Annotated in this window: 181 protein-coding genes, 9 tRNA genes, 1 other RNA gene, 8 pseudogenes and 1 riboswitch (1 of these 200 only partly in view); of the genes and pseudogenes, 131 read left to right on the top strand and 68 right to left on the bottom strand. The window is 65.5% G+C overall.

Going from position 1 to position 230686, the window contains the following annotated elements; genetic code table 11:
- The first annotated feature begins 18 nt into the window (after positions 1–18).
- A tRNA-Lys gene (locus XarjCFBP7645_RS16550) sits at positions 19–94 on the top strand.
- Positions 95–250: 156 nt separating this feature from the next.
- Positions 251–754: a hypothetical protein gene (locus XarjCFBP7645_RS16545; protein WP_258079577.1), complete on the top strand. Its 504-nt coding sequence runs from the start codon at positions 251–253 to the stop codon at positions 752–754.
- Positions 755–883: 129 nt separating this feature from the next.
- On the opposite strand, the gene XarjCFBP7645_RS16540 is transcribed toward XarjCFBP7645_RS16545, so the two are convergent.
- Positions 884–2179, bottom strand: coding sequence for a two-component system sensor histidine kinase NtrB (locus XarjCFBP7645_RS16540; protein WP_104538376.1), 1296 nt, complete (start codon positions 2177–2179; stop codon positions 884–886).
- 272 nt (positions 2180–2451) lie between these two features.
- Here XarjCFBP7645_RS16540 and XarjCFBP7645_RS16535 point away from each other — a divergent pair.
- The 10 genes from XarjCFBP7645_RS16535 to XarjCFBP7645_RS16490 all read left to right on the top strand — a co-directional run bounded on the left by XarjCFBP7645_RS16535 (position 2452) and on the right by XarjCFBP7645_RS16490 (position 11767).
- Positions 2452–2536: transfer RNA gene (locus tag XarjCFBP7645_RS16535), tRNA-Leu, on the top strand.
- 199 nt (positions 2537–2735) lie between these two features.
- Positions 2736–4028 (top strand): trigger factor, encoded by a 1293-nt coding sequence (gene tig / locus XarjCFBP7645_RS16530; protein ID WP_104538375.1) that lies wholly within the window; start codon positions 2736–2738, stop codon positions 4026–4028.
- A gap of 98 nt (positions 4029–4126) precedes the next feature.
- Positions 4127–4753 (top strand): ATP-dependent Clp endopeptidase proteolytic subunit ClpP, encoded by a 627-nt coding sequence (gene clpP, locus XarjCFBP7645_RS16525; protein WP_002806026.1) that lies wholly within the window; start codon positions 4127–4129, stop codon positions 4751–4753.
- Positions 4754–4878: 125 nt separating this feature from the next.
- Entirely contained in the window at positions 4879–6165 is a 1287-nt protein-coding gene (clpX, locus tag XarjCFBP7645_RS16520; RefSeq protein WP_003483788.1) for an ATP-dependent Clp protease ATP-binding subunit ClpX, read from the top strand.
- 144 nt (positions 6166–6309) lie between these two features.
- Positions 6310–8781 (top strand): endopeptidase La, encoded by a 2472-nt coding sequence (gene lon, locus XarjCFBP7645_RS16515; RefSeq protein ID WP_104538374.1) that lies wholly within the window; start codon positions 6310–6312, stop codon positions 8779–8781.
- A gap of 214 nt (positions 8782–8995) precedes the next feature.
- Positions 8996–9268 (top strand): HU family DNA-binding protein, encoded by a 273-nt coding sequence (locus XarjCFBP7645_RS16510; RefSeq protein WP_024938423.1) that lies wholly within the window; start codon positions 8996–8998, stop codon positions 9266–9268.
- 11 nt (positions 9269–9279) lie between these two features.
- A tRNA-Val gene (locus XarjCFBP7645_RS16505) sits at positions 9280–9354 on the top strand.
- Between the two features lie 28 nt (positions 9355–9382).
- Positions 9383–9459 (top strand) — tRNA-Asp (locus tag XarjCFBP7645_RS16500).
- Positions 9460–9554: 95 nt separating this feature from the next.
- Positions 9555–9631: transfer RNA gene (locus tag XarjCFBP7645_RS16495), tRNA-Asp, on the top strand.
- A 165-nt stretch (positions 9632–9796) separates the two neighbouring features.
- Positions 9797–11767, top strand: a complete 1971-nt coding sequence (locus tag XarjCFBP7645_RS16490; protein WP_104538373.1) for a peptidylprolyl isomerase — start codon at positions 9797–9799, stop codon at positions 11765–11767.
- 301 nt (positions 11768–12068) lie between these two features.
- Here the strand turns inward: XarjCFBP7645_RS16490 and XarjCFBP7645_RS16485 are convergent, their stop codons facing one another.
- Both XarjCFBP7645_RS16485 and gloB read right to left on the bottom strand, forming a co-directional pair.
- Positions 12069–13253 (bottom strand): lytic transglycosylase domain-containing protein, encoded by a 1185-nt coding sequence (locus XarjCFBP7645_RS16485; protein ID WP_104538372.1) that lies wholly within the window; start codon positions 13251–13253, stop codon positions 12069–12071.
- On the bottom strand, positions 13250–14017 hold the full coding sequence (gloB, locus tag XarjCFBP7645_RS16480) for a hydroxyacylglutathione hydrolase (RefSeq protein WP_104538371.1): 768 nt from the start codon (positions 14015–14017) through the stop codon (positions 13250–13252). The genes XarjCFBP7645_RS16485 and gloB overlap by 4 nt, the downstream gene beginning before the upstream one ends.
- A gap of 12 nt (positions 14018–14029) precedes the next feature.
- Between gloB and XarjCFBP7645_RS16475 the strand changes: the two genes are divergently transcribed.
- Genes XarjCFBP7645_RS16475 through dnaQ form a run of 3 tightly spaced genes read left to right on the top strand, consistent with a single transcriptional unit; the run spans position 14030 to position 15925 of the window.
- Positions 14030–14686 (top strand): hypothetical protein, encoded by a 657-nt coding sequence (locus XarjCFBP7645_RS16475; RefSeq protein WP_104538370.1) that lies wholly within the window; start codon positions 14030–14032, stop codon positions 14684–14686.
- Positions 14687–14718: 32 nt separating this feature from the next.
- Positions 14719–15171 (top strand): ribonuclease HI, encoded by a 453-nt coding sequence (rnhA, locus tag XarjCFBP7645_RS16470; protein ID WP_104538831.1) that lies wholly within the window; start codon positions 14719–14721, stop codon positions 15169–15171.
- A 19-nt stretch (positions 15172–15190) separates the two neighbouring features.
- Positions 15191–15925: a DNA polymerase III subunit epsilon gene (gene dnaQ / locus XarjCFBP7645_RS16465; RefSeq protein ID WP_024938429.1), complete on the top strand. Its 735-nt coding sequence runs from the start codon at positions 15191–15193 to the stop codon at positions 15923–15925.
- Positions 15926–16322: 397 nt separating this feature from the next.
- On the opposite strand, the gene XarjCFBP7645_RS16460 is transcribed toward dnaQ, so the two are convergent.
- A complete protein-coding gene (locus tag XarjCFBP7645_RS16460; protein ID WP_039810440.1) occupies positions 16323–17027 on the bottom strand; it encodes a PP2C family protein-serine/threonine phosphatase in 705 nt (234 codons plus the stop codon).
- 197 nt (positions 17028–17224) lie between these two features.
- On the opposite strand from XarjCFBP7645_RS16460, the gene XarjCFBP7645_RS16455 reads away from it, so the two are divergent.
- Positions 17225–17315: transfer RNA gene (locus XarjCFBP7645_RS16455), tRNA-Ser, on the top strand.
- Positions 17316–17561: 246 nt separating this feature from the next.
- On the top strand, positions 17562–17966 hold the full coding sequence (locus XarjCFBP7645_RS16450; protein WP_104538369.1) for a DUF6165 family protein: 405 nt from the start codon (positions 17562–17564) through the stop codon (positions 17964–17966).
- A 232-nt stretch (positions 17967–18198) separates the two neighbouring features.
- Here the strand turns inward: XarjCFBP7645_RS16450 and XarjCFBP7645_RS16445 are convergent, their stop codons facing one another.
- Positions 18199–19248 (bottom strand): glycosyltransferase family 9 protein, encoded by a 1050-nt coding sequence (locus XarjCFBP7645_RS16445; RefSeq protein ID WP_104538368.1) that lies wholly within the window; start codon positions 19246–19248, stop codon positions 18199–18201.
- Positions 19249–19268: 20 nt separating this feature from the next.
- Here XarjCFBP7645_RS16445 and XarjCFBP7645_RS16440 point away from each other — a divergent pair, with 20 nt between their 5' ends.
- From XarjCFBP7645_RS16440 to XarjCFBP7645_RS16415, 6 genes are all read left to right on the top strand, one after another.
- Positions 19269–20018 (top strand): 3-deoxy-D-manno-octulosonic acid kinase, encoded by a 750-nt coding sequence (locus XarjCFBP7645_RS16440; RefSeq protein ID WP_104538367.1) that lies wholly within the window; start codon positions 19269–19271, stop codon positions 20016–20018.
- Positions 20018–20767, top strand: coding sequence for an MBL fold metallo-hydrolase (locus XarjCFBP7645_RS16435; protein WP_104538366.1), 750 nt, complete (start codon positions 20018–20020; stop codon positions 20765–20767). The genes XarjCFBP7645_RS16440 and XarjCFBP7645_RS16435 overlap by 1 nt, the downstream gene beginning before the upstream one ends.
- Complete coding sequence (gene moaA / locus XarjCFBP7645_RS16430; protein WP_104538365.1) at positions 20767–21798, top strand: GTP 3',8-cyclase MoaA; 1032 nt, start codon at positions 20767–20769, stop codon at positions 21796–21798. Before XarjCFBP7645_RS16435 ends, moaA begins: the two co-directional genes overlap by 1 nt.
- Positions 21799–21874: 76 nt before the next feature.
- On the top strand, positions 21875–22372 hold the full coding sequence (gene moaC / locus XarjCFBP7645_RS16425) for a cyclic pyranopterin monophosphate synthase MoaC (protein WP_104538364.1): 498 nt from the start codon (positions 21875–21877) through the stop codon (positions 22370–22372).
- Entirely contained in the window at positions 22369–22614 is a 246-nt protein-coding gene (locus XarjCFBP7645_RS16420) for a MoaD/ThiS family protein (protein WP_024938437.1), read from the top strand. The genes moaC and XarjCFBP7645_RS16420 overlap by 4 nt, the downstream gene beginning before the upstream one ends.
- The gene (locus XarjCFBP7645_RS16415; protein WP_104538363.1) at positions 22611–23060 is read left to right on the top strand and encodes a molybdenum cofactor biosynthesis protein MoaE; all 450 of its coding nucleotides are present in this window, start codon (positions 22611–22613) and stop codon (positions 23058–23060) included. Before XarjCFBP7645_RS16420 ends, XarjCFBP7645_RS16415 begins: the two co-directional genes overlap by 4 nt.
- 247 nt (positions 23061–23307) lie before the next feature.
- Here the strand turns inward: XarjCFBP7645_RS16415 and ffs are convergent.
- Positions 23308–23404: signal recognition particle sRNA small type (gene ffs, locus XarjCFBP7645_RS16410), an RNA gene on the bottom strand.
- 381 nt (positions 23405–23785) lie between these two features.
- Between ffs and XarjCFBP7645_RS16405 the strand changes: the two are divergent.
- A pseudogene (locus XarjCFBP7645_RS16405) lies at positions 23786–24303 on the top strand (plasmid mobilization protein); the annotation flags it as partial.
- 50 nt (positions 24304–24353) lie between these two features.
- Here the strand turns inward: XarjCFBP7645_RS16405 and XarjCFBP7645_RS16400 are convergent.
- A complete protein-coding gene (locus tag XarjCFBP7645_RS16400; protein WP_104538362.1) occupies positions 24354–24695 on the bottom strand; it encodes a hypothetical protein in 342 nt (113 codons plus the stop codon).
- A gap of 197 nt (positions 24696–24892) precedes the next feature.
- Positions 24893–25692, bottom strand: a pseudogene (locus tag XarjCFBP7645_RS16395) (NYN domain-containing protein).
- Between the two features lie 349 nt (positions 25693–26041).
- On the opposite strand from XarjCFBP7645_RS16395, the gene XarjCFBP7645_RS16390 reads away from it, so the two are divergent.
- Positions 26042–30811, top strand: coding sequence for an RHS repeat-associated core domain-containing protein (locus XarjCFBP7645_RS16390; protein WP_258079575.1), 4770 nt, complete (start codon positions 26042–26044; stop codon positions 30809–30811).
- Entirely contained in the window at positions 30808–31020 is a 213-nt protein-coding gene (locus tag XarjCFBP7645_RS21460; protein WP_146096359.1) for a hypothetical protein, read from the top strand. The genes XarjCFBP7645_RS16390 and XarjCFBP7645_RS21460 overlap by 4 nt, the downstream gene beginning before the upstream one ends.
- Before the next feature lie 450 nt (positions 31021–31470).
- On the opposite strand, the gene XarjCFBP7645_RS21750 is transcribed toward XarjCFBP7645_RS21460, so the two are convergent.
- Positions 31471–32991 carry a site-specific integrase gene (locus XarjCFBP7645_RS21750; RefSeq protein WP_104538361.1) on the bottom strand — a complete coding sequence of 507 codons (1521 nt, stop codon included), beginning with the start codon at positions 32989–32991 and terminating at the stop codon, positions 31471–31473.
- 85 nt (positions 32992–33076) lie between these two features.
- Positions 33077–33169: transfer RNA gene (locus XarjCFBP7645_RS16380), tRNA-Ser, on the bottom strand.
- Between the two features lie 235 nt (positions 33170–33404).
- Between XarjCFBP7645_RS16380 and dnaX the strand changes: the two genes are divergently transcribed.
- The 4 genes from dnaX to XarjCFBP7645_RS16360 all read left to right on the top strand — a co-directional run bounded on the left by dnaX (position 33405) and on the right by XarjCFBP7645_RS16360 (position 36897).
- Positions 33405–35426: a DNA polymerase III subunit gamma/tau gene (gene dnaX, locus XarjCFBP7645_RS16375; protein ID WP_104538360.1), complete on the top strand. Its 2022-nt coding sequence runs from the start codon at positions 33405–33407 to the stop codon at positions 35424–35426.
- A 6-nt stretch (positions 35427–35432) separates the two neighbouring features.
- Positions 35433–35753, top strand: a complete 321-nt coding sequence (locus XarjCFBP7645_RS16370) for a YbaB/EbfC family nucleoid-associated protein (protein ID WP_104538359.1) — start codon at positions 35433–35435, stop codon at positions 35751–35753.
- 100 nt (positions 35754–35853) lie between these two features.
- Positions 35854–36447, top strand: a complete 594-nt coding sequence (gene recR / locus XarjCFBP7645_RS16365) for a recombination mediator RecR (protein ID WP_104538358.1) — start codon at positions 35854–35856, stop codon at positions 36445–36447.
- A gap of 99 nt (positions 36448–36546) precedes the next feature.
- Positions 36547–36897 carry a histidine triad nucleotide-binding protein gene (locus XarjCFBP7645_RS16360; RefSeq protein WP_104538357.1) on the top strand — a complete coding sequence of 117 codons (351 nt, stop codon included), beginning with the start codon at positions 36547–36549 and terminating at the stop codon, positions 36895–36897.
- A 111-nt stretch (positions 36898–37008) separates the two neighbouring features.
- Here the strand turns inward: XarjCFBP7645_RS16360 and XarjCFBP7645_RS16355 are convergent, their stop codons facing one another.
- The 4 genes from XarjCFBP7645_RS16355 to XarjCFBP7645_RS16340 are packed head-to-tail and all read right to left on the bottom strand — an operon-like array spanning position 37009 to position 41399.
- Positions 37009–37542: a Slp family lipoprotein gene (locus XarjCFBP7645_RS16355; protein ID WP_104538356.1), complete on the bottom strand. Its 534-nt coding sequence runs from the start codon at positions 37540–37542 to the stop codon at positions 37009–37011.
- Positions 37539–39491 (bottom strand): transglutaminaseTgpA domain-containing protein, encoded by a 1953-nt coding sequence (locus XarjCFBP7645_RS16350; RefSeq protein WP_104538355.1) that lies wholly within the window; start codon positions 39489–39491, stop codon positions 37539–37541. The genes XarjCFBP7645_RS16355 and XarjCFBP7645_RS16350 overlap by 4 nt, the downstream gene beginning before the upstream one ends.
- Positions 39484–40440, bottom strand: coding sequence for a DUF58 domain-containing protein (locus tag XarjCFBP7645_RS16345; protein ID WP_104538354.1), 957 nt, complete (start codon positions 40438–40440; stop codon positions 39484–39486). The genes XarjCFBP7645_RS16350 and XarjCFBP7645_RS16345 overlap by 8 nt, the downstream gene beginning before the upstream one ends.
- Before the next feature lie 5 nt (positions 40441–40445).
- Positions 40446–41399 carry an AAA family ATPase gene (locus XarjCFBP7645_RS16340; protein ID WP_016902524.1) on the bottom strand — a complete coding sequence of 318 codons (954 nt, stop codon included), beginning with the start codon at positions 41397–41399 and terminating at the stop codon, positions 40446–40448.
- A 36-nt stretch (positions 41400–41435) separates the two neighbouring features.
- On the opposite strand from XarjCFBP7645_RS16340, the gene XarjCFBP7645_RS16335 reads away from it, so the two are divergent.
- Genes XarjCFBP7645_RS16335 through XarjCFBP7645_RS16325 form a run of 3 tightly spaced genes read left to right on the top strand, consistent with a single transcriptional unit; the run spans position 41436 to position 46110 of the window.
- Positions 41436–43277, top strand: coding sequence for a glycosyltransferase family 39 protein (locus XarjCFBP7645_RS16335; RefSeq protein WP_104538353.1), 1842 nt, complete (start codon positions 41436–41438; stop codon positions 43275–43277).
- An 8-nt stretch (positions 43278–43285) separates the two neighbouring features.
- Entirely contained in the window at positions 43286–44281 is a 996-nt protein-coding gene (locus XarjCFBP7645_RS16330) for a glycosyltransferase (protein ID WP_104538352.1), read from the top strand.
- Positions 44281–46110: a hypothetical protein gene (locus XarjCFBP7645_RS16325; protein ID WP_104538351.1), complete on the top strand. Its 1830-nt coding sequence runs from the start codon at positions 44281–44283 to the stop codon at positions 46108–46110. Before XarjCFBP7645_RS16330 ends, XarjCFBP7645_RS16325 begins: the two co-directional genes overlap by 1 nt.
- A 100-nt stretch (positions 46111–46210) precedes the next feature.
- Here XarjCFBP7645_RS16325 and XarjCFBP7645_RS16320 read toward each other — a convergent pair whose 3' ends face one another.
- Entirely contained in the window at positions 46211–46786 is a 576-nt protein-coding gene (locus XarjCFBP7645_RS16320; protein ID WP_104538350.1) for a Maf family protein, read from the bottom strand.
- 115 nt (positions 46787–46901) lie between these two features.
- Between XarjCFBP7645_RS16320 and XarjCFBP7645_RS16315 the strand changes: the two genes are divergently transcribed.
- The 14 genes from XarjCFBP7645_RS16315 (at position 46902) to XarjCFBP7645_RS16250 (ending at position 57879) form a co-directional block, all read left to right on the top strand.
- On the top strand, positions 46902–47411 hold the full coding sequence (locus XarjCFBP7645_RS16315) for a YceD family protein (protein ID WP_104538349.1): 510 nt from the start codon (positions 46902–46904) through the stop codon (positions 47409–47411).
- Between the two features lie 97 nt (positions 47412–47508).
- Entirely contained in the window at positions 47509–47703 is a 195-nt protein-coding gene (rpmF, locus tag XarjCFBP7645_RS16310; protein ID WP_003483870.1) for a 50S ribosomal protein L32, read from the top strand.
- A 90-nt stretch (positions 47704–47793) separates the two neighbouring features.
- Positions 47794–48771, top strand: a complete 978-nt coding sequence (locus XarjCFBP7645_RS16305; RefSeq protein ID WP_104538348.1) for a beta-ketoacyl-ACP synthase III — start codon at positions 47794–47796, stop codon at positions 48769–48771.
- Between the two features lie 40 nt (positions 48772–48811).
- On the top strand, positions 48812–49093 hold the full coding sequence (locus XarjCFBP7645_RS21985) for a hypothetical protein (RefSeq protein WP_258079574.1): 282 nt from the start codon (positions 48812–48814) through the stop codon (positions 49091–49093).
- Between the two features lie 339 nt (positions 49094–49432).
- Positions 49433–50377, top strand: coding sequence for an ACP S-malonyltransferase (gene fabD, locus XarjCFBP7645_RS16295; protein WP_104538347.1), 945 nt, complete (start codon positions 49433–49435; stop codon positions 50375–50377).
- A gap of 82 nt (positions 50378–50459) precedes the next feature.
- Positions 50460–51203: a 3-oxoacyl-ACP reductase FabG gene (gene fabG / locus XarjCFBP7645_RS16290; RefSeq protein ID WP_104538346.1), complete on the top strand. Its 744-nt coding sequence runs from the start codon at positions 50460–50462 to the stop codon at positions 51201–51203.
- Positions 51204–51359: 156 nt separating this feature from the next.
- Positions 51360–51599: an acyl carrier protein gene (gene acpP / locus XarjCFBP7645_RS16285; RefSeq protein WP_002814322.1), complete on the top strand. Its 240-nt coding sequence runs from the start codon at positions 51360–51362 to the stop codon at positions 51597–51599.
- A gap of 140 nt (positions 51600–51739) precedes the next feature.
- Positions 51740–52975, top strand: a complete 1236-nt coding sequence (fabF, locus tag XarjCFBP7645_RS16280) for a beta-ketoacyl-ACP synthase II (protein WP_104538345.1) — start codon at positions 51740–51742, stop codon at positions 52973–52975.
- A gap of 181 nt (positions 52976–53156) precedes the next feature.
- On the top strand, positions 53157–54512 hold the full coding sequence (locus XarjCFBP7645_RS16275; RefSeq protein ID WP_104538344.1) for an aminodeoxychorismate synthase component I: 1356 nt from the start codon (positions 53157–53159) through the stop codon (positions 54510–54512).
- Positions 54513–54572: 60 nt separating this feature from the next.
- Entirely contained in the window at positions 54573–55637 is a 1065-nt protein-coding gene (mltG, locus tag XarjCFBP7645_RS16270) for an endolytic transglycosylase MltG (protein ID WP_104538343.1), read from the top strand.
- A complete protein-coding gene (locus XarjCFBP7645_RS16265; protein ID WP_016903128.1) occupies positions 55634–56593 on the top strand; it encodes a DNA polymerase III subunit delta' in 960 nt (319 codons plus the stop codon). The genes mltG and XarjCFBP7645_RS16265 overlap by 4 nt, the downstream gene beginning before the upstream one ends.
- Positions 56590–56943, top strand: a complete 354-nt coding sequence (locus XarjCFBP7645_RS16260) for a PilZ domain-containing protein (RefSeq protein WP_026064467.1) — start codon at positions 56590–56592, stop codon at positions 56941–56943. Before XarjCFBP7645_RS16265 ends, XarjCFBP7645_RS16260 begins: the two co-directional genes overlap by 4 nt.
- Positions 56944–57170: 227 nt before the next feature.
- Positions 57171–57245, top strand: a tRNA-Val gene (locus tag XarjCFBP7645_RS16255).
- A 307-nt stretch (positions 57246–57552) separates the two neighbouring features.
- Positions 57553–57879: a hypothetical protein gene (locus XarjCFBP7645_RS16250; protein ID WP_016903130.1), complete on the top strand. Its 327-nt coding sequence runs from the start codon at positions 57553–57555 to the stop codon at positions 57877–57879.
- 187 nt (positions 57880–58066) lie between these two features.
- Here XarjCFBP7645_RS16250 and prpR read toward each other — a convergent pair whose 3' ends face one another.
- Complete coding sequence (gene prpR / locus XarjCFBP7645_RS16245) at positions 58067–59674, bottom strand: propionate catabolism operon regulatory protein PrpR (RefSeq protein WP_016903131.1); 1608 nt, start codon at positions 59672–59674, stop codon at positions 58067–58069.
- A 146-nt stretch (positions 59675–59820) separates the two neighbouring features.
- Between prpR and prpB the strand changes: the two genes are divergently transcribed.
- The 6 genes from prpB to XarjCFBP7645_RS16215 all read left to right on the top strand — a co-directional run bounded on the left by prpB (position 59821) and on the right by XarjCFBP7645_RS16215 (position 69536).
- Positions 59821–60717 carry a methylisocitrate lyase gene (prpB, locus tag XarjCFBP7645_RS16240; protein ID WP_039530799.1) on the top strand — a complete coding sequence of 299 codons (897 nt, stop codon included), beginning with the start codon at positions 59821–59823 and terminating at the stop codon, positions 60715–60717.
- A 75-nt stretch (positions 60718–60792) separates the two neighbouring features.
- On the top strand, positions 60793–61947 hold the full coding sequence (gene prpC / locus XarjCFBP7645_RS16235; RefSeq protein ID WP_016903133.1) for a bifunctional 2-methylcitrate synthase/citrate synthase: 1155 nt from the start codon (positions 60793–60795) through the stop codon (positions 61945–61947).
- A gap of 190 nt (positions 61948–62137) precedes the next feature.
- Positions 62138–64780, top strand: coding sequence for a Fe/S-dependent 2-methylisocitrate dehydratase AcnD (acnD, locus tag XarjCFBP7645_RS16230; protein ID WP_104538342.1), 2643 nt, complete (start codon positions 62138–62140; stop codon positions 64778–64780).
- A 67-nt stretch (positions 64781–64847) separates the two neighbouring features.
- Positions 64848–66047, top strand: a complete 1200-nt coding sequence (gene prpF / locus XarjCFBP7645_RS16225; RefSeq protein WP_104538341.1) for a 2-methylaconitate cis-trans isomerase PrpF — start codon at positions 64848–64850, stop codon at positions 66045–66047.
- 187 nt (positions 66048–66234) lie between these two features.
- Positions 66235–68451 (top strand): TonB-dependent receptor, encoded by a 2217-nt coding sequence (locus tag XarjCFBP7645_RS16220; protein WP_104538340.1) that lies wholly within the window; start codon positions 66235–66237, stop codon positions 68449–68451.
- 107 nt (positions 68452–68558) lie between these two features.
- Positions 68559–69536, top strand: a complete 978-nt coding sequence (locus XarjCFBP7645_RS16215) for a nucleoside hydrolase (RefSeq protein ID WP_104538339.1) — start codon at positions 68559–68561, stop codon at positions 69534–69536.
- Between the two features lie 52 nt (positions 69537–69588).
- On the opposite strand, the pseudogene XarjCFBP7645_RS22215 reads toward XarjCFBP7645_RS16215, so the two are convergent.
- Positions 69589–69770, bottom strand: a pseudogene (locus XarjCFBP7645_RS22215) (hypothetical protein); the annotation flags it as partial.
- A gap of 444 nt (positions 69771–70214) precedes the next feature.
- Between XarjCFBP7645_RS22215 and XarjCFBP7645_RS16205 the strand changes: the two are divergent.
- From XarjCFBP7645_RS16205 to pbpC, 4 genes and pseudogenes are all read left to right on the top strand, one after another.
- Positions 70215–75131: an alpha-2-macroglobulin family protein gene (locus XarjCFBP7645_RS16205; RefSeq protein WP_181126362.1), complete on the top strand. Its 4917-nt coding sequence runs from the start codon at positions 70215–70217 to the stop codon at positions 75129–75131.
- A 159-nt stretch (positions 75132–75290) separates the two neighbouring features.
- Positions 75291–75540, top strand: a pseudogene (locus XarjCFBP7645_RS16200) (glycerophosphodiester phosphodiesterase family protein); the annotation flags it as partial.
- Between the two features lie 135 nt (positions 75541–75675).
- Positions 75676–76452, top strand: a complete 777-nt coding sequence (locus XarjCFBP7645_RS16195; RefSeq protein WP_258079573.1) for a CPBP family glutamic-type intramembrane protease — start codon at positions 75676–75678, stop codon at positions 76450–76452.
- Positions 76453–76563: 111 nt separating this feature from the next.
- Positions 76564–78984 carry a penicillin-binding protein 1C gene (pbpC, locus tag XarjCFBP7645_RS16190; protein WP_104538336.1) on the top strand — a complete coding sequence of 807 codons (2421 nt, stop codon included), beginning with the start codon at positions 76564–76566 and terminating at the stop codon, positions 78982–78984.
- Between the two features lie 270 nt (positions 78985–79254).
- Here the strand turns inward: pbpC and XarjCFBP7645_RS16185 are convergent, their stop codons facing one another.
- Both XarjCFBP7645_RS16185 and XarjCFBP7645_RS16180 read right to left on the bottom strand, forming a co-directional pair.
- Complete coding sequence (locus tag XarjCFBP7645_RS16185) at positions 79255–79815, bottom strand: ferritin-like domain-containing protein (RefSeq protein WP_104538335.1); 561 nt, start codon at positions 79813–79815, stop codon at positions 79255–79257.
- A gap of 43 nt (positions 79816–79858) precedes the next feature.
- The gene (locus XarjCFBP7645_RS16180; protein ID WP_016903926.1) at positions 79859–80341 is read right to left on the bottom strand and encodes a peroxiredoxin; all 483 of its coding nucleotides are present in this window, start codon (positions 80339–80341) and stop codon (positions 79859–79861) included.
- A gap of 162 nt (positions 80342–80503) precedes the next feature.
- On the opposite strand from XarjCFBP7645_RS16180, the gene XarjCFBP7645_RS16175 reads away from it, so the two are divergent.
- The 10 genes from XarjCFBP7645_RS16175 (at position 80504) to XarjCFBP7645_RS16125 (ending at position 89421) form a co-directional block, all read left to right on the top strand.
- Positions 80504–80980, top strand: a complete 477-nt coding sequence (locus XarjCFBP7645_RS16175; RefSeq protein WP_104538334.1) for an Hsp20/alpha crystallin family protein — start codon at positions 80504–80506, stop codon at positions 80978–80980.
- A gap of 140 nt (positions 80981–81120) precedes the next feature.
- Entirely contained in the window at positions 81121–82011 is an 891-nt protein-coding gene (locus XarjCFBP7645_RS16170) for a DnaJ C-terminal domain-containing protein (protein WP_104538333.1), read from the top strand.
- 385 nt (positions 82012–82396) lie between these two features.
- Positions 82397–82783 carry a twitching motility response regulator PilH gene (gene pilH, locus XarjCFBP7645_RS16165; RefSeq protein ID WP_104538332.1) on the top strand — a complete coding sequence of 129 codons (387 nt, stop codon included), beginning with the start codon at positions 82397–82399 and terminating at the stop codon, positions 82781–82783.
- A gap of 508 nt (positions 82784–83291) precedes the next feature.
- Positions 83292–84434 carry an FtsH protease activity modulator HflK gene (gene hflK / locus XarjCFBP7645_RS16160; RefSeq protein WP_104538331.1) on the top strand — a complete coding sequence of 381 codons (1143 nt, stop codon included), beginning with the start codon at positions 83292–83294 and terminating at the stop codon, positions 84432–84434.
- The gene (gene hflC / locus XarjCFBP7645_RS16155; RefSeq protein ID WP_104538330.1) at positions 84431–85294 is read left to right on the top strand and encodes a protease modulator HflC; all 864 of its coding nucleotides are present in this window, start codon (positions 84431–84433) and stop codon (positions 85292–85294) included. Before hflK ends, hflC begins: the two co-directional genes overlap by 4 nt.
- Positions 85295–85711: 417 nt before the next feature.
- A complete protein-coding gene (locus tag XarjCFBP7645_RS16150; protein ID WP_104538329.1) occupies positions 85712–86176 on the top strand; it encodes an REP-associated tyrosine transposase in 465 nt (154 codons plus the stop codon).
- A gap of 182 nt (positions 86177–86358) precedes the next feature.
- Complete coding sequence (locus XarjCFBP7645_RS16145) at positions 86359–86544, top strand: DUF2065 domain-containing protein (protein ID WP_104538830.1); 186 nt, start codon at positions 86359–86361, stop codon at positions 86542–86544.
- 424 nt (positions 86545–86968) lie between these two features.
- The gene (locus tag XarjCFBP7645_RS16140) at positions 86969–88261 is read left to right on the top strand and encodes an adenylosuccinate synthase (protein WP_104538328.1); all 1293 of its coding nucleotides are present in this window, start codon (positions 86969–86971) and stop codon (positions 88259–88261) included.
- A 577-nt stretch (positions 88262–88838) separates the two neighbouring features.
- Positions 88839–89123 carry a ribbon-helix-helix protein, CopG family gene (locus XarjCFBP7645_RS16130; RefSeq protein ID WP_104538326.1) on the top strand — a complete coding sequence of 95 codons (285 nt, stop codon included), beginning with the start codon at positions 88839–88841 and terminating at the stop codon, positions 89121–89123.
- A 1-nt stretch (position 89124) separates the two neighbouring features.
- Positions 89125–89421, top strand: a complete 297-nt coding sequence (locus tag XarjCFBP7645_RS16125; RefSeq protein ID WP_104538325.1) for a type II toxin-antitoxin system RelE/ParE family toxin — start codon at positions 89125–89127, stop codon at positions 89419–89421.
- Between the two features lie 179 nt (positions 89422–89600).
- Here the strand turns inward: XarjCFBP7645_RS16125 and XarjCFBP7645_RS16120 are convergent, their stop codons facing one another.
- From XarjCFBP7645_RS16120 to bdcA, 3 genes are all read right to left on the bottom strand, one after another.
- Positions 89601–90926, bottom strand: coding sequence for a Smlt3024 family type IV secretion system effector (locus tag XarjCFBP7645_RS16120; RefSeq protein ID WP_181126361.1), 1326 nt, complete (start codon positions 90924–90926; stop codon positions 89601–89603).
- Positions 90927–90951: 25 nt separating this feature from the next.
- On the bottom strand, positions 90952–91815 hold the full coding sequence (locus XarjCFBP7645_RS16115) for a Smlt3025 familytype IV secretion system inhibitor (protein ID WP_104538324.1): 864 nt from the start codon (positions 91813–91815) through the stop codon (positions 90952–90954).
- 255 nt (positions 91816–92070) lie between these two features.
- Entirely contained in the window at positions 92071–92784 is a 714-nt protein-coding gene (gene bdcA / locus XarjCFBP7645_RS16110; protein WP_104538323.1) for an SDR family oxidoreductase, read from the bottom strand.
- Between the two features lie 70 nt (positions 92785–92854).
- Here bdcA and XarjCFBP7645_RS16105 point away from each other — a divergent pair, with 70 nt between their 5' ends.
- Positions 92855–93445: a TetR/AcrR family transcriptional regulator gene (locus XarjCFBP7645_RS16105; RefSeq protein ID WP_104538322.1), complete on the top strand. Its 591-nt coding sequence runs from the start codon at positions 92855–92857 to the stop codon at positions 93443–93445.
- Between the two features lie 494 nt (positions 93446–93939).
- The gene (locus XarjCFBP7645_RS16100; RefSeq protein ID WP_258079572.1) at positions 93940–94857 is read left to right on the top strand and encodes a hypothetical protein; all 918 of its coding nucleotides are present in this window, start codon (positions 93940–93942) and stop codon (positions 94855–94857) included.
- A gap of 41 nt (positions 94858–94898) precedes the next feature.
- Here XarjCFBP7645_RS16100 and XarjCFBP7645_RS16095 read toward each other — a convergent pair whose 3' ends face one another.
- A complete protein-coding gene (locus XarjCFBP7645_RS16095; protein ID WP_102256910.1) occupies positions 94899–95117 on the bottom strand; it encodes a hypothetical protein in 219 nt (72 codons plus the stop codon).
- Between the two features lie 42 nt (positions 95118–95159).
- Between XarjCFBP7645_RS16095 and XarjCFBP7645_RS21745 the strand changes: the two genes are divergently transcribed.
- The 10 genes and pseudogenes from XarjCFBP7645_RS21745 to XarjCFBP7645_RS16040 all read left to right on the top strand — a co-directional run bounded on the left by XarjCFBP7645_RS21745 (position 95160) and on the right by XarjCFBP7645_RS16040 (position 108068).
- Positions 95160–96548: an XVIPCD domain-containing protein gene (locus XarjCFBP7645_RS21745; RefSeq protein WP_181126409.1), complete on the top strand. Its 1389-nt coding sequence runs from the start codon at positions 95160–95162 to the stop codon at positions 96546–96548.
- 314 nt (positions 96549–96862) lie between these two features.
- A complete protein-coding gene (locus tag XarjCFBP7645_RS16085) occupies positions 96863–97126 on the top strand; it encodes a YlcI/YnfO family protein (RefSeq protein WP_104538320.1) in 264 nt (87 codons plus the stop codon).
- Between the two features lie 6 nt (positions 97127–97132).
- A complete protein-coding gene (locus XarjCFBP7645_RS16080; RefSeq protein WP_104538319.1) occupies positions 97133–97441 on the top strand; it encodes a type II toxin-antitoxin system RelE/ParE family toxin in 309 nt (102 codons plus the stop codon).
- A gap of 40 nt (positions 97442–97481) precedes the next feature.
- A pseudogene (locus XarjCFBP7645_RS16075) lies at positions 97482–98369 on the top strand (restriction endonuclease); the annotation flags it as partial.
- Between the two features lie 143 nt (positions 98370–98512).
- Positions 98513–101278, top strand: a complete 2766-nt coding sequence (locus XarjCFBP7645_RS16070) for a type I restriction-modification system subunit M (protein ID WP_219842101.1) — start codon at positions 98513–98515, stop codon at positions 101276–101278.
- Positions 101269–102492 carry a restriction endonuclease subunit S gene (locus tag XarjCFBP7645_RS16065; protein WP_104538318.1) on the top strand — a complete coding sequence of 408 codons (1224 nt, stop codon included), beginning with the start codon at positions 101269–101271 and terminating at the stop codon, positions 102490–102492. Before XarjCFBP7645_RS16070 ends, XarjCFBP7645_RS16065 begins: the two co-directional genes overlap by 10 nt.
- A gap of 52 nt (positions 102493–102544) precedes the next feature.
- A complete protein-coding gene (locus tag XarjCFBP7645_RS16060) occupies positions 102545–103600 on the top strand; it encodes a PDDEXK nuclease domain-containing protein (protein WP_104538317.1) in 1056 nt (351 codons plus the stop codon).
- A 4-nt stretch (positions 103601–103604) separates the two neighbouring features.
- Positions 103605–106727, top strand: coding sequence for a type I restriction endonuclease subunit R (locus tag XarjCFBP7645_RS16055; RefSeq protein WP_104538316.1), 3123 nt, complete (start codon positions 103605–103607; stop codon positions 106725–106727).
- Complete coding sequence (locus XarjCFBP7645_RS16050; protein ID WP_104538315.1) at positions 106727–107431, top strand: M48 family metallopeptidase; 705 nt, start codon at positions 106727–106729, stop codon at positions 107429–107431. The genes XarjCFBP7645_RS16055 and XarjCFBP7645_RS16050 overlap by 1 nt, the downstream gene beginning before the upstream one ends.
- Before the next feature lie 367 nt (positions 107432–107798).
- Positions 107799–108068, top strand: coding sequence for an XAC0095 family protein (locus XarjCFBP7645_RS16040; RefSeq protein ID WP_104538314.1), 270 nt, complete (start codon positions 107799–107801; stop codon positions 108066–108068).
- Positions 108069–108070: 2 nt separating this feature from the next.
- On the opposite strand, the gene XarjCFBP7645_RS16035 is transcribed toward XarjCFBP7645_RS16040, so the two are convergent.
- Positions 108071–108700, bottom strand: coding sequence for a TetR/AcrR family transcriptional regulator (locus XarjCFBP7645_RS16035; protein WP_104538313.1), 630 nt, complete (start codon positions 108698–108700; stop codon positions 108071–108073).
- Positions 108701–108873: 173 nt separating this feature from the next.
- On the opposite strand from XarjCFBP7645_RS16035, the gene XarjCFBP7645_RS16030 reads away from it, so the two are divergent.
- The 3 genes from XarjCFBP7645_RS16030 (at position 108874) to XarjCFBP7645_RS16020 (ending at position 112430) form a co-directional block, all read left to right on the top strand.
- On the top strand, positions 108874–109662 hold the full coding sequence (locus XarjCFBP7645_RS16030) for a histidine phosphatase family protein (protein WP_104538312.1): 789 nt from the start codon (positions 108874–108876) through the stop codon (positions 109660–109662).
- Entirely contained in the window at positions 109662–110531 is an 870-nt protein-coding gene (locus XarjCFBP7645_RS16025) for an NAD(P)H-hydrate dehydratase (protein WP_104538311.1), read from the top strand. Before XarjCFBP7645_RS16030 ends, XarjCFBP7645_RS16025 begins: the two co-directional genes overlap by 1 nt.
- Positions 110532–110852: 321 nt before the next feature.
- On the top strand, positions 110853–112430 hold the full coding sequence (locus tag XarjCFBP7645_RS16020; protein WP_104538826.1) for a glycoside hydrolase family 30 protein: 1578 nt from the start codon (positions 110853–110855) through the stop codon (positions 112428–112430).
- Positions 112431–112565: 135 nt separating this feature from the next.
- On the opposite strand, the gene XarjCFBP7645_RS16015 is transcribed toward XarjCFBP7645_RS16020, so the two are convergent.
- Entirely contained in the window at positions 112566–114371 is a 1806-nt protein-coding gene (locus XarjCFBP7645_RS16015) for a glycoside hydrolase family 15 protein (protein WP_104538310.1), read from the bottom strand.
- Entirely contained in the window at positions 114368–115270 is a 903-nt protein-coding gene (locus XarjCFBP7645_RS16010; RefSeq protein ID WP_104538309.1) for an SDR family oxidoreductase, read from the bottom strand. Before XarjCFBP7645_RS16010 ends, XarjCFBP7645_RS16015 begins: the two co-directional genes overlap by 4 nt.
- A gap of 186 nt (positions 115271–115456) precedes the next feature.
- Between XarjCFBP7645_RS16010 and XarjCFBP7645_RS16005 the strand changes: the two genes are divergently transcribed.
- On the top strand, positions 115457–116164 hold the full coding sequence (locus tag XarjCFBP7645_RS16005) for a DUF429 domain-containing protein (RefSeq protein WP_104538308.1): 708 nt from the start codon (positions 115457–115459) through the stop codon (positions 116162–116164).
- On the opposite strand, the gene XarjCFBP7645_RS16000 is transcribed toward XarjCFBP7645_RS16005, so the two are convergent.
- Positions 116158–118518 (bottom strand): GH92 family glycosyl hydrolase, encoded by a 2361-nt coding sequence (locus XarjCFBP7645_RS16000; RefSeq protein WP_104538307.1) that lies wholly within the window; start codon positions 118516–118518, stop codon positions 116158–116160. The genes XarjCFBP7645_RS16005 and XarjCFBP7645_RS16000 overlap by 7 nt on opposite strands.
- Before the next feature lie 310 nt (positions 118519–118828).
- Between XarjCFBP7645_RS16000 and XarjCFBP7645_RS15995 the strand changes: the two genes are divergently transcribed.
- Together XarjCFBP7645_RS15995 and XarjCFBP7645_RS15990 are read left to right on the top strand one after the other, a co-directional pair.
- Positions 118829–119467: an alpha-ketoglutarate-dependent dioxygenase AlkB family protein gene (locus tag XarjCFBP7645_RS15995; RefSeq protein WP_104538306.1), complete on the top strand. Its 639-nt coding sequence runs from the start codon at positions 118829–118831 to the stop codon at positions 119465–119467.
- Positions 119468–119842: 375 nt separating this feature from the next.
- Positions 119843–121537 carry an FAD-dependent oxidoreductase gene (locus XarjCFBP7645_RS15990; protein WP_104538305.1) on the top strand — a complete coding sequence of 565 codons (1695 nt, stop codon included), beginning with the start codon at positions 119843–119845 and terminating at the stop codon, positions 121535–121537.
- A 133-nt stretch (positions 121538–121670) separates the two neighbouring features.
- Here XarjCFBP7645_RS15990 and XarjCFBP7645_RS15985 read toward each other — a convergent pair whose 3' ends face one another.
- Complete coding sequence (locus XarjCFBP7645_RS15985) at positions 121671–122417, bottom strand: EAL domain-containing protein (RefSeq protein WP_047124152.1); 747 nt, start codon at positions 122415–122417, stop codon at positions 121671–121673.
- Between the two features lie 148 nt (positions 122418–122565).
- Between XarjCFBP7645_RS15985 and XarjCFBP7645_RS15980 the strand changes: the two genes are divergently transcribed.
- Both XarjCFBP7645_RS15980 and XarjCFBP7645_RS15970 read left to right on the top strand, forming a co-directional pair.
- Complete coding sequence (locus XarjCFBP7645_RS15980) at positions 122566–123204, top strand: HD domain-containing protein (protein WP_104538304.1); 639 nt, start codon at positions 122566–122568, stop codon at positions 123202–123204.
- 517 nt (positions 123205–123721) lie between these two features.
- Positions 123722–126259, top strand: a pseudogene (locus XarjCFBP7645_RS15970) (excinuclease ABC subunit A).
- A 489-nt stretch (positions 126260–126748) separates the two neighbouring features.
- Here XarjCFBP7645_RS15970 and XarjCFBP7645_RS15965 read toward each other — a convergent pair.
- Positions 126749–129031: a glycoside hydrolase family 3 N-terminal domain-containing protein gene (locus XarjCFBP7645_RS15965; RefSeq protein ID WP_104538303.1), complete on the bottom strand. Its 2283-nt coding sequence runs from the start codon at positions 129029–129031 to the stop codon at positions 126749–126751.
- Between the two features lie 173 nt (positions 129032–129204).
- On the opposite strand from XarjCFBP7645_RS15965, the gene XarjCFBP7645_RS15960 reads away from it, so the two are divergent.
- Positions 129205–129705 (top strand): DUF421 domain-containing protein, encoded by a 501-nt coding sequence (locus XarjCFBP7645_RS15960; RefSeq protein WP_104538302.1) that lies wholly within the window; start codon positions 129205–129207, stop codon positions 129703–129705.
- Positions 129706–129785: 80 nt separating this feature from the next.
- Here XarjCFBP7645_RS15960 and XarjCFBP7645_RS15955 read toward each other — a convergent pair whose 3' ends face one another.
- The 5 genes from XarjCFBP7645_RS15955 to XarjCFBP7645_RS15935 are packed head-to-tail and all read right to left on the bottom strand — an operon-like array spanning position 129786 to position 137525.
- Complete coding sequence (locus XarjCFBP7645_RS15955; RefSeq protein ID WP_243848994.1) at positions 129786–130964, bottom strand: SGNH/GDSL hydrolase family protein; 1179 nt, start codon at positions 130962–130964, stop codon at positions 129786–129788.
- A gap of 18 nt (positions 130965–130982) precedes the next feature.
- The gene (locus tag XarjCFBP7645_RS15950) at positions 130983–131735 is read right to left on the bottom strand and encodes an SDR family NAD(P)-dependent oxidoreductase (protein WP_104538300.1); all 753 of its coding nucleotides are present in this window, start codon (positions 131733–131735) and stop codon (positions 130983–130985) included.
- A gap of 50 nt (positions 131736–131785) precedes the next feature.
- Positions 131786–133096, bottom strand: a complete 1311-nt coding sequence (locus XarjCFBP7645_RS15945; protein ID WP_104538299.1) for an MFS transporter — start codon at positions 133094–133096, stop codon at positions 131786–131788.
- Entirely contained in the window at positions 133093–135336 is a 2244-nt protein-coding gene (locus tag XarjCFBP7645_RS15940) for an oligoalginate lyase (RefSeq protein WP_104538298.1), read from the bottom strand. Before XarjCFBP7645_RS15940 ends, XarjCFBP7645_RS15945 begins: the two co-directional genes overlap by 4 nt.
- Positions 135333–137525, bottom strand: coding sequence for a polysaccharide lyase 6 family protein (locus XarjCFBP7645_RS15935; RefSeq protein WP_244860168.1), 2193 nt, complete (start codon positions 137523–137525; stop codon positions 135333–135335). Before XarjCFBP7645_RS15935 ends, XarjCFBP7645_RS15940 begins: the two co-directional genes overlap by 4 nt.
- Positions 137526–137838: 313 nt before the next feature.
- Here XarjCFBP7645_RS15935 and XarjCFBP7645_RS15930 point away from each other — a divergent pair, with 313 nt between their 5' ends.
- Positions 137839–140673 (top strand): TonB-dependent receptor, encoded by a 2835-nt coding sequence (locus XarjCFBP7645_RS15930; RefSeq protein WP_258079570.1) that lies wholly within the window; start codon positions 137839–137841, stop codon positions 140671–140673.
- Between the two features lie 84 nt (positions 140674–140757).
- The gene (locus XarjCFBP7645_RS15925; RefSeq protein WP_047124158.1) at positions 140758–141501 is read left to right on the top strand and encodes a FadR/GntR family transcriptional regulator; all 744 of its coding nucleotides are present in this window, start codon (positions 140758–140760) and stop codon (positions 141499–141501) included.
- Positions 141502–141762: 261 nt separating this feature from the next.
- Here the strand turns inward: XarjCFBP7645_RS15925 and XarjCFBP7645_RS15920 are convergent, their stop codons facing one another.
- Genes XarjCFBP7645_RS15920 through XarjCFBP7645_RS15910 form a run of 3 tightly spaced genes read right to left on the bottom strand, consistent with a single transcriptional unit; the run spans position 141763 to position 145693 of the window.
- Positions 141763–144060, bottom strand: a complete 2298-nt coding sequence (locus XarjCFBP7645_RS15920) for a xanthine dehydrogenase family protein molybdopterin-binding subunit (protein WP_104538295.1) — start codon at positions 144058–144060, stop codon at positions 141763–141765.
- Entirely contained in the window at positions 144057–145145 is a 1089-nt protein-coding gene (locus XarjCFBP7645_RS15915; protein WP_181126359.1) for an FAD binding domain-containing protein, read from the bottom strand. Before XarjCFBP7645_RS15915 ends, XarjCFBP7645_RS15920 begins: the two co-directional genes overlap by 4 nt.
- Positions 145118–145693, bottom strand: a complete 576-nt coding sequence (locus XarjCFBP7645_RS15910) for a (2Fe-2S)-binding protein (RefSeq protein WP_104538294.1) — start codon at positions 145691–145693, stop codon at positions 145118–145120. The genes XarjCFBP7645_RS15915 and XarjCFBP7645_RS15910 overlap by 28 nt, the downstream gene beginning before the upstream one ends.
- Positions 145694–145980: 287 nt before the next feature.
- Here XarjCFBP7645_RS15910 and XarjCFBP7645_RS15905 point away from each other — a divergent pair, with 287 nt between their 5' ends.
- The 3 genes from XarjCFBP7645_RS15905 (at position 145981) to XarjCFBP7645_RS15895 (ending at position 148302) form a co-directional block, all read left to right on the top strand.
- Positions 145981–147309 carry a DUF763 domain-containing protein gene (locus tag XarjCFBP7645_RS15905; RefSeq protein WP_104538293.1) on the top strand — a complete coding sequence of 443 codons (1329 nt, stop codon included), beginning with the start codon at positions 145981–145983 and terminating at the stop codon, positions 147307–147309.
- Complete coding sequence (locus XarjCFBP7645_RS15900; RefSeq protein ID WP_104538292.1) at positions 147306–147896, top strand: GIY-YIG nuclease family protein; 591 nt, start codon at positions 147306–147308, stop codon at positions 147894–147896. The genes XarjCFBP7645_RS15905 and XarjCFBP7645_RS15900 overlap by 4 nt, the downstream gene beginning before the upstream one ends.
- Before the next feature lie 64 nt (positions 147897–147960).
- A complete protein-coding gene (locus XarjCFBP7645_RS15895) occupies positions 147961–148302 on the top strand; it encodes a cupin domain-containing protein (protein ID WP_104538291.1) in 342 nt (113 codons plus the stop codon).
- A gap of 78 nt (positions 148303–148380) precedes the next feature.
- Here XarjCFBP7645_RS15895 and XarjCFBP7645_RS15890 read toward each other — a convergent pair whose 3' ends face one another.
- Both XarjCFBP7645_RS15890 and XarjCFBP7645_RS15885 read right to left on the bottom strand, forming a co-directional pair.
- Positions 148381–148818, bottom strand: a complete 438-nt coding sequence (locus tag XarjCFBP7645_RS15890) for a type II toxin-antitoxin system death-on-curing family toxin (protein WP_104538290.1) — start codon at positions 148816–148818, stop codon at positions 148381–148383.
- Positions 148815–149029: pseudogene (locus XarjCFBP7645_RS15885) on the bottom strand (AbrB/MazE/SpoVT family DNA-binding domain-containing protein). Before XarjCFBP7645_RS15885 ends, XarjCFBP7645_RS15890 begins: the two are co-directional and overlap by 4 nt.
- Positions 149030–149183: 154 nt before the next feature.
- On the opposite strand from XarjCFBP7645_RS15885, the gene lexA reads away from it, so the two are divergent.
- The 11 genes and pseudogenes from lexA to XarjCFBP7645_RS15830 all read left to right on the top strand — a co-directional run bounded on the left by lexA (position 149184) and on the right by XarjCFBP7645_RS15830 (position 167693).
- Entirely contained in the window at positions 149184–149789 is a 606-nt protein-coding gene (gene lexA / locus XarjCFBP7645_RS15880; RefSeq protein ID WP_104538289.1) for a transcriptional repressor LexA, read from the top strand.
- Between the two features lies 1 nt (position 149790).
- On the top strand, positions 149791–150444 hold the full coding sequence (imuA, locus tag XarjCFBP7645_RS15875) for a translesion DNA synthesis-associated protein ImuA (RefSeq protein WP_024938648.1): 654 nt from the start codon (positions 149791–149793) through the stop codon (positions 150442–150444).
- A 9-nt stretch (positions 150445–150453) separates the two neighbouring features.
- Complete coding sequence (locus XarjCFBP7645_RS15870) at positions 150454–151872, top strand: Y-family DNA polymerase (RefSeq protein ID WP_104538288.1); 1419 nt, start codon at positions 150454–150456, stop codon at positions 151870–151872.
- A gap of 156 nt (positions 151873–152028) precedes the next feature.
- Positions 152029–155277 carry an error-prone DNA polymerase gene (locus tag XarjCFBP7645_RS15865; RefSeq protein WP_181126358.1) on the top strand — a complete coding sequence of 1083 codons (3249 nt, stop codon included), beginning with the start codon at positions 152029–152031 and terminating at the stop codon, positions 155275–155277.
- A 239-nt stretch (positions 155278–155516) separates the two neighbouring features.
- Positions 155517–155858: pseudogene (locus tag XarjCFBP7645_RS21980) on the top strand (hypothetical protein); the annotation flags it as partial.
- Positions 155859–156078: 220 nt separating this feature from the next.
- Positions 156079–156897 carry an HDOD domain-containing protein gene (locus XarjCFBP7645_RS15855; RefSeq protein ID WP_104538287.1) on the top strand — a complete coding sequence of 273 codons (819 nt, stop codon included), beginning with the start codon at positions 156079–156081 and terminating at the stop codon, positions 156895–156897.
- Between the two features lie 610 nt (positions 156898–157507).
- The gene (locus tag XarjCFBP7645_RS15850; RefSeq protein WP_104538286.1) at positions 157508–159478 is read left to right on the top strand and encodes an OPT family oligopeptide transporter; all 1971 of its coding nucleotides are present in this window, start codon (positions 157508–157510) and stop codon (positions 159476–159478) included.
- Positions 159479–160302: 824 nt separating this feature from the next.
- Positions 160303–161151, top strand: a complete 849-nt coding sequence (locus XarjCFBP7645_RS15845; protein ID WP_104538823.1) for a transporter — start codon at positions 160303–160305, stop codon at positions 161149–161151.
- 302 nt (positions 161152–161453) lie between these two features.
- Positions 161454–163880 (top strand): glucose/quinate/shikimate family membrane-bound PQQ-dependent dehydrogenase, encoded by a 2427-nt coding sequence (locus tag XarjCFBP7645_RS15840; protein WP_258079569.1) that lies wholly within the window; start codon positions 161454–161456, stop codon positions 163878–163880.
- 233 nt (positions 163881–164113) lie between these two features.
- The gene (locus XarjCFBP7645_RS15835) at positions 164114–165400 is read left to right on the top strand and encodes a carbohydrate porin (RefSeq protein ID WP_104538285.1); all 1287 of its coding nucleotides are present in this window, start codon (positions 164114–164116) and stop codon (positions 165398–165400) included.
- A 172-nt stretch (positions 165401–165572) separates the two neighbouring features.
- Positions 165573–167693 (top strand): alpha/beta hydrolase family protein, encoded by a 2121-nt coding sequence (locus XarjCFBP7645_RS15830; protein WP_104538284.1) that lies wholly within the window; start codon positions 165573–165575, stop codon positions 167691–167693.
- Between the two features lie 104 nt (positions 167694–167797).
- Here XarjCFBP7645_RS15830 and XarjCFBP7645_RS15825 read toward each other — a convergent pair whose 3' ends face one another.
- Positions 167798–168202, bottom strand: coding sequence for a hypothetical protein (locus XarjCFBP7645_RS15825; protein ID WP_104538283.1), 405 nt, complete (start codon positions 168200–168202; stop codon positions 167798–167800).
- Positions 168203–168521: 319 nt separating this feature from the next.
- Between XarjCFBP7645_RS15825 and XarjCFBP7645_RS15820 the strand changes: the two genes are divergently transcribed.
- Complete coding sequence (locus tag XarjCFBP7645_RS15820) at positions 168522–168992, top strand: hypothetical protein (protein WP_104538282.1); 471 nt, start codon at positions 168522–168524, stop codon at positions 168990–168992.
- A gap of 128 nt (positions 168993–169120) precedes the next feature.
- Entirely contained in the window at positions 169121–169846 is a 726-nt protein-coding gene (locus XarjCFBP7645_RS15815) for an AraC family transcriptional regulator (protein WP_104538821.1), read from the top strand.
- A 762-nt stretch (positions 169847–170608) separates the two neighbouring features.
- Here XarjCFBP7645_RS15815 and XarjCFBP7645_RS15805 read toward each other — a convergent pair.
- The 4 genes from XarjCFBP7645_RS15805 to gcvP all read right to left on the bottom strand — a co-directional run bounded on the left by XarjCFBP7645_RS15805 (position 170609) and on the right by gcvP (position 178810).
- Entirely contained in the window at positions 170609–172717 is a 2109-nt protein-coding gene (locus tag XarjCFBP7645_RS15805) for a catalase (RefSeq protein WP_104538280.1), read from the bottom strand.
- A 204-nt stretch (positions 172718–172921) separates the two neighbouring features.
- The gene (locus XarjCFBP7645_RS15800) at positions 172922–173776 is read right to left on the bottom strand and encodes an aldo/keto reductase (protein ID WP_104538279.1); all 855 of its coding nucleotides are present in this window, start codon (positions 173774–173776) and stop codon (positions 172922–172924) included.
- Between the two features lie 23 nt (positions 173777–173799).
- Positions 173800–175449, bottom strand: coding sequence for a carboxylesterase/lipase family protein (locus tag XarjCFBP7645_RS15795; protein WP_104538820.1), 1650 nt, complete (start codon positions 175447–175449; stop codon positions 173800–173802).
- 427 nt (positions 175450–175876) lie between these two features.
- Positions 175877–178810, bottom strand: coding sequence for an aminomethyl-transferring glycine dehydrogenase (gcvP, locus tag XarjCFBP7645_RS15790; protein WP_104538819.1), 2934 nt, complete (start codon positions 178808–178810; stop codon positions 175877–175879).
- 98 nt (positions 178811–178908) lie between these two features.
- Positions 178909–179024: riboswitch (glycine riboswitch) on the bottom strand.
- 255 nt (positions 179025–179279) lie between these two features.
- On the opposite strand from gcvP, the gene XarjCFBP7645_RS15785 reads away from it, so the two are divergent.
- Positions 179280–180533 (top strand): multidrug effflux MFS transporter, encoded by a 1254-nt coding sequence (locus XarjCFBP7645_RS15785; RefSeq protein ID WP_104538278.1) that lies wholly within the window; start codon positions 179280–179282, stop codon positions 180531–180533.
- Positions 180534–180549: 16 nt separating this feature from the next.
- A complete protein-coding gene (locus tag XarjCFBP7645_RS15780) occupies positions 180550–180951 on the top strand; it encodes a hypothetical protein (protein ID WP_016901679.1) in 402 nt (133 codons plus the stop codon).
- A 123-nt stretch (positions 180952–181074) separates the two neighbouring features.
- Here XarjCFBP7645_RS15780 and XarjCFBP7645_RS15775 read toward each other — a convergent pair whose 3' ends face one another.
- The 5 genes from XarjCFBP7645_RS15775 to XarjCFBP7645_RS15750 form a co-directional block, all read right to left on the bottom strand.
- Positions 181075–183009, bottom strand: coding sequence for an XVIPCD domain-containing protein (locus XarjCFBP7645_RS15775; protein WP_104538277.1), 1935 nt, complete (start codon positions 183007–183009; stop codon positions 181075–181077).
- Positions 183010–183139: 130 nt separating this feature from the next.
- On the bottom strand, positions 183140–185158 hold the full coding sequence (locus XarjCFBP7645_RS15770) for a M2 family metallopeptidase (RefSeq protein WP_104538276.1): 2019 nt from the start codon (positions 185156–185158) through the stop codon (positions 183140–183142).
- A gap of 1165 nt (positions 185159–186323) precedes the next feature.
- Positions 186324–187979 (bottom strand): phosphoethanolamine transferase, encoded by a 1656-nt coding sequence (locus XarjCFBP7645_RS15760; RefSeq protein WP_104538274.1) that lies wholly within the window; start codon positions 187977–187979, stop codon positions 186324–186326.
- Complete coding sequence (locus XarjCFBP7645_RS15755; protein WP_104538273.1) at positions 187976–188740, bottom strand: phosphatase PAP2 family protein; 765 nt, start codon at positions 188738–188740, stop codon at positions 187976–187978. Before XarjCFBP7645_RS15755 ends, XarjCFBP7645_RS15760 begins: the two co-directional genes overlap by 4 nt.
- Positions 188741–188840: 100 nt before the next feature.
- Positions 188841–190568 carry an ArnT family glycosyltransferase gene (locus XarjCFBP7645_RS15750; protein ID WP_104538272.1) on the bottom strand — a complete coding sequence of 576 codons (1728 nt, stop codon included), beginning with the start codon at positions 190566–190568 and terminating at the stop codon, positions 188841–188843.
- Positions 190569–190702: 134 nt separating this feature from the next.
- Between XarjCFBP7645_RS15750 and XarjCFBP7645_RS15745 the strand changes: the two genes are divergently transcribed.
- The gene (locus XarjCFBP7645_RS15745; protein WP_104538271.1) at positions 190703–191419 is read left to right on the top strand and encodes a response regulator transcription factor; all 717 of its coding nucleotides are present in this window, start codon (positions 190703–190705) and stop codon (positions 191417–191419) included.
- Positions 191412–192695: a sensor histidine kinase gene (locus tag XarjCFBP7645_RS15740; RefSeq protein ID WP_104538270.1), complete on the top strand. Its 1284-nt coding sequence runs from the start codon at positions 191412–191414 to the stop codon at positions 192693–192695. Before XarjCFBP7645_RS15745 ends, XarjCFBP7645_RS15740 begins: the two co-directional genes overlap by 8 nt.
- On the opposite strand, the gene XarjCFBP7645_RS15735 is transcribed toward XarjCFBP7645_RS15740, so the two are convergent.
- The 6 genes from XarjCFBP7645_RS15735 to XarjCFBP7645_RS15710 all read right to left on the bottom strand — a co-directional run bounded on the left by XarjCFBP7645_RS15735 (position 192692) and on the right by XarjCFBP7645_RS15710 (position 196819).
- A complete protein-coding gene (locus tag XarjCFBP7645_RS15735) occupies positions 192692–193507 on the bottom strand; it encodes a sugar phosphate isomerase/epimerase family protein (protein ID WP_104538269.1) in 816 nt (271 codons plus the stop codon). The genes XarjCFBP7645_RS15740 and XarjCFBP7645_RS15735 overlap by 4 nt on opposite strands.
- A gap of 303 nt (positions 193508–193810) precedes the next feature.
- Complete coding sequence (locus tag XarjCFBP7645_RS15730) at positions 193811–194302, bottom strand: hypothetical protein (RefSeq protein ID WP_411757903.1); 492 nt, start codon at positions 194300–194302, stop codon at positions 193811–193813.
- Between the two features lie 65 nt (positions 194303–194367).
- Positions 194368–194625, bottom strand: a complete 258-nt coding sequence (gene minE, locus XarjCFBP7645_RS15725; RefSeq protein WP_005994583.1) for a cell division topological specificity factor MinE — start codon at positions 194623–194625, stop codon at positions 194368–194370.
- A gap of 2 nt (positions 194626–194627) precedes the next feature.
- On the bottom strand, positions 194628–195437 hold the full coding sequence (gene minD / locus XarjCFBP7645_RS15720; RefSeq protein WP_104538267.1) for a septum site-determining protein MinD: 810 nt from the start codon (positions 195435–195437) through the stop codon (positions 194628–194630).
- A 35-nt stretch (positions 195438–195472) separates the two neighbouring features.
- Positions 195473–196219, bottom strand: a complete 747-nt coding sequence (gene minC / locus XarjCFBP7645_RS15715) for a septum site-determining protein MinC (protein WP_104538266.1) — start codon at positions 196217–196219, stop codon at positions 195473–195475.
- Between the two features lie 3 nt (positions 196220–196222).
- Positions 196223–196819 carry a GNAT family N-acetyltransferase gene (locus XarjCFBP7645_RS15710; protein WP_047125782.1) on the bottom strand — a complete coding sequence of 199 codons (597 nt, stop codon included), beginning with the start codon at positions 196817–196819 and terminating at the stop codon, positions 196223–196225.
- 232 nt (positions 196820–197051) lie between these two features.
- Between XarjCFBP7645_RS15710 and XarjCFBP7645_RS15705 the strand changes: the two genes are divergently transcribed.
- The 5 genes from XarjCFBP7645_RS15705 (at position 197052) to XarjCFBP7645_RS15685 (ending at position 201587) form a co-directional block, all read left to right on the top strand.
- A complete protein-coding gene (locus XarjCFBP7645_RS15705; protein ID WP_016901692.1) occupies positions 197052–198248 on the top strand; it encodes a sensor histidine kinase in 1197 nt (398 codons plus the stop codon).
- Positions 198248–198889: a response regulator gene (locus tag XarjCFBP7645_RS15700; RefSeq protein WP_005990002.1), complete on the top strand. Its 642-nt coding sequence runs from the start codon at positions 198248–198250 to the stop codon at positions 198887–198889. Before XarjCFBP7645_RS15705 ends, XarjCFBP7645_RS15700 begins: the two co-directional genes overlap by 1 nt.
- Positions 198890–199261: 372 nt before the next feature.
- Positions 199262–200443, top strand: coding sequence for an SRPBCC family protein (locus XarjCFBP7645_RS15695; protein ID WP_104538265.1), 1182 nt, complete (start codon positions 199262–199264; stop codon positions 200441–200443).
- A 95-nt stretch (positions 200444–200538) separates the two neighbouring features.
- Positions 200539–200910: a DUF423 domain-containing protein gene (locus tag XarjCFBP7645_RS15690; protein WP_104538264.1), complete on the top strand. Its 372-nt coding sequence runs from the start codon at positions 200539–200541 to the stop codon at positions 200908–200910.
- Between the two features lie 2 nt (positions 200911–200912).
- On the top strand, positions 200913–201587 hold the full coding sequence (locus XarjCFBP7645_RS15685) for a DNA-3-methyladenine glycosylase family protein (protein ID WP_104538263.1): 675 nt from the start codon (positions 200913–200915) through the stop codon (positions 201585–201587).
- Between the two features lie 37 nt (positions 201588–201624).
- Here XarjCFBP7645_RS15685 and XarjCFBP7645_RS15680 read toward each other — a convergent pair whose 3' ends face one another.
- The 4 genes from XarjCFBP7645_RS15680 to XarjCFBP7645_RS15665 all read right to left on the bottom strand — a co-directional run bounded on the left by XarjCFBP7645_RS15680 (position 201625) and on the right by XarjCFBP7645_RS15665 (position 203918).
- A complete protein-coding gene (locus XarjCFBP7645_RS15680) occupies positions 201625–202422 on the bottom strand; it encodes a M15 family metallopeptidase (protein ID WP_104538262.1) in 798 nt (265 codons plus the stop codon).
- A 156-nt stretch (positions 202423–202578) separates the two neighbouring features.
- Entirely contained in the window at positions 202579–202758 is a 180-nt protein-coding gene (locus tag XarjCFBP7645_RS15675; RefSeq protein WP_104538261.1) for an Arc family DNA binding domain-containing protein, read from the bottom strand.
- Positions 202755–203039, bottom strand: a complete 285-nt coding sequence (locus XarjCFBP7645_RS15670; protein ID WP_104538260.1) for a hypothetical protein — start codon at positions 203037–203039, stop codon at positions 202755–202757. The genes XarjCFBP7645_RS15675 and XarjCFBP7645_RS15670 overlap by 4 nt, the downstream gene beginning before the upstream one ends.
- A gap of 9 nt (positions 203040–203048) precedes the next feature.
- Positions 203049–203918 carry an SPFH domain-containing protein gene (locus tag XarjCFBP7645_RS15665; protein ID WP_104538259.1) on the bottom strand — a complete coding sequence of 290 codons (870 nt, stop codon included), beginning with the start codon at positions 203916–203918 and terminating at the stop codon, positions 203049–203051.
- A 127-nt stretch (positions 203919–204045) separates the two neighbouring features.
- On the opposite strand from XarjCFBP7645_RS15665, the gene purT reads away from it, so the two are divergent.
- Positions 204046–205245, top strand: a complete 1200-nt coding sequence (gene purT, locus XarjCFBP7645_RS15660) for a formate-dependent phosphoribosylglycinamide formyltransferase (RefSeq protein WP_104538258.1) — start codon at positions 204046–204048, stop codon at positions 205243–205245.
- Positions 205246–205338: 93 nt separating this feature from the next.
- Here the strand turns inward: purT and XarjCFBP7645_RS15655 are convergent, their stop codons facing one another.
- A complete protein-coding gene (locus XarjCFBP7645_RS15655; RefSeq protein WP_258079568.1) occupies positions 205339–206568 on the bottom strand; it encodes an endonuclease/exonuclease/phosphatase family protein in 1230 nt (409 codons plus the stop codon).
- 52 nt (positions 206569–206620) lie between these two features.
- Entirely contained in the window at positions 206621–207535 is a 915-nt protein-coding gene (locus XarjCFBP7645_RS15650; RefSeq protein ID WP_104538256.1) for an arginyltransferase, read from the bottom strand.
- Between XarjCFBP7645_RS15650 and XarjCFBP7645_RS15645 the strand changes: the two genes are divergently transcribed.
- The gene (locus XarjCFBP7645_RS15645; protein ID WP_258079567.1) at positions 207426–208172 is read left to right on the top strand and encodes an EF-hand domain-containing protein; all 747 of its coding nucleotides are present in this window, start codon (positions 207426–207428) and stop codon (positions 208170–208172) included. The two genes, XarjCFBP7645_RS15650 and XarjCFBP7645_RS15645, sit on opposite strands and share 110 nt — an antisense overlap.
- A 195-nt stretch (positions 208173–208367) precedes the next feature.
- Here the strand turns inward: XarjCFBP7645_RS15645 and XarjCFBP7645_RS15640 are convergent, their stop codons facing one another.
- From XarjCFBP7645_RS15640 to XarjCFBP7645_RS15625, 4 genes are all read right to left on the bottom strand, one after another.
- A complete protein-coding gene (locus XarjCFBP7645_RS15640) occupies positions 208368–209561 on the bottom strand; it encodes an RNA polymerase sigma factor (protein WP_104538255.1) in 1194 nt (397 codons plus the stop codon).
- A 99-nt stretch (positions 209562–209660) separates the two neighbouring features.
- Complete coding sequence (locus XarjCFBP7645_RS15635; protein ID WP_104538254.1) at positions 209661–210170, bottom strand: pathogenicity-like protein; 510 nt, start codon at positions 210168–210170, stop codon at positions 209661–209663.
- A 148-nt stretch (positions 210171–210318) separates the two neighbouring features.
- The gene (tesB, locus tag XarjCFBP7645_RS15630; RefSeq protein WP_104538253.1) at positions 210319–211233 is read right to left on the bottom strand and encodes an acyl-CoA thioesterase II; all 915 of its coding nucleotides are present in this window, start codon (positions 211231–211233) and stop codon (positions 210319–210321) included.
- Between the two features lie 73 nt (positions 211234–211306).
- On the bottom strand, positions 211307–212077 hold the full coding sequence (locus tag XarjCFBP7645_RS15625) for an enoyl-CoA hydratase/isomerase family protein (protein WP_104538252.1): 771 nt from the start codon (positions 212075–212077) through the stop codon (positions 211307–211309).
- A 53-nt stretch (positions 212078–212130) separates the two neighbouring features.
- On the opposite strand from XarjCFBP7645_RS15625, the gene XarjCFBP7645_RS15620 reads away from it, so the two are divergent.
- Positions 212131–212571 carry a copper chaperone PCu(A)C gene (locus tag XarjCFBP7645_RS15620; protein WP_104538251.1) on the top strand — a complete coding sequence of 147 codons (441 nt, stop codon included), beginning with the start codon at positions 212131–212133 and terminating at the stop codon, positions 212569–212571.
- Between the two features lie 255 nt (positions 212572–212826).
- Here the strand turns inward: XarjCFBP7645_RS15620 and XarjCFBP7645_RS15615 are convergent, their stop codons facing one another.
- Both XarjCFBP7645_RS15615 and uvrA read right to left on the bottom strand, forming a co-directional pair.
- Positions 212827–213234 (bottom strand): acyl-CoA thioesterase, encoded by a 408-nt coding sequence (locus XarjCFBP7645_RS15615; RefSeq protein ID WP_104538250.1) that lies wholly within the window; start codon positions 213232–213234, stop codon positions 212827–212829.
- Complete coding sequence (gene uvrA / locus XarjCFBP7645_RS15610) at positions 213234–216200, bottom strand: excinuclease ABC subunit UvrA (RefSeq protein WP_104538249.1); 2967 nt, start codon at positions 216198–216200, stop codon at positions 213234–213236. Before uvrA ends, XarjCFBP7645_RS15615 begins: the two co-directional genes overlap by 1 nt.
- A 291-nt stretch (positions 216201–216491) precedes the next feature.
- Between uvrA and rplU the strand changes: the two genes are divergently transcribed.
- The 3 genes from rplU to obgE all read left to right on the top strand — a co-directional run bounded on the left by rplU (position 216492) and on the right by obgE (position 218366).
- A complete protein-coding gene (gene rplU / locus XarjCFBP7645_RS15605; protein WP_016901712.1) occupies positions 216492–216812 on the top strand; it encodes a 50S ribosomal protein L21 in 321 nt (106 codons plus the stop codon).
- Between the two features lie 12 nt (positions 216813–216824).
- Complete coding sequence (rpmA, locus tag XarjCFBP7645_RS15600) at positions 216825–217085, top strand: 50S ribosomal protein L27 (protein ID WP_010365804.1); 261 nt, start codon at positions 216825–216827, stop codon at positions 217083–217085.
- A 231-nt stretch (positions 217086–217316) separates the two neighbouring features.
- The gene (obgE, locus tag XarjCFBP7645_RS15595) at positions 217317–218366 is read left to right on the top strand and encodes a GTPase ObgE (RefSeq protein ID WP_016901714.1); all 1050 of its coding nucleotides are present in this window, start codon (positions 217317–217319) and stop codon (positions 218364–218366) included.
- Positions 218367–218457: 91 nt separating this feature from the next.
- Here obgE and rpsT read toward each other — a convergent pair whose 3' ends face one another.
- Positions 218458–218727, bottom strand: coding sequence for a 30S ribosomal protein S20 (gene rpsT, locus XarjCFBP7645_RS15590; RefSeq protein ID WP_002807888.1), 270 nt, complete (start codon positions 218725–218727; stop codon positions 218458–218460).
- A 116-nt stretch (positions 218728–218843) separates the two neighbouring features.
- On the opposite strand from rpsT, the gene murJ reads away from it, so the two are divergent.
- The 10 genes from murJ to cyoD all read left to right on the top strand — a co-directional run.
- A complete protein-coding gene (gene murJ, locus XarjCFBP7645_RS15585; protein ID WP_102583740.1) occupies positions 218844–220436 on the top strand; it encodes a murein biosynthesis integral membrane protein MurJ in 1593 nt (530 codons plus the stop codon).
- Between the two features lie 218 nt (positions 220437–220654).
- Positions 220655–221695, top strand: coding sequence for a bifunctional riboflavin kinase/FAD synthetase (locus tag XarjCFBP7645_RS15580; RefSeq protein WP_104538248.1), 1041 nt, complete (start codon positions 220655–220657; stop codon positions 221693–221695).
- Between the two features lie 6 nt (positions 221696–221701).
- Positions 221702–224533, top strand: a complete 2832-nt coding sequence (gene ileS / locus XarjCFBP7645_RS15575) for an isoleucine--tRNA ligase (protein WP_104538247.1) — start codon at positions 221702–221704, stop codon at positions 224531–224533.
- Between the two features lie 313 nt (positions 224534–224846).
- Entirely contained in the window at positions 224847–225359 is a 513-nt protein-coding gene (lspA, locus tag XarjCFBP7645_RS15570; protein WP_104538246.1) for a signal peptidase II, read from the top strand.
- Between the two features lie 77 nt (positions 225360–225436).
- Complete coding sequence (gene ispH, locus XarjCFBP7645_RS15565; protein ID WP_104538245.1) at positions 225437–226387, top strand: 4-hydroxy-3-methylbut-2-enyl diphosphate reductase; 951 nt, start codon at positions 225437–225439, stop codon at positions 226385–226387.
- 178 nt (positions 226388–226565) lie between these two features.
- Positions 226566–226641: transfer RNA gene (locus tag XarjCFBP7645_RS15560), tRNA-Thr, on the top strand.
- Positions 226642–226998: 357 nt separating this feature from the next.
- Positions 226999–227934, top strand: a complete 936-nt coding sequence (gene cyoA / locus XarjCFBP7645_RS15555; RefSeq protein ID WP_104538244.1) for a ubiquinol oxidase subunit II — start codon at positions 226999–227001, stop codon at positions 227932–227934.
- Positions 227934–229934 (top strand): cytochrome o ubiquinol oxidase subunit I, encoded by a 2001-nt coding sequence (cyoB, locus tag XarjCFBP7645_RS15550; protein WP_104538243.1) that lies wholly within the window; start codon positions 227934–227936, stop codon positions 229932–229934. Before cyoA ends, cyoB begins: the two co-directional genes overlap by 1 nt.
- Positions 229931–230560 carry a cytochrome o ubiquinol oxidase subunit III gene (gene cyoC, locus XarjCFBP7645_RS15545; RefSeq protein ID WP_181126357.1) on the top strand — a complete coding sequence of 210 codons (630 nt, stop codon included), beginning with the start codon at positions 229931–229933 and terminating at the stop codon, positions 230558–230560. Before cyoB ends, cyoC begins: the two co-directional genes overlap by 4 nt.
- Positions 230560–230686 carry the beginning of a cytochrome o ubiquinol oxidase subunit IV gene (gene cyoD / locus XarjCFBP7645_RS15540; protein WP_006450195.1) on the top strand. 209 nt of this gene lie beyond the right edge of the window, so 127 of the gene's 336 nt are visible here — the first part of the coding sequence; it begins with the start codon at positions 230560–230562; the stop codon falls past the right edge of the window. Before cyoC ends, cyoD begins: the two co-directional genes overlap by 1 nt.

Genomic DNA, 230686 nt, shown 5'->3' with positions numbered 1-230686 from the left:
ACTGTGCGACCAGTTTCAGGGCCGTTAGCTCAGTTGGTAGAGCAGTTGACTCTTAATCAATAGGTCCAAGGTTCGAATCCTTGACGGCCCACCAAACAAAAGCACTTAGGCATTCGCCTAGGTGCTTTTCTTTTTGTGCTGAGGATAAAGAGATGGCGCAAGCAATTGGTTGCAGCTTTGCTGTCGTCTCGGTCGGCGACTGCCCGAGCGCGGTGTTCGTCTGGGCCTGGCGCGATGTCTTGCCTGCGGCATGCGCGCAATCGCCACTGGCGGCCGCCCGGATGAGCGAATGCGAATGAGCACTGATGTGTCTGGAGCGTTGCGGCATTCGATCCTGCGCCAGGTCGGCCTTTTCGCAATCGTCGGTCCTCCGATCGGCGGGCTGCTGGGCTTTGTGCGGTGGGCTCGGTTCGATCTGCAGACCGCGTTGTCGGTGGTTGTCTGGTCGTACGGCCTGGTGTTGCCGGTGATTGCCTGCGCTGCTGCGGGGTGGCTATGTGCGCGCACCTGCGCCTGGCTGTATCGCGGACGCCGGCCCAACCCGCTGGCCCACATTGGTATCGGTGCGTTGGGTGGCCTGCTCTCGGCCGGGGTGATGGTGCTGCTGCTGGCGATCATCGGCGGCTGGTCGATGATGTCCGATCGCGCGGTGATGCTGACGCTGCTGCAGTGTGGGTTGGCGGCAGGTGGCGCCTGCGCCGTGCTTGTCTGGCTGATGTGGTCGCCCCTGGCAGTGTCGCCCCACGCCGGGTGACCGGTCGCCAGGCAGCGTCCATCAGCATGTGCAGGAAGATGTTCTTTGCGGCGTTGGATGGCGCTTTGTATACGTCAGATGGCGATGCGCCGTGCCTGCTCGGCTGCGGGCAACTACTGCCGTGGTCGCTTACGGCGACGCAACGGGTGCGGGCGCTGGGCGTTGCTGGATGCGTGGAAATGCCAGCGTAAAGCGCGCGCCCTGGCCGGGCGCCGATGCCACTTCGACAAAGCCACCTGCCTGACGGACCGCGCTATACACCTGTGCCAGCCCCAGCCCCGCGCCTTTGTCGGCATCCTTGGTGGTGAAATACGCTTCGAACAGGTGCGCCTGTACGTGTGCATCCATGCCATGCCCGTTGTCGGCCACGGCGATGGTGACATAGCGCCCGGCCGGCCTGGTCAGCTTGGCCTGTTCTTCAGCGACCACGGCGTCGCCTGTCTCCACGCGGATGACGCCGCCACGTTGGCAGGCATCGCGTGAGTTGATCACCAGGTTCAAGATGGCGCGTTCCACCGTGTGGCGATCCACCATTGAGCAGCATCCGCCTTCGCCCGTGCGCAGCTGCAATTGCAGATCTGCGCCGAGCACCTGTTCGAGCAACGGGCCGAGCTGTTGGGTCAGGGCGGCCAGATCCACCGGTTCCGGGCTGTACGGATACTGCCGCGAAAACCCGACCAGGCGCTGTGCCATGACCGAGCCATGTTGAAGCGCGGCGGCGGCCACGCTCAACAGCTTGGTGTCGTGCGCATCGATCCTGGCGCGCTGTACCACCAGCTCGATGGCCGAGGTTGCTGCCTGCAGCACGTTGTTCAAATCGTGCACGACGCCGGCCAGCAGTTGTCCCACCGCTTCGCCTTTTTGCGCCTGCTCGGAGATCTTTTCGGCAGCGCTCTGCGCGGCGCGCGCAATGTCCAGATCGCCTTCGATGCGCTCTCGCAGGTCGCGCAGGCTGTGCAGTTCGGTCGACAGCGAATGTTCGCGCGCGCGCGCCAGCCGCAGCGCGCCACTGGAAAATGCGCGCTCTGCGGTCAGGGTGGAATCCAGTGTGTGAAAGGCGGTCTCCAGCGCCCGGCGATCAGAGATGTTTCTGCTCACCGCCAGGATCGCTTCGACCTTGCCAAGTGCATCGAACAGCGGACTGGTGACGACCTGCCAGATCTGGCGCACGCCGGCGAAGTTCACGCTGGCGGCTTCGAATTCCTGAATCGAACCGGCACGGGAGCCGGCGATCGCCGTCTCCACCAGTTCGCCCGCCTCCGGTGGCCATAGATCGCGCCATGGCCGCGCGATCAACTGATCCTGATGGCTGGCGCCCAATTCGGCCAGGCCATTGACGTTGATTGCGGTAATCCGCCCGTCGAGGTCGATCTCCTTGATGCAGTCGCGTGACAGGGCCACGATCTGCCGATACCGATCTCTCATCGCGATGACTGCCCTCACTGTTGTTAACGGAATTTTAGCGAAACAGCGTTGTCCAGCGCCAGCAAAGTGCGCGTAAGGGACGCTAGCGTTCACCCAGTCGCTTGATGAATGTATTTACCTTCAAGTGTGCCCGAGTCAGGGCCGACCACCATCATGCTGCCCGCGTACGCGTGCAGCACGCGAGCCGCGACCACATTCGGCGGCGCCATCGCTCGCGCGATGCTTTTTCTTTCCCGGTATCCCTGCAACAATGGACGGGGAACTGCAGTATCGCGAAAGTGGCGGAATTGGTAGACGCACCAGATTTAGGTTCTGACGCCGTAAGGCGTGGGGGTTCGAGTCCCCCCTTTCGCACCAATGCAGTGTGGCCGTGCGTGTTCCGGCCATTCCAGTACAGGCTTGGGGTCTTTCCATCGCGCGATGCAGTGACGCGTGTTCCGCTGGTAGCGGCCGCCGTTATCGGCGAAACTACAAGGCTCGGCGGCTTTCCCGCCATCCGTCAACCCGCATCTTCCATCTCGTGCCGACGCTTGTGCAGTCGGTGGCAGGAGTCAACATGCAAGCATCGATCGAATCCACCGGCAATCTGGAACGCCGCCTGACCTTCACCCTGCCGCAGGATCGCCTGGAGACCCATGTCGGTGGCCGCCTGCGCGAACTTGCGCGGACCACGCGCATCAAGGGTTTCCGCCCCGGCAAGGTGCCTACCAAGGTCATCGAGCAGCGCTTTGGCCAGCAGGTGCGTGCCGAGGCGATGGAAGGCCTGCTGCGTGAGACCTTCGATTCGGCGGTGCGCGAGCATTCGCTGCGCCTGGCCGGCAACCCGCGCATCGACCAGGGCGAGAGCGATTTCGACTTCGTCGCCACCTTCGAAGTGGTGCCGGACTTCGGTGATATCGACGTGGCTACGCTGTCGGTGGTGCGTCATGCCGCCGAAGTGACCGATGCCGACATCGACCAGATGATCGAGAACCTGCGTCTGCAGCGCCGCACCTGGAACCCGGTCGAGCGCGGCGCGCAGGTCGGTGACCTGGTGGCACTGGAGACCTGGTCGCAGGCCGGCGACGAGCGTCTGCCCGCCGAAGGCGTGGAGACCGGCAGCAGCGTGCTGGGCTCGGGCGTGATGTTCGACCAGATCGAAAAGGGTCTGGAAGGTCTGGCCAAGGGCGAGGACAAGACCCTGACCATCGACTTCCCGGCCGAGTGGCGCGTGCCGCAGCTGGCCGGCAAGACCGTGCAGGTGCACGTCAAGGCCGTCGAGGTCTCCGAGCCGGTGTTGCCGGTGGTGGACAAGGAGTTCATCAAGAGCTTCGGCGTGAAGAGTGGGGACGCCGAGCAGTTCCGGGCCGACATCCGCACCAACCTGGAGCGCGAGCTCAAGGGCGCGCTGATGAACCGCCTGCGTCGCGAAGTGGGCGAGCAGCTGATCGCCGCCTATGCGCACGTTGAAATGCCGCCGCGTCTGGTCGAGAACGAGGCCCGTTCGATGCTGGCGCAGCAGGTCGAGCAGGTCCGCCGCAGCGGCCGCAATCCGGGCGAGATTCCGGCCGATGCCCATCATGGTTTCATGGATGCGGCTGCCAAGCGCGTGCTGGTCGGGCTGCTGGTGGGGGAAGTGGCCCGTCGCAACGAGCTGCGCCTTGAATCCAAGCGCGTCAGCGAAACGCTGCGTCTGATCGCCTCGACCTACGAAGAGCCGGAACAGGTCATTGAGATGTACCGCAACGACCCCCAACTGATGAGTGGACTGCAGAGCCGTGTCATGGAAGAGCAGGTGATCGACTGGATCGCCGAGCGCGCACAGCACACCGAGCAGTCGCTGTCGTTCCAGGACGCCATTCGGGTCTAAGGTAAGCGATCGCGAGACACCAACCCGCATCCCGATGGCTGGGATGCGGATGTCAAACCCGGGCATCGGCGCAAGCCGCTGCCATTACAGGAAGACTGATGAGCATTGTGACCAAAGCCCTGAACCTGGTGCCGATGGTGGTCGAACAGACCAGCCGCGGCGAGCGTGCGTATGACATCTACTCGCGTCTGCTGAAGGAGCGTCTGATCTTCCTGGTCGGTCCGATCGACGACCACATGGCCAACGTCATCGTGGCCCAGCTGCTGTTCCTGGAAGCGGATAACCCCGAGAAGGACATCAGCATCTACATCAATTCGCCGGGCGGTGTGGTCACCGCCGGCATGGCCATCTACGACACCATGCAGTACATCAAGCCGGACGTGAGCACCATCTGCGTCGGCCAGGCGGCCTCGATGGGCGCGTTGTTGCTCGCATCGGGTGCGGCCGGCAAGCGCTATGCGCTGCCCAATTCGCGCGTGATGATCCACCAGCCGCTGGGCGGCTTCCAGGGCCAGGCCACCGATATCGATATCCATGCGCGCGAGATCCTGACCTTGCGTTCGCGCTTGAACGAGATCCTGGCCAAGCACACCGGGCAATCCCTGGAGACCATCGCGCGCGACACCGAGCGCGACAACTTCAAGAGTGCGGTCGATGCGCAAGCCTACGGTCTGGTCGATCAGGTGCTGGAACGTCGTCCGGAAGAGTCGATCCAGCCGTCCTGAGCGCCAGATTGCTGAAATTGCAGGAAAAACCGGCAGGGTCGGGCTGGGCGGATGTCCTCCCGACCCTGTGCTATTCTCGAAATCGAACCCCCGTGCATCGGGTGGGGTAACTGGGTAACAGAAGCATGAGCGAAGACCGCCAAGGTCGTTCCGGCGACAGCAACAAGATTCTCTACTGCTCGTTTTGCGGTAAGAGTCAGCACGAAGTCCGTAAGCTGATTGCCGGTCCCAGCGTATTCATCTGCGATGAGTGCGTTGAGCTGTGCAACGACATCATCCGCGAGGAACTCGAAGAGAAGGCGCAGTCGGCCCGCTCCAGTCTGCCCAAGCCGCGCGAGATTCTCGAGGTGCTGGATCAATACGTGATCGGGCAGTTGCGCGCCAAGCGGACGCTCGCTGTGGCGGTGTACAACCACTACAAGCGTATCGAGAGCCGCAGCAAGAACGATGACGTCGAGCTGGCAAAATCCAACATCCTGCTGGTCGGCCCGACCGGCTCGGGCAAGACGCTGCTGGCCGAAACGCTGGCACGCTTGCTCAACGTGCCGTTCACGATCGCCGATGCCACCACGCTGACCGAGGCAGGTTATGTCGGCGAGGATGTGGAAAACATCATCCAGAAGCTGCTGCAGAAGTGCGATTACGACGTCGAGAAGGCCCAGCAGGGCATCGTCTACATCGACGAAATCGACAAGATCTCGCGCAAGAGCGAGAACCCGTCGATTACCCGCGATGTGTCCGGCGAAGGTGTGCAGCAGGCGCTGCTGAAGCTGATCGAAGGCACGGTGGCCTCGGTACCGCCGCAGGGCGGGCGCAAGCATCCGCAGCAGGAATTCCTGCAGGTGGACACCAAGAACATCCTGTTCATCTGTGGCGGCGCCTTCGCCGGCCTGGACAAGGTGATCCAGCAGCGTTCCAACGATGCCGGCGGTATCGGCTTCGGTGCCAAGGTCAAGAGCAGCGAGCGCAAGCAGGAAGTCGGCAAGATCCTGGCCGAGGTCGAGCCGGAGGATCTGATCAAGTTCGGCCTGATCCCCGAGTTCGTCGGCCGTCTGCCGGTGGTCGCCACGCTCGAGGAACTGGACGAGCCGGCGCTGATCAAGATCCTGACCGAGCCCAAGAACGCCATCACCAAGCAGTTCAAGAAGCTGTTCGACATGGAAGGCGTGGAGCTGGAGTTCCGTCCCGACGCCCTGTCTGCAATCGCCAAGAAGGCGCTCAAGCGCAAGACCGGCGCGCGTGGGTTGCGCACCATCGTCGAATCGGTGCTGCTGGACACCATGTACGAGCTTCCCTCGCAGGAAAACGTCAGCAAGGTGGTGGTGGATGAGTCGGTGATCGAGCACAAATCCGAGCCGTACCTGATCTACCAGGCGCAACCGGCTCCGGCCAAGGCCGCCTCCGGCGATTGAGTCCCCGATGCCGCTGCGCCGGGCCACGGCCTCGCTCGCGGATAAAGGGTTTCCAAACGCTACTTGCAACACTTCGCCGATGGCCCCATAACGGGGCCATCGGCTTTTTTTATGCCGCAAACCCCCATTCCTGCGGAGCGCCCCATGGCCCAGTCCCAACCAGAAGTTCTCGATCTGCCGGTGTTGCCGCTGCGCGACGTGGTGGTGTTTCCGCACATGGTGATTCCGCTGTTCGTCGGCCGTGACAAGTCGATGCGCGCGCTGGAAAAAGCCATGGAAGCGGACAAGCGCATCCTGCTGGTTGCGCAGAAGTCGGCCGAGACCGACGACCCGACCGCCAGCGACCTCTATACCGTCGGCACGCTCGCGCAGGTGCTGCAGCTGCTCAAGCTACCCGACGGCACCATCAAGGTGCTGGTCGAAGGTCTGTCGCGGGTCACCGTCGACAAGGTCGTCGAGCTGGATGGCGCGCTGCAGGGCCAGGGCATCGAGATCGAAGCCAGCGACGCGCGTGAGCCGCGCGAAGTGGAAGCCATCGCGCGTTCGCTGATGTCGCTGTTCGAGCAGTACGTCAAGACCAACCGCAAGCTGCCGCCGGAGCTGCTGCAGACCCTGGCCGGCATCGACGAGCCGGGCCGCCTGGCCGACACCATCGCCGCGCACATTGGCGTGCGCCTGGCCGACAAGCAGCGCCTGCTCGAAATCACCGAGATCGGCGAGCGGCTGGAGCTGCTGGTCGGGCTGGTGGACGGCGAGATCGATGTGCAGCAGCTGGAAAAGCGCATCCGTGGCCGCGTCAAGTCGCAGATGGAAAAGAGCCAGCGCGAGTACTACCTCAACGAGCAGATGAAGGCGATCCAGAAGGAGTTGGGCGATCTGGACGATGCACCGGGAGAGCTGGAAGAACTGGCGCGCAAGATCGCCGAGGCGGGTATGCCCAAGCCGGTCGAGACCAAGGCCAAGGCCGAGCTCAACAAGCTCAAGCAGATGTCGCCGATGTCCGCCGAGGCGGCCGTGGTACGCAATTATCTGGACTGGCTGCTGGGCGTGCCGTGGAAAAAGCGCACCAAGGTCCGCAAGGATCTGAAGGCCGCAGAGGACACGCTGGATGCCGATCACTACGGCCTGGACAAGGTCAAGGAGCGCATCCTCGAGTACCTGGCCGTACAGTCGCGCGTGAAGCAGATGAAGGGGCCGATCCTGTGCCTGGTCGGTCCGCCGGGCGTGGGCAAGACCTCGCTCGGCCAGTCGATCGCCAAGGCGACCAACCGCAAGTTCGTGCGCATGAGCCTGGGCGGTATCCGCGACGAGGCCGAGATTCGCGGCCATCGCCGCACCTATGTCGGTTCGATGCCGGGCCGCCTGGTGCAGAACCTCAACAAGGTCGGCAGCAAGAACCCGCTGTTCCTGCTCGACGAGATCGACAAGATGTCGATGGACTTCCGTGGCGACCCGTCGTCGGCGCTGCTGGAAGTGCTCGATCCGGAGCAGAACAACTCCTTCAACGACCACTACCTGGAAGTGGACCTGGACCTGTCGGAGGTGATGTTCGTCGCCACCTCCAACTCGCTCAATATTCCCGGTCCGTTGCTGGACCGCATGGAAGTCATCCGCATCCCCGGGTACACCGAGGATGAGAAACTCAACATCGCCATGCGTTACCTGGTGCCCAAGCAGATCAAGGCCAACGGCCTGAAGCCGGAAGAGATCGAGATCGGCAGCGATGCGATCCAGGACATCGTGCGGTACTACACGCGCGAATCGGGCGTGCGTAACCTGGAGCGCGAAGTCGCCAAGATCTGCCGCAAGGTGGTCAAGGAAATCGCGCTTGCCGGCCCGCAGCCGGATGCCAAGAAGGTGGTCGCCAAGAAGGGCAAGCCCAAGGCGCTGGTCGCGGTCAACGCGAAGAACCTTGACAAGTATCTGGGCGTGCGTCGCTTCGATTTCGGCCGTGCCGAAGAAGAAAACGAAATCGGCCTGGTCACCGGCCTGGCCTGGACCGAAGTCGGCGGCGAGCTGCTGCAGGTCGAGTCCACGCTGGTGCCGGGCAAGGGCAACCTGATCCTGACCGGTCAGCTCGGCAACGTCATGAAGGAATCGGCATCGGCCGCCTTGTCGGTGGTGCGTTCGCGCGCCGAGCGACTCGGCATCGATGTGGATTTCCTGCAGAAGCAGGACGTGCACGTGCACGTGCCCGATGGCGCGACACCGAAGGATGGCCCGAGCGCCGGTATCGCGATGGTGACCTCGCTGGTGTCGGTGTTGACCAAGGTGCCGATTCGCGCCGACGTGGCGATGACCGGCGAGATCACCTTGCGTGGTCGCGTGTCGGCGATCGGCGGCCTGAAGGAGAAGTTGCTGGCAGCGCTGCGCGGTGGCATTCGCACCGTGCTGATCCCCGACGAGAACCGCAAGGATCTGGCCGACATCCCGGCCAACGTCACGCGCGATCTGAAGATCGTGCCGGTCAAGTGGATCGACGAAGTGCTGGACCTCGCATTGGAACGACCACTGGCGCCGAAAAAGGCGGGCAAGGAAAAGGCCCGCAAGACCGCGTCGCGGGTTGCGGTCCGCGGCAAGTCGCGTACTACTCCGGGCACCCGCGTCAAGCACTGAAACCGCTTGTCTAAACCCAGGCAAAACAAGCCAAAACCCGCGTCGTTATTGGGTTTTGGCTTGCGTGCTGTTGGGGGCGCTGGTATAAATGCACGACTCGTGGGCGCGGCAAATTGTGATGCGTCATGCGATACCACTTGTGTCGGGTTCTTCGCTAACGGCAAGAGCGCCGATTGTCGATTCCGCGGCATCTGCCGCAAAGGGAGTTTCAAGAATGAATAAAACCGAATTGATCGATGGCGTTGCCGCTGCCGCTGACATCTCCAAGGCTGAGGCCGGCCGTGCTGTTGACGCGGTTGTGAGCGAAATCACCAAGGCGCTGAAGAAGGGCGATGCCGTCACCCTCGTTGGCTTTGGCACCTTCCAGGTCCGCGCGCGCGCTGAGCGTACCGGCCGCAATCCGAAGACGGGCGACAGCATCAAGATCGCTGCTTCGAAGAATCCTGCATTCAAGGCTGGCAAAGCCCTGAAGGATGCAGTAAACTAATCGACTCGGTAGGGTGCTTAGCTCAGCGGTAGAGCGTCTCCCTTACACGGAGAGGGTCGGGGGTTCGAAACCCTCAGCACCCACCATTAAGCACCAGGCACATGTTTCAAGCGCGGAGCGGTAGTTCAGCTGGTTAGAATGCTGGCCTGTCACGCCGGAGGTCGCGGGTTCGAGTCCCGTCCGCTCCGCCAGTTATACCGAAGCCCCTGAGCGATTGGGGGCTTCGTTTTCTCCACCGCATTCGCAGTGCGGAAATGGTGGGGAAGCAGCAGTCCAAGTTTAAAGCGGAGCGGTAGTTCAGCTGGTTAGAATGCTGGCCTGTCACGCCGGAGGTCGCGGGTTCGAGTCCCGTCCGCTCCGCCAGTTGTACACAGCCCTCGGCTCCGTGCCGGGGGCTTTTTTTTGGCCGCTATGGCGGCAATTGTGCGCCGAAAGCCATGCCGAACCCGATGCGGTGCGGGATTGGGCTGGGTGCCCGGCGTCAGGCGCGTTACACTGCGCGGCTCGCCCACAGGCCGTGATTTGCCAATGCTGCAGAAACTTCGCGACAAGACGTCAGGCTGGATCGCTACCGCCATCCTGGGGTTGCTGATGATTCCGTTCCTGTTCGTCATCGACAACAGCTACCTCGGCGGCATTGGCGCCAATAACGTGGCCAAGGTGCAGGCGCCACCGACGTGGTGGAAATCGGCACCGTCGTGGTGGCCGGTGTCGCTGCTGTGGCAGCACCATGAAATCAGCACGCAGGATTTCCGCTCCCGCTTCGAGCAGGCGCGCATGCAGGAACGGCAGCGCCAGGGCGAGAATTTCGATCCGCGCACGTTCGAATCCCGCGAAAACAAATTGCAGGTGCTCGACCAGTTGGTCGACGAGCAGGTCGTGCGTCTGGGTGCCGAAGATGCCGGCATCGTGATCGGCGATGCGACGGTGCGCGACTACATCGCCGGCATTCAGGCGTTCCAGGTCGACGGCAAATTCAGTCCCGACCAGTATCGCGCTGCACTTGCGCAAGGCACGCCGCCGCGCACGCCGGCGCAGTTCGATGCGCTGGTGCGCGACAGCTTGCAGCAGTCGGTGATTCCGCAGGCAATTGCCGAGTCGGGCTTTGCGACCAAGGCCGAGTTCGAGCGCTTGCTCAAGCTGATGGGCGAAACGCGCGATGTGGAGCTGGCAATGCTGCCGCCACCGGCCGCCGATACCGCGTCGGTCAGCGGTGCGCAGATCAAGCAGTGGTACGACGGGCATACCCAGGATTTCCGTCAACCGGAGACGGTGACGATCGAGTATGTCGAGCTCGATGCCGCCAAGTTGCCGCCGGCAACCGCCGCTGACGAGGCGACGCTGCGCAAGCGCTACGACGAAGAGAAGGCGCGTTTTGTCGAGCCGGATCAGCGTCTGGCATCGCACATCCTGATCAGCGCCGGTAGCGATCCTGCCGCGCAGAAAGCCGCCGAGGAAAAAGCGGCCAAGCTGGCTGCGGAGGCCAAGCAGCCGGGCGCCGATTTCGCCGCGTTGGCCAAGGCCAATTCGCAGGATCCCGGTTCCAAGGGCGCCGGTGGCGATCTTGGGTGGGTCGAGAAGGGCACGATGGTCAAGCCGTTCGAAGACGCCTTGTTCGCGATGAAGGCAGGCGAGGTGGTCGGCCCGATCAAGAGCGAGTTCGGCTACCACGTGATCCAGTTGCGCGAGGTCAAGGGCGGCCAGGGCAAGTCGTTCGAGCAGGTGCGCGATCAGCTTGCCGCCGAGCAGCTCAAGGCCGATGCCGATAAGGCGTTTACGGATGTGAGCGGCAAGCTGGTGGACCAGGTCTACAAGAATCCCACCGCACTGGAGCCGGCAGCCAAGCAGGTCGGCCTGCCGGTGCAGACGCTGGGCCCGTTCTCGCGCGCCGATGCCAGCGGGATCGCGGCCAATCCGGCGGTGCTGCGTTCGGCATTCTCCGAAACGCTGGTGCAGGACGGCACGGTGAGCGATCCGATCACCATCGCGCCGAACCACAGTGTGGTGCTGCGCGTAACCAATCACACCGCCGAGGCGGCCCTGCCGTTGGACAAGGTGCGCGATAAGGTGATCGTCGCGGTCCGCGCGGACCGCACCGAGAAGGCCGCCGCGGCGGCTGCCGACGCATTGCTGGCACGTGTGCAGAAAGGCGAGACCCTGCAGGCACTGGCCGCCAGCGAGAAATTGCAGGTGCAGCCTATCCCGGGCTTGCCGCGTACCGCGCCGATTCCGACACCGGCGGCAAACCGCGCCATCTTCAGCGCGCCGCGCCCGACCGAAGGCAAGCCGTCGGTGGGCAAGGTGGAGCTGGATGGCGGGCGCTTTGCGGTGTTCGTCATCAGCAAGGCGATTCCGGGCGATCTGAAGCAGATGCCGGCCGAGCAGCAGACCATGCTGCGCGAGCAGCTGAGCCAGATCGACGGCAACAACGCGGCGCAGGCGTACGTCAAGGAAATGCGCAAGCGCTACAAGATCCAGGTCGAAGAAGCGCAGCTGTAACAGCTGCTGTTCGACTGGTGGAGAAAGAGCCCGGGTAACGGGCTTTTTCGTTGGCCGATGCCGTGGGCGGGTGCCAGCGTCTTTTGCAAAGCATCCGGACGTCCCGGCTGCTAGCGCAGCGCGTCTGCGGTCGCGTGGGCCAGGCACTGGCGATGCCTGCGGAAGCCGATCTGACGTCGTGCGCATCCGCTCTTTTCGCATCCGGCCTTCTGCGCAGCGCGCCATTGCGCAGCATCGGGCAAAGGACGGCGCCGCTGCAGGGGCGGCGGGCCGGAACACGGCCTGGGGCAGGTGGCTTACGTCAGGGCGTGTCGTCGAACGACAACACCATGCCGGGCTTCAGCACGGCGCGCCTGTCCAGGCCATTGCTGGCCAGCAGTGTCGTGACCGTGACGCCGTAGCGGCGTGCGATGGCCCACGCGGATTCGCCGTTGCGCACCGTATGTGTCGTGCGCGCCTGTGACTTGGATGCCTTCGTCGCCGCGGCGGCAACGACCGTGGGAGCGGCCGCGTCGACGTCGGCGATGCCGCCCGTCTCGGCGGAGGCGGCCATGCTGCCTGTTGCACCAGGCTGCGCGGGCGCGATCGGGGCGAGTACGTGCACGCCGCGTGGTGCGGCGCGCGCGCCGGCCAGCGCCGGATTCAGCCGGGCCAGCAGTTGCGGCTCGATGGCGCGCTGTCCTGCAAAGGCGTTGAGGCTGGTGCCGACCGGCAACGCATGTTCGGTGAGTACCGATACAGGGCGATCGAGCGAGGTCAGCAAGTTGCCTTGCTGCTGCGCATGGTCGAGCACGCAGGCGAGCGCGTGCAGCTTTTCCACGTACTCATAGGTGACCTTGGACATGCCCGGCAATTCGGACGGGCGAGCGTTCTGCGCGTTCATGCCTGCACTGCGCATGGCCTGCAGCACCCGATACTCCCCAGCGTTGTAAGCCATCAGGGCCAGGCGCCAATCGCCTCCGAACATGCCGTACAACGTCTTCAGATAACGCACCGCCGCCGTCGTGGAATCCACTGCCGAGAGGCGGCCGTCGTATTGCGCGCCAACCGGCACATGGTGGTTGCGGGCAGTGGTTGCGATGAACTGCCAGAGGCCGGCGGGGCCGCTGCCGTTGCGGGCTCCTGGGCGATAGCCGCTTTCGACAAATGGAATCAGCGCAAATTCGGTCGGCATGTCGGCTTCGCGCAATTCATCGACCACGTAGCCGAACAGCGGCAACACATCCTGTGCGTCGTCCGCCAGGCGAGCCGGCGCGCGCGAGAAATGTTGTTCCCAGCGTGTATCGCTGTGTTCGCTGTCGCAGCCGGGGTCGGCGCGGCCGTCCAGAAACAACGAAAAGATCTCCCGACCATTGCGCACCTGGGGTGCGGCGGTCTGGGTGATCGAACTTTCTGCGGGTTTGTAGCGGCTTGCGTCGTTGGACGATGCGGCTGCGGGTGCAATGACCACTGACGCGGTCAGCACTGCCAGAAGCAGGCGCCTCATGCGCGGAATTCGTCTTTCCAGCGCCGAAGTTCGGCGAAAACGTCAACCTCAGAGGAAAGTGCGCCGGTTGCTCGCGAGGCCACGGCGGCGCGGACTGCGGGACTGCTGGTGCGTAAAAACGGATTGGTGGCCAGTTCACTCTTGAGCGAAATCGGCAGGGTAGGACGGGCTGCATGACGCATGGCCTGGGCTTCCTGTTGACGGCGCTGCAAGGCAGCGTTGGTGGGATCGACGTGCAGCGCAAAGGCCGCGTTGGCCAGGGTGTATTCGTGGCCGCAACACACAAGCGTTTCGCCAGGCAGGGAAGCCAGGCGCTGCAACGAGTCGAACATCTGAGGAGCGGTACCTTCGAACATCCGCCCACAGCCTAGGCTGAACAGGGTATCACCGCTGAACAGATGGTGGTCGGTGACGAAGGCAATGTGACTGCGGGTATGGCCGGGCACCTCCAGCACGTCGAAGCTGCTGCCAAGCAGGCTCAAGCGCTCACCCTCGCCCACTTGGCGGACGTCTGCGGGGATGCGCTCGTCGGCCGGACCGTACAGCGCAAGGTCCGGCCAACGCTGCTGCAGCGCTGCCACGCCGCCAGTGTGGTCGGCATGGTGGTGGGTCAGCAGGACGGCACTGGGGCTGAAGCCTTCGCGCTCTGCGGCGGCGAACACCGGCTCGGCCTGACCGGGATCGACGATGACTGCACGGCCACCGCTGGCGACCAGCGCCCAGATGTAGTTGTCGTCGAATGCGGGCAGGGCGGTCAGTCGCATAGAATTGGGACCATGCCTGCCACGCCATTCTCCCGTCAAGCTGGCGTCTCATCCTGGTTTGAAACGGGTGCGGGGCGCAGCCTGCTCCTGCTGGAGCGCAAATTGGCACTTGCTGCGTTGCAGACACGTCCGTCGCAGCCCTGGTTGTGGCTGACGCCAACGCCCGAGCTGCCGCCGCGCGAGCTCCTGCAGGGGCGTGGGCTGCGGTTGTGTCGCAGCGCCGGCCGCTTTGCGGGCGACGCGCGCTGCGCCCTGCCGTTTCCGTTGTCGACCGAAAGCCTGCAGGCCATCGTGGTGCAGCACGCGGTGGTGGGCGGCGCGGCGGAATTTCTGGCCGAATGCGAGCGGCTGCTGATGCCCGGCGGCCGGCTATGGCTGTTCACGCTCAATCCGCTGAGCCCGTATCGTTTCCGCTGGGCGCGGCGTGGCCCGGTGGCGTTGCGGCCGGATCGCTGGCGGCTGCTGGCGCAGCGTGCAGGGCTGCAATGCGTGGAGACCGAACGCTATCTGGGGCCGGTCTGGCGCACCGGGCGTGCCGCCACCGGCACCGATCGCACCCCCTGGCGCGCGGTGTATCTGCTCGAAGTGGAAAAGCGCGCCGCCGCTTCGATCGGGCCGACCCCGATCGCGATGCCCTCGCGCTGGCCGCAGCCCGTGGCCACGATCTGATGACCGACCACTTTTCCACATACCAGAAGCTGATGAAATCCATTGAAGTACATACCGACGGCTCCTGCCTCGGCAATCCCGGGCCGGGCGGTTGGGCGGCCCTGTTGCGTTACAACGGCCGCGAAAAGGAATTGTCCGGCGGCGAAGCCACATCCACCAACAACCGCATGGAATTGATGGCGGCGATCATGGCGCTGGAAACGCTCACCGAGCCATGCCAGATCGTGCTGCATACCGACTCGCAATACGTGCGCCAGGGCATTACCGAGTGGATGTCCGGCTGGGTGCGTCGCGGTTGGAAAACCGCCGGCGGCGATCCGGTCAAGAACCGTGAACTGTGGGAGCGGCTGCATGCGGCCACGCAACGCCACAGCATCGATTGGCGTTGGGTGAAAGGCCACAATGGCGACCCGGACAACGAGCGTGTCGACGTGCTCGCCCGCAATCAGGCCATCGCCCAGCGCGCTGGCAGCGCAACCGCATAAGCAATCAGCAAGAGGATTCATGCGTCAGATCATTCTCGATACCGAAACCACCGGCCTGGAATGGCGCAAGGGCAACCGCGTCGTCGAAATCGGTGCGGTGGAGCTGCTGGAGCGGCGCCCGAGCGGCAACAACTTCCATCGCTACCTGAAGCCCGATTGCGATTTCGAACCGGGTGCGCAGGAAGTGACCGGATTGACCCTGGAGTTCTTGGCCGACAAGCCGCTGTTTGCCGATGTGGTCGAGGAGTTCCTGGCCTACATCGACGGCGCGGAGCTGATCATCCACAACGCCGCATTCGATCTGGGATTCCTAGACAACGAGCTGTCGCTGCTGGGCGACAACTACGGCCGCATCGTCGAGCGCGCCACCGTGGTGGATACCCTGATGATGGCGCGCGAGCGCTACCCGGGGCAGCGCAACTCGCTGGATGCCTTGTGCAAGCGCCTGGGCGTGGACAACTCGCATCGCCAGTTGCATGGCGCCTTGCTCGATGCGCAGATCCTGGCCGATGTGTATATCGCGCTGACCTCGGGCCAGGAAGAGATCGGCTTTGCCAGCGCCGATACCGGCCAGCGCAGCGAGCATGGCGAGGGCATGATCACCTTCGATCCGGCGCTGCTGTTGCCGCGCGCACGGGTGGTGGTAACCGCGTCGGAGTCACAGGCGCACGAGGCGCGCCTGGCGTACCTACGCAAGAAGGCCGGGCGCGCGTTGTGGGATGCGCCGGTCGAAGAGGTGGCTGCTGCCGGGTAGTGCGGCTTTCGGCAACTGGTGTCCGGCTGTCGCGCGGCGCGGCGTGGCGATGTGTGGGAGTGCAGTGCGCCGCTGAAGCCTGGCGGTTCTGGGCGCGAGCAGCGCGCACAGGATGACTGCCATGCAGATTCGATGTCCGCGCTTGGCGCGGCTAACAGCTCCTTCAATCCGGTCTATTGCGGAGCGGGATGATCTTGCTCTTCGCCGCAGGCCGGTGATCTGCGGCCTGGCTGCGGGATCCTTGCCCGCTTACCCTCGCAGGACACGCCGCAAGTGCGTGCGTGTAGGCTCTTACGCGGCATCCATGCCGCGTAAGGTCCCGCGACGGTGGGCGGGCAAGGACCAGTCGAGTGCACTCACCGCCCGCCGGCGCTCGCTACGCGTCGATTGGCTGCTTTCAGTAGCTGCGCACCAATATCGCGGTGATGTTGTCCGAGCCGCCGCCATCGAGTGCGGCGGCGACCAGGCATTCGACACATTCCTGCGCGCTGCAGTCGGCCTGCGACAGGGTCGCGGCGATCGCGGTATCGTCGACCTCCTCGGTGAGGCCGTCGCTGCACAGCAGTAGCTGCATGCCGGATTTGAGCTCGCCCTGCATGGTGGCGACATTGAGGTGGACCGGATCGGTGACGCCCAGCGCCTGGGTCACCACGTTGCGATGCGGATGCGCACGCGCCTGCTCGCTGGTCAGCGTGCCCTGGGCGATGAGTTCCTGCACGTAGCTATGGTCCTGGCTCAGCTGCGCCAGCCGCCCGTCGCGCCACAGGTAGGCGCGGCTGTCGCCGACCCAGGCCACTTCGAAGCGCTGGCCCAGCACGCGCGCAGCGACGACGGTGGTGCCCATCGGTAGGGTGTCGTTGCAGCGGCGCGAGGTCTTGATGATCTCTTCGTCGGCGATGCGTACCGCCTGGGCCAGCGGGGTGCCTGCGCGCACCTCGCGCACGATGGTTTCGCGCGCCAGGGCGCTGGCCACTTCGCCGCAGGCGTGCCCGCCCATGCCATCGGCCACCAGCCACAGCCCCAGCTCGCTGTCGCCGTAGTACGTGTCCTCATTGAGGTCACGGCGCAGACCGACATGGGTAAGGTGTCCGAATTCGAGCATGGGGGCGGGTCGCCAAGGAAGGAAGTGCGTGACCATCATCGCGGGGCGGCCGGCCCGCAGCAACACGCCGATCGCCGATGCCGCAGGGCGGGTTCACGCCCGGACCTGCGGTCGTGCCGGCGATGCCGGCCCGGGCCGCTTGTGGCTTGGCGCCCGTGCCCGTATGATGCACGGCCCCGGGACACCTGGGACCATCTGGAGAGGTGGCAGAGCGGTTGAATGTACCTGACTCGAAATCAGGCAGGCGTTTATAGCGCCTCGGGGGTTCGAATCCCCCCCTCTCCGCCAGATTGAGGCGAGCAGTTGTGCCAGTGCCGCGTGAGTTTCGCCGGCGGCATTGGGGGCGTGAGAAGCCCCGGGTTCGACAGACAGCATCGCTGTCNCCCGCAGGGCGAAGGCACGGAGTGCCGAGTGAATCCCCCCCCCTCTCCGCCAGATTCGCATCAGCCCCCGCAAGGGGGCTTTTGTTTATGTGTCGCCACCGCCCGCTGGTGCGCTGGTTACAATCCGCCCCTTATCCATTGGAGACCTGTCATGTCCGAGATCCTGGTGCCCGTATCCTTTGGTGAGCTGCTCGACAAGATCGCGATCCTGCAGATCAAGTCCGAGCGCATGAGCGACCCCGTTAAGCTGGCCAACGTGCGCAGCGAACTGTCCGCGCTGGAGACCAGCTGGATGGCGCATCCGGCCGCCGGCCACGACATCGTGCGTCTGCGTGCTGTGCTCAAGGCCGTCAACGAACGGCTATGGGTGATCGAGGACGACATCCGGCTGAAGGAACAGGCGAAGACCTTCGACGACAGCTTCGTGCAGCTGGCGCGCAGCGTCTATATCGAAAACGACGAGCGCGCGCGCATCAAGAAAGAGATCAATCTGGCGCTGGGTTCGTCGTACGTGGAAGAGAAGTCGTATCAGGACTATCGCGCTACCGGCGTCTGAGAGTCGCTGACTGCAGGTCTGCGTAACTGAGTGGGGGATCGGTGTGTGAGCGGCGCATCCTGGTGTGTCGCCCGACTTTGAATCAGCTGGCGCTGCGGTGGTTGGCTACCGCGCGCGTGAGTCGGCGGTGTTTCGCTCTTGTTTCCTGGCTGTTCTGGGCACTGCGCCATGGCGCAGCACGCAGCTGCGCAGCGGTTGAATGCCTGTTCTAGCGACTATCCCTCACCAATACTTAGTGTGGATGATCGCTGCGATAACGCTCGAATGCGGCAATCGCATCGTCCACGGTGATCAGCGCCATCACCTGGTCGAACTCGATCTTGGCGCCCCATTTCAGCTGGTCGGCGGGTTTGCGCAGGTATTTACGGGCGGCCGCGTCGTAACGGTCCACACAGTAGCGCACGTCCGAATACGGGCCGCTGCGCAGCGGATTGCTGGCCGCGTGCAGGCCGAGCACCTTGGTGCCCATCGCGTTGGCGATGTGCATCGGTCCGGAATCGGGGGTGACCACCAGATCGGCGCGGGCGAGCAGAGCGGGGAGTTGCTTGAGCGTGTCCTTGCCGACAAGATCCAGCACCGGCGCGCGCGCGGCCGCGACGATGGCATCGGCGGTGCTGCGTTCCAGCTCGCTGCGGCCACCGCACAGCACGATCCGCCAGCCTTGAGTCGCGGCATGGTCGGCCAGCGCGGCATGGCGGTCGGGATACCAGTTGCGGCGTGCGTGACTGGAACATGGCGAGATCATCAGCACCGGGCGGCCGTCGTCGTCCCATTGTGCGCGTGCCCAGCGATGGGACTCGTCGGGGACCGGCAAGTCCCAGTGCACCTGGGTCTGGGTCAGGCCGAGCGGCTGCGCAAAGCTGCCGATGGCGTCGAGCACGTGGATGCCGGGGCGGTCGGCGATGCGCTCGTTGACGAACAGGCCGTGCAGGTCCTTGGAGCGGCTGCGGTCATAGCCGATCCGCCGCCGCGCCGGCACGAATGCCGACAGCACGTTCGCGCGCAAGGCCACCTGCATCTGCAGCAGCGCATCGAAGCGACCCAATGGCACCAATGACTGGCGCAGCGCGCGCATGCCGGCCACGCCGGTGCGCTTGTCGTAGGCGTGGAACTGCACGCCGGGCAGGCCGTCGAGCAGTTTCAGTCCGGCCTTGTCGATGATCCAATGCAGCGGGCTTTCCGGAAACCCCGCCTGCAGGGTGCGCACCAGCGGCACCACATGGGTGACGTCGCCCAGGGCGGACAGGCGCAGCAGGCATAACGAAGCGGGCGTAGAAGCCATGGTGTTGTTAGACTCGATGGATGGTTTCTTTCGACGCCACCGAAGCGCTGACGCCGTACCGCGAAGGCCGCGGCTATGGCGCCATTCTGTTCGACCGCGAACGGCTGCGGCAAGCCGATGCGGCGCTGTTTTCGCCGCAGCGCTGGGGCGACAGGGCTCGGCCGGTCGACGAAGGCGGGCGTGGCGGGGCGTGGTTCGTGGATGCGCCGTTCGGTCGTAGCGTGTTGCGGCAGTACCTGCGCGGCGGCATGGCCGCGCGCGTGAGTCGCGATCACTATCTGTGGAAAGGGGCTGGGCGCACGCGCAGCTTTGCCGAGTTCCGGCTGATGCGCGAACTGCTCAAGCGCAAGTTGCCGGTGCCGCGTCCGTTGGCGGCCTGTTACTTGCGCGAGGGGCTGAGCTATCGCGCTGCGTTGTTGATGGAACGCCTGGAGAACGTGCGCTCGCTCGCCGATCATGCGCAGGTCGCCGGGCGCGGTGCGCCGTGGGAAGAAACCGGGCGGCTGATCGCGCGTTTTCATCGCGCCGGCCTGGATCATGCCGATCTCAATGCGCACAACATCCTGTTCGATGCCGGCGGGCATGGCTGGTTGATCGATTTCGACCGCGGCGTGTTGCGCATTCCGGCCACGCGCTGGCGCGAACGCAATCTCAAGCGCCTGCACCGCTCGCTGCTGAAGTTGCGTGGCAACCGCAGCCGCGAAGAGGTCGACAAGGATTACGAACGCCTGCACCGCGCTTACGAACTGGCCTGGGGCCGGGGCTACTGATGAGCTGGGCGTTGCGTGTGCAAGGGGTCGGCAATGCGTCGGCGGTGGCGCTCGGTTCGCCGATGGCCACCATCGAGCGCGCCGGCGCGCCGTGGCTGACCATCGATTGCGGCAGCGAAGGCTTGACTGCCTACCAGGCCCAGTACGGTCATCTGCCGCAGGCGGTCTTCATCACCCATGTGCATCTGGACCATGTGGGCGGGCTCGAGCGGCTGTTCGTGGGCAGCTATTTCTCAGAACGGCGCGGGCGCACGCGCCTGTACGTGCCGGCGCCGGTGGTGCCGTTGCTGCAGCGGCGAATCGCCGACTACCCCAATGTGCTGGCCGAGGGCGGCGCAAACTTCTGGGACGCGTTCCAGCTGGTGCCGGTCGGCGACGCGTTCTGGCACGACGGTGTGCGGCTGGAAGTGTTCCCGGCGCGCCACCATTGGCCGGAGACCGCCTACGGGCTGCGACTGAAGGGGGCGCTGGTCTGGAGTGGCGATACCCGGCCGATCCCTGAAGTGCTGGCCCGCTACGCCGATGCCAGCGAGCTCATCGCGCATGACTGCGGCGTTCACGGCAACCCGTCGCATACTGGGGTGGACGATTTGGAGCGGGAATATCCGCAGGACCTGTTGAGCCGCATGCTGCTGTACCACTACGCCAGCGACGCCGACGGCGACGTGCTCCGCGCACGCGGCCATCGCGTGGCCGTGCCCGGTCAACATCTGCCGTTGGCCGAGCCGACAGCCGCCATGGTGCCCTGATGGGCGCCTTGCTGTCGCCGAATCTGGCGGCCGCGCCGATGCAGGACCGCTATGGCCGGCCACTGCGCGATCTGCGCCTGTCGGTCATCGAAGCCTGCAACTTCCGCTGCGGTTACTGCATGCCGGCCGATCGTATCCCTGACGATTACGGATTCGATGCGCAGCAGCGCCTGAGTTTCGATCAGCTGGAAACGTTGGTGCGGGCCTTCGTCTCGGTCGGCGTCACCAAGGTGCGCCTGACCGGTGGCGAGCCGCTGTTGCGTCGCGATCTGCCCAGCCTGATTGCGCGCCTGACCCTAATCGAAGGCATCGAGGATCTGGCGCTGACCACCAACGGCACCTTGCTCGCGCGTCAGGCGGTGGCGCTGCGCCAGGCCGGGCTGCGCCGGATCACCGTGAGCATGGATGCCCTGGATCCGCAGCTGTTCAGACGCATGAGTGGCGACCGCGGCGAGATCGCGCAGGTGCTGGCCGGCATCGCCGCCGCCGAGCATGCCGGCTTCCAGCACCTGAAGATCAACTGCGTGGTGCAGCGGGGCGTCAACGAAGATCAGGTGCTGCCCCTGGTAGAGCACTTCCGTGGCACCGGCCACGTGCTGCGCTTCATCGAATTCATGGATGTGGGCAGCTGCAATGGCTGGACGGCCGATGCGGTGGTGACCTCCGCGCAGCTGCACGAGCGTATCCACGCGCGCTGGCCATTGATGCCGCTGGATGCCAATTACACCGGCGAAGTGGCCCAGCGGCATGCATTTGCCGATGGAGCGGGCGAGCTGGGTTTTGTCAGTTCGGTCAGCATGCCGTTCTGCGGCGATTGTCAGCGCGCACGCGTGTCGGCCGACGGGCAGTTGTACACCTGCCTGTTCGCCAGCCAGGGCCACGACCTCAAGCCGGCCTTGGCCGAAGGCGAGCATGGATTGTCCGGGCATCTGCGTGCGCGCTGGAGCGTGCGTGGCGACCGCTACAGCGAGGTGCGCGCATCGACGCCGCGCCGTGGCAAGCCGGTGGAAATGTTCTTGATTGGCGGGTAAGGCACTGCTGTTCCATCCAGGCACGCCGTTCACCGAGAATGCCGCATCCTGAGCGTCTGTCATCGTGTCCTTTCCCATGCCTGCAAAATCCCGTTCCGCACGCCTGACCCACCTGGACGATTCCGGACTGCCCACCATGGTGGATGTCTCGGACAAAGCGGTCACCGCGCGCAGCGCCACCGCCCAAAGCCGGGTGCGTTTTCCGGCCGCTGTAGCCGCCCAGTTGCGCGCCAATGGGCTGCGCAGCGCCAAGGGCGGCATCGTGGAGACCGCAGTGATCGCCGGCACCATGGCGGTCAAGCGCACGCACGAGTTGATTCCGTTCTGCCATCCGTTGCCGATCGATGCCTGCCGCTTTGAAATCGACTGGGCGGGCGAACAGATGCTGGACATCAGTTGCACGGTGCGCTGCGTGCATCGCACCGGTGTGGAAATGGAGGCGCTCACCGGCGCCAGCGTGGCGGCCTTGACGGTCTACGACATGTGCAAGGCGTTGTCGCACAGCATGAGCATCGGCCCGACCAGGTTGGTGTCCAAGCGCGGTGGCAGGCGCGATATCGGCGCAAAACAATGAGCACGACCGTGACGGTGCTGTATTTCGCCAGTTTGCGTGAGGCGGCAGGCATTGCCAGCGAGCAGGTGCAATCGCAGGCGCAGGACCTGCGCGCGCTGTATGCCGAACTCGATACGCGCCACGGCCTGCGCTGGACGCCGGCGCAGCTGCGCGTGGCGGTGGATGGCGCGTTCGCGCGCTGGGAGGATGGAGTACGCGATGGCAGTGAAATCGTGTTTATTCCGCCGGTGTCGGGAGGTTGAGCGTGCGCGAACAGACCACTGCCCTGTTTGCGCTTTCGGATGTGCCATTGCCCGTCGACAGCTTGCGTGCGGCGCTGGAGCACCCGCATGCCGGTGCGTTTGCCAGTTTCGAGGGCTGGGTACGCAATCACAACGAGGGCCGCAGCGTGGCCGGGCTGCGCTACGAAGCCTACGCCGCACTTGCACAGGCCGAAGGCCAGCGTGTGCTCGACGAGGCGATGAGTCGGTTTGCCATCGTCAACGCCTACTGCGTGCACCGCGTAGGCGAGCTGCGTATCGGCGACATGGCGGTGTGGGTCGGTGTCAGCGCAGCGCATCGCGGCGCCGCATTCGATGCCTGTCGTTTCATCATCGACGAGATCAAGGCGCGGTTGCCGATCTGGAAGCACGAGCATTACCTGGACGGCGATGCGGGCTGGCTGCATCCCGCATCGCAGACGCAGTAGCGCTGCTCGCGGAGCGTGCGATGCGTGAATTCAAGAGATCAAGGTGGTGTCTCTGCCGGTTGACCGCGCTGAAGAAGGCCTGACGCTGCGCGCCTGTTCAGGCCGTGCGCAGCCTTTGCAATGACCGGTCAGCTTTGAGCGTGGCGCAAAGCGCCACGTCTGATTGGCGGTTGCGCACCGCCTGCGTTGCGCACCGAGTGCGCGCGGCATCTGTCGATACGCCATCAGTCTGCGGGTGAGGGTGGTGCCCCCGCCGGTTGACCTCGGCGCCCGCATCAATCGATACCGTTGCTGCCTTCCGGCCCTGGCGGGATTTTCGATCTAGCGTCGCGAGGGACCGACGGGGCCACCATAAGACGTGGGTCACTGGCGTGACCCTGAATCCATGCAATCGCATTGCAGGATCATGAAACTGGCGGAGAGAGGGGGAGGTACTGATCCCGATCCAACTTCCTGACTCGCCTACAGCCACGCAAACCAGGAAGGTGTCCTGCTTTGTGGTCTGCCATTGTAGCGGGTCTGGCATGCTCGCCGCTAGCCTAGAATGGTGATGAGGTCTGGCTCAAAGTCTGTAGCAGTGAGGTGAGGTAGCAATGCTTGGGCTACAGGAGGACCTACATGTCGCTCAAGGTCAGATAGGCAAGAGCGGCGACGAATTGCTTTTGTCAGTATTCCGTAGGTGGCGCTCTTAAAACCTTAGCGAGCAGAGGACCCCATGACGGCCAACCCTGGCCTTGATGCAGTGGATCAGGGAACGCGTGACTGCCTTCGCCGACGAGGCCCGGCTGCGTCCGGACCTCAACGAGCTGCTGCGTCGGCTGCGGCGCTTTAAGGCAGCGGCCATGAAGTTCGCCCGGCGGCTACTGGCGGTGCGCCGAGCGGAGAAGCTGCACCACATGGCCGAGAACGCGTGGCACGACTTCCTGGCGAACAACCCCGAGCCCGGTCCGTCGTGGATGCAGGGAGAATGGAAACAGCGTCGTGGTCGCCGACTCAGCACCCTGGAAAGCCGGACCGCAGAGCTTGCAGATGCAAGGACCAGAGTGACCCCGGAGGAACAAGCCCTCTGTGAGAAAGAGGCCTCGGCCAGCGCGGCGCATCTGGAGGCTTGGAGCCGGACATGCTCCAGCGCTATCCCCTCCAGCTCGACATGGCGGCCAAACCGGATGAGCAGCGCCCAAGTCCTGCCATTTCCGCTCCTCCTGAGCCTGCCCATGTTCCCAAGCCGCCGCGCTTCCACTGAAACCAAAGAACCCCGCAGTGCGGGGCTCAATCGTTATCGCGCTCTCTGGCTCAGTGCAGGGTCGGGCGCTTCTTGCTGCGCACTGGATCCAACTGCACGTCTTTCTTCTTCCGGCCCGCTCGCCATTCCTCCACTGACGGAAGCTCCCGAACGATGACGGCTTCCCGCGTGCGCACCGGTTGGAAGGGATGCGGAGGGGCATGCGCCAAGGATTGGGCGGCGTTACCTCCGCCTGGCGGCTTCTTCTGGCTGTAAACGATCAGCTCGCCAGCAGAGGCCCAGGCGTTGCAGACATTGCGTTGGCGCATCAGCGGTTCGTCCGAAAGGGTCTGGCTCATCAGCCCGGCGAGCAGTTGGCCAGCGATTTCGAGCTGTTGTGGGTTGGTGGTCATGAAGGCTCCTGCGTGTGGGGGAAGTCCTTATCCAACCAACAATTCTCAGCTGCGCAAGAGCTCGCTTCGGGTCTCGCTTCACAAATTTGAATACGCGACGAAATTCGATTTAACGTATGCCAATTAAGTGATATCGGGCCTCCACCTGTGGAGCTCTGTCTGATCTCTGCACCCAGTGCTACCCAAGCCAAGTCGCGTCATCCTGCTGTGTCGGGCAGCTCTGGCTTGTGCGAAATGCTGACCGACCAACCGCCGGTCTCCTCCCGCTGCGTGGTCAGCAGATCATAGGTTTTCACCATGTTGAGCAGGCCGGAGTGGCATAGAGGTTCGGTGAGAAGGACGGGTCGGTTCGTTTAAGGTATTGGCCCAGTGCTCCCAATCCGACCTTGCCTTCGGAGGTGTCCCCGGTCAGCAGGGTCACGGCTTCGACCAAGAACCGGGGACGCCGTTTCGGCAGTGGCTTAGCTTCTACGCGAGGGGCTTCTTCTTTTGTCGCTTCCGATTTCAGGACAGGCAGTTCATTGCCCTGGACTTCGGGTGCGACCACCTCCTTGGCCGTCCGGTCCCATTCGAAGAACTGGTCGCAGGCGTTGCGCAAGGCATCCCGGGTCTTGGGCTCGCCCACGATGAAGACCGTCGCTCCACGCTCCCGGAGCTTGCGGCAAAGGTAAGAAAAATCCGAGTCGCTCGTCACTAGGCAAAAGGTGTCGGCTCGGTGATCGAACAACGCCTCCAAGGCGTCGAGCGCCAAAGCGATGTCGGCCGTGTTCTTCCCGGAGGCGTATTGATATTGAAGGCAAGGGGTGAACGCTTGGCGGACCAGGACTTCCTGCCACTTGTTGGCGAGGGTGTTGTGGTTGCCATACCCACGGCGCAGCACGACCCGGCCGAACTGCGCCACCATGAGCAACGCGTGCTCGACGATGTCGGTCGGCACGTTGTCGCAGTCGACCAATACCGCGACACGTGCTTCATGCGGGCTGTTCGGGTTGCTCATGCCGGCGAGATCCAAGTTTTATGCAGACAGACAATGGCGTCAGCAAAGCATCCGTGGCAAGCGGGCGCTACAAAGAGGGCAAAGCGCGGAGCTCTGATCATGTCAACACCGAAAGCAAACCTGCCGAACAGGCTTTTTGTAACGATCTGATTTCATTGTATTCGGGTGCCCTAAACCACTGCCGCTGACGATGCCATCATGATTTAAGACGATACTTTCTGCTTGGAAGCGCCTTGCTTGTCGCCGCATCGCTAATCCGATATCGTTAACGCCTAGCCGTCCATTTCATGGGCTTGGTTGTCATCACCACCGCTGCCAGCGTGGGTGGGTGGGAATGGATTCCTAACTGATGCTGCAAATGCAGCTGACAAGGAGTGTTGCCGTGTCAATCCGGGCCGTGGCGCGTTTCTCTGCTTCCTCAGTTCTGTCAATGAGCGCGCGTTACGCGGCGCTCTTGGCGCCGGTTGTTTTTGGGGCCTATGCGTTGCAATTCGCTAACCCTGCGCAGGCCCAAACCCCGCCTAAGGCGACGTTCTGTGCAGCGGGCATCGGCTGCTACGACACGATGGAGAAAGCCGCCGATGCCATTCGCAACTCCAAGGACTACCAAGGCATCGGGCAGTATTTGAAGGCCTACTCAAGAGGTTTTTTGAATCGGGGAGCGGGAGAGGTCTGGACCTACTTCCGTGTGCCGTCGCTAAAAGCTACCTCGGTCTCTAACCCATCCTATGGGGTCAATTTGGGTATCTACGGGGTCGGAAACCCCGGGTGCACAGCGTCCCCAGAGTTTGGATCAAGCTGGTGCACGGATGAAGGCGCACTCATCGCCAAGTCGTTGGACATCCTAACGACCAAGGTCGGGAAATCTTGTTCACTTCTGTCCAATACTCAAACGTCGGATTACAACACGACGGGGCTGGGTCTGCTCCCAAGTGGCGATGTTAGTTATAGCTCAGACAAATATTTCACCGCGAAATTTAATTGTCAGTCGAACTCGGGGGCACCTGTGTCGGTGTCGCAGCGCTGGAACGTCTACAAAAAGCGAAAGTTGACTTGCGAGGCTAACTTCACACCTTACCTTCGAAACTCAATTCTTACAGAGGCTACTCTCACGACGGAGCCTGTTTGTAGACCCAAGAACGACGATAACACCTGGGTCACGTCGCCCTTGAAGCAGTTCCAAAGCTGCAGCACCAACAACCCTTGCCACCCGACGACAGGCGACAAGTCTCGCGAAGAGAAAGACTTTGAATTCGCAGGACGCCCGTTCAATCGCTACTATCATTCTGTCAATCAGACCAAGAGTGTCATTCCAGTCGGAGAAGGCTGGTCGCTGAGTTACAGTGACCGATTCGACAGTTCCAACACAGCCTATCTCGACGAGGCGGGCAACAGGGATGTTTTCACCACGGTTGCTGCTGGCACCGGTCGTGCTCAGAATTCGGGGCGGCTGTATCGCCGCATCAGCAACAGCACTACGTATTACCGGGTCATCGAAGAAACTGGCGAATACCGCGATTTCGGTAAGGATGGCCAACTGCTCGCGGTGCGCAATCCAGCCTCGCCGGACCGTGACGTAACCGTGGTCTACGATGGCACGCGCATTGCGCGATTGGTTGATGGCCATGGCCGCGCCGTGACGTTCGTCTATACCGACGGGCGTGTCACGGGCATGGAGATTCCGGGTCGCGGAATCGTTCTTTACGACTACGATGTTGACGGTAATTTGATTGCCGCCACCTATCCCGACGGTGCGAAGCGTCTTTACCACTATCACGAGAAGGGACTTGCGGAACCTCAGCTGGTCAACTATTTGACTGGTATCACCGGGGAGAGCGGGCAGCGCTATGCATCGTTTGGTTACGACACCTATGGACGCGTGATCAGCAGCGTTCTCCATGGCAATACCGGGGTGGTCGATGGAGTGACCCTGAACTACGTGGCCGAAGGCGTTACGGAAGTTACCCAGGCATCTGGCGCGGTCAAGCGCTTCGAGTATGGGTCCACTATCTTCAGCCCGGTCAACAACGTGACCGAAGGCGCAGCCAGCACTTCCAGCACCTACTTCAGCGATGGCCGACTGCAAAGCGTGACGGACGCATCGGGTAGCAAGGTTTCCTACGAATACGCGCCGGCGTATCAATCGGCGGTGACGGTCGGCGACGGCACGCCGGAGCTGGTGCGCACCGAGAGCGTGAGGGATGCGCTGACACACCAACTGACCGAGCTTAATGTGAAAGGGGCGCAGGGGCTGGTTGTGTCCAAGCGATGGACTCGCAATGAGCGTGGCCAAGTACTGACCCAGGTCGAGCAAGATGCCGTTTCCGGGAAGCAGCGTCAGCAGACCTTTACCTATTGCGAGCAGGCCGACGTAACCGCAGGAAGCTGCCCCCTGGTGGGAGTGCTGCTGCGTGTGGACGGGGCGCGCACGGATCTCAGCGACGCCACCACCTACGACTACCATCCCGCAGCCCAGGGCGGGGACCTGAAGACGATCACCAATGCAGTGGGCCAGGTCACCCAGCTCCTCAGTTACGATAGCGCCGGTCGTGTGTTGTCGCAGAAGGATCCGAATGGGGTTGTGACCGACTACAGCTACGATGCGCGAGGTCGGCTGACGGCAAGCATGGTCCGGGGACAGGACAGCGGCTCGGAGACGGATGACCGCATTACGCGCTACAGCTATTGGCCCACCGGCTTGGTCAAGCAGGTTGCGCTGCCGGGCGGCGACGTGTCTAACTTCACCTACGACAGCGCATTCCGGCTGACCAAGGTATCGGATCGTTACGGCAACTCCTTTGTCTACACGCTGGACACGTCGGGACACCGGATCAAGGAGGACATCACGGATGCCAAGAACACCTTGCTGTTCACGGTGTCCCGTATTTACGACGAACTCGGTCGCCTGAAGACGCAGGCGGATGCGCAAGGCAATCCAACGGATTTTACCTACGATGCAGTGGGCACGTTGAAGGAGCGGATAGACGCCATGGGTAGGTCAAGCACCTATGCCTATGATGCCTTGCATCGCTTGAAGCAGAGTATTGAAGACACCGCCGACATCAAGGCGACGAGTGCTTTCCAATACGACGCGCTGGGACAGCTGTCAGCGATGACGGACCCGAAAGGCTTGAAGACGACCTACCAGCGCAACGGTCTGGGCGAACTGTTGGCGCTGAAGAGTCCCGACACGGGCAGCACCGGCTTCACCTACGACGACGCAGGCAACGTGCTGTCCAGGAAGGACGCAGCTAACCGGCAGGCCACCTACACCTACGATGCCTTGAGCCGCCCAGTGTCGGTGACCTATGCCGATGCAGCGCTCGAGACCCGTTTTGTCTACGACGTGGCTCCGGCCGTCTGCGTGGCGGGAGAGCAATTCGCAGCCGGGCGCTTGGCCAGCATGAAGGACGGCAGCGGCACGACGCAGTATTGCTACAACCGATTCGGCGACCTGGTGCGCAAGGTCCAGACGACCAATGGCAAGGCATTGACGGTCCGTTATGCCTACACGGCAGGCGGGAACTTGACGAGCATGGTTTATCCGGACGGGGCGATGGTTGACTATGTCCGCAATGAGCTGGGCCAGATCGCCGAGGTGGGCTATACCGCGCCTGGCGGCTCGCGCGAGGTGTTGGTCAAGGGTGCCACGTATCTGCCCATGGGCCCGGTGGCCGGCTGGACCTACGGCAACGGCCGCGTGCTGACCCGAGCTTACGACCTGGATTACCGCCCCAAGGCCATTCAGGACAAAGCGGTTGGCGGTCTGGATGTCGGGTTCGGGTTCGATGAGGTGGGTAATCTCACCGCACTGACCCCAGCCGGCAATCCAACGCCGGAGATCGGCCTGGGCTACGACACGCTCGGCCGCCTCACAGCCCTCACCGACGGTGTCACCGGAACCGTCATTGATGGCTATAGCTATGACGCCACCGGCAATCGCCTCAGCGCCAAGGTTGGCAGCGTGACACAGGCTTACACCTATCCAACGACCAATCATCGCCTGAGTGCAGTAGCTGGCGTGGCGCGCACCTACGACAAGACAGGCAATACGCTGAGCATCGGTGGCAAGGCGCGGGAGTTCCCCTACGACGCATCTGGCCGCATGAGCATGGTCAAGCGTGCAGGCGCGGTGGTGATGAACTACCGCTACAACGGTAAAGGCGAGCAGGTGCGCCGCTTCCTCGGCACCACCAACACCTACACGCTTTATGATGAAGCCGGCCACTGGCTGGGCGACTACGACACCAATGGCACGCCCAAGCAGCAGGCGATCTGGCTGGACGATCTACCGGTCGGCCTGCTGGCTAACGCCAACAAGCTGCACTACATCGAACCCGATCACTTGGGCAGCCCGCGCGTGGTGGTTGACCCGGTTCGTAACGTGGCGGTGTGGAACTGGAGCCTAAAGGGCGAGGCCTTCGGCAACACGGCGCCGAATCAGGATCCGGATGGCGATGGTGCGGCGTTGGTGTTGGATATGCGGTTCCCAGGGCAGCGGTTTGATGCGGCCAGTGGACTAAATCAGAATTACTTCCGGGACTACGACTCTGCTACCGGGCGGTATGGGCAGAGTGATCCTCTCGGCTTGAGAGGCGGAATTAGCACATACGCCTATGTAGGCCTAAACCCCTTCTATGCCAGTGACCTTTTTGGGCTTGAATCGCCTGGTTGGTGGTCTTTCCCTCCTGGAAAGCAACGAGAGGACTGGCGGAGAGCCCAAACATCTGGTTATAAGGGGGAGCTCAATGCTCAGTTTGGCGTTGCAGCTTCTTACGGTAATTTTGCTGCGGGCGGGGGCGGCGAGGCAGGTGTTGCTCTCGATACGGCTCTAACAGTGTGCGTTTACGTGAAGGGTTGCGGGGCATCCCCGGTAGCCGGCGGGTTCATTGGGGGGCTGGCTGGCTCAGTTAGCGGTTCCTGCGGAACTGGCGAATTGTCTTCTGGTAAAAGCCAATCAATGCAACTCCAGCTTGGTGCTTTTGAAGGGGGCGGTTTGAAGGGGTCCGTGGAAATTGGGAAAAATAGTGGGGCGAGCGTGGGTTTGAACGGTGGCGTGGGAGCCCAAGCTTCAGGCGGACTACAACAATGTGCAACTAAAATGTGGTGCACTAAATGAAATACAAATCCGTAAGAGGCGATAAGGCTCTGCTGGCCGGCGCCGGCACATTTTGTTTTTGCCTCATAACAGCGCTACTCCTGTTTTTTTTGAAATATCAAAAAATAATTGATGTTCCTTTTATATTTTTTGGATTCCTTTCTATAGTAATGGCGGTGGCAGTAATCTTCACTGCCCAGCATGGGTTAAATAATTACTTAAGGAAATAAATTAGTGTCAATGATGTATTTAACCAGCTGTCATGCGCTCCTTGTGACGATTTTGCTAAGTGCGCCGAGCTGTGAAGAGGGCGGTGATCGGCGAGTGAAAGTTTAATCTTGCTGATGTGCTTGTCGTTGGCATTATTCGTGGATTTTTGGTCATGGTGATTTCGAGTGCGAAAAGACGAGTGATGTCTATGTCGCAATTTTCAGTCGATAGCGAAGGGAGACGTTTACCTAGGATGGGTCATTGTCAGTAGTTCCCAGTGAGTAGCTTTTTATTTAGAGGATTCCATTGCGAGCTCAAAAGTCCATTGCCTCCTAAAATTTTTGATCAATCCCTCGATTAGAACGTTTCTCGTAACGGCTCTAGACCTTCACATCGAGCGGCAGGTCGCTGGACTTTGTCGCAATCTGCCATCACGGCGGCGCGGGATTCGTGCGGAAGTCTGGGTGTGCTCATGTGGATTGCTTCCTTGGCTTCGAGGGTTTCTTGCTCGGCGGTGGTTCTTTGAGCAACGGTAGGAGGGCAGGAAGACCGAGGCCGTAGGCCAACACCGAGAGCCCCGGCGATACGCTCCCCAGGCCATTGAGTTTCTCCTTGGCGGTGAACGCCCGGCTGTAAGTGACGTGGTGCTCGTCGTCCAACTCGTGGCCGACCAACTGAGCCCGGAGTTCGGACACCACGCCCGCGTCCTGCAACTCTTGAATCAAGGTCTTGCGGAGCGAGTGGAAGCCGCGCTTGGCCGTGGGCCAGTTCTTGCCCACCTCGACCAGGTGCCGGCTGAAGGCTTTGGAGATCCAGTTGCCTTGCCCATTTTTAGCGTCGGCCTTGGCCGCCGGGAACAAGCGCTCCTGGCCCTCGGTTCGCGCCCGCTCGACCCAGGTTAGGAAGCCCAGGGCGAGCAGGTCGGGGTGGATCGGCACGGTCCGCAAGCTCACGTCGGTTTTCACTTTCTGGTGTTCGCCTTCGTCCGAAATCTGGATGCAGGGGATGCCGCAGTCTTCCACCACGTCAGCGGTCAGCAGTTGGCCGACTTCCGAAGCGCGGGCACCGGTATACAGACCAATGAGGGAGGCCCACCGTGCCGCCAGGGGCAGACCTTCGAAGGCGGCCGGCGCGAACAGGGCCTGGACCTGGTGGGCGTCGTAGGCTTTGAAGCCGAACTTGCGCCGGGCGCGCTTTTCCCGGGTCGAATAGCTCACGTGCCCGGACGCGGGGTTGTCGCCCCGAGGGTAGTGGCCGGAGGCTTGGGCCCACTCGAAGAACCCGCCCTTGCCGCCGATGTAGGACTGCTTGTTGGTGAGCGTGGGTGTAGAGGCGCCTTTTTCCCGCATGTCCTGATACCATCGCGCCAAGTCCGAGCGGGTGACCGTGTGCAGCTTGGTCTTCTCACCCAAGAAGCTGGTCAGCAGTTCGACAGCGGTCCGCTTGATGGTCCAGGTCTTGGGCAGGGTGCTGCCCTTGAGGCTGTTCAGCCAGGCGTCTCGGGCCTTCCCGAGCGTGATTGATTCGAGGGAGGGTTTGGTTACCCGCCTCGGCGTGGGGAGAGGCGGCACGTGCTGTTGAATCAGCTCCCCCAGCGCGCTGGGCTGCGGTGCTGTGAGCGCCATCAGTTGCTGGAAGAGCGTGACGTCCTCTTGGGTGTCGATCTGCCATTGCTCGGTGATCGACCCGTCCGCCGAGCGCGTCCGATTCAAGGTCAGCTCCTGCGGGCGTTGGGTGCCGGTCAGGCGCGCCAGGAGCGCGTCCAGGTCGTCGTCTTGGCTTTGCATGCGTCGGTCCTTCAACACAGTGAAGACCTGAGCATACCGGGCAGCCAGGGTCAGCGCGCGCAGTCTTGCCTCGCGCATGTCGTAGGTGTGCAGGGTGCGTTTGAAGGTCTGGCGACCCACGATGGGCTGCAAATCGACCGGCACACGCTGGCGGTAGGACCAGAGGCCGGAGGGGGCTCGAACTAGATGATGAGGAATGCGCATGGGGGTCGTGTGTTCCGACTTGCGCAGCTGCCGCCAGTTTTTACGCTAACAAAAAACCCCTGATTTCTCAGGGGTTTGCGTATTCTGGCGGAGAGAGGGGGATTCGAACCCCCGAAGCGCGGTTTAGACGCTTACACACTTTCCAGGCGTGCTCCTTCAACCACTCGGACACCTCTCCGTACCTGCCGTGCGACCGGGTCGTCGGCAGGAGCGGGATTCTAGCCGCCGCGGGCGCCATTAACAAGGTAAAGGATCGGCCGGTCCGGCACGACGGTGCCAGCGCAGGTGTCTGGCCCGCCATCGGCGCTGCCCGGCAGTCCCCGGTCCGTAGCGACGCTGGGGCACCACGGCCGCTGAACGATCAACTTGACGCGCCATGGCACAATATCGGTTCAGAGGAAGCTGGTTGCCCGATGTCTTATCTCGTTCTCGCCCGCAAGTGGCGCCCGAAGCGTTTTGCCGAACTCGTAGGCCAGGAACACGTGGTCCGCGCGCTCAGTAACGCGCTCGACAGTGGGCGTGTGCACCACGCATTTCTGTTCACCGGCACCCGCGGCGTGGGCAAGACCACGATTGCGCGCATTTTCGCCAAATCGCTGAACTGCGAGACCGGCACCAGTGCCGATCCGTGCGGCCAGTGCCCGGCCTGCCTGGATATCGATGCCGGCCGCTATATCGACCTGCTGGAAATCGACGCCGCATCCAACACCGGCGTGGACGATGTGCGCGAGGTGATCGAGAACGCGCAGTACATGCCCTCGCGCGGCAAGTTCAAGGTCTATCTGATCGACGAAGTGCACATGCTTTCCAAGGCGGCGTTCAATGCGCTGCTGAAGACGCTGGAAGAGCCGCCCGAGCACGTGAAGTTCCTGCTGGCCACCACCGACCCGCAGAAGCTGCCGGTGACCGTGCTGTCGCGCTGCCTGCAGTTCAACCTCAAGCGGCTGGACGAGGACCAGATCCAGGGCCAGATGACCCGGATCCTGGCCGCCGAGCAGATCGAATCCGATCCATCGGCGATCGTGCAGCTGTCCAAGGCGGCAGACGGGTCGCTGCGCGACGGTCTGTCGCTGCTCGATCAGGCCATCGCCTATGCCGGCGGCGCGCTGCGAGAGGACGTGGTGCGCACCATGCTCGGTACGGTCGACCGCACCCAGGTCGGGGCGATGCTGCAGGCGCTGGCCGACGGCGATGGTGCGCGCCTGATGCAGGTGGTCGCCGCGCTGGCCGAATTCTCGCCCGACTGGAGCGGCGTGCTGGAGGCGCTGGCCGAGGCCATGCACCGCATCCAGGTGCAGCAGTTGGTGCCGTCGGTGGCATTCGTCGGCGATGGCATCGACCCGACTGCCTATGCCGCGCAGCTGCGGCCGGAAGTGGTGCAGCTGTGGTACCAGATGGCGCTCAATGGCCGTCGCGATCTGTATCTGGCGCCGAGTCCGCGCGCCGGTTTCGAGATGGCGGTGCTGCGCATGCTGGCCTTCCGCCCAGCGGCGGCAGTGCCGGCTGGCGGCAGTGACGATGGGCGTGGTGCCAGTGCTGGCAGTCGTGCGCATTCTGTGGGACCTGGCATGCAAGCCGCTGCACCGGTGGCAGCCGCACCCGCGCCCGCAATTGCGGCGCAGCCGGCCGAGCTGAAGGCGGCCGTGGCTGCGGCCGCCCCACCGGCACCGGTTGCGGCCCCACCAGCGCCTGTCGTGGTGTTGCCCGCTGCGGAAGCATCGACCGGTAGCCACCCGTCGACAGCTTCCGCGCGCGGTGACGACACGCCGCCCTGGGCGATGGACGATGCGCCTGTGTGCGCCAACGCTGCCCCCGCCGCTGCGGCGACGCCCACGCTAGCGCCGGAGGCGGCGATGGCGCCGCCCGCAGCGGTCGACGCGGCGTTGCCCGCTGCGGGCGTGCCCGAAGCTGCCGTGGCAGTTTCCGCAGCCGTTGCGGCACCTGCACCTGCACCTTCAGCGGCGGTGACGGCGATACCATCGGTTGCCGCACCCTCAGTACCGCCACCGGCAACCGACCCGTCGCCCCTGCTCGACGACGGCCACATCGCCGATGCCGAGCAATGGCTGGATCTGGTCACCCGCAGCGGCTTGAACGGTCCCTCGCGACAGCTCGCCGCCAATGCCGCCTTCATCGGCCATCGCGACGGCGTGCTGCGCCTGGCGCTGGCGCCGGGCTTCGAATACCTCAATTCCGAGCGTTCCATCGCCAACCTCGCGCAGGCTCTCGCGCCCGAGTTGGGAAATACGCCGCGCATCGTCATCGAAACCGGCAATGCCGATGTCGAGACCCTGCACGAGCGGGCCAGTCGCCAGAAAGGCGAGCGCCAGAGCGCGGCCGAAACAGCGTTCATGAACGACCCGAACGTGCAGCAGCTGATTCAGCAGCAGGGCGCGCGGGTCGTCCCCGATTCCATCCGCCCTTACGACGAGTAACGACACATGCGTGGGAACATTGCCCAATTGATGCAGCATGCGCAGAAGATGCAGGAAAACCTGCAGCGCGCCCAGGAAGAACTGGCCAAGCTGGAAGTCACCGGCACCGCCGGCGGCGGCATGGTCAGCGTGACGCTGACCGGCGCCAAGGAGTGCCGCAAGGTCCGTATCGACCCAAGCATCCTCTCCGACCAGGAGATGGCCGAGGACCTGATCGCCGCCGCCTTCAACGACGCCTCCAACAAGATCGACGCCGAATCCAAGGACCGCATGGGTTCGGCCACCGCCGGCATGCAACTGCCGCCAGGCATGAAGTTGCCGTTCTGAGCGAGGGGATTCGGGAGTCGGGATTGGGGATTGGCTGGAAGCGAGATCTGCTTCTGCATTTGCGAATCCCGAATCTCCAATTCCCAATCCCGGCCACCCAATGTCCTCTCTTCTCGAACAACTGATCGAGGCCTTCCGGGTGTTGCCGGGTGTGGGCCAGAAATCGGCCCAGCGCATGGCCTACCACGTGCTCGAACGCGAGCGCGAGGGTGGGCGTCGCCTGGCTGCGGCGTTGGCCAATGCGGTGGAAAAGGTTGGCCATTGCGTGCAGTGCCGCGACTTCACCGAGGCGGAGATCTGCGTGATCTGTGCCAGCAGCAGCCGCGACCGGCAGCAGCTGTGCGTGGTGGAATCGCCGGCCGATCGCCTGGCGATCGAACACGCCACCGGCTACCGCGGGCTGTACTTCATCCTGCAGGGCCGGCTGTCGCCGCTGGACGGCATCGGCCCGCGCGAGCTGGGGCTGGACCGGCTCGGCGAGCGTCTGGCCGCCGGTGAAGTCACCGAAATGATCATCGCCACCAATGCCACCGTGGAAGGCGAGGCGACCGCGCATTACCTGGCGCAGCTTGCCCGCCAGCATGGGGTGCGCCCGAGCCGGCTCGCGCAGGGCATGCCGTTGGGCGGCGAGCTGGAATACGTCGATCGCGGCACCTTGTCGCATGCCTTTGGCACCCGAGGTGAGGTGCTTTGAGCGCCGGGAATCGGGATTGGGGAATCGGGAATCGGAGAAGCGAAAAGCAGTGGCGCGCGCGGTAATCTCTTGCGATTCCCTACTCCCGATTCCCCACCCATGACCGATACTATCTTTGACAAGATCATTCGTCGCGAAATTCCGGCCAACATCGTCTATGAAGACGACGAGGTGCTGGGTTTTCAGGACATCGCACCGCAGGCGCCGGTGCACGTGCTGTTCATTCCCAAGCAGCATGCCATTCCCACGCTGGACGATGTGCCGCCCGAGCAGGCGCTGTTGGTGGGCAAGCTTGCACTTGCTGCCGCAGCGTACGCACGCGAGCAGGGGCTGGCGCAGGACGGCTATCGCATCGTGATGAACTGCCGCGCGCATGCCGGCCAGACGGTGTTCCATATCCATCTGCATCTGCTGGCCGGCGCGCCGCTGGGACGGTTCGGCACGCCCTGACCTGGTTGCGCGATCCGGCGCATCGGCGCCTGTTCCAGCCGCCGCATCGCATAAACAAAAACGCCGCTCCCTGCGAGCGGCGTTTTTGCGTGTCACTGACTCAGCGGTCGATTACCACCAGCCGCGGCCCCAGCCCCAGCCGCCGCCCCAGCGCGGACCCCACGGGTCGCCCCACGGGCCGTACGGGTAAGCCGGCACCACATCCACCTCGCGCACGACCGGCCACAGGTAGACCACGTCGGCATTGACCTTGGGCAGCTTGTAGTCGTACTCGCCGATCTTGGTGGTTTCGTAGCTTTCGATCTTGCCGATGAAGGTCACCTCGCGACCGGGCTCGAACACCGCCGGATCGTAGAAGCCCGAGCGGCACGCCAGGAAACGGCCATCGCTGGCGTCCACGGCGTTGCGGTCCGGACGGCCGCTGGCGTTGAGCGGACGCGAGATCAGCTCGAAGCAGGTCTGGCCCTGGCCGGGCTTGGTCTGGATGATCTTGCCGCCCCAGCGCACCGACGTGCCGACCTGGGCGCTGGCGGTAGAATCGCTCGGACTGACCGTAGGGAACTGACCCTGCAGCGGCTTGGGCGCGGTGGCACAGGCGGCGAGCCCGAGCACGGCGACGATGGGAAGAAGAAAGCGGGTACTCATGAGGAAGCTCCGGTTCGCGGGCGATGCAGCTGCAGATCTTTGAGGAGTGAGGCGCTGTCCGAATCAGCGCAAGCGTAGCGTGCGGCAGCGAAACGTTGGCTGAGCGCCAACAATGCCGGATTCGGGTGTGAACGGGCGACACGTTGCGCCCAGGCGATCGCCGGTTCGTGCGGTTCGCGGGCCAGGCCGAGCTTGCCGTAGCGGCGGCCCAGGCGATGCCAGGCGCGCAGCAGCGGGTCGCGCTCGCGCTCGCCGCGCGCCAGCAGCCAGCCCATCCACGCCAGCGCGCTGAGCGCAAACACGCCGAAGATGAGGGCCAGCTGTCCGCTGTCCAGGCGATCGATGCCGAAGGGTTGCAGCAGCCGCTGCTGGCGGTCGGCATCGAAGGACAGCACCAGATCGTTCCAGCCGCGGCGCAGCAGGTCGCTGACCTGGCCCAGGCTGGCCCACATGCCGAGCTGGGCGAAATTGTTGCCTGCACCGACCTGCACGCGGTCTTCCAGCGTGTCGTAGATGCGTTCCGGCGCCACCGCGGCGGTGGGGTCCACCCGCACCCAGCCGCGCCCGGCCAGCCAGACTTCGGTCCAGGCATGCGCATCCATGCGCCGCACCACCCAGTAATTGCCGAAGCCGTTATAGGTGCCGCCGGCATACCCGGTGACCACGCGCGCGGGGATGCCGGCCGCGCGCATCAGCACCACGAACGAAGAGCTGAAGTGTTCGCAGAACCCGGCCTTCTGCTGGAATAGGAATTCGTCGACGCTGTTGCGGCCGAGCAGCGGAGTATCCAGGGTGTAGGCAAAGTCGCGGGTGATCCACTGCAGCGCGCGCTGCACCACGGCATCGTCGTTGCTGCCGGCTTCCGCGCGCCATTGCCGTGCCAGCGCGAGCGTACGTGGATTGAAGCCCGGCGGCAGCGCGAGGGCGCGCTTGCGCAACTGGTCCGGCAGGTCGGTGTCGAAGCGTGCCGGCGGTGCCGATTGCAGCTCCCAGCGGGTCAACGCACTCAATGGCCGCTGTGCGAACAGTTCGTAGTCGGGCGACAGCTCGGCATTGGCCACCGCTTGCGTGGGCAGGTCCAGCGACACCAGTTGGCGACGATCGGTGGGCTCGTAGTCCAGGCGATAGCGATAGCGCTGCGGCCCGGCGGTGACTGAGGCGGGTTGGCCGCGGCCGGTCCAGCGCGCGCGCTGCCAGGTCCGGCCATCGAAGTCCCACATCACCGGCCCGCGCCAGTAGCGTTGCTGCGGCGGTGGCGCCTTGCCGCTGAACTGCACGCGCAGCGCCGGGCTGTCGTCGGCCATCAGGTCGATCCACTCGCCCGGCGACATGTTGTCCGACAGGCCCGGCCGCGACAGCGCGCGCTCGGGCACGCCCCATAGCGGGGAACTCAGGCGCGGCAGCAGCCAGAACGTGGCCAGGGCCAGCGGCACGCCGATGGCGACCAGCTTGCCGATGCCGCGCAACTGCATCCGCAGCGCAGGCGTGGCGGTGCGGTGTTCTTCGTCGGCCAGCCGCTGCATGCTCAGCAGTGCACTCACCACCGCCAGCAGCGCCAGCCCCATCGTCGCCGGCCCCTGGTCGAGCAGAAACGCCGCGAACGGGGCGAACAACGCAAAGCCGAGCAGGCTGCGCGCATCGCGCAAGGTGCGCAGCTCGGAGGCCTTGATCGCCAGCATCGCGGCCAGCACCGCGCAGCCGGTGTCGCGGCCGAAGCGCATGCCGATCTGCCAGTACACCGCGCCCAGCATCGCCACCACCAGCAACAGCCGCACCGGTGCCATCGCGGTGCCGCGCCAGCTCAGCACGCCGACCAGCACGGCGGCCACGGCAATGGTGCCGGCGAGCAGGCCGGGCAGCTGCAACAGCAACGGCGCCAGTGCCAGCCAGCTGGTGACCAGCACCCAGCCGCGGCTGGCCTGGGTGATCGGGACGGATGGCTCAGTCATGGGGAAGCAGGGCCAGGGCGCGCAGACACAGATGATGGTGCGCCGGACCTTGCGCAGGCCCCAGCGGTGGCTGGCCCGGCAGCAGCAACCGGTAGCGCCGGCCGTCGCGCTCGGCCAGGTTGACCCAGCGGGCAAGCCGCGCGATGCGGCGCTCGTAAGGCAACGCGTTGAGCGTGCGCCAGTCCAGCGTGACTTCGATGCCCAGCGGCTGCTCGTACTCGCGCACCAGCAGGCTGTCGCGGCGTGCCGAGTGCTTCCAGGAAATCGTGCGTGGCGCATCGCCGGCACGATACGGGCGCAGTTGGTGCAACTCCTCGCCTTGCGGGTGCAGGCGGGTCTGGTTGGGCGAGCCGGCGCCCTCGGGCAACGCCGGCCCCTGTTGCTCGGGCCTGGGATAGGCCAGCAGCGGCGTTTCCGGCCAGACCCACGACCAGGCGCGCACCAGCCCCAGCGGCTGGGTGCTGGACAGGCGGATGCGTTCGATGTCCTGCCAGCCGCGCCGCGCGGTGGGCACCGGCAGGTCGACCTCGGCCATGTCGTGCTCGCGCAACGCACAGAAGCCGCTGCTGTCCAGGTGATCCAGGCGCAGCCCACGCCGTGCGCGGGCGTCGCGACGTGCCAGCGACACCCGCATGCGCAGCGGCTCGCCGGCCACCACCGGTTCGGCCGAGACCGCCTCGACGCGCAGCGCCGACAACTGCAGGTGCGCCATGATGCTGCTGGCAATCCCGGCGGTGGCCAGCAACAGCGCCAGCAGCAGGGCCGGGTTGTTGTTGTAGTTCAATGCGCCCAGCAGCATCGCCAGCAGCAAGGCGGTGACGAACAGCCCGAAGCGCGTCGGCAGCACGTAGATGCGCCGCCGATCCAGCACGATCGGCAAGGCCTCCGCGCCCCGCGGACGCGCCAGCAGGCTGAGTCGGCGGGCAATGCCGCGCACGTGCGCACGCACCTGGGTCAGTCCACCGGCACGCTGTGCAGCAGCGCCTTGGCCAGCGCCGGCCCGGACGAGGATTCGGCTTCCGGTACCAGCCGGTGCCCGGCCACCGCCACGAACAACGCCTGCACGTCTTCCGGCAGCACGTGCTCGCGCCCGAGCAGCAGCGCATAGGCCTTGGCCGCACGCAGCAGCGCGATGCCGGCACGCGGCGACAACCCGACGCGCACCCCGGCGTGCTGGCGGCTGCGCAGCAGCAAGGCCTGCACATAGCCGATCAGTGCATCGCTGGTATGGATCTGGCCCACCACCGTGCGCAGCGCCACCACGTCGGCGTCGCTGAGCTGCGGTGCGGCCTGGGCGATCAGTTCGCGCCGATCCACGCCCGACAGCAACGCGCGCTCGGCGTCGGCGCTGGGGTAGCCCAGGCTGAGCCGCAGCAGGAAGCGATCCAGTTGCGAATCCGGCAGCGGGAAGGTGCCGGACAGATCGACCGGGTTCTGCGTGGCGATCACGAAGAACGGCTCCGGCAACGCATGGGTGACGCCATCGAGCGTGACCTGCTGTTCGGCCATGGCCTCCAGCAGCGAGCTTTGCGTGCGCGGCGGCGCGCGGTTGATTTCGTCGGCCAGCAGCACGTTGGTGAACACCGGGCCGGGATGGAACTGGAACTGGCGCGAGGCGGCGTCGTAGACCGACACGCCCAGCACGTCTGCCGGCAGCAGGTCGGAGGTGAACTGCACGCGCTGGAAGCCCAGCCCCAGGCTGGAGGCCATCGCATGGGCGAGGGTGGTCTTGCCCAGGCCGGGCAGGTCTTCGATCAGCAGATGGCCGCCGGACAGCAGTGCCACGAACGCCAGGCGCACTTCCTGCGCCTTGCCCAGCAGTAGCGAATTGACCTGGTCTTGTGCGCGCCGCAGCGATTGGCGCAGCGCATCGGTTAGCATTTCCGTGGAACGCAGCGGTGTCGACATCACAATTCCGTAGGTGGAAGAAGAGTGCACAGGGCAATGCAAGGGGACCAACGCGCACATCGCACCTTCGTGATCCTGTGGACACTGGCGACGGCCGTCAAGCTGTTGATCGCCGCGCGGCTGCAGCTGTTCGTCGACGAGGCGTTCTACTGGCAGGAAGGCCAGCATCTGGCCGCCGCGTATTCGGATCTGCCGGGCATGACCGCCTGGCTGGCGCGGCTGGGCGTGGAACTGGGCGGACATCATCTGCTGGCCCTGCGCCTGCCATTTCTGGCCATTGCCGCGCTGATTCCCTGGTTGATCGCGCATATCGCCACGCGCTGGTTCGGCTCCACGCTAGGCTGGCAGGCCGGTAGCCTGACCTTGCTGATGCCGCTGTCGGCCACGCTCGGCATCCTGGCGGTGCCGGATGTGCCGATGGCGCTGGCGGCGGTGCTGTGCATGGACGCCGGCGCGCGGCTGCTGCGCGAGGTCGATGCCACCAGCGCGCTCGAGCTCGCCATCGGCCTGGTGATCGGCGCGCTCAGTCACTACCGCTTCGCCGGGGTGATCGGGGTGGGTTGCATCGCGCTGCTGTGCATTCCGCAGGGCCGCACGGTCATGCGCGACCCGCGCATCTGGATGGCGCTGACGGTGGGCGCGGTGAGCTGGCTGCCGCTGCTGTTCTGGAATACCGAGCATGACGAGGCCGGGCTGCGCTTCCAGTTGGTCGACCGGCATCCATGGCGCTTTCAGATCACCGGGCTGTGGTTCTTGCTGATACAGGCGGTACTGGTGACCCCACTGCTGGCCTGGGCGATGCTCAAGGTCGGCCTGGCCGGCACGCGTGCCGGTGGCGGTTCGCGTGCGCAATGGCGGTATTTCGGCCTGCTGGGCGGGATTTCGACCGTGGCGATCTTCGTGCTCGGCTTCTTCAGCGATGCCGAGCGGATCAGCTTCCATTGGCCGCTCCCGGGCTACCTGGCCTTGCTGGTGGCGGTGCCGGTGATCCTGATGCGTTGGCCGCATACGCTGCGTCGCGTGGCCTGGGCGATTGCGCTGCTTGGCACCCTGGGTGCGTACGGCTATTACCTGGCGGTGTCGGTGCCGTCGATTCGCGCGCATGCGGCCGGCGAAAAATACTATCCGCGCAACTTCGCCGGGTGGAAGGATCTGGCGCGCGCGGTCAAGATCCAGCTCGCGCAGATGCCGCCGGGCACGCGCGTGCTGGCGGAAAACTTCAAGGTCGGTGCCGAGCTGGGCTTTCAACTGCACGATGCCAATGTGGAAGTGCTGCGCGCGGAGTTGAACGACAAGCACGGGCGCAGCGCCCAGCTGCAGCAGTGGGGGCTGCTCAGCGACGGCACGCGTAACGGGCCGCGGCTGCTGGTGCTCTCGCCCAGCGATCAGCGTTATCGCGACCTGTTGAAGCGCTATCACGCCATCTGCGAGATGGTCGGGCCGTTGCCGCCGCCCACCGTGGTCTCCACCGATCACGGCTACCAGCGCTTCCTTCTGTTCGCGCTGCCGGCGCAACGCCAGCCCGGGCCGTGCATCGCCCCGGCGATGGCCTGGATCGATACGCCGCTGCCGGACGTGCGCGTGGCCGGGCAGGTGCAGGTGCGCGGCTGGGCATTCAAGGACGGCGTCGGGCTGTCGCAGGTGGAGCTGCTGCTGGACGGGCGTCCGGTCGCGCAGGCCGAGTACGGCGCGCCGCTGGATGTGCGCCCGTACTGGAAGATCTCCACCGACCCGCAGCACCCCAACGTCGGTTTCAACGCCACCTTCGACACGCATGCGCTGCCGCCGGGCACGCATTGGCTGGGACTGCGCCTGCATGGCCACGACGGCAGCGTCGAGGACTGGTGGGAACAGCCCATCACCGTTTCCGCACCTTAGATCACGCAATGACCGACGCCATGACTGTTGTCCCTCCCGTGCCTGCGCCCGGGATCCGAATCGCCGTGCTGGTGCCCTGCCATAACGAGGCGGCGACGGTCGCCTCGGTGGTCGCTGCGTTTGCCGCTGCCTTGCCGGGCGCGGCAATCCATGTGCTGGACAACAATTCCAGCGATGCCACCGCGACGATCGCCGCAGCGGCCGGCGCGCAGGTGAGCCGCGTGGCGCTGCAGGGCAAGGGCAATGTGGTGCGGCGTGGATTTGCCGATGTGGACGCGGACATCTATCTGCTAGTCGATGGCGATGCCACGTACGATGCGGCCGCCGCACCGGCGCTGGTGCGCAAGCTGATCGACGAGCGCCTGGACATGGTGGTCGGCGCGCGCCGCGATCGGCAACAGGCTGCGTATCGGCCCGGCCATCGCATCGGCAACGTGTTGCTGACGCGTTGCGCAGGGCTGCTGTTCGGTCGCAGTTTCGACGACATGCTGTCCGGCTATCGCGTGTTCTCGCGGCGCTATGTCAAATCCTTCGCAGCGCATGCGCAGGGATTCGAAACCGAAACCGAACTGGCCGTGCACGCATTGCAGTTGCGCATGCCGGTGGCCGAGGTCGAAACCGCCTACGGCGTGCGCCCGGAAGGCTCGCAAAGCAAGCTGAATACCTGGCGCGATGGCTGGCGCATCCTCACCACCATCGCCAAGTTGTTCAAGGCCGAGCGGCCATTGTTGTTCTTCTCCATCGGCTTTGTGCTGAGCGCCATGTTGTCGATCGTGCTGGCGATTCCGCTGTTCGAAACCTATTTCCAGACCGGGCTGGTGCCGCGGTTTCCCACCGCGATCCTGTGCGTGGCGCTGATGCTGCTGGGTTTCCTGCTGCTGGCGTGCGGGCTGATCCTGGACACAGTCACGCGCGGACGCGTCGAGGCCAAGCATCTGGCGTATCTGGCCGAGCCGGGCGTCGCCACTGTTGTCGCTGCGCGTGCGCCTGGGGCCGCCCGCTGATGGCAGCCATCGCGACATCGACGCCGGTGGGCCGGCGACAGCGGCTGTTGCACTGGTCCGATCGCCATTTCGGCTTTCATTCGCCCCGCCAGATCGCCGCGGCGGTGGTGGCGGTCGTGCTACTGGGCGCGCTGTTCTCGCTTGGGCTGGGCCAGGACGCCAACTGGGATCTGCGCAACTACCACCTCTACATCGGCGATGCCTGGGCGCACCGGCTGGGCGTGGATCTGGCGCCGGCGCAGATGCAGAGTTACTTCAGCCCATTGCTCGATGTGCTGCATGCCTGGCTGATGCTGCAGCTTCCCGGGCCGGTGGCCGGGCTGCTGCTGGGCGGCTTGCATGCGCTGGTGTGCGTTCCGGTGGCGGCAGTGGCATGGCGCGTACTGGCCGGGCAAGCGCGGCGCGCGCAGTGGGCGCCGCTGTTTGCAGTGGCCGGCATGTGCAGCGCGGTGTTTCTGTCCGAGCTTGGCGGCACCATGGGCGATACCGCCAGCGCGCTCCCGGTGTTGGCGGCGTTGGCGCTGGTGTTGTCGGCCCAGGCGCGGGCGCGGCAGGGCGCGCACGCTGTGCATCGATGGGCCATTGCCGGCGCACTGATCGGCCTGGCCGTCTCGCTCAAGCTCACCAATGCACTCTACGCGTTGGCGCTAATGCCAGCGGTCCTGTGCGATGGCGGGCGGCTGCGCTCACGCGTGCTGGGTCTTGGCGTGCTTTCCGGCGTCGCGGTGCTGGTGTTGGTGCTGGTGGCCGGGCCCTGGTATTGGCAGGTCTGGCAGCACCTGGGCAATCCGCTGTTTCCGCAGTTCAACGGAGTCTTCAAATCGGCGCTGGCGCAGCCGGTATCGGTTGCCGATGTGCGGTGGTTGCCGCGCAATCTCGGCGAGCAGCTGATCTGGCCGCTGCTGTTTACCTTCAAGCCGCAGCGTATCGGCGATCTCGGTCTGGTGCAGGCCGGTTGGGCAGTGCTGTATGCGGTGACGCTGCTCGCTGCAGGACGCACGCTGCTGCGCCGGCCAGCGCGGCGCGTCGGGCTGGATCGCTCGGCCATGGTCCTGCTGGTGTTCTTCGGCGTTGCTTACGCGCTGTGGCAGGCCATTTTCAGCATCCATCGCTATCTGGTGGTGCTTGAGCTGCTTGCGCCGTTGGTGCTCTGGATCGTGTGTCGGCACGCATTCGCCGCGCACGCCGATCGCAAGGCGGCCTGGTTGATCGGGCTATGCGCCCTGGTCGCCGTGGTCGGGTGGAAGGATTGGGGGCACGAGGCCTGGGCGCGCGACAGCTTCCAGGTGCAGCAACCGGTGATGGACGATCCTGCCGCCTCCACGGTGTTGCTGGTCGGCGACGAGCCGCAATCCTGGCGGGTGCCGCTGCTTCCGCGGCAGGCACGGTATATCGGGGTGGCGACGAATATCGCCGAGACCGACCAGTACCGGCAGCGCGTGCGCACGCTGATTGCCGAGCGGCCGCAGCTCTACGCCATGCTGGGCGCGGCGCGCGACAAGCAGCAGCTGCGGATCGACCGGATGAATCGCTGGGCGCAGCAGCTGGGGTGGAGCGTGCAACCACAATGCACGCGCCTGCGCTGGTTGATCGCGCGCGGCCTGCGCGCCGAGCTGGATGCATCGCAGCCGGGCCGCTGCGTGCTCAACATTGCCAGGGGCAGGGCGCTGGACATCGCCGCCGCAGACCGTGCCGTGCGCGAGGCCGCGCAGCAGCGCCTGGCCACGTACGGGCTGACGCTGGATCCTGCGCGTTGCCGTACGCTGTCCTCGCACGTGGGGCAGGCCGATTATCCGTATCAGTTCTGTGCACTGACTCGGCCCGATTAGGGCTGCGTGCCTGGGGGCAGGGATTGGGGATTGGGGAGTTTTGCTCGTGCCCGATCGTTTCCATGCGTGCGCGGTCTCCACTCCTGGCCGCACTGCAATCTTACGGAATCTCGAACCCCGCCTGCCGCAGCAGCCGTGCCAGCGCGATCAGCGGCAGGCCGATCAGGGCGGTGGGGTCCTGCGAGCCAATGGCGTCGAACAGGCTGATCCCGAAGCCCTCGCATTTGAAGCTGCCGGCGCAATCCAGTGCTGGCTCGACGGCCAGGTAGCGGTCGATCTCGGCTGGCGTCAGCGGGCGCAACTGCACCTCGGTCAGGTCCAGCGCGTGCGCGGTGCGTCCAGGGCCGACCAGGCTTACCGCCGTATGGAAGCGCACCACGCGGCCGGACATCGCGGTCAACTGCGCATGCGCCCGCTCCAGCGTGCCTGGTTTGCCCAGGGCCTGACCGTCCAGGTCGGCCACTTGGTCCGAACCGATCACCCAGGCGTCGGGCGCGTGTGCAGCCACTGCCGCCGCCTTTTCGGCAGCCAGCCGACTGGCCAGCGCGTCCGGGCGCTCCCCGGGCTGCGCCTGCTCGTCGACCTCCGGCCGGGCGGTGGTGAAGTCCAGGCGCAGCCGGCTGAGCAACTCGCGCCGATAGACAGAGGTGGAGGCAAGAATCAGGCGTGGCATCATGGAGGGCGCTATACAGGACGTCGGGCAGGGAAGTCTGCCAGCCTTGGCGCTGTGCCAGGCGCGTGAATAGGGGGATTTGACAGGGCGTCTGCGGCTCTTTAACATTCTGCGGCTTATGTCCGCGAACGTACCCGAAATGCTGGATGCTTGGCGGATGGTCGCAGCGCGCAGGCGCTTCGATGGCCGCATCCCGCTCTCTGCGATGACCCGCCTGCAAGGCAGCTTGGTCGATACCGAGGGCGAGTGTGTCTATTCGCTCCAGTTCGATCATGACGACCTGCTGAAGGTTGCCTATGTCGAACTCAGTGTCGACGTCGAGCTCCCGCTGGCCTGCCAGCGCAGCCTGCAGCGTTTTCTATATCCGGTGCAGATCAGGCAGCGTCTGGGTCTGATCCGCGACGAAGCCGATGAAGCTGCGTTGCCGGCCGAGTACGAGGCCTTGCTGGTGCCCGAAGATGGCATGCTGCGGGCCACGGATCTGGTCGAGGACGAACTGGTCCTGTCGATACCGGTGGTGCCGATGGCGCCGGGTAGCGAAGCCGTCGAGGCCGAGTGGGTTCCGACCCAGGAAGAGCAAGACAAGGCCAGTCCGTTCGCGGCGCTGGCAGCGTTCAAAAAACAGTAACCGCCGCTGTGAAGGGCGGAAAGACAGGTCGGCGCGGGCGTGAAGCGTCCTGTTCGACTCGACAGACCAGTTATCGAACTTAAGTTGGAGCAATCCCATGGCTGTGCAGAAATCCCGAGTTACCCCGTCGCGTCGCGGCCAGCGCCGTTCGCACGATGCCCTGACCGCCAAGCAGCTGTCGACCGACCCGACCAGCGGCGAGATCCATCTGCGCCACCACATCACCGCCGACGGTTACTACCGTGGCAAGAAGGTGATTGCGACCAAGTCGTCGGCCGTTCAAGAAGATTGATTCGTGGCACCCGGCGCGTTCGACGCCGCCGGGTGACCCTCGCTTCTTCCGGAGCCGCCGATCACCGCGGCTCTTGCAACAGGGAACAGTATGAGCAAGCGGATCTATTCCAGAATCGCGGGCACGGGTAGCTATTTGCCCGAAAAGGTGTTGACCAACGACGATATGTCCAAGATCGTCGACACCAGCGATGAATGGATCTACTCGCGCACTGGTATCCGAGAGCGTCACATCGTCGCCGACGACCAGACCACCAGCAACCTAGCGTATTTCGCCTCGCTGAAAGCGATGGAAGCGGCCGGCGTCACCGCCGAGGAGCTCGATCTGATCGTCGTCGGGACCACGACTCCGGACCTGATCTTCCCATCGACCGCGTGCCTGTTGCAGGCGCGGCTGGGCAATGTCGGGTGCGGTGCGATGGACGTCAACGCTGCCTGCTCGGGCTTCGTCTATGCGCTCAGCGTAGCCGACAAGTTCGTGCGCAGCGGCGACGCCAAGACCGTCCTGGTAGTTGGCGCAGAAACCCTGACCCGCATCGTCGACTGGACCGACCGCACCACCTGCGTGCTGTTCGGCGATGGCGCGGGCGCGGTCGTGCTCAAGGCCGACGAAGAGACCGGCATCCTCAGCACCCATCTGCATGCCGATGGCAGCAAGAAGGAGCTGCTGTGGGATCCGGTCGGCGTGTCGGTGGGCTTCGGCGAAGGCAAGAACGGTGGCGGTGCGTTGCTGATGAAGGGCAACGACGTGTTCAAGTACGCGGTCAAGGCACTGGATTCTGTGGTCGACGAAGCTCTGGCCGCCAATGGCTACGACAAGCATGACCTGGACTGGCTGATCCCGCATCAGGCCAACTTGCGCATCATCGAAGCCACCGCCAAGCGGCTGGATCTGCCGATGGAGCAGGTGGTCGTCACCGTGGATCGCCACGGCAATACCTCCTCGGCCTCGGTACCGCTGGCGCTGGACGAAGCGGTTCGCTCCGGCCGCGTGCAGCGGGGGCAACTGCTGCTGCTGGAAGCGTTCGGTGGTGGATTTACCTGGGGCTCGGCACTGCTGCGCTACTGAGTCCGGCAGGCAGTACCGCGTCGGTCGGCGATGCCTGGCGGTGATAGGACCGCTCCGTCATGGCAGAACCATCGTCATCGCCGGACAGCGCATCTGGCTGAAGCAGTGCCGCCGCGCCAGCCGGGCGGTCTCGCTCGGAGCACTCAACTTCGTCGCCCGCCGCCGGGGCCTGGACGCCTTGCGTCCACCGCCGCACCGTGAGGGCGATGCCGCGCGCGATCAGGAAGCGCGCCGGCTCGGCGAACTGCAGGCGCTAGCGGTGAATATGCCGCACGTGGTCGGTTACGGGCAGGCAGCCCGGGCGCTCAGCGACAACGGTTGATGGCGCGCGCCAGCGATGCGGCCGGCCCGACGGTGGCGGCGCATGCGTATCCGGTGACCGGACGATTGCAGCGGTTTGCGCAGCTCACCGGTCGCCTGGGGCGCTCGGCCGGGGCGCGGCGCGGGCCATCCTGGCCATCCACGCGGCGACCTCTCTGGCCGTGGTGCTGGTGCCGGTGATCTGCGTGGACTGGCTCGCCGATGGCGCAATGGACCTGCCCGACGCCGTGCTGCGTGCGCGCCGTCGCTCGCACTGGCCGGGCCTTGCATACGCGGCAGTACAGACGCCGGGGCGATTTCGCACGTATCATCCCGGCTCGATTTTTGTAGGCAGCAACGCGTGACCGAATCCACTCTCGCCGTCGTGTTCCCCGGCCAGGGCTCGCAGTCCTTAGGGATGCTGGCCGAATTGTCCGAGCTGCATCCGCAGATCCGCGAAACCTTCGCCGAAGCCTCCGAAGGCGCCGGCGTCGACCTGTGGGCCCTGTCCCAGGGCGGCCCGGAAGAGATGCTCAACCGCACCGAGTACACCCAGCCGGCCTTGCTGGCCGCGGGCGTGGCGGTGTGGCGACTGTGGAATGCGCAGCGCGGGCAGCGCCCGGCGGTCCTGGCCGGGCACAGCCTGGGCGAATACACCGCATTGGTCGCAGCCGGCGCCCTGTCGCTGCACGACGGTGCGCACCTGGTGCGGCTGCGCGGCCAGTTCATGCAGGCGGCCGCGCCGGCCGGCGTCGGTGCGATGGCGGCGGTGCTGGGCGCCGAGGATGCGCTGGTGCTGGAGGTCTGTGCCGAGGCGGCGGGCAGCCAGGTGGTGGTGCCGGCCAATTTCAACTCGCCCGGTCAGATCGTGATCGGCGGCGATGCGGCAGCGGTGGACCGCGCGCTGGCCCTGTTGGCCGAGCGCGGCGTGCGCAAGGCGGTCAAACTGGCGGTGAGCGTGCCCTCGCACACTCCGTTGATGCGCGATGCCGCCAACCAGCTCGCCGAAGCGATGGCCGGGCTGAGCTGGCACGCCCCGCAGATTCCGGTGGTGCAGAACGTCGATGCGCGCGTGCACACCGGCAGCGAGGCGATCCGCCAGGCGCTGGCCGAGCAGCTGTACCTGCCGGTGCAATGGACCGGCTGCGTGCAGGCGCTGGCCGCCCAGGGCATCACCCGGATCGCCGAATGCGGCCCCGGCAAGGTGCTGAGCGGGCTGATCAAGCGCATCGACAAGAGCCTGGATGCCCGTTCGCTGGCCACGCCTGCCGATTACGCCGGCGCGCTCGAGGCGTGGACGCACTGATTCGACGCACCTGCCGGCGCTGCCGGCAGCCCTCACCGTTCGCGGCTGCGGTCGCGAGCTCCCCATTCGAGGAACAGCATTCATGAGCAAGCCTCTGCAGGGCGAGATCGCCCTCGTCACCGGTGCCAGTCGCGGGATCGGCGCGGCTATCGCCGACACGCTGGCCGCACAAGGCGCCACCGTGATCGGCACCGCCACCTCGGCCTCCGGCGCTGCGGCGATCGGCGCGCGCCTGGCTGCCCAGGGCGGCCACGGCCGTGAGCTCGACGTCACCGACGCTGCGGCGGTCGATGGCCTGATCGATGCGATCGGCAAGGAGTTCGGCGCGATCTCGATCCTGGTCAACAACGCCGGCATCACCCGCGACAACCTGTTGATGCGGATGAAGGACGACGACTGGCAGGCGATCATCGACACCAACCTGACCAGCGTGTTCCGCACCTCCAAGGCGGTGATGCGCGGCATGATGAAGGCGCGCAAGGGCCGCATCGTCAACATTGCTTCGGTGGTGGGCGTGACCGGCAATCCCGGCCAGACCAACTACGCTGCGGCCAAGGCGGGCATCATCGCGTTCTCCAAGTCGCTGGCCAAGGAAATCGGCTCGCGTGGGGTCACCGTGAATGTGGTGGCGCCCGGCTTCATCGATACCGACATGACCAAGGCGCTGCCGGACGAGGCCAAGACCGCCTTGCTGCAGCAGATCGCGCTGGGCCACCTGGGTCAACCGGGCGACATCGCCAACGCGGTGGCGTTCCTGGCCGGCCCGAGCGCCGGTTACATCACCGGTGAGACCCTGCACGTCAACGGCGGCATGTACATGCCGTAAGCGTGCGGTGCCGGGAGGCGCTAAGTGGCTGATCGGCCGGGAGTTGTGATGCAATGCAAGGCTCGGTCGCTTCCACTACACTATCCAACGCGGCCATCGCAGCGGCGATGGCGTTTTTTTCGTACCACCACTACTCCATCTGGAGCGATATCCCCAATGAGCACCATCGAAGAACGCGTCAAGAAAATCGTCGTCGAACAACTCGGCGTCAAGGAAGAAGAAGTCACCACCAGCGCATCGTTCGTTGATGACCTGGGTGCCGACTCGCTGGACACCGTCGAGCTGGTGATGGCGCTGGAAGAAGAGTTCGAGTGCGAGATCCCGGACGAAGAGGCTGAGAAGATCACCTCGGTCCAGCAGGCGATCGACTACGTCAAGGCTCACGTCAAGAGCTGATGCGTTGTTCCTGACCGCGGTGGCGTGCGTCAAGCCGCTGCTGCGTCAGACATTCCATGGGGCCGCTGATGCGGCCCTGTGTTTTTCAGCGTCAATCGTAAACCGCAAGCACCGTCCGGTCCGTGGTGAGGAGATCTGCAATGAGTCGTCGTGTTGTCGTTACCGGCATGGGCATGGTGTCGCCGTTGGGCAATGATCTGGCCACCAGCTGGGATGGAATCATCCACGGGCGCTCAGGCATCGGCCCGATCACGCAGATCGATGCCTCGCAGTTCACCACCAAGATCGCCGGCGAGATCAAGAATTTCGATCCCACGCTTTTTGTGTCTGCCAAGGACGTCAAGAAGATGGATTCGTTCATCCATTACGGTGTCGGCGCCTCGTTCATGGCGCTGGACGACTCCGGGCTGGAAATCGACGACAGCAATGCCGAACGCGTTGGCGCCATTCTCGGCTCCGGCATCGGCGGGCTGCTCGGTATCGAAGAGCAGACCATCAAATTCCATGAGGGCGGCGCGCGCAAGATTTCGCCGTTCTACGTGCCCAGCACCATCATCAACATGCTGCCGGGCCAGGTGAGCCTGATCAAGGGCCTGAAAGGACCGACCTTCTCGGCCGTATCGGCCTGCGCCACCTCCAACCATTCGATCGGCACCGCGATGCGCATGATCCAGCACGGCGATGCCGACGTGATGCTGGCCGGCGGCGCCGAGCGCGGTTCCTCGCCGAGTTCGGTGGGCGGCTTCTGCGCGATGAAGGCCATGTCCACCCGCAACGACGATCCGACCGGCGCCTCGCGTCCGTGGGACAAGCAGCGCGACGGCTTCGTGCTGGGCGACGGTGCCGGCGTACTGGTGCTGGAAGAGTACGAACACGCCAAGGCACGTGGCGCGCGCATCTATGCAGAACTGGTCGGCTTCGGCGCCAGCTCCGATGCGTTCCACATGACCGCGCCCAGCGAAGACGGCGAGGGTGCGGCGCGCAGCATGGCCGCGGCGATGCGCGATGCCAAGCTCAATCCCGAGCAGATCGGCTACCTCAACGCGCACGGCACCTCCACGCCGCTGGGCGATCTGGCCGAAACCCTGGCCATGAAGCGCGCGCTGGGCGACTACGCCTACAAGACCATGGTCAGCTCGACCAAGTCGATGACCGGCCATCTGCTTGGCGCGGCCGGCGGTGTGGAAGCGATCTTCTCGGTGATGGCGCTGCATACCGGCATCATTCCGCCGACCATCAATCTGGAAGAACCCAGCGAAGGCTGCGACCTGGATTACGTGCCGAACGTGGCGCGCGAGGTGCAGGTGGATGCGGTGATGTCCAACGGCTTCGGCTTCGGCGGCACCAACGGCACGCTGGTGTTCAAGCGCGTCTGACGTCACTGCGCTGGTGGACCGCGAACAATGCTTCGCGGTCCACGGTGCACGCCGGTCATGGACGCCGCGCAGGACGCGTGTACGCGGCAGGAATTCGCTCCGCGAGCTGATCGCTCTCATCATGCGTGCCCTGCCTCCCTGCAGGGCGGCGCCTCTTAGCACCCCACGCCCAACCAGGCCGATGACGCTCACCAGACCCCTGCACGCCGACCTCGACCTGCTGGCGCTGCATCGGCTGGCGCCGCAGCGTTATCCGGCACTGCTCGAATCCACCGCCTCCGGCACCGCGCACGGTCGCTGGGATGTGTTGCTGCTGGCAGACGGCGCAAGCCTGCGGCTGGACGCCGATGGACGCACGCGCGACGGCGATGGACGCGTGCTGGACGGCGCATTTCTGCAAATGCTGGATGCGGCGTGGCAGGCCGAGCGCGTGCCGCACGATGCGGCCAGCCCCTGGCCGTTTCGCGGCGGCTGGGCGGTGTTGCTGGATTACGAGCTGGCCGCGCAGGTCGAACCGATTCTGCAGCTGCCCACGCGCAGCGATGGCGTGCCGAGCGCACTGGCCGTGCGCGCGCCTGCCGCGGTATTGCGCGACCGGGTGCAAGGCCGCTGCATCGCGTTGGCCGAGCCGGGCCGCGAGGATCTGCTGGCCCGCATCGTCGAGGACATTGCCGCCTGCGCCGCGTTGCCGCCGTTGCCCAGCTGGGTCGGGCCGGTGACTGTTGACGAAGACCCGCCGGAGCGCTTCACCGATGCAGTGGAGCGCGTGCTCGAGTATCTGCGCGCCGGCGATGTGTTCCAGGCCAATATCTCGCGCGCCTGGCATGCGGTGTTTGCCGCTGCCGTCGATCCGGCGGCGTTGCATGCGCGCCTGCGCGCGGCCAATCCCGCCCCGTTTGCCGGCCTGTTCGTCGCGGCAGGACGCGCGGTGGTGAGTTCCTCGCCCGAGCGGCTGGTGTCGGTGCAGGGCGATGTGGTGCAGACGCGCCCGATCGCCGGCACCCGCGCGCGCTTTGCCGGTGACGACGATGCCGCATGCATCCGCGAGCTGGTCGGCCACCCGAAGGAACGTGCCGAGCATGTCATGCTGATCGACCTGGAACGCAACGACCTGGGGCGCATCTGCGCGCCGGGGACGGTGGAAGTGGACGAGCTGATGGGCGTGGAAAGCTACGCGCACGTACACCACATCGTCAGCAATGTGCGCGGCCGTCTGCGCGCCGACGTCACCCCGGGCCAGGCGATCGCCGCGGTGTTTCCGGGCGGCACCATCACCGGCTGCCCGAAGGTGCGCTGCATGCAGATCATCGCCGAGCTCGAACGCACGGCGCGTGGCGCCTACACCGGCGCATTCGGCTGGCTCAATCGCGACGGCGACATGGATCTGAACATCCTGATCCGCACCGCCGAGGTGGACGGGGACCGGGTGCATTTCCGCACCGGCGCAGGGATCGTGGTGGATTCGGATCCGCAGCGCGAACTGGACGAGACTCGCGCCAAGGCGCGCGGCGTGCTGCGCGCCTTCGACCAGGCATGAGCGCTTCAACGGGACATCACCGGCGCGCGGTATCCTGCGCGGTGCAGCGGCAATGACGAGGTGCGTGTGGCGGTGACTGGCAAACGTGGATGTCTGGCCGTGCTGGGCACGGCCCTGTTGCTCGTGGCGCTGCTGGCGATTGCGGGGCTGGTGGCGTGGCGGCATTACCTGCACTTTGCCGACACACCGGTGAGCGCGGGCGCGCCCAGCGTGGTGATCGCGCCCGGCGATTCGCTCAAGGCCACGTTGCGCAAGTTGCGCGCCGCCGGCGTGGCGCAGGGCACCGATCTGGAATGGCAACTGCTCGCGCGCCAGGTCGATGCGGCCGGCAAGCTCAAGGTGGGCGAATACGCGCTGGCGCCGGCGCTGTCGCCGCGCGCGCTGCTCGAACGCATGCGCCAGGGCCGGGTGATCCAGTACCGCTTCACCATCGTGGAAGGCTGGAACTTCCGCCAGCTGCGTGCCGCGATCGCCACCGCCACGCCGCTGCAGCAATCCATCGCCGCGCTGGACGATGCAGCGTTGATGGCGCGGCTGGGTTTCGCCAACCAGCACCCGGAAGGCCGGTTTTTGCCGGAAACCTATCTCTACCAGCGTGGCGACAGCGATCTGGACGTGCTCAAGCGCGCTCATCTCGCGATGGACAAGGCGCTGGCGCAGGCCTGGGAGCAGCGTGCCCCCGATCTGCCGCTCGGCTCGCCGGAGCAGGCGTTGATCCTGGCTTCGATCATCGAAAAGGAAACCGCGCTGGGCTCGGAGCGTCCGCTGATTGCCGGCGTGTTCCTGCGCCGCCTGCAGCTGGGTATGAAGCTGCAGACCGACCCCGCCGTGATCTACGGCATCGGCAGCAGTTACGACGGCAATATCCGCCGCCGCGACCTGACCACCGATACGCCGTACAACACCTACACGCGTACCGGCCTGACCCCGACGCCGATCGCCATGCCCGGCCGTGAGGCCTTGCTGGCGGCGGTGCGTCCGGCGCCGGGGAATGCCCTGTACTTCGTCGCGGTCGGCGATGGCACCGGCGCGCATGCGTTCTCGGCCACCCTGGCCGAACACAATGCGGCGGTGGCGCGTTACCTGCAGCGCCGTCGCCTGCCGCAACCGGAGCCCACTCCATGACCACTGCGTTTTCACCCTGGCAGCAGCGCGCCTACGACCAGACGCTGGCGGCACTGGACGCCGGCCGGCTCGGGCACGGCCTGCTGATCTGCGGGCCGGATGGCCTGGGCAAGCGTGCGGTGGCCCTGGCGCTGGCCGAGCACGTGCTGGCCAGCTCGCCGGACCCGGCGCTGGCGCAGCGCAGCCGGCAGCTGATCGCCGCCGGAACTCACCCGGACCTGCAGCTGATCTCGTTCATTCCCAACCGCACCGGCGACAAACTGCGCACCGAGATCGTGATCGAGCAGGTGCGCGAGATTTCGCAAAAGCTCTCGTTGACCCCGCAGTACGGCATCGCCCAGATCGTGATCGTCGACCCGGCCGATGCGATCAATCGCGCTGCCTGTAACGCGCTGCTCAAGACGCTGGAAGAACCCTCGCCGGGGCGCTACCTGTGGCTGATCAGCGCGCAGCCGGCACGCTTGCCGGCGACCATCCGCAGCCGCTGCCAGCGGCTGGAATTCAAGCTGCCGCCCGCGCACGAGGCGCTGGCCTGGCTGCTGTCGCAGGGCGTCGACGAGCGGGCTGCGCAGGAAGCGCTGGACGCCGCGCGCGGTCATCCGGGGCTTGCGGCGCAGTGGCTGCGCGAGGATGGCCTGGCGGTGCGGCGCGCGGTGGCGCAGGACCTGGAACAGATCGCCGCCGGGCGCGCCGGCGCAGTGGAGGTTGCGCAGCGCTGGACCAACGACGGCCAGGCCGACCAACGGCTGCGCCACGCGGCGGACCTTGCGCTGGCACAGGCATCGGCCGGCTTGACCGATCCATCGCGGTTGCACAAGCTGGCGACCTGGTTCGACGCCGCCAATCGCACCCGCGACCTGCTGCGCACCACCGTCCGCGCCGATCTGGCGGTGACGGAATTGTTGCTGGCCTGGCGCGAGGGAGAGCGTCCGGCACGTTCTAGGGGAACTCGATGAGTGCAATGAATGCACGCCAGGGCATTTTGTCGCTGGCGTTGAAGGACAAGCCGGCGCTCTACAGTGCCTACATGCCGTTCGTGAAAGGTGGCGGCATCTTCGTGCCCACGCCCAAGCGCTACATGCTCGGCGACGAAGTCTTCCTGCTGCTGACCCTGCCGGACTCCAGCGAACGCCTGCCGGTTGCCGGCAAGGTCATCTGGACCACCCCGGCCGGTGCGCAGGGCAACCGCGCCGCCGGCATCGGCGTGCAGTTCCCGGACGGCCAGGAAGGCGAGAGCGTGCGCAACAAGATCGAGACGCTGCTGGCGGGATTGACGACCTCCGACAAGCCGACGCACACGATGTGATGCGGCGCGCTGCGGTCGCGCGCGTGATCGCCGTTGTCTGGCGCGGGGCATCGACGGGCGTATCGGGCATCTGACGGCGCCGAATCGACTGCCACAGCGTCGCGCCAGGGAGTCATGGCGCCACGCCCAGCCACCGGAATGGGGCGTTTTCGAGCGCATTGCCGCCGTCGCCGATGAACCTGTTGACGATCGCCGCAGCTGCCCTATAATGTGCGGCTCGCGTCACCGGGCGGTTAGCTCAGCGGTAGAGCATTGCCTTCACACGGCAAGGGTCACAAGTTCGAACCTTGTACCGCCCACCATCGAAATCCAGCAACAACAAGGGTTTCAACGCGAGAAGAAGAGCCGGCCATGCGCCGGCTTTTTTGTTTTCCTGAAGGCGCTCCTGCAACCGCCTTGGGCGTCTGGCTCGCTTGAAGTGATGTGGACCAGCCGATGCCGTCAAATCGCAGGTGTCGCCGCTATCCGTGCGAGTGGGATGCAGAGCCCGTTGATCCCAACGACTTGTTCAAGTCGCTGACAGGCCTGTTCATCCGGTTGTGCCTGCTTGTTGCAGGCGCGGGAACGAATCGCCATCCTGCAGTCCCCCGCGTTGAAGAAGGAGTGGCGATGAAGGCGCTGCTTGGAAGTGCTCTGGTTGCGATGGCGTTGCTGGCCGGCTGTGCACGCGATGTGGGCGAGCAGTACGTGGGCAGGTGGGTCAACACGACGTCGGATAAGAACGTGCTCAGCATCGAGCACAACGGCGAGAGCTTCATCATTCGCGATACCACGCCGGAGCGGCTCGGCGGCGGCGTCAGGACGAAGAATCATCCGGCGATCTTGAACAAGGGCGTGCTGCAGGTGTCCGGCGCCGATGGCACCGTCAACTATGCGATCGACCAGGCGACCGGGCACCTGAGTACGGGCGATACCGAGTACATGCGGGTCAAGTGATCGCTGCGCACTCGTTCAATGGGCGGGTGCTGGATAGCGGCGCTGCGTGTGATCACATCACCAATGGGGCAGCACCCCCGGCGTGTGGAACGCGGCGCATGACCTGTCGCCGCGAGCGCGCGGCTGGCGTTGTGAAGATTCGCGAAACAGGTCTGCGCGTGCAGCCCGGCCAGGCGAGGCCTGTATCTCAATCCCGCGATGCCGCTGCGTGTGCCTGCATCCAGCGCCACAACGTCGTGCGCGAGACGCCCAGTGCCTGTGCGGCGAGGGCGCGATTGCCGTTTGCGCGATCGAGCGCTGCGCGGACCGCCGCTGCGGTGAGTTGCAGGCGCGAGCTCGCAAGATCGGTGTGCCCGGGTGCTGCTGCGCCATCGCCATCGCCAATGCGCATCTCGAACAGCTCAGGTGCCCAGCGTTCCAGTTGATCCAGGTCAAGGCTGTGGCGCGGTTGTGCCTTCCAATGAATGCACAGGCGCTCGACCAGATTGCGTAATTCGCGCACGTTGCCCGGCCATGCGTGCTGTTGCAGCCGCTGCAGTGCTATCGATGACAGCGGGGAAGGCATGTTGCCGAGGTGCTGGAAGTAATGCGCCAGCAACAAGGCGATCTCGTCGGGGCGGTTGCGCAGTGGCGGCAGGGCGATGCGTAGCGCTGCCAGGCGATAGAAGAGGTCGCGGCGGAAGCATCCTTGCTCGACCAGTGCCTGCAGCGGCTGCAGGCTGGCGGCGACCACGCGCACGTCCACGGCGACCGGCAGGGTGGCGCCAACCCGCAGCACTTCGCGCTCTTCCAGCACGCGTAGCAGGCGTGTCTGCAGCGGCATCGGCAGTTCGCCGATTTCGTCGAGAAACAGCGTGCCGTCCTGCGCGGCTTCGATCAGGCCGACATGGCCGCCGCGGCGTGCGCCGGTAAAGGCGCCGTCGCTGTAGCCGAACAATTCCGCCTCCAGCAACGACTCGCTGATGGCACCGCAGTTGATGGCGACGAAGCGGCCACGCCGGCGGCTGCCGGCATGCAACTGGCGTGCGACCAGTTCCTTGCCGGTGCCGGTCTCGCCGCTGATCAGCACGGTGCCCGGATGTGGGGCGTACAGCTGCACCAGCTCGCGCACCTGCGTGATTGCAGCATCGTCGCCCAGCAATGCGTCGGTGCGCCGTACCCGTCGGGTGCCGGTGCGGCTGGCGGAGTGATCGTTGCCGGGTGCGCTCCCCAGCGCGATGGCGTGCTCGAGTGCCAGGCGGACCGAATCTGCCGAATACAGCAGTACCCCGGGCAAGCCGGCCTGCTCGGCGAAATCGATCGCCATGCCGGTGCCGACGATGACCTGGATGCCGCTGGCACGCAGGTCGGCGATGCAGTCGCGCGCGTCCTCGGCGGTGACGAAGCGACGATGTTCGATGTCCAGGTCGAAGCTGTCCTGAAACGCGCGGAATGAGGGCACGTCGGTGGCATGGGTGACCACGCCGATGCGCGGTGCGATGCGGCGTGCGCGCGCCAGCGCTTCCATCAGATCGAATCCGGTGGCCTGGATCGGCGCCAGTGGCAATGCGAGCCGGCTGCGCAGATAGGCGGCGTTGGAGCCGCCGGCGACCAGCACGTCGCAGCGCTCGCGGCGCAGGCGCTGGCCGATGACCTCCACCGCCTCGGCAAAGCCGAGGTTGACCTGCTCGATGCGCGCGCGCTGGTCGAACTCGGGGATGACGTCGGCCAGCAGGCCGGTCAGGCGAGAGACGCTGACGGTCCAGATGACGGGGCCAGAGGTCTCCGTCGGCTCGATAAATCGGGGGCTGCGCATCGGTGGCGTCGCGTTGCAGGGATGTTGCATCGTGCTTGGCGCGTTGCAGTATTGCAACATTCGGCGCTAGCTGGTCCAGTCGAATCAATGGCTTGGCGTTGGCATGCCATTTGCGCTCTATCCCGCATCCCAACTCTGGAATCGCCATGACGTCCTCATCCACCGCTTCCGCCGGCACGCGCTTCCGCGCGGCGTTGGCTGCCGAATCGCCGCTGCAGGTGATCGGCGCGATCAATGCCAACCATGCGCTGCTGGCGCAGCGTGCCGGCTACCAGGCCATCTACCTGTCTGGCGGCGGTGTGGCGGCCGGTTCGCTGGGGTTGCCGGACCTGGGCATCAATACGCTGGAAGACGTGCTGATCGACGTGCGCCGCATCACCGATGTCTGCGAGCTGCCGCTGCTGGTGGACGTAGACACCGGCTTTGGGCCGAGCGCGTTCAATATCGAGCGCACCATCAAGTCGCTGATCAAGGCGGGTGCAGCCGGCTGCCATATCGAGGACCAGGTCGGCGCCAAGCGTTGCGGACATCGGCCGGGCAAGGAGATCGTCAGCCAGGCCGAGATGGTCGACCGGGTCAAGGCGGCAGCCGATGCCAAGACCGATGCGGCGTTCTTCCTGATTGCGCGCACCGATGCGATCCAGATGGAAGGCGTGGATGCGGCGATCGAACGTGCGATCGCCTGCGTGGAAGCCGGTGCCGACGGCATCTTTGCCGAAGCCGCGTACGACCTGGACACCTACACGCGTTTTGTCGATGCAGTGGGCGTGCCGGTGCTGGCCAACATCACCGAATTTGGCAAGACACCGCTGTTCACGCGCGACCAGCTTGCGCAGGCCGGTGTGGCGATCCAGCTGTTTCCGCTGTCGGCATTCCGCGCAGCCAACAAGGCGGCCGAGGCGGTCTACACCGCGATCCGGCGCGATGGCCATCAGCAGGCCGTGCTGGACACCATGCAGACGCGCGAGGAGCTGTACGAGCGCATCGGCTACCACGGCTACGAGCAGCGCCTGGACGCGTTGTTTGCACGCAAAGGCGCATGATCGCGCCTTGCCGCGTGCAGGTTCCGCAATTTCATCCGTGACACCGCAACACGACACCGTTTGGGAGCGCATCGCATGAACGACACCGTCAATCCCGGCTTCAAGCCGAAGAAATCCGTCGCACTGTCCGGCACTGCTGCAGGCAACACCGCGCTGTGCACGGTGGGCCGCAGCGGCAACGATCTGCATTACCGCGGCTACGACATCCTGGATCTGGCCACCACCAGCGAGTTTGAGGAAATTGCCTATCTGCTGGTGCACGGCAAGCTGCCCAACAACGGCGAACTGCGCGGCTACAAGGCCAAGCTGCGTTCGCTGCGCGGCGTGCCGGCGGCAGTGAAAACCGCACTGGAGCAGCTGCCGCCGTCGGCGCATCCGATGGATGTGATGCGCACTGGCGTGTCGGTGCTGGGTTGCCTGCAGCCGGAGAAGGACGATCACAATCATCCCGGCGCGCGCGATATCGCCGACAAGCTGATGGCCTCGCTGGGATCAATGCTGCTGTACTGGTACCACTACAGCCACAACGGCAAGCGCATCGAGGTGGAAACCGACGACGACTCGATCGGCGGGCACTTCCTGCATCTGCTGCACGGGTTTGCGCCGAAGGACTCGTGGGTGCGTGCGATGCACACCAGCCTGATCCTGTACGCCGAACACGAGTTCAATGCCTCCACGTTTGCAAGCCGGGTGATCGCCGGCACCGGCAGCGACATGTACAGCGCCATCGCCGGCGGCATCGGCGCATTGCGCGGTCCCAAGCATGGCGGCGCCAACGAGGTGGCCTTCGAGGTGCAGAAGCGCTACGACACCCCGGACGAGGCCGAGGCCGACATCAAGGCGCGTGTTGAACGCAAGGAAGTGGTGATCGGCTTCGGGCACCCGGTCTACACCGTGTCCGATCCGCGCAACAAGGTGATCAAGGACGTGGCGCGCGAACTCTCTGACGAGCAGGGCAGCCGCAAGATGTACGACATCGCCGAGCGCCTGGAGACGGTGATGTGGGACATCAAGAAGATGTTCCCGAACCTGGATTGGTTCAGTGCGGTGAGCTACCACATGATGGGCGTGCCGACGGCGATGTTTACGCCGCTGTTCGTGCTGGCGCGCACTGCCGGGTGGAGCGCGCACATCATCGAGCAGCGCATGGACGGCAAGATCATTCGTCCCTCGGCCAATTACACCGGCCCGGAAGATCAGGTCTTCGTACCGCTGGATCAGCGTTCCTGAGGACGCGCCAGCGGTTGGATTAATCCGCTGATCGCCTTCGTTCAATGAAGGCGATCGAGCTCACGAAAGCGCAATGAGAGATGGCAAAAATCATCGGTGCCTGAAACCCTGATCCGATTCCCGATTCCCGATTCCCGATTCCCGATTCCCGATTCCCGAAATACCCCCGCCCGCTTCGATATCGCCAGCCATGAACAGCCAGTACCGCAAGCCCTTGCCGGGCACCTCGTTGGACTACTTCGATGCACGCGCCGCCGTGGATGCGCTGCAACCCGGCGCCTACGCAACGCTGCCGTACACCGCACGTGTGCATGCGGAAAATCTGGTGCGGCGCGCCGAACCGCAGATGCTGGAGGCCTACCTGTGCCAGCTGATCGAGCGCAAGCGCGACCTGGATTTTCCGTGGTTTCCGGCGCGTGTGGTCTGTCACGACATCCTGGGGCAGACCGCGCTGGTCGACCTGGCCGGGCTGCGCGATGCGATCGCCGAGCAGGGCGGCGACCCGGCGCAGGTCAACCCGGTGGTGCCGGTGCAGTTGATCGTCGATCACTCGCTGGCGGTGGAGTACGCTGGTTTCGACAAGCAGGCCTTTGCCAAGAATCGCAGCGTGGAAGATCGCCGCAACGCCGACCGCTTCCACTTCATCGAATGGACCAAGCGCGCATTCGAAAACATGGAAGTGATTCCGCCGGGCAACGGGATCATGCATCAGATCAATCTGGAGAAGATGTCGCCGGTGATCTACACGCTCGATGGCGTGGCGTTCCCGGATACCTGCGTAGGCACCGACAGCCACACCCCGCATGTGGATGCGCTGGGTGTGATCGCAGTGGGCGTGGGCGGGCTGGAAGCGGAAAACGTGATGCTGGGGCGCGCGTCGTGGATGCGCCTGCCCGACATCATCGGTGTGGAACTGCTGGGCCGGCCGGCGCCCGGCATCACCGCCACCGACATCGTGCTGGCCCTGACCGAGTTCCTGCGCCAGCAACGTGTGGTCGGTGCCTATCTGGAGTTCTACGGGGCCGGCGCCAGCGCGCTGACCATCGGCGATCGCGCGACCATCTCCAACATGACGCCGGAATTCGGTGCCACTGCGGCAATGTTCTATATCGACCAGCAGACGTTGGATTACCTGCGCCTGACCGGACGCGAGGACGCTCAGGTTGCCTTAGTGGAGACCTACGCGCGCCAGACCGGCCTGTGGGCGGATGACCTGGTCACTGCGCAATACGAGCGTGTGCTGCAGTTCGACCTGTCGAGCGTGGTGCGCAACATGGCCGGGCCGTCCAATCCGCACAAGCGCGTGGCCACCAGCGAGCTGGCCGAGCGCGGCATTGCCGGCGTCTGGGACGAGGTGCCGGGCCAGATGCCCGATGGCGCGGTGATCATCGCGGCAATCACCTCCTGCACCAATACCTCCAACCCGCGCAATGTCATTGCCGCGGGCTTGCTGGCGCGCAATGCGAATGCACGCGGATTGACGCGCAAACCCTGGGTGAAAAGTTCGCTGGCGCCGGGCTCCAAGGCGGTGCAGTTGTACCTGGAAGAGGCCGGGTTGCTGGGCGAGCTGGAACAGCTGGGCTTTGGCATCGTCGCGTTTGCCTGCACGACCTGTAACGGCATGAGCGGCGCGCTGGATCCTGCGATCCAGCAGGAAATCATCGACCGTGACCTGTATGCCACCGCAGTGTTGTCGGGCAACCGCAATTTCGACGGGCGCATCCATCCGTATGCGAAGCAGGCGTTTCTGGCATCGCCGCCGTTGGTGATCGCCTATGCCATCGCCGGGACGGTGCGCTTCGATATCGAAAAGGATGTGCTGGGCGTGGATGCCGATGGCGTGGCGGTGACGCTCAAGGACCTGTGGCCGAGCGATGCGGAGATCGATGCGGTGGTGGCGCGCAGCGTCAAGCCGGAGCACTTCCGCAGCGTCTACGACCCCATGTTCAAGCGCAGCGTGGGGCAGGGCATCCGCGTCAGTCCGTTGTACGACTGGCGGCCGGCCAGCACCTACATCCGGCGCCCGCCGTACTGGGAAGGCGCGCTTGCCGGTGCACGCAGCCTGCAGGGCCTGCGCCCGTTGGCGGTGCTGGGCGACAACATCACCACCGACCATCTGTCGCCGTCGAATGCGATCCTGGCCGGCAGCGCGGCCGGGCAATACCTGGCGCAGATGGGCGTGCCGGAGGAAGACTTCAATTCCTACGCCACCCATCGCGGCGACCACCTCACCGCGCAGCGCGCCACTTTCGCCAACCCCAAGCTGGTCAACGAAATGGCGGTGATCGATGGACAGGTCACCGCCGGTTCACTGGCGCGGCTGGAACCGGAAGGACAGGTGCTGCGCATGTGGGAGGCGATCGAAACCTACATGATGCGCAAGCAGCCGCTGATCATCATCGCCGGTGCCGATTACGGCCAGGGCTCCTCGCGCGACTGGGCCGCCAAGGGCGTGCGTCTGGCCGGGGTGGAGGTGATCGTGGCCGAAGGCTTCGAGCGGATCCATCGCACCAATCTGATCGGCATGGGCGTGTTGCCGCTGGAGTTCAGGCCCGGCACCGATCGCAAGACGCTGGGCATCGACGGCAGCGAGACCTTCGATGTGGTCGGCGAGCGCACGCCGGGTGCCACGCTGACGCTGGCGATCCATCGGCGCAACGGCGAGCAGGTGCAGGTGCCGGTCACCTGCCGCCTGGACACCGCCGAAGAAGCGTCGATCTACGAGGCCGGCGGCGTGCTGCAACGGTTTGCGCAGGATTTTCTTGAGAGCCGGGAATCGGGAGTCGGGAATCCAGATGCGTTGAAAGCAACATCAGCACCGCAAGCGCACTAGCGTCCATGGCCCCTGCCGTCGTTCTGCCACCCAATCCCCATTCTCCAATCCCCAATCCCGGCTTCCCATGATCCATCTCCCCCAATGCCGCATCCCCGCCACCTACATGCGTGGCGGCACCAGCAAGGGCGTGTTCTTTCGCCTGCAGGATCTGCCCGCTGCCGCGCAGCGGCCCGGGCCTGCGCGCGATGCGTTGTTGCTGCGGGTGATCGGCAGCCCCGATCCCTATGGCAAGCAGATCGACGGCATGGGCGGGGCGACCTCCAGCACCAGCAAGGGCGTGATCGTGTCGGCCAGTACGCGCGCCGGGCACGATGTGGACTACCTGTTCGGGCAGGTGTCCATCGACAGCGCATTCGTGGACTGGAGCGGCAACTGCGGCAACCTGTCGGCGGCGGTGGGGCCGTTTGCGATCGCCAATGGCCTGGTCGATGCCGCGCGGGTGCCGCGCGACGGCGTGGCGACAGTGCGGATCTGGCAGGCCAATATCGGCAAGACCATCGTGGCGCATGTGCCGATGACCGAGGGCCAGGTGCAGGAAACCGGCGACTTCGAACTGGATGGGGTGACCTTTCCTGCCGCCGAAGTGCAGCTGGAATTTCTCGACCCGGCCGACGATGCCGAAGGCGAGGGCGGTGCGATGTTCCCCACCGGCCAGCTGATTGATCAGCTGGAGATTCCCGGCCTGGGCACGATTGCCGCGACGCTGATCAATGCCGGCATCCCGACCATCTTCGTCAACGCGCGCGACCTGGGCTACACCGGCACCGAGCTGCAGGAGGCGATCAATGGCGACCCGCGAGCATTGACGATGTTCGAGACCCTGCGTGCGCACGGCGCGGTGCGGATGGGCCTGATTGCGAAGGTGGAAGACGCAGCGACACGGCAGCACACGCCGAAGGTGGCGTTCGTGGCACCGCCGGCCGATTACACCGCCTCCAGCGGCAAGCCGGTGCACGCCGCCGAGCTCGATCTGCTGGTGCGCGCGATGTCGATGGGCAAGTTGCATCACGCCATGATGGGCACCGCCGCCGTGGCGATCGGCACCGCAGCCGCTGTGCCCGGCACCCTGGTCAATCTGGCGGCAGGCGGCGCGGCGCGTGCTGCGGTGCGTTTCGGGCATCCCTCCGGGACCTTGCGCGTCGGCGCCGAGGCGCAGCTGGTGGACGGCCAGTGGCAGGTGACCAAGGCGCTGATGAGCCGCAGTGCGCGGGTGCTGATGGAAGGTTGGGTGCGGGTGCCATTCGACGCCGCCGGAGTTGGCTGATTTCCCGCTGAGACCGGGCACGCCCAACGTACAAATTGCATGGGTGTGTTGCATTAATTCGAACACCTTTTGGAATTCGGAAAACTTTTTCGCACGCGCTCTGCCAAATTTGTGTAAATCGTGTTAATTCTGTTGCAACGCGGCACGCAGATCAGGCCGCTCCGCCAACCGAATTCGGAGTCTTTCCATGTCCGCCAGCCGGTCGTTCAAGATCAGCGCGCTTGCCGTTGCCGTCGCTTCCCTTCTTCCGTTCCATGCCGCTGCCCAGCAGGCGTCCGGCGACGACGGTGTCGTGCGTCTGGACGCGGTCAAGGTCACGGTCGAGCGCCGCTCGGAAGATTCCAAGGACGTGCCGGTCTCGGCATCGGTGCTGCGTCCGGAATTCCTGGATGCCATCTCCACCAGCGGCTCGGATATCCGCGTGCTGGCGGGCAAGGCGCCCAGCCTCAACATCGAATCGTCCAACGGCCGTGTGTTCCCGCGCGTGTACATCCGCGGCTACGGCAACACCGACTTCAACACCTATGCCTCGCAGCCGGTGTCGCTGATCTATGACGACGTGGTGCAGGAAAACGCCTTCCTGAAGGGCTTTCCGATCTTCGATCTGGAAGGCCTGGAAGTGCTGCGCGGCCCGCAAGGCACGCTGTTCGGCCGCAACACGCCGGCCGGCGTGGTCAAGTTCAACTCGGTCAAGCCGGCCATCGGCGCCAATGACGGCTACGCCAGCCTGTCCTACGGCACCTACGGCACCATGACCCTGGAAAGCGGCCTGAGCATCGCCATGGGCGAGCACTGGGCGGCGCGTCTGTCCACGCTGGGCCAGCGCCGCGACGACTGGGTGGAAAACCGCGATGGCCGCGATCTGGAAGGCTATACCGATTCGGCCGTGCGCCTGCAGCTGCTTTACCAGGCCAGCGACGATTTCAGCGCCTTGTTCAATGCGCACGCGCGCCATCTCGACGGCACCGCACGGTTGTTCCGCGCCAACATCATCCAGCCCGGCACCAACCAGCTGGTGGACGGCTTCGACGAAGAGAAGTCCTTCATCGACGGCGCCAACAACCAGGAACTGCAGACCTACGGCGGCAGCGCCAATCTGACCTGGGACCTGGGCGACATCGCGCTGCACTCGATCACCGCCTACGAAGGCATCGGCAAGTACTACAGCCGCGGCGATATCGATGGCGGCTTCGGCGCGGTGTTCGCACCGCCGTCCGGCCCGGGCGTGATCCCGTTCCCGGTGGAAACCGCCGGCGGCATCAAGAGCCTGGACCAGTACAGCCAGGAACTGCGTGCCGAATCGCAGTACGAGGGCCCGCTCAACTGGCAGGCCGGCCTGTACTACTTCCACGACGATGTGGAAGGCGAAAACTACACCTACAACACCTTCAGCGGCGGCGATCTGGCCAGCTACCAGCTGACCCGCCAGCGCAACACCTCGTGGGCGGCGTTCGGCTCGTTGAACTATGCGGCGACCGACCGCCTGAACCTGCGCGCCGGCATCCGCTACACCTACGACAAGAAGACCTTCGACGTGCTGGCGCTGGACCGCGTCACGCTGGTCGAACCGTCCAGCGGCGAAACCGACAACTCCAAGGTCACCGGCGATCTGGCGGCCACCTTCGCCATCAACGACGACGTCAACGTGTACGCCCGTGCCGCACGCGGCTTCCGCGGCGCCAGCTTCGGCGTGCCCTCGGGCACCGCGCCGCTGACCGCGGCCGAGCCGGAGACGGTGGATTCGTTCGAGATCGGCATCAAGTCCGACCTGTTCGACAACCGCGCGCGTCTGAGCTTCGACATCTACGATTTCCGCGTCAAGAACCAGCAGCTCACCGCGGTGGGCGGCACCTCCAACGACGTGCGTCTGCTCAATGCCGACAAGACCAAGGCGCGCGGCGCCGAGTTCGACTTCGAAGCGCTGCTCACCCAGAACCTGCGCGTCACCGCCGGCGGCGCCTACAACTGGACCCGCATCGACGACCCGGCCCTGTCGGTGGGCGTGTGCCGCACCTGCACCGTGACCGACCCGCTCAATGCGGCCGGTCGCGCGCTGATCGACGGCAACGATCTGCCGCAGGCAGCCAAGTGGATGGCCAACGCCACCCTGCGCTACGGCATCCCGATGGGCAACGACGGCGAGCTGTTCTTCTACACCGACTGGTCCTACCGCAGCGAAGTGAACTTCTTCCTGTACGACTCCAAGGAGTTCACCGGCCAGCCGCTGGTCGAAGGCGGCGCCAAGATCGGCTACAACTGGGGCGCGGGTGCGTACGAATTGTCGGTGTTCTGCCGCAACTGCACCAACCAGATCCGCGTGACCGGTGCGATCGATTTCAACAACCTCACCGGCTTCATCAACGACCCGCGCATCGTCGGTGCGCAGTTCCGCGCCAACTTCTGATCGGCGTCGTGGGGTAGCACGATTGAACCGCCGGCCAACATGCCGGCGGTTTTTTTTATGGTCGCAGGAGTGGATGTATGCAGCGAAAATGGCGAAACGTATGGTGGATGCTGGGGCTATGGTGTGCGTCGGCAGCTGCGTGGGCGCTGACGCCTGCCGCGGCTGCAGCGCAGACGGCGCCAATGCCCACGTCGACGTCCCCCGAGTTGCTGGTGGTCTCCACCGATATCGGCGACGACATCGACGATGCGTTTGCGCTCGGGCTGTTGCTGCGTAGCCCTCAACTGCGTGTGCTGGGCATCGCATCGGCCTGGGGCGACACCAGCTTGCGTGCGCAGCTGCTGCAGCGCCTGTTGCTGCAGGCCGGGCGCAGCGAGATTCCGTTGGCGGTGGGCGCACGCACCGCCAGCGCGATCCCCTTCAGCCAGGCGCGGTGGGCGGCCAAGGGACAGTTGCCAGGCAAGTTGCCGGATGCGGCGGCGATGATCCTGCAGCAGGCGCGCCTGCATCCCGGTCAGGTGACCTTGCTGGTACTGGGGCCGATGACCGACGCCGCACTGGCGCAGCAGCGCGACCCGGCCGGCTTTGCAAAGCTCAAGCGCATCGTGGCGATGGGCGGCTCGGTACGCGTCGGCTACGGCAAGTCGGCCTATCGGCCGGCCAGCGCGCCAGCGCCGGAGTACAACATCCTGGCCGATGTGCCGGCGGCGCAGCGGGTGTTCGCGGCCGGCGTGCCGATCGTGTTACTGCCCTTGGACGCCACCCAGATTCCGCTGGAAGAACCCGAGCGCGTCGCGGTGTTTGCGCACGGCGACGGGCTCACCGACGCGCTCACCCAGCTGTACTACCAGTGGCGCAATACCGACCAGCCCTGGGCCAGCGCCACGCCGACCCTGTTCGACGCAGTGCCGGTGGCCTGGCTGCTGCGCCCCGACCTGTGCCCGACCACGCCATTGCATCTGGACGTCGATGCGCAGGGCTACACCCGCGAGGGCACAGGCACGCCGAACGTGCAGGCCTGCCTGCGCGCGGACAAGCCGGCGTTGATCGACCTGTACATGCGCACGGTGCTGCAGTTGCGCTAGGAGTGGCTGTCAAAATGTGGTGAGCGCCCGCTTGGTGGCGAGCGCAGTGGTTTCATTGGCCGCACTTTGGGATGCAGTCAAAAGCCTGGTTGGTCGTGCGCGCGGTGCCCTCACCGCTCGCGGGACACGCCGCAAGTACGTCCTTGTAGGCTCGGTGGCGGCATCCATGCCGCCACACGGTCCCGCAATCGGCGAGGACACCGCACCAGAAAATGCGTCGGTTGCTTGGTTGAACGCCTGCTTGTTGCTCTGCTTGTGATGGAACGGTTGTTGGACGCACCATTCTCCGAACAATGCACGCCATGCCCTGTGTGCGCCCCTGCACACCGACCATCTCGACTGGTCCTTGCCCGCTCACCGTCGCGGGACCTTACGCGGCATGGATGCCGCGTAAGAGCCTACAGGGACGTACTTGCGGCGTGTCCCGCGATGGTGGGCGGGCAAGGGCCCTGCAGCCAAGCCGCAACTCAGCGACCTGCCATGGACCGGCGTCAAACCACTGCGCTCACCGTCGGTCGGGCGCGCAGGTGCCATCGCAGCGCTGGCCCAGTGGCGCATCATCGCCGCCCATCGGCAAGTCCCTGCGTCGCCTCATGCCGCCATCGGTGAAGTGAACGGCATCGCTATACTTGCGTCCTCAGTCATGGGGTAGTGCGAATGGACAGCCGGGAATCAGGGATGAAGTGGTCGGGTACGCGGCGCGTGTTGCTGTGGGTGGTCTTGCTGGGCGTGGCGATCGGTGCGGTGGCGTGCAAGCGCAACGAAAGCGGCCAGCTGCCTGCCGCCAGTGGCGAGGCGATCAAGGCCGACACGCAGGCGATCACCGGTTTTGCGCTGGCGCGTGCCTATCCCGACCAGACCGGCGACGGCCTGTCGCTGGCGCTGGAATTCTCGCGGCCGTTGGTGGGCACGCAAGACTTCGATGCGCTGGTGCGTTTCGAGGAAAAGGTCGGCACCGGCGACAGCAGCTGGACGCTGTCCGATGACGGCAAGACGCTGCGCTACCCGTACGTGGAAGCGGCCAAGGACTACACCGTGCTGGTCGACGCCAACCTGCTGGCCGCCGATGGCAGCCGCCTGGGCAAGCCGCTCAAGCAGAAGGTCTACACCGGCGCGCTCACGCCGGTGGCCGGGTTCGCTTCGCAAGGCAGCGTGCTGCCGGCACGCGAGAGCCGCGGTCTGCCGGTGGTGTCGGTCAACGTGCCGGAAGTGGACGTGGAGTTCCTGCGCGTGCGCGAGAAGTCGCTGCCGGCGTTCTTCCAGCAGTTCCAGCGCGGCGGTCGTCGCGGCAGCTGGGAGCTGGAGAGCGACTACAGCGACAAGCAGCCGTTGTCCAAGCTGGCAGACCCGGTCTACGTCAATCGTTTCATTCTCGGCGGCAAGCAGAACGAGCGCGTGCTGACCTACCTGCCCACGCAGGACATCAAGGAGCTGCAGGAGCCGGGCCTGTACTTTGCGGTGATGAAGCGCGCCGGCAGTTTCGACAATGGCTTCGATACCGCGTTCTTCACCGTCAGCGACATCGGCCTGCACACGCGCGCCTACAAGGACAAGCTGTTCGTGCACACCGCCTCGTTGCAGAGCGGCGAGCCGATCAAGAACGTGGAAGTGCGCGTCCTCGACGCCAAGGGCGAGCTGTTCCTCAAGGGCGCCACCGACGGCAACGGCAATGCGCTGCTCAACTACACGCTCGATGCCGGCCACGTGCTGGTGGCGCGCAGCAAGACCGATATCTCGGTGCTGCCGTTCAACCAACCGGCGTTGGACCTGAGCGAATTCGCAGTGGCCGGGCGTGAGAGCGCCTGGTTCGACGTGTTCGCCTGGGCCGGCCGCGACCTGTATCGCCCCGGCGAGACCATGCGCGTGTCGGCGATCCTGCGCGACAACGACGGCAAGCCGACCGCCGGGCCGACGAAAGGCGGGCAGCCGGTGTTCCTGCGCCTCAAGCAGCCGGACGGCAAGACTTTTCGCGAGACCAAACTGCAGCCGGGCGAGCAGGGCTATTTCGAGTTCACCCAGCAGATTCCTGCCGATGCGCCGACCGGCCGCTGGCAGGTGGAGTTCCGCACCGATCCGGCCAGCAAGGACGCCGTGCAGGGCATGACCGTGCGCGTGGAAGAGTTCCTGCCCGAGCGCATGAAGCTGGATCTGGACAGCACGCAGAAGACCCTGAGTGCCGGCCAGCCGTTCACGCTGGTCGCCAATGCCGCGTACCTGTATGGCGCGCCGGCCGACGGCAACCGCTTCACCGCCAAGCTTGCGGTCAGTGTCGAGCAGCATCCGCTCGATTCCTTGCCGGGCTGGTTCTTCGGCGACCCCACGCTGGAACTGCCGCGCGAAGCCAAGGACGTGATCGACACCGAGTTCGGTAGCGATGGCGTATTGCGCGAAGACATCGCGCTGCCTGCCGAAGCCAAGCCGGTGAGCACGATTGCCGCTGTGGTCTCGGGCAGCGTGTACGAGACCGGCGGGCGCACCGTCACCCGCAGCGTCAAGCGCGTGCTGTGGCCGGCCAAGGCGCTGCTCGGCGTGCGCCCCCTGTTCGACGACAAGGACGGCACCGACGCCAACGGCACCGCGCGCTTCGAAATCACCCGCGTGGATGCCGATGGCAGGCCGCAACCGGCCAAGGGCCTGAAGGCCACGCTGGTGCGCGAGCTGCGCGACTACCACTGGAACTACACCGACGACCATTGGGATTACGACTTCACCCGCCGCTTCGAGAACAAGGACACGCGCACGCTCGACATTGCCGGCGGCAACGCCAAGCTCGAGGTCCCGGTGGAGTGGGGCGAGTACCGCCTGGACGTGTTCGACCCGGCCACCGGGCTGACCACGCGTTACCCGTTCCGCGCCGGCTGGAGCTGGAACGACGAAAATCGCGGCCTGGATGCGCGCCCGGACAAGGTCAAGCTGGCCTTGGACAAGACCGCCTATCGCGCCGGCGACACGCTCACCGTCACGCTGACCCCGCCGCATGCCGGCAAGGGCGTGCTGCTGGTGGAAAGCGACAAGCTGCTGTACGTGCAGGACATTGACGTCAAGCCGGGCAGCAGCTTCGAAATTCCGGTGACCGACGCGTGGGAGCGCCACGATGTGTACGTCACCGCGTTGGTGTTCCGCGGCGGCAGTGCGCCGAGCAAGATCACCCCGGCGCGCGCGGTGGGCGTGGCGTATGTGCCGATGGACCGCAAGGCGCGACGCGTGGCGGTGGGCCTGGCCGCGCCCAAGCAGATGCGCCCCGAGCAGGCGTTGCCGGTGACGGTGAGCGTGCCGGAGCTGGCCGGCAAGGCGGCGCACGTGACCATCTCGGCGGTGGACGTGGGCATCCTCAACATCACCCGCTTCCCGGTGCCCGATGCCAACGCGCAGTTCTTCGCGCAGCGTCGTCTGGGCACCGATGCCTACGACATCTATGGCCGCGTGATCGAGAGCTTCGAAGGCGCCAGCGGCAGGCTCAAGTTCGGCGGCGACATGGCGCTGGAAGCCTTGCCGCAGGCCAAGCGCCCGACCGCGCGCGTGCAGACCGTGGACCTGTTCTCCGGCTCGGTGAAGCTCGATGCCAAGGGCAATGCGCGCGTGCAACTGCCGGTGCCGGATTTCAACGGCACGCTGCGGGTGTCGGCGTTGGTGTATTCGGATACGCGGTTCGGCAACCACGCGGTGGAAACCGTGGTGCGTGCCCCGATCCTGGCCGAGGCCAGCATGCCGCGCGTGATGGCACCGGGCGACCGCAGCACGGTGACGCTGGATGTGCAGAACTTCACCGGCAAGCCGGGCGAGTTCACTGTGCGCGTGGCCGGGATCGGCCCGCTGGCCATCGCCGAGGCGGCGCGCAGCGTCAAGCTCGGGGTGGACGCCAAGCAGACGCTGAGCTTCCCGCTGAGCGCCACCGAAGGCTATGGCGTGGCCAAGGTGCGCGTGCGCGTGGACGGCAACGGCTTCAAGGCCGACCGCAGCTACGACCTGCCGGTGCGTGCCGGCTGGCCGCAGGTGTTGCGTGCACAGACGCGCGTACTCGATCCGCTGGCGCCGATCACCCTGGACAGCGGCTTTGCCGATGGCCTGATGGCCGGCTCGGTAACCGCGCGCATGGTGGTCAGCCCGCTGCCGCCGATTCCGTTCGCCAGCGCCTTGCAGGGTGCGTTGGATTATCCGTACGGCTGCGCCGAGCAGACCACCAGCAAGGGCTACGCCGCGCTCCTGCTCGACGATGCCACCGCCAGGGCGCTGGGCACCAAGGGGCTGGAAGCGGCCAAGCGCCGCGAGCGCATGGAAGGCGCATTCGGCCGCCTGGCCTCGATGCAGATCGCCAGCGGGCATTTCTCGATGTGGGGCGACGACGGCTACGTCAATCCGGGCCTGACCCCATATATCGCCGAGTTCCTGCTCGACGCCAAGGACGCCGGTTTTGCGGTGCCCGACAATGTGCTGCAGAAGGCGCTCAATCGGCTCAGCGAGGACCTGCTGTCCGGTGGCAACGAGTTCTACGGGCAGGACCGCCGCGATAGCCTGAAGTTCGCCAACCAGGCCTGGTCCGGCTATGTGCTGGCACGCGTCAACCGCGCCCCGCTGGGCACGCTGCGCGCGCTGTACGACAACCAGCGCGACAAGGCGCTGACCGGCCTGTCGCTGGTGCATCTGGGCGCGGCGTTGTCGCTGCAGGGCGACACCAAACGTGGGCAGGCGGCGATCAAGGCGGGCTTTGCCAAGGACAGCAGCGAGCGTCCGCCGTACTTCGCCGATTACGGCAGCGCGATCCGCGACGATGCCTTGATGATGGCGCTGCTGCACGAGCGTGGCTTGTCCAAACCCGAGTACGACACCCGCGCAGTGGCACTGGGCCGCGCGCTGGATGCACGTCGCGCCACCGGCTGGCTGTGGCTGAGCACGCAGGAGCAGGTGGCGCTGGCGCGCTTGGGCAAGGCCTTGATGGTCGGGCAGGGCAAGCAGGTATCGGGTACCTTGACTGTTGGCGGCGAGACGCAGGAGATTGCGCCGGCACGCCTGTTCGGGCGCAGTTTCGACAGCGCCGCCCTGGCGCGCGGCGTGCAGTTCGCACCGCAGGGCCAGGCACCGATGTACGCCAGCCTGGAAGTGGCCGGCATCCCGCGCAGCGCGCCGGAGCCGGACACGCGCAACCTCAGCGTGGAGCGCAGCTGGTACACCACCGATGGCAAACCATGGACCCCGCGTGCATTGAAGGAAGGCGAAGCGCTGATCGTGCGCGTCAGCATCACCGCCAACAGCAACATGCCGGACGCGCTGCTGACCGACCTGTTGCCGGCCGGTCTGGAGATCGAGAACTTCAACCTCGGCGATGCCAAGCAGTGGGCCGACGTGGTGGTGGACGGCATCGGCATCAGCGAGCGTTCCAGCGCCGCCGACGTCAAGCACGAAGAATTCCGCGACGACCGCTATGTGGCCGCGCTGGCGCTGTCCTCGGGGAGCAAGGCGCAGCTGTATTACCTGGTGCGCGCAGTCACCCCGGGCACGTACACGGTGCCGCCATCGTTGGTGGAAGACATGTATCGCCCGGAGCTGCGCGGCGTGGGGCGCAGCACGCCTGCGACGATGACGGTAGTGCAGCCGTAGCACAACGAGGTAGGAGCGCGCCAGCGCGCGATGGGACGTACTTGTAACGCCCCATCGCGCGCTGGCGCGCTCCTACGTTCGGGATTTCCTCACCGCAGCGAGCGTCCGACGCCGATGCAAGCGTTTGCGTGGCTGGGCCAGCGTGCAGCGATGATCAGCGCTCTCGGGCTGCCCAAGATGTCGGCAGCGCAGCTGCCGGGGTTGTTTGCAGCGAGCAAGGCGTACAGCGTGCGGCTGATGGTCAACGCGCTGTGGGAAGGCTTCATCGCCGGCTACGGTGGCGACGCCGATGCCGAGCGTGATTCCCGACAGGGTCTGGGGCCGCCCGTACCGCGAGGGCGTGTCGATCATCCAGACCGACGCGCCGGAGGCCTTGCTGCGCTATCGCGCTGCGCTGGAGCAGCGGTGAGCGTCGCGTTGCATCGCCGCATGCAGCTGGCGCGCGAGGCGAGCGCAGTGTCGTCGCGCCGCGTGCGGCCTGGTACGGCGGTGATGTCGTTGCCAGCGGTATAGTCAGGTCCTGTTTGCACGCAAGGACGTCTGCATGCCATTCGATACATCCCTGCGCCGCCTCACGCCGCATGTCGTCTGGTTATTGATGCTGCTGGTCGCGCTGCAGGTGCGCGATGTGGCCAAAGCGCTTGGTTTTCCAATCCCGAAAATCCCGGTGCCTTACGGCGGCGGGATTGTCGACAATTTGCTCAGCGTCGTGGTCGTGCTCGTCGCAGCGGCGTTGCTGCGTCCTGGCATGCCAGGCGAGCTCGCGACGCGTCTGGGGTTGCGTTGGAACGGCTTACGCGGCCCTGTGCTGACGCTGCTGGCCACACTGCCGTGTTGGCTGGGGCTGTGGACGCAGTCCAGCTCGGCCGGCACCGACGATCTGCTGGGCCTGCTGTGGTTGGCGCTGCTGTTTCCGTTGGCCGAGGAGATCGTGTTTCGCGGTTTCGGCTTCGTCTTTGCCTGCCGTGCGCTGGCCTGGCGTCCGGCAACCGCTGCGCTGCTACAGGCGGTTGTGTTTGGCGGCGTGCATTGGCTCGGGGCGGGCGGTGGAGGCGGTGAGGCGTTGCTGATCTTCGCCATTACCGGCATCGGTGCGCTGCTGTTTGCCATCGTGGACGCGCAGGATGGCTACACGATCTGGAGTGGCTGGGTGTTGCATGTCTCGCTCAACGCGGCCTGGACGGTCTTTACGGTCTCCGATTCGGCCGCCAGCGGCTGGCTCGGCATTGCGTTGCGCCTGTCTGCGGTGTTCCTGGCGATGGGGCTGCTGCGGCTGTTCGTAAGGCCGCGTCGCTCGCCGCACGCGGGCGTGGCGGGCTAGCGCGCCTGTCGTCGCGCAAGCAGGAGCGTGCAGTCACGTTGATCGCTCAATGCCGCGGCTCGCCGCGCGCGATGGTGGCCGAAATGCGTTTTGCCCTGCATCCTTGGCAGGATGGATGAGCAGCAGTACGCACAGGCAAGGACCGACCGGACGCAGGAACGCGCCGCTGGCAAGGATGCTGTGGCCCGGCGTGGCCGGCGCTGGTTGACGGGGCTGCGCTGGGGCGCGGTGGCACTGTTGTCTGCGGGGTTGTTGCTGGACCTGGCCTTCCCACTGCCGCTACCCAAATCACGGGACACCTCCACGCTGGTGGTGGCACGCGATGGCACGCCGCTGCGCGCGTTCGCCGACCGCAACGGGGTGTGGCGCTATCCGGCCAGCCCGCAGAGTGTGTCGCCGCTGTATCTGCAGGCGTTGCTCAGTTACGAGGACCGCTGGTTCTGGCGCCATCCCGGGGTCAATCCGTGGGGCCTGCTGCGTGCCGGCGGGCAGTGGATCGGGCAGGGGCACATCGTCTCCGGCGGTTCGACGTTGACCATGCAGGTGGCGCGCATCCTCGACCCGCATACGCGCACGCCGTGGGGCAAGGCCAAGCAGCTGCTGCGCGCGCTGCAGCTGGAAGCGCACCTGAGCAAGCGCGAGATTCTGACGCTGTATCTGGAGCGCGCGCCCTATGGCGGCACCATCGAAGGCGTGGAAGCGGCCAGCTGGGCGTACCTGGGCAAGCCAGCCAAGGCCTTGTCGCAGGCCGAGGCTGCGCTGCTGGCGGTGTTGCCGCAATCGCCCAGCCGCCTGCGCCCGGATCGCCATCCCGAGGCCGCGCAACGCGCGCGCGACAAGGTGCTCGATCGCATGGTGGAGCTGGGCGTGTGGTCGCGCGCGCAGGTGGACGATGCGCGAATCGAGCCGGTGGTGACGCGCTCGCTCAAGCCGCCGTTGCATGCGGCGCTGCTCGCGCAGCGGTTGCACAGCGCGCAACCGCGCGCGGCACGCATCGTGACCACGCTGGATGTGGAGCTGCAGCGCACCCTGGAAGAACGCGTCACGACATACTTTTCGCAGCTGCCCGAGCGCACCTCCGCGGCATTGCTGGTGGTGGACAACGCCACCATGGAAGCGCGCGCGTATGTGGGCTCGGCCAGCTTCGGCGATCGCAAGCGGCTGGGGCATGTGGACATGGTGCAGGCCTGGCGCTCGCCCGGTTCCACGCTCAAGCCGTTCCTGTACGGCATGGCATTGGACGATGGGTTGATCCACTCCGAAAGCCTGTTGGTGGATGCGCCGCAGAGTTTTGGCAGCTACCGGCCCGGCAATTTCGATGCGGCGTTCAATGGGCCGGTGAGCGCGGCGACGGCGTTGCGGTTGTCGCTGAACGTGCCGGCGGTGGACCTGCTCGACCGGATCGGCCCGGCGCGGTTTGCTGCGCGGCTGTCCAATGCCGGGATCGAGCTGCGTTTTGCGCACGGCAGCGTGCCCAATCTGGCGTTGATCCTGGGTGGCACAGGCGCGCAATTGCAGGAACTGGTCGGTGCATTTGCGGCGCTCAATCGTGGCGGTATCGCCGGGCGCGTGCGCTATACGCCGGACGATCCGCGCATCGAGCGCCGGCTGATGTCGCCGGGTGCGGCCTGGATCGTGCGCGAGATCCTGCAACGCAATCCGCGCCCTGGGTACGGCAGCGGCACCTTCGACACCGCCACGCGCCCGGGTGTGGCCTGGAAGACCGGCACCAGCTATGGCTACCGCGATGCGTGGGCGATCGGCGGCACGCGTCGCTACACGGTCGGGGTGTGGGTGGGGCGTCCGGACGGTACGCCGCTGCCGGGCCAGTACGGCGCCGTCACCGCACTGCCGCTGATGTTCGAAGTCATCGATGCCTTGCCGCGCAGCGCCGGCGATAGCGCGCCGGTGCCGATGCCGGCCACCGTGCAGGCGCTGGACATCTGCTGGCCGCTCGGCGGCGCCGCCGAGCAGACACCGCCGGCGCAATGCGCACGCCGCGCCGACGCCTACGTGCTCGATGGCGCAGTGCCGCCCACCTTTGCCGAGCGCGACGCACGGCTATGGCAAAGCGGGCAGCTGCATTTCGACGTGGATGCGCGCAGCGGCCAGCGGCTGTCGCAGGAGTGCAGCCAGGCGCATGAACGCGTGCCGCATGCAGTGGCGCGCTGGCCGGCATTGGTCTCGCCCTGGCTCAGCACCGCCGAGCGCAATGCTGCGCAACTGCCGCCACTTGCGGCGGACTGTCTGCCCGATGGGCGCATGACCGGGGGCGGTGTGCTGCGTATCGACGGGCTGAGCGATCGCGCCACGCTGGCGCGTGCCAATGCCACCTCGCGTCCGGTGCGCCTGCAGCTGCGCGCCCTGGGCAGCGACGCGCGCATCGACTGGTTGCTGGACGGCCGCTGGATCGCACAGACCAACGCACGCCAGGGATTTCAGCGCGATTTCGAAGAGGTCGGCACGCATACGCTCACCGCAATGGCCAGCGACGGTGCCTGGACGCAGCTGCGCTTCCGCGTATTGCGTTGACCGGACACGTGCTGCGCCCGACCAGTGTGCACACACCCGTAGGAGCGCACCCGGGCGCGATGGGGCGTTACCGGGAATGCCACGTCGCGCCCGGGTGCGCTCCTACCGCCACAGGCAACCACACACCATCCTGCGGCACAGAAAACAGACAGGGCGCTCAAGGCGCCCTGTTTGCTTAAATCATCGAGTCGATTTCAACTTTCAACGTCACTGTGAATGTCGATACCGATCATCGCTCGCAACGCTCATCGCTACGTTGCAAGACTTAGCTCACTCGCCGATCCAGCCTTCCAGCAGGTCGGCGAACTCGTCGGCATGCTCTTCTTCCTGGGCCAGGATGTCTTCCAGGATGCGCTTGGTGGTGGTGTCCTTGTCGCCGATGAAATCGATCATCTCGCGGTAGCTGTCGATGGCAATGCGCTCGGCGATCAGGTTTTCCTTGACCATGTCGCGCAGGTCGGTGCCTTCCTTGTATTCGGCATGCGAGCGCTTGGTCAGGGTGTCCGGGTTGAGGTCCGGTTCGCCGCCCAGCTGCACGATGCGCTCGGCGAGCCTGTGTGCGTGCGCCTGTTCCTGCTGCGCATGCTCCAGGAACTCGCCCTTGACCGCGTCGGCAAGCATGCCCTTGGCCATGAAGTAATGGCGGTAATACCGCAAGGTGCACACGTATTCGGTGGCCAGTGCAGTGTTGAGCAGCTCGATCACCGCCTCGCGGTCGGCGTGGTAGCTCTCGGTGATGGCACCGTCTTCGATGCTCTGGCGTGCGCGGCTGCGCAAGGTGGCGGTATCGGTGATGCCGTCGGGGAGTTGCTTGGCTGGCTGGTTAGACATGGCTGGCCGGTTTCCTTCTGAGTGGTTGGGGGGAATCAATGCATCAATCGGGCAGGTGCTGCAGCACGTAATCGGCGGCAGACACCTTGAATTCGCCGGGTTCTTCGACGAACAAGGCCTTGACCACGGCGTCGTCGGCATACAGTGCGTAGCGGCGCGAGCGCAGGCCCATGCCCGAGCCGCTGGCGTCGATCTCCAGGCCCAGTGCGCGGGCCAGTTCGGCGTTGCCGTCGGGCAGCAGGTGCAGGCCGTCGGGGATCAGCTGGCTGCGGCCCCAGGCCTGCATCACGAACGGGTCGTTGACCGCGGTGCACAGCACCTCGATGCCGCGTTTGCGGAATGCGTCGAAGTGCTCCACATAGCCCGGCAGGTGTTTGGCCGAGCAGGTCGGAGTAAAGGCGCCCGGCACCGCGAACAGCAGCACCTTGCGGCCGGCGAACAGGCTGTGGGTGTCGACTGCCTCGATGCCCTCGCGCAGGCGCTTGAGCACGACTTCGGGAATGCGGTCACCAACGTGGATGGTCATGGGGCTGGGCTCCTGCGGCTGAACGAAGTCTAGAAAGGGGCGAGGGAAAAGCGCGTCAACGCGCTTGAAATCCGCAGCGGCACGCCTATCTGACGCACATGGCCGGCGCAATGGCGCACGCCGCGGCAGCCGGCCCCTCACCCAACCTTTTGGAGGCTCGCAATGAACATCGTTCGTTATCCCCAGTGGCCCACCCATGCGCTGCAAAACGAGATCAAGCACGTGTTCGACCGTTTCTTCGAGCAGAACGGCGACACCGACGAATCGGCGGTGGTGACCGCGCAGTGGGTGCCGCGCGTGGACATCAAGGAAGAGGCCAACCACTTCGTGCTGTATGCCGACCTGCCAGGCATCGACCCCGCCCAGATCGAGGTGCAGATGGACAAGGGCATCCTGTCGATCAAGGGCGAGCGCAAGGGCGAGTCCAGCACCGAAACCGAGCGCTTCTCGCGCATCGAGCGCCGCTACGGCAGCTTCCATCGTCGCTTCGCGCTGCCCGACAGTGCCGATGCCGACGGCATCACCGCAACCGGGCACAACGGCGTGCTGGAAATCCGCATCCCCAAGCGCCCGGCGGCCACCCCGCGCCGCATCCAGGTTGGCAACGGCCAGGACACCGGCGGCAGCACCGTGCAGTAAGGCAGCAAACCCTGGAGCGAAGCGGCGTGCTTCGCTTCCCGGCGGCAACTGCACCGTAGAATAGGTGCGGTTGCCCGCCCGGCTGCGATATGACTGGCTCGTGGCCTCGGCTGCGGGCCGTTTTTTTCAGAGGTGATTAGATGGAATTCAAGGATTACTACGCAACGCTGGGCGTGGAGCCCAGCGCAGGCGATGCGGAGATCAAGACCGCCTACCGCCGGCTGGCGCGCAAGTACCACCCCGACGTCAGCAAGGAGGCTGGCGCCGAAGACAAGTTCAAGGCGATCAACGAAGCCTACGAGGCGCTGCGCGACCCGGCCAAGCGCAAGGCTTACGACCAGCTCAAGGCGCAGGGCTTCCGCCCGGGCGACGAGTTCCAGGCCCCGCCCAGTTACGGCGGTGGGCAGGGCTACGACTACGAGGAAGTGTTCGGCAACGGCGGCGCCGGTGGCGGCTTCAGCGATTTCTTCGAAAGCCTGTTTGCCGGCCAGCGCGGCGGCCGTCCGCGTGGCCCGGGGACCGGTGCCGGCGCGGGGCCGCAGGCGCGCGGCGACACCCGCGCCAAGCTGGCGGTGCCGTTGGAAGCGGTGCATGCGGGCGACAGCGTGCGCATCACCATCAACGGCAAGCAGCTGGATGTGCGCGTGCCCAAGGGCGTGCAGCCTGGCCAGGTGATCCGCCTGAGCGGGCAGGGCAATGGCGGCGGCAACCTGCTGCTGGAGATCGAATACGCCGCGCACCCGCAGTTCGAGGTGGACGGGCGCAACATCCTGTACACCCTGCAGGTCATGCCCTGGCAGGCGGCACTGGGCACCACCATCAACGTGCCGACCCTGGGCGGGTCGGTGGAGTTGAAGGTGCCGGCCGACTCGGACGCCGGGCGCAAGCTGCGCCTGCGCGGCCGCGGCCTGCCGGGTACCGCGCCGGGCGACCAGATCGTGGAGCTGGAAATCCTGGCCCCGGCTCCCACAGACGATGCGCAGAAAAAAGCCTACCGCAACCTGGCCAAGGCGTTCGGCGAATCGGTATAGGCCGCGTGGGCCGCCGCGGGGAAGGGGTGAGGGTTCGGTTTTGGGCAGGTGGCGCGCCAGCGAACGCCGATCTGCGGCGGCAAAACGCCGCCGTACCCGCATCCGGCGCTGCGCGCTACCTTCTCCCGATGCGGGAAGGGACCGATCGCCTCTGCTGTGGGTGAAGGATTGAGGGGCCAGCATGCATGCGATGCATGGGCCAACGACCCTCTGCGATGTTGCTGAATCCAGCTGCGCCCTGTCCAACGTAGTACGCGTTGGACAGCACACCAGCAACGCGCCACCGGATCACACATCGCAACCGCATCGCCGGGCGCACCCCCTGGCCCAGCTACCGAAAGCGCGGCCGGCGCACTACACTCGCCGCGCACACTAGGGGAAACGCATGGCACGCATTCTGATCGTCGACGACTCGCCGTCGCAGCTGCTGGGGATTCAGCGCATCGTCGAGAAGCTGGGGCACGAAACGATCACCGCAACCGATGGTGCTGCCGGCGTGGAAGCGGCCAAGTCCTCGTTGCCGGATCTGGTGCTGATGGATGTGGTGATGCCCAACCTCAATGGCTTCCAGGCCACGCGTACGCTCAAGCGCGAGCCGGCCACCCAGCACATCCCGGTGATCCTGGTGACCACCAAGGACCAGGACACCGATCGCATGTGGGGCATGCGCCAAGGCGCGCGCGCCTACATCACCAAGCCGTTCTCCGCAGACGAGTTGCTGGAAGTGATGGAGCGCGTGTTCAACCAGAAAGACGAACCGCCGACCGTATAAGTACTTGGGCGCGCTGTGGCCTGGCAGTGTGATGAAGCGGCGCGCGATGGCGGCCGGCGCGATCGACGGAGGCATGCTTAACCGACCGCGTTCGGCCGCGTTGGCCAGTGCCGGCGACTCTCGCCCCCCGATGCTGATGCCGTAACCAACGACGCGTTCCCCGCCATCTGCCCATCAGTGTTCGTAGGCCATCGGCTGCATGCTGGGCGATCGCCCGCAGGCGGCAGGTTGATTGCCCACAGGCCCGGTTGCATCGTCTGGCTGCTCCCCGACAGCCAGGGCCGGAACGTCGGCCCCTTTCCGGCCCGCAAGAGCGCATCGGCGGTGCGCGCCCTGCCATCGCCCGATTCCCTTCCCCCCGCTCGATGCACCCCGGCGGCTAAATCGGCATGCGCCGGTTGAGGCCTTTCAAAACGGTCGGTCTGCCCCATCTAGTAGAATCATCGAATCACACAACACGGCGGCACTGCGGGACTGGCCCGCACAGCCCCTCGATCACGGAGCGTGCATGGCCTGGAACACACCCGGCAACAAGGGCGGAGACGGCCCGGACCCCAACCGTCGCAGGTCCTGGGACCCGCGCGGTGGTGGCAACGGTGGTGGCTGGGGCAATCTGCCCGCCCCGTTGAAAGAGCTGTTCGATGGCGGCGTGGGGCGCTGGATTCTGGTTGCGGTGGTGCTGATGGTGCTGTTCTCCAGCTTCCAGCTCATCGGCGAGCAGCAGCGTGGCGTGGTGCTGCGCTTCGGCCAGTTCTCGCGCATCCTGCAGCCCGGCCCCAACTTCAAGCTGCCCTGGCCGGTCGAGTCGGTGCGCAAGGTCAACGCCACCGAGATCAAGACCTTCAGCAACCAGGTGCCGGTGCTGACCCGCGACGAGAACATCGTCAACGTCTCGCTCAACGTGCAGTACCAGATCAGCGACCCGCGCAAGTACCTGTTCGGTTCGCGCAATGCCGATCTGGTGCTGGAGCAGGCCGCGCAGAGTGCGGTACGTGAGCAGGTCGGTCGTTCCGACCTCAATACCGTGCTCAACAATCGCGGCCCGCTGGCCATTGCCTCCAAGGACCGCCTGCAGGCGGCATTGGATGCCTACAACACCGGTCTGGCCGTCACCGGTGTGACCCTGCCCGACGCGCGTCCGCCCGAAGAAGTGAAGCCGGCCTTCGACGAGGTCAACGGCGCCCAGCAGGTGCGCGAGCGCCTGATCAACGAGGCCCAGGCCTACGCCGCCAAGGTGGTGCCCGAGGCACGCGGCCAGGGTGCGCGCACCCGGACCGGCGCCGAAGGCTACAAGCAGGCGGTGATCTCCAAGGCCGAGGGCGACGCCGATCGCTTCACGCTGTTGCAGGAGCAGTACGCCAACGCCCCCGAGGTCACGCGCAAGCGCCTGTGGCTGGAAACCGTGCAGAAGGTGCTGTCGGAGAACCGCAAGGTGATCGGCAGCGATGGCCGCCAGGTCATCTACGTGCCGCTGCCGGCCGACGCCAGCAAGTCCGCCAGCACCAGCGGTGCTGCGGGCAACAGCGGCATGCCGTCGATGGTGCCGCAGGATGTGCTGTTGAATCCGCCGCAAGCCACTGGCGGCAGCGAGGGCATCCGCAATCCGGAGCGCGGCCCGCGCCCGACCGGCCGTGAGGGAACCGAACAATGAAGAATTCGCTAGTCATCGGCCTGATCGTCGCCGTGTTGCTGACCCTGATGGGCTCGGTGTTCGTGGTGCGCGAGGACCAGACCGCCATGGTGCTCAACCTGGGCCGCGTGGTGCGTGCCGACCTCAAGCCCGGCCTGCACTTCAAGATCCCGGTGGTGGAATCGGTGCGCGTGTTCGATCGCCGCTTCCAGGTGCTGGACACCGCCCCGGCGCGCTACTTCACTGCCGAGCAGAAAGACGTCAGCGTGGACTTCTTCGCCATCGGCTACATCTCCGATGTGCGGGCGTTCTATCGCGCCACCGGTGGCGAGGAGTCGGTGGCCAATTCGCGCCTGGCCCCGATCATCACCGACTCGCTGCGTAACCAGATCAACTCGCGCACGTTGCAGCAGCTGGTCTCCGGTGATCGCAGCGAGTTGATCGCCAACCAGCTCAAGGGCATCAACGGCGCGATCAAGGGCCTGGGCATGCAGATCACCGACCTGCGCATCAAGCAGATCGATCTGCCGACCGACAGCCAGGTGATTACCGACGTCTACGAGCGCATGCGCGCCCAGCGCAAGCAGGAAGCCAGCAAGCTGCGCGCCGAAGGCGAGGAGCAGGCCCTGACCATCCGCGCCCAGGCCGACCGCGAGTCCACCGTGATCGTGGCCGACGCTGAGCGCGATGCGCAGAAGTTGCGCGGCGAAGGCGATGCCGACGCAGCCCGCATCTACGGCCAGGCCGGATCCAAGGATCCGTCGTTCTATGCGTTCTATCGCAGCCTGGAGGCATATCGCAGCTCCATGACCGATGGCAACGGCGTGGTGGTGCTGGATAAGAACGATCCGTTCCTGCAGTACCTCAAGAGCGATCGTTGATCGCTCTGCTTTGAATCGAAAACGCCCGCGTGATGCGGGCGTTTTTGTAGGTGCCTGTCACTGCCGAGCAGGCATGCGCGCGCCGCGCGTAGGAGCGCACCCGGGCGCGATGAAGCATTACCGGTAACGCCCATCGCGCCCAGGTGCGCTCCTACGCGCGGCGCGCGCCGGCCGATGGATCGGGCGCATGGCGTTTCATGGACTGCGATGCTAATGGGTCATGTCCGGAATCCGCAGCTGCCTGGCGCGCCTCTCTCGTGCTGGTCAGACACGTCCCGGTAGGAGCGCACCCGGGCGCGACGGGCCTTACCGGCAGACCCCCGCTGCCTTTGACAGTCAACCGCCACCTGGATCCCCTAGCGCAGAACGCGGCAACCGCCGATATCCCGCGTTGTCCAAGGCCGTCAGCATCGCGCCATGGCCAACATCGACTCTCCAGGGCATCGCGCGCTGCGCCGCGGCAGGCAGTCTTCGCCCAACAGCGTTTACCTGTTGGCCACCACGACGTGGCAGCGTCGCGCCGTGTTCGCAGATTTTCTGCTTGCAGCAACCGCCTGCCGCGCATTCACCGCAGCAACGCCTTGCGATGCCAGGCTGCTGGCCTGGGTATTGATGCCCGATCATGCGCATTGGCTGTTGCAACTGGGGAGCGTCACCTCTTTGGCCGACGCCGTCTCACGCATGAAAGCGTGCGCAGCGCGTTCGGTGAACGATCAGCGGCAGCATCACGCACCGGTCTGGAGCCGCAGCTATCACGACCACGCGTTGCGCAAAGACGACGACCTGCACGCAGCCGCGCGTTACCTCATCGCCAATCCGCTCCGGGCCGGGCTGGTCACCCACATCGGTGATTATCCGTTCTGGAACGCGATCTGGCTCTGAGCTTCGAGCCGCCGGCAGAACTACTGCGTGCTTACCGTTTGCCGCACTCCGCCGCGTAGGCGCGCACCTGGGCGCGACCGGCTTTACCGGGAACGCCCGTCGCGCCCGGGTGCGCTCCTACGCGGGGCGCGTGGAGGCTGCGGACGCGGCACACTGCAGTTCCCTACGTCCCGGTGTTGCTGATGCACGAATTCTTGTCCGCGTTATGCCTGATCGCCGTCGTCGAAGGCCTGCTGCTGTTTGCCGCGCCCACCGCCTGGAAGCGCATGGCCGAGCAACTGTTCAGTCTGCCCACCGCGCAACTGCGTGCGATTGGCGGTGTGACGCTGGTGCTGGGCGCGATCGCGCTGTGGGTGGTGCGCCACTGAGTGGTTGGTCCATCCCGACCGCAACGGGCAGCGTAGGAGCGCACCCGGGCGCGACGGCTTCACCGGTAGCCTGTCGCGCCCGGGTGCGCTCCTACGAGCCATTGGGATTGTCGCTACGGGATCTCCCAGGCTAGGGGCCGGCAGCGCTCGGAGCGCCGCGCAACCGACGGCCAGCCGCAATCTGACCGGCCCCCGATCCGCCGTGCGCCAGGGGTAGTGCACGCCACCGGAAACCCGGATAATGCACAAAAGCCGGCCGGGCACGCTCATACAGGGCACCTCGTTCGGCTTTTTCCGTGTCAGGGCTTCACGCGCCGCTGCAACGCTCCCCGATGGAGCCGCGCGCCAGGTGGCGCCGCCAGTCGTGAACCGGTCCCATCCCGCGGCCCCGATGGCCGCAGCAAAACTCAGGAGTTCACCCGTCATGGGTCAGTCAGTTGTCGTGCTCGGTGCCCAGTGGGGCGATGAAGGCAAGGGCAAGATCGTCGATCTGCTTACCGAAGAGATCGGTGCGGTGGTCCGCTTCCAGGGTGGTCACAATGCCGGCCACACGCTCGTCATCAACGGCAAGAAGACCGTCTTGCACCTGATTCCGTCCGGCATCCTGCGCGACGACGCGCTGTGCCTGATCGGCAATGGCGTGGTGATCTCTCCGGCCGCGCTGATCAAGGAAATCAGCGAGCTGGAAGGTGCCGGCGTGGAAGTGCGCTCGCGCCTGAAGATCTCCCCGGCCGCGCCGTTGATCATGCCGTACCACATCGCCCTGGATCAGGCGCGCGAGAAGGCGGCCGGCGGCAAGGCCATCGGTACCACCGGCCGCGGTATCGGCCCGGCATACGAGGACAAGGTTGCCCGCCGCGGTATCCGCATCGCCGACCTGCATTACCCGCCGCAGCTGGAAGAGCTGCTGCGCACCGCGCTGGACTACCACAACTTCGTGCTGACCAAGTACCTGGGCGTGGAAGCGGTGGACTTCCAGAAGACCTTCGACGAAGCGCTGGCCTTCGGCGAGTACGTGCAGCCGATGAAGTCGGACGTGGCCGGCATCCTGCACGACCTGCGCAAGCAGGGTAAGCGCGTGCTGTTCGAAGGCGCGCAGGGCGCGCTGCTGGACATCGACCACGGCACCTATCCGTACGTCACCAGCTCCAACACCACTGTCGGCGGCGCACTGGCCGGCACCGGCGTGGGCGCCGATGCGATCGACTACGTGCTGGGCATCGCCAAGGCCTACGCCACCCGCGTGGGTGGCGGCCCATTCCCGACCGAGCTGGACGACGAAGTGGGCCAGGGCATCCGCGACCGCGGTGCCGAGTACGGCGCCTCCACCGGCCGGCCGCGTCGTTGCGGCTGGATGGACATCGTCGCGCTCAAGCGTGCGGTGGCCATCAACGGCATCTCCGGCCTGTGCATCACCAAGCTCGACGTGCTCGACGGCATGGAAAAGCTCAAGGTCTGCATCGCCTACGAATACCGCGGCAAGCGTACCGAGTACGCCCCGCTGGACGCGCAGGGCTGGGAAGAGTGCACCCCGGTGTACCTGGAGTTCCCGGGCTGGACCGAAAACACCCACGGCATCACCGAGTGGGACAAGCTGCCGGTGGCCGCGCGCGCCTACCTGCGCGCGCTGGAAGAACTGGCCGGCTGCCCGATCTCGATCGTCTCCACCGGCCCGGATCGTGACCACACGATGGTGCTGCAGGATCCGTTCGCCTGATCGGCTGACCCCAGACGCGGCATCGTCCAACGGCCCGGCTTGTCCGGGCCGTTGGCATTTGAGGATTGCTGAGCAGTGGCAAGACCTTTGGCGATGCGCGAGCGAGGGTCATCGCCGGCACTGCAAAGCCTGCGCCTTTGCCCCGTCCACGGGAACTCGCATGCGTCTTCCCCGGGCGATCGTCATCGCCCTGACCGGCACCGCCCACGCCGCCGAATCCGCACCGGTTACCGCCACATCGGCCATCACCACCCAGGTGCCGCGCATCGCCAAGCCCAGCCACCACGCCATTGACTCACTTTGCCGCGCCGGCAGTCACCTGGAGGTGGGGAGCGAAGCGTGCTTGCAAAATCAGAAGGGGTGCGGGGACCCTGACTCGCACGCATGGTTGCGGTGCTTTAGGTGCCTCACGCTGTCAGTGGAGTGCCCCGGTCCGCCCTGGGAGAGGCGCGTAGGCGCCCGCTCGGACGCGGTTGCTTTCGAGCACGCAGGCAACCGGCATGCGGTGTAGATGCAAGGTGCTGTGACACGGCTGTGCTACATTTGCGCGTGCGCAACCCATAAGCTCGAGGATTTCATGAGCACTACAACCATCCGTCTTCCAGACGAACTCAAGATGCGCGTTGCTGCAGCAGCCAAGCGGGGCGGCACGACGGCACATAATTTCATCCTGGAAGCGATCGCCGAAAAGGCGGAATCGGTCGAGCGTCGTGCCGATTTCGATGCAATTGCCGAGCAGCGGTATGCCGGCATTGTCGCGTCTGGGAAGACCATCGCCTGGGACGACATGCGTGGCTATCTGGAAAAGCGCATGGCCGCCGAGCCGGCAAAGCGTCCCACGGCCCGCAAACTAGCCCGGTAGCATGGCGCGTATCGAACTGGCACCGGAGGTTGCACAGGATCTTGAGCGGATCTTCGACTACCTTCAGCGCCACGAGGCGGCGCATGTCGCAGCACGCCTGCGCGGGATCATTGCGGCAATCGATGTGCTGGAAACCAATCCGCTGATCGGCCGGCCGGCTGGCGGCGACAAGCGCGAACTGGTGATCGGTCGCGGCGCGCACGGCTATCTGGCGCTGTACTGCCATGTCGCGCAGATCGACACGGTGTTTGTGCTGGCCGTTCGCTTGCAACGCGAGGCGGGCTTTGCGGGGCCGTGACGTCCGCAGTTCTCTGATCGCTGTAGCCCGGCGCCCCTGTTATTCGATGCATTGCCACCCGACCCGCGCAAGCCGTTACCGGGGATCGTCGCGCGCCACGCCGGCGCTACCAACCGCGGCTGCCTGCACATCATGGACAAAAAACGCCGCAACGCCTCGCTGTCGGCCCAGCGCTGCCGTTATCCCATGCGCATCGACGCGCTCTCACGCTGCCGGTTGTCCATCTCCTGCTGTTGGCTCTGCGCCAACGCCTGCTGGCGATCGGTAGTGGCGACTTCTAGCTGGTGCAGCGACTGCTCCACCGGCGTCTGCACGGCCACGTCGGTCGGCATGTGGGCACGCAGATGCGCCGGGTCGTTCAACTCGCCCTGCACCACAAACACGTGGCGGCCGGCGGGGCTGTCTGCAGTCTGTTGGCTCAGCACCACGTGGTCGGCCCGGTCCAGGTTGTTCTGGCGTGCGAGGGTCATCACGCTGGCGATGAGGCGCTCGCTGTTCTCGTCCGGTGTGCGTCCGGCTTGCGCATCGATCGCGTTCACGCCTGCGCGCACCTGCTGCAGCAATGCGTAGTCCCGGTGCTCAGGGCCGATATCGGCGAGTTTGGTGGGCGGCTGCATCCGATCGGGCAGCCCGTCGACCGATACCGTGAGCGGGCTGCGGGTAATGGAGCGGTGCGGATCGTCTTCGTGGAACTGCGTGGCTTTCTGCTGCCGTTCCAGACGCACGGCGCGGGCATCGTCGAGTTCGGCGATACGGCCGGGATGTGTTTCTTCGCGCATGGAAAGATGCCCGCCGCCTGCGCTGACGTTCATCCATTTCTGCTCTTTTTCAAAGTACATCGCGTAGAAGCTGTTGCTGCCGATGACGTTGGGGTCGACGGCTGAGCGGCCTTCCAGCATCTGGATCGCCTCGGTGGTGCCGAGCTTGGCCAGGTACTGGCTGCCGGCCGCCAGTCCCATCTGCGCAAAGGTCTCGTAGCCCGTGTTCCTGATACGGGCAGCGCCGCCGTACTCGTTGTCGAGCATGTTGGTCCAGATCTGTTCTAGCTTTTGGGGACCGCTTTTTTCCAGGGCTGCTTGCAGGAGGACGCGTGGGGTCCAGCAGTTGGGGTCGAGCTCATGGTCCAGGAAGGCTTGGTCGTGTGCTCGCATGACGTCCTTGCCGGGAAGGTTCAGTGCCATATCCGGACGCTCTTTGTCGAACCAAGCTTGTCGAAGCTCAAAATCCTTCTTGAGCAGCGTTTGCCCGAACTCTTCCCACTGGCGTTCGCTCAATTCAGCATTGGCAAAGCGCGAGCCAGTATCGCGCTGTGTCTTGGCATAGTCTTGCGCGTAATTGTTAGCCACTTGCCCTGGCAAGCTGTCGTTGCGCACGACGCCTAATGCCAGCGTCCCATAGCCGTCTGCTCCATCAAGCTGCGAGAGATAGTTCCAATACAGCTCGCGATTGCCTTTATTTGCATAGCTGGAAAGAATTTCCAGATCCTGCTCACTCAGTCCGCTCACCGGCTACTCCCTGTAAATACGCTAATCACCGAATTTTACTGCGGGTTAATACGCCCCTCACCGCATCTTCCATGCGCTTCCAGTCCTTCAGGAATGCACGCTTGTAGTTGAGACTGATGGAAAGTTTGTTTTCGATGTCAGAGAAGTAGTGGACGCAACTTGCAGCAACGGCACTTTTTTCATGGACCACTTCAGATCCCTCCAGCCGAACGCCATCTGCTCGAAATTTTTTGCTGTCGCACTTAATGAACGTGGTCAAATTGCCGCTGGAGTCGCGCGCGACGTACCAGTCGTCTTCAAACGCAGGGTTGCGCGTCGGAGGCTCGCCGTGGTGGGCTTCATACGCTTTTACATATGCCGCCATCTTCTCCTCATCAATGGCATAGGGCGTTAATCCGAATGCTTCAGGCTGTGCGATGCGGAGATCGAGCCGGGCGACAGGATTGCCCCGCTCAACTGAGTCTGCCTCTGTACGCTTATCGTTTGACGAGAAACGCTCAAGCAATACCTCAATAGGAACACGGTCGACATAGTCGATAGACACGGAAATTTCTTTGCGGAAATCATTCGTACGCGGGTTTGCCCGTGCCCCGGGCGGGGTGGGGGTCATGTCTGGCCACTCGATGACCAGCGTCACGCCTTCGCCCGGCCATGGTGCGATCTGGCTGTCCAGGTAGTTGGCGGGGATGCGGAAGGTGTTCGGCCCCAGCTTTACGTCAACCGGCGCGTCCGAATAGGTGTGCCCGTTGATGGTGCGGCCTGTGGTGACGGTGCCTGACATGGGGGAAGTCCTTTTTTGTTCGGGTGATGGCGTCCGTGCACAGGCACTGCCGGTGACGGCGATGGCGAGTGCAAGAGCCAGGCACCGGCCGGATGACATCATGTGCATTGGTCAATCCATTGCAGGGTTCGCCGCAACTATAGGCAACTTGGGATCAGCGTGACAGCAAGGGCCAAGCCTGCGATTGTCCGTGCCATGCGCCGCACGACACGGGAATGCGATCACGCTCTGCCGGAAGGAAAGGCGCGTGGATCAAAACGCGGGCGGTGCAACGGCAGCTCGCCACGTGTGCCGAAGGACGTTTGCCGCCCTTGATCGCACTAAGTGTCGAGCTGCAGCGTGGTCAACGCCGCCGTCGCCGCCTCACGCTCCAAACGCACCATCGATCGTATGCATCGCCCCGGTGACAAAGCTCGCTTCCGGACCCGCCAGCCAGGCCACCATGCCGGCCACTTCGTCGGCGCGGCCGTGGCGTTTGATCGCCATGAAGCTGTGCATCAGGTCTTTCATCGGCCCGTTTTCCGGGTTGGCGTCGGTATCGATCGGGCCCGGTTGCACCACGTTGATGGTGATGCCACGCGGCCCGAGGTCGCGGGCCAGCCCACGTGCCAGCCCTTGCAGCGCGGATTTGCTCAGCGCGTAGGACGCCATGCCGGGCAGCGGCATGCGGTCGCCGTTGACCGAGCCGATCACGATGATCCGCCCGCCGGGTGGCATCTGCCGCGCGGCCTCCACGGCGGCGTGGTAGGGCGCGTGCACGTTGATGCGGAACAGCCGGTCCACCGCGTCCGGATCCTGGTCCAGCGCATCGCCGAACAAGGCGATGCCGGAGTTGACCACCAGCACATCCAGCGGCCCGCTGCGGCGTACCGTGGCGATGACCGCATCGCGGTCGGCGCTGTCGGCCAGTGCCGCGGTGCTGCCGGTGTCACCGGCCAGGCGCTGCGCCGCGTCGGCAGAGCCGGCATAGGTAAACGTCACCCGCGCGCCCTCGGCCACGAAGCGCCGCACGATGGCGGCCCCAATCCCCCGGCTGCCACCGAGCACCAATACCGACTTGTCTTTGAACGCTGACATGCACCACCTCGCAATTAATGTAGCGAGTAATACATAATAGTTTTCGCCTGCCGTCAAGGATTTTGTAACTATGACTACAGAAACCCCCCGGGCCCGCGGCCGGCCGCGCGCATTCGACCCGGATCAAGCGGTCGCCACCGCGCAGCAGCTGTTCCATGCGCGCGGCTACGACGCACTGAGCGTGGCCGACCTCACCCAGGCACTGGGCATCAATCCGCCCAGTTTCTACGCCGCCTTCGGCAGCAAGGCCGGCCTGTACGCGCGCATCCTCGACCGCTACGCGCAGACCGGGGCCATCCCGTTGCCCCAGATCCTGGACACCGCCCGCCCGCTGGCCGACGCCCTGGCCGACGTACTGGAACAGGCCGCCCGCTGCTACGCCGCAGACCCCGCCGCCACCGGCTGCCTGGTGCTGGAGGGCACGCGCAGCAACGACGCGCAGGCGCGCGAGGCGGCCTGCGGTTTTCATGTCGCAGCCCAGGAGTTGATTCGCTCCCACATCGCCAAGCAGTGCCCGCACGACGCAGACCGGCTGGCGGATTTCGTCAGCACCACCATGGCCGGGCTGTCCGCCAGCGCCCGTCATGGGCAGAGCCTGGAGCGTCTGCTGGCGAGTGCGCGGTTGGCGGGGGAGGCGCTTCGGGCGGCGCTGCGCGGATAGTGCAGGGAGGGCGCGGGAGCAGGTGGCTTTCGATGGCGTGAGCGCACCTGCTCGCTCATCGTGGTGCGCTTGCCGCTACCCAGTACGGGCAATGGGCAGGTGGTACGAGATGGTCGTGACCGGCCGTCGCTCAGGCGAAGTCGTTGTCGGATGACTGGTGCGGCAAATCAGGAAGGACGGGGCAGCGCCTGTGGGACATCCAGGTTCTAGGCTGGCTTTAACACAGGCCACTTCAACCTCCTTGTGCAATGCTGGTGAGCACATGGAGCCGCGCGCAGCGTGTTGGTTAAACGTTTCAAACTATCCGAATTACTGCTCACCCCGGACAGTCGCGCTGAGTCCATACCAGATGGCGTCGTTGCGGGATACAGCGTCTATTTCGGTCCCAAAATGAGAGTGTCGCTGAACCGTTTTCGTCTGCGCTCAGTCACTTGACCGAGCCTGCTCATGCGGCCACAGTCCGTGGCGTTCGTCCTCTCCGTTCAAGGATGCCCGTGAAGAAGCTGACGCATTGCATCGTGGCGACCGCGCTGGTGTCCATCATGACGCTTGGGTGTGCACGGCTTTCGATGGAACAGGCTGCCGCAAAACCCCCAAGTGGTGCACACGAAGCATCGTCTTTTCCTCAGGCGCCTGCTGCGACGCCTTCACCTTGGGTGTCATTCAAACTGGAACGGCAGATGGGCGCCGTCTGTGTGGACTGTACGCAATCACAGGGCTCCTCGACTGCGCCTTTGCTAAGGGACGGGTTTTGCAAAGGCCCGGCACCTGCGCACATGGCGGCTGCATTGCTTGCCCTGCCTGCAGATGCGGTCGATGCCTCGCCGCAAGCGCGCGAAGCGCGCCTGCGCGATGCCGTATACGTGGCCGCACCCGGCCTGGGACGGCGCGCGGACTTCACCGTGGTTGCGGGTGATCTGACGATCCGTTCGTTTGAAAGTGCTGATCCCGACAAAATGGTGTACTTGGTCTGGCCGGTGAAATGTGGCGCGGGCGAAGCTGGCCTCTCGTGCCAGTCAGGCAAAGGGCGAAAGGCGTATCGCGTCACCAAGGACGGCACCGCACGCGATGTCAGTGCAGCGGTGTTTCCACCAGCGTCTAGCCTGACTGCAGAAGATGTTGCCCGGCAAAACGACCACGGCGGCTCGGAGCTTTTTCTGTTCGATGACAAGCTGCCCTTGGCGCCGACAATGCGATGGTTGATGGAATTCGATCCTGACCAGCCGCTGGCCACCGATGACCCAAAGCGCGTCGGGTCTTACGCCCATTTTGGTTTTCTTCGGTGGACAGGCGAACGCTTCGAGCTGGTAGAACGAGTCGATAGAGCGCAGTGGCCTTGTCGCCAGCAGCGCACAGGCGAACCGGCATGTGCGGATTATCCAGATGGTGAGGACCGTTTCATCAGCGAGTGACCACTTCTGCAAGGAGCATCGAAATGGCGAGATCCAACGATTTAGACATCCGTGCGACTGCCGACCAGATTTCTGCGTTGTTCAACGCCAATCGACAGGCCGAGGCGCTGCGCATGCTTGATGAGCGCAGACAAGGCCAGGCAGAGGTCGTGCGTGACGCACTGGATCGCTATATCGGCGCAGCGTCCGCCGGTGCAATCGCCAATCATCAACAAGGGCCGGTCGCCGCTGCGGATGCCAGTGTGCTGCAACGCTTGCAACTAGCCGCATCAAATCAGCCAGCAATTCCGCCGCAAGCGCAAATGGCTGCCTTGAGCGACGCACAGCGCTATGACGTCTACGCCAGCATCGTACAGGTGAGAGGTAACGAAGCCGCGCACGAGGCACTCTCGCGACCCAACGAGCGCGTGGTATTAGGCCTTCGCCAGGAAAACTCAACGCTTGCGGCCATGCAGGATCGCGCGCATGCCGGAAGCTTGCGTAGCGACGATCCGGCAACCCCTGCCATCAACGAAGCTCAGGGCGGCACGGGCGTCTACAACGACCGCCTGGTCGTACTGTGGAAGGATGCCGATGGCACGCGTCATACGCAGGTCGCCCAACAAGCAAACACCGAGCCGACTGCGCAGTACGATCATCATGCAGGCAACACGGGGCGGCGCCCGCGTGCGGAAGGCGGCATGGAGAACAGGACATTTGCACCGTCGCCAGGCTTTGAAAGCATCACCAGGCCCAGGAAGATCGAAGGCGAGGATGTCAATGCCGATGGCATCAGGGATCTCGGTCGCCTGAGCGAAGGCACCATCGAGATGCGGATGGGGCAGCACCCAAATCCCAGCCGGCCAGGCACCCAAGACAACGCATTACGCCCAAGTCAGGCGGCAGTCGATGCAGGGCGGGGCGGCGTACAGCGGGATAGCAATGCGGACGGCTGGTTTGATCAAGCCGATCTCAACGGTGTGCAAAATCTCAACGACACCTTCAAGATTCATCGCGGTTCCAGCGGCAGTACCGATTCGGCTGGCTGCCAGACAATTCATCCAGCCGAGTACGATGGGTTCATCGCGGCGGTGCAAGGCAACCCAGCGCAGACGCGCTGGCAATACGTGCTGACCAGCACCACACCCGGGCCGGTGCGGGAGCAGCATCAGGACCAAGGGCGAGGGCGTGAAGGGGTACAGCCAGGGCAGGAGGAGCAGGGGCATCGGCCGGCCCAGCCGCAGCGGCAGAACGGCGGGCCTGCAGCGCCTGTACCTGGGAGGCCACGACAGGCAGACGCAGAAGACGCCCAACCCGCGCCTCATCCGTTGCATGCACAGGCCAGCACCTTGGTTGGCCGGTTGGACGCCAGCATGGGTCGTACCAGCGATGCGCACAGCGAGCGGATGAGCGCCAGCCTGGCCTATCTGGCAAAGGAGCACGGGCTCGAGCGCATCGACCACGTAATGCTGAGCAACCAAACATCGCGTGCAGCGGCCGGTGCCACCGTGTTCGTGGTACAGGGCGAACCCAGCAACCCGGCCCATCTGCGCGCCAGCATGCCCACCGACGTGGCCGTCACTACGCCGGTGGAGCAATCGCTGGCAAAGCTGCAAGAGCTAGACGCGCGTACCTTGGCGCAAGCGCAGAGTCAGGCGCAGGAGAGAGGGGTGCTACAGGAAGAGGCTGTCAAGCCGCGAAGCATTGGATGAGAGCTTCTGGCTTCCGCCTTTGATCTGTATACGGCTGCTCCAGACAGCGTGTAGCTGAGACTGCCTGCACAAACACGTTGTTCGTCTCATTCCATATTCCGGAATATGGAATGAGGCAGACTTGGCTGTGGCATTGAAGCCCAAGGATCTCGTGGTGCCACACAAGCAGGGTTGCCCAGGCGGGCCTCGACCTGTGCATCCCTTGGAGAAGTGCTGTGTATGCGACATCGTCGGCTTAGGTTTGCAAAGAAAACCTTGAAGCACCGGCGCCCGCTTGCGATGATGCATCGCAATTGCAACGCACTGGGCCTGCCATGAAATCCGCATCTCTTCCATCGCTCCGTGTGGACCCGGCGCTGCGCCAAGCGGCCGAAGCCGTGTTGCAGGAGGGTGAGACGCTTTCCAGCTTTGTCGAGCACTCCGTGCGCGCCCAGGTGCAGCAGCGTCAGCAGCAGGAAGCCTTCATTGCGCGCGGGCTGGCCTCGCGTGACAGCGCCAAGGCGTCCAACCGGTACACCGACGCGAAGGATGTGCTTGCCGGGCTGCAGTCCCAACTGGACAAGGCGCGCAAGGGCTAAACCAAGGTGGGATTTTCCGTCCGCTTTACTCCGCAAGCGCGCGACGATCTCGCGCGTCTTTACGACTGGCTGCTACAGCGTGCCGAAGGCGACTTCACCGTGGCCGAGCGTGCGCTGCAGGCCATCGGCGATGTCGTCACCGTACTTGAACTGGCGCCGTTGAGCTGCCGCAAGGCGGGGGTGGCAGATCCGTTCTTGCGCGAGCTGGTGATCGGCTTCGGTGCCAGTGGCTACGTCCTGCTGTTTGAGGTGGAAAGCGATCAGGTCGTCACCGTTCTGGCGGTCAGGCATCAGCGTGAAGACGACTATCATTAAGCACGGCGTTAGCGCCAACGTCGTGCCACAGGGGAAGTAGATGGCCAATATCAGCAGGCGCCGCACTGGGGAATTGACCCGTGCGCTGTTCCATATCCTCAAGACCCAGCCGGAGGGCATGCGCGCCGCAGACGCGCTGGCCGCACTGGAAAAGCAGGTCGTGCTCACCGAGTACGAAGCGGGCGACTACGAAACCGGCGGCCGTCGCTTCGAGAAGATCGTGCGCTTCAGCACCGTGGCGCCGGTCAAGGCCGGCTGGCTGGTCAAGGACAAAGGCATCTGGACCCTCACGCCAGAGGGCGAAGCGGCGCTGGACGCGTATCCGGACCCAGAGCAGTTCATCCGCGCGGTGGGGCAGCTGTACAAGAAATGGAAGAGTGCCCAGCCCGTTGCAGACGAGGTCGACGATCCCGAAGGCGAACTTACCGAGGAATCGGCCAGCATCACGCTGGAAGAAGCCGAAGAAATGGCATGGGCCGAGATCGAGGCCTACCTCGCCGCGATGCCGCCGTATGACTTCCAGGAACTCGTGGCGTCGCTGCTACGGGCGATGGGCTACCACGTCGCCTGGGTCGCACCGCCCGGCAAGGACGGTGGCACCGACATCATTGCCTACAACGACCCGCTCGGCACCCGCCCGCCGCGCATCAAGGTGCAGGTCAAGCGCAATGCCAACTCGCCGCGGATCGATGTGGCGGGCCTGCGCAGCTTTATGGCGGTTCTGGGAGAGGGCGATGTCGGCCTGCATGTCGCGTTGTCAGGTTTCACCAAGGACGCCGACTACGAAGCGCGGCAGTCGCATCGGCGGATCAATCTGATCGATGCGCGGAAGTTGGTGGAGCTATGGACCACGCACTATTCACAGCTTGAGGACATCGCCAGGGCCCGTCTGCCGCTCAAGCCGGTTTGGTTTCTGGCCGGAAAAGAACAAGTAGGTCCGAGCATCGTGCGCGCCATGCTTGAAACAACCCCTGGCGAAGTGGCTATCGATGCCGAAAAATTACTTTGTGCCGCTGAAGCGGCTTCACTGGCAGGCGTGATGCAGGCCCTCAAGCAGTACGGAACAACGCAGTGACATCCACCGAGCAAAATACCGAACGTTTTCTCGCCATGTTGCAGTCTCTCGGCGGCTCTGCTGGTAACGGCAAGCTGCGAGACGAACTTGGCTGGCAGGAAAGTACGTATCTACGCATCAAATACCTGTTGATCGAGCAAGGCGACATCGTGTCTGGCCGAGGGCGCGGCGGTTCCGTCGCGCTTGCTGAGACGGCTGTGATGCACAACAGAGCCAGAAATTCTGGTGCAAAACAGGCAGAAAAAGTAGTGGAAGTTCTTAAGGTAAAGGCAGCCAAGACGCATGCCGAGGCAGACACAACATCGTCGGTGAGGCGCGGCGGCGTAGTCAAAAAATCTGATTTGTATAGCTCCATCTGGGCCTCCTGCGATGAACTGCGCGGTGGCATGGACGCTAGTCAGTACAAGGACTATGTGCTGTTCATGCTGTTCATCAAGTACATCAGCGACAAGTACGGCAATAGCAAGGACTTCGCTCCACCTGTCGTCATCCCGCCTGGCGCCTCATTCAAGGACATGGTGGTGCTCAAGGGCAAGGCCGATATCGGCGAAAGGATCAACACGCAAGTCATTCAAAAGCTGATTGAGGCCAATACCAAGCTGGCGCGTAGCGACTTCCCAGACTTCAACGATCCCAACAAGCTTGGCGAAGGCCCGGCCATGGTCGAGCGGTTGGGCAACCTGATCGCCATCTTCGAAAAGCCCGAGCTGAATTTTGCCAACAACCGGGCCGACAACGACGATCTGCTCGGCGATGCGTACGAGTACCTGATGCGCCACTTTGCGCAGGACTCCGGCAAGAGCAAGGGCCAGTTCTATACTCCCTCTGAAGTGAGTAGCATCATCGCCCAGGTGATCGGCATCTCCCACGCCAATACCCGCGCATCTACGACCGCGTACGATCCAACTTGCGGCTCAGGCTCACTGCTGCTGAAAGTTGCCGCCGAGGCAGGCCGGCAGATCACGCTGGAAGGGCAGGAAAAGGACGTGACCACCGCCGGCTTGGCGCGGATGAATATGATCCTGCACCACTTCCCCAGTGCCACCATCCTTGGCGGGGACACGCTGTCCAACCCCAGGTTCAAGGATGGGGAGCAACTGCGTAGCTACGACTATGTGGTCGCCAACCCGCCGTTCTCGGACAAGAAGTGGTCCACCGGGCTGACACCCGCCAACGATCCTTATCAACGTTTTGCCTGGGGCGCACCGCCGGACAAGCAGGGCGACTACGCCTATTTGCTGCACGTCATGCGTAGCATGAAGGCAACTACCGGCAAGGGTGCCATCATCCTGCCGCACGGTGTGCTGTTCCGTGGCAACGCGGAAGGCGTCATTCGTAAAAACCTTGTGCGCTCAGGTGTGCTCAAGGGCATCATCGGCCTGCCGGCCAATCTGTTCTACGGCACCGGCATCCCCGCCTGCATCCTGGTGCTGGATAAGGAAAACGCTGGCGCCCGCAAGGGCATCTTCATGATCGACGCCAGCAAAGGCTTCATCAAGGACGGTCCCAAGAACCGCCTGCGTGAGCAGGACATCCATCGCATCGTTGATACCTTCCGCCGTGGCGCGGATGTGCCGCGCTATGCCCGGATGGTGCCGCTGGGGGAAGTCTCCAGCGACAGGAATAGCTACAACCTCAACCTGCCGCGCTACATCGATAGCAGCGAGCCAGAAGACCTGCACGACATTGACGCCCACCTCAACGGCGGCATCCCCGAGCGCGATATCGATGCCTTTGCTGCCGACTGGCAGGAAATGCCAGCTCTGCGCGAGGTGCTGTTCGAGGCCGATCGCCCAGGCTATGCCCGGCTACGCCAGCCTATTGCAGACGTACGCTCGATCATCCAGAGCCACCCGCAGTTCCAGCAATTCCGCAGCAAGGTGGAAGCGCTGTTCGGCAAATGGCAGCAGGCCGTCACGCCGCTACTCACCGGCATCCAGCCGGGCGACAAACCCAAGACGCTGATCTCGCAGATCTCTGAAACCCTGCTCGCGACCTTTCACGCCGCACCCCTGCTTGACCCTTACGACATCTACCAGCACCTGATGGACTACTGGGCGGAAGTGATGCAGGACGACGCCTACCTGATTGCTGCCGACGGCTGGGTGGCCCAGCCTCGGCGCATCGTAGAAATCGACAAGAAAGGCAACGCCAAGAACAAGGGCTGGATCTGCGATCTCGTGCCCAAGCGATTTATCGTTGCCCGTTACTTCACCACCGCACAGGCCGAGTTAGAGGCCGTGCAAACTGAACTGGAAAGTCTGACCAGCCAGCTCGCGGAGCTGGAGGAAGAATACGGCGGGGAGGAGGGTCTTTTGTTTGAAGCACAGGATGAAAAAGGTGCTTTGACCAAGGCAAGCGTTGGCCAGCGCCTGGATGCTGCGCAAGAAGGGGGCGTGGACGTCGCCGAGCCTGGTGAAATTCCGCTGCTTCGCAGATGGCTGGAGCTAAAAGAAGGCGAAGTGGCTCTCAAAAGAGCAATCAAGACGCTTGAGACAAAAATCGACCAGCAAGCACACGACTGCTACGCCGCTCTAAGCGAAGCTGAGATCAAAATGCTGGTGGTCGAAGATAAGTGGCTAGCCCACCTGCAAGCCGATGTGCAGCAGGAGCTGGAGCGTATTTCCCAGACCCTCTCCCAGCGCATCCGCGAACTGGCCGAACGCTACGATACCCCGCTACCGAGGTTGGAGGATGACGTGGCGGCTCTCAGCGCTAAGGTGGGCGTGCACCTGAAACAGATGGGGGCGGTATGGAAGTGAAGCCTGGGTATAAGCAGACGGAAGTGGGGGCGATTCCGGAGGATTGGGAGGTTAAGTCCCTTGGAGATATCGGCGAGGCTCTAATTGGGCTCACCTACAAACCAAACGAAGTTCGAGATTACGGAACACTTGTTCTGCGCTCGTCGAATATTCAAAACGATGCTCTTGAATTTGAAAATAATGTTTTTGTCGACGCCGAAATCTCAGAGCGCATCATGGTGCGCCCTAATGATGTTTTGATCTGCGTCAGGAATGGTAGTCGTGATCTGATAGGGAAATCGGCGCTGCTTGATGAGCGGACGAATGGAATGACATTTGGAGCTTTCATGGCAGTCTATCGTAGTCAGATTGGACGGCTTGCAAGTTACCTATTTCAATCAGATATATTAAAGCGCCAAATCAACGAACACCTCGGCGCAACTATCAATCAAATTACAAACAAGAGTCTCAATTCATTCCAGATTCCCTTGTCTCCGTCGGTTTTTGAGCAATGCACCATCGCCAACGCTCTTAGTGACATGGATGCACTACTTATGGGGCTGGATCGCCTGATCGCCAAAAAGCGCGCCATCAAACAGTCCGTCATGCAGCAACTTCTTACTGGGCAAACCCGGCTGCCGGGGTTCACTGGGAAGTGGAAGGTGAAGCGTCTGAGAGACTTGGCAAATATTCAACGTGGAGCATCGCCTCGTCCCATCGATAGCCCTCGGTGGTTCGATGAAAGCTCGAATGTAGGCTGGGTAAGAATTTCAGACGTCACAAATTCCGGTATGTATCTGGAGCAAACAACTCAGCGACTTTCCCCTGATGGTGTTGCACACAGTCGTCCCGTAGATAGCGGAAATCTCATTATGAGCATCTGCGCAACGGTTGGTCGCCCCATCATCACCAATATCGACGTATGTATTCACGACGGATTTGTCGTATTCGAAAATCTGAAAGCAGATAGGCTGTTCATCTATTACGCACTGAAGTGGATTGAGCCCGGCTGGTCAAAGTATGGCCAAACTGGCTCTCAAATGAACTTGAATACTGGTCTTATCAATTCGACCAATATCAATTTACCACCAATCGACGAACAAACAGCCATCGCTACTGTCCTCGCTGATATGCACACCGAAATTACCGTCCTTGAAATCCGGCGCACCAAGACACGCGACCTCAAGCAAGCCATGATGCAGGAACTGCTGACCGGCAGGACACGGTTGGTCTGATAGGTTGCGTGGCCCGATGCTGCCGACGGATAACGCAGAAGATGAAACGTCAATGACAGACGAACCAAGCTCCTTGATCCTCGTTCCGCGAGGCTACGCCGACTGGCTGGCCGAACTCAAGGGACGCATCCACGGCGCGCAGCAACGTGCCGCGCTGGCGGTCAATCGGGAGCTGGTAGGGCTTTACTGGCAGATTGGCCGTGACATTCTAGAGCGGCAAGCCGAACAAGGCTGGGGCGCCAAGGTGATCGAGCGGCTCGCGCATGACCTACGCGCCGCCTTCCCTGAGATGAAGGGCTTTTCGCCGCGCAACCTCAAGTACATGCGGGCGTTTGCCGAGGCCTGGCCGGATGAATCATTTGTGCAAGCGGTGCTTGCACAATTGCCCTGGTACCACCAGCTGGCCCTGCTGGACAAGTTGCCCGGCCCTGAAACCCGCCGCTGGTATGCCGCCAAGGCCATCGAGCACAATTGGTCGCGCAACGTGCTGGTGATGCAGATCGAGGCCAGCCTGTTGGAGCGTAGCGGTTCGGCCGTGACGAACTTCCCGGCCACCTTGCCCGCCCCGCAGTCCGACTTGGCCATGGAATCGCTGAAAGATCCGTACCGCTTCGATTTCCTCGGCCTTGGCGAGCAAGCGCAGGAACGCGAGATCGAGGGCGCGCTGGTGCAGCATGTGACCGATTTCCTGCTGGAACTGGGCGCGGGCTTTGCCTTTGTGGGGCGGCAGGTGTTGCTGGACGTGGGCGGCGAGGAGTTCTTCATCGACCTGCTGTTCTATCACCTCAAGCTGCGCTGCTACGTAGTAATCGAACTCAAGGCAGGCAAGTTCAAGCCCGAGCACCTGGGGCAACTGGGCTTTTATCTGACGGCGGTAGATCGGCAGCTGAAGCACGTGCAAGACAACCCAAGCATCGGCCTGCTGCTGTGCAAGAGCAAGAACAAGGTGGTGGCCGAATACGCGCTGGGGGACAAGTCCCAGCCGATGGGCATTGCCGAATACAAGCTAGTGGAATCTCTGCCGCAAGAGCTGCAAACCAGCCTGCCGAGCATCGAGCAGATCGAGCGGGAGCTGGCTAACGCTGTCAATGAACGCACCAAGGAATGATGCAATGACCCAAAGCATGCCGCGCTCCGAGCGCAACTCACAAAACCGCGTAGCGCGCCTATTCGCTGACCCCGTAGACAAGGGCGGTCTGGGTTACGAGCACCTTGGCAATTGGAGCAAGCGCGAGAACAATCGGGCCATTGAAGTCGATCTGTTACGCGCCAATCTGGCAGCGCGTGGTTACGCGCCTGCCCATATCAGCGCCGCACTGCAAAAGCTGGAAGTTGCGGTGGATGTCACCGGCATCACGCCCTATCAGGCCAACCTGCGCACCTACCAATTGCTGCGCTATGGCGTGCCGGTGCAGATTGCGGCCGGCAAATCGCACGAGACGGTACAGCTAATCGACTGGGCCCAGCCGCAGCGAAATCAGTTTGCCCTTGCCGAAGAAGTGACGCTGAGAGGCGGCAGCACACGTCGGCCGGACATCGTGCTGTATATCAACGGTCTGGCGGTGGCAGTGATTGAGCTCAAGCGCAGCTCGGTGGATCTGGGCGACGGCATTCGCCAGCTGCGCAGCAATCAGGAGGAGGCGTTCAACCAAGGCTTCTTCAGTACGGTGCAGGTGTTGCTGGCCGGAAGCGACGCGCAGGGGCTGCGCTATGGCACCACCGGCACCCCGGAGCAGTTCTTCGTGCAGTGGAAAGACGAACAACCATTGGCTGCAGTAGCGGCAGGCGCCTTGTTGGATCGTCCACTGGCACAGATGTGTAGCAAGGTGCAGTTGCTGGACTTGATCCGCAACTTCGTGATCTTCGACGCAGGCTTCAAGAAAGTGCCCAGGCAGCACCAGTACCAGGGCATCAAGGCGGCCCAGGCGCGCATTGCCCAACGCGAGGGGGGGGTGATCTGGCACACCCAAGGCAGTGGCAAAAGCATCTTGATGGTGCTGCTGGCCAAGTGGCTGCTGGAGCATGACCCACAGGCGCGCGTGTTGGTGGTCACTGACCGCGACGAACTGGACAAGCAGATCGAAGGTGTCATGCGCAATGCCAGTGTGATCGGTGCGGACTCGGCTTCGCCGCGCATTACCTCCCGAGCGGACTTTGTGCGAAAGCTGAGTGCGGCGGCGCCGCGCCTGCTGTGCGCGCTGATCCACAAGTTCGATGCTGCGGACCTCAAGGGCGAGCCGCCACCGATCCATGGGCGCTTCTACGTGTTTGTTGACGAATGCCACCGCACTCAGGGTGGCAACATGAACAAGCAGATGAAGCGCTGGCTGGACGATGCGATTTTCATCGGCTTTACTGGTACGCCGCTGCTGCGCAAGGACAGGCAAACCACTCGCGATGTGTTCGGGACCTACATCCATACCTACAAGTTTCACCAGGCAGTGGCAGACAAGGTGGTGTTGGACCTGAAGTACGAGGCGCGCGATGTGCCGCAGCGGTTGACCTCGCGTGAGGCCATCGATGCCTGGTTCGAAAAGAAAACGCGAGGGTTGAACAACTTTCAGAAATCCATCCTGCGCAAGCGCTGGGCAACGATGGAAGAGTTGATGAGCGGTAAAGAGCGCAAGGACCGCATCGTTGCCAACATTATCGAGGATTTCAGCCTCAAGCCCCGCCTGGACAACGATCGTGGTACGGCGATTCTGGTGGCTGCGTCGATCTACGACGCATGCCATTATTTTCGGCTTTTCCAGAACACACATTTTAGCCCGCATGTGGGTGTCATCACATCGTTTGAGCCCAATCCGGCGGCGATCTCGAAAGCGTCATCGGGCAGCGATGAGCGCTACAAGTACGACACCTATAAGCAGCATGTGCTGCGCGCCGGCCAAACAACCAAGCAGTACGAAGACGAAACCAAGCGCCGCTTCATTGAAGAACCGGCCAGCATGAAACTGCTGATTGTGGTCAGCAAGCTGTTGACAGGGTTCGATGCGCCCAGTTGCACTTACATCTATCTGGACAACGAGCTGCATGACCACAACCTGTTTCAGGCCATTTGTCGCACCAATCGTCTCGACGGCGAGGACAAGGACTATGGCTACATCGTCGATTACAAAAAGCTATTCGATGATGTGCAGCAGGCGATTGCGGTGTACAGCTCCGATGCGTTGGACATCGACGCCGGTAACGGTGGCGACAACAACATCCAGCTAAAGAATTGGCTGGGCGAAGGTCGTAAACATTTGGATGAGGCGCGCGAGGCGTTGCACTACCTGTGCGAGCCGGTCGAGCACCCTCGTGAAGTGGAGCAGTTCATCCACTACTTTTGCGGCCATGCGGGTGATCCGGAGGCGCTACTGGAGAGTGAGGCGCTACGTATTGCCTTCTACAAAGCGGTAGCGACCTATCTGCGCGCCTTTGCCGCAATTGCCCAGGACTTGGCCGAGGCGGGTTATTCCAATGGCGAGGCCGACACCTTGCGGCGAGAAACCGAGTTCTATGCCGAGGTTAGGTCTGCCATCAAGCATTGCAGTTGTGAGGAGCTGGATATCAAACCCTTTGAGGCTGATATGCGACATCTCATCAACACCTATGTCCATGCCGAACCGGCACAAGCATTGGGGCAACTAGCCGAGCTGTCGCTGACTGAGCTGATCATCAAAACCGGCGTCCACGACGCTATCGCCAAAAAGCTCAACGAGAAGGGCAAGCTCTCAAAGAATGCCATTGCGGAAACCATCATCAACAATGTCCGCAAGACCATTATCCGCGACCGCCTAACTGATCCGCGGTTTTACGAGCAGATGTCCAAGCTGCTCGATGATTTGATCCAACAAAGCCGCGAAAGCACCGAGGCCTACGAAGCATTTCTGAAGAAGGCAGAGGCGTTGGTGATGACCTGGCATGAGAGACAGCACGATAGTGATGAACCCAGCATGCTGCGTGGCAATGCCGGCGCGCTGGTGATTTATCGCAATCTGCCGGACATCATTTCTGATGATGCTCAAGCTGCACATGGCGCCATCCAGGAGCCGGAAGTGAATTACGGCAACCGGCTGGCCTTCCTGGCACTCAACATCGATCGCCTGATGCGTGACGAGGCTCCGGCAGGATGGCGAGGAGATGAAGCAAAGGAACGCATTGTACAAAATGTCCTGTATCCGCTGACGGGCCGCAATCGCGAGGCCACGCTCAAGCTGTTCGAACTGCTGAAGAGTCAGTCGGTCTACTGATGAAACAGACGCACATCCGCCTGGGCGAGCTGGACATTGCGGTCACCTTCAAGGCTGTGAAGAACGTCCACCTGTCCGTTCACCCGCCGCAAGGCGAGGTGACGCTGGTGGCGCCGACTGGCACACGGCTTGAAGTGGCACGCGCTTATGCGATTTCAAAGTTGCGTTGGATTCGCCAACAGCAGGTGCAATTGCTGGAGCAGGTTCGTGAAACACCCAGGCAGTTTGTCACCCGCGAGAGTCATTACATCTGGGGGCGACGCTATCTGCTTGCTGTGGTGGAGCGCGATACTTCGCCCACCGTCAAGATGGACCACCGGCGCATCACACTGAGTGTACGTCCCGGCACCGATGCAGGCAGGCGCGAGGCCATCTATCAACGTTGGCAGCGGTCGTTGTTGCATGAAGCAATCCAGGCGTTGATCGCTCACTGGGAAGGCCGTATCGGGATAAAGGTGGAAGGTTATTTTCTCCAGCGCATGAAAACCAAGTGGGGGAGTTGCAATCACCTACGAGCCCACATCCGGCTCAATACAGAGCTGGTCAAGAAGCCGCGTGACTTGCTCGAATACGTGATTGTGCATGAGATGATTCATCTGCTTGAGCCAACGCACAATGCGCGCTTCGTCGCCTTGCTGGACAACCACTACGCTGGATGGCGAGACGCGAGAGCTGAGCTCAACGCCTTGCCCCTGGCGACATAGCCGACAGGTATCGCCCTGCTCGCACTGCGGTGATTCGAGTACGGCTGCTAGCTCAAGTCTAGAAGGCTGCAGGCTCTCCGCTCCAACGCGTGCCTTGGGGTTGACGCTGGATTTGATGAGTAGCATGCTCATGCTACGGAGCCTCGAAACTCCCCGTATAGCGGTACCCACCTCCGACAAACCGGTGGGTTTTTTGTGCCTGCATATTTTGTAGGTGCAACCGACGTGATGCCTGCGTCGGGAGGGCGGCTAATACAACACCCGCAAGGGGAATACGCCCGCCGGCTATACGCGGTTTCGAGCCTCCCGACTTCCCGTCCGTCGCCTTGCGGCGGGCGGGCGGATTCCATGGAATGAGGAGCAGGCCATGTCGGACGTTGTACGAGATGCGCAGTCACACCCGGGCTACTACCTGCCAGAGGGCGCGCAATACCGCTTGCAGCAACTGCGCGACCATATGCGGTTTCTGGCGCGTCTGGCGCAGCCACGCACGCAGGCTGAAGAGCAGGCGCGGCAGCCAGCCATCTGCATGGACGAGTTGGCGTTTTGTCTGGAACTGCTTGCCGATCAGATGACCCATGCGCTGAAGCAGATGCAGTGGCCGGCGAGTCTGGAAGACCAGGCGGAAAGTGGCTGACGCTACACCGGCGCAGACTTCAAAATCCCCGACAGACTCTCGCGCAGGATCAACTGCAGATGCATGCGGTTGAGTTCCATGCCGCTGGTCATCACGCTGTGCAGGCCGCCGCACATGGCGGCGACGGCGAAGACGCGGGCCTGGAATTCCTGTTCGCTGCTGGCCGGGTCGGCGTGGCCGCGCAGCAGGCGTTTGAGCAGGGCACTGAGGTGTTCGATCAGCGATGCGCTCTGCCGGCGCATGAAGGCGGCCAGCACCGGGTCGCGCAGGGTGGCCAGGTGCAGTTCCAGGTCGATGCGGGTGCGCTTGATGTTGATTTCCTGCAGCAGCCATTCTTCGAGCAGGCCGGCGATGAAATCCACCACGTCCACATTGGCCGGGCGTTCCACCAGCCACATCTGGCGGATGGCGCGCATGTAGTTGCGCTCCAGCAATGCGCGCACCAGCGCGTCCTTGTCTTCGAAACGTTGCAGCAGGCTGCCGCAGCTGACCTTGGCGCGCTCGGCGATCAGCTCGAAGCTGGTGGCGCTCAGGCCGATGACGTCGATGCACTGCTCGGTGGCGTCCAGCACCTCTTCCAGCAGCAGTTCTTCGCGCTCTTTTGCCGTGCGCAGCAACAGGACGTTGGACATGGGCAGCAGGGTGTCGGGGGGCTGCAGTATACCGGCGCGGCGTTACCCATCCGTTGCGTTCGCTTGTTGCTGTGCCATCAGTCATGGATGCGCGTGCGTATTGAAACACCGGTCACAGATGCGCTGGTCGACCATGTTTTCACGGCGGCTGTGCGACACGTGAGGTTGACGTTGTGCAGGAGAAGCATGTGAGTGAGAACAGTGCGGTAGCCGGTGTCTCGGCGCAGTGGCCGGCGCGGTTGTGGGTGGTGCGGCATGGGCAAAGCGCGGGCAACGTGGCGCGCGATGTGGCCGAGTCCAACGGCTCGGCCTTGATCGACCTGGAGCACCGCGATGCGGATGTGCCGTTGTCGGCGCTGGGCGAGCGCCAGGCCGAGGCGTTGGGGGCGTGGATGGCCGGTTTGCCCGAGCACGAGCGTCCAACCCTGATCCTGAGTTCCACCTATGTGCGGGCGCGCCAGACCGCCGCTGCGGTGGCGCGTGCGTTGGGGCAGCCGGCCGAGTCGGTCAGTGTGGACGAGCGTTTGCGCGAGAAGGAATTCGGCGTGCTCGACCGCTATACCACGGCCGGCATTCTTGCGACCTTTCCGGAGCTGGCCGAGCAGCGCAAGCTGGTGGGCAAGTTCTACTTTCGCCCGCCCGGTGGCGAGAGCTGGTGCGATGTGATCTTCCGCCTGCGCGGGGTGGTGGGCGATCTGCAGCGCAACCATGTGGGCGCGCGGGTGCTGATCGTGGGGCATCAGGTAATCGTCAATTGTTTCCGCTACCTGATCGAGCGGATGGACGAGGCCACCATCCTGGGCATCGACCGCGAAGGCGACGTGCCCAATTGCGGCGTCACCGAATACGCGGCTGCGGCCGATGGGCAATCCCTGGAGTTGCTGCGTACCAACTTCGTGCCGCCGGAACTGGCCGACGAGCCGGTGACCACCGAGTCCGACCGCCCGGCCGGGGCGCGCTGATGGCCGCCCCGCGCGTGCGCACGCTCAACGCCGCCGCCTTGCGGGCGATGCCGTTGCCGGCCCCGGGTGGCGACAAGGAGCAGCGCGGGCGCGTGTTGATCGTGGGTGGCTCGATGCGCGTGCCCGGTGCGGTGCTGCTGGCCGGCGAGGCGGCGCTGCGCACCGGTGCGGGCAAGCTGCAGATCGCCACCGCGGCCAGTGTGGCGCCGGGCATGGCCTTGGCGGTGCCGGAGGCGCTGGTGCTGGGGTTGGCGCAGAACGGGCAGGGCGAGATCGTGCGCGGGCATCGCGCGCTGGACGGGGCGATGGCGGCCTGCGATGCGGCAGTGATCGGACCGGGGATGGCGTCGTCGGCCACCACCACGGCGATGGTCAGGCGCGCCGCCGAGCAGGCGGTGTGCACCTTGGTGCTGGATGCCGGTGCGTTGTCGCGTGGCCTGCGGGCGCCGATCGGGCGGCCATTCGTGTTGACGCCGCATGCGGGCGAGATGGCGACCCTGGCCGGCGACGACAAGGCGGCGGTGGAAGCGGCGCCGAGCGCGTACGCGCTGAAGTTTGCGCAGAAGCTGCGCAGCGTGGTGATCGTCAAGGGCGCGGACAGTTTTATTGCCGGGCCAGATGGAGTGGTGTGGATGCATCGCGGGGGGGCGTCCGGGTTGGGCACGTCCGGGTCTGGCGATGTGCTGGCGGGATTGATTGCCGGGTTTGCCGCGCGCGGCTGCGATGCGTTGACCGCTGCGTTATGGGGCGTGTTTGTGCATGCGGCGGCGGGCAGGCAGTTGGCCAGGCGGATTGGGCCGGTGGGGTTTCTGGCGCGCGAGCTTGGACTGGAAGTGCCTGGGATTCTGGATCGGTTGGCGCGGGGGTGATCGACGCTCGTCGCGTTGATGCGGCGCGCAGACCAAGCCTTTCTCCAGCGGGAGAGGGGTTGGGGTGAGGATGCGTCTGCTGGAGTCGTGGGGCTGTCTTTCCAGTTGGGGTTTAGGTTGTTGCCTTGATTGCAGTGGGTTGGTTGCACTCTGAGCAGACGTACCCGCATCCGGCCCTTCGGGCCACCTTCTCCCGAGGGGAGAAGGGAAGGTCCGGCGATGGAAGGATGCACGGTTGCGCTCGTTTGTTGCGCGATGTTGCGCCGCGTTGGTCGGTTAGGCTTGGTCACCAACCTGGGAGGGTGCACGGTGAAGCGAACGATTGCGTGGTCGATGGTGGGGGTTCTGGGGGTTTGGGGTGCTGCGACTGAAACGGTGTTGGCATCTGCATCTGCAATAACAGCAACAACAGCAGTAGCAACAACCGCAACGCCGATTCTGGTGCCGGCATCGACGGCACCGTCTGCATCCACGCCCACATCGACGGCGGTAGAAGCTGCAGTTGTGGATGCTGCTACTCCGCCGGCCGCCGCCGGTGCACTACGCGTTTACACCTCTGCCCAGGGCGCAACGCAGCAGATGCGTGTCAGCACTGTCGAGGCGCCCAGGGCCCGGCATGCGTTGACCGAGAAAGAGAACTCCATCTTCGTCAATCCGCAGCGGCGCTTCCAGGAGGTGCTGGGCATCGGCGGGGCGATCACCGATGCCAGTGCCGAGACCTTCGCCAAGCTGCCCAAGCCTGCGCAGCGCGCATTGCTCACTGCCTACTACGACCCGCAAAAAGGCATCGGCTATACGCTGGCGCGTACCACCATCCACAGTTCGGATTTCAGCAGTGGCAGCTACACCTATATCAAGGACGGCGATGCGGCGCTGAAGAGCTTTTCGGTCAGCCACGATCAGCGTTATCGCATCCCGATGCTGCGCCAGGCCATTGCGGCGGCCGGCGGCAAGTTGACGACCTTCGCCAGCCCATGGAGCGCGCCGGCCTTCATGAAAGACAGCAACAACATGCTCAAGGGCGGCAAGTTGCTGCCCGCGTATGCGCAGGCCTGGGCCACCTACTACACGCGCTTCATTGCGGCCTACGAAAAAGCCGGTATCCCGATCTGGGGCATCAGCCTGCAGAACGAGCCGATGGCGGTGCAGACCTGGGAGTCGATGGTGTTTTCCGCCGAGGAAGAGCGCGACTTCCTGAAGAACCACCTCGGCCCGACGATGGCGCAGGCCGGCTATGGCGACCGCAAGATCATCGTGTGGGACCACAACCGCGACATGATGCTGCACCGCGCGCACGTGATCTTCGACGATCCGGAAGCGGCGAAATACGCGTGGGGCATGGGCTTCCACTGGTACGAGACCTGGGCCGGGTTCGCGCCGATGGTGGAGAACGTCGCAGCCGTGGCGCAGGCGTACCCGGACAAGCCGCTCCTGCTGACCGAAGCGGCTGTGGAAAAGTTCGACCCGGCAAAGCTGCAGTACTGGCCCAATGGCGAGCGCTATGGCACCGCCATCATCAACGATCTCAATCATGGTGCGGTGGGCTGGACCGACTGGAACATCCTGCTCGATCAAAATGGCGGGCCGAACCATGTGGGCAATTACTGCTTTGCGCCGGTGCATGCCGACACGCGCACCGGCGAGGTGATCTACACGCCGAGCTATTGGTACATCGGCCACTTTTCCAAGTTCATCCGCCCCGGTGCGCGGCGGGTGAGTGCGGCCAGCAGCCGCAGCAATCTGGCAACGACGTCCTTTCTCAACACCGATGGCAGCCTGGCCACGGTGGTGATGAATGCCAGCGATGTGGCGATCCGTTACAACCTGTACGTGGGCGAGGCGTCGAGCGAACTGGACATTCCGGCGCATGCCATTCAGACAGTGGTGGTGGCGCGCTAGCGCCAGCGGTGGCGTCGGGCGCGCGGGTGAGGAAGTGCACCCTCAGCCGCGCTGCGCTTTCTCCAGCCTTGCGGAAAAAGAAGGCACATTCGCAGATGCCGGGTTGTTACGCGCAGCGGTGATGCCCGACGCCGGCTAATCGCCATCCACGGCCAGCGCCGCGTGGATCAAGGCGAGGTGGCTCAGGCCTTGCGGCAGGTTGCCCAGGGCCTGGCCGTCAGTGGCATCCACCATCTCCGGCATCAGGCCGACATCGTTGCCCAGCTGGTGCAGCAATTGCTCGAACAGGCGCCTGGCCTCGGCACGCTCGCCAAGCAGGCCGTAGGACTCCACCAGCCAGAACGCACAGGCGATGAACGCGCCTTCGCGGTGCTGCATGCCGCTGTAGCGATGCACCAACGCGCCGGTGCCAAGCTCTTTGCGGATGGCATCGCGGGTGGCGATCATGCGCTCGCGGCGCGGGCCGCCCAGGCCGAAGCGCGAAGCCAGCAACAGGCTGGCGTCCAGGTCTTCGGTGCCGGCATAGAAGGTGTATGCCTGCTTGGCCTGCGACCAGCACCGTGCGTCGATCCACTCCAGGATGCGTTCCTGTTCGCGTTCCCAGCGCGGCAACATGGCGACGGAGAGGTGGCCGGCCCTGGCCAGCTCGCTGGCGCGGCGCAGCGCCAGCCAGCATTCCACCTTCGACATGGTGTAGTGCTCTTGGGTTTGCAGTTCCCAGAAGCCGGCATCCTTGCGCATCCAGGTGTCGGCGCATTCGTTGCCGAGCTCGAACAGCTGGCGCGCGGTTTCCCGGTCGAGGATATGACCGGCATCGAGAAAGCGCGCTGCCGTTTCGAAGATGTCGCCATACAGACACAGCTGCAACTGGGTGCTGGCCGTGTTGCCCACGCGCACCGGACGCGTATTGCGGTAACCGGGGATGTCGATCTCGCGCTCGTCCGGTACCAGGGCGCCGTCGAGGGTGTAGCACGGACGAACCCCCGGGCGATGGTGCCGGATGGTGCGCATCAACCAGCTGAAGGCGGCCTTGGCATCGGCCAGGGCGCCCACGCGCAGGAAGGCCTTGGTGGTGTAGGCCGCATCGCGCACCCAGGCATAGCGGTAGTCCCAGTTACCGTTCTCACCGATCTGCTCGGGCAGCGAGGTGGTGACCGCAGCGGCGATGGCGCCGGTGGGCGAGAACCACAGGAACTTGAGTGCCAGCGCCGAGCGGATCACCGCGTCGCGGTAGCCGTTGTCGTAGCGCAGGTTGCCGCTCCATTGCCGCCACTCGGCGTCGCTGCGATCGATACGGCCGTTGATGTCCTCCAGCGCCGGCACGGGCAAGGCATCGTCTTCGGCAGCCAGCAAGGCGACCACATGCGTGTCGCCGGCGCCCACCGTGAGCGTGGCCTGCACGCCACGGTCGTCGCAGTGCGTGACCTGCACGGCGTTGCTGTCGAAGCGCAGCATGGTCATCAATTGGCCGATGTGATGCACCCGCCCGTTCGGGGTGTCGCTTTGCCAGGGCGTGGCTTGCCCGGCACGCGTACCGGGCCGGTAGAGCAGATCGAAGACCACATCGCCTTCGATGCCTTCCAGGCGCCGGGCCAGTTCGGACCACGGCAGCAGCCCGGCCTCGCCGCTGTTGAGCGATTCGGTCAGGCGCGCAATGCCGGTGTCGGTGGTGCAGGTGGTTTCGAGGATGTTGCTGCCGTCGCGATAGCGGCGTTGCACATGCTGCAGGCCACGTGGCGTCAGCGCGAAGTAGCCGCCCTCGTTGGCATCGAGCAGGCGATCGAACAACGGCGGTGCGTCCATCTTCGGCACGCACCACCAGTCGATGCTGCCGTCCGCACCGGACAGGGCCACCGAGCGGCCGTCACCGATCGCCGCATAGGCGGCAATCGGCAAGGCACCGGTGGCATCGCGTTGGAAGCAGACCCGGTGGCGACTCAAGACAGCAGCAGGCCGCCGGTGGCGCCGAAGACCTCGCCGGTGACGTAGCTGGATTCCTGCGAAGCCAGGATCACATACAGCGGCGCCATCTCCACCGGCTGACCGGCACGCTTGAGCGGGGTTTCCGAGCCGAATTCGGGAATCTTCTCCGGCGGTTGGCCACCGCTGGGTTGCAGCGGGGTCCATACCGGGCCGGGGGCGACTGCGTTGACGCGGATGCCCTTCTCGGCGACCTGCTGGGCCAGGCCCTTGGTGAAGTTGACGATGGCGGCCTTAGTGGACGCATAGTCCAGCAGCGTCGGCGAGGGCTGGTAGGACTGGATCGAGCCGGTATTGATGATGGATGCACCCGGCGGCAGGTGCGGGATGGCCGCCTTGCACAGCCAGAACATCGCATACACGTTGGTCTTGTAGGTGGCGTCGAACTGCTCGGTGGTGATGTCGGCGATGTCCTTGACCGCGGTCTGCTTGCCGGCGATGTTGACCAAAAGGTCCAGCCCGCCGAGCTCCTTGACCGCGCGTGCGACCAGTTCATTGCAGAAGGCTTCGTCCTTCAAGTCGCCCGGGATGCTGATGGCTTTGCGGCCTTCGGCCTGGATCAACTTCACCACTTCCGCGGCGTCCTGCTCTTCTTCCGGCAGGTAGTTCAGCACGATGTCGGCGCCTTCGCGTGCGTAGGCAATCGCAGTGGCGCGGCCGATGCCCGAGTCGGCACCGGTGATCAGCGCCTTGCGGCCCTTCAGGCGGCCGAAGCCCTGGTAGCTCTGCTCGCCATGGTCGGCCTTGGGCTGCAATGCATGGACGGTGCCCGGTGCTTCCTGGGTCTGCTCGGGGAACTTGGGCTGCGGAAACTGGGTAAGCGGGTTCTGCATTTCGTACTGGTTCTTGGTGCTGGACATGCACTGGCTCCTGCATTGGGGGATGGCAAGGGCGCAGCGTGCTGCGGCCCGATGCAGAGCAGTCTGGAAACACTGGCGATGCGTGCGGGTGAACGAATGTTGTGCATGATGTGAACGCGCCACGCCGATCACCTGCGAGCGGTGCTACGGGCGCCGTGCCTGCAGACCACGACCGGGAGGACAACAATGCAGTGTGTAGGGATCGATGGCGCCGGTAGCGGTTGGCTGGCGGTGTGGCAGGCCGACGATGGATTGCAGTTTGCCGGCTACCCCACCGTCGCCGCGGTGGCGAACGCATTACGCGGCATCGCTGTGCTGGCTGTGGATATTCCGATCGGTTTGAGCGAGCACGCGCCCCGCGCTGCGGATGTGCAGGCGCGGCGCGTTGTTGGTGGGCGCCGCGCATCCAGCATCTTTGCCGCGCCATTGCGCGGCATGCTGCATGCGAGCACGCAGGTGGACGCTTCTGCGTTGCATCGGGTGCTGGACCACGACGGGCAGCGTGGCTTTGGCGTGCAGTCGTTTGCGCTGCTGTCGAAGATCCGCGCCTGGGACGATGCCTTGCGCGCCGATCCGTTGTGGGCCGAGCGCGTGTTCGAGGTGCACCCGGAGGTGTCGTTCGCCGTGCTCGCCAGCGGGCACGGCCTGGCGGCGGGCAAGAAGAGCACTGCGGGCCATCAACAGCGCGCCGCCTTGCTGGGCCGGCGCTATGGCGCCAGGCAGGTGGCCGCGTTGCTGGGGCGGGTGCCGCGTGCGCTGGCCAAGCCGGACGATGTGCTGGATGCCCTGGTGGCCTGCTGGAGCGCGCAGCGCATTGCCGCAGGTACCGCCGGCAGCCTGCCGACGGTGGTGGAACGCGATGCCTGCGGGCTACGCATGGGCATCCACTACTGACTCAGCGCATCGGTGGACATCGAATACGGCCGCTGCGCCGGATCGGTGGCCCATTGCGTGTTCGGCGTGGCCTGCATGCGGAAGCGCAACTCGCCGCCGGCCTGGATTTCTTCATGCGTGAGGTAGGCGCGGGTCAGCGGCTGGCCGTTGAGGGTGACGCTGCCGATGTAGCTGCGCGCCTTGCTCAGGCCATCGGCAATCACGCTGAAGCGCTTGCCATTGGGCAGCTTGAGCGTGGCGCGCGGCAGGAACGGGCGGCCGATGATGTACTGGTTGCTGCCCGGTGCCACCGGATAGAAGCCCAGCGTGGTGAACACGTACCAGGCCGACATCTGGCCAAGGTCGTCGTTGCCGGCCAGGCCATCGGGGCCGGCGTGATACTGGGTGTCCATGATCTGGGTCAGCCGCGCCTGGGTGCGCCAGGGCTGGCCGGCGTAGGCGTACAGATAGGCGACATGGTGGCTGGGCTCGTTGCCGTGCGCATACCAGCCGATCAGGCCGGTGATGTCTTCCATATGCGCGAACACCTTGGGGTCGACCTTGGCATCGAACACCGCATCCAGGCGCGCGAGCAGCGTGTCGTCGCCGCCGTGTGCGGCGGCAAGCCCTGCGACATCCTGCGGCACGTACCAGGAGTATTGCCAGGCATTGCCTTCGGTGTAGTCGCTGCCGTAGCCGCTGGCCGAGGGGTCGAACGGCGCGCGGAAGTCACCCGCACGGGTGCGCGCGCGCATGTAGCCGGTGGCCGGGTCGAAGGCGTGTTTCCAGTTGCCGGCGCGCTTGCTGAATTCCGCGGCGATGGCGGGCTTGCCGAGCTTGTCGGCCATGCGCGCGATGGTCCAGTCGTCGAAGGCGTATTCCAGCGTCTTGGAGGCGGCTTCGCCTTCTTCGTCGATGGGCACGTAGCCCAGCTCGCGGTACTGCGCGATGCCGTCGTAGGGGCCGTAGTTGGCGCTGGCGACCATGGCATCGAGCGCTTGCTCGGCATCGAAGCCGCCGATGCCTTTCATGTAGGCGTCGGCGATCACCGGCACGGCGTGGTAGCCGATCATGCACCAGGTTTCCAGGCCGTGGAACGCCCAGACGGGCAGGATGCCGTAGGCGCTCTCGCGGCGCGAGGCGAGCAACGAATTGACCATGTCGCTGCTGCGTTGCGGCGGCTGCACCAGGGTCAGCAACGGATGCAGCGCGCGGTAGGTATCCCAGAGCGAGAAGGTGGAATAGTTGGTCCAGCCATGTGCCTGATGCACGGCGTTGTCCGGCCCGCGGTACTGGCCATCGCTGTCCATGAACAGGGTGGGGCCGAGCAGGGTGTGATACAGCGCGGTGTAGAGCTGGGTGCGTTGTTGCGGCGTGCCTTGCGCATCGATCGCCGCCAGCGCCTGTGTCCACTGCGCGCGCGCATCGGCGCGCACGCGGTCGAAATCGAAACCGGGCACCTCCGCATCGAGATTGGCGATGGCACCGGCCTCGCTGACCGGCGACAGCGCGACCTTGACCACCAGCGGCGTGCCATCGTTGGCGACGTCGAACACGCCGACCAGCTGCCGGCCTTCGATCTGTGCACGCTGTGCGGGATTCTTCTCGCCCGGCGGCGGAAAGCCCTTGTACGGGATGTCCTGCTCGGTGTCGTGCAATTGCGTGGCGGTGAGCGGGCGGGAAAAACGCATGGCGAAGTACAGCTGGCGGCCGGGTGCCCAGCCGCGTGTTTCGCGGAAGCCGGTCACGGTGCCATCGCCGCGTACGCGCAGCCGCGACCACTGCACCTTGCCGGGGTAGTCGTACAGGCTGGTGCGCAGGTCCACCAACACGTGTGCCGGTGTGCCCTTGGGGAAGGTGTAGCGATGCACACCCACGCGCGCACTGGCGGTGAGTTCGGCGCGGATGTTGCGGTCTTTCAAGGTCACCGCGTAATAGCCGGGTTGCGCCTGCTCGCTGGCATGGTCGAACTGCGCGGTGTAGCCGCTGCCCGGTGTGGCGGCATCGCCGCGTTCGAGCCTGACCTGGCCGGTCTGCGGCATCAGCAGCACATCGCCCAGGTCCGAATGCCCGGAGCCGGAAAAGTGCGTGTGCGAGAAGCCGACAATCGTGGTGTCGCCATGCCGGTAACCGGCGGCCCAGCCGTAGGCCTGCTTGCGCGGCTTGATCTGCGTGTCCGGGCTCAGCTGCACCATGCCGAACGGCAGCGTGGCGCCGGGATAGGTGTGGCCTTCGCCACCGGTGCCGATCAACGGGTCGACCGCGCTGAAGCCCGCGTCGTCCCCACGTGGCGCCGCGTTGCCGGCAAAGCTGACGCAGGCGGCAAGCAGCGCCAGCCAACGCAGGGGAGACAAGGCGATTGAGCGATGCTGCATGCGAACGGTTCCAGGCGGATGCAGCGCCGGACCGTAGCACAGCTGTCGGGCCTGATCGCATGAGGTCCATGCCTGCATCGTTGAGCTCGCTAACCGGTGCGCGGCGGGCGGCGGTGATGCGTACGCCTGTCTTTGAGAGTTTGCCGGTGTTGCGCGCAGGAGACAGCGGGTGCACAGATCGGTCGCCTTTCTACACGGAACGAGCGCAATGCCAGCAGCTGCGAGAGAGCGTGCGAACGTAGCGCTTCGTCTGCGGGAGATCGCAACGGCAGGCTGCTGAAATCGCGCAAACCGCCCGCATATCACCGGGATGGATCTGTTCGATACTCCCACCGCGCCCGTGCAGCTGCTGCACGATACGCAAGGCGGCGTGCGCTATTGGCCGCAGCTGCTGGCGCCTGCCGTGGCGCAGCAGTGCTTTGCCGCGTTGCGCCAGGCCACCGACTGGCACAGCCAGCGCCGCGAGATGTACGACCGTGTGGTGGAGGTGCCGCGCCTGCTGGCCTCGTATCGGCTGGATACGCCGCTGCCGCCCGCGCTGCCGCTGCAGGCGCTGCTCGATGCCGTGCAGGCCGTATTGCCAGCGCCGTACAACGCCGTGGGCCTGAATCTGTATCGCGATGGCCGCGACAGTGTGGCGATGCATCACGACAAGCTGCAGACGCTGCAGGCGCCGTATCCGATCGCCTTGGTGTCGCTGGGCGCGACGCGGCGGATGCAGCTGCGCGCAAAGGACGGTAGCGCGCGTGCGATCGGTGTGGAGCTGGCGCCCGGCAGCCTGCTGGCGATGAGCCATGCCTCGCAACTGAGCCACGAGCACGGCATCGCCAAGACCGCACGTGCGGTGGGCGAGCGCATCAGCGTGGTGTTCCGCGTGCGCCCGGCCGAGCGCATGGCCGCCGGCCAGCACGGGCCGCATTGGGAGCCGGTACAAGCGCAGCGTGGCTGACAAGACGTGGTGCATGCTGCGGAGCAAGCGGAGTAAACCGAGCAACAGCAGTAACAGGAGCAACCGGAGCGTTCGAGTGCTGCGTACCAGGTGCGGGTCCAGGGCCGTGTTCGTTTGGCCGCCAGCGCGGCAGCTACGTCGGCCACGTTCTGCCCGTACGGTTGCGGTTGATTGTGCCGACCGCTTCCAGTGAGCGCACGGCACGACGTGCACGCGCGTGACGCGTCATGCCTGCATACACGCCGCACCGGTGTGCTCGCGCGGCGCTTGCGCATGGTCGCTCTGTCGCGCCCGGCATGGCGTATCCGGGTGATTGCCATCACCCTCACGGCTGGCCATGCTTGCATGTACTCCCCCCCTTAGCGTCGCCATTCCATGTCCCTGGCCGATACCCGCCACCATCAGATGTTTCCCGAGCTGGACTCGGGCCAATTGGCGATCACGCGGCGGTTTGCCAGCGGGCCGGCGCAGCGTTTCGATGCGGGCGAGATCGTCTTCGACGTGGGCGATGCGCATGCGCCGGTGTGGGTGGTGCTGGAAGGCACCATCGAAGTGGTGCGGCGCGACGGGTTGGGCAACGAAAAGCCGATCACCTTGCAGACGCCCGGCCAGTTCACCGGCGAGGTCAGCCAGCTGGCCGGGCGCGCGTCGCTGGCCGGCGGGCGTGCCGGGCCGCAGGGCTGCCTGGCGTTGCCGTTCGACACCGCACACCTGCGCGCGCTGATGATCAGCTCGGCCGAAGTGGGCGAGGTGGTGATGCGCGCGTTGATCCTGCGCCGCGTCGGCTTGATCGAAGGCGATGCCTCGGGCTCGGTGTTGATCGGCGAGCCGGACGATCCGCATCTGACCCGTTTGCAGGGCTTTCTCACCCGCAACGGTTACCCGAACACGGTGATCGATGCTTCCGACGAGGAAGGCCGCGCGTTGGTGCAGCGCTTCGGCATCCAGGAACAGGAACTACCGGTGATGGTGTGCCCGAGCGGGCGGGTGCTGCGCCAGCCCAGCGATGCCGAAGCGGCGCACTGCCTGGGCATGACGCCGGACATCGACCCGGACAAGCGCTACGACGTGGCCATCGTCGGCGCCGGCCCGGCCGGCCTGGCGACGGCGGTGTATGCGGCCTCCGAAGGCCTGTCGGTGCTGGTGCTGGACCAGCGCGCCATCGGCGGCCAGGCCGGCGCCTCGGCACGGATCGAGAACTACCTGGGCTTTCCGACCGGCATTTCCGGCCAGGCGCTGGCCGGGCGCGCCTACAACCAGGCACTGAAGTTCGGTGCCGAGCTGGCGATTCCGATCGAGGCCGGCACGCTGGAATGCGGGCGCGACGATGGTGCGCTGAAGCTGGATCTGGCCGACGGCAAGCAGCTGCTGGCCAGCACCGTGGTGGTTGCCTCGGGGGCGCGTTACCGGCGTCCGGAGATCGACGGACTGGAGCGTTTCGAAGGCCATGGGGTGTCGTACTGGGCCTCGCCGGTGGAAGCGCGGCTGTGCGAGGGCGGCGTGGTGGCGCTGGTGGGCGGTGGCAATTCCGCCGGCCAGGCGGTGGCGTTTCTGGCACCGCGGGTGAAGCAGCTGCACCTGATCATTCGCGGCGAAGGGCTGGAAGCGTCGATGTCGCAATATCTGATCGACCGTATCGCCGTGCTGCCGAACGTGCAGCTGCATACCGGCACCGAAGTGGCCGCACTGGACGGCGACCCGGAGCGCGGTCTGCACGCGGCGGTGTTGCGCACGCGCGCCGATGGGCAGACCACGCGGGTGGAGTTGCGGCATCTGTTCCTGTTCGTCGGCGCCGACCCCAACACCGGCTGGCTGCAGCAGTGCGTGGAGACCGATGCGCGCGGCTTCGTCGTCACCGGCAATACGCGCGGCGATGGCGTGCCGGCCTGTCTGCCGCTGGAAACCAACCGCCCCGGCGTGTTCGCCATCGGCGATGTGCGGGCCGGCTCGGTCAAGCGCGTGGCCGCGGCAGTGGGCGAGGGCGCGGCGGTCGTCGCGCAGATTCATCAATACCTGGCACACCAGGCCAACCCGGTGCCGGCATCGGAACTTGCCAGCGCTGGGGAATAGGGATTCGGGAATCGGGATTCGGAAAAGCGGCTTGCGCGCTGTTTGATTTCTTCGGGTGCGGGTTATGTGTGTTGGGCGATTGCGCGTCTGCTGAAGAGTGTGCGGTTTGCCTGCTTCTTGCGCACGCGCCTTCTCAGTCCGGCCAGTGCACCTGCGGCAGCACGCCGATCTGTGGGCGGGCGAACAGATAGCCTTGCTGCAGGTGGATGCCCATGTCGCGCAGGGTGCGGTATTCGTCGGGGTGCTCGATGCCTTCGGCGATGACGGCGATACCGAGTTCTTCGCACATGCGGGTGGCGTGGCGGACGATGGCCTGGCGGCTGCGGTCGGCGTCGATGCCGCGCACCAGGGCGATGTCCAGCTTGAGCAGGTCCGGCTGGAAGTCGGCCAGCAGGCCGAGGCCGGAATAGCCGGCGCCGAAGTCGTCGATGGCGGTCTTCAGGCCGCGCGCCTGGTAGGTGCGCATGATGTCGAGCAGGTGCGCCGGCTCGGCCAGGTGTTCCTGTTCGCTGACCTCGAAGATGATGGCGTCCAGCGGCCAGCCGTACTGCGCGGTGGCCGAGAGCGTGGCGCGCAGGCAGTGCTCGGGGTTGTAGACCGCATTGGGCATGAAGTTGATCGACAATAAGGCCGGCAGCGCGATCTGCGCGGCACATTCGATCGCCTTGATGCGGCAGGCCTGGTCAAAGGCGTAGCGGTTGCGCTCATCCACGGCGGCCAGGATGCTGCCGGCCGATTCGCCGTTGACGCCGCGCACCAGCGCTTCGCCGGCGTAGACGCTGCGGGTGGACACGTCCACGATCGGCTGGAACGCCATGGTGATGGCGGTGGGAAAGTCCTGGCCGTCGCGGCAGGCGTTGCAAACGGGGAGCGTGGGCATGGCTGAGCAATCGTGCGGCGTGGGGGTAGCCTAGCCATATCGGCCGCAACAGTGCGTCATTGAGTCTGCACACGCGCGCTCGCGCCATCCTCACCTGGCGCGCCACGGGGCTCGGCGATAATGCGTCATCGCTCGCATCGGATGCCCCATGACCGCTCTCACCGAACGTTACGCCCTGGCCGTGGATTACGCGCGCATCGCCCATGCCGGGCAGGTGCGCAAGGGCACGCAGATTCCGTATCTGAGCCATCTGCTGGGCGTGTCCACGCTGGTGCTGGAATGCGGCGGCGACGAAGAACAGGCCATCGCCGGGCTGCTGCACGATGTGGTGGAAGATTGCGGCGGCGGTCATGAGGCGTCGATCCGCGCGCAGTTCGGCGATGCGGTGGCCGACATCGTGATGGCATGCACCGATGCCACTGCCGAAGACAAGGCCGAGGTAGACAATACCGCCAGCGCACGCAAACGCGACTGGCGCGAGCGCAAGCTGGCCTACCTGGAGCACCTGCGCAACACGCCCGAGCGTGCCTTGCTGGTGTCCGGCTGCGACAAGCTCTACAACGCGCGCACCATCGTGCAGGACCTGCAAAACCCGGCCGTGGGCCAGGATATCTTCAATGTGTTCACCGCCGGGCGCGCCGGCACGCTGTGGTACTACGGCGAGCTTGAGGAGATCTTCCGCACGCGCGGCGCGGCGACTGCACGGCTGTTCAGTGGTGTGGTGGCGCGCATGCAGGCGCTGGCCGAGACCGGCGAGCAGCCGGTGCCAGTGCACGCGCTGGGGTGATCGGGTTGTAGAGCGGCTGGTTTGTGAGTTGGCTGCGGGGCCCTTGCCCGCCCACCATCGCAGGACACGCCGCACGTACGTCCTTGTAGGCGCTTACGCGGCATCCATGCCGCGTAAGGTCCCGCGACGGTGGGCGGGCAAGGACCCGTCGGGATGGTCGGTGTGCAGGGTGCAAGCACTGCAAGAGGCGCCTTTAACGCGTTCAACTCTTATGTGGTTGCGGCATGCATCAGCAAGCCAATGCAACCGGTGAGATGGTCCGCTTTTCACAAAGCGACCGACCCACTTTCTGGTGCTGTGTCCTTGCCGCTTGCGGGACCGTGTGGTGGCATGGATGCCGCCACCGAGCCACCACGAACGGGTTTACGGCATATCCCGCGAGCGGTGAGGGCACCGCGCCCTCGACCGACCAGGCTGTTGACCTGAAGCACTCGACTGCATCTGAACGCAGCTACGACGACATCGGCTGCATGCGTCCCGCGCTAGCCTAGTTGTGTCTAACGTCGGTCTGGTGGTCATGTCCAACGCAATCTCGTCGTCCTCCGGTCTGGTGCGCGTGCGCGGGGCACGCGAGCACAATCTCAAGAACGTGGACGTGGACATCCCGCGCGATGCGCTGGTGGTGTTCACCGGGGTGTCCGGCTCGGGCAAGTCGTCGCTGGCGTTCGGCACCGTGTTTGCCGAAGCGCAGCGGCGTTACCTGGATTCGATCTCGCCGTATGCGCGGCGCCTGATCGACCAGGTCGGCGTGCCGGAAGTGGATTCCATCGAAGGCCTGCCGCCGGCGGTGGCCTTGCAGCAGGCGCGTGGCGCGCCGAGTGCGCGCTCGTCGGTGGGCAGCGTCACCACCATCTCCAATTCCCTGCGCATGCTGTATTCGCGTGCGGGCAGCTACCCGCCGGGGCAGGACATCATCTACGCCGACGGCTTTTCGCCCAATACCCCGGCCGGTGCCTGCCCCACCTGCCATGGCCTGGGGCGCATCTACGATGCGACCGAGGCGACCATGGTGCTGGATCCCACGCTGAGCATCCGCGATCGCGCGGTTGCTGCCTGGCCCGGTGCCTGGCACGGCCAGAACCAGCGCGACATCCTCACCACGCTGGGCCACGACGTCGACCTGCCGTGGCACAAGCTGCCGAAGAAGACCCGCGACTGGATCCTCTACACCGACGAGCAACCGGTGGTGCCGGTGTACGCCGGCTACAGCCTGGACGAGGCCAAGCGCGCGCTGCGCCGCAAGGAGGAGCCCAGCTACATGGGCACCTTCACCAGTGCGCGGCGCTATGTGCTGCACACCTTTGCCACCACGCAGAGCGCGCAGATGAAAAAGCGCGTGGCGCAGTACCTGATCAGCACGCAGTGCCCGCAGTGCGACGGCAAGCGGCTGCGGCGCGAGGCGCTGTCGGTGACCTTCGCCGGGCTGGACATCGGCGAGCTGTCGCGACGGCCGCTGGATGAGGTGGCCGACCTGCTGCGCCCGGCTTCGTAAGGTGCCGGTGGCAAGCGCAACGACAAGCGCAGGCAGGCCGACACGCATCCCGAGCAGGCGATCGCCGCGCAACGCATCGCCGCCGACCTGCGCGCGCGGATCGAGGTGGTGCAGGCGCTGGGCCTGGGCTATCTCAGCCTGGAGCGCAGCACGCCGACGCTGTCGCCGGGCGAGCTGCAACGGCTGCGGCTGGCCACGCAGATCCGCTCGCAGTTGTTCGGCGTGGTGTATGTGATGGACGAGCCATCGGCGGGCCTGCATCCGGCCGATGCGCAGGCCTTGCTGGGCGCGCTGGATCAGCTCAAGGCCGCCGGCAATTCGGTGTTCGTGGTCGAACACGAGGTGGATGTGATCCGCCACGCCGACTGGATCGTCGACGTCGGCCCGGCTGCCGGCGTGCACGGCGGGCAGGTGCTGTACAGCGGCCCGCCCGCGGGACTGGAGCAGGTGGAGGCCTCGTCCACGCGCCGTTACCTGTTCGGCACCCCGCCGCAGGTGCACAGCCACGCGCGTGCGGCCACCGGTTGGCTGCAGCTGCGCGGCATTACCCGCAACAATGTGCGCGAGCTGGATGTGGACCTGCCGCTGGGCGTGTTCACCACCGTGACCGGTGTGTCCGGCTCGGGCAAGTCGTCGCTGGTGAGCCAGGCACTGGTGGAACTGCTGGCCGCCCATCTTGGACAAACCCAGGCAGAGGAAGACGAAGCGCTGGACCCGCTGGAGCGTGGCACGCAGGTGCCGCTGGGTGGGGCGATCGTCGGCGGGCTCGACCAGGTGCGCCGCCTGGTGCGGGTGGACCAGAAACCGATCGGCCGCACGCCACGTTCGAACTTGGCCACCTACACCGGCCTGTTCGATCCGGTGCGCAAGTTGTTCGCGGCCACACCGGCCGCACGCCGCCGCCGCTACGACCCGGGGCAGTTCTCGTTCAATGTCGCCAAGGGCCGTTGCGCCATCTGCGAGGGCGAGGGCTCGGTGCATGTGGAATTGCTGTTCATGCCCAGCGTGTACGCGCCATGCCCCAGCTGCCACGGCGCGCGCTACAACGCCAAGACCCTGGAGATCGCGCTGCGTGGGCACAACATCGCGCAGGTGCTGGCGATGACCGTGGACCAGGCCGCCAGCTTCTTTGCCGACGACGCCAGCGTGCTGCGCCCGTTGCAGGTACTGCGCGAAGTGGGACTGGGCTATCTGCGGCTCGGCCAGCCGGCCACCGAGCTGTCCGGTGGCGAGGCGCAGCGCATCAAGCTGGCGACCGAGCTGCAACGCGCGCAGCGGCGCGATACCGTGTACGTGCTGGACGAGCCGACCACCGGCCTGCATCCGGCCGACGTGGATACCTTGATGCGTCAGCTGCAAGGCCTGGTGGAGGCCGGCAATACGGTGATCGTGGTCGAGCACGACATGCGCGTGGCCGCCAGCAGCGACTGGGTGCTGGACATGGGGCCGGGCGCGGGCGGTGCGGGTGGCGCTGTCGTGGCGGCGGGTGCGCCGGATGCGGTTGCGCGGCAGCGTGGCAGCCGCACTGCGCCGTTCCTGGCGCAGGTATTGCGCGGGAAATAAGAGTGGCGCACAAACCCTTTCGAGGGGTGTAGCGATGACGTCAACGTGTTGCCCAGACGCGCCTTCGATGACGAGTGAATCGATGTCGGCATGGCAGCGAGTTGCGCATCGAAGAACGCCGATCAGACCGCACTGCATCGCACGGCATGCACTGCTTGCAAACATGCACACCGACCATCTCCACTGGCCCTTGCCCGTCCACCGTCGCGGGACCTTACGCGGCATGGATGCCGCGTAAGAGCCTACAAGGACGTACTTGCGGCGTGTCCTGCGATGGTGGGCGGGCAAGGGCCCCGCAGAAAACCCGCAGATCGTCCGCTATACACCGGGGCACACGCACCGTCCAATCCCCTCTCAAGACGACCGAGAGCGTGAGCGTCAGCGCAATGTAGATGTGCCCGAGCCAACCTGGGCGCGATGCCGTCGGCGTGAGCGAGACACGCCCCATATCCATCCCCTGCGCTGAGCCATCCCGATGGCGGCTGGCGCTCAGCCCATCAATTCAAAACTTGCAGACACGCCCTCGGCCTCTGCAGAGGGCGCCACCCACACATCGAATACGCCAGGCTCTACCGTCGGCTTCAATGCCTGGCCGATAAACAGCAGGTCCTCACGGCGCAGCACGAACTCCACCACCGCGCTGCCGCCTGCCGGCACCGCCAGCTTGCGGAAGTCCTTCAGCTCGCGCACCGGGCGGGTGATACTGGCGCTGCGGTCGCGGATGTAGAACTGCGCCACTTCCTCGGCATCGCGCGTGCCGCGGTTGTGGATGCGCGCGCTGATGCGCAAGCTACCGGTCGCCGCCATCCGTGCATCGCTCAAGCGCAGCTCGCCGTACTCGATGCGGCCATAGGTCAGGCCATGCCCGAACGGAAACAACGCGGCATTGGGCGCGGTACGGTAGCGGGTCTTGAACGGCTGCAAGGCATCCGGGCGCGGGTCGGCACGGCCGCTGGGCTTGTGCGCATAGCTATAGGGCACTTGCCCGGATGCATACGGAAAACTCACCGGCAAGCGACCGGACGGACCGTGCGCGCCGAACAGGATGTCCGCCAACGCGTCGCCCGATGCCGAGCCCAGGAACCAGCCGACCAGGATTGCCGGTGCCTTGAGCACCGGACCATCGATCACCAGCGCACGGCCGTTGCTGAGCACCACCACCACCGGCGTGCCGGTGGCTGCCACCGCGGCCAGCAGCGATTGCTGCACGGCGGGAATGACGATCTCGCTGCGCGACTGCGCTTCGCCGGAGTAGCGCATCGGCTCGCCGATCGCCAGCACCGCCACATCCGCGGACGCCGCTGCCGTGACGGCCGCCTGCACGCCGCCGGGCAGGCCATGTTCGAAGTCGCAGCCTTCCACCACCTGCAGGCTGCCCGGGTTGCCCAGCCGCGCGCGCAGTGCGGTGGCCAGGTCGTTGCCGCTGTCGTCGCCGCCGAACAGGGTCCATGGGCCGGCGGTGTCGGTCCAGTTGCGTGCCATCGGCCCGATCAGCGCGATGTGTTGCCCCTGCGTCTTCAGTGGCAGCAGCTCGCCATCGTTCTTGAGCAGCACGATGGATTTGCGCGCCGCCTCGCGTGCCAGTGCCAAGCTGTCCGGGCGCCGCTGCCGTGCCTGTGCGCGTGCCGGCACGATGCGCAGGAACGGATCGTCGAACAATCCAAGCTCGGCCTTGAACTGCAGCACGCGCCGTACCGAGGCATCCAGTTGCGCCATCGTCACGTCGCCGGCGGCCACCAGCGCCGGCAGATGCTGCAGGTACAGCCCGCTCTGCATGCTGATGTCCACACCGGCCAAAAACGCCAGCCTGGTCGCCTCGCGCGCATCGCTGGCAAACCCGTGCCCGATCAGTTCCAGATCGCCGGTGTAGTCGGACACCACCAGGCCGCGGTAGTCCCACTCGCCGCGTAGCACCTCGCCCAGCAACCAGCGATTGGCGGTGGCAGGGATGCCGGCGATCTCGTTGAAGGCCGCCATCGTGGTCACCGCGCCGGCATCGAAGGCAGCCTGGAACGGCGGGAAGTAGACCTCGCGCAGGCTGCGCTCGGAGATGTCGACAGTGTTGTAGTCCAGCCCCGCCTCGGCGGCTCCGTAGGCAGCGAAATGCTTGGGGCAGGCCGCAAGTGCATCGGCATGATCCAGGCCCTCGCCCTGGAAGCCGCGCACGCGTGCCTGCGCAAAACGCCGGCCGAGCAGCACGTCTTCGCCGCTGCCTTCCACGCCGCGCCCCCAGCGCGCATCGCGTGCGATATCCACCATCGGCGCGAAGGTCCAGTCGATGCCGACCGCACTGGCCTCCAGTGCAGCCGCACGCGCGGTGCGTTGCGCCAGCGCCGGCTCGAAGCTGGCAGCTTCTGCCAGCGGCACCGGAAACACCGTGGTGAACCCGTGGATCACATCGGCGGCAAACAGCAGCGGAATCTTCAACCGGCTCTGCAGCGCGGCCTGCTGCAGTTGCTGATGCCACAGCACATTGGAGCCGTTGAAAATGCCGCCCACCCGCCCGGCACGCGCGGCGGCAAGCTGGCCCTCGGCCGTGGGCACGGTATTGATCGGGTTGGCCGCCGCCGCCGCATCGGTCTGCTGCGCCGAACCGGACAGCGTCAGCTGGCCGGCCTTTTCCTCCACGCTCATGCGTGCGATCAAGGCATCGATAAAGGCGGGCGCCGCGACCGCACGGCGCGGCAGCGCAACCCCCACCGGCACCTGTGCCAACACGGCTGCCGACGCGGTGCCCAGCAGCAACCCGCGACGCGTGATTCCTGTCCCCATGCCCGCCATCCCCGTCTGTCCAGGCCAGACGCTAACGGATCGCCAGGCAAAAGCCGTGATGCGGTGCACGATGGATGCCGAGCCGGCCGTCTCGGCAACGATGGCAACAGCACAACGCCTTCACCGTTGCCGCACTAGCGTGCGCCATCAATCAACGGCGGTCAGGACACACGATGCTGGACGTGCAAACACGCGTGCGCTTCTACGAAATGATGCACCTTGGCATGCCATGGTGGGAGTTCGTGTTGCGTGCGGTAGCGGTCTATACCGTGGTCCTGCTGCTGACGCGCATGACCGGCAAACGCGCGCTGGGCCAGTCCACGCCGTTCGACGTGCTGCTCATCGTGCTGCTGGGAACCGCGGTGCAGAACTCGTTGATCGGCAAGGACGTTTCGTTGCTGGGCGGCATGATCCTGGCCGTCACCCTGCTGGCGTTGAACTGGCTGGTGGGCATGGCGACCGCGCGCAGCCGGCGGCTCGATACCTGGGTTCAGGGCAGCCCTGCGCTGCTGGCGCGCGGTGGCGAGATCTACTGGAAGGAGCTGGTTCGCCACAACGTCAGCTATGCCGATTTCGAGGTGGCAAAACGCAAGGCCGATTGCCGCGACGATGCCGATATCGACATGGCGATCCTGGAAACCTCCGGCGAGATCAGCATCCTGAAAAAACGCTAGCGCGCAGGCCAGCGTGCACGCGGGACGTGCCGCCGCGTCGTTGTGGCGGCCAGCCTGGCGCATGCGCGCCGACTGGCGGCTCAGCGGGCCTTGCAGAACAACGCCAGGTCCACCGACTCGGCCATGCGCTGGTAACCGGCATCGTTGGGATGCAGGAAGTCGCGGGTCAGGGCGGCGGGCAACCACTCAGGCCTGGCGGGGTCGCGCAACGCGGCGTCGAAGTCGATCACCGCATCGAATGCCTGCCCCTCGCGGATGAACCCGTTGAGCGTCTGGCGTGTGGCCGCCGCCACCGGTTCGTAGCGGTCGGAGTTGCCGAACGGGGTCAGCGTGGCGCCGATCACGGCGATGCCGTGTTGCTGCAGCCGGGCCACGATCTGGCGATATCCCAGCACCATGTCGGCGGCATTGCGGCCGGCAATTGCATCCGGCGGACCGCTGTGGCGGATGTCGTTGATGCCTTCGAACAGGATCACCCGGTCCACCCCGGGCAGCGCCAGCACGTCGCGATCCAGCCGCGCCAGCGCGCTGGGGCTGCGGCCGACGTCGAGCAGCTTGTTGCCGCTGATGCCGGCGTTGAGCACCACCACGCTGCCGGGGCAGCGCTGCTCCAGCCGCCTGGCCAGCAGGGCCGGCCAATCGCCATTGGCGCCGCGTGTGGCGGTGGCGCCTTCGGTGATCGAATCGCCCAGCGCCACCACCACCGTCTGGCGTGGATGCGGCGGTTGGACGTAAAGGGCCGAGATGACGTTCTGGCGATACGCCAACGCGTTGCTGTCCGGTACCTCTCCCTGGCCCTTGACAACCCGCACCGCCGTGCGGCGTACCGCCGGGCGCGCCGGTGTGGGGAAATACAGGCTGACCGCCACATCGCCCAATGCCGGTGCACGCAGCGGCACCGGGTCGCTGAGCAGCACGCCGCCGGGCGGCACGGTCACGCTGGCGCGCCCTTCGAAGCGCAGCGGTTGCGCGTCCCCGGCGCCGCCGAGCAGACGCGCCGTGCCCGCAGCGACCGTCAGCGGTGCGGTGCCCAGCTCGTTGCTGATGCGCACGCGCAGGGCCACTGCCGCACTGCCCAGGCGCATGTCCTGGCGCACCGTTTCATCGGCAAACTGCAGCGGCGTGTCGGCGCCGCCGTCGAGCCGGTCCGGCGTCGCCGAGGCGATCCAGGCCGGCACCCAGCGTGGCGCGGGGTGTGCCATGGCCGGGCCTGCCAGCACCACACTCAGCGTCGCAGTCATCATCCATCGCCAGCGCATGCAGCACTCCTTTGTCGATCAGGAAAAGAACACGCCGCCGTTGACGTCCAGGTTGGCACCATTGATGAAGCTGGCCGCATCCGATGCCAGGTACAACGCCGCATCGGCGGCTTCGTCGGGGCGGCCTTCGCGTCGTAGCGGGGTGGCATTGGCGACGAAGGCGCGCACTTCCGGCTTGGTGAAGTCGTCGTGGAAGCGGGTGGAGATCATGCCGCAGCACAGGGCGTTGACGCGGATGCCGCGCGGGCCCAGTTCCTTGGCCATCGCGCGCGAGAAGGTCATTACCGCCGCCTTGGCGGTGGCGTAGATGGCCGCACCCGGTCCACCGCCATCGCGCCCGGCAAGCGAGGCGAAATTGACGATCGCGCCGCCTTCGCGCATATGCGGCGCCACCGCCTGGGTGGTCAGGTAGACCGATTTGAGGTTGAGGTCCATCACCTGATGGAAGAAGGTCTCGTCGATGTCGGCCAGCGGCTTGCGCGCCAACATGCCGCCGGCCACGTTGATCAGCACATCGATGTGCTGGCCGAAGGCGGTGCGCGTGGCGGTCAGCATGCCGGCCACGGCGGTGGCATCGGTGACGTTGGCGCGGTGCAGGATGCCCTGGCCGCCGGCGGCCTGCAGCTGCGCCAGCGTATCGCGCGCGCTGGCGTCGTCGTTGGCGTAGTTGATGCAGACCTTGGCGCCGGCCGCAGCCAGCTTGAGCGAGATGGCGCGGCCGATATCGCGGCCACCGCCGGTGACGATGGCGACCTTGTCGTGGAAATGCATGCGGGTGTGTCCTGTTGGTGTGGGGAAAGCGGAGTAGGCAGCGGGCACGCTCAGGTGCCCGCTGCGTCGAGTCTGTGGATACGGCCGGTGACCAGCCACAGCGCGGCCAGCGAGGCCGGCACCAGCGCGGCGACCAGAATGAACATCGGTGCGTACGAGGTTGCGGTCATCACCGGGACCAGCCAGGTGGTGATCAAGGTGCCGGCCACCGCGGCCATGCCGCCGATGCCGGCCAGCGAGCCGACCGATTTACCGGCGAACAGGTCGCCGGGCAGGGTCTGGATATTGCCGATGGCGATCTGGAAGCCGAACAGCACGGCGGCAATCGTCAGCACCGCCATGCGCGGGTCGGCTGCCTGCACGGCGCCGAGCAGCGCCGGCGTCATGATGGCCCCGCCCAGGGTGATGGTCCATTTGCGCGCGCGGTCCACGCTCCAGCCGGCCGCGATCAGCCGCCCGGACAGCCAGCCGCCGCACAGGCTGCCCAGCATCGCGCCGACGAACGGCACCCAGGCGAATGCGCCGATCTGCTTGATGTCGAAGTGGAAGGTCTCGGCCAGGTAGATCGGCAACCACGACACGAACAGCCACCAGATCGGGTCCAGGAAGAACCGCGCCAGCACGATCCCCCAGCTTTGCCGGTGCGACATCAGCTGACGCAGCGTGGGCAGGTAGGCCGGCGGCGGCGCGCTGCCGGCGTCGGGTACATCCAGGATCAACGCACGCTCGGCCGCGTCGACCCAGGGATGCCGGTCCGGCCCGGCGCGGTAAATCACCAGCCACGGCAGCAACCAGAGCATGCCCAGCACGCCGATCAGCACGAACGTGCCTTTCCAGCCGAACGACAGGAACAGCAGCGCGATCAGCGGCGCCGAGACGATCGCGCCGATGGAGGCGCCGGCATTGAAGATGCCCTGCGCCAACGCACGCTCTCGGGCGGGAAACCATTCCGCATTGGCCTTGACCGCGCCTGGCCAGGCGCCGGCTTCGCTGATGCCCAGCAGTGCGCGCACCACCGAGAACGCCATGATGGAATGGGTGAGGGCATGCAGCGCGATGGAGAGCGACCACACCGCGATGGACAAGGCAAAGCCGAGCCGGGTCCCGATGATGTCGAACAGCCGCCCGAACACGAACTGCCCGGCGGCATAGAACAGCATGAAGATGGTGACCAGCAGCGCGTAGTCTTCCTTGGTGGCACCGATGTCGCGCGAGATTGCCGGCCACATCACCGCCAACGCGTTGCGGTCAATGTAGTTGATCACCGTGGCCACCGCGATCAGCGCCACGATCAGCCAGCGCACCGCCGAGCGCTTGCCCGCGGGCCGCGTGCCGGTGGCGCCGGTGGAGACGCTGCTCATTGCGCACCTGCGGTGCGATCGAAGCGCGCATAGCCGCCGCGCCAGCTGTAGCGCTGACCGGCGGCCTGCACCTGGTGGCTGCGTTGTGCATCGGCGTCGTCGGCCACCGCCAGCGCGATGCGCTGGCCGCCGACCAGGGTGAGCACGATCACCTCGGCATCGTCGCCGCGCACGCGCTCGATGGCGCGGATGCGGCTGTTGGCACCGCGTACGTACTCGGCGGTGCCGTTGTATTCGCCATGCGGTTCCAGCACGCCGAAGAAGCTGACATTGGCCTGCCCATCGACACGCTGGATCAGCGCCGGTTCGCGGCGCAGGTTGAAATTCGGGTCGTTGGCTCCGCTTTCCACCAGCAAGGCACGCGCAGGCGCGCTGCTGCCGAAGCGGTAGCTGTAGAAGCGGCCGGCGAGCAGCCAGCTCAGGCTGCGCGTGTCGGTGCTGGCGTCGCTGGAGGCGTCCACCCACAGGTGCTGATAGCCGTTGGCCTTGCCCAGTACCGGGCGTTGCGTCAGTGCGCGCTCTGCCTTGAAGCCGACCTGCATGATCTGCCCGTTGAAGTGCAGCGGCAGGTCGTAACGTGCCGGAGCGCTGGCGTTGACGCGCAGCAGGTCGACCACCACCGGCAGGCGCAGCTGCGGGTGCGACAGCAGCGCCTGGGTGCGGGTGAAGGTGACTCCGTCGTAGGCCTGCTGCATGCGCGCCGACACGATCTGGGTGTCGGCAGTGCTGGCGAACAGCAGCTGCGTCGGCGCGTGTTGCTCGCCCACTTTCCAGTCGCCGTTGAAGTGGCTGGTCTCGTTCACCACCAGCGTGTTGTGCGCAACGGTCTGCTTGGCCCAGCTGCTGTTTTCCGGCAGATAGATGCCGCCGGCCTTGGCTTCCACATTCAAGAAACGCGCCGCGCCGTAGTCGGTGACCACGCGCTGGCCGTTGTCGTAGAACAGCCAGTGCAACTTGTCGAAGTGGCCGTGGCCCATGCCTTGCGAGGTGTTCTTCATCACCAGCGTCTGGCCGTCTTCGCCGCCGCTGCGCAGGATCGCCAGCGCGCCCTGGTCGCCCTGTGCGCCATCGCGCAGCAACACGCTGCCGAAGGCGAACGGTTGGGCGCGGTCCTGCGTGAGCGCGCTGGCCACGGCCAGGCCTTCGGGCGTGAGCAGGACGCGGCGCTGGCGTTGTGCGACGGACAGCAGCTGCGGATCGTGGGTCTGCGCGTAGGCGATGCCGATGCCGGCCACCAGTTCTTCGGTGTCCAGGCCCTTGTCGAGGATGGCGTCATTGATCGGGAAGAAATAGCCGCCGTAGCTGCTCTGCACCAGGCTGTTTACGGCCTTGAGCAGCACGCCGTCGCGACGCTGGAAGATGCGCTGCTGCGGCTGGTTGCGCTCGATCGCATTGGCGAACAGCACGAACGGCGCCAGGGCATAGCGTTGGTAGTACGGGCCTTCGGCGTAGTAGCCGTCCGGCGAGAACAGCTGGTCCACCTGCGCCAGGAAGCCGGCCTTGCCATCGCGCCTGCTGCCGCGCAGCGCCTTGTCCACCAGCACCTGATCGCGCAGCACGTAGCCGGTCATGCCGACCGCGGCCACCGCCCAGGTGGCGTGGTTGTGGATCTTGTCGAAGTTGTCGGCGCTTTCGTCGCACAGGAACTGCGCCATGCGCGCGAACACCTCGCGGTCGATGGTGGCGCGGTCCTGCGCGCTGAGCGTGTCGCGGATGGCGTCGTAGCCCTGGCTTGCGTAGACCAGCCACACCGAGTCGTTCAAGGATTGCCAGAACAGCCGCCCCGGGACCTGGCCGCGCCCGGCCGGGTGAGCGCCCAGCGTGGGATACAGGCGTGCGTAGGCCAGCAGCACGTCGCGCGCATAGTCGGCATAGGCGCGATCGCCGGTGAGCCGGTACAGCGCGCCGGCCGCCTGGATGGCCTGGTAGTTGCGTTTGTGCTGCTCGTGGCTGGCGCCGCCGCCGGGATCGCTGGGCACCGGCACGTCCACCCCGGCCCGCATCGCCGCGCGCACGCTGGCTTCTGCGCGTGCCTGCTCGCGGGCGAACACCGGCAGCCTGGCGCCAGCGCTGGCCATCTCGCGCCATTGTCGGGCGGTGACCAGCACCGGCGTGGCGTCGGTGGCGCGCGGTTGCGGCTGCGCCGCTTGTTCGGCTGCGGGTGACGGGGCGGCGCTGCAGGGCAGAGCGCTGCCGGCGCTGACCAGGACCAGCAGCAACAGGCGGGTGGAACGGGTCATAGCAGGGGCTCCGCTGCGTCGGCGTGCAGCGCCGGGGTGCCGACGAACTGGTTGCCGCTGGCGATGAGGTGGGGCGTACCGGTGGTGCGCTGCGCCAGGATCGCGGCGCTGTCGACGAAGCGGTTATTGCGCAGCGCGATGCGCTGCACGCCGTGCAGGCGCAACGACGCATCCGCAGCGCGGCCGACCTGCGCGAAGTGCGAGTCGCTCACCTGCAGCACCGGGCCGAAGGTACTTTCGTCGCGGCCACCGCGATACAGGTCCAGCACCGGCCCGGCGACGCGGTGGAACTGCGACTGCCGCACCGTCACCCGTTCGACGTTGTAGGTGCCGCGGTCGTCGGTCTCGGCGTGCGCGGACAGCACCCGGCCGGAGACGTCCTCGACCAGCAACCTGTCCAGCAGGATATGGTCGGCCAGGCTGCCCTTGCCGAGTGCGATCACATCGAAGCCGGCTTGCGCGTGCAGATGATGCAGGTGCATGTCGTGCAATGTGAGCTGGTACTGCGCCACCGCGCTGCCGGGTGCGGTGCGGATCACCGCATTGCCCGGCTGCGCGGGCGCGGCGCGGCCATCGATCTCGAGCCGGGCCAGGCTGAGCGAGCCGCCGGGCGCGATCTGGAACAGCGCCGGCTGCGAAAAGCGGATGCGCGCGCGGCCGCGTTGCGGGCCTTCCAGCGTCAGCGGCCGGTCCACGTCGAGGATGTCATCGACCTGGTAGCGCCCTGCGTCCAGTTGCAGGCGATCGCCGGGGCCGGCGTGCGCCACGGCGTCGGTCAGGCTGGACTGCCCCGGCCGCACGCGGGTGCGGCGGCCGCTGTCGGTGACTGCCGGCGCTGCCTGCTTGGGGTACCAGCTCACGCCCACCTGCGTGCGCGCGATGTAGCTCAGCGCCGGGTCGGCACCGACGCCCGTGGCGTTGTCGGCGACCAGCAGGCCGGTGCTGGCGCGGGTCATCGTCACCTGGCGGCTGTTGACGCCGCCGGGCAGGCGGGTGGAGGCCAGCGGGCTTTGCAGGTTGCTGGTGAAGGCAATGCCGGACAGATCGCCCAGCACGCGCACCGGGTCGGACGCGGCCACGATGAGGTTGCCGGCAAAGCGGCTGTTGATCGGCGCGGCGGTGCGCTCGGCATCCATGCCGGCACCGAAGAACAGCTGGTTGACGGTCACGAAGGTGTTGCGCTCGATGCGCGCCTGGTCCACCTGCACGTAGCGGTTGGCGGGCGAGTTGGGCACCCCGTACATGATGCTCAGCGCCGACGAATAGCCATCGCCGGCCAGGTTTTCCAGGTAGTTGTGGCGCACGGTCTGCTTGCGGTTGATCACGCGGATGCCGCCGGTGTCGGCCTTGCCGTCGCCGAAGAACACGTTGCGCTCGACCAGGTTGCCATCGCCATGCCGCAGCACCAGCGCGCCGCGCGATTGCTTGAACACATTGCCACGGTAGGTGTTGCCGCCGGACTTGTTGGAGACCACCTCCACCTCGCCGTCGCAGCCTTCGAACCAGTTGTTGTCCACCACCGAGTTGGAGGCGCTGTCGGCATCGCTGCTGGTGCCGATGCGTAGCGTCTCGCCGCCATTGGCGCCCAGGTTGGGGCGTGGCCCAAACCAGTTGTGGTCGATGCGATGGCGATTGTCCAGGCCCTGGGTGGCGTCGCGCACCACCACCAGGGTGGGGCCGGCATTGGTCTTGCCGACCAGCTGGTTGTGGTCGAAGCGGTTGTCGCTGTCGTACAGCGCCACCCAGTTGTCCGAATCGCTGCGGGTGGGCTTGCTGAAGCCGTCCACCACCACGCCGGTGATGCGGCTATGGCGCGCGCGTTCCTTGCTGGAGATGCGGTACGACAGCACCGCATCGCCCGGGCTATGGCCGTCGCGGAACACCAGGTCCGATACCACCAGGTAGGTGCCGGCCATCTGCAGGTCGGAGGTGCCGCTGATGATCACCTTGCCGGGCGTTTGCGCGGTGAGGGTGATCGGCTGCTCGGCGGTGCCTTGCCCGCGCAGCACGATGGCGAAATCCCGCCACTGCCCATCGGCCAGCACGATGCGATCGCCGGCGCGCAGCGCCGCCGCCGCCACGGCGTACTCGCTCTGGTCGTGCACCAGGTACGAGGTGGCCTGGGCCGAGCCGATCCAGGCGGGCGCGCACAGCAGCAACAGGCAGGCAAGGGAGACGGGGGATCGCATCGGGATGCTCCTGGACGCTGGCGCGTCGGTGATGGCCGAGGGTAACAGTGCAGACTGGATCGTCAACCAAAATAGTAGTCCAGTTGGTCTGTATTGAAGCCTGTGAATCGCTCTATGTCATGCTGCGAATGCACAAAAAAATTACGAAAACTGGCCTAGTGATGCGGTTGGTCGGGTAAATCGAAGAAATGATTGACTTGGCGTTAGTCCGCGTGGAGTCTCCACCACGCTCGGTCTCGAGCGTCCTTTGGGAGGAGGAATTGTGCGGTGTTTAGAACTAAACCAATCACGTAGACCAATTAACCGTAACGCGTTGGCCCAGGCGCTGCTGAGCGCGCTTGCGCTGGCAAGCGCACAGGCAGCCGTGGCCCAGCAAAACGATGCTGGCCAGCAGGCACCGGAGCAAGCGCCCACCACGCTGGACCAGGTCAAGGTCACCGGCATCCGCAGCTCGATCCAGTCGTCCATCGACAGCAAGCGCGAGCAGACGGTGGTGGCCGACGTGCTGTCGGCAGAAGACATCGGTGACCTGCCGGCGCTGTCGATCGGCGAAGCGATCGAGACCATCACCGGTGCGGCCACGCACCGCGAAAAGGGCGGCGCGTCGGAGATTTCCATCCGTGGCCTGGGGCCGTTCCTGGGCTCGGCCACCTTCAACGGGCGCGAGGCCAGCAACGGCAGCGGCGACCGCTCGGTGAACTTCAACCAGTTCCCCTCCGAACTCATCAACACCGTGGCGATCTACAAGACCCAGCGCGCCGACTTCGTCGAAGGCGGCATCGCCGGCACGGTCAACATGCAGACCGTGCGGCCGCTGGAATTCGGCAAGCGCCGCGTACAACTGGACGGGCGGGCGACCTATGCCGATGGCGACAGCAAGTTGCGCGACGCCGATGGGGTGGGTTGGCGCGGCACCGTCAGCTACCTGGACCAGTTCGATCTGCGCGGGGCCGGCAAGCTGGGGGTCTCGCTCGGCCTGCAGCGGCTGGAAGGCACCAACCCGGAAGAGGTGATGAGCAGCAGCTCCACCTGGACGGCCTGCAACGCCAACGAGGTGGTGGGCGCCAGCCGCAACTGCACCGCCGTGACCCCGGCGCAGGTGCAGGCGGGGACGCCGTATTACCTGGCGCCCGGCAGCCGCGTGTACCGCCAGATCAGCGAGCACGATCAACGCGACGCGGCCTTCGCCGCGCTGCAATGGCGGCCTTTCGACGGCCTGGATGTGGCCCTGGATTACCAGGACTCGCAGCGCACCGTGACCGAAGACCGCGCCGAGCTGAACTTCTCCGAGACCCTGCGCAACCTCAACAACCGCCAGGTGGGCGACAACGGCGCCTTGCTCGGCCACACCGGCAGCAGCACGGTGGAATCCTCCACCGACTACAAGGTGCGCGACGAGCAGTACCGCGGTGGCGGGCTACGCGTGGAATGGCGCCCGAACGCGGCCTGGATGCTGTCCACCGACCTGTCGTATTCGCGCACCGAGCGCAGCGAGATCGACCGCCTGATGCGGCTGCGCTCCAATGCCACCGATATCAACGGCAACCGCGTACCCGGAATCAACGGGCAACGCGTGGACTACACCTATACCTATGCCGGCGATGTGCCGGGGATCGTAGTCGATCCCGCGTTCGACCTGAACAACCCGGACAACTTCAGCGCCGCCGCGCGTGCGCGCCGCGACGAGTTGCGCCGCGAGCACACCATCCGGGCCTGGCGTTTCGATGGCGGCTTCACCCCGGAAAGCGGGCTGCTCACCTCCATCAAGGGCGGCGTGCGCCTGTCCGAGGCGACCTACCGCGACCTGGACGACCGCGTCGAGCGCAATGTCACCGATCCGGCCACGATCCGCGCCGCCAACCTGGCCTGCCGGCAACCGTTTCCGCAGGAGGATTTCCTCTCCAGCGCCAGCGGCAACACCATCCGGCAGTGGGCCACCTTCGACAGCCGCTGTCTGTTTGCCGCCATCACCGGCGTGGACGACACCGGCCGCAATGCCGACCCGCGCGGCACCGCCGACTCCGACGTGGAGGAGAAGACCCGCGCGCTGTATGTGATGGGCGAGTTCGCCAGCACGCTGTTCGGGCTGCCGTTGGATGGCAACCTGGGCGTGCGCTGGGTGCGCACCGACGTCAGCTCGGTGGGATTGCGCGGCGAGCTGGACGTGATCGACAACCCCGACGGCACCATCCAGCTGGTAGAAACCGGACGCTTCGCCGCGCAGACGGTGCGCGCGTCCAACCGCGTGTTCCTGCCCAGCTTCAACGCCAACATCGGCCTCACCGAGCAGACCCAGCTGCGCGTCGGGCTGTACCGGGCCATGGCGCGCCCGGATCTGGTGGCGCTGTCTGCCGGACGCACCTTCATCCTGGAACCGGGGACCGAATTCAATAGTGTCGGCGAGGCAATCGGCAGCATCACCGCCACCGGCAACCCGCGCACGCAGCCGCTGCTGTCGTCCAATGCGGACGTGTCGCTGGAGTGGTATCCCAATGCCGACTCCCTGCTCAGCGCCGCGGTGTATTACAAGCAGTTCACCGGTGGCGCGGTGCCCACGGTGGTGGACGAGCGCTTCGTCATCGACGGCACGGCGGTGGTGGTGCCGGTGGTGCAGGACGTCACCACCCGGCAAAAGAGCGACCTCACCGGGCTGGAGCTGACCGGCACCCACCGCTTCTCCTACCTGCCTGCGCCGTTCGACGGCCTGGGCGTCAAGCTGAGCTACAACTACGCCGATTCCAACTACAAGACCCAGGATCTGCGCCTGGGCGACCAGGTCGACCCGGCCACCGGCCTGGTGAGCGGCGGCATCGTCGCGCCGGCCAATATCTTCGGCCTGTCGCGGCACGTGTTCTCCGGCCAGCTGTATTACGCCATCGGCGCGGTCGACCTGCAGGCCATCTACAAGTACCGCTCCGAGTATTTCCAGAAGTTCGTCGGCGCCCCGGCGCAGAACCGCTACGTGCGCGACAGCGGCACCCTGGACCTGCGCGCCAGTTACCGCGTCAATGCGCAGCTGTCGGTGTCGCTGGAGGCTTCCAACCTGACCAACGAGCCGCGGATCTCCGACATGCCGGTGCCCGGCAGCTTCCGTGAGTACAACACTTACGGGCGACGCTATTATTTGGGGGTGCGCTACCGCTTCTAGCGTCGCCCACCGGCGCCGCTTCCGCTGCGCCACCTGTCCGGCACCCGCGTGCCGGGCCGATCACCCTGAGGGTTTGAGTCGCCGATGTCCGAAAACCGCCTGTACCACTCCGTTGCCGCCAAGATCCGCGCGCTGATCGACACGGGCGAATTCCCGGTCGGCTCGCGCCTGCCGGGCGAGCGCGAGTTGGCCGAGCGCTTCGGCGTCAGCCGCGTGACCGTGCGCGAGGCCGAGATCGCGCTGGAGGCGCAGGGCCGCATCGTGATCAAGATCGGCTCGGGCGTGTACGTCAAGCCTCGCCTGGCCTCGGACGAGGGCGCATTGCCGGATGTCAGCGCGTTCGAGCTGACATCCGCGCGCGCGGTGATCGAGGCGGAGGCGGCCGCATTGGCGGCCAGCCACATCACCGATGCGGAACTGGACGAACTGGGCGGCATGATCCAGGCGCTGTCCGCACCAGGGCTCAGCGATGCGGCCGCTGCCGAGTACGACCGCGCCTTCCACCTGGCGATCGCGCGTATCAGCGGCAACCCGGTAGTGGCGTACTGCGTGCAGTTGATCTGGCGCATGCGCAACGAATTGCCGCGCGTGCGCGAGGTGTATGCGCGGGTCTGCCACGACGACGGCGCCACCCGCGTGGACGAACACACCGCCATCCTGCAGGCCCTGCAGCAGCGCGACCCGGTCGCAGCACGCACGGCCATGCGCAACCACTTCCAGCGCCTGTTCGAATCCATGCTGGAAGCGACCGAGAACGATGCACTGGCGGAAATCCGCCGCCGCACCCAGCAGGACCGCGCGCATTTTCTGGCGGCCACGCGCACCTGAGTGCATGGGATGGTTTGTTGGACGCGCTGCGTCGATTGCCAGCTGCACTTTCGTGCCGCTGGCGCTGGATCCTCCGAAAGACAGATCCACCAATCAGCTTGACGCGCCGTCTGCGCTGGTTCGGCACCACCGGCACGCGGCTGACCTGAGTGTTGAGCCTGCGGTCGTCGCGGACGCTGCAGCGACAACACGCTGCAGGCGCGTCCGCCCTCAGGCAGATCGCTCTACCTGATAGGGCGTAGGCACCTGCAAGTGCAGGCCTCAGTCCGCCATCACCTTGTCCGGCGTCATCGGGGTGCTGCGGATGCGCTTGCCGGTGGCATGGAAGATCGCATTGCAGATCGCCGCCGAAACACCGACCAGGCCGATTTCGCCCACGCCTTTCGCACCCAGGCTGCTGACGATGCGGTCGTCCTCGTCGGCGAAGATCACATCGATGTCGTGGATGTCGGCATTGGCCGAGACGTGATACATCGCAAAATCGTGATTCATGAAACGACCGAAGCGGTGATCGGACTGGGTGTGTTCGTGCAGCGCCTGGCCGATGCCCCAGACCACGCCGCCGACGATCTGGCTGCGCGCGGTGATCGGGTTGAGGATGCGCCCGGCTGCAACCGCGCTGACCACGCGGGTGACGCGGACCGTGCCCAGCTCTTCATCCACCCGCACTTCCACGAACACTGCGCCGTGGGTGGCGCGGGTGTACTTGCGTTGCTTGAGCACATTGGGCAGCAGCAGGAACTTGTCTTCGATCTGTTCCAGTTCTGCTGCACGCAACAGCTCGGTCAGCGCAATGGTGGTGCCGGCATCGGCGCGCAAGGCCAGCGTGCCATCGGCAAACACCACCTCGTCCAGCTTGGCCTTGTCAAAGCGCGAATTCGGCAACGCCTGCGCCAGGCGCAGCAACCGCGCGCGTAGCTTCGCGCATGCGCCATCCACCGCCGAGCCCACCGTGGTCACATGCGACGAGCCGCCTTCGATCGGTGCGACCGGCAGGGTCGAATCGCCGAGTTGGAAGGTGACCTGTTCCAGCGGCAGGCCCAGTGCTTCGGCCGCAATCATCGCCATCACCGTATAGGTGCCGGTGCCGATATCGCTGGCTGCGCTGCTCACCACCAGCCGGCCATCGGCGTGCAGCACCGCATGCGCGCGCGCAAACATCTGCATCGCATCCCATTGCCCGGTGGCCATGCCCCAGCCGACCCATTCGTTGCCTTCCTTGCGTGCGCGCGGCTGCAACGGGCGCTGCGACCAGCCGAAGCGTTCGGCACCTTGCTGGTAGCACGCGCGCAGCGCCTTGGTGGAGTAGGGCTTGTCGTCGGCCGGGTTGACCTCGGCATAGTTCTTCAGGCGCAGCGCCAGCGGATCCATGCCCAGCTCATAGGACAGTTCGTCCATCGCCACTTCCAGCGCATGCACGCCGTGTGCGGCACCGGGTGCGCGCATGTCCATCGGGCTGAACTGGTCCAGGCTGACCAGGTTGTAGCCCAGATGCACGTTGTCGCAGGCATACAGCTGCCCGCTCCAGTTGACCACCACTTCGACGTAATCCTCGATGCGCGAGGTCTCGGCAATGGCCTCGTGCCAGATCGCGCGCAAGCTGCCGTCGCGGTCGGCGCCGAGCTTGAGCCGCTGCAATGTCTCCGGGCGATGGCCGAAGGTGAACATCTGTTGCCGCGTCAGCACCACGCGCACCGAGCGGTCCAGCAGGATCGACGCCATCACCGCCAGCGGCAACTGATACTGCGGGCGCAGCCCGGAACCGAAGGCGCCGCCCACGTACGGATTGCGCACGGTGACCTTGCGCTTGCTCAGGCCGAACACATGCGAGACATACCAGCGGCTGTTCTGCGAGCCCTGGGTCTTGTCGTAGATGGTGAAGTGACCATCGGCGTCGCGGATCACCGTGGAGGCGAACAACTCCATCGGATTGTGGTGCTCCACGCCACTGTAGTAGTCGGCCTGCACCTGGACAGCGGCATTGGCAAAGGCGGTGTCTGGCTCGCCCTTGTCCTTGGGCGGCGGCGAGAAACCGGCCTTCATGGCCTTGGGCTTGTGCGCGCGGTCCAGGTTGGTCATCAGGTTGGTGTCGTGCGGGTCCTGCAGCAGTTCCACCTCCACCAGGTGGGCGGCGTGGCGCGCCGCTTCAAAAGTGTCGGCCACCACCAGGGCGATTGGCTGGCCGCTGTACAGGATCTTGTTGTCGTACAGGGGCCGGAACGGCGAACCGGCCGGTGCGGTCATGTCCTTGTAGAACACATCCATGCCGCGCATATGCGGGCGGTTCTCATGGGTGACGATCTCCAGCACGCCCGGCACCGCACGCGCGGCATCAAGATGGAAGGCGACGATCTCGCCCTTGGCGATGCTGCTGTTGACCACCACGCCATAGGCCAGATCCGCCACCGGCCATTCGGCGGCATAACGTGCCTGGCCGGTGACCTTGGCACGCCCGTCGATGCGGGTGACGCCGGTGCCGGTGGGGCGATAGCCGGTGCCGCTGTCGGCAACCGGCGGGCTCAGGTCGTTGTCGGATACATCGGTGCTGCGTGCGTTCATGGCGCTTCCTCCAGCGCGCTGGTTCGCCCGCGGTTGTCGATGGTGCCCTCGCGGGCGACGTCCAGGGCACGCACGATCGCGCGGCGTGCCAGCGGCAGCTTGAAGGCGTTGTTGCCTTGCGGTTGCGCACCCTGCAGCAGGGCATCGGCCAGGCTGTCGAAGCTCTCGGCCGTGGCCGGTTTGCCCACCAGCTGCGCTTCGGCGCCAGGATTGCGCCAGGGCTTGTGCGCCACGCCGCCCAGGGCCACGCGCACCTCACGGATGCTGCCGTCGTCGGCCAGGTCCAGCGCCGCCGCCACCGACACCAGCGCGAAGGCATACGACAGGCGCTCGCGGATTTTCAGGTAGGCGCTGTGCGCGACGAAGCGCTGCGCATCGGGCAGATCGATATGCACGATCAATTCGTCCGGGGCCAGGGTGCTGTCCAGCTCCGGGTGCTCGCCGGGCAGGCGGTGGAACTGCGCGAACGGGATGTCGCGCTCGCCGTTGGGGCCTTGCACGTGCACCACCGCGTCCAACGCAGCCAGTGCGACGCACATGTCCGACGGGTGCGTGGCAATGCACTGCGCGCTGGTGCCGAGGATGGCGTTGTAGGTGGTGAGCCCGCCGATCGCCGAGCAGCCGGTTCCAGGCGCACGCTTGTTGCACGGGGTGGCGTGGTCGTAGAAATACAGGCAGCGCGTGCGCTGCAGCAGGTTGCCGCCATTGCTGGCCATGTTGCGGATCTGCGGCGAGGCGCCGGCCAGGATCGCCGCACTCAGCAAGGGGTACCGCGTCTCCACATCCGGGTGGTAGGCGGTGTCGGCATTGCGTGCGAGCGCGCCCAGGCGCAGGCCACCTTCGGCAAGCGCGCTGATGCCGTCCAGCGGCAGGCGATTGATATCGACCAGGCTGCCCGGCCGCATCAACTGCAATTTCATCAGGTCGGTGAGATTGGTGCCGCCGGCGATCAGGCGCACCGGCGCTTCGGCGGGCACCGGGTGCGGGTCGCTGCCGCGCACCGACAGGGCAGTCAACGCCGCATCGACGCTGTCCGCGCGCGTATAGGTGAGCGGGATCATGCCGGCACCGTCCCTGGCGTCCACGGCGTGGCGGCGCTCTGTCTGCTGTCGGCGGGCTTGCCCATGACCTGCATCACCGCATCGGTGATCTGCGGGTAGGCACCGCAGCGGCACAGATTGCCGCTCATCAATTCGCGCACCTGGTCGCGGTCGTGCGCCTTGCCTTCAGTGATCAGGCCCACTGCCGAGCACAACTGCCCGGGAGTGCAATAGCCGCACTGGAAGGCATCGTTCTCGATGAAGGCACGCTGCAGCAGATGCAGCTGTTCGCCCTCGGCCAGGCCTTCGACGGTGGTGATCTCGGCGCCGTCCTGCATGACGGCAAGCGTCAGGCAGCTGTTGATGCGGCGTCCATCGACCAGCACCGTGCAGGCGCCGCATTGGCCGTGGTCGCAGCCTTTCTTGGTGCCGGTGAGGTCGAGCCGGTCGCGCAATAGATCGAGCAGGCTGACCCAGGCTTCGAGCTGCAATTGGTAAGGCTGACCATTAATGCGCAGGTTGACCGGGTAGGTCGGCGCAGCAGTGGCGGTGGCCGGCGCCAGATGAGTGGCAGTGGCGGGCGTGGCATTCATGCGAACCCCGTGGCGATGGCTGGGAGGAGGGCCACCACCTTGACGGCGATGTGGTCAACGCGGAGTGACCGCATGGGTGATGCATGTGCCTAGATGGCAGCCTGATCGCAGTCCAGCTGCGGCACTGTGATGGTTGCACGCCTGCACGTACGGGCAGGCGTCACGCGCAGTACACCCTGACCGCGCGAGCTGAACTCCTCAGATACCCCTGCATGCTGCTGCGCATGCGTCCCAGCTGCTGCGACACCGCGCCGCTATCCTTACCGTATGAACAAGCAGTGGCAGCAATGAGCCAGCGCGGCGGCAGTGCAGATCTTCCGCTGCACGGCGGGCGCGTGCCGCAGTGGCTGGGCGAGCGGATGACACGCTTGGGCACGGTGATGTGCGAGGCGATCGTGCACAGCTACGGGCGCGACGAGTTGTTGCGGCGCCTTGCACACCCGTTCTGGTTTCAATCGTTTGGTGCGGTGATGGGGATGGACTGGCATTCGTCCGGCATCACCACCAGTGTGATCGGCGCGCTCAAGCGCGGATTGACGCCATTGGCGGGCGAGCTTGGCATCCATGTGTGTGGCGGGCGCGGCCGGCACTCGCGCGCCACGCCTGCCGAGTTGTTGGCAGTGGGCGATGCGGTCGGGCTGGATGGCGCCGCCTTGGCGCAGGCCAGCCGCCTGGTGGCCAAGGTGGATAGCGCTGCGGTGCAGGATGGCTTTGACCTGTATCTGCATGGCTTCATCGTCAGCGATGACGGGCGCTGGGTGGTGGTGCAGCAGGGCATGCATGGTGAGCGCAAGCAGGCGCGCCGTTATCATTGGCTTTCCGAAGGGTTGAGCAGTTTTGTCGATGCGCCGCATGCGGCGATCGACGGCCGGCACCAAGGCAATATCGTCAACCTTTCCGACCATCGCGCCGCGGCCTCGCGTGAGGCGCAGGTGGCGTTGTTGCGCACCACCGCGCCGGATCAACTGGCCCGGCAATGGCAGCGCATCGCCGATGCGGCAGCACCTGCGCCGCTTGCGGTGCAAGTGCCGGTGACCGGCGATCTGTTTGCCGGCCATGCCTGGGACCCGGCGCAGCCGCCGCATCTGTCCATGCCCGATCACCATGAGGTGCGCAGCGAGAACGTGATTGCACGGCGATTGCACGCGAGTCTGGCTGCGGCAGCAGAGGCAGGCCCGACGGATTTCACCGCGTTGCTGCAGGTGCCAGGCGTCGGCGCACGCACGTTGCGCTCGCTGGCGATGGTGGCCGAAGTGGTGCATGGCACGCCCTGCCGTTTCAGCGACCCGGCGCGCTTTTCGCTAGCCCATGGCGGCAAGGACCGGCATCCGTTTCCGGTGCCGACCCGTGTGCTCGACCACACTATCGGTGTGCTCAAGCATGCGATGCAGCAGGCCAGGTTGGGCAACGAGGAACGGCTACAGGCGATTGCGCGGCTGGATGCGCAGGCACGCCGGCTCGAGGCCACCGCGCAGGGCCCAACGGTTGAGGACTACATCGCGCAGGAGCGCGCTGGGTCGCACCGTTACGGCGGGCGCAGTGTGTTCGGTTGGGAGCAGGCGCCGGAGACGGGGCAAGCCGCGGTGCCGACGCGTGCACGTGCAGGCCGGCGATGAGTGCGCGGCGCAGCACCACACCCGTGGCGACCGATGGCCGCTGTTTTACCTATGTGTTTCCGTGCCAGTGGGAAGACCATTGCAAGATCGGTTTTTCGCGCGATCCGTTGGGACGCATCGGCAGCCTGCATCCGCGCTGGTTCGATTTTTTCGATCTGGAGCGTGGGCTGCTGGTGGAAACCGAACGCGAGCGCGATGCGCGCGATCTGGAGCTGCAACTACGTCGCCCGCTGCTTGCGCACAACGCACCGGCGCCTATGGCGATCCGGGCGATAGCCGGTGGACATACCGAGTGGTTCCGTGGGGCGAGCGGTGCACTGCAGCTGGCGGTGGAGGACTTGCAGGCGCGCGGGTATCGCGTGTTCGTGCTGCGCGATTGGCTGCAGGCGGCGATGGCGCAGCGGATCGATCGGCTCTACGACTGGTCGGCGGTGCAGTTGAGCCAGGACGAACTGGATGGTCTGGTGGCAACGACAGCAGCGCAACGCGCGCTGCGCGATGTCCTCGATGGCTACCTTGCACTGGATCTGCCGCTGCAGGCGCACCTGCCCGGGCAGGTCTGGACCTGGTATTGCCGCAGCCGGTAGGCATGTTGCCAACGCGTTGACGCATGCGCGGTCAGCATCGCCGCAGTTCATCAGGAGATGCCGCATGCAAAGCGCACAGCTGACGTTGACTGACGCGTTCAAGGTGCTGTTTTCGGTGCGCCAGGTGCAGGCCGCCGAAATGGTGATTGCTCCTGGCGATGGCGAAGGTGGGCCGGACAACCGTCACCGCGGTTCTGATCAATGGGTGTATGTGGTCGACGGCAGCGGCACTGCCGTGGTGGATGGACGCACGCATCCGTTGCAGGCCGGCAGCTTGATTGTGATCGAGTGTGGTCAAGCGCACGAGATCCGCAACACCGGTACCACCCCGTTGAAGACGGTGAACTTCTATCATCCGCCTGCATACGATGCGCAAGCAGAACCGTTGCCGGCCGGTGCGTCATAAGCCGGCGTTGTCGTGTGCATCGCCGCGTGTGCAGGTGCCGACGCAGTGCCGGCTGCATCGGCGGGCATCGCTGGCGCTTCAACGTTTTGTGAGCACCACAACCACCAGATGGCCCTGCCCCTGCAAGCGCACACGTGGGCGCAGCCATAAGGAAAAGTCGGCCTTGCCCCACACGCCACCGGCCAATCCCATCAGGGCGACGTATTTCTCTTCCTGCGGCGCCATGAGCTTGGCATCGTTGAGCATCAGAAATACGCGATAGCACATATGGGCAGTGTGCTTGTTGCCATCCACGAACGGACGATGGTGTGCCAGCCCATAGGCAAGGCTTGCGGTCAACTGGACCAGGTCCGATAGGGGGGCGCCATAGGAGAACAGCTGTTGCGGACGTGCCAGTGTCGAGTCCAGCAATGCCTCGTCGCGCACGCCGGCAACACCGCCGTGTTCGCTCAATTGACGCTCAAGGATGGCCAAGGCAAGTCCATGCGTGATCCACACGACCATGCGGGTGTTCATCTGGCCAGCTTGTTCAGCACCTGACAGTCCTTGCGCATCGCCTGCTCGGCCACAGCCTCTGCGCTGCCAGTGTCGGGTCGAACGCGGTCAGCTTGATGCCGTCGGGCATTTCAAGCGCATACAGTTCATCGCCCTTGCCCAGGCGGGCAAGCAGTTCCTTGGGCAGGATGACGCCAGCGGAAGTGCCGATGGAGGTGATCTTGAGCTTCATGGCCGCCCCCTTTGTTAGGTAACAACTTGGTATCCGGCAGAGCGCAAGCCCGTCCTGGCTGAAGCGGCTCAGCAACCTGCATGCGCCGATCTCGCCTGCTGCGACCAAGAGGTGTACAAATGTACACCTTGTCCCGGCCGGCCGTTGCACTCCCATGGAATCTCTCTCCCCCAAGCGTCAGGCCGTGCTGGCTTTCCTGCAGGAGCAAGCCCGCGCGGGGATGTCGCCCAGCCTGGCCGAGATTGCGCAGGCGTTCGGGTTCGCCTCGCGCAATGCCGCACAGAAGCACGTGCAGGCGCTGGCCGAGGCCGGGTTGATCGAGCTGCTGCCCAATCAGAAACGGGGCATCCGCCTGCCGGGCGGCGCCGCGCGCGATGCGTTGCTGGCCTTGCCGGTGCTGGGGCGGGTGGCGGCCGGTGTGCCGATCGGGGCGGATATCGGCCTGGACCGGCAGCTGTGGCTGGACCGCGCGCTATTCGCGTTGCGCCCGGACTATCTGCTGCAGGTGCAAGGCGACTCGATGATCGACGACGGCATCCTGGACGGCGATCTGGTCGGCGTGCATCGCAGCAGCGAGGCGCGCGATGGGCAGATCGTGGTGGCGCGGGTGGATGGCGAAATCACCATCAAGCGGCTGGAGCGCGGTGCCGAACGTATCCGCCTGTTGCCGCGCAACCGCGCGCATGCGCCGATCGTGGTGGCGGCCGATGCCGACTTCGCGATCGAAGGACTGTACTGCGGTCTGATCCGGCAGGGTTGAGATGAGCCAGGAGCCCGCGCGCATCAGGCAGGACGGCAACGCGGCAGTGGCGCTGCCGCTGGACGCCCTGCTGGCCGCACGCACGGTGTGGCGCGCGGGTCGTGGCACCGCCATTGCCCATGGCGGCGAATCCACCGGGCATGCGGCACTGGATGCGCTGCTGCCCGATGGCGGCTGGCCGCGGCGGGCACTGACCGAGTTGCTGCTGCCCGCGCACGGCGTGGGCGAGATCGCCTTGTTGTTGCCCACGCTGGCGCGCATGACTGGCGCCAGCAGCCGGGTGGTGCTGGTGGCGCCGCCGTTCATTCCCTACGCGCCGGCCTGGCAGGCGGGCGGGGTAGTGCTGGAACATCTGGAAGTGGTGCAGGCCGAGCCGCGCGACGCCTTGTGGGCGTTCGAGCAATGCCTGCGCAGTGGCGCATGCGCGGCGGTGCTGGGCTGGCCGCAGACCGGCGATGCACGCGCATTGCGGCGGCTGCAGGTCGCCGCCGACAGCGGCAACTGCTGCGCGTTCGCGTTGCGCGATCGCAAGCATGCGGTCAATGCATCGCCGGCGGCATTACGGCTGGAATTTCTGCCCGAGCGCGATGCCTGGCAAGTGCGCAAGTGCCGCGGCGGGCAGGTTCCGTCGCAGCCGTTGCGGCTGGCGCATTGAGGCGCGCGCATGTTGTGGGCCTGCATCTTGCTGCCGCAGCTGGCGCTGGACGCCGTCCTTCGGCGTCTGGAGGAACCGCTGGCACCGCTGGTGTTGGTGGAAGGGCCGGCGCAGTTGCGCAGCCTGCATTCGGTCAATGCAGCGGCCGCCGCTGCCGGTCTGAAAGCCGGCATGCGGCTGTCGGCGGCGCATGCGCTGATGTCCCATGTACGCACCATCGATTACGAGGCGCAGGCTGAGGCGCGCACGCAGCGGTTTCTTGCGGCGTGGGCGTACCGGCACAGCTCGCTGGTGAGCCAGCAATGGTCGCGCGCCATCGTGCTGGAGGCCGGTGCCAGTTTTCGATTGTTCGGCCCGTGGCCGCGTTTCGAGCGCCGCCTACGAGATGAACTGCAGGCCTTGGGCTTCCGGCACCGGCTCGCACTGGCACCTACGCCGCGCGCCGCGCGCGTGCTGGCCGGTTTGCGCGATGGCATGGTGGTGACGCAGTTGCCGGCCTTGCACAGCACGCTGGACAAGGTGCCGGTGCGCCGCGCCGCGTTGCCGGGCGATGCCGGCGAGCGCCTGCAACACATGGGCGTGCGCACGCTGGCGGCGGTGCGCGCGTTGCCGCGCGATGGGCTGCGCCGGCGGTTCGGTGCGGGCCTGCTCGAGCATCTGGACCGCCTCTACGGCCAGGTCGACGATCCCCTGGAGTGCTACGCGCCACCGGACCACTTCGACCAGCGCGTGGAACTCGGCTACGAGGTGGAAATGCATCCGGCGCTGCTGTTCCCGCTGCGGCGCCTGATCGGCGACCTGTGCACCTACCTGTCCATCCGCGACGGCGGCGTGCAACGGTTCCTGCTGCGGCTGGAACACGAACAAGGCGCCACCGATGTCGAGATCGGCCTGCTGACGCCGGAGCGCGCGCCGACGTTGTTGTTCGAGCTAGCGCGCAACCGGCTGGAGCGGGTGGAGATCCCGCGCCCGGTGGTGGCGATGCGGCTGCTGGCGCGGCAGCTGCCGCCGTTCGTGCCGGCCATGCGCGATCTGTTCGATCAACGTGCGCAGCAATCGGTGGAGTGGCCGCAATTGCGCGAGCGCCTGCGTGCGCGGCTGGGCGATGAGGCGGTGTATCGCGTGCTGCCGGCCGACGACCCGCGCCCGGAACGTGCCTGGCGGCGCGCCATCGGCGATGCGGTGCGCGAAACCCATGCGCCGCAGCGTCCGCCGCGCCCCACCTGGCTGTTGCCGCAGCCGGTGCCCCTGCACGAGACGCAGCTGCGCATCATCTCCGGCCCGGAGCGGCTGGAAAGCGGCTGGTGGGACGACGACGAGGCACGCCGCGATTACTACGTGGTGGAAACCGCACGCGGACGCCAGGCCTGGGTGTTTGCCGCGCCAGGCCGTGTCGATGGCTGGATGCTGCACGGGTGGTTCGCATGATCCGGCGCACTCCGTTGCAGCATCGCAGCGTTGCCTGCCGGGCCGGTCGTCGCAGCGGTGCCGTACGCCTGCGATGCCACGCAGCGAAGAAGCAACCGCAACGCGTCGATCTGCAGCGCCTGTGTGGTGGCAGCGCAATGTTGAAAGGGTGCGCGCATGAGCTGGGATGACGCGGTCGACGGCGTGGACCGCGATACGCCCGGTGGACGCATGCCGCGCGCCTGGACGGTCGCCGCGCGGTTGCGCGCGGCAAACGACGACATCGCCCATGCCATGGTTGCCGATGGGCTGCCCGCCTATGCCGAGCTGCACTGCCTGTCGGACTTCTCGTTCCTGCGTGGCGCCTCCAGTGCCGAACAATTGTTCATGCGCGCGCAACACTGCGGTTACAGCGCCCTGGCGATCACCGACGAATGCTCGCTGGCCGGCATCGTGCGTGGCCTGGAAGCCTCGCGCGCCACCGGTGTGCGCCTGATCGTCGGCAGCGAATTCGCCCTGGTCGATGGCACCCGCTTCGTCCTGCTGGTGGAAAACGCGCATGGCTATCCGCAGTTGTGCGCACTGATCACCACTGCGCGGCGTGCGGCAAGCAAGGGTGCGTATCGGCTCGGGCGTGCCGAGGTGGAGGCGCAGTTTGGCGCTGTGGAACCCGGCGTGTTCGCGGTGTGGTTGCCCGGTGCGCAGCCGCAGGCCGAGCAGGGCGCCTGGTTGCAGCAGGTCTTCGGCGAGCGTGCATTCCTGGCGGTGGAACTGCATCGCGAGCAGGACGATGCGGCGCGGTTGCTTGCCCTGCAGCTGCTGGCGCAGCAACTGGGCATGAGCGCACTGGCCAGCGGCGATGTGCATATGGCGCAGCGGCGCGAGCGCATCGTGCAGGACACCCTGACCGCCATCCGCCACGGCTTGCCGTTGGCCGAGTGCGGCGCGCACCTGTTCCGCAACGGCGAGCGCCATCTGCGCACACGGCGTGCCTTGGACAACATCTACCCGGACGCGCTGTTGCAGGCCACGGTGGACCTGGCGCAGCGCTGCAGCTTCGATATCTCCGGGCTTGAATACACCTACCCGCGCGAACTGGTGCCGGAAGGGCATACGCCGGCGAGTTATCTGCGACAGCTCACTGAAGAGGGGATGCGTGAGCGGTGGTCCAACGGGGTGCCGGCCCAGGTAGTGGCGCAGATCGACAGCGAGCTGGAGTTGATCGCCTACAAGGGATACGAGGCGTTTTTCCTCACCGTGCAGGATGTGGTGCGCTTTGCGCGCTCGAAGCACATCCTGTGCCAGGGCCGTGGCTCATCGGCCAATTCGGCGGTGTGTTATGCACTGGGCATCACTGCGGTCAATCCCGGCGAAACCCGTCTGTTGATGGCGCGATTCTTATCCAGGGAACGCGACGAGCCGCCGGATATCGATGTGGACTTCGAGCACGAGCGCCGTGAGGAAGTGCTGCAATACGTCTACAGCAAATACGGCCGCGAACGCGCGGCACTGGCGGCGACGGTGATCTGCTATCGCGGCAAGAGCGCCGTGCGCGATGTGGCCAAGGCGTTCGGCCTGCCGCCGGACCAGATCGCGTTGCTGGCCAATTGCTACGGCTGGGGCAATGGCGATACCCCGATGGAACAGCGCATCGAAGAGGCCGGGTTCGATCTGGCCAATCCGCTGATCAACAAGATTCTGGCAGTCACCGAGCACCTGCGCGATCACCCGCGTCATCTGTCGCAGCATGTCGGCGGCTTCGTGATTTCGGATGAACCGCTGTCGATGCTGGTGCCGGTGGAAAACGCGGCGATGGCCGACCGCACCATCATCCAGTGGGACAAGGACGATCTGGAAACCATGAAGCTGCTCAAGGTCGATTGCCTGGCACTGGGCATGTTGACCTGCATCCGCAAGACCCTGGACCTGGTGCGCAGGCATCGTGGGCGCGACTACAGCATCGCCACGCTGCCGGGCGAGGATGCGCCCACCTACAAGATGATCCAGCGCGCCGATACCGTGGGCGTATTCCAGATCGAATCGCGCGCGCAGATGGCGATGTTGCCGCGGCTCAAGCCCCGGGAGTTCTACGATCTTGTGATCGAAGTGGCGATCGTGCGCCCGGGGCCGATCCAGGGCGACATGGTGCACCCGTATCTGCGGCGGCGGCAGGGCTACGAGCCGGTCAGTTTCCCCTCGTCCGGCGTGGAAGCCATTCTCGGTCGCACGCTGGGCATTCCGCTGTTTCAGGAGCAGGTGATGGAACTGGTGATCCATGCCGGCTATACCGATAGCGAGGCTGATCAGCTGCGTCGCTCGATGGCGGCCTGGCGACGCGGCGGCGATATGGAGCCGCACCGTGTGCGGATTCGCCAGCTCATGGCCGCCCGCGACTACTCGCCGGAATTCATCGACCAGATCTTCGAGCAGATCAAGGGCTTCGGCTCCTACGGCTTCCCGCAAAGCCATGCCGCCTCGTTCGCCAAGCTTGTCTACGCCAGTTGCTGGCTCAAACGGCACGAGCCGGCGGCCTTCGCCTGCGGGCTGCTCAATGCGCAGCCGATGGGCTTCTACTCGGCCAGCCAGATCGTGCAGGACGCACGCCGCGGCAGTTCCGAGCGCGCGCGCGTGGAGGTGCTGCCGGTGGATGTGTTGCACAGCGTCTGGGACAACACGCTGGTCGGTGGCCGGCCCTGGCGCAGCGACGAAGACCCTGGCGAACAACCGGCGATCCGTCTGGGCATGCGGCAGGTCGCTGGCTTATCGGAAGTGGTGGCCAATCGCATTGTGGCCGCACGCGCGCAGCGGGCCTTCGCCGATATCGGCGATCTGTGCCTGCGCGCTGCACTCGACGAAAAGGCGCGCCTGGCACTGGCCGAAGCCGGCGCCTTGCAGGGCATGGTGGGCAACCGCAACGCCGCGCGCTGGGCGATGGCCGGCGTGGAAGCGCGTCGGCCGCTGCTGCCGGGTAGTCCGCAGGAGCGCCCGGTGGAATTTGAAGCGCCGCGCGCGGGCGAAGAAATCCTGGCCGACTATCGCTCGGTCGGTCTGAGTCTGCGCCAGCATCCGATGGCGCTGCTGCGCCCGCAGATGCGGCAGCGGCGCATCCTCGGCCTGCGTGAGCTGCAAGGCCGCAGTCACGGCAACGGCGTGCATGTCGCCGGCCTGGTCACCCAGCGCCAGCGCCCGGCCACGGCCAAGGGCACCATCTTCGTCACCCTGGAAGACGAACACGGCATGATCAACGTCATCGTCTGGTCGCACCTGGCGCTGCGCCGCCGCCGCGCACTGCTGGAATCGCGCCTGCTGGCCGTACGCGGCCGCTGGGAGCGCGTGGACGGGGTGGAGCATTTGATCGCCGGCGATCTGCACGACCTCAGCGACCTGCTCGGCGACATGCAGCTGCCCTCGCGGGATTTTCATTGAAACGTTGTCTGATCTGCGATTGCCGTTGAATTGCGTGCTCAGTAGCAGGGGCGCGATCTTTGTGCTGGATACGAACACGGATGCGAGCGACTTTGCCTGGGTCAGCGATGCGCGTGTATTGATCTCCATTGCACAGAAGGACGGTTTGCTCGACAAACCGTTGCCGAGCGGCGAGCCGTACGCCATCAATGCCGATGGCACCGGTGTCGAGTTGCCGGTGGGCTATGGTGCCCGAGGCACCGGGCTTGGCATATGTGTTCGATATGCAGGAGAAAAAAGCCCAGCATGTGATCAGCCGGCGCGACTGGTTCGAGCCCGAGCGCACCGCGACCGTACAGCCCATCGCGCTGCAGGCGCGCGATGGTGTGCCGTTGCATGGCGACCTCTCGCTGCCGCGCACCGGCACGGGAAAGAACCTGCCGATGGCGGTGATGCCGCATGGCGGCCCGTTCGAGATCTTCGACAGTTGGCACTACGGCACCGAAGGCCACGGTTTCTATACCGAGCCGCATCGGCGCGCGTTCTATACGCAGGTGCTGGCGTTTCTGGTCAGGTTCCTGGGTGGTGCCAAGGCCAACTAAAGGCCAACGAGTGGCGTCGGCGTACGCATATCGGGATCTTGTCGACCGCGCTGTCCATGATGACCGTCGCTACGCGCCCGACGGAGCAGCCTGCCGCAAGGCGATGACGCAAAGCCCGGGTGAAGAGCGGCCGTGACGGGTTATCGTCATTCGGCCGGTCTGTGCTACACCATGCAGGCCGGCGCGGCCGCGCCGGCTACCTTTCACCCGCGAGGCGATCATGAAGTTGGAGGCATTGTTCGACCAGTTGCACACCTTGCCCACCGTGCCCGAAGTGGCGCAGGACCTGATTGCCCGGTTCGACGATCCGGAGACCAATATCGATGCGTTGGCGCACACGATCGAGCGCGATCCGGTGATCGCGGCCAAGGTGCTGCGGTTGGCCAACTCGGCGCGCTTCCGCGGCCTGCGCGATTCCACCAGCGTGGAAGACGCGGCCATGCGGCTGGGCTTCAACACGCTGCGCACCCTGGTGCTCGCCTCGGCGATGACCGGGGTGTTCCGTGCCGTGCCGGGGTTCGATCTGAAGGCGTTCTGGCGGCACAGTTTCGAGGTGGCCGGCATCTGCCGCCTGCTGGCGCGCCAGCACGGCCTGGATCCGGAAACCGCATTCACCTGCGGCATGATGCACAACATCGGCGAGCTGCTGATCCAGTCCGGCGCGCCGGATTACGCCAGCCGCCTCAATCACGACGCCTCGTCGGCCGGCCATGCCGCCGAAGAAACCCTGCAGTTGGGGTTCGGTTACCCGGAAGTCGGCGCCGAGCTGGTGCGTCGCTGGCAGCTGCCTGTCGTCATCCAGGAAGCGATCGCCTATCAGGTCCGCCCGGCCGCTGCGCCGGACGGTGCGCGTATGCCGCTGGTGGTTGCGCAGGCGGTGCAGGTCTCCGATGCGCTGCACGCGCATGGCGGCGCCACGCCGGCGGCCTTGGACGCGGTGCGCGGTCCGTTGATGGACACGGTGGATCTGGAGGCCTTGTTCGCCGCATTGCCGGACGTGATCGAGGCCGACCGCGCGTTTGCCGAACTGCTGCATTGATTGGACAGCCGCGCCGACGTCGCCAGCGTCGGCGCAGCCGCTGACGCACCATCGCCGGCAGCAGATCCCTGACGTGCAGGAAAAACGGCAGCGTCCAGTGATCACGGCGATAGCGATATACGGCAACGCGTGCCCGCCGCTGCAGCAGCAGACCAGTCGGCCCTTACCGGCGCGCGGCCTCATCCGCGGCCCCCTCACCAGCGCATTGTCCCGCCAGCACGGGCGGCAGGCGACCGCCGGTACGGGCAATGGACGTGATGACGAGCCCATCGCTCGTTGTCACCTATCGGCCACGGCGCGTCGCTCATGGCGCCTCCGTCGGTCGACGAGCCGGAAGACCGCATCGCCGCACCCTGACGCCGTAAGCCGCTGGTCTGCATGCCCATGCAGCAGTGTCCGCCACCTCCACACCGTGCGACCTCATGCGCTTGCGATCTGCATGCGCGATGTAGTCGCCGACACACGCTGGTACGCGCCTGTTGTCCCCGTCGCCACATCCCCGGGCATTCCAGCCGCCACAGCAGGCACAGTGTCACGCCGCGGCGCAGCTGGACGGAACTCCGTGTAGGCGCTAGCGTGGTCCGGATTTTTTGCCACAGGGGAACTGCCCATGAGCCATGACGCGCAGCCGCGCCAGCTCACCTTCCGCGCCGTCGTGCTGGCCATCGTGCTGGCGGTGGTGCTTTCGGCCGCCAACGCCTATCTCGGCCTGTTTGCGGGCCTGACCATCGCCACCGCCATTCCGGCTGCGGTCGTCTCGATGGGCGTGCTGCGCCTGCTCGGCGGTGGCACCATTCTGGAAAACAACATCGTCCAGACCGGTGCCTCGGCCGGTTCGTCGATCGCCGCCGGGGTGATCTTCACCATCCCCGCGTTGGTGATCATGGGCTACTGGCCGGACTTCAAATACTGGTGGGTGCTGGGCATCGCCGGCATGGGCGGCTTGCTCGGGGTGCTGTTCTCGGTGCCGTTGCGGCGCTCGATGATCGTCGAAGATCCGCTGCCGTTCCCCGAAGGCAAGGCAGCGGCCGAAGTGCTCAAGGCCGGTGAAAACCCCGGCCCGGGCCTGAAGATCCTGGCAATGTCCGGTGCGATCGGCGCGCTGGTCAAGCTGGGTGCGGCCAGCGGCCTGCGGGTGATCCCGGACACCTGGGCGCAGGCCACCTACCTGGGCAGCAGCCGCCTGGTCGGCTATCTGGGCACCAACCTGTCGCCGGCGTTGCTGGGCGTGGGCTACATCGTCGGCCTGAATGTCGGCATCGTGGTGCTGTCCGGGTCGATCCTGTCCTGGCATATCGCCATTCCGCTGTATCAGCAGTTCTTCATGGGCAGCGACCCGGCCCTGGCGCAGAGCTTGGTCGGCGCGCCAGCGGCCGACGCGGCATTCGGCATCTGGGGCGCGAAGATCCGTTACCTGGGTGTCGGCGCGATGCTGATCGGCGGCGTATGGACGCTGTTCTCGCTGCGCAAGTCGCTGTTGTCCGGCGTCAAGAGCGGCTTTGCCGCCGCGCGCAAGAGCGGCGGCGGTGTGGTCGTCGAGACCGAGCGCGACCTGCCGATGAAGTGGATGCTGGCGGCGCTGGTGCTGTGCACCTTGCCGCTGCTGGGCCTGTACCAGGCGATCGTGCAGCAGTGGCACGTGTCGATCCCGATGACCATCATCATGATCGTGGCCGGCTTTCTGTTCGTGTCGGTATCCGGCTATCTGGCCGGCCTGATCGGTTCGTCCAACAACCCGGTCTCGGGGATCACCATTTCCACCATCCTGTTCGCCTCGGCGGTGCTGGTGCTGTTGCTCGGCAAGGATGGTCTGGTGCCGGTCGGCATCGGCGCGGCGCCGTTGGGTGCGGTGGCGGCGATCATGATCGGCGCGGTGGTGTGCTGCGCGGCAGCGGTGGGCGGCGACAACCTGCAGGATCTCAAGGCCGGCTATCTGGTCGGCGCCACGCCATGGAAGCAGCAACTGATGCTGGGCATCGGCGCGTTTTCCTGCGCACTGATCATGGCGCCGGTGTTGAACCTGCTGGCGCAGGCCTACGGCATTGGCCCGGCCACGCCGCAGCACCCCAACTCGCTCGCTGCACCGCAGGCCACGCTGATGGCCTCGGTCGCCAAGGGCCTGTTCGGCGGGCAGCTGCCGTGGTCGATGATTGCCATCGGTGCCGCAGTGGGCGCGGCGATCATCGCGCTGGACGAATGGCTGAAGAAGACCGGCAAGCGCTTCCGTGTGCCGGTGCTGGCGGCGGCGATCGGTATCTACCTGCCGCTGGAGCTGATGGTGCCGATCTTCCTCGGCGGCCTGATCGCGCACCTGGTGGAGCGCTTCCACAAGATCCGCGCCGACGACGAAGATGGCCGCGACCGTGTGCATCGCCCGGGCGTGCTGTTTGCCGCCGGCCTGATCACCGGCGAGGCGTTGATGGGGATCGCCATCGCGGTGCCGATCGTGCTGTCCAGCCGCGCCGATGTGCTGGCGTTGCCGGCCAGCCTGCAGCTCAACCAATGGTTCGGCCTGGCGATTCTCGCCCTGGTCGGCTGGCTGCTGTACCGCGTCGGCAAGCGCGGCGAACAGACCGCCTGAGGGTGACGCTTCACCAAGGCATGCGCCCGCGCGCTGCCTCTGGACGGACACGCATCGCTGGATGCGTGTCCGTTTTTCGTTGTGGCATTGAAACCGGATTGCCGCAGTTCTGATTGCCTTGCCGCAGACGCGGTTCGAATGCGGCCCTGCTGCCGAACGCGCAAGTGCAGCAGCATGCCGGCACGCTACGGTGCACCGAATCGGCGCTGCGCCGGCACAGCGGCATATCCAATTCGAACATCCCTGCAAGCTGGTGCATTGCCACCGTGAGCGGACCTGCATTGCCGGTTCAGGGCAACGTCGTTGGCGCATCTGGTCAATCAGCTGACACGACGAGCGCAGCTGCACCGCGCCAACGCATCAAGCGTTTGCCGATCGCGCAATGCACGCACAACGCTCAGGCCATCGCGTCTGCACCACCGCAGCGCCTTTGCGCCGGCTTTACGCCCCACCCAGGCCTCGTGCATAGCGACTTTATGCGGCTGCTCCGTATCGTGCCGTCTCCCGCACCGATGGTGCACCACGGCGACTGCATGCCTCGATCGATCCCGGTGACGCGCCACGGCGCAGGTCATCGCACTGCCTTACCCCCATAAACGATGGGTGTGGAAAAGCGACTCGCATCACGCTATGCGACATCCGCACACTGTTGAGGCCGCTTTTGTCACCTATGGCGTTTTCGGACCTGCCGACGCCTATAAGATCGATTGGCAACACGCCGCCCTCCAGCGGCCATGCAGTCGTTCGACATCCACGCGCATTCCCCCTCCCACTGCTGGCCGTTCACGCGATCTGGCCAGCGTCTTGCCATGGAAACCACTGCAATGCTGACTGCTGCTATCTCCCACCGTTCCACCCGCGCACGCCGTGCCCCCTTGTTGAGCATCGCCCTGGCCGGTGTGCTGTGCAGCCTTGCGCTGCAGGCGCAGGCACAGGAGGCCGCCGACGCGGCGCTGTGTACCGATCGCCCGACCAAGGCCAATTCCACCTGTACCGTGCCTACCGGCGCCTGGCAGCTGGAAACCGACATCGGCAGCTACACCCGCGACAGCCAGCCCGGCACCCGCATCGAAACCTCGGTGTTCACCAATCCCACGCTCAAGTACGGCGTCAGCGACCGCATCGATCTGCAGCTCAACTGGGCGCCGCAGCTGCAGGTCAAGACCACCGACCGCGCCACCGGTGCGCGCAGCAGCCTGAGCGGCGGCGGCGACATCTATCTGCGCATGAAGGCGCGTTTCTACGAAAGCGATACCGCCACCGTCGCGGTGCTGCCGTTCGTCAAGGCGCCGACCGCGCGCACCGGTCTGGGCAACGACGAGTGGGAAGGCGGCGTCGCATTGCCGATCAATTTCGCGCTGCCCAACAGCTTCTCGCTGACCTTCGGGCCCGAGGTGGATTGGTTGGCCGACAGCGATGGCAGCGGCAAGCATGTTGCGCTGATCAACGCGATCAATCTGGCGCATCCGCTCACCGCAAAGTTGTCGATGGCGGTGGAAGTGTGGTCCTCGATCAACCGCGATCCGGCGCAGACCATCGAGCAGTATTCGGCCGACATCGCCGCTGCGTATCTGCTCAATCCGCTGCTGCAGCTGGATGTGGGCGCCAACTTCGGCCTCAACGACCGCACCCCGGACGCGCAGGTCTATGTGGGCATGTCGCACCGCTTCTGACGCGCGCAGCGCGCGCTGCGCACACAAAACGCCGCTGCGGTCCGCGCCTGTGCGGACTGCAGTGTTCCGCAGGCAACCGCTTCAGATATGTAATAACTACCCGGTGCGGTGCGACACTATGTCGTCAGTCTGCCGGGCATGCCGGTGCCGGTCTCGCCAGAGGTACGCGGGCCGGGGAGGGGAGTGACAGAAAGTGGGCAGTGATGCTGCCTCTACTGGCCGTCGTGCGGGCACCTTGTAGCATCCAGATCGGAATGCCGGGCGCAGTGCAGGGCGGAATCTCCTGATCGAGGTGTTGCAACGTGGAAACGAAATCGAAGTTGCCGGTCCCGGGCCGGGCATTGCTGCTGGTGCTGGGCATGCTGGTCGCGCTGGTGGGGCTGATCTTTCTGCTGGGTGGCGCGAGGTTGGCCAGCCTGGGCGGCAGCTGGTACTTCCTGCTGATGGGCCTGGCGACCGTCGTGGCCGGTGTGCTGATCGTGCTGCGTCGGCCGGCCGGTGCGCTGGTGTACGGCGTCGCCTTCGCGCTGACGCTGGTGTGGGCGCTGTGGGATGCGGGGCTGGAGTTCTGGCCGCTGGTCTCGCGGCTGATGCTGCCTGCGGGGTTCGCCGTGCTGGTGGCACTGGCCTGGCCAGCGCTGCGGCGCAGCCGGGCGTTGCCGACCGGGCGCACGGCCTATGGCGTGGCGACGGTGCTGGCGCTGGCGGTAGTGGCCGGGATCGGCGGCATGTTCGTGCCGCATCCGCCGGTCGCAGGCAACGCGGGGCCGGGCATGACGGCGGTGCCGCCTGGAAGCGTGCAACAGAACTGGTCCGCCTACGGCAACACCGATGGCGGCAGCCGCTTTGCTGCGCTGGACCAGATCAACCGCAGCAACGTCGACCGGCTGCAGGTCGCCTGGACCTACCACACCGGCGAGATCGCCAACAGCGACGGCAACGGTGCCGAAGACCAGTTGACCCCGCTGCAGGTGGGCGAGAAGGTGTTCCTGTGCACACCGCACAACAATCTGATTGCGCTCGACGCCAGCACCGGCAAGCAGCTGTGGCGGCGCGAGATCAATGCGACCTCGTCGGTCTGGCAGCGCTGCCGTGGCCTGGGCTACTTCGACGCCGACGCGGCGTTGCCGGCACCGAGCGTGGCCAATCCCTCGCCGATCGCCGCAGTGACGGTGGCGCAGGACGCCAACTGCCGTCGCCGCTTGTTCACCAACACCATCGATGGTCGCCTGATCGCGGTGGATGCGGATACCGGTGCGTTCTGCCAGGGCTTCGGCAGCAACGGTCAGGTCGATCTCAAGGCCGGCCTGGGCGCTGCGCCGGATCCGTTCTACCAGCTGACCTCGCCGCCACTGGTGGCCGGCACCACCGTGGTGGTGGGCGGGCGCGTGGCCGACAACGTGCAGACCGACATGCCTGGTGGCGTGGTGCGCGGTTTCGATGTGGTCACCGGCGCGCAGCGCTGGGCCTTCGACCCGGGCAATCCGCACGATCGCCAGGCGCCGGCCGCCGGCAGCAGCTATGTGCGCAGCACGCCGAACGTATGGGCACCGATGTCCTACGACGCGGCGATGAACACCGTGTTCCTGCCGCTGGGCGGGCCGTCGACCGATCTGTACGGCGCCGAGCGCACCGCGCTCGATCACCGTTACGGCGCCTCGGTGCTGGCGCTGGATGCCACCACCGGTGCGGAGAAATGGGTTTACCAGACCGTGCACAACGATCTGTGGGACTTCGACCTGCCGATGCAGCCCAGCCTGATCGACTTCCCCAACCCGGACGGCAGCCACACCCCGGCGGTGGTCATTGGCACCAAGGCCGGGCAGATCTACGTGCTCGACCGCGCCACCGGCAAACCGCTGACCGAGGTCAGGGAAGTACCGGTGAAAGGCTCGGATATTGCGCACGAGCAGTACGCGCCGACCCAGCCGCTGTCGGTCGGCATGCCGCAGATCGGCACCAAACACCTGACCGAATCGGATATGTGGGGTGCCACTGCGATCGACCAGATGCTGTGCCGCATCGCGTTCAAGCAGATGCGTTATGAAGGCTTGTACACCGCGCCGGGCACCGATGTCTCGCTGAGTTTCCCCGGCTCGCTGGGCGGCATGAACTGGGGAGGCCTGTCGACCGACCCGGTGCATGACGTCATCTTCGCCAACGACATGCGCCTGGGCTTGTGGGTGCAGATGATTCCTGCCGACACCCGCAAGGCCGAGGCGGCCGGTGGTGGCGAGGCCGTCAATACCGGCATGGGCGCCGTGCCGCTGAAGGGCACGCCGTATGCGGTCAACAAGAACCGCTTCCTGTCGGCGCTGGGCATTCCGTGCCAGGCGCCGCCGTACGGCACGCTCAGCGCGATCGACCTCAAGACGCGCAGCATCGTCTGGCAGGTGCCGGTGGGGACGGTGCAGGACACCGGCCCGTTCGGCATCAAGATGCATCTGCCGATTCCGATCGGCATGCCCACGCTGGGCGGCACGCTGTCCACCCAGGGCGGGCTCGTGTTCATTGCCGGCACCCAGGACTACTACCTGCGCGCGTTCGACAGTGCCACCGGCAAGGAACTCTGGAAGGGCCGCTTGCCGGTCGGCAGTCAGGGCGGGCCGATGACCTACGTCTCGCACAAGACCGGCAAGCAGTACGTGGTGATCAGTGCCGGCGGTGCGCGGCAGTCGCCCGATCGTGGCGATAACGTGATCGCCTACAGCTTGCCTGACGCGCACTGACACCGCCCACCCGTGACCACGTCGGCAGCTGCGTCGGCGTGGTCACGGAGCGGCCGACAAACCTCGCGCGCGCCTGACGGCTGCGCACTCGCGTCAGCCGCCGTTGGCTGTAACCCGACGGCCGGGTGTCTCGCATATCCCGGCCAACGCTCCCGTTACCGCAGCGGCGCTTTGGCACACCGCCATGCATCGCCACCGATGGCCGTGCACGCTGCCCCGATCAGAGAACCACGATGCATCGTCTGTCTTTCCTCCCGCGCCGCAGTGCGCTGGGCTACGCCTTGTTGCTGGCACTGCCGGCCACCGCAGTCGCCGCGGGCGACACCACGCTGACCGGCGACTGGGGTGGGCGCCGGTCCGCCTGGGTCGAGCAAGGCGTGAGCGTCCGTGGCGACTACGTGTCCGAGACGTTTGGCGTGGTGGATGGCGGCTACGAAAACACCAGCGCGCGCTATGCGCAGCAATTGCGGGTGGGCGTGGATCTGGACATGGCCAAGCTCGCCGGCTGGGGCGGTGGCAGCCTGCATGTCACCATCAACGACCGCCGCGGCCGCAGCACCTCCGCCGACCTGGTCGGCAATCGCTTCCCCATCCAGGAAGTGTACGGAGGCCAGTACACCCGCCTGAGCGAGTTCAGCTACGACCGCAGCTTCAACCAGGGCAGGACGTATCTGAAACTGGGCTTCTATGCGATGGGCAACCAGTTCGCTTCGCACACGTTGCTGGTGAACTTCGTCAATGCGGCGTTCTGTGCGCATCCGCTGGCGTTCTCGGCCAACAGCGGCTGGTACAACTATCCGGCCGCGCGCTGGGGCATCGAAGGCGCGCAACAGCTGACCCCGCAGCTCAACCTGCATGCCGGCTGGTTTCAGGTCAACCCGAATCTGGGCTTCGGTACCCGCGACACCTACGCGTTCGAGCCGTTCGCCAGCGGCACCACCGGTGCGATCTTCCCGCTCGAATTTACCTGGAAGCCGGCCACCGCGCGCTACCCGGGCGTGTACAAGTTCGGCGGCTACTACGACTCCTCGTCGGTACCCAGGCGTGGGCTGGATACCAGCCGCAGCACCGGCCGTGACGGCGCCTATCTATTGGTCGAACAGAAACTGTTCACCCCGGGAGCTGACCCCAGCATCGGCCTGACCGGATTCGCCCAGTACATGGCCAGCGACCACGACAGTGCGCTGATGACACGGTGGTATTCGGTCGGCGGGGTGTACCAGGGCATCGGCACACGCACGCAGGACCGCATCGCACTCGGCTATGTGGCCGGCAGGATCAATCATCGGCTGCTCGATGCACGCCGCGCAGAACTGATCGATGACGGCGTGGCGGCCGATTCGCCACTGGTCGGGCTGAGCGCTGCCGAAGAGCTCTATGAGCTCGCCTACAGCGCGCAGATCACGCCGTGGCTGATGTTGCGCCCGGACCTGCAATACATCGTCAACCCAGGGACCTACGCCTATACCCATACGCGCAATGCAGTGGTGGTCGGGCTGCAGGCCAAACTCACGTTCTGAGTACGTGCCCACAGCGTGGCGCGCCGTTGCCGGACGGCGCACTGCGCGCGGTGTGCATTGCGCCTTGCAGGGCGCGGCCACGTGCGGCGCCTGCGGGCGCATGACCTTGTGCCTTTGCGCGTGCGCCGCAGCAACGCCTACCATCGACGTTTTGCCGTTGCGGGAACTCTCGATGAAGCTTCGTTACGCCGTGCTGCCCCTGTGTCTGTTGACCGCCTTGCCAAGTCTTGCCGCTGCGCGCGGATTCGATGTGCGCGACATGGTCGCGCTGGACCGGGTGTCTTCGCCCACGCTCAGCCCCGACGGCAGCGTGCTGGTGTTCGCCAAGCGGCAGGCCAAGAGCAGCAACGGCAAGCCGGCCACCGGCCTGTGGACGCGCAATCTGCGTACCCGCGATGCTGCGCCGCCCAGGCGGCTCACTCCCGACGGCTGGAACGTCAACAGCCCGGCGCTGTCGCCGGACGGCAAGACGGTGTACTTCCTCAGCAGTAAATCCGGTACGCAGCAGCTGTACGCGCAGCCGCTGGCCGGCGGCGCACCGCAGCAGTTGACCGCCTTTGCGGTGGATGTGGACAGCTACAAGCTCTCGCCCGACGGCAAGCGCATCGCCTTCAGTGCCGGCGTGTTCCAGGACTGCGGCTCGGACCTGGGGTGCACCAAGAGCAAGCTCGCCAACCTCAAGAACGCTAAGGCCAGCGGCGTGGTCTATGACCAGTTGTTCGTGCGGCATTGGGATACCTGGAACGATGGCCGCCGCAACACCTTGTTCGTCGCCGACCTGCCGGCTGCCGGCGGCAAGGCCGTGGCCGGTGCCTCGGCGATCAGCGCCACGCTGGCCGGCGATGCGCCCTCCAAGCCGTTCGGCGGCAACGACGATTACGCCTGGTCGCCCGACGGCGGCAGTGTGGTGGCCAGCGTACGCGTGCCGCAGCCGCATGGGCCGGAAACCGGCAAGAAGGCAAGCGCCGGCGCCAAGCCCACCGGCAACGACGAGCCGTGGCAGACCAACTTCGACCTGTACCGCCTGGATGCGGCCGGCAAGGCCGCGCCGGTCAATCTGACCGCGGCCAACCCGGCCTGGGATGCCGGCCCGGTGTTCAGCAGCGACGGCAAGACGCTGTACTACCGCGCGATGAAGCGCCCCGGTTTCGAAGCCGACCGCTTCGGCCTGATGGCGATGGACGTGGCCAGCGGCAAGAGCCGCGAGATCGCCCCCAAATGGGACCGCTCGGCCGGCGAGATCGTCTTGAGCGCCGATGGCGCCAGCCTCTACACCAGCGCCGATGACCTCGGCGAGCATCCGTTGTTCAAGATCGACATCGCCAGCGGCCAGGAGACCAAGCTGGTGGGCGAGGGCAGCGTGCATGCGCCGACCCTGGCCGGCAACACGCTGGCGTTCACCCGCAACTCGCTCAAGAGCGGCGACCAGGTCTTCGTCAGCGATGTGCAGGGCCAGGGCCTGCGTGCGATCACCCAGAGCGCCGGCGAGTTGCTGCCGGAGGTGCAGTTCGGCGACTACGAGCAGTTCCAGTTCAAGGGCTGGAACAACGACACCGTGCACGGCTATGTGGTCAAGCCGTACAACTACCAGCAAGGCAAGACCTATCCGGTGGCATTCCTGATCCACGGCGGGCCGCAGGGCAGCTTCGGCAACGGCTGGAGCAACCGCTGGAATCCGCAGACCTATGCCGGCCAGGGCTACGCGGTGGTGATGATCGACTTCCACGGCTCCACCGGCTACGGCCAGGAATTCACCGACGCGATCAGCCAGCATTGGGGCGACCGCCCGCTGGAAGATCTGCAGAAGGGCTGGACCGCCGCGCAGAAGCAGTACGGCTTCCTCAACGGCGACAAGGCCTGCGCGCTGGGCGCCAGCTATGGCGGCTACATGGTCTATTGGATGGCGGGCAACTGGAATCAGCCATGGAAGTGCCTGGTCGACCACGACGGGGTGTTCGACAACCGCACCATGGGCTACGCCACCGAGGAACTGTGGTTCAGCGAATGGGAAAACGGCGGCACGCCCTGGCAGAACCCGGCCGGCTACGAGAAGTTCAACCCGGTGCTGCACGTTGACAAGTGGAAGGTGCCGATGCTGGTCATCCACGGCCAGCAGGATTTCCGCATCCCGGTTGAACAGGGCCTGGCCGCGTTCACCGCGCTGCAGCGCAAGGGCATCGACTCCAAGTTCCTGTACTTCCCGGACGAGAACCACTGGGTCCTCAAGCCGGACAACAGCGTGCTGTGGCACGACACCGTCAACAGCTGGCTGAAGCAGCATATCGGCCAGTGAGGTTGCGATCGGCACGCCGCCTGGAGCGGCGTGCCGGTTGGTGCGGCGATGACGCGTTAGGACTCAGCCTTCAATGCGGGTTGTAAGGCGTTCGTTCGGTTTGCTCAGTTCGGCAACTGATCGCGTTTGGACAACTGGCCTTCCACGATCTGCAGGATCTCCGCCACCGCGATCCCGAACGCGCCGGCATTGCCGGCGTCGAAGGCGGCCTTCCATTCCGCGTAGCCCGGCAGGTAATCCTGATTGGGCGCGGCAGTGCCGACGTGTTCGGCAGCGCTGCGCTCCAGGGTCTGCGCGATCACCGGGATGTGCGGCAGCGCATCCACAATCCCATCGGGCAATCCTGCGTGACGTACCTGGATGTCGCTGATACGCACGTGCAGGATCTGGCCGCCGTGGGGATGCACATCGATCTGGTTGATCAGCAGCAACGGCGTCTCCGACGCGGTACGCCCACGGCAGCGCCAGAGTTGGCCGACCGCATAGGCCGGAGGGGTGGTGTCGAGCATCGGGTACTCCACGAGCAAACCGCAATGATGCAACGTGCTTGCGGAGGTGGCGACTCCGCGCCGTGCCAGCCATCAAGGGGGTTAGTCAGGTGCACGACCCGACGCATGCGCAGCCGCGCCTCGCCCGTCAGGCGATGTCCGCAGGTGCCACGTCGAGCCTGACAGGATGAGTCCGCTTGCAGCAGGCCGAGATGGCCTGGAGCACCGTATCTGGCTGAATGCCATCATGAGCCAGCAGTGCCGCAGCGCACCCAAGCCATGTCAAAATAGCGATTCTTTAACATCACCAGTCTCCTGCCAGGATCGCAAGGCCGTCCGCATGCGCACGTTGTTCCGCCCTTCACTGTGGGCGCTCGCCCTAGTTTGTAGTCCTGCCCTGAATGCCGCATCGCGGCCCACGGTCGTGCCTGCACGTGCGCCCGTGTCTGCGCCTGCCGCCGTCGGCACCGATGCGGTGATCAGCGATCCGGATGTGCCGCTGCCGGCAGCGCTGAAGGCCGGCATGGGCTACCGCGCGTTTGCGCATGCGGTGATGGAGCAGGGCTGGCAGTTGGTGGATCCGCTCGCCGCCGACAGCTGCATGGCCGCCGGCGATTGCGCCATCGAGTTCATCGCCCCCGGCGGCAGTGCGCGCCTGCAGGTGCAGGTCGGCTCGCAGTCCGGTGCGGCGGTGGTCAGTGGGTGGCGCGCGCAACAGGTGCCATTGGATCGCATCGGCAATCCCACCGCAGCGGCGGTGGACAGCAAGGCTGCGCCGGCCGCGTCCAACGCGGCCGACACCCCGCGCTGAGCGCGGTGCGCCGGCGTCTGGTACGCGCGGCGTATCATGGCGCTGCATGCGCTGCGGCCTGCCTCGGTGGCGCGTGTCATCGCCAGCTGCGTCTTTCCTGATCCCGAGTCCAGTCCTGCATGACCTCCATGAAGAGCATCGATCCTGCCGATCTGGAAGCGTTGTTCGATGCGGTGCCGGACGTGCTGTTCTTCGTCAAGGATCGCGAGGGCCGCTATACCCATGTCAACCAGACCATGCTGCGGCGCCTGGGCCTGAAATCGCGCAAGGAACTGATCGGCAAGCGCGTTGCCGAGGTCTATCCCAGCGGACTGGGCGCAAACTACGCCAATCAGGACGAGCAGGTGCTGGCTGGGGAAGTGATCGACAACCTGCTGGAACTGCACCTGTTCGCCAACCGCGAACCGGGCTGGTGTCTGACCTGCAAACGTCCGCTGCTGGTCGACGGCAAGGTGCAGGGCATCATCGGCATCTCGCGCGACCTGGGCCCGCAGGACGGGCACGAATCGCAGTACGAAAAATTGCGGCTTGCGCTGGCGTACCTCAACGCCAACTACGCGCAGAACGTGCGCATGCAGGCGTTGGTGGAGATCACCGGTTTTTCGATGTCCAAGCTGCAACGCTCGTTCCGCAAGGTGTTCCAACTGACCCCGCAGCAGGTGCTGGCCAAGCTGCGTTTGCAGATGGCGATGCATCTGCTGCACGGAAACAAGAGCCTCACCGAAATCGGGCATGCCTGCGGTTTCAGCGATCAGAGCGCCTTTGCGCGGCAATTCAAGCTGGCGGCCGGCATGACGCCACGCGAGTACCGCGCGCTGGCGAACGCGGCACAGTTTCCTGCCGAACTGGCTTAGCGCATCCGACAAGACGGCTGCTCAGCTGCTGAGTTAGCCGAGCACGGCTCCTCTGTAATGCTTGCGGGGAACTGCGTGAATCCATCGGATTCCAGGTTGCATCCCCGTTTGGTAGATGCAGTCAAAAGTCTAGTCGTCGAGTGTGCGGCGCCCTCACCGCTCGCGGGACACACCGTGAATCCGTCCGTGGAGGCTCGGTGGCGGCATCCATGCCGCTACACGGTCCCGCAAGCGGCGAGGGCACCGCACCAGACAGTTGGTCGGTGGCCGGGTGAAAAGCTGCCTATCGCTCGACGTGCGTCCGACATTGCGCCGGCGCATGTAGCGAACAAGTCGCAGCGTGCACTGCTCTTAATTTTGCGCACCGACCCTCTCGACGGGTCCTTGCCCGCTCACCGTCGCGGGACCTTGAGCGGCATGGATGCTGCGCCAGAGCCTACACGGACGTACTTGCGGCGTGTCCCGCGATGGTGGGCGGGCAAGGGCCTTTCCAGCCGAGTCGCAGCCCACTGCTCTACTACCGACCCAGCCGCGCGCACCGACACCCCAAAGACATGACCGCGCAACAACGTAAAGACAGCCGGGATTCCAAATCGCAGCGTCGTTTATCAGGTGCGGCTAAAAGAAGGGTTGAAAGCTGGCCATCGCAGAGGATGCGTTGGCTGCACTATCGACGATGAAGTGCTGCCTGCATAAACGACTTGGGCGCGAACGACATAGAAGTCGTTCGCGCCCAGGCCTGTGCAATCCATGCGGATGCGATTACGCCAGCATGCGCACCTTCGGTTCGCGTGCCCACTGGCGGGTCTTGGCGGCAGTGATGAATGCGTTGGTATCTGCCGCCGCGATCACGCCTGCGTCCTTGCCGACATTCCCTGCCTTGAGCAGCAGCTGTGCGCCGTCGTCGTAGGCGATCGCCTTCAGATGCGCCCACGCATTGCTGACGAAGTCCAGCGCTGCCGATTCGCGTGTCAGCGCCTTAGCTGCCTCGGAAGACAACACCACCGCCACCGCATCGAACACCACCGACGGTGTGCCGGCCAACTGACCATCGGCGGCCAGTTGCTTGCCGTCGCTGAGCTTGGCGCCGCCCAGCTTCGGTGCCACGATCTTGACCGTGGCACCGGCAGCTTCGGCGGCCTTGCGCACGGCCTTGATCGTCGCTGCATCGGAGCCGTCGTGAATCAGGATGCCGACCGTGCGGCCCTGCAAGGTGTCCTTCATCTTGCCGATCAGCTGCAAGGCTGGCGACAGCGGCATATCGGTCGGCGCGACCGCAGCCGGCGGTGCAGGCGGCAAAGTGGTCATGCCCATGCCATCGGCCACGCGCTGCGCCAGCGTCGGGTCGATGTGACGCAGGTGACCGACGATGGCTTCGCGCACGTGCGCGGTTTCCACCTTGGACAACTCGAACACCAGCGCCGATGCCATATGCGCCTGTTCCGGTGCAGTCTGGCTGCGGAAGAACATGCGTGCCTGGCTATAGTGATCGGCAAAGCTTTCTGCGCGCACGCGGCCCTTGGCACCATCTTCGGCCGGTGTTGCGTGGCTGGGGAATCCACGCAGCGCCTCACTCGGTGCATCGGCCTGCAGCGAGCTGGGCTCGTACGCGACACGGCCCTTGGGCACGCCCATCTGCATATGGCCGTCGCGCTGATTGTTGGCGAACGGACACTTGGGCGCATTGACCGGGATCTGGTGGAAGTTCGGTCCGCCCAGGCGGCTCAGCTGCGTATCCAGATACGAGAACAGGCGGCCCTGCAGCAGCGGATCGTTGCTGAAGTCGATACCCGGCACGATGTTGGCGGGGCAATACGCCACCTGTTCGGTCTCTGCAAAGAAGTTGTCCGGCCAGCGGTCCAGCACCATGCGGCCGACGATCTGCAACGGCACCAGTTCTTCGGGAATGACCTTGGTCGAATCCAGGTGGTCGAACGGGAATGCATCGGCTTGCGCCTCGGTGAACAGCTGCACGCCCAGTTCCCACTCGGGGAAGTCGCCGCTCTGGATCGATTCGAACAGATCGCGACGATGGAAGTCCTGATCGGCGCCGGCGATCTTCACTGCCTCGTCCCAGATCGTGGACTGCAGGCCGAGCTTGGGGCGCCAATGGAACTTGACGAAGGTGCTGTCGCCATTTCCATTGAGGAAACGGAAGCTGTGGATGCCGAAGCCTTCGATCATGCGCAGCGAGCGCGGAATGGTGCGGTCGCTCATCGCCCACATGATCATGTGCATCGATTCGGGGCTCAGCGAGATGAAATCCCAGAAGGTGTCGTGCGCACTGGCGGCCTGCGGGAAACCGCGGTCCGGTTCCATCTTCACCGCGTGGATCAGGTCGGGGAACTTCATCGCGTCCTGGATGAAGAACACCGGGATGTTGTTGCCCACCAGATCCCAGTTGCCTTCCTTGGTGTAGAACTTCACCGCAAACCCGCGCACATCGCGCGGCGTGTCCACCGAGCCGGCGCCACCGGCGACGGTGGAAAAGCGCGTGAACAGCGGGGTCTTTTCGCCGACTTCGGTGAAGATCTTGGCGGTGGTGTACTGGCTCAAGGACTTGGTCAGCTCGAAATAGCCATGCGCCGCGCTTCCGCGCGCATGCACGATGCGCTCGGGGATGCGCTCGTGATCGAAGTGGGTGATCTTCTCGCGCAGGATGAAGTCTTCCAGCAGCGTCGGCCCGCGCGGCGTGGCGCGCAGCGAATTCTGGTTGTCGCCAACCGGAATGCCCTGGTTGGTGGTCAGCTGCGGATGCGTGCCGCCGGCCTTCTGATGCAGTTCATCGCCCGCACCGCGCAACGTGTCGGGAGTTGCGCTGGCAGCAGCGGTGGACGGAAGTTGCGCGGACTTACTGGGGGACTTGGGCATGGGACTCCACTCTGGCGGGCTTGAAATGCGGGCTGGTCCGCCGAGCCTGGGAGTGGCGCTGTTAAGTACGCGTGTCTGCATGCGAACGAATACTCACATGCCGCCAGAAACTTGCGCTGGGTCGCGGCTGCCTGATGCGTCTGTCACGCAATGTACCGACGCACGTTTGCAAGTGCGTGCAGCGAACGCGACCGTTGCACGCGACTACAGAAGGTCCAGCGGCTGCTTGCGGGTCGGGGGCGGAAACGCACGGTCCAGTTCGGCAAGGTCCTGCGCGTCCAGTTGCAGCGTGCACGCCGCTGCATTCGCGCGCACGTGCGCAGGCGTTCCCGATTCGGGAATGGCAATGACCTGGCCGCTGCGGATCGCCCACGCCAGTGCCACGGCAGTGGCGGCCACACCGCGTCGCTCGCCGATCGCGTGCAGCACCGGATGATCCAGCAATGCGCGGCTGCCCAGCGGCGAGTACGCCATCACCGTCACCTGATGCTGCGCGCACCACGGCAGCAGGTCGAACTCGATGCCACGGCTACCGGCGTGATACAGCACCTGATTGACCAGGCAGTGTTGCCCGCCATCGATGCACCACAGGTCCTGCAGATCGTCCACATCGAAGTTCGACACGCCCCAGTCGCGGATCTTGCCGGCATCGCGCAGGGCCTCGAAGGCATCGACCACTTCGCGCAGATCGCTGCCGCCGCGCCAGTGCAACAGATACAGATCCAGTGTGCGCACGCCAAGCCGCTGCAGGCTGGCCTCGCAGGCACGCGCGATGCCGCGCGCGCTGGCATTGCTCGGCAGGACCTTCGATACCAGATAAGGCCGCTGCACGTCATCCATGGCCTGGCCGATCAGTTGCTCGGACCGGCCATTGCCATACATCTCGGCAGTGTCGATCAAGCGCATGCCCAATTGCTGGCCTGTCTGCAGCGCCTCGATCTCCTGCTGCGGCGCGTGTCGCCCCTGGCCCAGATTCCACGAGCCGAGCCCGAGTGCCGGCACACTGCGCCCGTTGCGCAGGCGCACCGTGGGGCAGGGGGATGAGGTGGGGACGGACATGGGGGGGCTCCTGGACGATGCGATCAATGCGAGGGTGACTGTGCCGGCGTTGCTGCCGCGTGCGGCAGCGTTAGCGTTGCCTGTGCATCCCAGAACGCGCAGCGATGCCGCTGCGCGAAGTCGGGCGTTGCGCCGATCCTGCCGGGCGACAGCGTCAACGGAGCGTCGCCATCGAAGCGCGGCCACTGCGGACGGCCAGCCCCATTGGGGTCGCCGGTGCGCGCAAATGCGCCCCAGTAATCCTGCAGCGTGTTGGCGAAGGCCTGCTGCGCCGGAGTAAACGTCGGCTTGCCACTGAGCACCCACGGGCGCTGAAACAGATACACCAGCTCGGATGCGTGATACGCGCCCAACGGATGCGAGAGCGGCAGGCGCAACAGGCCGTATGGCGCCTGCGGGTCGTCGAATTCGTACGCATACACCGGCGCGTGGGTGCGCAAGGCCTGGCCCAGCCGACGTGTCGGGCAGGCGAATCCGCCATCGGTGACGATGTCGGCGAATGCATCCCAGCGCGATTGCGCGGCAACGTCCGCGTAGCGCGCCAGGATCGCTGCGGGGTCGGCATGCATGCGCTTGAGGCGCGCCTCATAGCCGCTGCGCAGGTTGAGCTTGCCGATGTAGGACAGCAACTGCGCAAACAGCCGCCCTTCGTTGCGGTTGGTGCCGATCAGCACCGGTACCTGCGTATGTTGCAGGTTGCCGATCGCCTCGGCGGGCGGCAACGGCAAGACCTCGCCGCCGGACATCGGCGCCCACGCGTCGCTGCCGGTCAAACCACGTCGCTGCGGTTTGGCATCGGCCACGGTTTCGGCAGGCAGTGCGCGCAGGCATGCGGCAACATCGCTTGCGCGCTCGCAGCCAAGCGTCTGCGCCATGCGCGCACCGCCGCGCTCGGCCTCGGCGCGCGGCAGGCTGGAATCGCTGGCCAGGCAACTGCCGCTTTGCAGGATTGCGCGTTGGAACAGACCGGCCGCGCCCGGGGAGGCGAGTTGATAGCAGATGCTCCAGGCACCGGCCGATTCGCCGAACACGGTGACGTTGTGCGCATCGCCACCGAAGGCGGCGATATTGCGCCCGACCCAACGCAACGCAGCCTGCTGATCCTGCAAGGCATACGCGCCTTCGCCTTCGCCGCGCAGCGCCGGATGCGCAAAGAAACCGAACACCCCCAGCCGATAATTGGGCGCCACCACGATGACGTTCTGCCGCGCCGCCAACGCACTCAGGTCGTAGTCGACATTGCTGCCCAGCTCCAGCGCGCCACCGTAAATCCACACCATCACTGCGCGCGGATGCGCCGGCGCGGGGCCGGGCGGCGCATAGACGTTGAGGGTGAGGCAATCCTCGGAGACCTGCTTCTGCCCGAAGCGATAACGCGGCAGGCACGCCGGCCCGGCCTGGGTGGCAGCGCGGACTCCCGTCCAGGCTGGCGCCGCCTGCGGCGCGCGAAAGCGCAAAGCGCCCACCGGCGGCGCGGCGAACGGCACGCCCAAAAACACCCGCCCCTGCGCACCGGCAACACCGCGGATTGCACCGGCATCGGTCTGCACCACCTCGGCCTGCGCATCGGCCGCATGCACTAGTGCCGGCACCTCGCCAGGGCGGCGTGGCGCGCAGGCGGTCAGCGTGCAAGCCGCCAGCAGGAGGATGCCGATGTGTTTCAGTTGAAGCATGCGCAGGTCTGCCATGTGCGTGAGGACGTCGGTCATCATCTCTTTCGCACGTGTAGGGCAGGAAAACGTGTGGTTGGCAGGCACCCGCATGCGATGGCCGGGTACACGCATCGCTGGGGAGTGAGCGGGTATCGCTGCCTGCGGCGCATGTGCAGCTTCCGGCGCAGTTGTCCTGCCGGAACTGTCGATGCATCCGCCGGCGAGGCGCAGATGGCATGGCTGTCGCCTGGTCGAGTGCGATGCTGCGATGAGCGCAGCACGCGCCGGAGGCCAATCTTTCACCGCTGCCCATGAAGCGCCGCCCATCGCCCCGGCTGTGACAAACGCAAAACCTATGTTGGCAGAAGCGCCGGCCCCTCCCGGCACGGCAACAAAAAACCCAGCCGTGTGACCGGCTGGGTTTCGCTTTTTTACCTGGTGGTGGCGCTTACGCCTCCACGTCGTCCTTGTACGCGTCTACCGGGATGCAGGCGCACATCACGTTCTTGTCGCCGTAGACGTTGTCCACGCGCGCCACCGGCGGCCAGTACTTCTGCTGCTTGAGGCCCGGCAGCGGGAAGGCGGCCAGTTCGCGCGGGTAGGCGTGGGTCCACTCGCTGGCCGACACCTGGGTGGCGGTATGCGGGGCGTGCTTGAGCGGGTTGTCGTCGCGGTCCAGGCGGCCGTCTTCGATGGCGCGGATCTCTTCGCGGATCTGGATCATCGCGTCGATGAAGCGGTCCAGTTCGTGCTGCGATTCGCTTTCGGTCGGCTCCACCATCAAGGTGCCGGCGACCGGGAAGCTCAGCGTCGGCGCATGGAAGCCGAAGTCGATCAGGCGCTTGGCGATGTCTTCGGCGCCGATGCCGCTGGCCTTTTCCAGCGGGCGGACGTCGAGGATGCACTCGTGCGCCACCAGGCCGTTACGGCCGGTGTACAGCGTCTTGTAATGAGAGCTGAGGCGCTTGGCGATGTAGTTGGCATTGAGCAGGGCCACCTGGGTCGCCTTGCGCAGACCGCCACTGCCCATCATGGTCACGTACATCCAGCTGATCGGCAGGATCGAGGCCGAGCCGTAGGCCGCCGCGCTGACCATGCCGCCGATGCGCGAGGAGTGTCCACTCCCGCTTTCGGAGTTGAGTCCGCCGCCATGGATGGCGGCAGTTTGACCTTCGCCGGCATGGATGCCGGCACGAGGCAGGTATGGCGCCAGATGCGACTTCACCGCACACGGGCCCACACCCGGGCCGCCGCCGCCATGCGGAATGCAGAAGGTCTTGTGCAGGTTCAGGTGCGACACGTCCGAGCCCCACTTGCCGGGCTTGGCCACGCCGACCAGGGCATTCATGTTGGCGCCGTCGGTGTAGACCTGGCCGCCATGCGCGTGCACGGCTTCGCAGATCGCCACCACGTCCTCTTCGAACACGCCGTGGGTGGACGGGTAGGTGATCATCAACGCGGCCAGACGCTCGGAGTACTTTTCCGCCTTGGCGCGGATGTCGTCGACATCGACATTGCCGTTGGCATCGCATTTGGTCACGACCACGGTCATGCCGCACATCTGCGCCGAGGCCGGGTTGGTGCCGTGGGCGGATTCGGGAATCAGGCAGATGTCGCGATGCGCTTCACCGCGCGCGCGGTGATAGGCGCGGATCGCCAGCAGGCCGGCGTACTCGCCCTGCGCGCCGGAGTTGGGCTGCAGGCTCACCGCATCGTAGCCGGTGCATTCGACCAGCATCGCTTCCAGCTCCTCGATCAGCTGCGCGTAACCGGCCGACTGCTCGGCCGGGGCCAGCGGGTGGATCGCGCCGAACTCGGGCCAGGTCACCGGGATCATTTCAGCGGTGGCGTTGAGCTTCATCGTGCAGCTGCCCAGCGGGATCATGGTGCGATCCATCGCCAGGTCCTTGTCGGCCAGCGAGCGCATGTAGCGCAGCAGTTCGTGCTCGCTGTGGTGGGTATTGAATACCGGGTGGGTCAGGAACGCGCTGCTGCGCAGCAGGCCGTGCGGCAACGCGTCGGCGGTGGCCGCATCGAGCGCGTCCACGTCTGCCTGCGCACCGAACAGCGCGGCCAGTGCAACCACATCGGCACGCGTGCTGGTTTCATCCAGGCTGATGCCGACCGCTTCGCTGTCGATCGCGCGCAGGTTGATGCCGGCCGCGCGGGCCTTGGCGTGGATGGCGTCGGCATCGATCGCCTTGACATGCAGGGTGTCGAAGAAATGCTCGCCCACAGTGACGCCGGCACCGCGCAGGGCGGCGGCCAGGATCGCAGCAAGGCGATGCGTGCGGCGTGCGATGCGGGTCAGGCCCTCGGGGCCGTGGTAGACCGCGTACATCGAGGCCATCACCGCCAGTAGCACCTGCGCGGTGCAGATGTTGGAGGTGGCCTTCTCGCGGCGGATGTGTTGTTCGCGCGTCTGCAAGGTGAGGCGGTACGCCGGGTTGCCGGCGGCATCGATCGACACGCCGATCAACCGGCCCGGCATCGAGCGCTTGTAGGCATCGCGGCAGGCCATGAAGGCCGCATGCGGGCCACCGAAGCCGAACGGCACGCCAAAGCGCTGCGAGTTGCCGACCACGATATCGGCGCCCCATTCGCCGGGCGCGGCGATCAGGGTCAGTGCCAGCAGGTCGGTGGCCACCGCGACCAGGCCGCCGCGCGCGTGCACGGCATCGGCCAGCGCAGCGTGATCGCCGATGTGCCCGAAGCTGTCCGGGTACTGCAGCAACACGCCGAAGCACTCGGCCTGCAAGGCTTCTTCCGGCGTGCCGACGCGCAGCACGATGCCCAGCGGCTCGGCGCGGGTGCGCAGCAGTTCCAGTGTCTGCGGGTGCACCGCGTCGTGCACGAAGAAGGTGTCCGACTTCGACTTGGCCGAGCGCTTGGCCAGCGTCATCGCTTCGGCCGCGGCAGTGGCCTCATCCAGCAGCGAGGCATTGGCGATCTGCATGCCGGTGAGGTCGGCGCACAGGGTCTGGAAGTTGATCAGCGCTTCCATGCGGCCCTGCGAAATCTCGGCCTGGTAGGGGGTGTAGGCGGTGTACCAGGCCGGGTTTTCCAGGATATTGCGCAGGATCACCTTCGGCGTATGGGTCCCGTAATAGCCCTGGCCGATGAAGCTGCGCTGCACCTGGTTCCTGCTGGCGATGGCGCGGATCTTGGCTAGCGCCTCTTCTTCGGTGATCGCCTCCGGCAGCGCCAGCGCCGCTGGCGACTTGATGTTGCCGGGCACGATCGCATCGGTCATCGCATCCAGCGAGGCGTGGCCGACCACCTCCAGCATCTGTGCGATTTCTGCGTCATTGGGGCCGATATGGCGTTCGACGAACGCGCTGTGATGTTCGAGGTCGCGCAAGCAGGACGTGGTCTGGGACATGGCGGGCATCCGGGGCAGAGGGCAGACGAATGGTCGACCGCCGCCGGACCGGCGTGACGCGCGCAGCGCATCACCTCCTGTCGCAGCGACAGTCTTCCTCGCGCCCCTCTGTCCTTTTGCCTGAGAGTTTAAGAACGCGGCATGGCGCTGGGGCCTGCCTGCGTTCCGTGCCCCTTCGGCGCCGGCATCGGCCGGTCTCTCCAGAGTTGTACTGCGGATGGTATCGGGCCTGAGCGATTACGGGCTGTTGCGCCTTCGGCAGCGGCAGTGCCGCTTCTCCCACCATGTTGCCGGCCGATTATAGCCTGCGGGGGGCCCCAGGAGCGGTGGCAGGCGGGCGCAGTCACCGGGGTTGCTTAACCTTGCAACGGCGAGCGCCTATCATCGACGCCCCTGTGCTCATCCCGACGCTGCCCCCAGGCCAGCGTCGGCGTGCGTCACCCCGATGCACCACGTTTCGGATCCCTGCATGCCCCCCACCACGCCTTCCACCCGTCGCATGGCGCTGCTGCTCGCCGGGTTGGCGATGTTCGGCCCGTTTTCCATCGACACCATCTTCCCGGCGTTCTCGCGGCTCAGCCGCAGCCTGGCGGTGGACGAGGTGGCGATCCAGCAGACCATCAGCGTCTATCTGCTCGCCTACGGGCTGATGAGCATCGCGCACGGCCCGTTGTCCGATGCCTGGGGCCGCAAGCGGGTGATCCTGGGCGGGCTGGTGCTGTTCATCGTCGGCTCGGTGGGCTGCGCGCTGTCGCAGGATCTGTCCACCTTGCTGGCGTTCCGCGCATTGCAGGGCCTGTCGGCCGGGGTGGGCATGATCGTCGGGCGGGCGGTGATCCGCGACCTGTTCCACGGCGCGGACGCGCAACGGCTGATGAGCCAGGTGTCGATGATCTTCGGCATCGCCCCGGCGATCGCGCCGATCATCGGCGGCTGGATCCTGCTCAGCGGTGCCGGCTGGCCGCTGATCTTCTGGTTTCTGGTGGCATTCGGGCTGGTGTTGCTGATCGCTACGCTGACCTGGCTGCCGGAGACCCATCCGCCGGAGGCGCGCACGCCGCTGCAGCTGCGCCGCCTGATGCACGACTACGTGCGGATCGGCTTCAACCCGCGTTTCCAGCGGCTGGCCGCGGCCGGTGCGTTCAACTTCGCCGGCATCTTCCTGTACATCGCCTCGGCGCCGGTGCTGATCATGCGCCACCTGCACCTGGGCGAGGGCGACTTCGCCTGGCTGTTCATTCCCACCATCGGCGGCATGACGCTGGGCTCGTTCCTGTCCGGGCGCATGGCCGGCAGCATGGAGCCGGTGCGGCAGATCCGCATCGGCTTCATCTGCTGCGGCGTGGCGGCGCTGGCGAACCTGGGCTACACCATGACGGCGGCGCAGATCGCCCTGCCCTGGGCGGTGCTGCCGATCTTCCTGGCCGGCGTGGGCATGGCGCTGATCTTCCCGATCCTGGCGCTGGCCGTACTGGACATGTATCCGCATCAGCGCGGCCTGGCCTCCTCGCTGCAGGCCTTCACCCAGCTGATGACCAATACGCTGGTGGCCGGGGTGCTGTCGCCGCTGCTGAGTGAACACCCGCGCCATCTGGCGATCGGCATGACCGGTTTTTTCCTGCTGGGCTGGCTATTCTGGCGTTGGGAACGCCGCAGCGGCCGCCGCTTACGTCGCCGCCAGGCCGAAGAGGCAGTGCCTCTGGAGCCGGCCGACCATCTCTGACCTCACAGGAGCCTGCATGTCCACCGATTCCAAGCTGCGCCGCGATGCCCGCAAGCGCGCCGCCGAGCGCCAGCGCAACCAGGCCGCCGCCAATCCCGCGCCGGTCTCGCCGATCGAGCCGCATGCCGAACTGCGCGACCAGCAGCGCACGCTGCTGGCCGGCATCGTCCGCCGCGACGGCGAATGGGTGCTGGGCATGGACGGCCGCATCGCCGGCGAGAGCACCAGTGCCGCCCAGGTGCTGGCCCTGATCATGCGCGCGGCCGAGCTGCACGAACGCCAGGGCACGCCGGTACGGCTGACCTATTCGGACGCACTCAAGGACGCGGCGCATGCCGAGGCGGCCGCCGACGGCAGGGATTTCGAGGCGTTCCGGATCGAGTTCGCGCAGAAGCTGGTGCCCGCGCGTACCAACTGAGGCCATGCACGCAGCGGTGTCGGCGAAGCCGGCTTCGGACACTGCCCATTCAACGTCGATGGGCGGTGTTGGAGACCGAAGTGCGCTAGCGCTCATCGCAGCATTGGCCAATGCTGCGCTGGATCAGCGCGCCGGCGCCTGTCGCTGGACGTCCTGCTGCTGCGCCTGTTCCTGCGCGGCGGCGTTGCGATCCTGCTCGGCGCCCACAGCCTGCGCGCGCTGCAGGCTGTCGTCCACCGGCGTCTGCTGCGCGGCCTGCGCATCGAAGGGTCCGCGCAGGTGCGCCGGCGAATCCAGCGCTCCCTGGACCACGAAGCCCTGTGCCGGGTCGCGCCCCAGAACCACGTGATCGACACGCTGCAGCCCGTGCTCGCGTGCGGCCACCAGCGCGCCGGCTGCCAGGCGCTCGCTGTCCGCATCGGGTACGCGGCCGCGCGCGGCTTCCAGTTGTTCCACGGCTGCGGTGCATTGGCTCAGCAGCGCATGGTCCGGACTGGCCGGATTGCGCAGGTCCGAAGCCGCGCTTGCCGTACCCGCCTGGCGCGGAAGTACCTCGGCATCGATGCGCTGCAACCGGCCGTCGTATGTTCCATCGGCGCCGTCGGCGATGCGCTGCAGCCGCTCGACGAATGCATACGGTGCGCCGCCCACATTGCGGGCCATCGCGAGCGCGAAGCGTTCGGGTGACTGCGGCGCGGCGTTGCGGTCGCCGACCAGCGCCGTCAGCGCGCTGCCGCCGATCCTGCCGGCTTCGACGCTAGTCTGGGTCTGCTGCATCAGCGCCTGCATCTGCTCCTCGCTGAAGGCCAGCGTGGTCTTCTGCCCTGGCGCAATCGCACCGGTGCCCGCCATGTCGCCGCTCAGTGCGCTGTTGAGATTCTGTGCAATCGCCTTTTCCTCGCTGGCCTCGTTGCGCCCGCCCAGGCGTTGCAGCAACCCCGGCGCGGCGACATCGCCATCGATCTCGAAGCGGTAGCTGCGTTCCTGCACGCGCTCGGTGTCGTTGCCGTCGTACTGGCGCACGATCGTCAGCGGCACGTTGCCGCCGTATTGCAGCTGCTGCACCAAGGTGTAGCCGTCCTGGCCCGGTGTGCTGATGCGCACCTGGCTGCCCTGGTTGCGGTTGCCGGCCACATCGGCGCTGAGCGGGCCCAATTCCAGCTGCAGACGCTGCTGCGAGCTGAAGTCGACCCGCTCCAGCGTCTGCAGTTCATCGACGCCGGGCACGCCCGGTGCCATCTTGCCCTCGCGCATGAACGCGCCCATGGCTGCGCGCGCACGCGGATCGGCCAGGTCGAACTGCGCGCTCTCCACACGCGACTGGCCCAGGGCGTCGGCGCGCCCGAGCAGGGCCTGCGCCGGTCCCGCCTTCAGGCCAACGGCGTTCACCGCCTCGATGGCTGCGTTGGGCCCGGTCACCACACGCACGTGGCGCTCGTCCACCCGCTCGATCAGGTAGCTGCGGCCGCTCGCTTCGGTAATTTCGCTTTGCATGGTGAGGTGTTGCAGACTCGCCGAGGCGTCGCGCTGGGTGTAGGTCTGGGCGTCCATCACTGCGCGCGCGCCGATCGGCAGGCTTTCCGGCTGCAGCGGATTGACGCGGGTGGCCGCCTCTGCAGGCTGGTCGGCACCGGGCAGCGTCAGGGCGTACCGCATGCGCTGCCCGGCACTGGTGCTGGCCTCGATGCTCAGCTTGCTGTCGCCGAGCCTGGTCTGCAGGCGTTGCTGCTGGCCGGTGTTGGCATCGGCCTCGAGGTTGAAGGTGGTGGTCTTCGCCTCGGCGTCGCTGAGCTTGCCCAGGCCGAGCGAGCGGCTGCTGCGCAGGCTGTTCTCGCCCAGCGGCTGCGTCGGACTGCCGCTGCTGTGCTGGCTGGTATGGGAATACTTGACCGTCTGATCTTCGGGGCTGAGCTCGATGTTGCTGCCACCCACTTCCAGCGCGTAGTCGCTGCGCTTGCTGCTGTAGATCGGGTCGAATGCGCGGTCGTTTGCGTCGTCGATGAACTGCTTGTCGCGGTCTACGTCGCGCGGGTCCGGGCCGGTGGAGGCGTTGTTCATTGGATGCGTCCTGCATGCTGCGCCGGTGCAGCGGGCGCGCAGTATATCGCCGGCGTTTTATGCGTTTATCAAATCAACGTTATGCGGCGGCCAGGGTGACGGCCGCCGCATGCCGCTAGAAGCGCGTGCGTCAGTGCGTTGCGGCAGGCACAGGCGTAGTGCTGGTGGCCGCGGGTGCGCTTGCCTGCCAGCCGCACAATTTCCCCTGGTTCTGTTGCTTCAGCCACTCGCTCATCGGTGCGAAGTAGTCCAGCATCGGGCCGGCATCCAGGCGGTCGTTGCCGGTGAGTTCCTTCAGCGTGGTCTGCCAGGGTTGGCTGGAACCACGTTGCAGCATCGACCAGAACTTCTGCCCGGCGTCCTTGTTGCCGTAGAAACTGCACTCGTACAAGGGGCCCTGATGGCCGGCGGCTTCGCACAGGCCCTTGTAGAACTGGAACTGCAGGATGTGCGCAAGAAAATACCGGGTGTACGGTGTATTGCCGGGCACATGGTACTTGGCGCCGGCATCGAAGAACTCTTCGCCACGTGGGCTCGCCGGTGCCACGCCCTGGTACCTGGCCTTCAGTTCCCACCAGGCCTGGTTGTAATGCTCGGGGGGGATCGACCCGTCGAACACGCCCCAGCGCCAGCGGTCGATCATCAGGCCGAACGGAAGGAAGGCGACCTTGCTCAGCGCCATGCGCATCTGCGAATTGATCAGCGCCTCGCGGCTGGTTTGTTGTTCGCCCACCATGCCGATCGACTGCAGATACTTGGGCGTCATCGCCAGCACGATGGTGTCGCCGATCGCTTCGTGGAAGCCATCGTTGGCACCGTTCTGAAACAGGGGCGGCAGCGGGTTGTAGGCCAGGTCGTAATAGATGTGCCCAAGCTCGTGATAGATGGTGGTGAAATCCTCTTCGGTCGGCTTGATGCACATCTTGGTGCGCACGTCCGCACCGATGTTCTGCGTCGCTTCGCCGCCCATGTTCATGTCCCACGCGCTGGCGTGGCAGACCACGTCGCGGTCCAGCGGTTTGATGAACTGCGAACGCTGCCAATAGGTGTCGGGAAGCTTGGGCATGCCGAGCGAGGTGTAGAAATCCTGCGCACGCTCGGTCATCTGTTTTGCGGTACGCAGCTGCGCTTCGCGCTCGGCCTGGAAGCGTGTGCCGCTGCCGCCGTCTGTGCCGGTGTTGCGTGCCAGCACCGCACTCAGGTTGCCCTGGTATTGTTTTTCCAGCGCCGCGGTGATGTCCAGATCGCCCGCACCCGGGTAGGGCTGCAGCAGGTCCCACAGATTGCTCCAGTCCTGCTGCCACATATTGCCCATCAGATGCGCGGGCAACATGCCGCCGGCGAGCTCGCCCCTGTCCTTGCCGTATTGCGTATCGAGCTTGCCGCGCGCATAGCACTGCAGTTGTGCGTACAGCGGCTTGACCTGCTCCCAGAGACGGTCGGTTTCGCTGGCCAGTTGCGCTGGCGGCATGTCGTAACCACTGCGCCACAGCACGCCGACATCGGCAAAGCCCAACCCGCGCGCGCCCTCGTTGGCGAGCTCGACAAACCGCTGGTAGTCCTTGCGCATCGGGATTGCGGTGCCATGCCAGCCCTGCCAGGCATCGAATTGTTCGGCGTAATCACGGCTACTGGCCAGCACGTGTTCCAGCTCGCCAAGCTGGCGGCAGCGGCGTTGTTCGCCATCGCCCACGCAATAACTGGCCGCACCATAATCGCCTTCCATCTTGGCGGCGATCCGGGTGAGCTCTGCCAGCTTGGCCGGGTCGCGTGGGGCGGGCAGGGCGCTCATCAATTTCAGCAGTTGCAATGCACGCGCGCTGTCGGCCGACATCGGGGTGCCTGCATACTGCTTGGATTGTGCGATCCAGCGGTCCAGTTGTGTCAGCGAGCGCTCGTTGGCTTTGGCGGCCAGCAGCTGCGAATCGCCGTTGATATAGGTCGAAGACAACCACTGCGCGGCGGTGAGTTCCGGATACGCGGCCTTGTACTCGGCGCTGATGCGTGCGACGAATTGGTCGGCGCTTTCCTCCGGCGCAGTTTTGGTGGCAGTAGGCTTGGCGGGTGCTGCCGCGTCCTGACGGCAGGCCGACAGTGACAGGGTGCCGGTGGCCACGGCCAGTGCCAGCCACAACAAACGAGGATTCACAGATGGTCCTTGCGGTGAAGTCCGACGCAGGCTAGAGCGCGTCGGGTTCCACCGCAAGCGCTGTCACGGTGCACGCGACTTGGGTGGGCTGCAAATCCATCTGTGCTCGCCATGTGTGCTCGTCAGAGCAAGCGCCACATTGCATGCCCACCGCGGGCGGGCACGGCCGTTACCTGTTTGCTCGCGATGTACTGCCAGCTGCTTCAAGACTGGGGGACCGGTTGCATTGGGTTGATGGAACGGTGCAGGCGGATCAGTTGCAGAGCGGATGATCTGCCGCTTGGTTGCAGGGCCCTTGCCCGCCCACCATCGCAGGACACGCCGCAAGTACGTCCCTGTAGGCTCTTACGCGGCATCCATGCCGCGTAAGGTCCCGCGACGGTGGGCAGGCAAGGACCCGTCGAGATAGTCGGTGTGCACGGTAAGAGCAGTGCCTGATGCGCGTTGTTCGGAGCGTCGTGCGTCCGAAAATCTGTCCATCGCAAGCCGCACAGCAAGTCTTCAAGAAAGCAGCCGACCAACTTCCTGGTGCGGTGTCCTTGCCGGTTGCGGGACCCTTGGCGGCATGGATGCCGCCAAGGAGCCTCCATGGACGGATTCACGGCGTGTCCCGCAAGCGGTGAGGGCACCGCGCACTCGACGAGCCGAGCTTTTGATTTAAGCATCTGATTGCGATTAAAGGCGGCCACGGTTTGAAGTCCCGATTGCTTTGGGCGTCGTGCTCCAAAGGTCTGGACAGCGCGAATAGATCGGCTACAGAGCGGCTGATCTGCCGCTTGGCTGCGGGGTCCTTGTCCGCCCACCATCGCAGGACACGCCGCAAGTACATCCTTGTAGGCTCTTACGCGGCATCCATGCCGCGTAAGGTCCCGCGACGGTGGGCGGGCAAGGACCAGTCGGGATGGTTGGTGTACACATCTAAGCGCAGTGTTTGATGCGCGTTGCTGGATGCTGATGCACAGGCCAGACTTCCGATGCATGGCGAGCGACAAGTAGCTTTTCACGTGGCCACCGACCAACTTGCCAGTGCGGTGCCCTTGCCGATTGCGGGACTCTTGGCGGCATGGATGCCGCCAAGGAGCCTCCACGGACGGATTCACGGCGTGTGGCGCGAGCGGCTAGGGCACGCGCCTCTGATAAGCCATGCTTGAAAATTCAGCCGCATTTATCCCGTGCATTGCGCAAACAGATCGCGCTCGCGTGCATAGGCGCTGGTCTTGACCTGCATCAGCCCGAGTATCGACGGAAACAGCGCGTCCTGATCGGTGTACTGGCTGGCACGGTGGCGCAGGCAGGTTTCGTCCAGGCCGCGGTCGCGGGCGAATTCCGGCGAGAACCACATCACCATCGGTACGTGGGTCTGCTCCTTGGGCGCGATCGCATACGGTACGCCATGCAGGTAGAGGCCTTTTTCGCCGAGCGATTCGCCGTGATCGGAGAGGTAGATCATCGCGGTGTCGTAGTCCTGCAGCCCGCGCAGTGTGTGGATCGCCTGGTTGAGGAAATGATCGGTATAGGTGATGGAATTGTCGTAGGCGTTGACGATGCTCTGGCGGCTGCAACTGCCCAGGTCGGCGGTCTTGCACACCGGCTTGAAGCGCTCGAATTGTGCCGGGTAGCGCTCAAAGTAACTCGGCCCGTGGCTGCCGAGTTGATGCAGTACCACCACGCGGTCGCCGGGCTTTGCGCGCACTTGCGCAGCCAGGTCGCTCAGCAGGATCTCGTCCATGCAACGGCCATCGGCGCACAGCCCTTGCGTGGTCGCATCGTCCAGCTTATCGATTTCCAGTCCATCGCAGACGCCCTTGCAGCCAGATTGGTTGTCGCGCCATAGCGTGGAAATGCCGGCGTGTTCGAGCACATGCAGCAGCGACTGGTGGCCGCGGATCATGTCTTCGTTGTAATCGCGACGGCCGAACGGCGAGAACATGCACGGTACCGAGACCTCGGTGCTGGTGCCGCACGAATGCATGTCGGGAAAATTGATCACCCCGGCCTGCGCCAGCTCGGGCGTGGTCTGGCGCGCATAGCCGTTGAGGCCCCAGTTCTGCGCACGTGCGGTTTCGCCCAGCACCACCAGCAGCAGGCGCGGGCGGCTTCCCGGTGCACGTGGCGTGGCCATGGCGTCGTGTTCAACCGGTTGTTTGGGCGCATGCTTGATCGGTGAATCGGATTTGAGGTTCTGCCGCAGCGCCACGATGTAGTTGATCGGCGTGGCCAGGTAACGCACTTCGCGGTGATTGCGCATCAGCGCGGAGATGTCCTGCGAGGACAGCATCGCGCCGGCGGCGCCGGCCACTGCCACCATCAGCAGAAAGCCTGAGCGGATTGCCAGTGATCTGCCGATGCTGCGTGCGTGCAGGTGCGTGCGCCACAACAAGGCGGCCGGAATCAGGAAGTAGCACAGCAGCGGCAGGATCAAGCCGGGCGTGAGCAGTTCGCGCGATTCCTTGTGGTCGGTATGCAGCACGTTGCGCAGCATGTCCGCGTCCAGGTAGACGTTGTAGCTGTCCATGTAGTGCGCAGCCAGCGCAGTGGTGAACAGCAGCAGCGTCAGCAGCGGCTTGGCGTTCCAGCGCCATACCAGCAGGCCCAGCAATAACGCGTGCACGGCTACCAGCAACGCCATCAATGAGATGGCAAACCCGAGACTGCCCGGATGCGTGGCCATGGCCGTGCGCCAGAACAGCTGATTGCAGACCAGTGCGAAGAACAGACTCGCCAACAGCACCAAGGTCTCGGTCGAGACTGTCGGTCGCGCCGTCCAGCTCAGTGCGCGCAGGCGCTTGAGCCCACGCGATTGCGGTAGATAGGTGCTCATGCTGCATCCCCCGATCGCAACACCACATCATTGGCGCGATGCGGTCGAGCCAGCATCACGCAGTACAGCGCAAGTGCGGTTCCCCAACACACCGCCAGCGACCACAGGTCGTGCGACAGAAAATGCGCACCGCGTAGTTGCTGCGCGACGCCGAATAACAACCCTGCCGCGATGCCCCCCCACAAAGCCGGGCCACGCCACGCAGGACGCAGTGCCAACGCACAGAAATACAGTGCCACCCACGCATAACCGGCGCTGGCGTGGCCTGCAGGAAAACAACCGGACGCGGCAATGCCATGGCGCGATTCGAAGAGCCCGATCATCGGCCGGCTGCCGCCGTAACGACTCAGATCCCACGGGCAATCCATCGCCGTCCAGGACTTGAGCAAGGACACCAGCGAGGTCGACAGCACGACCGATGCAGCCAGGTACGTCAAAGGCCAGCGCAGCACACGCAAGCGCGGCCGGCACCAGGTCACAAGCGCCAGCGTCAGCACGCTGACAGCAGCCGCGGTACTCAACCATTTGCCGACGCGGTGAACCACGTCGCTGGCGAACCATTGGTCCTTGAGCTGCCAGTGTCCACCTTCCAGCCGATACAACGCATCGGCAACCCACTGGTCGCCGCCGGCGCCCATCAACAGCGCGCTGAGCACCAGCACACCGGCCAGCGGCAGCCAAAGATGCCGAACCAGAAAGCGGGTTTGCGCAACGGTACCTGTGCGCGCCAGGGCAGGTGCATATACGGGAAGTGTGGTCATCGAAGCATCGGCCGGTGGTCTATGCCCGGCATCTTCGAAAGTGGCATGTCGGAAAGCGGTCGGACCGGAGTTGCTCGTCCGTTAACGCGCTATCCGGCGTTCAGTCTGTCTCGTCAACGCCTGTGTCGGTGTCGGACGCGGTGGCGACGCAGCCGGCATGCCATGCCGTGCCCGGCAGCAACTGCCATTGATTGCGGTTGGACTCGCCGATATCGATCCGTTGCGCCGGATCGATGCACGCCGGTACCGCCTGCTTGAGCACGAACAGCCAACGGCGCTCGGGTGCGTGTGCAAGCCATGGACCTGCCTTGGTCCATTGCTGCCGCCAACTCGCCTTGAAACCGAAGTCGGTCACCGCCCTGTCCGCCTGCAGCATGTTCTGCTCGCGCCAGGCCAGCATGCCGAGCTCGGCCTCCGGGCCGATGCGCTGTCCCACGCGCTGCATCAGGCGAGCGGCAGAACTGTAAGGGTCCAGTGCCGGCATCAAGCCCAGGCCGTACACGCTCCATAGTGCGGCGGTCACCACCACCACCGCGGTGCCGGTGCGCTTGCCACGCGACCATGCAGCTGCCGCCAGGCCGGCCACGCCCAGGCCGATCAACCAGATACCCACCGACTGCAGCGAGGCCAGCTCCATTCCGCGCTTCAAAGCGGTGTTTTGCGCCCAATGCAGATGCAGTGCGATACCGCTGCCCAACGCAAGAGCGGCCAGCGCAAGCAGCAGCAGGTAGCCGGTCAGCAATACGCGGACACCACGCTTGCGCAGCAGTCCGGCCAGAAGCGGTGCGGCGGCCACGCACAGGGCCGGCAGCATCGGAAAGATGTAGACCTCGCGCTTGCCCGGGCTGGCGCTGAAGAACACCAGCACCAGCATGCTCCAGGCAAGCAGCAACAGATAGCGCGGATCGCCACGTCGCAGCCGCCGCCACCAGGCCGGCAGCAACCAGGGCAACACCAGGCAGCCGGGCAACCACAGCGTGGCGATCACCTGCAGGTAGTACCAGGCCGGCTTGAGGTGATGCCAGGCGTGCGCGTAGCGGGTGCCGGTCTGCTTGAACAACAATTCGTGCGCGTAGGCATGCAGCGTCGGGTCGTTGCCCTGCCATAACGCGATGCCGAGCGGACCAAGCCACACTGCAGTCCCGGCCAGAAATGCCGGCAGCACCAGCAACCAGCTGCGCCCGGCCTGGGCGCGCGCCGGCAGCACACTCCGGTGCCTGCGCGGCAGCGCCATCCACGGCAGCAACAGCAGCAATGGCAAGAAGCCCACGCCCTTGGTCACCGTGCCGACGCCGGCTGCGAACAATCCCAGCGTCCATGCGCGCCAGTCCGGCCCGCGCAGCAGATGCCGCAGCATCCCCCACAACGACAGCGTGGTCAGCGCCACCAGCACCATGTCGATCTGCGCACGCTTGGCCATCAGGCCGAACTGCAGCACCGCAAACAACGCCAGTAACGCATAACGCGCCACGCGTCGGTTCCATAACCGCCGCGCGATGTCCCAGGTCAGCCACAACGTGGCCAGCGCAGCCAGCAGCGAAGGCAGCAGGAACGCGACCGGCCAGTGCGGCACCAGCTCGTAGCTGGCGGCCTGCAACCACATGAACACCGGCGGCTTTTCGGCGTACAGCTCGCTACCCCGGTGCGGCAATAGCCACTGACCGGTCCCGATCATGGCGCGTGCGGCCAGCACAAAGCGCGGCTCGTCCGGCGGGTTGGGCTGACGCAGGCCGATGCCGGCCAGCAGGCTGACGACGATCAGCAGCACGGCAACAAGCAGCGCACGCTGGCGGGAAGTAGCGGCGGAGATGGAAGGCGACATGCGCACGCCCGGATCGGTGGCGGCACACTATCCGGCACGCAGGTCGGAATTTTGTCGGAACCACCGAGAGCGGCTGTGTTCGGCCAGGCTCGGTTAGGATGCGCACATCGTCCCTGCCGGGCCGCCCTGGAAACGCGCTCATGCGGCTGCTGGTCATCGAAGACAACCGCAATATGGTTGCCAACCTGTTCGACTATTTCGAGGCGCGCGGACACACCCTGGACGCAGCGCCCGATGGCATCACCGGCCTGCATCTGGCCACCACCCAGCAGTACGACGTGCTGGTGCTGGACTGGATGATGCCGCGCATGGACGGCCCGGAAGTACTGCGCCGCCTGCGCGAGCAGCACCAGTCCGAGCTGCCGGTGATCATGCTCACCGCCCGCGACGAATTGCCCGACAAGATCGCCGGTTTTCGTGCCGGCGCCGACGACTATCTGACCAAGCCGTTCGCACTCCCGGAACTGGAAGTCCGCATCGAGGCCCTGCTGGCGCGTGCGCATGGGCGTCGACGCGGCAAGTTGCTACAGGTGGCCGATCTACGTCTGGACCTGTCCACGCTGGAAGCCACCCGCGCCGGCCAGGTGCTGCACCTGTATCCGGCCTGCCGCAAGTTGCTGGAAGTGCTGATGCAGGCCAGCCCCGCGGCCGTCACCCGACAGCGGCTGGAGCAATCGCTGTGGGGCGACGATCCGCCCGACGGCGACATGCTGCGCTCGCATATCTACGAGTTGCGTCGCAGCGTGGATGGTCCCTTCGTGCACAAACTGATCCACACCCTGCCGCGGCTGGGCTATCGCCTGGCGCCGCTGGAAGGCGCCGGCGATCCGGCCGCCGGCGAGTGCAGCGATGGTTAGGCAGCGCTCGTTGGGCCGCCGCGTGCTCGTATGGCTGTTCGGTTACACGCTGCTGATGGTGCTGGCAGTGTTCGGCACCGCGCAGTATCTGCACGAGCGCGCAGAACACGGCGTATGGCGCTCGTTGTTGAATTCGGAACTGGACAGCATCCTGGATCGCAGTGCGCAGAATCCGGATTACCGCTGGCAGGACTCGGACACCTTGCGGCTGTATCGCCTCGACGGCAGTGCGGCAGTGCCGCCGGTCTTGCGCACCCTGCATCCCGGCCTGCACGACGAGCTGGAAATCGGCGGCCGCCAGAGTGCGGTGATGGTGCGTGACACGCCGCATGCCGGGCGCCTGGCGCTGGTGCTGGATATCACCGACTTCGAAGCGCTGGAGCAGTTCATTACCCGCTGGATGCTGGCCGCAGGTGTCGCGCTGATCGGCATCACCCTGTTGATGGGAACCTATGCGATGGCGCGGCTGGTGCGCCCGTTGGTGGAGCTGGCACGCGATATCGGCGCGTTGCGTCCCGAGCGGCGTGCACAACGCATTGCCGTGGGCCCGCAGGGCAGCGCCGAGCTGTACGTGATTGCCGACGCGCTGAACGACTATCTCGATCGCAACGGCCAGTTCGTCGAACGCGAACGCGCCTTCATCGACAGTGCCAGCCACGAGTTGCGTACCCCGCTGGCGGTGATCGGCAACGCCGCCGAACTGGCGCTGGAACAACCCGGCACAGCGCCGGCCGTGCGCCACCAGCTGCAGCGCATCGCGCAGACCAGCGCCGCGGTGGAGCAGTTGATCACCTTGTTGCTGGTGCTGGCCAAGGACCCGGGCCGGCTGACGCGCAGCAGCGATACGCTGCGCCTGGATCAGTTGCTGCCGGAGATCGTCGCCGATCACGCGCATCTGCTCGCCGACAAGGATCTGCAGGTGTTCACCGATCCGCTCCCGCCATGCAGCCTCACCGCGCCGGTGGCGATCGTGCAGACCGCCATCGGCAATCTGCTGCGCAACGCGATCGAGAACAGCGATCGCGGCATCATCCGCGTCTCGCTCAGCGCCCCCGGCGTGGTGCGCATCGCCGACCCGGGTCACGGCATGACGCCGGAGGAAATCAGCGCGATTTACGCGCGCCTGGCGCGTGACAACGCACGCCAGGGCAACGGCATCGGGTTGGAGCTGATCGGACGGCTCTGCGAGCACCTGGGCTGGTATCTGCACCTGGATTCCAGCGCGGGGCAGGGCACGGTGGTGACGCTGGATCTCAGCGGCGCGCAGTGCAGCTAATCGCCGGCACGCTCAAGGCAGCTGCGCAGTGCGGCCATCGCCGCCGCCGCGGTAGCCGGAGCAGCGGCCGCCTTGCGGGCATCGTTGAAGACCTCGATGCCGATCGGCCCTGTGTAGTCCATGCCGGCCAGGCGCCGCAACAGGGCCGACAGCGGAAAGCAGCCTTCGCCCGGCAGCAGGCGCGCATGCCGCGCCACCGCGGCCAGCGCACCTGGCGCCACCGGCTGCGCCACATCGCATAACTGCACATTGGCGATGCGCGTGGCCGGGATGGCGTCCAGGTCGTCCAGCCCACGGCCTGGCGCGAACAGGTGGTAGGCATCCACCACCAGATCGATGTTGTCCGCGCCGCTGGCACGCACGCTTGCCCACGCGGCAGGCAGGGTGTGATTGACCGTGCTCCACGCCATCGGTTCGTAGGCGATGCGCAGGCCGTGCTCGGCCGCGGCACGGCCCAGCCAGCGCAGATCCTCGACGATCCGTGCGGGCACGACGTCGGCACGCGTGTTGGCCGGTGCCTGCACCACGCCCGCACCCAGTGCGGCGGCGGTTTCCAGCATCTGCAGCGCGTGCGCGCGGCAACGGTCGCGTTGCGCGTCAGCGGCACCGTCCACATCGCGCAGCACCTGGTAGTCGGTCAGTCCCAGCCCGAGCTCGCGCAGGGTGCCGCGCACCTGCGCGGGCGATCGCGCCAACTGCTGCAGGTCCTGTTCCCACAATTCGACCGCATCGAAGCCGGCCGCCTGCGCGGCCGACAACTTATCGGCTGCGGTGCCGCCCAGCAGCACCGTGTTGAGAAACAGGCTGTGCATGCGCTGCAGCCTACGCGGCGTGGCGTTGAGGAGATGTCTGCGTCGCAGTGATGCCGCGCGGCGTGACCTGCAGTGCGACGAAACGCCGCGTCTGGCGATGGGCGACCTGCACGGAGACGGCAGCCGGCATGTTTCGCGCGCGAGCACTCGGCATGGTCCGTGCGGACGCTGACGACCCCGTCGTCTGCGCCCTGCTTGTGCCACGCAATGCAGTGCCACTGCGGTGCACTGGCCACGGGCGCGATCCCGGGGCTGCATGCTGGCAGCTGGCCCGCAGGCACGCCACGGCCAGGCGGTCCGGCGTCACTGCGGCAACAGGTTGCGCGCCAGCAGCCAGCTACGGGCGTTTTCCGCGTCCTGCTCGAACCAGGCGCGCGTGGATCCCAGCCGGTAGGTGTAGCCCCAGGTGTCCATGTCGGTCATCAGGCGCGCGCTGCCCACGCCCGGCAACTGCTCGGCCAGCAGGATCTGCAGGTAACAGGTGGCGTCTTCCTCATCCACCGAGTCGGTGGCGTCGGTATGCACGGCTGCGCGTTTGTCGGCCGGCAGGACGATCAGGTGCCCGGCCTCGTGCAGCAGCGAATGCACCGGCGTGTCGTCACGCACATAGACATCGCAGCCGATGATGCCGGCTTCCGGTTCGCCCCAGAAACTGCCGGGGATCGGCGCCCCGGCCGCCACCCGATGCAGGCGCAGCCCATAACGTGCGAGCAGGGCGGTGGGGGCATCCAGGCCGATATCGCCCACGCACAACACGCTGGCTGGCTCGGCGCTGGGGCAAGAATCGATGGTCACACGCAAGGGCTCGCGGTCGGTTCGGTCAAGGCGGCACCGTGCAGACACGGTGCCGCAGGGGATGCCTACTTGTCGCCGTCTTCGGGCAAGGCGACCGAGATATCGAGCACGTCATGCTCGCCATCCTTGACCAGATCAACCCGCACCGCATCGGCGTCGATGTTGACGTACTTCTTGATCACTTCCAGCAATTCGCGCTGCAGCAGCGGCAGGTAATCCGGCCCGCCGCGGTGGTTGCGCTCCTGCGCAATGATGATCTGCAGGCGGTTCTTGGCCGTCTCGGCGGTGTTCTTCTTGCTCTTGAGAAAATCGAGCAGGCCCATGCTTACCCTCCGAACAGCTTGCTGAAGAAGCCTTTCTTCTCCACGGATATGAATCGCATCGGGCGCTCTTCGCCCATGATGCGGGCGACCGCGTCGTCGTAGGCCTGTCCGGCCGGGGACTCGACATCCAGGATCACCGGCTCGCCCTTGTTGGAGGCGTTGAGCACATCGCCGGATTCGGGAATCACGCCGATGGCCTTCAGCCCCAGCACTTCTTCCACGTCGGTGATGCTGAGCATCTCGCCGCCTTCCACGCGGCCCGGGCTGTAGCGGGTCAGCAGCAGGAAGGCCGGCACGGTCTGGCCTTGCTCGGCCTTGCGGGTCTTGGAATCGAGCAGGCCGATGATGCGGTCCGAGTCGCGGACCGACGAGACTTCCGGATTGACCACCACCACCGCGCGGTCGGCGAAATACATCGCCAGGAATGCGCCTTTTTCGATGCCGGCGGGCGAGTCGCAGACGATGTATTCAAAACCGTCGGCGGCCAGATCCTTGAGCACCTTCTCCACGCCTTCCTGGGTCAGCGCGTCCTTGTCGCGGGTCTGCGAGGCAGCCAGCACGTACAGGTTGTCGAAGCGCTTGTCCTTGATCAGCGACTGCTTGAGCGTGGCCTCGCCATGCACGACGTTGACGAAGTCGTACACCACGCGCCGCTCGCACCCCATGATCAGATCCAGGTTGCGCAGACCGACGTCGAAGTCGATGACGGCGACCTTCTTGCCGCGCCGTGCCAGCCCGCAGGCCAGGCTCGCGCTGGTGGTGGTCTTGCCAACGCCGCCCTTGCCGGAGGTGACTACGATGATTTCAGCCAAAGGATTTCTCCGAATATTTCTGTGGTTGGGCTGCGTCAGTCCAGCGCAGCGATCTTGATCTGATCCTGCTCCAGCCAGACCTGGACGGCCTTGCCACGCAGGTCCATGGGAACATCGTCCAGCACCTTGTAGTGGCCAGCAATGGCAACCAGTTCGGCGTGGAAGTCGCGGCAGAAGATGCGCGCGTCAGGGTTGCCCTGGGCGCCGGCCAACGCGCGGCCACGCAGGGTACCGTAGATATGGATGCTGCCGTCGGCGATGACCTCTGCCCCGGCACCCACCGTACTGAGTACGGTCAGGTCGCAGTTCTCCGCATACAGCTGCTGGCCCGAGCGCACCGCGTTGCGTTGCATGCGCCCAGGAGCCGGCCGCGCGGCCGGCGCTGCGGGTTCGGCACGCGCCGGCGGCGGCGGGGGCGGCGGCGGGCTCACCGCGGTCGGCTCGTATTGCGCACGGAACTTGGCCAGCAGCGGCACCCCGAGCTGCTGCGAGAGCAGGTCGATCTCGCTGGTGCCGTAGGCCAGCGCCACCGGCAACACGCCGGCATCGCGCAGACCGTCCAGCAGCGCCTTGGCCGTGACCAGGTCCGGCAACTGCGACAGCCCGCCGAAATCCAGGATCACCGCCGCGCGTCCGAACAACTTCGGCGCGCGGGTCACGCGTTCGCGCATCTCCCGCACAAGGCGCGGCACGTCCAGCGTGCGCACGCGCAGATTGGCAATGCCCACCTGGCCGATCTTCAGTTCGCCGGCCTGTTCAAAATCCACATTCACGCTCGCCACGCCTCAACTCCCCGTCGACGGGTTGTCGGCGGCGGCATGACGTGGCCGGCCGACCCACGGCAACTGCTCGGGCAACTTACCGCCATAGGTCTCCTGGACCCACGGATAGCTGCACATGTCTTTCATCAGCATGCTGGCGCGCACCTCGACGTCGGCCATGGTGTTCTGGCCGACCTCGCGGAAGCCGAAGCTGCCATGGAACAGCAACGCCGCATCGGCGCCATGGTCCAGGAACACTTCGCAGGCCAGTTGCGGGTAGCGCAACTCGGTGTAGCTCTGCACATCGGCATAGAACGCACGCCCGACGCCGCCGCCGCGACGTCGGCTGGCGACCACGATGCGGTCGATGTAGAAGAATTCCGGGTGACGGTCCCGGAACCAGGCGAAATTGCTGCTGTCATGCGCATTGCCGCTGCCGAACCCGACCAGAAACCCGGCCAGGTTGCCGTCGCGCTCGGCGACGCGGAAATATTCGGCCTGCTCGTAGAAACGTTGCAGCTTGGTTGAATCCAGCGGCAGGATTGCCAGTCCGGCATTGTTGTTCAGGGCCAGGACGGAATCGAGCTCGTGCTCGCGCACGTCGCGGATAACGATCGACATTAGGACTCCGTGGTAACGCTCTCGACCCGAAATCGGATCTGCGTCGGATTATTGCATGCGTGGCCCGACGCGGCGACCCGCCATGTGCTGCCCGCCAATACGTGTGCACTGAAGGGCCGGCCGCGCCACGCCCAGGCTGCAAGGTGTCGCTGCCAAGGCGGCCGGTCCGTGCAGGGACATGCATGACTTCCGGCAAGAGGGCAGCCGCCCGGGTAACCCCTAAGATGCCTGCATGTTGGGATACCTCAGTCATACGCGCGTCCTGCGCTTCGCCGGCCTGTTCACCTGGGCGATGATCGCCATGCCGTTGGTGTACACCTACTGGCCGGCAGCCGAGGAGGGCGACCACCGCAGCGTGGCCGAAGGCCTGCTGATGTCGGCGTTCTTCGTCGGCTTCGGCGCCAGCTACTTCTGGCTGACCCGCGGCCTGAGCAGCGGCGGCCATGCGCATTGGTACGACCGGCTGATCCTGCTGCTGCTGACCATCTTCGCGCTGGCGGTCAGCTATCTGAGCGGGACCGGGCTGGGCAGCATCCTGATGATGGTGGCGGCCGGGGTGATTCCCTGGCTGCTGCCGCTACGGATCGGCGTGGCCTGGCTGGTGCTCAGCCAGCTGGCGGTGCTGCCGGTGTTCTATTACCTGCGCCCGGACTTCACCCTGTTCGCCGCGCTGATGCAGTCGTTGTTGTATGGCGGCTTCTCGATGTTCATCTTCGTGACCAGCCTGGTCGCGCGCCAGCAGACCGATGCCCGCGAAGAACAGCGCCGGCTCAATGCCGAGTTGCGCGCCACCCGCGCGCTGCTGGCTGAAAGTGCCCGCGTCAACGAGCGCACCCGCATCTCGCGCGAGTTGCACGACCTGCTCGGCCACCACCTCACCGCGCTGAGCCTGAACCTGGAAGTGGCCGGCCACATCACCGACGGCCAGGCCCAGGAACACGTACGCCAGGCGCACACCCTGGCCAAGCTGCTGCTCACCGACGTGCGCGAAGCGGTCAGCCACCTGCGCGACAGCGGCGCGATCGACCTGGAAGCGGCCCTGCGCCCGCTGGTGACCCAGGTGCCATCGCTGGACATCCATCTGGACATTGCCCAGCCGCTGACCCTGGACGACCCCGAGCGCGCCCATGTGCTGCTGCGCTGTACCCAGGAAATCATCACCAATGCGGTGCGCCATGCCGGTGCGCGCAACCTGTGGATCCAGGTGCGGCGCGATGCCGATACCGTGTTGATCGACGCGCGCGACGATGGCCATGGCGCCGACACGGTGGCGCCCGGCAACGGGCTGCGCGGCATGCGCGAGCGGCTGAACCAGTATGGTGGCCAGCTCGAGATTCAAACCCGGCGGGGTGACGGCTTCGGCCTGCGCATCTCCGTTCCAGGCGCGCCGGCACTGATGCCTGCGGCCGTGACCCAAGGAGTGTTCTGATGATCCGTGTGTGCCTGGTCGACGACCAAACCCTGGTACGCCAGGGCATCCGCTCGCTGCTGGCGCTCGACAACGGCATCGAGGTGGTGGCCGAGGCCTCGGACGGCAAGCAGGCGGTCGAGCAGATCCCGCAGATCCAGCCCGACGTGGTGCTGATGGACATGCGCATGCCGGTGATGTCCGGCCTGGAGGCGCTGCAGATGCTCTCGCGCAACGGCACGCTGCCGCCGACCATCATCCTGACCACCTTCGACGACGACCAGCTGGTGCTGGCCGGGCTGAAGGCCGGCGCCAAGGGCTACCTGCTCAAGGATGTCTCGCTGGAACAACTGGTCGGCGCGATCCGCACCGTGGCCGACGGCGGCTCGCTGGTGCAGCCGGCGGTGACCCAGCGCCTGCTGTCGGGCCTGGAGCACATGCGCAACGAGTTCGTCAGCCTGGACCGGCCCGATCCGCTGACCGACCGCGAGACCGAGATCCTGCGGCTGATGGCCAGCGGCTTCTCCAACAAGGAGATCGCCAACTCGCTGGGCGTGGCCGAGGGCACCATCAAGAATCACGTCTCCAACATCCTGTCCAAGCTCGGCGTGCGCGACCGTACCCGTGCAGTGCTGAAGGCCTTCGAGCTGCAATTGGTCTGATCGGCCGCGCAGGTGGCGCAGCGTCCGGCGCGCGGCGCTGCGTCCGCTACGCCGCGCGTGTGCCAAAGCGCGCGGCGGGGTGGTCTGGTCGGTTCCGACCTGATCAGGCGCGCGGCCCGGGGCCGAAAATGGTGCCGGCAGCAATCGCATCACACACAGGCATCGCGCGATGTGCATGATAGCTGCGCGCAATCTACCCAAACCCTTGTGCAGGTTGGGATCGCGCAGTCATGGACTGCGCGGTTGCGCGGTGGATGACACCGCAAGACCGCGCTACCCGTCGCACAACTGAACATCTTTCTCGAAGCCTGCTAGGATGGCGGCTTCGCTTCACCCAACCCGGCCGTGGGATCGGCCCCGGAGACCTCCTGAATGACCCGTATTATCGAGTTCCTGATCGCCTTGGGGATCGTGGCTGGCTTGTTTGTCGTGGTGGGCTTGGTGTTGCCCTCGGAGCGGCAGATGTCCGAGAGTGTTGAGACCAACCGCAGGATGACGATTGTTTACGACACCGTGAACAGCTTCCGTCGTTTCAAGGATTGGAACCCGCTTGTGCTGCGTGACCCGAAGATCCAGCTGAAGCTGGTCGGCCCCGATGAGGGCAAGGGTGCACGCGTCGAATACAGCTCCACCGAAGGCTACATCGGCGACGGCAGCTGGGAGATCACCAACAGCGTCAAGAACGAGCGTGTTGAGATTTCGGTCGACGATCCCACCAAGGGCTACGACAAAGTCACCAACTTCACCCTTGCGCCGACTGGCAAGAACAACAAGAACGTCAAGATCACCCAGGACTACAGCGTCAAGTACGGCTGGAACCTGTTCGGTCGTTATGCCGGTCTGTATGTCAGCCGCCACGTGGGCGACGATTTGAAGCTGGGTCTGTCGCGTCTGGCGACCGCACTGGCCACCGTGCCGAATTTCGACTACCGCGCCCAGCTCGACGGCAAGCCGGTGTTGAGCGACCTCAAGCTCGTCGATGTGCCGGCCGAGGACCTGCTGGTCGTCACCGCGGGCAACATCGATCGTGACAACGAGACGATCAAGAAGTCGATCAAGGACAACCAGGAGTGGATCAAGCGCGTGATGGACGCCAACGGCCTGGAGGCTGCTGGTCCGGTCCGCATCGTGACCACCGACTTTGCCACCGACAAGTACGCGTTCGACGTGGTGCAGCCGGTCCGCAAGCGTGCTGGTGGCGCGCCGAAGACCGACCCGAAGGCCGACACCGCCAAGGCGAATGCCAAGAAGGATGACGCCGCGGCTGCCGCACCTGTGGATGCAACCCCGGTTGCTGCGGTGGGCGAGGAGTTGAAGGTCAACATCCCGTCGGAAGCACCGGTCAAGTACGAGCGCACCAAGGCCCACCGTTCCGCGTTTGCGACCTATGCAGGCCACATGGCCGGCCTGGACGCAGTGCGTAGCTCCCTGCGTGCCTGGGCTGCCACCAATGGCAGCGACGTGACCGAGCGTCCGTACGAGTCGTGGAAAGGCGGCGTGGACAAGTCGTTTACGCAGGACGGTACCTACGACGTCTACTGGGCCATCAAGTAATCGTCGTACCACGATGATCTGATCCAGACGAAAACGCGCCGCAGCCCTGCGGCGCGTTTTTTTTGCGCCACGGCGCTGCAACGGAGCCGCCCCTCATGTCTGTGCTCGAACGTCGCAAGAAACATCCCTCGCTGCTGGCGTTTTGCGGCGCCTTGCTGGCCGCCATCGCGGTGGGCCTGTCGGCCTATGCCTCACACGGGGTGGCCGATGCGCTGGTGCAATCGCGGCTGCAACTGGCAGCGCTGTATGCCTTCGGCCATGGCGCTGTGCTGACGGCGCTAGGTGCTACCGAAACGCGCGCGCTCGGCCGGGTCGGCCTGTATCTGCTGTTGCTCGGCACGCTGCTGTTTGCCGGCAGCCTGGTCGGCGGCGCGCTGCTGCACTGGCCCACCAGTCTGGCACCGATCGGCGGCGTCAGCCTGATGCTGGGCTGGGTGGTGCTGGCGATCGGCGCGTTGAGGCGCTGAGCATGCCGCGCCATGTTCGTGGATTCGATGCGGAGGCCGCCTTTGCGCACCTGACCCGGCGCGATCGCGCGCTGGGTGCGTGGATGAAGCGCATCGGCCCGATCGCCGCGCAGCCGGGTTGGCGCAAGCCGTTCGATCCGGTGGATGCGTTGGCGCGCGCGATCCTGTTTCAGCAACTCAGCGGCAAGGCCGCATCGACGATCGTGGCGCGAGTGGAAGTGGCCATCGGTGCGTCGCGTCTGCATGCAGACACGCTCGGTCGCATCGATGACGCAGCACTGCGTGCCTGTGGCGTGTCCGGCAACAAGGCGCTGGCATTGCGTGATCTGGCGCGGCGCGAACTGGAAGGCGAGATTCCCTCCCTGCGCAAGCTCGCCTTCATGGACGAAGAAGCGATTGTGCAGGCACTGATCCCGGTGCGCGGCATCGGCCGTTGGACGGTGGAGATGATGCTGATGTTTCGCCTGGGTCGCCCGGATCTGCTGCCTATCGATGACCTGGGCGTGCGCAAGGGCGCCCAGCGCGTGGACAGGCAGGAGCAAATGCCCATGCCGAAGGAGCTGGCCATCCGTGGCGAACGCTGGGGCCCGTACCGCAGCTACGCCGCGTTCTATCTGTGGAAGATCGCCGACTTCAGCGTGGCAACCAAGGTGCCGACACCGCGCTCGCAGGAGTAGGTCTTTGCATTGCGGCGCGCGCGGCTTGTCGCGCGCATTACGCCGCCGACCACCGCCAGTGCCAGGGCTCGTAGATGATGCCGTAGGGATTGTCGCGCGGATAACTCAGCCGGTAGCCAAACCGATCCGCGTTGTCGCGCAGCCACGCGAAGGCGGGCGTGGTTTCGAAGGATTCTTCCACCGGCGGCTCGCCGGGCATGCCGATATCCAACGCATCGCCGCTGTGGTGCTCGCTGAAGCCGGGTGCGGTGTTGACTGCCAGGATCTGCGGCACCGTCAGGCCGCGCGCCAGCTTGCGTTCGAAGATCGCCAGTTGGTAATCGTGGCTGCGATACCCGGACAGCGCATCCAGCAGTACGCCAGCGCCTGCAGCGTCGGCCTGCATCTGTCGCCATGCACGGCTTGCGCCGGCGCTGAGCCACAGCGGCCGTGCGAAGCGATCGCGTCCGGCAAAGTGCAGGGCTGCAGGTTCGGCTACCAGGCTCAGCCCGGTCTGCAGTGGATACGCCTCCACGTCGATTTCCAGCTGCGCCAGCCGCTGGCGCACGCCGCTGACCGGCAGCAGCGTGTTCGCACGGGCCGATGCACGCCCGCCAGGCAGCTCCAGCAGCGCCAGTGCCTCGTCCAGCCCCGGCTCGGGTGCCAGTCGCGGGATCAACGGCATCACGCCCTGCGGCAGATGCGCGGCCAAATAGCGCCCGTCGCGCTTGCGCCGTAGCACCCAGTCGGCCTGCGCCAGCACGCGTGCATCCGCATTGCCGCGCGCACGCAGCAGGCCTGCCGGCCACAGTTCAATGTCGGAGGTGTTGAGCAGAAAGCGTGGGGAGTTGCGCATCGCCGCAGCTTAGCGGGTGCTACGTGAGGGCTGCCAGTCCGGAGCGGCGCGAATGCTGGCGTGCGCCGATAGAGATGCTCCGTTGAGCAGCGGTGGGCGGATGCATACGAACGGGCACAGTCGCTTTCCTCTCAACCAATCACGCCTGTGCTTTGTTCAAGCACCGGCGTCCTTGTCGCCCTGCGGCTTCGGCAGGCGCCCGGCCTTGCGTAGCGCATCGCGCAGCACGTATTCGATCTGCGCGTTGAGGCTGCGCAGGTCGTCGTCGGCCCAGCGCTGCGCGGCGGCCAGCACGTCGGCGTTGATGCGCAGCGGATAGGCCTTCTTCTCGCTCACTCGCGCTCCCGGCGGCCGCTGTGGCGGCGCAGGTGCATCACCATCGAGACGATCAAGACATTCACGCCGACGAGCATGCCGATCACCACCGCGTAGATGCCGGCGCGGTTGTCGCCGGCCCAGTACAGGCAGGCGGCACCGATCAGGATGACCAGGCTGATCAAGGCCCAGCGCAGCCCCAGGCCGCGCGCGCGGTCGTCGTCGTCCGCACCGATGGAGGCGGCGATTGCCAATGCAGGCAAGCCGGAAAGCGCGACGACCAACGGCACCATGACATTCATTGCATCACCTCAATACAGCGAGCCGGCGTTGACCACCGGTTGGGTACCGCGGTCAGAACACAATACGGTGAGCAGGTTGCTGACCATGTGCGCCTTGCGCTCTTCGTCCAGCTGCACGACGCCGTTTTTCTGCAGTTCGGCCAGCGCCATTTCGACCATGCCCACCGCGCCGGCGACGATGCGCGTGCGTGCGGCGATCACCGCATTGGCCTGCTGACGCTGCAGCATGGCCTGGGCGATTTCCGGTGCGTAGGCGAGGTGGCTGATGCGCGCTTCGATCACGTCCACGCCGGCCTGGGTCAGGCGCTCGTCCAGATGGCGCTTGAGTTGTTCGCTGATTTCGGCCGGATGGCTGCGCAGCGAGATCTGATCGTCTTCGTGCTGGTCGTACGGGTAGCTGGTGGCCATCGCGCGCAGCGCCGCTTCGGACTGGATATGCACGAAGCTTTCGTAATCGTCGACGTTGTAGACCGCCTCGGAGGCGTCGAGCACCTGCCACACGATGACCGCGGCGATCTCGATCGGGCTGCCGTCCAGTTCGTTGACCTTGAGCCGGCCGCTTTCGAAGTTGCGCACGCGCTGGCTGACCCGGCGCTTGGCATAGAAGGGGCTGTTCCAGCGCAGGCCCGGGTCCTTGACCGTGCCGACGTACTTGCCGAACAGGCTCAGCACCGCCGCCTGGTTCGGCTCCAGCGTGTACAGGCCGGCCAGCATGAAGATGCCCGCCGCCACCACCAACAGCGCAATCAGGAACCCGGCTGCAGTCGGGCTGCTGGCCGCCATGGTCGTGAGAACGAACAAGGCAGCGCCCGCGAACGCCGCGCCGGTGGCGAGGATGACCGGGATGCCCGGCAGTGAGCTGATCGGCTTCTCTTTCATGAGGTGGGTGTCCTTGGGGAGTGGAAAAAAGATATCAAAGTGATATCAGTTAATGCAAGTCGTGCAGCCGGCGGCCATGGTGACGGCCCGTTAGAATGGCGGCCCCCTCCCGATCTGGACCGCGCTCATGACTACTCTCGGCACGCCGTTGTCGCCTTCCGCCACCCGCGTGTTGTTGCTGGGCTCGGGCGAGCTGGGCAAGGAAGTGGCGATCGAATTGCAGCGCTTCGGGGTGGAAGTGATCGCCGCCGATCGCTACGCCAACGCGCCGGCGATGCAGGTCGCGCACCGTTCGCACGTGCTGGACATGCTTGATCCCCAGGCGCTGCGCGCGCTGATCGCCCGGGAGCAGCCGCATCTGATCGTGCCGGAGATCGAGGCGATCCATACCGAAACGTTGGTCGCGCTGGAGCGCGAGCAGGGCCAGCGGGTCATCCCGACCGCGCGCGCCGCACGGCTGACCATGGACCGCGAAGGCATCCGTCGCCTGGCTGCCGAAACGCTTGGCTTGCCGACCTCGCCGTACCGCTTCGTCGACACGGCTGCCGACTATCGCGAGGCGATCGCCGCGGTCGGCCTGCCGTGCGTGGTCAAGCCGGTGATGTCGTCCTCGGGCAAAGGCCAGAGCACCTTGCGCAGCGAAGCGGACATCGATGCGGCCTGGGAGTACGCGCAGACCGGCGGACGTGCCGGTGCCGGCCGCTGCATCGTCGAGGGCTTCATCGACTTCGATTACGAGATCACCTTGTTGACCGTGCGGCATGCCGGTGGCACGTCGTTCTGCGACCCGATCGGGCATTGGCAGAAAGACGGCGACTACCGCGAGAGCTGGCAGCCGCAGCCGATGTCAGCGGCGGCCTTGCAGCGCTCGCAGCAGATTGCGCAGGCCATCACCGACGACCTGGGCGGTCTGGGCCTGTTCGGGGTGGAGTTGTTCGTCAAGGGCGACGAGGTGTGGTTCAGCGAGGTCTCGCCGCGCCCGCACGACACCGGCCTGGTCACGCTGGTGTCGCAGGACCTGAGCGAGTTCGCCCTGCACGCGCGCGCGATTCTCGGCCTGCCGGTCGGTGCGGAGAATGGGGGCGTGATCCGTCAGAGCGGCCCGTCGGCGTCGTGCGCGTTGCTCGCGCACGGCCATGGCGTGCCGGTCTTCGACAATGTCGCGCAGGCCCTGCGCGACTCGGACACCGCATTGCGTCTGTTCGGCAAGCCGCGCGTGGACGGTCACCGCCGCGTCGGCGTCACGCTGGCGCGCGCGTACAGCATCGACGCCGCGCGCGAGAAGGCGCGTGTAGCCGCTCAAGCATTGCAGATCCAGCTGGACTGAGCGCTGCGCTCGTCGTGGCGCGGTTGCGGCGACCAGCCGCAATCGCGCCATGACACAAGCAACCACCCGACGCTTCAAATCCCCAATCCCGAATCACCGCTCCCCAGCCACATCCACCCAGACCGCATGATGGTCGCTGCCTTCGGCGATCGCCGCTTCCGGCGCGGTGCTGGCGGGCCAGAAAATGCCGCTGCCGATCAAGGTGAACTGGCGCGAGGGCAGCACGTAGTCCAGCCGCATCGTGCCTGCCTGCGGCCCGAAATCGCCGGTGACCTGGTGCGGGTCGCCCGTATGGGCAATGCCTTGCGCGGCGTACTCGGCGGTTTTTTCCGGGCCGCCTGCGCTGTGCGGTGTGGGGTACTGCAGCACCCGCGGGTGCGTGATCAAGGCGCGGATCGCATCGTGCCGGCCGGCGCCGTCGACCGGGTCGTTATTGAGGTCGCCGAGAATGACGAAGCGCGCATCGGCGGGCAGCCCGCCGCAGCGGCCCTGGTCGTCGCACAGCCAGCTGGCATCTGTGGGGTTGTCCAGATACTCGCGCCATAGCCGCAGCTCGTCGTGGTTGCGGGCGACGTTGCGCTTCTCGGCGCCATCGAACACCGGCGGGGTGGGGTGCGACACCAGCGCGTGCACCACGCCCAGCGGCGTGCGCACCGGCACGTCCCAGTGCGATTTGGACGACAGCCGCAGCTGCGCCCAAATCGCGTCGCTATAGAACGATTGTGTGCTGGACGGGTCGGTCGGGCGCAGCGCGCCCGGCAGCGCGCTCCATTTCAGCAACTGGAAACTGCGCACCGCCTGTGCGTCGATCGGGTAGCGCGACAGCACCAGCATGCCGTACTGGCCGGGATGCAATCCGTAGCCCCAGGCATCGTTGCCGCGGGTGCGGCCATCGCCACCGATGCTGCCGTTGTTGTCCAGATCCAGGCCGCTGGGCACGCCGGTATTGACCGGGGCCAGATAGCGATACGGATAGCGCAACGCTTCGCCGCCGCCCGGCTGGGCGACCTGCAGATAGCGCTGCTGGAACAGATCGGCGGCGCGGTGCTCGGGGTCGAAGTCGAACTCGTTGAGCAGCACCAGATCCGGACGCACCCGCTGCAGCACCGCGGCGATCTTGCGCGCATGCGCGCTGTCGCCCTGCAGTTCGCGCACCAGGCCGCCGGCCTGGTCGGAATACAGGGAGGTGTTGTAGGTCGCGATGCGTAGCTGGGTTGGCGCGGACGTGGCAGTCGCCTTTGAGCTCGTCTCCGGGGAGGTCGCGTGATGTGCGCAGGCGGCGCAGAGCGCGGTCAGCGCAAGCAGTAAGAGAGGTCTGATCATCGCGACATTCTCGCATGTGCAAGACGACAGGCCGATGTCGTCCCGGCGGGGTTCAACCTTCCGGTGCGGGGGCGGGAAGCGCACGCCATTGGCGGCCGTCGTAGGCCTCCAGCGCGCTGAAGCGGCGCTTGTAGTTCATCTTGGCATGGCCGTCGATCCAGTAGCCCAGATACACATGCGCGCGGCGCTCGCGTTGCGCCCACTGGATCTGCTGCAGGATCGCAAACGTGCCCAGGCTGCGCGCAGTGGCATCCGCTGCGTAGAACGTATAGACCGCCGACAATGCATGCTCGGTGACATCGGTGACCGCAACGGCGAGCAGTCGCCCCGGCGCGTGGGCCACTGCGGGTTCGCGGATTTCCAGAAAGCGTCCATGTGACCAGCCACCGATCAGGAACTGGTCGAATTCGGTAGCGCCATGTTCGTCCATGCCGCCGCCGGGATGGCGGCGCTTGAGGTACTGCCGGTACAACGCGAGTTGTTCGTCGGTGCGTTCGGTGGCGACCACGCGTACCACCAGGTCCTGGTTGCGCGCCAGGCAACGCCGCTGGCTGCGATCGGGCCGGAACGCATCCACCGCAATGCGCACTGGCACGCAGGCGCGGCAACGTTCGCAATGCGGCCGGTAGACCAGATCGCCGGAGCGACGAAATCCCCATGCCAATGCCTGCGGATAGATCGCGCCCAGACGCGGATCGTGTGGATCCAGCACCAGGTCGCGCGCGCGGCGGTCGGACCAGTAGCCACAGGCATGCTCGCCGGTCTGGAACAGGCGCAGGTCGTCATGGGTGTCGGCGTGGATGGCCATGGCGTCAGGATAGCGCCTGCGCGTCGCAACAGCGGCGACTGTCCGCCGGATGAATACGCCCGGTTGGCACGTCAACGCGCGTGCCGCTGGCTCGTTGATGTGGGTGTTGGTGGCAGCGCACGGTGGATCCGGATGCGCCACCCACGCGATGCGGCCCATGCAGGTGCCGCGTGTGGTTCCCACATCCCAGGAGTTTCTCATGACGTTCCGCAAACCGTTTCTCGCACTGGCCGTGCTGGCTGCCCTGTCCACCGGCGCGGTGTTCGCCGCTCCGCCTGCCGCCGGCGATGCGCCGCGTCCTGCCAAGCTAGACAAGAACGGCGATGGCGTGATCGATCGCAGCGAGGCCGCTGCCGACCCCAAGCTGGCCGCACAGTTCGACACGCTGGACACCAACAAGGACGGCAAGCTCTCGCGCGATGAGCGCCCGCATCATCGCGGCCCGGGTCGCGGTGAACGCGGCGACTGGCTGAGCAAGCTCGACACCAACAAGGACGGCCGCATCAGCCGCGAAGAAGCCAAGGCCGACCCCAAGTTTGCCGCGCGCTTCGATGAGATGGACATCAACAAGGACGGCGTTGTCGATCGCGCCGACCGTGAGTTGCGCATGCAGCAGCATCGCGACGCGTGGTTTGCCAAGGCCGATACCGACAAGGACGGCAAACTGAGCAAGGCCGAGTTCGATGCCGCATCCAAGCAGCGTGGCGAGCATGGCCCGCGTGGTCCGGATGAACGTGGCGAGCGTGGCGATCACGGCAAGCGTCCGATGCCGGCAAAGCCGGCCGCGAGCAACTGAGTTCGTCCAGTCGCTACGGCGTTACCCGGTCGCAATGCTGCGACCGGGGCAGCACCTGCGGCATCTGCAGGATGTAATCAGCAGCACGCAACAAGGCGCCGATTCGACCAACGGCCTCCCGCGCAAGCAGGAGGCCGTTTTTTACTGACTGGAATGGTCGCACCTGGTGTGTGCGGCGATGGCGCCACGCCGGGATCAGAGCATCCCCAGCTTCATGTAGTGCCGCACGATGGGCAGCATGACCGCCGCCGTGCTCACCAGCATCGCGCCCGGGCTGAACATGCAGCGATACAGTAGCGGTGCCTGCGTGGTGCCGCGTCGTTGCGCATCGCGTTCCAGCATCGGGCGCATGACCCGTGGCAGCACCAGGATGGTTTGATAGTTGAGCACCGCCATGCCTGCGCACAGCAGTAGCAGCGACGCCCATGCGCCCGCATCCAGGCGCTTGAGCAGCAGCGTGCTGCCCACTACCAGCACCGACGTCAGCGTGGTGATGTGCAGGAAACGACGAATCGCCGCTGCTTCGGCGGCGGTCTGCGCAAAGCGCAGCAGATACCAGCACGACCAGTACGTGCCGACTCCGGCAACCAGCACGGCGCCAGCGGCGAACAGCGACGGCATGCCGAGCCAGAGGCTTAGCGCACCGGCGGCGCCACCCCCGCTCAATGCCGAGCCGGTCAGTCCGCTCACGCCTAATTTGCCCGCGCCCCCCATGCCCGTCAGCACGATGGCCGCGCTTGCCGTCCCCGGCGCGGCCAGCAGGGTTGCCGAGGTCACCGCAGTGGCAAAGGCCACGCTGGGCGCACTGCCACGGGCGAACTCGCCGAACCGGCGCAGCAGCTCGCCGCGCACGCTGGCACGTGCCCGCGACAGGCGCTTGCGCACGGCCGCATCGCTCAGTCCGAGCAGCGAGGCGACCTGTTGCGAACTTTGGCCTTCGCGATAAAACAGCAGCAGCGTCTCGCGGCTTTCCTCGGGCAATGCAGAAATGATGTCGAGCGCGGCGATCTCTTCTTCCACCTGCAGCAACTGGTCGGCGGGCGAGGGGGCCGGGTCGGCGGCCATCGCGATCGCCAGGTCCGCCGCTTCGCCGCTGAGGGCGCGACGCCGGTTGGCGCGCAGCCAATCACGCGCCAGGTTGCGGGTGATCTGCCGCAACCACGGCAGGAAGCTGGCCGGCTGATGCAACTGTGCCAGCCGCTGCCAGGCGCGCAGGAAGGCTTCCTGGGCGATGTCTTCGCTGGCAGCGATATCGCGCGTGATCGCCAGTGCGATGGCGGTCACCGTGTTCTGGCACGCACGCACGATGCGGCCGTAGGCCTGCTGGCAGCCGGCGGCGGCGACCGGCAATTCGCGTTGCAACATCAGGTCCAGCGTGTCGGTGTGCATCGGCGCAATCCATGTCCTGGTACCAGCATGACGCAGGCGAGCACCGGATGTGACCGACGTGATGGCGATGGCGCCTGGCGCACCGCGCGGTGACCGCGCTCAGCGCGCCGGCTGGATCCGTACACGCACTTCTTCGTCCCCTGCGGCTGGCGGTTCCGTGGTGGCGGGCGCTGGCTGCGCTGTCGGCGGTGCCACTGGCGTGGCCGGGTCAGGGGCGTTGCGATGGCGCAGCACCACGAACATGGCGACCGCGCCGATCACCAGCAGCAGCACCAGCCGGATGCGCCAGGCCCAGCTGCGCGCATTGGTGCTCGAGCCGTTTTCGCCGTCGCGGAAGGTGTACTCCACATTCGGCAGGTCGCGGCGGGTGGTGTCGAGCAGGCGTGCGTCGCGCAGCAGGTCGCGGGCGCGCGGCTGGTCGTCGGCATGCACGATCCACACCGTGGGGTAGGCCTGGGCGTTGCCCTGTTCGAGATAGCTGAACTGGCCGCTGCGCTTGCTCTCGTAGGAGCGGCCGTTGCTCATGCGCACGTCGATGCCGGCGTTGCGCAGCAGATCGGCCACGCCTTCTGCGGTTTCGATACGTTGGCTGCTGAAGATCTTGCGCATGCTTAAGGGGTGCCAGCGATTGCCGAGCAGGGCGCGCGGTGAGTGCGCTTGCTCGAGCTGAAAAAAAAGAGCGGCAAGGATGTCGATCCAGGCCGGAAAGTGCAGGCGGCCATCAGCATGCCTGCGCACGGCGAACGCGGTGCAGCAATCAACATGGCGAGTCGTTTGCCGGCACGGCGATCGCGCTGCCGTCGGGCACCACGCGGATCAGGCCTTCCTGCGTGGTGCTGGCGACCAGCACGCCATCGCGGGTGAAGAACTGCCCGCGCGCCAGGCCGCGCGAACCCTGTGCGGTAGGGCTGTCGAGCGAGTACAGCAGCCAGTCGTCGGTGCGGAACGGGCGATGGAACCACAGCGCATGATCGAGCGAGGCCATCTGCACGTTTGGCGTGTAGTAGCTGATCCCGTGCGGAAACGTGGAGGTGCCGAGCAGCTGAAAATCCGAGGCATACGCCAGCAAGGCCTGGTGCAGGCCGACGTCGTCGCCAACCGGGTCGCTCAGGCGCAGCCACATCTGCTGAAACGGCGGGCGCTTGGGCGGCCTGAGTTCGTCGCGCGGGAGTACATGGCGAAACTCGAACGGACCGCCACGCGACAGCCAGCGCTGTACCTTGGCAGGCAGGGTCTCCAGCACTTCCGCTGCCAGCGGCGGGGTGGGTTCGATGTCTTCGGGCGGCGGCACCACCGGCATCACCGACTGATGTTCGGCGCCGTCCTCGCGCTGCTGAAACGAGGCCGCGCAGAAAAAGATCACCTTGCCGTGCTGGATTGCGGTGACCCGGCGCACCGAAAAACTGCCGCCATCGCGGGTGCGGTCGACGTCGTAGACGATCGGGTGGTCGATATTGCCGGCGCGCAGGAAGTAGGCATGCAGGGAATGCGCCTGGCGGCCATTGTCCACGGTGGCTTGCGCTGCGGCCAGCGCCTGGCCCAGCACCTGTCCGCCGAATACGTACTTGGTGCCGATATCGCGGCTCTGGCCGCGAAACAGGTTGTCCTCCAGGCGCTCCAGCGACAGCAGGCTGATCAGTTCGGAGACGACGGGTTCGGCAGTGGCGGACAAGGGGCGGACCTGGGCGTGCGATGGACCGCGATTATAGCGGGCCGTCTCGTGTGCACCGTGCCGGGAGCCGGCGTCAGGCCTTCTGCAGCCGCGCGACCAGGCCATGCAGGGCGGCCTGCGCATCCGGCGCGTACCAGCCATCGATGAAGCGTTCCAGCTGGATCAGTTCGGGCGCCAGCGCCGCGCGCAGATCGGCGCGCGCAATCGCACGCGTGGCCAGCATCGGCTGGCGCGGCACCTGCTGCAGGTCCTGTAGCCAGGCTACCGCGCGCGCGGTGACCAGATCGCCATCGACCAGCTCGTCGACCAGGCCGATCGTGACCGCCTGCTCGGCCGGCAGCAGCTGCCCGGAGATCAGCAGGCGTTCGGCGCGGTGCGCCCCGACCACGCGGCGCAACAGGCGCTGGATGCCTTCGGGCGCGGCCAGGCCTACCTGCACCTCGTTCAAGCCGATCGCATAGGGTTTTGCGGTATCTGCGCTGCGCGCCATCACCCGGTAGTCGCAGCACAGTGCCAGCACGCAGCCACCGGCCGGCGCATGCCCGCCGATGGCCGCGACCACCGGCACGCGGCTGTTGGCCAGCGCCTGCGCGGCCTCGAAGAAGGCCGTCCAGCTGGCCAGCAACGCGGCGCGGTCGGTGCCGTGCGAGAGCAGCTGCGGTACGTCCATGCCACCGGAAAAGATCCGCTCGCTGCCCGACAGCACGATGCCATCGGTCTCCTCGCCGGCCTGCTGCACCGCAACGCTCAAGGCCTGGCACAGCGCGCTGTCCAGTGCATTGACCGGCGGGCGTGCCAGACGGATTTCGCGAAGACGGCCATGGTCTAAGATCTGGATGCTCATTCGGGGCTCCTGGAGGTCGGGTCATGATAGACGGCAGTCGAAGCAGGCAGCGCATGTGCGGACGCGTGCTGCTCGGTGCATGGGTGATGCTGGCAAGTGCAGGCGCTGGCGCGCAGTGCCTGGCCGAGTTCAAGGACGGCTGGATCCGCATTCCGCCACCCGGTGGCATGGGCATGGCGGCGGGATTCGGGCAGTTCCACAACGGCTGTGCGCAGCCTCTGACGGTCACTGCGGCCAAGAGCAGTGCGTTTGCCGATGTGTCCATCCACGAGACCACGCAGAACAACGGCGTCAGCCGCATGCGCGCGGTGCCGGAGCTGGCGTTGCCGGCCGGCAGGTCGGTGCCGCTTGCGCCGGGCGGCCTGCATCTGATGCTGATGGAAGCGCGTGCGCCGCTGCAGGAAGGCGCGCAGGTGCCGGTGACCTTTACCTTGCAGGATGGTCGCGAGATCAAGGCCACGCTGCAGGCGCACAAGCGCGCGCCGGGTTCGTAAACGCGCGTAGTGCGTGGCCAAGCGGAGGCTGCGTCCTGCAGTGTTTGCCGAGCCCACTGTGCGATGTTGCCGATCAAACGCGATGCGTGGTGGCGAGCAGGCTTCCACTTCATTGTGTCGGTCTGGTCCCGATCACGCGGGCTGCCGGTGGTATCGCGCAGCGGCACACAGGAGCGCTGCAAACAGAAACGGCGGCTCCCGGAAGAGCCGCCGTCGTCGTATGGCGCTGAAGATCCAGCGCGCAACTGGCAATCCTCAGCTGCTGGCAGCGCGTACCGTCTCCGGCAGCGACGCGCTCTTGCCGGTCTGCGTATCGATCCACACCACCACCACGTTGCCATCCGAATACAGTACGCCCTCGTCCTTCTGGTCGACGATGCGATGGCCGATGGTGATGCTGCTGCTGCCCAGGCGTTCGACGAACAGTTCCACCAGAATGTCGTTCGGCCATACCAGCGGACGCTTGTAGTTGACATTGGTGGCCGCGACCACCGGCGCGATGCGGTCGGTCATCGCCACGCCTTCAACGCCCAGCATCCAGCGCACGCGCGCTTCTTCCAGATACGAAATGTATTTGGCGTTGTTGACATGGCCCATGCTGTCCATGTCGCGCCAGCGCACGCTGATCGGGATGCGTGCCAACACCTTGTGCTCTTCGTTCATCAGCTTGCCTTCTTCTTTGCGGTTTTCTTGGCGGCGGACTTGGCGACTTTCGCCACCTTCTCCGGTTTGACCTTGCGTGGCGGGCGCGCATCGGGCTTGTTGGCCATCGCTGCCGGCCGGGTCTCGCGCGCCTTCACCGACGGCAGCATCTTGGCCAGGAACTGCCCGGTGTAGGACGCCTCGTGCGCGGCCACATCTTCCGGCGTGCCGGAGACCAGGATGCTGCCGCCGCGATGACCACCTTCCGGGCCCAGATCCACGATCCAGTCGGCGGTCTTGATCACGTCCAGATTGTGTTCGATCACCACCACCGTGTTGCCCTCGTCGCGCAGCTTGTGCAGCACGCCGAGCAGCGCTTCGATGTCGTGGAAGTGCAGGCCGGTGGTCGGCTCGTCGAGGATGTACAGGGTGCGTCCGGTATCGCGACGCGACAGCTCCTTGGACAACTTGACGCGCTGCGCCTCACCGCCGGACAGCGTGGTCGCGCTCTGGCCCAGCTTGATGTAACTCAGGCCGACATCCACCAGCGTTTCCAGCTTGCGTGCGATCGACGGCACCGGCTCGAACAGCCGCAGCGCATCCTCGACCGTCATCTGCAGCACGTCGCTGATGTTGAAGCCCTTGTAGCGGATCTCCAGCGTCTCGCGGTTGTAGCGCTTGCCGTGGCAGACATCGCAGGGCACATAGACGTCGGGCAGGAAGTGCATCTCCACCTTGATCAGGCCATCGCCCTGGCAGGCTTCGCAGCGCCCGCCGCGCACGTTGAAGCTGAAACGGCCCGGCGAGTAACCGCGCGCGCGCGCTTCCGGCACCTGCGCGAACAACTCGCGCAACGGCGTGAACATGCCGGTGTAGGTGGCCGGATTGGAGCGCGGGGTGCGCCCGATCGGCGACTGGTCGATATCCACGACCTTGTCGAACAGGTCGAGGTTCTCGACCTCGCGATGCGCGGCCACCGGGTGCGAGGCGCCGTTGATCTCGTTGGCGGCCAGCGAGAACAAGGTGTCGTTGATCAGCGTGGACTTGCCCGAGCCGGACACGCCGGTGATGCAGGTCAACAGGCCGGCCGGAATATCCAGGTCGACATTTTTCAGGTTGTTGCCGGTCGCCCCGCGCAGATGCAGCATCATCTTCGGGTTGGGCTTGTGGCGCTGCTTGGGAATCTCGATGCGGCGCTTGCCCGACAGGTACTGGCCGGTCAGCGAGCCAGGCGCATCCAGAATGTCCTGCAACGAGCCTTGCGCGCAGATTTCGCCACCGTGCACGCCGGCGCCGGGGCCGATGTCCAGCACGTAATCGGCCAGGCGGATCGCGTCTTCGTCATGCTCGACGACGATGACGGTATTGCCCAAATCGCGCAGCCGCGTCAGCGTGCCGAGCAGGCGTTCGTTGTCGCGCTGATGCAGGCCGATCGATGGCTCGTCCAGCACATACATCACCCCGACCAGGCCGGCGCCGATCTGGCTGGCCAGCCGGATGCGCTGCGCCTCGCCACCGGACAAGGTGTCGGCCTTGCGTTCCAGGGTCAGGTAATCCAGGCCCACGTCGACCAGGAAGCCCAGCCGTTCGCCGATCTCCTTGACGATCTTGCTGGCGATCTCGCCACGCCAACCCGGCAGCGACAAGCCGCGAAAAAAGCTCAGCGCCTCGTTGACCGGCAGCACCACCAGTTCGGGCAGCGGGCGGTCGGCGACGAACACGTTGCGCGCCGCACGGTTCAGGCGCGTGCCGTTGCAGGCCGGGCAGGGCTGCTGGCTGACGTATTTGGTCAGCTCTTCGCGCACGGCCGGCGATTCGGTTTCGCGGTAGCGGCGTTCCAGGTTCGGCAGGATGCCCTCGAAACGGTGCTTGCGGGTGGTGCGCCCGCCCGCATCGGTGAAGTAGGTAAAACTGATTACCTCATCGCCGCTGCCGAACAGCACCGCCTGGCGCACCTTGGCCGGCAGCGTGTTCCACACCGCGTCCACGTCGAACTTGTAGTGCTTGGCCAGCGAGGCGATCAGCTGGAAATAATAGGCATTGCGCCGATCCCAGCCGCGCACCGCGCCGGCCGACAGCGACAGCTCCGGATGCACCACGACGCGATCCGGGTCGAAGAACTCGGCTACGCCCAGGCCATCGCAGCTTGGGCAGGCGCCCACCGGTGCGTTGAAGGAAAACAGCCGCGGCTCCAGCTCCGGCAGCGAGTAATCGCAGACCGGGCAGCTGTACTTGGACGAGAACAGGTGCGGCGCCGCGGCCGGGTCGTCCAGTGACTGCACCGCGACCATGCCTTCGCCGAGCTTGAGCGCAGTCTCGAAACTTTCCGCCAGCCGTTGCTTGATGTCTTCGCGCGGACGGAAGCGGTCGATCACCGCCTCGATGGTGTGTTTCTGGCGCAGCGCCAGCGGCGGCACCGCGTCGATCTCGTACAGCTCGCCGTCCACGCGCACGCGCACAAAGCCCTGCGCGCGCAGTTGCTCGAACACCTGCGCGTGCTCGCCCTTGCGTTCGCGGATCACCGGCGCCAGCAGCATGTAACGCTGCTCCTGGTCCTGCGTGAGCATGTGGTCGACCATCTGGCTGACGGTCTGCGCCTCCAGCGGGAAGCCGTGGTCCGGGCAGCGCGGCTGACCGACCCGCGCGTACAGCAGGCGCAGGTAGTCGTAGATCTCGGTGATCGTGCCGACCGTGGAGCGCGGGTTGTGCGAGGTCGATTTCTGTTCGATCGAAATCGCCGGAGACAGGCCTTCGATGTGGTCCAGGTCCGGCTTTTCCATCACGCTGAGGAACTGGCGCGCATACGCCGACAGCGACTCGACGTAGCGGCGCTGGCCTTCTGCATAGATGGTGTCGAACGCCAACGACGACTTGCCCGAGCCGGACAGGCCGGTGATCACGATCAGTTTGTCGCGAGGCAGGTCGAGGTCGATGTTCTTGAGGTTGTGCGTCCGCGCGCCGCGGATGCGGATGAAATCCATCGCCATGGGGGATCCGATGTCGGGCCGGCGAACCGGCAGTGGTGCGAGCGTGCTCAGCAGGAATGAGTGGCAGTCGATCAGCCTACCCGCCGACCTAGGTGAGGGCAATTGCCCCAAATGCCAGTCTGACCGGGCGCCTGTGGCGGCCGGATGATGCGTTGCACGGGTGGATCGGGCGTGGCCGCGCTCCGGCGGCCGGCAGGTTGACCCCAAACCCCGCCAGCCCGTACAATCCCGCTCCTGTCTGCCCTAGGGCACGTCAGTGCGACCATAATAACTACAGAGGAAAACCTGGTCATGTACGCAGTTCTGGTAACCGGCGGTAAGCAATACCGCGTCGCGCAGGGCGAAACGCTCCGCGTGGAAAAGCTCGAAGTCGAAGCTGGCAACGAGATCAAGTTCGACACCGTCCTGATGTTGGGCGATAGCGATGGCATCAAGCTGGGCGATGCGCTGAAGGGCGCCTCGGTCACCGCCAAGGTTGTGGCCCATGGCCGCGCCGACAAGGTGCGCATCATCAAGTTCCGTCGCCGCAAGCACCACATGAAGCGTCAGGGACACCGTCAGTACTACACCGAAATCGAGATCACCGGCATCGCCGGTGGCGATAAGAAGTAAGGAGAACCAGTCATGGCACATAAAAAAGGCGTAGGTTCCTCGCGCAACGGTCGCGATTCCAACCCGAAGTACCTGGGTGTGAAGATCTTCGGTGGCCAGGCCATCGATGCCGGCAACATCATCGTGCGTCAGCGCGGCACTCAGTTCCATCCGGGCGCCGGCGTCGGCCTCGGCCGTGACCACACCCTGTTCGCGCTGGTCGACGGCAAGGTGGAGTTTTCGGTCAAGGGTGCCAAGAAGCGTCGTACCGTCAGCGTGGTTGCCGAGGCGTAATCGCCCGCTCCATGCAGGCCAGTCCGTCAGGCATCCATGCCTGGCGGACGAGACGGAAAGCCCCGCTTTTGCGGGGTTTTTCGTTTGACGGCCGGGAGTGGGGATTCGGGATTGGGGATTCGCAACGGCGGATTTCGAAGTCCCGATACCGCTGCTTCCTGCTGTTTCCGCGGCCGCCTGGCGGCGTCCTGCGGTGGTGTTACCAATCCCAAATTACGAATCCCAAATCTCATGAAGTTAGTCGACGAAGCAGAAATCCTGGTCAGTGCCGGCAATGGCGGCAATGGCTGTGTCGGCTTTCGCCGCGAGAAGTTCATCCCGCTCGGTGGGCCCGACGGTGGCGACGGCGGCAACGGCGGCAGCGTATGGATCGTGGCTGACGAGAACGTCAATACGCTGGTCGACTTCCGGCATGAGCGCACCTTCAAGGCGCAGCGCGGCGAGAACGGCATGGGTCGCCAGGCCTACGGCAAGGGCGGCGAAGACCGCATCATCGTGGTACCGGTCGGCACCGTGGTGATGAATGTGCAGACCGACGAAGTCATCGGCGACCTGACCCAGCATGGCGATCGCCTGCTGGTGGCCAAGGGCGGCAAGGGCGGCCTGGGCAACATGCATTTCAAGAGCTCGGTCAACCGTGCGCCGCGCCAGTCCACCACCGGTGAAGAGGGTGAGGAGCGGTTGCTCAAGCTGGAGCTGAAGCTGCTGGCCGATGTTGGCCTGCTGGGCTTCCCCAATGCGGGCAAGAGCACCCTGATCCGCGCGGTGTCCTCGGCAACCCCGAAGGTGGCCGATTACCCGTTCACCACCCTGTACCCGAATCTGGGCGTGGTCAGCGTCGAGGCGTATCGCAGCTTCGTCATCGCCGACGTGCCGGGCCTGATCGAGGGCGCGGCCGACGGTGCCGGGCTGGGCACGCAGTTCCTGCGCCATCTGCAGCGCACCCGTCTGCTGCTGCATCTGGTGGACATTTCGCCGATGGATGGTGGGGTGGAGGCGTCGCCGGTGGATCAGGTGCGCACCATCGAGCGCGAGCTGGAGCGCCACGATCCCGAGTTGCTGAAGAAGCCGCGCTGGCTGGTGCTCAACAAGGCCGACCTGATGTTCGAGGACGAGGCGCGCGCTGCGGCCGAGACGATCGTGGCCGAGCTTGGCTGGACCGCGCCGTGGTATCTGGTCTCGGCGCTGGGCCGCGATGGCACCTTCCCGATCATGAAGGACATCATGGCGTTCTTCGACCGGCAGCGCGAGGACGAGCTCGAGGCACGCAATGCCGGCTGAGCGCATGCGCAGGCACACAAAAAACCCGGCCAAGGCCGGGTTTTTCTATGCCACCGCAGGCCAGGCCTGCGGTGATGCCAACACGGCTCGCTTACGCGGCCTTGATGGCCTTGATGCGAGCGGTCAGGCGGCTCTTGTGACGCGCAGCCTTGTTCTTGTGAATCAGGCCACGGGCGCTGAAACGGTCGAGAATGGGCTGAGCAACGGCGAAAGCAGCTTCGGCGCCTGCAGCATCGTTGGCGTCAAGGGCCTTGATCACCTTCTTGACGGCGGTGCGCAGCATCGAACGCTGGCCCGTGTTGCGCTCATTGCGCACGACGGTCTGCTTGGCGCGCTTCTTGGCGGACTTGATATTGGCCACGGTGGTGGGTTCCTGAAAAATCGGTGTAGTGGAAAAAGCAAGCGGGAAAGTATGATGGGCTTAGTTATGTACGTCAAGTCAGTTGTCAAGAGGGATGCAGCGTGAGCAAGCCCGGCATGTTGAGAGGCCTGCTCTCATTCAGCAGTATGACCATGGTGTCGCGGGTGTTGGGCCTGATCCGCGACCAGGCGATCTCCACCACCTTCGGCGCCAATGCGGTCACCGACGCGTTCTGGGTGGCGTTCCGGATTCCCAATTTCCTGCGGCGGCTGTTTGCCGAAGGCTCGTTCGCCACCGCCTTCGTGCCGGTGTTCACCGAGGTCAAGGAGACCCGTCCGCACTCGGATCTGCGCGAGCTGATGTCGCGGGTGTCCGGCACGCTTGGCGGCATGCTGCTGCTGATCACCGCGCTGGGGCTGATCTTCACCCCGCAGCTGGCGTCGGTGTTTTCCGATGGCGCGGCCACCGATCCGGATAAATACGGCCTGCTGGTGGACTTGCTGCGGCTGACGTTTCCGTTTCTGTTGTTCGTGTCGTTGACCGCGCTGGCGGGCGGGGCGCTCAACAGCTTCCAGCGATTTGCGATTCCGGCGCTGACGCCGGTGATCCTCAACCTGTGCATGATCGCCGGCGCGCTGTGGCTGGCGCCGCGGCTGGACGTGCCGATCCTGGCGCTGGGCTGGGCGGTGCTGGTTGCCGGTGCGCTGCAATTGCTGTTTCAGCTGCCGGCGCTGAAGGGCATCGACCTGCTGACGCTGCCGCGCTGGGGCTGGACGCACCCGGATGTGCGCAAGGTGCTGACCCTGATGATTCCGACCCTGTTCGGTTCGTCGATCGCGCAGATCAACCTGATGCTGGACACGGTGATCGCCGCACGGCTGGCCGACGGCTCGCAGTCGTGGCTGTCGCTGGCCGACCGGTTCCTGGAACTACCGCTGGGCGTGTTCGGGGTAGCGCTGGGCACGGTGATCCTGCCGGCGCTTGCGCGCCATCACGTCAAGACCGACCGCAGCGCGTTCTCCGGCGCGCTGGACTGGGGGTTCCGCACCACGCTGCTGATCGCGATGCCGGCGATGCTCGGCTTGCTGCTGCTGGCCGAGCCGCTGGTGGCGACCTTGTTTCAGTACCGCCAGTTCACCGCCTTCGATACGCGCATGACCGCGATGTCGGTCTACGGCCTGAGCTTCGGCCTGCCGGCGTACGCCATGCTCAAGGTGTTGTTGCCGGCCTTCTACGCCCGCCAGGACACCCGCACCCCGGTGCGTGCCGGCGTGGCGGCGTTGATCGCCAACATGGTGTTCAACTTCGCGTTGCTGGCGGTGGTCTACCAGATCATGGTGCCGCCCGAGCTCAAGGCCCAGGGCGTGATGCAGGCGCTGGGCAAGCAGCCGGGCCTGCATCTGGCGCTGGGCATTGCCAGCGCGCTGTCCAGTTATCTCAACCTGGCTTTGCTGTGGTACTGGCTGGGCAAGTCCGGCGTGTACCAGCGCCGGCCGGGTTGGGCTGGCTATGCGCTGCGCCTGCTGCTGGCATGCGCGGCAATGGTAGCGGTGCTGTTGAGCCTGCTGTGGTGGCTGCCATCGTTCACCGTGATGGATAAGTGGGATCGCATCGGCTGGCTGGCGGTGCTGGTCGGCAGCGGTGGGGCGACCTACCTGGTGGCGCAAGTGGCGCTGGGATTGCGGCCGCGGCATCTGCGCGAGGGCTAGTCGTCCGCCGAGCTGGCCGAGCAAGTGCGGAGCCAGCCGTCATGCACGGTGGGTGGGCCAATCCCGGGCCGGGAAGGCGCGCAATCGTCTGCCCGCTTCCGGAACGCGGCGGCACAGGCCCGGGGCCGCGCCCATGCGGATTGACAGGCACGGCTATACTTGCGGGTTATGCATCAACGAGGGTCGGCCGGCAGGCCGGCATCTGTTTGGATCGAGGAATGAGCAGGCTGTTTAGAGACGTCGAGGGCGGGACGCTGTTCCCGCACGGAAGCGTGGTCTGCATCGGCGCCTTCGATGGCCTGCACCTGGGGCATCGGGCATTGGTGCAGCACGCAGTCGCGCGCGCGCGCGCGCTGGGGGTGCCGGCGGTGGCGGTAAGCTTCGAGCCGCTGCCGCGCGAGTTTTTCGCCCCGGCCGCGCCGCCACCGCGGCTGACCCTGGCCCGCGCCAAGATTGAAGGGTTGCACGGCTTCGGTGCCGACAGCGTGGGCATGATCCGTTTCGATGGTCGCCTGTCGGCGATGAGTGCCGAAGACTTCGTGCGCCTGGCCCTGGTTGGCCGGCTGTGTGCCAAAGAGGTCTGGATCGGCCCGGAGTTCCGTTTCGGCCATCGACGTGGCGGCGATATCGGCCTGCTGCGCTCGCTTGGTGCGCACTACGGCTTTGCAGCGGGCGAAATCGCGCCAGTGCACCTGCACGGCGAGCGCATCTCGGCCACGCGCATCCGTGAGCTGCTGGGCGCGGGCGAGTTCGCGCACGCCGGGCAATTGCTTGGCCGTCCGTATGCCATCGGCGGGCGGGTGGTGCGCGGCAAGCAGCTCGGCCGCACCCTGGGCTATCCCACCGCCAATCTGCGCTTTCCGCGAACGCCGGCGCTGTCGGGCATTTACGCGACCTGGGTGCATGGCGTGGCCGAGCGGCCGTGGCCGTCGGTCTCGAGCTTTGGCACGCGCCCGACCGTGGCCGGCGTGGAGCCGCTGCTGGAAGCGCATCTGTTCGATTTTCAGGGCGATCTGTATGGCCGGCATATCGAGGTCGAATTCGTCGCCAAGCTGCGCGACGAAGAGAAGTTCGATGGCCTGGACGCGCTGACGGTGCAGATGCATCGAGATGCCGAGCAGGCGCGTGCGGTGTTGGACAGGCACGCAGTTTCTGCAACACATGCGAGTTCCTCGCAACAGCCAACTTATGATGCGAGTCCCTCGCAAGAGCCCGCACATCCATGTGCGGACTTATCAAAAAATCCAGCGCAACGGTAGAGACCTGTGACCCAAGACTACAAAGCCACTCTCCATCTGCCCGCGACGGAATTCCCGATGCGCGGCGACCTGCCCAAGCGCGAGCCGGCGATGCTGGACCGCTGGGAGCGCGAGGGGCTGTACACGCAACTGCGCGCCAATGCGGCAGGGCGCCCGCTGTTCGTGCTGCACGACGGCCCGCCGTACGCCAATGGCCAGATCCATCTGGGCCATGCGGTCAACAAGATCCTCAAGGACATCATCGTCAAGTCGAAGTACCTGGCTGGCTTCGATGCGCCCTACATCCCTGGCTGGGATTGCCACGGCCTGCCGATCGAGATCGCGATCGAGAAAAAGTACGGCAAGGTCGGCGTCAAGCTCGACGCAGCCGAGTTCCGCCAGAAGTGCCGCGAATACGCCACCGAGCAGATCGATCTGCAGCGCCGCGATTTCAAGCGCCTGGGCGTGATCGGCGATTGGGACAACCCGTACAAGACGCTGGATTTCCGCTTCGAAGCCAACGAAATCCGCGCGCTGGCCAAGGTGGTCGACAATGGCCATCTGACCCGTGGCGTGAAGCCGGTGCACTGGTGCTTCGATTGCGGCTCGGCGCTGGCCGAAGCCGAGATCGAATACGCCGACAAGGTGTCGCCGACGGTGGACATCGCCTATCCGGCGCGTGATCCGGCGGCTGTCGCTGCCGCATTCGGCGCCAGCCTGCCGGCGGGCGTGGGCGTGGCGGTGCCGATCTGGACCACCACGCCGTGGACGCTGCCGGCGTCGCTGGCGGTGAGTCTGGGCGCGGAACTGGACTACGTGCTGGTCGAAGGCCCAGCCGATCGCGGCCAGCCGCGCTGGTTGGTGATGGCCGAGGCCCTGGCCGGCAAGGCGCTGGCGCGCTATGGCGTGGACACGGTGGTGGTGCACGGCCATGCCAAGGGCGCGGCGCTGGAGCAGATGCTGCTGAACCACCCGTTCTATGCCGAGCGCGAGATCCCGCTGCTGCTGGGCGACCACGTGTCGGCCGAGGACGGTACCGGCGCGGTGCACACCGCACCGGGCCATGGCCAGGAGGACTACCAGGTCTCCAAGCAGTACGGCCTGCTCGAGCGTTACGGCGCTGCGCAGATCAACCCGGTGGACGGGCGCGGCGTGTACCTGCCGGCGACGCCGCCCCTGGGCGACACTGTCTTGGCCGGGCTGCACATCTGGAAGGCCAACGACATCATCATCGATGCGCTGCGCGACACCGGCGTGTTGCTGGCGGCCAGCAAGATGGAGCACAGCTATCCGCATTGCTGGCGCCACAAGACGCCGATCGCGTTCCGTGCCACGCCGCAGTGGTTCATCTCGATGGAGCAGGCCAACCTGCGCGCCGATGCGCTCAAGGCCATCGACGATGTGCACTGGTATCCGTCCTGGGGCCAGGCGCGTATCGCCGGCATGGTCGATGGACGTCCGGACTGGACCATCTCGCGCCAGCGCACCTGGGGCGTGCCGATCGCCTTGTTCGTGCATCGCGAAACCGGCGAGCCGCATCCGCGCAGCACCGAGTTGCTGCGCCAGGTCGCCGACCGGGTGGAACTGGGCGGCGTGGACGTGTGGTACACGCTGGATGCGGCCGAACTGCTGGGCGACGAGGCGGCCGATTACGACAAGATCACCGACATCCTGGATGTGTGGTTCGACTCCGGCGTGACCCATGAAGCGGTGCTGGTGGACCGCGGCCTGCCCAAGCCGGCCGACCTGTACCTGGAGGGCTCCGACCAGCACCGTGGCTGGTTCCAGTCCTCGCTGCTGACCGGCGTGGCGATGGACAAGGCGGCGCCGTACAAGCAGTGCCTGACCCACGGCTTCACCGTGGACGAGCACGGCCGCAAGATGTCCAAGTCGCTGGGCAACGGCATCGAGCCGCAGGACATCATGAAGACCCTGGGCGCGGACATCCTGCGCCTGTGGATCGCCTCGGCCGATTACAGCAACGAGATGTCGCTGTCGCAGGAGATCCTCAAGCGCAACGCCGATGCGTATCGCCGCCTGCGCAATACCGCACGCTTCCTGCTCGGCAACCTGCATGGCTTTGATCCGCTGCAGCACCTGGTGGCGCTGGACGACATGGTGCTGCTGGACCGCTGGATCGTGCACCGCGCGCACGAGCTGCAGGAAAAGATCGCTGCCGCGTATGCGCGTTACGACTTTGCCGAAATCGTGCAGGCGCTGCTGAATTTCTGCAGCGTCGACCTGGGCTCGCTGTATCTGGATGTGACCAAGGACCGCCTGTACACGATGGCCGAGGATGCGCGCGGCCGCCGTTCGGCGCAGAGCGCGATGTATCACGTGGTCGAGGCGTTCGTGCGCTGGATCGCGCCGGTGCTGAGCTTCACCGCCGAGGAACTGTGGGGTTATCTGCCGGGCAAGCGGGTCGACAACGTGTTGTTCGCCACCTGGTACGACGGCCTGGCGCCGTTGCCGGCCGATGCCGCGCTGAGCAGTGCCGATGTCGACAGGCTGCTGGCCTTGCGCGAGCAGGTGGCCAAGGTGCTGGAGCCGATGCGTGCCAACGGGGCGATCGGCGCGGCGCTGGAAGCGGAGATCACCGTGGCCGCCGATGCGCAGACCGCCGCGCGCTGGCAGCCGCTGGCCGACGAGCTGCGCTTCCTGTTCATCAGTGGCGATGTGACCGTGACTGCGGCCAGCACCGACGACATCTTCGTCAGCGCGCAGCCGACCAGCAAGGCCAAGTGCGTGCGTTGCTGGCACCACCAGGCCAGCGTGGGCAGCGATCCGCGTCACCCGGAACTGTGCAGCCGTTGCGTCAGCAATATCGAAGGTCCCGGCGAGCAGCGCCGCTGGTTCTGACGGGGGTGCGTGATGGCGTGTGGTGGGTCGTCCTGCCGCGCGTTATCGAAACCCCGCACGGGCTGGCGCGCGTCTGCGCCGCGACATCCTTCGCAGGCGCTGGTGCCCGACGGCGATTGCGCCGGCACCGCACGCACGCCCTTGCTGAAGCATGGCGCATGCGGCATGGCGGGCAGGGTGGCCAGCTTTGGCGGCCATGCCATCCTTGCCTGCCTGACATCCAGCGTGCGTCATCTGCCACCGCCATTACGTATCGCCATCCAGGCATCTTCTCCGGCGTCGGAGAAATCACCACCAACTGCGACCTTCCGACATGAGTCAACGTCCCAAACCCTCCGCCCTGATCTGGTTGCTGCTGTCGGCACTCGTGGTCGGGCTGGACCAGTGGAGCAAGGCCTGGGTGCTGTCCAGCCTGCCCGAATACACCCCGGTGCCGGTGATCGACGGCTTCTGGAATTGGTACCGCACCTACAACACCGGCGCGGCTTTCAGCTTCCTGAGCGATGCCGGCGGCTGGCAGCTGTGGTTCTTCACTGCGCTGGCGGTGGGCATCAGCGGCCTGCTGGCGTTCTGGCTGTCGCGCACCGCGCGCGGGCAGTGGCGCAGCGCGCTGCCGTATGCGCTGGTGATCGGCGGGGCGATCGGCAACGTGATCGACCGCCTGATGCATGGCCACGTGGTCGATTTCATCCAGTGGTACATCGGCAGCCATACCTGGCCCGCGTTCAACATCGCCGACTCGGCGATCGTAGGGGGCGCCATCGGGATCGCGGTATTCGGTCTGTTCGACAAGTCCGGCAAGCGCGAGTCGGGGCTTGGGAAGTAGGAATCGACGCTGAAGTCGCGCTGCACCGGCGCCGCCCGCTGCCATCCTCCATTCCCCATTCCCGTAGAATGCCCGCCATGGACGTCCTGCTCGCCAATCCCCGTGGTTTCTGTGCCGGTGTCGACCGTGCGATCGAGATCGTCAAGCGTGCGATCGAGACGCTGGGCGCGCCGATCTACGTTCGCCATGAGGTGGTGCACAACCGCTTCGTGGTCGATGACCTCAAGCAGCGCGGCGCGGTCTTCGTCGAGGAACTGGACGAGGTGCCCGACAACGCCACGGTGATCTTCAGCGCGCACGGTGTCTCACAGGCGGTGCGTCAGGAGGCCGAGCGCCGCGGACTCAAGGTGTTCGACGCGACCTGTCCACTGGTGACCAAGGTGCATTTCGAGGTGGCGCGGCACTGCCGGGCCGGTCGCGACGTGGTGTTGATCGGTCACGCGGGGCATCCGGAAGTGGAAGGTACGATGGGGCAGTGGAGCCGCGAGCGCGGCCCGGGCACGATCTATCTGGTCGAAGACATCGAGCAGGTCGCCACGCTGCAGATCCGCCAGCCGGAAAACCTTGCCTACACCACCCAGACCACGCTGTCGGTGGACGACACCATGGGCATCATCGAGGCCTTGCGTGCGCGCTATCCGGCGATGCAGGGGCCGCGCCACGACGATATCTGCTATGCCACCCAGAACCGCCAGGACGCGGTGCGCGATCTGGCGCGCCAATGCGATCTGGTGCTGGTGGTCGGTTCGCCCAACAGCTCCAATTCCAATCGCCTCAGCGAGCTGGCCCGGCGCGACGGGGTCGAGTCCTATCTGATCGACAACGCCGGCGAGATCGACCCGGCCTGGATCGTTGGCAAGCAGCATATCGGTCTGACCGCCGGCGCCTCCGCACCGCAGGTGCTGGTCGATGGCGTGCTGGCGCGCCTGCGCGAACTTGGCGCCAAGAGTGTGTCCGAGCTGGAAGGCGAGCCGGAATCGATGGTGTTCGCGCTGCCCAAGGAGCTGCGGTTGCGTCTGGTCAGCTGAAAGCGGGCACTCCGGGCTGGCTGAGCCAGCGGCGAGTGCATGCGGCCCGTCCGGGCGTCTGGCGGCCGCAGGTGGTCATCGTCCGCCCGCAGCCCCGGGGCCCGATGCCAGGAACGCGCCATGCGCCGCCCGCTGGCGATTGACCGGGCACCGGCTCCGCTCCTACAATTCACGGCTCGCCGGAATAGCTCAGTTGGTAGAGCGGCGCATTCGTAATGCGTAGGTCGTAGGTTCGATTCCTATTTCCGGCACCATCGCTTCAGCACTGGGTCGACCATTGGTCGGCCCAGTTGCGTTTTGGGCCGGTGCACGCATGTCCCCGGCGCTGACCCACCCATATACGCCGCACACACGCAGGCCGCAATCGATGGCCGCAACTGCATCTGTTCCGCCCTGCGCAGCGCTGCGACAACATGTCGCACAGTTTTGCGCGCATTAATTGCGACAGATCATTGCCGATGGGTTACGTGCAGGTGCAGCAAAGTCTAAAATCAGGGAGCTAACTCGTGTCTTCGGTCTGCGTGGTCGCCTTCCTTCAGGAAGCGCCGTCAGGACGAGTCCACATGGATACGACGAACGAGGCTGGCGTTCCTTCGCACTTGGATCGACCGATGATTCCGTTGAAACATCTCGGGCGTGTACTTCGTCCAGGCCTGATGCTGCCGTTCCTGCTGTTGGCAGGCTGCAACTCGGCCATTCTCAATCCGAAAGGCCAGATCGGCCACGACGAGAAGCAGCTGCTGATCACCTCGGTGGTGCTGATGCTGATCGTGGTCATCCCGGTGATCGTGATGACGATTGCGTTCGCGTGGAAATACCGCGCGTCCAATACGAAGGCGCGCTACGAGCCGGACTGGTCGCACTCCACCGCCATCGAAGTGGTGGTGTGGTCGATCCCGTGCGTGATCATCCTGGTGCTGGCGGTGCTGACCTGGCGCTCCTCGCACGCGCTGGACCCGTACCGGCCGCTGGATTCGGACGTCAAGCCGATCACCATCGAAGCGGTGTCGCTGGACTGGAAGTGGATGTTCATCTACCCGGACCAGAACATCGCCACGGTCAACGAGATCGCGTTCCCGGTGCATACGCCGCTGAACTTCAAGATCACCTCCGATACGGTGATGAACTCGTTCTTCATCCCGCACCTGGGCACGATGATCTACGCGATGGCCGGCATGGAAACCAAGCTGCACCTGGTGGCCGACGAGCCGGGCGAATACTTCGGCCTGTCGACCAACTACAGCGGTCACGGCTTCTCGAAGATGAGCTTCAAGGCGCATGCCGTCGATCAGGCCGGCTTCGATGCGTGGGTGGCCAAGGTCAAGGCATCGCCGACCGCGTTGAATGCCGCCGAGTACCAGGTGCTGGCCGCCAACCGCAACGACAAGGAACAGTATCCGGTCACCTACTACTCGTCGGTGCAGGACGGCATGTTCCGCTCGCTCGTCGACAAATACATGAATGGTCCGGGCCATAACAAAGGCCATGGCGACCATCAGGCAGCGGCGGCAGAGCCGGTTGCCATGTGCACTTCTGGAGACAAGTGATGCTAGGCAAACTTACGATCGAGGCGGTTCCGTACCACGAGCCGATCATCATGGTCGCACTCGGTGGCGCCGGCCTGCTCGGCCTGCTCATCGCGGGCGCCATCACCAAGTACAAGCTGTGGGGCTACCTGTGGAACGAGTGGTTCACCTCGGTGGATCACAAGCGCATCGGTGTGATGTACATCATCGTGGCGCTGGTCATGCTGCTGCGCGGCTTCGCCGATGCGGCGATGATGCGCACCCAGCAGGCAATGGTAGGCAATGGCGGCGAAGGTGTGTTTCCGCCGCATCACTACGACCAGATCTTCACCGCGCACGGCGTGATCATGATCTTCTTCATGGCCATGCCGTTCATGACCGGCCTGTTGAATCTGATCGTGCCGCTGCAGATCGGCGCACGCGACGTGGCGTTCCCGTTCCTGAACTCGCTGAGCTTCTGGCTGTTCGTGGCCGGTGCGGCGCTGATCAACATTTCGCTGGGGGTCGGCGAATTCGCGCAGACCGGCTGGCTGGCCTATCCGCCGTTGTCGGGGCTGGAATACAGCCCGGGGGTCGGGGTCGACTACTACATCTGGGCGTTGCAGGTCTCGGGCCTGGGCACATTGCTGACCGGCATCAACTTCTTCGTGACGATCATGCGGATGCGCGCGCCAGGCATGACCCTGATGCGCATGCCGATCTTCACCTGGACCGCGCTGATCACCAACATCCTGATCATCGCTGCGTTCCCGGTCCTGACCGTGGCGCTGGCGCTGCTGGGTGCCGACCGCTACCTGGGCATGCACTTCTTCACCAATGACGGTGGCGGCAACGCCATGATGTACGTCAACCTGATCTGGATCTGGGGTCACCCGGAAGTCTATATCCTGATCCTGCCGGCGTTCGGCATCTTCTCCGAGTTGATCGCGACCTACAGCCGCAAGCGCCTGTTCGGTTACACCTCGATGGTCTACGCCACCTCGTGCATCGGCGTGCTGTCGTTCGTGGTGTGGTTGCACCACTTCTTCACCATGGGGTCGGGTGCCAACGTCAATGCCTTCTTCGGCATCACGACGATGATCATCTCGATCCCGACCGGCGTGAAGATCTTCAACTGGCTGTTCACCATGTTCCGCGGGCGTGTGCACATGACCTCGCCGGTGCTGTGGACGATCGGTTTCATCATCACCTTCACCATCGGCGGCATGACCGGCGTGATGCTGGCGATTCCGGCTGTGGACTTCGTGCTGCACAACAGCCTGTTCCTGATCGCGCACTTCCATAACGTGATCATCGGCGGCGTGGTGTTCGGTTACCTGGCCGGCCTGACCTACTGGTTCCCGAAGGCGTTCGGCTTCAAGCTCAACGAGAAGATCGGCAAGGCCTCGTTCTGGTGCTGGATCATCGGCTTCTTCGTGGCCTTCATGCCGCTGTACGTGCTCGGCTTCATGGGCATGACCCGTCGCATGAACACCTACAACCACCCCGAGTGGGCGCCGTGGCTGTATGTCGCTGCGGCGGGTGCTGCGATCATCGGCCTGGGTATCTTCCTGAACCTGGTGCAGATCGGTTACAGCGTGTGGAAGCGCAAGGAGCACATGGACTACACGGGCGATCCGTGGGACGGCCGTACGCTGGAATGGGCCACCTCCTCGCCGCCGCCGTTCTACAACTTCGCCGTGCTGCCGCACATCGATGACCGCGATCAGTTCTGGGCCGACAAGCAGAATGGCAAGGGCTGGGTACGTCCGTCCAAGTACGAGGCGATCCACATGCCGCGCAACACCGGTGCGGGCGTGTATATCGGTGCCTTCAGCGTGCTGATGGGCTTCGGTCTGATCTGGCACATCTGGTGGCTGGCCATCATCGGCCTGGTCGGCATGATCGGCAGCTTCATTGCGCGCACCTTCGATGACGACATCGATTACTGGGTGCCGGCCGACGAAGTGGAGCGCATCGAAAACGCGCGCTTCGCCCTGCTCGAACAGCAACATGCGGCGCAGGCCGCGAAGGTGGTATGACCATGTCTTCCTCGACCACGCTTGACCACGCCGCCCACGCGGGCGGCCACCACGACCACGAACATCACGACGCCGGTGGCAACACCGTCTTCGGGTTCTGGGTCTACCTGATGAGCGACTGCCTGCTGTTCGCCGGCCTGTTCGCCACCTATGCGGTGCTCTCGGGCGCCACGGTGGACGGACCGACCGCCAAGGAGCTGTTCGACCTGAAGTTCGTGCTGGTGGAAACCTTCCTGCTGTTGTTCAGCAGCCTCAGCTTCGGCGTTGCGATGATCTCCGCGCACAAGCGCAGCATGACTGGGCTGTATGCCTGGCTGGGCGTCACCGCACTGCTGGGTATCGGCTTTCTGTGCATGGAAGTGTGGGAGTTCAACCACCTGATCCACGAAGGGGCGGGCCCGGGGCGCAGCGCGTTCCTGTCGGCCTTCTTCACCCTGGTGGGCACGCATGGTCTGCACGTGGCCTCCGGCCTGTTGTGGATGGCTGTGCTGGTGATCCAGATCTCCAAGAACGGCCTGACCCCGCGCAACAGCACGCGTCTGGCCTGCCTGAGCCTGTTCTGGCATTTCCTGGACATCATCTGGATCGGTGTGTTCACCGTCGTCTACCTGTTGGGAGCGCTGTAATGGCCAATCACCACGCGCATGAAACCGCCGCCGATGCGCATGCCGGCGGCCTGAAGTCCTACCTGATCGGCTTTGTGATGGCCGTGATCCTCACCGTCATCCCGTTTGCGATGGTGATGAGCGGTG

This window comes from Xanthomonas arboricola, assembly GCF_002940665.1.
GTDB lineage: Bacteria > Pseudomonadota > Gammaproteobacteria > Xanthomonadales > Xanthomonadaceae > Xanthomonas > Xanthomonas arboricola_B.
This window is presented reverse-complemented; position numbering and strand designations above follow the sequence as displayed.

Coding starts and splice junctions, on each gene's coding strand:
- XarjCFBP7645_RS15935 (WP_244860168.1), bottom strand. CDS start 137,525: ATGCGATCCCCCGTCTCCCTTGCCTGCCTGTTGCTGCTGTGCGCGCCC.
- XarjCFBP7645_RS15690 (WP_104538264.1), top strand. CDS start 200,539: ATGTCTGTGCTCGAACGTCGCAAGAAACATCCCTCGCTGCTGGCGTTT.
- purT (WP_104538258.1), top strand. CDS start 204,046: ATGACTACTCTCGGCACGCCGTTGTCGCCTTCCGCCACCCGCGTGTTG.
- XarjCFBP7645_RS15755 (WP_104538273.1), bottom strand. CDS start 188,740: ATGACCACACTTCCCGTATATGCACCTGCCCTGGCGCGCACAGGTACC.
- XarjCFBP7645_RS15950 (WP_104538300.1), bottom strand. CDS start 131,735: ATGCATTTCCACGACAAGGTCGCCATCGTCACCGGCGGTGGCCGCGAT.
- XarjCFBP7645_RS16510 (WP_024938423.1), top strand. CDS start 8,996: ATGAATAAAACCGAATTGATCGATGGCGTTGCCGCTGCCGCTGACATC.
- XarjCFBP7645_RS15805 (WP_104538280.1), bottom strand. CDS start 172,717: ATGCCCAAGTCCCCCAGTAAGTCCGCGCAACTTCCGTCCACCGCTGCT.
- XarjCFBP7645_RS15775 (WP_104538277.1), bottom strand. CDS start 183,009: ATGAACAACGCCTCCACCGGCCCGGACCCGCGCGACGTAGACCGCGAC.
- XarjCFBP7645_RS15650 (WP_104538256.1), bottom strand. CDS start 207,535: ATGGGCCGCATCGCGTGGGTGGCGCATCCGGATCCACCGTGCGCTGCC.
- XarjCFBP7645_RS21745 (WP_181126409.1), top strand. CDS start 95,160: ATGGCTGCCTTGAGCGACGCACAGCGCTATGACGTCTACGCCAGCATC.
- XarjCFBP7645_RS16315 (WP_104538349.1), top strand. CDS start 46,902: ATGTCCGCGAACGTACCCGAAATGCTGGATGCTTGGCGGATGGTCGCA.
- XarjCFBP7645_RS16085 (WP_104538320.1), top strand. CDS start 96,863: ATGAAATCCGCATCTCTTCCATCGCTCCGTGTGGACCCGGCGCTGCGC.
- XarjCFBP7645_RS15695 (WP_104538265.1), top strand. CDS start 199,262: ATGACCCGTATTATCGAGTTCCTGATCGCCTTGGGGATCGTGGCTGGC.
- XarjCFBP7645_RS15665 (WP_104538259.1), bottom strand. CDS start 203,918: ATGAAAGAGAAGCCGATCAGCTCACTGCCGGGCATCCCGGTCATCCTC.
- acnD (WP_104538342.1), top strand. CDS start 62,138: ATGAACAGCCAGTACCGCAAGCCCTTGCCGGGCACCTCGTTGGACTAC.
- XarjCFBP7645_RS15995 (WP_104538306.1), top strand. CDS start 118,829: ATGGATCTGTTCGATACTCCCACCGCGCCCGTGCAGCTGCTGCACGAT.
- XarjCFBP7645_RS16115 (WP_104538324.1), bottom strand. CDS start 91,815: ATGCACATGATGTCATCCGGCCGGTGCCTGGCTCTTGCACTCGCCATC.
- XarjCFBP7645_RS15795 (WP_104538820.1), bottom strand. CDS start 175,449: ATGCTTCAACTGAAACACATCGGCATCCTCCTGCTGGCGGCTTGCACG.
- bdcA (WP_104538323.1), bottom strand. CDS start 92,784: ATGTCAGCGTTCAAAGACAAGTCGGTATTGGTGCTCGGTGGCAGCCGG.
- XarjCFBP7645_RS16490 (WP_104538373.1), top strand. CDS start 9,797: ATGCTGCAGAAACTTCGCGACAAGACGTCAGGCTGGATCGCTACCGCC.
- XarjCFBP7645_RS16145 (WP_104538830.1), top strand. CDS start 86,359: ATGCACGAATTCTTGTCCGCGTTATGCCTGATCGCCGTCGTCGAAGGC.
- rnhA (WP_104538831.1), top strand. CDS start 14,719: ATGAAATCCATTGAAGTACATACCGACGGCTCCTGCCTCGGCAATCCC.
- XarjCFBP7645_RS15655 (WP_258079568.1), bottom strand. CDS start 206,568: ATGATCAGACCTCTCTTACTGCTTGCGCTGACCGCGCTCTGCGCCGCC.
- XarjCFBP7645_RS16125 (WP_104538325.1), top strand. CDS start 89,125: ATGGCGCGTATCGAACTGGCACCGGAGGTTGCACAGGATCTTGAGCGG.
- XarjCFBP7645_RS15735 (WP_104538269.1), bottom strand. CDS start 193,507: ATGCACAGCCTGTTTCTCAACACGGTGCTGCTGGGCGGCACCGCAGCC.
- XarjCFBP7645_RS16370 (WP_104538359.1), top strand. CDS start 35,433: ATGCGTGGGAACATTGCCCAATTGATGCAGCATGCGCAGAAGATGCAG.
- lspA (WP_104538246.1), top strand. CDS start 224,847: ATGAGTCAACGTCCCAAACCCTCCGCCCTGATCTGGTTGCTGCTGTCG.
- obgE (WP_016901714.1), top strand. CDS start 217,317: ATGAAGTTAGTCGACGAAGCAGAAATCCTGGTCAGTGCCGGCAATGGC.
- XarjCFBP7645_RS15645 (WP_258079567.1), top strand. CDS start 207,426: ATGAATACGCCCGGTTGGCACGTCAACGCGCGTGCCGCTGGCTCGTTG.
- XarjCFBP7645_RS16445 (WP_104538368.1), bottom strand. CDS start 19,248: ATGGCTTCTACGCCCGCTTCGTTATGCCTGCTGCGCCTGTCCGCCCTG.
- dnaX (WP_104538360.1), top strand. CDS start 33,405: ATGTCTTATCTCGTTCTCGCCCGCAAGTGGCGCCCGAAGCGTTTTGCC.
- XarjCFBP7645_RS16215 (WP_104538339.1), top strand. CDS start 68,559: ATGCTGGGGCTATGGTGTGCGTCGGCAGCTGCGTGGGCGCTGACGCCT.
- pbpC (WP_104538336.1), top strand. CDS start 76,564: ATGGATGAGCAGCAGTACGCACAGGCAAGGACCGACCGGACGCAGGAA.
- hflC (WP_104538330.1), top strand. CDS start 84,431: ATGAAGAATTCGCTAGTCATCGGCCTGATCGTCGCCGTGTTGCTGACC.
- hflK (WP_104538331.1), top strand. CDS start 83,292: ATGGCCTGGAACACACCCGGCAACAAGGGCGGAGACGGCCCGGACCCC.
- XarjCFBP7645_RS15955 (WP_243848994.1), bottom strand. CDS start 130,964: ATGCGCTGGCGATGGATGATGACTGCGACGCTGAGTGTGGTGCTGGCA.
- XarjCFBP7645_RS15910 (WP_104538294.1), bottom strand. CDS start 145,693: ATGAATGCCACGCCCGCCACTGCCACTCATCTGGCGCCGGCCACCGCC.
- XarjCFBP7645_RS15670 (WP_104538260.1), bottom strand. CDS start 203,039: ATGAATGTCATGGTGCCGTTGGTCGTCGCGCTTTCCGGCTTGCCTGCA.
- XarjCFBP7645_RS21750 (WP_104538361.1), bottom strand. CDS start 32,991: ATGCGCATTCCTCATCATCTAGTTCGAGCCCCCTCCGGCCTCTGGTCC.
- XarjCFBP7645_RS16350 (WP_104538355.1), bottom strand. CDS start 39,491: ATGACTGAGCCATCCGTCCCGATCACCCAGGCCAGCCGCGGCTGGGTG.
- fabG (WP_104538346.1), top strand. CDS start 50,460: ATGAGCAAGCCTCTGCAGGGCGAGATCGCCCTCGTCACCGGTGCCAGT.
- XarjCFBP7645_RS16025 (WP_104538311.1), top strand. CDS start 109,662: ATGGCCGCCCCGCGCGTGCGCACGCTCAACGCCGCCGCCTTGCGGGCG.
- XarjCFBP7645_RS16335 (WP_104538353.1), top strand. CDS start 41,436: ATGCAAGGGGACCAACGCGCACATCGCACCTTCGTGATCCTGTGGACA.
- murJ (WP_102583740.1), top strand. CDS start 218,844: ATGTTGAGAGGCCTGCTCTCATTCAGCAGTATGACCATGGTGTCGCGG.
- XarjCFBP7645_RS16305 (WP_104538348.1), top strand. CDS start 47,794: ATGAGCAAGCGGATCTATTCCAGAATCGCGGGCACGGGTAGCTATTTG.
- XarjCFBP7645_RS16485 (WP_104538372.1), bottom strand. CDS start 13,253: ATGAGGCGCCTGCTTCTGGCAGTGCTGACCGCGTCAGTGGTCATTGCA.
- XarjCFBP7645_RS16545 (WP_258079577.1), top strand. CDS start 251: ATGCGCGCAATCGCCACTGGCGGCCGCCCGGATGAGCGAATGCGAATG.
- XarjCFBP7645_RS21460 (WP_146096359.1), top strand. CDS start 30,808: ATGAAATACAAATCCGTAAGAGGCGATAAGGCTCTGCTGGCCGGCGCC.
- XarjCFBP7645_RS16185 (WP_104538335.1), bottom strand. CDS start 79,815: ATGTCTAACCAGCCAGCCAAGCAACTCCCCGACGGCATCACCGATACC.
- XarjCFBP7645_RS16440 (WP_104538367.1), top strand. CDS start 19,269: ATGGTTTCTTTCGACGCCACCGAAGCGCTGACGCCGTACCGCGAAGGC.
- XarjCFBP7645_RS15940 (WP_104538298.1), bottom strand. CDS start 135,336: ATGACCCGTTCCACCCGCCTGTTGCTGCTGGTCCTGGTCAGCGCCGGC.
- XarjCFBP7645_RS15780 (WP_016901679.1), top strand. CDS start 180,550: ATGTCCACCGATTCCAAGCTGCGCCGCGATGCCCGCAAGCGCGCCGCC.
- XarjCFBP7645_RS15825 (WP_104538283.1), bottom strand. CDS start 168,202: ATGCTCGACACCACCCCTCCGGCCTATGCGGTCGGCCAACTCTGGCGC.
- XarjCFBP7645_RS16265 (WP_016903128.1), top strand. CDS start 55,634: ATGACCACTGCGTTTTCACCCTGGCAGCAGCGCGCCTACGACCAGACG.
- rpmF (WP_003483870.1), top strand. CDS start 47,509: ATGGCTGTGCAGAAATCCCGAGTTACCCCGTCGCGTCGCGGCCAGCGC.
- XarjCFBP7645_RS15815 (WP_104538821.1), top strand. CDS start 169,121: ATGAAGAGCATCGATCCTGCCGATCTGGAAGCGTTGTTCGATGCGGTG.
- XarjCFBP7645_RS15890 (WP_104538290.1), bottom strand. CDS start 148,818: ATGAACACCCGCATGGTCGTGTGGATCACGCATGGACTTGCCTTGGCC.
- XarjCFBP7645_RS16175 (WP_104538334.1), top strand. CDS start 80,504: ATGAACATCGTTCGTTATCCCCAGTGGCCCACCCATGCGCTGCAAAAC.
- XarjCFBP7645_RS16400 (WP_104538362.1), bottom strand. CDS start 24,695: ATGACCACCAACCCACAACAGCTCGAAATCGCTGGCCAACTGCTCGCC.
- XarjCFBP7645_RS15985 (WP_047124152.1), bottom strand. CDS start 122,417: ATGCCCACGCTCCCCGTTTGCAACGCCTGCCGCGACGGCCAGGACTTT.
- XarjCFBP7645_RS16420 (WP_024938437.1), top strand. CDS start 22,369: ATGAGCACGACCGTGACGGTGCTGTATTTCGCCAGTTTGCGTGAGGCG.
- rpmA (WP_010365804.1), top strand. CDS start 216,825: ATGGCACATAAAAAAGGCGTAGGTTCCTCGCGCAACGGTCGCGATTCC.
- XarjCFBP7645_RS15990 (WP_104538305.1), top strand. CDS start 119,843: ATGTCCCTGGCCGATACCCGCCACCATCAGATGTTTCCCGAGCTGGAC.
- cyoA (WP_104538244.1), top strand. CDS start 226,999: ATGATTCCGTTGAAACATCTCGGGCGTGTACTTCGTCCAGGCCTGATG.
- XarjCFBP7645_RS16475 (WP_104538370.1), top strand. CDS start 14,030: ATGCCTGCCACGCCATTCTCCCGTCAAGCTGGCGTCTCATCCTGGTTT.
- XarjCFBP7645_RS16180 (WP_016903926.1), bottom strand. CDS start 80,341: ATGACCATCCACGTTGGTGACCGCATTCCCGAAGTCGTGCTCAAGCGC.
- XarjCFBP7645_RS16320 (WP_104538350.1), bottom strand. CDS start 46,786: ATGATGCCACGCCTGATTCTTGCCTCCACCTCTGTCTATCGGCGCGAG.
- XarjCFBP7645_RS16130 (WP_104538326.1), top strand. CDS start 88,839: ATGAGCACTACAACCATCCGTCTTCCAGACGAACTCAAGATGCGCGTT.
- XarjCFBP7645_RS16340 (WP_016902524.1), bottom strand. CDS start 41,399: ATGTCGACACCGCTGCGTTCCACGGAAATGCTAACCGATGCGCTGCGC.
- XarjCFBP7645_RS15895 (WP_104538291.1), top strand. CDS start 147,961: ATGCAAAGCGCACAGCTGACGTTGACTGACGCGTTCAAGGTGCTGTTT.
- clpX (WP_003483788.1), top strand. CDS start 4,879: ATGAGCGAAGACCGCCAAGGTCGTTCCGGCGACAGCAACAAGATTCTC.
- XarjCFBP7645_RS16540 (WP_104538376.1), bottom strand. CDS start 2,179: ATGAGAGATCGGTATCGGCAGATCGTGGCCCTGTCACGCGACTGCATC.
- uvrA (WP_104538249.1), bottom strand. CDS start 216,200: ATGGCGATGGATTTCATCCGCATCCGCGGCGCGCGGACGCACAACCTC.
- dnaQ (WP_024938429.1), top strand. CDS start 15,191: ATGCGTCAGATCATTCTCGATACCGAAACCACCGGCCTGGAATGGCGC.
- XarjCFBP7645_RS15580 (WP_104538248.1), top strand. CDS start 220,655: ATGAGCAGGCTGTTTAGAGACGTCGAGGGCGGGACGCTGTTCCCGCAC.
- XarjCFBP7645_RS15960 (WP_104538302.1), top strand. CDS start 129,205: ATGCTGGACGTGCAAACACGCGTGCGCTTCTACGAAATGATGCACCTT.
- XarjCFBP7645_RS16195 (WP_258079573.1), top strand. CDS start 75,676: ATGCCATTCGATACATCCCTGCGCCGCCTCACGCCGCATGTCGTCTGG.
- XarjCFBP7645_RS15620 (WP_104538251.1), top strand. CDS start 212,131: ATGTGCGGACGCGTGCTGCTCGGTGCATGGGTGATGCTGGCAAGTGCA.
- XarjCFBP7645_RS15965 (WP_104538303.1), bottom strand. CDS start 129,031: ATGGGGACAGGAATCACGCGTCGCGGGTTGCTGCTGGGCACCGCGTCG.
- XarjCFBP7645_RS15705 (WP_016901692.1), top strand. CDS start 197,052: ATGTTGGGATACCTCAGTCATACGCGCGTCCTGCGCTTCGCCGGCCTG.
- XarjCFBP7645_RS15925 (WP_047124158.1), top strand. CDS start 140,758: ATGTCCGAAAACCGCCTGTACCACTCCGTTGCCGCCAAGATCCGCGCG.
- XarjCFBP7645_RS16360 (WP_104538357.1), top strand. CDS start 36,547: ATGACCGATACTATCTTTGACAAGATCATTCGTCGCGAAATTCCGGCC.
- XarjCFBP7645_RS15920 (WP_104538295.1), bottom strand. CDS start 144,060: ATGAACGCACGCAGCACCGATGTATCCGACAACGACCTGAGCCCGCCG.
- XarjCFBP7645_RS15835 (WP_104538285.1), top strand. CDS start 164,114: ATGCATCGTCTGTCTTTCCTCCCGCGCCGCAGTGCGCTGGGCTACGCC.
- XarjCFBP7645_RS15640 (WP_104538255.1), bottom strand. CDS start 209,561: ATGCACACCGACACGCTGGACCTGATGTTGCAACGCGAATTGCCGGTC.
- XarjCFBP7645_RS15850 (WP_104538286.1), top strand. CDS start 157,508: ATGAGCCATGACGCGCAGCCGCGCCAGCTCACCTTCCGCGCCGTCGTG.
- XarjCFBP7645_RS15865 (WP_181126358.1), top strand. CDS start 152,029: ATGAGCTGGGATGACGCGGTCGACGGCGTGGACCGCGATACGCCCGGT.
- moaC (WP_104538364.1), top strand. CDS start 21,875: ATGCCTGCAAAATCCCGTTCCGCACGCCTGACCCACCTGGACGATTCC.
- XarjCFBP7645_RS15845 (WP_104538823.1), top strand. CDS start 160,303: ATGCTGACTGCTGCTATCTCCCACCGTTCCACCCGCGCACGCCGTGCC.
- gloB (WP_104538371.1), bottom strand. CDS start 14,017: ATGCGACTGACCGCCCTGCCCGCATTCGACGACAACTACATCTGGGCG.
- ispH (WP_104538245.1), top strand. CDS start 225,437: ATGGACGTCCTGCTCGCCAATCCCCGTGGTTTCTGTGCCGGTGTCGAC.
- XarjCFBP7645_RS15635 (WP_104538254.1), bottom strand. CDS start 210,170: ATGCGCAAGATCTTCAGCAGCCAACGTATCGAAACCGCAGAAGGCGTG.
- XarjCFBP7645_RS15615 (WP_104538250.1), bottom strand. CDS start 213,234: ATGAACGAAGAGCACAAGGTGTTGGCACGCATCCCGATCAGCGTGCGC.
- XarjCFBP7645_RS15820 (WP_104538282.1), top strand. CDS start 168,522: ATGCGCACGTTGTTCCGCCCTTCACTGTGGGCGCTCGCCCTAGTTTGT.
- XarjCFBP7645_RS15685 (WP_104538263.1), top strand. CDS start 200,913: ATGCCGCGCCATGTTCGTGGATTCGATGCGGAGGCCGCCTTTGCGCAC.
- XarjCFBP7645_RS15900 (WP_104538292.1), top strand. CDS start 147,306: ATGAGTGCGCGGCGCAGCACCACACCCGTGGCGACCGATGGCCGCTGT.
- XarjCFBP7645_RS16450 (WP_104538369.1), top strand. CDS start 17,562: ATGTCCGAGATCCTGGTGCCCGTATCCTTTGGTGAGCTGCTCGACAAG.
- XarjCFBP7645_RS16205 (WP_181126362.1), top strand. CDS start 70,215: ATGAAGTGGTCGGGTACGCGGCGCGTGTTGCTGTGGGTGGTCTTGCTG.
- XarjCFBP7645_RS16355 (WP_104538356.1), bottom strand. CDS start 37,542: ATGAGTACCCGCTTTCTTCTTCCCATCGTCGCCGTGCTCGGGCTCGCC.
- XarjCFBP7645_RS15625 (WP_104538252.1), bottom strand. CDS start 212,077: ATGAGCATCCAGATCTTAGACCATGGCCGTCTTCGCGAAATCCGTCTG.
- XarjCFBP7645_RS16060 (WP_104538317.1), top strand. CDS start 102,545: ATGACAGACGAACCAAGCTCCTTGATCCTCGTTCCGCGAGGCTACGCC.
- XarjCFBP7645_RS15710 (WP_047125782.1), bottom strand. CDS start 196,819: ATGTCGATCGTTATCCGCGACGTGCGCGAGCACGAGCTCGATTCCGTC.
- cyoB (WP_104538243.1), top strand. CDS start 227,934: ATGCTAGGCAAACTTACGATCGAGGCGGTTCCGTACCACGAGCCGATC.
- gcvP (WP_104538819.1), bottom strand. CDS start 178,810: ATGTCCCAGACCACGTCCTGCTTGCGCGACCTCGAACATCACAGCGCG.
- lon (WP_104538374.1), top strand. CDS start 6,310: ATGGCCCAGTCCCAACCAGAAGTTCTCGATCTGCCGGTGTTGCCGCTG.
- XarjCFBP7645_RS15745 (WP_104538271.1), top strand. CDS start 190,703: ATGCGGCTGCTGGTCATCGAAGACAACCGCAATATGGTTGCCAACCTG.
- XarjCFBP7645_RS15870 (WP_104538288.1), top strand. CDS start 150,454: ATGTTGTGGGCCTGCATCTTGCTGCCGCAGCTGGCGCTGGACGCCGTC.
- XarjCFBP7645_RS15980 (WP_104538304.1), top strand. CDS start 122,566: ATGACCGCTCTCACCGAACGTTACGCCCTGGCCGTGGATTACGCGCGC.
- XarjCFBP7645_RS16435 (WP_104538366.1), top strand. CDS start 20,018: ATGAGCTGGGCGTTGCGTGTGCAAGGGGTCGGCAATGCGTCGGCGGTG.
- XarjCFBP7645_RS16260 (WP_026064467.1), top strand. CDS start 56,590: ATGAGTGCAATGAATGCACGCCAGGGCATTTTGTCGCTGGCGTTGAAG.
- XarjCFBP7645_RS15800 (WP_104538279.1), bottom strand. CDS start 173,776: ATGTCCGTCCCCACCTCATCCCCCTGCCCCACGGTGCGCCTGCGCAAC.
- pilH (WP_104538332.1), top strand. CDS start 82,397: ATGGCACGCATTCTGATCGTCGACGACTCGCCGTCGCAGCTGCTGGGG.
- prpB (WP_039530799.1), top strand. CDS start 59,821: ATGACGTCCTCATCCACCGCTTCCGCCGGCACGCGCTTCCGCGCGGCG.
- minE (WP_005994583.1), bottom strand. CDS start 194,625: ATGGGCCTGCTCGATTTTCTCAAGAGCAAGAAGAACACCGCCGAGACG.
- XarjCFBP7645_RS16105 (WP_104538322.1), top strand. CDS start 92,855: ATGACTACAGAAACCCCCCGGGCCCGCGGCCGGCCGCGCGCATTCGAC.
- XarjCFBP7645_RS16140 (WP_104538328.1), top strand. CDS start 86,969: ATGGGTCAGTCAGTTGTCGTGCTCGGTGCCCAGTGGGGCGATGAAGGC.
- XarjCFBP7645_RS16170 (WP_104538333.1), top strand. CDS start 81,121: ATGGAATTCAAGGATTACTACGCAACGCTGGGCGTGGAGCCCAGCGCA.
- XarjCFBP7645_RS16005 (WP_104538308.1), top strand. CDS start 115,457: ATGCAGTGTGTAGGGATCGATGGCGCCGGTAGCGGTTGGCTGGCGGTG.
- XarjCFBP7645_RS16000 (WP_104538307.1), bottom strand. CDS start 118,518: ATGCAGCATCGCTCAATCGCCTTGTCTCCCCTGCGTTGGCTGGCGCTG.
- cyoC (WP_181126357.1), top strand. CDS start 229,931: ATGACCATGTCTTCCTCGACCACGCTTGACCACGCCGCCCACGCGGGC.
- XarjCFBP7645_RS16010 (WP_104538309.1), bottom strand. CDS start 115,270: ATGTCCAGCACCAAGAACCAGTACGAAATGCAGAACCCGCTTACCCAG.
- XarjCFBP7645_RS15830 (WP_104538284.1), top strand. CDS start 165,573: ATGAAGCTTCGTTACGCCGTGCTGCCCCTGTGTCTGTTGACCGCCTTG.
- XarjCFBP7645_RS15700 (WP_005990002.1), top strand. CDS start 198,248: ATGATCCGTGTGTGCCTGGTCGACGACCAAACCCTGGTACGCCAGGGC.
- XarjCFBP7645_RS15680 (WP_104538262.1), bottom strand. CDS start 202,422: ATGCGCAACTCCCCACGCTTTCTGCTCAACACCTCCGACATTGAACTG.
- XarjCFBP7645_RS15760 (WP_104538274.1), bottom strand. CDS start 187,979: ATGAGCACCTATCTACCGCAATCGCGTGGGCTCAAGCGCCTGCGCGCA.
- recR (WP_104538358.1), top strand. CDS start 35,854: ATGTCCTCTCTTCTCGAACAACTGATCGAGGCCTTCCGGGTGTTGCCG.
- clpP (WP_002806026.1), top strand. CDS start 4,127: ATGAGCATTGTGACCAAAGCCCTGAACCTGGTGCCGATGGTGGTCGAA.
- XarjCFBP7645_RS16325 (WP_104538351.1), top strand. CDS start 44,281: ATGGCAGCCATCGCGACATCGACGCCGGTGGGCCGGCGACAGCGGCTG.
- XarjCFBP7645_RS16150 (WP_104538329.1), top strand. CDS start 85,712: ATGGCCAACATCGACTCTCCAGGGCATCGCGCGCTGCGCCGCGGCAGG.
- imuA (WP_024938648.1), top strand. CDS start 149,791: ATGAGCCAGGAGCCCGCGCGCATCAGGCAGGACGGCAACGCGGCAGTG.
- XarjCFBP7645_RS15740 (WP_104538270.1), top strand. CDS start 191,412: ATGGTTAGGCAGCGCTCGTTGGGCCGCCGCGTGCTCGTATGGCTGTTC.
- XarjCFBP7645_RS16460 (WP_039810440.1), bottom strand. CDS start 17,027: ATGCTCGAATTCGGACACCTTACCCATGTCGGTCTGCGCCGTGACCTC.
- XarjCFBP7645_RS16220 (WP_104538340.1), top strand. CDS start 66,235: ATGTCCGCCAGCCGGTCGTTCAAGATCAGCGCGCTTGCCGTTGCCGTC.
- prpC (WP_016903133.1), top strand. CDS start 60,793: ATGAACGACACCGTCAATCCCGGCTTCAAGCCGAAGAAATCCGTCGCA.
- XarjCFBP7645_RS16065 (WP_104538318.1), top strand. CDS start 101,269: ATGGAAGTGAAGCCTGGGTATAAGCAGACGGAAGTGGGGGCGATTCCG.
- prpR (WP_016903131.1), bottom strand. CDS start 59,674: ATGCGCAGCCCCCGATTTATCGAGCCGACGGAGACCTCTGGCCCCGTC.
- XarjCFBP7645_RS16250 (WP_016903130.1), top strand. CDS start 57,553: ATGAAGGCGCTGCTTGGAAGTGCTCTGGTTGCGATGGCGTTGCTGGCC.
- rplU (WP_016901712.1), top strand. CDS start 216,492: ATGTACGCAGTTCTGGTAACCGGCGGTAAGCAATACCGCGTCGCGCAG.
- XarjCFBP7645_RS15855 (WP_104538287.1), top strand. CDS start 156,079: ATGAAGTTGGAGGCATTGTTCGACCAGTTGCACACCTTGCCCACCGTG.
- prpF (WP_104538341.1), top strand. CDS start 64,848: ATGATCCATCTCCCCCAATGCCGCATCCCCGCCACCTACATGCGTGGC.
- XarjCFBP7645_RS15905 (WP_104538293.1), top strand. CDS start 145,981: ATGAGCCAGCGCGGCGGCAGTGCAGATCTTCCGCTGCACGGCGGGCGC.
- XarjCFBP7645_RS16390 (WP_258079575.1), top strand. CDS start 26,042: ATGCTGCAAATGCAGCTGACAAGGAGTGTTGCCGTGTCAATCCGGGCC.
- XarjCFBP7645_RS16275 (WP_104538344.1), top strand. CDS start 53,157: ATGACGCTCACCAGACCCCTGCACGCCGACCTCGACCTGCTGGCGCTG.
- XarjCFBP7645_RS16040 (WP_104538314.1), top strand. CDS start 107,799: ATGTCGGACGTTGTACGAGATGCGCAGTCACACCCGGGCTACTACCTG.
- XarjCFBP7645_RS15785 (WP_104538278.1), top strand. CDS start 179,280: ATGCCCCCCACCACGCCTTCCACCCGTCGCATGGCGCTGCTGCTCGCC.
- lexA (WP_104538289.1), top strand. CDS start 149,184: ATGGAATCTCTCTCCCCCAAGCGTCAGGCCGTGCTGGCTTTCCTGCAG.
- acpP (WP_002814322.1), top strand. CDS start 51,360: ATGAGCACCATCGAAGAACGCGTCAAGAAAATCGTCGTCGAACAACTC.
- tig (WP_104538375.1), top strand. CDS start 2,736: ATGCAAGCATCGATCGAATCCACCGGCAATCTGGAACGCCGCCTGACC.
- XarjCFBP7645_RS16035 (WP_104538313.1), bottom strand. CDS start 108,700: ATGTCCAACGTCCTGTTGCTGCGCACGGCAAAAGAGCGCGAAGAACTG.
- XarjCFBP7645_RS16055 (WP_104538316.1), top strand. CDS start 103,605: ATGACCCAAAGCATGCCGCGCTCCGAGCGCAACTCACAAAACCGCGTA.
- XarjCFBP7645_RS16050 (WP_104538315.1), top strand. CDS start 106,727: ATGAAACAGACGCACATCCGCCTGGGCGAGCTGGACATTGCGGTCACC.
- XarjCFBP7645_RS15945 (WP_104538299.1), bottom strand. CDS start 133,096: ATGAGCAGCGTCTCCACCGGCGCCACCGGCACGCGGCCCGCGGGCAAG.
- fabF (WP_104538345.1), top strand. CDS start 51,740: ATGAGTCGTCGTGTTGTCGTTACCGGCATGGGCATGGTGTCGCCGTTG.
- moaA (WP_104538365.1), top strand. CDS start 20,767: ATGGGCGCCTTGCTGTCGCCGAATCTGGCGGCCGCGCCGATGCAGGAC.
- XarjCFBP7645_RS16330 (WP_104538352.1), top strand. CDS start 43,286: ATGACCGACGCCATGACTGTTGTCCCTCCCGTGCCTGCGCCCGGGATC.